This window comes from Ensifer sp. GW821-FHT05G01 (genome assembly GCF_059419585.1).
The window spans coordinates 169,632-393,519 of record NZ_JBWKSC010000006.1 but is presented as its reverse complement, the minus strand read 5'-3'; the positions used below and the strand labels follow the sequence as shown (position 1 = coordinate 393,519).

The window sequence follows — 223,888 nt, the reverse complement described above, 5'->3', positions numbered from 1 at the left end:
AACGGATGGCCCGCGCAGGATATCGACGCTCTGATGCCGTGGAACTTCGAGCCGAGCGTGATCGGCTAACCGCTTACTGTATTTCTCAGGTTGGAGCACTGTATTACCTCAATGTTCACATATTGAAGACCCTGCAGCGGACCGAGATCGTTCCAGTCCCGAAAATGGTCGTCGCTGCGGTGGATATCTTGAAGGCTGCTTCTGGCGAATCCGGCGCATCCGATAAGCCCTCGCCCCTGTTCCACGTAATGCGGCAGGACACCCCTCTGTATTTTGAATTCACCGCGAATCTCAAGGCGTTTGCCTCGTATAACGAGATACCGCCGCCCGAGGGTGAAACGGAGTGGAATTTCTCAAGTCACCAACTCCGTCGCGGAGCAGCCATTTACTACTACTATGGTAACGACTGGGGCCAGCTGGACAACGTGGCACACCTGTTGAGGCACTTTGACCCGGAGATGACCCGTATCTACCTTACAGAGGCGATATCAGGCGCTATCGGGCAACTTGAAGACGAGCTTCGAGCGCGGTCCGAAGTTGTAAAGATCATCAAGAACAAAGAACTCAAAGCTTGGATCGCGAGTATAGAGGAAGAACTTGGCAACCTTAGAGGGATGAAGGCCGAATTCGATGAGGTACGTGTGGAAGCCTATGCCTATCGAATGCTAGCAAAGGGCAAGCATGGTCTTGACGAAGCTATTGGGCATGGTGTGAAGCGGCTGAAAATGGACCGGGAAGCCATGATCGAAGCAGCGGCTGCCGATATTCGCATCAAATCTGGTGCGAATGATGAGGAGACATATCGTGAAGCTTTGTATGTCCGAGCCAAAAGACAGGCAGCCAGTCAGTTCCTGGAACCAGTCCCAGAGGGTGTCGCGCACTGCGCCGCAAATCTGAACGGTGGCGATGACCTTTCTCTTGCGGAGTGCAACAAGCTCGCAGCAGCGGGTCGGTCTCCATGGAAGTCCGCTCAGCCGGAAGGCAGGAACGCGAAGGTCAACTTGGCGTTCAGCGGCGCATACCCGTGCCTGACCTGCATTTATGGGGTAATATTTAGGTCGAACCAGCGTGTCATCAAAGAGAAGATGGCAGCGATCAAGGCAACCATTGAGACAGCACCGCATGAGGTGGCAGCGAGTGCGAGACAGGCCCAATATGATCAGATGATGGCGGCATACCAGGCGGCGGAACTGGCTGCGAAGAGAGCTTAGCTGCAATGGCAAAACAGAAATCGAAGAAGGCAAGGAATGTCACGGTCAAAGTTCGCGAGAAGCAACCGATTGGCCTGGAAAACTCGGAAAAGCTGCGAGAGAGATTGGGGATTTTCAACAAGGTATTTGGCGTCGACAGTTCCAAGCGCAACGAGCCATGGGACCGTGAGCTGACCAAGGAGGAGCTGTTCAGGACAGCGCCGCTTTTGAAGGGAAAGCGTACGCTCGTCTCATTTGTCCGGAAGGTCACTCTGCTGGTCGACATGATGGATGACCAAGACTTGCGCGACACGATTTCGGTAAATGAATACAAGACCCCGACGGCCCTTAGGCGTTGGTCGGACCCTGATCGAGGTCTCTGGCCCTGGAGTGTCCCGGAAATTGACAGTCCGGACGGGACCTATGGCGACCTGTTTCTCATCTACGAGTCGGCAGAGGCTGGCCTGGACATCATCAGAAAGGGAAAGAAATATTCCCTGCAAAAACAGATCGATGACCAGAAGCGCGTTATCGAGAATCTGGAAGCACAAATTCTCGATTTGATGGATCAACTATATAGAGCGACGAGCAATGCCGGAAAAAGTATTAGAGCGAGCTAAAGTCGTTTCGACCAGCGATTTCAGAATGAGCTTTGGAACCGACAAGTTTCATTGGTTTGGTGAAGTGCAATGCGGCATGCCAATCATAAGGTGGCCGGATGGTAGGCTTTGCCAGCCTTTGATCTTTTATTTTGGGTATCTCTGCAGACTGAATTTGGAGCAAGCCAGTTCCATGGAGCCGCGTGCCTACATGTTGCGCGAGTGGTTCTCATTCTTAACTGGCGAAGGAATACCTTGGTATCAAGCTGATGATTTTGTCATGCACCGCTGGCGGCAGCGGCAGACGGACGAAGGCGTCAGTGAAGAGCAGCGCGAAAAAAAATTGCGGAGCGTTTATCATTTCTACCTTCATGTTCCGGATGCCATGCAGCGTCTTGAAGATGGATCGCTCACGCCGGACTTCGTCGGCCGAAACAAAAGAAGCAATCTGCGCCGGTACCCGATCACCACCAAGCGCGTTCGGACCAGAAGCGGGGAGCCAATAACTGTCTGGTCTGGCTCCAGGGCGATCAAACACTCGACGCCAGACCTCACGGTGCCGGACAACGACCAGTGCGACAGGGTCCTTCTTGAACTGCGTTCTCCATCGAAGCCGATCTCCAGCAGTCAAATCTCATACATCGACCCGGTGATTAAACGCGAACGCGATTGGGCGATGGGACGGTTGATGGTGGGTGCCGGTCTTAGAGCGGATGAAGTCCCAGAGCTGAAGTTGACAGACTTGACCAAGGCGCTGGCGAATGAAGGCATTTTCAAGGGATTGGGACGAGAACGTGCGCGAAGCATTGTATCGCTCGCGGAGCTTGCTCACGATAGCGCCGCTCAGGACATCGTCCTCAAGGGACTGAAGCATTTCGAGGTGCAACGAAGAAGGCTCTACATCGGCGTCAAGATTAAGGGGAAAGGCCGGAAGGTCCGCCATGCCGGGTTTATGATCGACCTCATATATGACCTCCTTACTGTCGTGGTATGGGGCGGCCGGGCCGTTCTGATCAAGCAATGGCAGACTGTCGATCCCACCTACGAGCCGGAGGACACGCTGTTCCTCTCTTTCAAAACCAGTGATGCCCTCACGGCCGGGGCCGTCAGCGACATCATGCTGAAAGCCTTCAAGGCCGCCGATGTCGCCGGGAGCGGACATGATCTAAGGAAGAATTATGCCACGAACCTGGCTGCGAGAATCCTTAGTCGGAACCTGGATCGTTTTGGCTACTTCACACACGCAGTTCTGAACACAGTCCTCGATGAAGTTGCAACGGGACTCGGACATGCGAAGGTTACGACCACGACCAAGCATTACACCAATCTGGCCGTGGTCCATTCAACCGGACTTGAAAGCTCACGGAAGCGGAGCAGGATCATGAAGATTTGGGAAATGCTTCTGCAGAGCAAGGACATGATGGATGACGAGCGTATCCAACTTTGCGGAACGGCGATGAAGGTTTTCGCAGAGGTGCCGAAAGAGAGCCAGATGTACGGTATGCTCTCCTGGGCTATGACCAACCCGGATTATAACCCTGGTGGCCTGATCGATCTGTCTCCCGCACCAGCGACGCACCTTCGCTTGGTCAGCGACAACGGTCGATTGCCGAAGTGACAGCTCGAAAATAATATCAATCTACCGTGTCACGGCATGAGGTATCGCCTGCGCGCTCCGTCCAATTCCGTCGTCGACAGCGTGCGGGCAGCCCGAAATAATGAAGCATGCCCACCAAACGTGCTCGTTAACAGCGTCGTGCAAAGATGTTAACTCGATGGGACGCGCCCCGCCCTCGGCCCTTTGAGCGTGCGCCCAAAGAAGATAGTCGGTCTACTTCCTCTTTTTGACGGCTTCTTCTGAGGGGTCCTGTCCAATTCTGCCTGCTGGCGTCCGCCAACGGACGCCACACCCTGTCGATGACGTCGCCTCGATAAACTCGATCCCTTGAGCTTGATAGGCCTGAACAAGCGCCTCCACAGATTCCAGAGTGGCGTTGTCCCCACTCCCCCGCGCAGTCTCGCCCCGCGTTATTCCACGAGTTTCTAACTTATACACGGTGGGCCGAGCCACGCCTGCCGAAGCGGCCAGCTGACGCTGGTTCCACCCGAGCAAAGCCCTGGCAGCGCGCAACATTTCTGCAGTCGGAATAATGGCCATAAAGGCGAAAAAAGCGCGCGGGGAAAAAATGTCAACATTATTCAAAATGAATGCCATTGTTGACATTATGAACATTACAGTATTCAAAATGAATGCGCCGAAGAAGTCGGCCCTGTCGCATTCAACAGAATCACCGGAGGTCACATGCTCTCACACCCCCTCGGTCTCGAAATTTTAGCTCCTCAAGAGACGATTGAAATATACAGGCGTCTGGCTGACGACCTCGAACAGGTCGGCCGGGATGGACCCGAATCTATCGCACCCGAAGTCTCAATTTCAGACTGGATGATTGCGAAGCGTGCCGTCCCAATCCTGTTGGGTACCGTACTCGGGCATCCTCGCGTGGCGGATGGGAGACCAGCGGCGACAACAGAAATCGTTTTCTGGGACGAACACTGGCAACTCGCGCGTACCGTAAACCGCTGGTACCGTCTCGGTCGTCCTCTCGTCGGGGGCAGCAATCAGTGAAATCCGAACCCGACCAGGAATTACTCGACGAAGCTATCCAGCATTTGATGGATGCGACATCAAACTTAAGGGCAGTCATCTCTCGAACACCGGCAAAGCTGAGCCGTCGGTCGGCCCCCACCGCGTTAGCCGCGAGCCCAAGGAAATTCCTCGCGTTTTGCGGCTTCGTTAGGTTGATGCGACAGCAGAAGGATTTTTTCGCCGAAGCGACATCAGTCTTGGTGGTGACCGTGGCGCGTGACTGGCCTATCGACGATTTCGAGTATGTCGCCGATCTTTGCTTGAAGTCCGGCGACCGAGGACTCTCGACGGTAAAGACCTTCTGTCACCCGCCTCGGACAAAAAAAGGAGGCTGGGACTTTAGCCCAAGCGGCTATCTCGATGCCCAGAAGGTCATTGTATTCCTCCCACGCGGCGCGGAACTCCATCCGGAATTCGAAATCAGCGCCAATGCCGTCATCGATCTTGAAATCCTCGATGATCGACATCTCGATAGCCTCGCGCGGCAGTTGGATACAGGTCCACTTTCGGCGCAGGAGAAGGAACAGCTCAGACAACACGACCCGACGTTCATCGATTCCATCTTCCGTAGAGGTCGCTCGACTGCCGCTGCGCTGACCAGACTTGAACGACTTTTGACGAAACCGGCAAAGGGGCCAAGATTGGTCCCGCTGGCTTCATATGGTGAGGCCGGGAAATGGGGCGTGAGGTTCAAAACCGATCTCCGCCTATGGCGAGCCGGTCAGTTGGATTGGTCTGAACTGGATCGGGGTGTCCTTTTGTATGGCCCGCCGGGGATCGGTAAGACTTCTTTTGCGGCGTCACTCGCCTCAGAATGTGGTGCCCATTTGGTGGCGACGTCGCTTTCCAAATGGCAGAGCGCCGGTCACTTGGGTGACCTGCTTAAAGCGATGAGGCAGGATTTTGCCGAGGCTCGCGACAGAGCCCCGTCGATCTTACTGATCGACGAAATCGACAGTGTCGGGGATCGTCGCTCATTTTCCGGCGATAACCGGCACTACTGCATCGAGGTCGTAAATGCCCTTCTGGAAGCCTTAGACGGCGTGGCCGGTCGCGAGGGCGAGGGCGTGGTCGTCGTCGCATCGACGAATTTTCCTGAAGCCCTCGACCCAGCTCTGCTGCGGTCAGGTCGGTTGGAAACACACGTGGAGATGAAGCGGCCAAATACAATTGAGCGTGCGCATATCCTTGAGTTTTACCTGCCCGCGCTCGATGCCCCCAAGGAATTCTATGAGATTGCCCGGCAGCTAAACGGAAAGACAGGAGCCGATCTAGAACGCCTGGTTCGTAGAGCAAAACAGCGGGCACGGGCTGAGAACCGAAAGCCGATGATCGCGGACATCTGGGCTGTCGTGCCGAAGCGACCACCCCTCAGCGATGAAGATCGATGGCGAATTTGCATCCATGAAGCTGCTCATGCGGTGGTGACCGAGCTTTCTGATCTAGGAAGCGTGACCTGCGTCGAAGTGTTCGACGATAGGCACGACTGTGTTGACGCGTATGAAGCGCTGGGTCGGACGTCGTTAGATTCCCCGGTTCCCGCTTTGAGAACGGAGGCATGGTTCCGTTGGGACATCGCAATCAGCTTGGCAGGGATGGCTGGTGAAGAACTTGTTTTCAGCAATCGCTCGACTACAGCCGGTGGCTCGCGTGGAAGCGATCTAACGAGCGCGACCGACGCTGCAGCATTGATGATTGCCAGGTTTGGCCTCGGAAAGCGGCTATCGGTATTTCCTGACGATGTCGACCGTCCGGTCTACAAGGTTTTTCAAGAGGCACCCAGACTCAGAGCCGACGTCGATGAAATCCTGCGCGCAGAATATTCGCGAGCAAAGAGTCTGCTCGATGCAAACCTCAACACCGTGATCACCCTCGCCCAGGCACTGAAGGAAGAAAGACGACTGGAAGCGGAACGTCTGCGGACCCTCTTGCGAGGCCTGTCCGCAGCAGAAGGTCCAACAAAACTTGTTGGAATGTCAGGCTGACCCATCGTGGCCAGTCCTCAGGGACGGTCGGTGCTGACCATTTTTCACCGGTCTCTCTCCCTTTGTCCCCTTTCTCCGGAAGGAAATGACCTTGAAGGCTTGGATCGTCAGCGACATGCACGTCAACAATTCCGAACTTGCTCGGAATTCCCTTGAAGTCCCGGATGCAGATGTCTGCATCTGCGCGGGTGATGTTTCTGGCATTGTAGAGATGTCGGTGCAATTCGTTCTCCGAAACATCAGCCCTCGGATGCCGGTCGTAATGACTCTAGGCAATCACGAATTTTACGGAGCTACCATAGACGCGGGGCTTAAAACCGCGAGGCGAATGACAAAAGGCACGAACGTCACCGTGCTCGAAAATGAGACCTTCTTTTTTGGAAACGCGCGGATAGTTGGCGCGACGCTGTGGACCGATTTTGAAATCGAACACGGCGTCGAGAGCGAGCTGCCGGTTCCTCAACGGAAGGCCTGCGCAATCAATGTTTGCAAGCACTATATGATGGATTTTCACGCCATATTTCGCTCGGATTGGCCCGAACGCGGGATTCCCGGGCTTGTCACTCCCAAGGAGTTAATCGAGCGCCACATAAAAAGTCGCACCTTCATCGCCAGCGAACTGGCCGATAAATTCGATGGGCCTACCGTGGTCCTATCACATCACGCACCGCTGCCTCGATCACTACATCCTCAGTTCAAGGGGCATCCAAGCAATGGCGCATTCGCTTCCGACCTTTCTGCGATAATCGAGCAGGGCAAACCCGACCTTTGGGTGCATGGCCATGTGCATCACTTCCTCGACTATCGAGAAGGCACCACGCGCGTCATCTGCAATCCGCGAGGATACGAGCGTGAACGCGCTCACACCAGCTTTATCTCCGGTTTGGTGGTCGATATCTAATCTCGGGAGCCAGGCAGCCCAGACCTGAAACAATACTCCCTTAGAACGGCCGCGATTGCTCGGGCGTCGTCCATTGTCATACAGCTATAACCGTCTCCGTTTTGTCGCACCTCTTCAAGAAGTTGTGCCGCAACGCGATTTATATCGTCCTCTACCTCCCGCATCTTCGCTTGCGATCCAATAGTTCGTATCTTTGACATGGTCGGCTTAACCCAATCACTCCTGTTTAAAGGATTGGGGCGGTTTTCCTGCGCGTCAAGCTACCAACAATGCAGCGCCCACATTTTGCCTGAGCGCGTTCTCTGCATGCTCGAACCGGCCACCAGGTGCAAACTGGCTCGTACGGAATGGAAAAAGCCGCCCGGCCTCGGCCGCACCGCTTTCGACCCAAGGCGCAGATATGTTGAGACCGATGAAATTTCCGAACCCGTTAGACAGGGAAAAGATCGGTCCTGGAAGAAGTCTTAGCAACCCAGTTATTGAGCGGGTCGTCTTTGCTGAAACCCGATTCATCATCGTCAGGCTCAAGTTTCGAGGGGATAACGCAACCAAAGAGAGTGATTGTGGGCTCTAAATGCGGCGCGGGCTGAGGCCATGGAGGGCAAACAACCCGTCCTCGCGCCGAGGCTTTTGGGCGGCCACAATGTCAGCGTGTTCTGCCAGCCCATCTTCTTAGCCCAATTGCAGGCTTGGGATGCAAGGCCGATCAATGCTGTGCCCAAATCTATCGTGGATTGTTAGCGATTTCCCTTTACTTTTGCGCCAACAGCGGCTGCTCAAACGTCGCCTAATGTGCATGGGATGGAAATGCGTGTCTAAAGTCGTCGACGATCTTAAATCCTTTCAAGCATATGTCGCGTTACTCGATGGGGACGAAAAGGGCGAAGCTCAGGTCTTTTGCGACAGACTATTCAAGGCATTTGGTCATGATGGATATAAAGAAGCAGGAGCTTCCCTAGAGTTTAGGATTAAAAAAAGATCGAGCAAGGGCACCAGTTTTGCCGATTTGATCTGGAAGCCCCGTCTTCTCCTAGAGATGAAAAAGCGAGGAGAGAAGCTCCAACTTCATTATTACCAAGCGTTCAATTATTGGCTAAACGCCGTTCCGAACAGGCCACGCTACGTGGTTCTCTGCAATTTTGATGAATTCTGGATTTATGACTTCGACCGTCAGCTCGACGAGCCGGTTGATCGGATTGCGGTCTCCGAACTTCCCGTCCGCTATACTGCCCTGAATTTCTTATTCCCTGAAGATCGACAACCGATTTTCAACAACGACCGGGAAGCGGTATCTCGTCGGGCGGCTGACCAAACAGCGGAACTCTTCCGGAGCTTAGTAGGAAGACCTCAAAAGCCGATTCCCCGACATGAGGCGCAGCGCTTCGTGCTACAGCTAGTGGTTGCCATGTTCGCCGAGGACATCGACATGCTTCCGGCTGGTACAGTTACATCGATCATTCGCGACTGCCTTAAGCACGGCATGTCCTCTTATGACCTGCTTGGTGGGCTTTTCCGTCAGATGAATGACCCCAAACCGGCGAAAGGTGGCCGCTTTGTCGGCGTTCCCTACTTCAACGGCGGACTGTTCGCAGAAGTCGAGGCAATCGACCTTGCGCCGGGGGAGATGGCGCTTATAGGCGGTGAGGAAGGTGTGGCCACAAAAGACTGGTCCAAGGTCAATCCCGCGATCTTCGGCACGCTCTTTCAACAAAGCATGGACGAAAAGCTCCGGCATCAGCACGGTCGCCACTTCACGTCCGAGGCCGACATTCAGCGCGTCATTGGACCCTGCATCGTTCGCCCATGGCAGGCGAGGATTGACGCCGCTAAGAACCGCCAAGAGCTTTTGGCGCTGCGGCGAGAACTATCAGAGTATCGCGTTCTGGACCCGGCGTGCGGAAGTGGAAATTTTCTCTATGTGGCATTCCGCGAACTGGCACGCCTCGATATTCAGCTCATGATGCGCCTGAAGCTGATGATCAGCAGAAAAGATTTTCTGAACCAAGCGAAGTTGCTGAGTGTAATCAGCCCACGTCAGTTTTTCGGAATGGACAATGATCCCTTCGGCGTCGAGCTGGCCAAAGTGACTCTGATGCTCGCCAAAAAGCTTGCGTTGGACGAGGCAGTAGAGACCTTCGCAGAAGGAGAAGGCGAGTTTCAGCGGGGAACGAAGGAATTCGCCTTTCACAACGAGGAGGCACTGCCCCTCGACAATCTCGACAACAACCTCCTTCTCGGCGACGCGCTGTTTATGGAATGGCCGGACGCCGAAGTAATCGTCGGCAACCCACCTTATCAGAGCAAGAACAAGCTTCAGGCGGAACTTGGCCCTGCATACTTGCACAAGCTCCGCGAGCGTCACCCGGAGGTGGATGGTCGCGCAGACTATTGCGTTTACTGGTATCGTCTGGCGCATGACCGCCTGAAGGACGGACAGCACGCAGGGTTGGTCGGGACGAACACTATTCGACAGAACTACAGCCGCCATAGCGGCCTGGACTATATCGTCGGGAACGGCGGAACGATCACCGAGGCCGTCTCAAGCATGATCTGGCCGGGTAAGGCAGTCGTTCATGTGTCCATCGCCAACTGGATGAAAGGGGACGCTCCAGGGCCGAAGCGGCTATATATCCAGGAGGGGAATATCATTAACTCCGGCTGGCGCTTTGCCGACCTCGACCGTATTCCCTCCTCGCTTTCATTCGCACTCGATGTCACTAAGGCCATACCGCTTATCACCAATACACGCGGCGGCTGCCATCAGGGGCAGACCCACGGCCACGAGGGTTTCTTAGTCGCCAAGGAAACGGCAGAGGCGCTGTTGAAAAAGAAGCCCGCTTACTCGGCGGTCCTGAAGCCGTTTATGATCTCCGACGACCTGATGGGCGAACAAGGCGGAAAGCCATCCAGATACGTGATTGACTTCACCGGCCTTGAGCTACTGGAGGCCAGGGAGTTCCCAGAGCTATTTTCTCAGGTTGAGACAAGCGTTCTTCCTGATCGCATCAAGGCTGCTAAGAAGGAGGCCGAGCGGAACAAGGAGCTTCTGGATGATAATCCCAAGGCAAAGGTAAACCGCCACCACGAAGGCTTTCTAAAACGCTGGTGGCAAATGTCCTATGCACGCGCCGATATGATTTCAGAGATTACCGAACTTCCACGATATATCGCATGCGGGAGGGTCACGAAGCGCCCGATTTTCGAGTTCGTCTCACCGAGCATTCGACCCAACGACGCTCTAACGGTGTTTTCTCACGCGGACGACTACACGTTCGGAATTCTCCAGTCGTCGGTTCATTGGCTTTGGTTTGTGGAACGATGCTCCACCATCAAAAGCGATCCCCGGTACACGTCCAACACGGTCTTCGATAGCTTCCCGTGGCCTCAAGCGCCGACCGGCCGCGCCATCTCGGACGTAGCGGCGGCGAGCGTACATCTGCGTGATGAACGTCGCCGCCTGCTCGCCAAACATAATATCACCCTTCGCGAACTCTACAGGTCCATAGAACTGCCGGGCGATCATCCGTTGAAAGTTGCGACGGCCACGCTGGACGACGCAGTACGGAAAGCATACGGGATGGCGAAAAAGCAAGACCCGCTGCAGTTCCTACTTGATCTCAATCTCGACTTGGCAAAGCTCGAAACTGACGGCAAGGCGATCATCTCCCCCGGTTTGCCGCCCTTTGTAAAGAAGCCCGCCCAATTTGTTACAGCAGACTGCATCCAACCATAGATGCCGAATTCTAGGCCGTTGGGCCGATGGCAGGCCGGAAAATCGCCTTGATTAATGTAGCACAATTTTAGCAATTCTTGGCAAACGGAGCAGGCTTCGGCGAACCCAACGCATTTAAACATCAAGAAAACCGAGAGCCCGCGCCTTCGACAGCGCCGGGCTATCCCGACCCAACCTGCGGATTCTGTGAAAAATCACGCCCAAAAATCCACAACAGAAATGCTCATTCCAATATGTCTGGCATCCAACGTATTCTGCGCCTTCGAATCGGCAGCGGAATCTGCAATGAAACCCTTACTCGGCTTGTTTGTTCTTATGCTTACCGGAGGCATTGCCGACGCAGCACCTTCGTTGCGCGTGGTGGACGGCGATACCTTGGAACTCAGTGGCGTAGTCTATCGCCTACATGGCATCGATGCGCCGGAAGCCGGTCAAAAATGTACGAAGCCCGACGGAAAATCCTGGGCTTGCGGAAAAGTTGCCATTTCAGTTCTCGAAGAACTCGTCCTTGGCCAGGATGTCCGTTGTGATGATCGCGGCCAGGATGACTATGGCCGGACAATCGGTGTCTGCACGGTTGGAACCCGGGATATCAACGCAAGGATGGTCGTCACCGGCAACGCCTGGGCCTTCCGCAAATACTCGGCCGACTATGCCGATCTCGAAGACAAGGCTCATCAGGACCATGTCGGCGTATGGCAGGCCGACACGCAGCCTCCTTGGGAATATCGGGCAGAGAAGTGGGCAGTGGCCCAACAAGAGTCGCCCAACGGGTGCCCGATCAAGGGGAACATTTCAGAAAACGGCCATATCTACCATGCCCCATGGTCCCCTTGGTATACGAAGACGAAGGTCAGCGTCGATAAGGGAGAGCATTGGTTTTGCTCGGAAGCCGATGCGATCAAGGCCGGTTGGCGGGCTCCCTACTGGGGAAGATGAGTTGAGGGCGTTTCGGCAACGAACGTGCGCGGAGACACGGTGAAGATTGCCGACAGCATAAAGGTCGGAGAAACGATCATCCGCGCGAACCGGTCTTAGTTGACGGGAGCCATGGCCAGATGTTCGGGCGACACGGAACAATGCGGCTGCTGCATCTACTGCGAGTGCGGCCTGATTCTCCTACATCAACAGCTCGAACACCATCTCAATGACGCTGGGGGACGCCGTGGGCGAGGCAAAGCGTAAGCTGGAAGAAGCGAGGACGTCATTCCTTGCGGAACTGGAAAAATGGTCGTTCCCGCCAACGGAGTGGGAAGCGCATACGGTCGCTGAAATCAGCCAGCTTCCCGTCGTAAAGGTCACCCGCTATCCCGACGAACACTTGGCATATATGCGGATGCCACCGCGAGAGTGCCACGCCAACGCTCGCTTCATGCAGGACAACGATCCGGACAAGCAGTTGCGGCAGGTCACCGGCTGGTGGCCGCAAGACGGACAATACGTCTTACATTCCGTCGTCGATCAACACGGCGAATACGTTTGCGTGACCCCTGCACCGATGTATGTCGGCCGCACGTTCGATTTCATACCGGACGAAAAGATCGAGTGGCGTGATGAAGGTGACTTCCACACGGCATATCGGGACGGGATTGAAATCGGGCCTGGCGTTCGTGCCGACCCCGCGAAGACCCTTGCAGAACTCGAAAGTATGCGGCAGCGCCTGCTGTCCGGCATGAATCCGTATCAAGCAGTTAAGCGCTGACCGGCAATCGGGCGGTTCTTGGGGATACGGCGTCTTGATGATTGGCCGACTCCATTGCATTATCCTCGGGCCCTCGACTTTGAGGGGAACCAACGTAAGGAAGAAGAAATGCTGAGGGATAAACCCGGCTGGGTAACCCACCACTAGAATGACGCAGGGTCGAGCGAACCATACGCACGGCCCATCAATCAACATGGAGACCTACGTCTGCGTGACACCGAGCCGATGCGCTCGGGCCGGTTTCGCACTATTTAATTAACCAATGCTGCCTACGGCTATTATGCTGGGCGAGCAGACTTCGCACCTCGCGAAAGTTCGAACCAACATGATCATGCCGCTCTCAACAACCAGGCGAATCTCCGTCATCTTGACAGGGCTCGCACTTACGTTGGCCCCCTTGACTGCTCCTCTCGCTAACGAACGCGCTTCTACTGAGCGGAGTATGGCCGACTTTATCGGCGACCATCCTGATTGCATGGAATTCAGCGACGGCTGTTCCATATGCGCCATCGCAGACGGGCAAGCCAATTGCTCCACGCCAACGATTGCTTGCATCAAGAAGTCCTACGCATGCACCCGACGCGTGGGTGATTGATCGCGCCGCGAGTTGGCGGCGAACGCAAGGTAGTATTCGGCCACCCTGCGTTCACTGCAACCCACAGCCGATCTACGCCGCCTTACGAAGGTCAGCGATCTTTTGAAACTCGGAAAGGATATCTGGGAAGAACTGCGCCAAATAGCGCACCACGCGTGCGTTACCAAGTAGGCGGGTGAGATGACCAGTAACCAGGACGAGATCAAGGTGATCCGCGCCGTAATCCTGCTCGATGGTCTTGAATTCGCGGTCGAGGGTCGCGGCCTCATGCTCCATCATGGCAATTTGGCTTTCGCTCAGTCCACCGATCTTCTTCTTCGGACGCACGAGCAAGACGTCCGGCGTCGCGGCGACCAAGGACTGAGCATAGGTTATCGTGAACTTATTCATTGCAATCATCAGCTGAGCGGCCTCGATTTGGCGCATCGACTTCATCTTTTTCAACTGACCGATGGTATTGATCGGAACGTGTTTGTCCTTAAGCATCTCAATAGCTTCCGGACAAATCCCGTCCAACAAACTCTTCTTGTGGCGAATGCTGGAAATATTGACGTTTAGCGCACGCGCAAGACGCTCCTCCGGCACCCCCTTCTCAATCGCGTTGAGGATCATCTTGTGTTCCTGGATCGTCGCCAACCGGCTGATCCGGCGATTGTAAGTGTATGCCTCGTCTTCCGTCGCCACCAGACAGACAACCTCGGTCTCGTTCCTCTTGGCGAGCACGTCGAGTCGGATATGGCCATCAAGTAAGTGGAAAAGGTCGGGTTGCCGTCGGTCGCGGATAACAACCGGGGGCTCGATTATGCCGACTTCCGCTATGGAAGCCGCTATTTGCATATATTTGACGGACTTAAGCACGGACGCGGTGAGTTGCTTCAGCGGAAGAATCTCAGCAATCGGTATTCGGAGACTTGTGCTCTCAAAGGAAAACTGGACCATTTTGCACACACCTATCTCTGAAGTCTTTTTGCCACGGCGTCGGGCACTGATGTGAACCCTTCTTCCGCGAGAATGGCGGTGAACTGATTGTCGGCCAGAAGCTGACGCATGGCCTCCGTTATGAACGTCAGGCGAGCTTTTGCGGTTTCGGCACGGCGTATCAACATACGTTTTCGGTCGGCGTCTTCTTGAAATGCTTTTAGCAAGACCTCCGACGACAGAGGCCGCGACTTGGGCTTGGTAGTGTACTTCAATCCTTTTCCCTGCTGTCGCCGCATCTCAACAATACGCTTGGCGATCAACAGCTTCCTGCCACGGAGAAGCTTCTTTTCGTATGCGGTTTGCAGGGCAGCTTGAATCTCGTGGTCCTCGGCTTCGGCTATCTCCAAAGCAACGCTGAATGGAATCTGACCGGATTCGACCGACCTCAGTAACCTTTCCTCGCCCTTCTCCAGCAACCGGATTACAGCATGGATGTATTCCGCAGATAATCCGATCATCCGGGCAATTTCCGGGACGCTGTAGCCGCGCTCCTTCATCCCGCCAATATCGTGAAGGAGATCGATTGCCCTGTGTTGCCTACGGGCACAGTTCTCGACCAGGCTGGCAACCAGGCAGTCCTCCTCATTCGCGTTGACGACGAGTGCGGGGACCTCGTGCTGTCCCAAGGCCTTGAATGCCTCGAGCCGCCCTTGGCCACACACGAGGTCATAGAATGGCCCTCCGGCCTCCATGCGGCGCGTAACGGTAATCGGACGTTTGAGCCCGATTTGCTCGATGTTCGCGATGATTTCCTTGAAGTGCTTCTTGTTTCGAATACGGGGGTTGAGCACCGTGATTTTGTTTATCGGGATCATCTCGACCTTTTGGGCAGGAATAGCAGCCATTACGCCACCTCCATGAGCGACCTACGAGCCGTCATCGCGTAGAAACGTGAAAGGGATTCACAACGGTATGCATCGAGAGAAAGGCCATTGAATTCGCAGAGCCGCAGAACCGCTTCGTGCATGTCGAGTAACGGCAATAGGTAATAATCGTATGGTTCCGAATTTCCGGGCCCCATCCGAAGCACCACCGTGAGGTCGGGCTTGAGAGCCGTATCAAGTCGCACTTTCCATCGCAGCGCCCCCGCCGATGTTCGAAGGCATCGGACGACAACGAGAGATGCGGTGAACTCCTCATTTATCGTGAGCAGGTCGGTCTCAGGATTCTGCAGCACCGTGCCGCCCGCCGCTTGGAGACCTTGGATTATCTCTTCGAGCAGCTTTGGGTACATTCGGCGCAGTGCCCGGTTGACCTCCAGATAACGGTAGTCGCGATCCGGAGCGAAGCCGACCAAAGCATATGCCCGCAGCAAGCTACCAAACCGATGCGAGTATGAGCTGCTCGACGGGCAGTCATCCGCCTCATCAATTATCAAGCCAGACAAGTAGCCCTGTTTTTCCAACACCTCGGCCAGCTTCTGCAGCATGGCGTCATCTGACAAACGCTCTGCCCGGGCAGCGATGATGGTTCGGGCCCTTTGGAATAGCTCATGGGGTACAATACCTTCGAAAGCACCGTCGGCGCGGACCCATTCCGACTCCGGATTCTTTACGTGGGCTTGCTTGAGCTTAAACGAGGTGCGGCCCCAAACGTTGTTTCCGACGTATTTCTCGTTGATCAGCACCTGATGGACGGCCCCCCGGGACCAGGGGCGATCCAAGTCTGTTAGGGTGCCCTCGGCATTCAGGGCTTCCGCGATTTCGGCTTCGACCCGGTCTTGAACAACAAAGAGATCATAAATCCTTCTCACGACGAGAACCTCACGCTCCGGCCCTGGAACGAGAATGACCCTATCGGTGGCGATACTCTTGTGTTCACCGCGCGAAAGTTCGGACTTGGGGTTGCCGTGTTGGTCGATGAGTTGGCGGCGCAGGCCAAAACCGGGGACGCCGCCCTGCCTGTAGCCTAAGCGAATAAGGTTGGCCTGACCGTTGAACACTTTGACAGAGAGTTCGCGACTGTACTCGCCAGCCATCGCCCGCTTGACCGTTTTGATGATCGACGAACCCATGCTGCCATCATTCTCGAATTGCTCCGCGCAGTAGTGAACAAGAATTCCTTGGCGCTTGCAGCGAAGCTCAATTTCGGCGGCTTCGTCGGGGTCCTGGAATCGTCCCCAGCGGCTCACATCGTAGACGAGCACGGCTTTATAATCAGCCTGCGCCCCTTCCACATCGGAAAGCAGGCTTTGGAGAGCATCTCGCCCCACCAGCCGTAGTCCGCTTTTGCCTTCGTCTGCGTAGGTGCGGACAATTTCGAAGCCGGTTTTCTCGGCGTATCGGCGGATTACGGCGATCTGGTTGTCAGTCGAATACTTCTGATGCTCGGTCGACATCCGAACATAAGCAGCAGCTCGAATCTGAGGTCGTTCGGCGGATGACTTTCCATCACTCGCCTTCTGGCTCCAATCGATGACCATCACATGTCAACAATTCCATTTACGGATTATGGCCGGGGCGACGGCAGTATAGACCTAGGAGGCAGAACAATGGTTCCGAATAAGGGCACAATTGTTCCGACACGAGAGCACTACGCCATCGAGATTTCACAGGCGCTGAAGGAAGACATCGGAATAAACCCGGCCGCGACCAAGACAATCATGCGTTGGACCGGGGCAAGTGATCGAGCGGTTAAGTATTGGCTCAATGGAGAGAGGGAGCCGGGAGGCTGGCACTTGGTACAGCTCGCAAGGAACTCCGACGCGGTGCTGCACGCTTTCCTGCATATGGCCGGGCGTGACCTATTCGAAGTATCGATTGAGCTGAATGCCGCCCAAGTATCACTCGCGCGTGCGGCGGCCATCATCAGCGCTCTGGCCCCACGTCGCTGAGCACTTCGTGGCTAGCGGTGAAATAGAGGCTTGGTAGGCTCCTGCTTTGGGTAGCGGAGAGCGGTCGCCAGGATGGCTCGTGACGAGCTTTCCGAACCCGGCCTCCTGCCTACCCAAGTCGCTTCAAGGTTACGCCGCCTCGTCTACAACCATAACAGGGTTACATGTTAAAGCGTTGATAGAAACCATGCTGTAACGAAGAAGCAGAAAGCAATCACCCATGTTGCGCTCAGAGCCTTTGCCTCTCGCTTTCTGTGGGTGAAGAAATAATTGAGATACCGCCCCTGCTTGTCCATTAGAGGCAAGTCTTTCAATGCAATTTACCCGATCAGGACGATAAAGAGAGATGCCGATACCAAGGCACTGATTCCAAACACACTCGTAAAGAAGCCATTTGGACCAACCATTTCTTGCATCTCTTTGCTCTCCGCTGTTCAAGTCGCCTTTGGACCGCGCCGTTCCAGCATATCGCTGTTTAACGGGAGGTCATCGCCCGTTAAGGCGTCCAGATCGCGATCTGCGGCGTGGCGGGAAACTAGGATATGGCTTCGGCGTACCGACGCAGGGCCATTCCTGCAAACAGCATAACCATCATCATCGCGTAGGTGGTGATGAAGAGGACCCGGAAGAAGTTTGCGAGAGGGGAAATTTTCACCCCAGATAGCTGACTAACAGGCACCCCACGCGGCTTCGTCACCCGCAGTCCCAGTAAACTGACTATAACGGCAAAAAAAAGCTCGGCGAGATATGGGTCCATCCAGTCCGGGACTCTTACAAAGCCCCAATTGAATGCAAATGCGCAATTAGCTGAAAGCAATATCATAGGTGCCGCGAAGCAAAACAATTTTGCGTATTTCATATGTGACCACTTTCCCGCTTGGTGTGCCCAAGAGGCACGATGACGTATACCAGTGGTTGAGTATAGTAGCTCGATTGAGTGAATTGACGGGTGAGCTTCAGACTCGGCAAACTCGCGGCGAAAGCAGGGCGGCCGAGGAATAAAGCTCACCCGGCCACAAACGGGCACCTCCGATGATTGCCAATTTCGCCAAGGGCGCGGTTGTGGTCGGCATCTGCGCTCTCCTTGCCGGATGCTTGCCAGGGGAGTGCGACCGCCCCCTGCCTCCGCTACTGCGCGATTTATCGGCTGTCGACGAAGGGGATGTGTGGAGCCCCGGGTGCGGACTTTCCGCAGGGAAGAAACAGGCTTTTTCGCCGGAGCTTACAAGGCGCTTGCAGGTGCTGTTCCCGCCCAACATTGTTGCAGCCGCTGTAGAACGAGACCTGTTGTCGATGGGATTCAAGGTCGTTTCACCATGTCCCAACGTTCCGAGCGCTCGTCTAGCCCAGTTTCTCCAAAAAGGGTGTCCGTTCCCGATGGACGCCAGGCTAACGTGGCACCGAACTGAGGACGGAAAAGTGGCCGGGCTTAGCGGCCACGTCTTTTACAAACCCACCGGCGAATACCGCTGATTTCCGCGCCTTCGGTCTTTACGCCGCCCTCCGCTCTTGTCCCCCTCAGATGGCGGCATGAACACGACTGTCACCGCTCTTGTGCCGCACCGTGGGCAGTGAACCGCCTATCTCGGCGCGACGCATTAGAACGGCATGTCGGCGCTCTTTAATCGTCCGCAATTTAGCATTGCCTTAATCTAGATACGATAAGAACGCACTCATTGTTGTCCGGGATATCGATGTAACCATTGTGATCGGAACACATCTTAATCTTAAATATAATCGACGTGAGGCAGAGAAGCGCTTTGCCCGGGTTTATGCAACGGCCCCAGGTGACCGATGCATTTATTGCGGTATGCCTAATGACGGCAAATTCGACCACCAGCCGCCGGTCTATATTCTTCACCGGTTTGCCAACGGCGGTCTCGTTACCAAGAAACAGATTCAGGAGCATTTCGGCCAGTGTAAGCTTGTCCCATGTTGCACGATTTGTAACATGGGACTCGGTGCCTACCATGGCTTGAGCGATACCGAGCGACGAGCAGAAATCGTGAACTGGTTTCTCGAAGATGAGCGATTTCCTGAAGACAAATTGGTACTCGCTCTCGGATGTCGGCTCATCGAGGAGCGATTGCAGGGAAAGCGCGACAACGAGATTTACGAATTCCCTGGCGTTGGTCGCATCATCTATACGAATGCCTTGATGGGCCTGATTGACGGCGACTTTCGGGGTCCCGAGGATTTTCCTGATTGGTTAAAGCTTGCGCAATCAGAACTTGCGGATTGGCTTCGAGCCGCGCCCAAGCGCAAGGCTCGATATTTTCTCGATATGGCCAAATTGGAAAGCTACGAACTCTTGCCGCACGCCAGAAGCGATCCTCGCGGCCAGTTCGAATGATTGGTCGGTAGCCCCACCTGCGTCGCGGGCGGTGATGGCCTCTGGAGCGGTCCTGGTTGACAATCTGGCTAACCCATTTACCTTGAGATTGGACGGAGGCAAGACGTACTGCTTGCTTGGGGTTGGTTGAAGACCCGTCAGCGTTGCGCAGATAAGGCGCTCGTATCGTTCAAAGACTGCGGAGTGACGCATTTGTATGCGTCGTCTTGTGCGAGGAATATCCTCCCAACTGAGGGGCGGCTCTTAAGTCGCTGCACGTCCGCTTCAGCAATGAAGCAACGGACGTGGACTCATGAAACCAAACAGCCGAATACGAAATCTCAGACGTAAGGCAGCGGAGAGCCAAGGGTGGCAATGCTACTACTGCCAGCTGCCCATGTGGGAGACCGATCCAAAAAATTTCAGCGCACGCTTTCGAATATCAGACCGGGCCGTCTTTCTCTTCCGGTGCACTGCAGAGCATTTGGAGGCTCGGTGTGACGGAGGGCGCGATATCGAAGAGAACATCGTCGCCGCTTGTCATTACTGCAACAGAACTCGGCACCGACCGAAGCGGCCGAAAGATGCAGCGTCCTATGCCAGCTTTGTTCGATCCAGGATGAAGCAAGGTCGATGGCATCCCGTCAGGTTAGCTCATCAGACGCCTGAGGCCGACACATTGCAACAAATTCAGCCGATGTGGTGCTGTTACATGCCAAGCTCACCGGGTGAATAAACAGCCCATTCGGGTTGATCTCCCATCTCTTCTTCGATTGCCTGCTTCCAGTCCGGGGTTATCTGAATTGGAAACGAACTTACGATTTCCTCCGAATGACGGGCCTCGATTTCAAAAAATTCCCCGACAATGCTGTCGCATCGGTAGCACCCATTGCTCATGTACTGTCGTTCTTGGGTCTTGCTGAAACGCTTTTTCAAGCGACCCATCTTGGAGTCCCGAGGCAGGTGGCTGAGGACCTCATTCAAGAGTGCGGGGTATTCCCCCAATTGCGGGACCGAGAAGGTGCTCGTATGGGGACCGAACACGACGTCAACTCCCGTGACTATTTTCGTCTTCACACGGCATTTCTTTTTCCAGCACTCGATCTCCCCAACCCGGATATGAGCAACCGCCCCGCCCTGAGAAGGTATCCCAAACCGGAACCGGCCACCAAATACTGCGTCAAGGAACGCCTCGACAGACAACTCCTGGGAATAAGCCACGCGGGCGGGATACGTCCCATCGACTTCGAGAATCTGCGCGGCGGGCAGAGCTTCAGTCGTTGGAAAGCCAGGCTTCTTAAGCAGCCAAAGGCAGCGAATTCCGGATTGCCTGTATCGTTCCTGCCTTCTCATTGTCTCGTCATTGGTTTGGGATGACCATTGGATTTCGATTGCCACCCGGGCGTTGTTCTTTTGCACCAAGACGTCGGCTATCCATGTCTCACCGGACGGAGTAGCCCCTGCAACCTCGGTCTTTGCGTCCCATCCGTGCTTACGAGCAACCTCAACGGCAATCTGCTTCAGTCGCAGGTGAACTTCTGTTTCCGGCGCTGTCGTACAATCACCAACCGTTTTGTGCACGAAATGCTGTGTTCCCCGATGTCTCCGTAAAGTCACCTCCGCCGGACAACAGGGCATCCGAAGCGAACGGCATTTGCGGTTGTGCTCAATCAGCGTCTGCCATGCCTCCGGAGACAAATCGAACGCATAGAGATCAGCACCAGTCTCATCAACGCATCGCAGGGACATTGCAATCTCTCGCGGTTTACCGTGAATGCGCCCCGTTGGCGGATTTTTATGCTAGTCGCGGTTCCAAAGATCGGCGGTTATCCGCGCATCGTATGTTCCCAGCGGAGCAAGCTCGGTGTACCGTACTCTATCTGATGGAAGGACTGGTATCGATCTGCGGTGCCTTATCAGCGAAACCTCGCCAAAGTAGGCTGAATAGCTACTCTCCTCGGGCCGCATCGGGACCGCTATCCACGCCGGGCAGGCATTCCATCGTTGCGCTAAGCCGTCAACGGCCTCCCAGATGATTGCGGTTATTTCGTCCTGGGATTTGCCTTGGGCTTGTAAGGCACGCTTCTCAGCTTCGTTGAGCTTTACGGCGTTGTAACATTCGTTCAAATTTCCATCCGCCCGGAACTCATTTCGAGATTTAACGGAGATAATATATCGTTTCCCGGATAGTTCAGCGATCAAGTCGGCGAAGGGGAAATTGGTTCCCAGGTTTAAATTCCGCACTTCTTTGTATCCGGCTGCCTTCAAACATTCTTCCGCCAGGGTTTCTCCTAAGCGCCCAAGTTTAGATGTTCGTTCTGAGCGCAATATTGACGGCATCATGCATCTCTCCCACTTTTGAAATTCAGCGTAGCGCAATCGTCTCACTTCATCCGTAAAACGTAATATACATTGAGCAACCAGTCAATAGTCTGGTTTATATAGCAAAAAATAGGCGTTTTTTTACTTCGATAAATCTTAAAAGATGATTATATATTTTTATTGTTATTATTATTTTGAATCGCTTTTTGGCTTACTTCCTGGCACGTTAGCAAGCCGGACCCTGCCGCCGACCTATTACACAGAGCGCCTTTATGTCCTGTGAAAGGACACTGAATCTACCCGGCGTCCATTTCGTCGCCGGTCGGGGTGCGGTTGGTTTTTTGAAACCAGAGGGAGACGACAAGAGTGATTGGTACGGGCTCACGATGAAGAAACCGCAACGTCCTTGTGTTCACAGTAAGGTTGCACCGGTTCCTCGATCTTCTTTCCCAAAGGGCCAAAGTGATTGGCAATCAGGCCGACTGGCGCGTGACCATGAACACGTATGTCGACATCGCAGTAATGTTTGTCGACATACGATTGACGGGCGCTCTTGGAGTGCGTATATTGGCCATACTGCTAATTTAGGGGGGTGAAAACATGCCGGAAGATAGAACCGTTAAACTGACATTTCGCCTGGATGCCGATGTCCATAATGCAATCTCTACTTTGGCATCGAAAGCGGGCTTTGAAACGAACTCGTTTATTCAACAAATACTCACAAACTACGCCATCGAATATGGTGGGATGGCTGACACAAACATCAAGAGACTCCTCGCATCCCAGGAAATAATAAACTTGACGGTTAGTCTTGCCAGAAAACTATACGGCGAGGGAAAATTCGATGAAAATTTCGTCCTGAAGGTTTTCCAGCACGCGATGGATGATCCTCAGTTTCTTGCGAAATATGAGCGAGCCATCGACGGCAAAGCGTATGATGTGGGCGTACCTGGAAAGACGCCTCTGAACATGTACCTTGGATGGTACATTAAAAATGCTGTTGGCGCAGAACCACAACTTCATACCGACGGCAAACCTCGGCGCGTGCAAGTGAAGAATGAGCCTATTCAAAGCTATACGCTTTTGAAGGAAGGCAGCGGTCCACACCACCAGCATTTTTGATGAGTAGCTTGGGGGCTCGGCACGCTGAGCCTCCGGACGTATTATGCAGTGCAGCCTGCTCGGCTCGATCCGAACGCAAATCAATGCGATTTTGGCCCGATGGTTCCGTCCGTCAATTGGCCGTGATATTTAAAGCATTGAGCACTTGTGGCGTAATCGTACCGGTGACCTTTAAACCGTAGTCCTCCTGCATCTTCGCCAGCGCCACTTTCGATTGGGGTCCAATTTTACCGTCGATGACGCCCTTGGTAATAGCCATAGAGGCTCAGGGCGTTTTGAACTTGAATGACGATTTGCCGAAACTTATCGGAATTCCCTGGAAGAACCTTCGTTTCCTGCGTTTGCGGAACTGGAGGATAATAATTCGGGTCGGAATCCGTTGAGCTTGTATCGGGCAGCGCCTGATACGTGTCGGCTTGATTAGTGTTCGGCACCAACTGATACGTGTCGGGTTAGGCTTGATAAATCCGTCGTGTCGGTATGACCGGCGTCGGGTCATATAGCGGCAGATTTCGCGTGACGTGCAGCCAGTTATGCGAGAGAGCTGCGAGTCATAATTGCTTTTGAGACCTTACAATAGAATACACAGACCCCGATATTTTTGGATACCCAAAATGCCAAAATCTCCCTGGCTCGCACTGGTTGCTGCAGTGCCAATGATTGTTTACGCGACGGTTGCCAGTTCGTCTCCCTTCGCAATGACCCTTTTCGGCCACCAGGTTTCGATCTCTCCATCTGGCGACCAATTTAAACTTGAGATTGATGAACGCGAAGTTCTTCGCAACTATTACCTCGACCTCGATGAAATTTACGTCATTAATGGCACACCTACCGTGGTGGGAACATCGTCGGGGGGCGGAAACGCATGCGAAGGGGCTCCATTTATTGTTTCCTTTCCGCGAAACGAATCCCCTCGTCTCGATGGGCCGTTGGACACTTGTTTTGGTGTCAAAGTGGAAGCGTCTGATATCGCCTTGACGTTATCGACCGCTCCCACTCCGAATGAACCCGGCAAACGGTGGACATGGACGCCGTCTGACGGCATCAAAGAAGCGGAGAACGCAGCTTTTGTTGCCGACGTATCGAAAGGGTGGCCTCAACTACGGGAGCGAACCGCCTCTCACCCCGCAGACCTGCTCGGCTATGCAGAGCTGAACGCCGAGATAACTCGATTGGCAGGACCCGACGCTAAGCTGGTGAATGACATCTTGATGGGTGTTGGCTCCGGCAAATATGATGGCGATCTTTTTGTGGGCACCTCTTGTTCCCGCCACATGTGCCTAGACCAAGAAGCCATCGTCATCGCGGATATCCCTCACAAAACCATGTACCTCGCTTGGAAGCCGTCCGGGCAGAAGATTAAGGTGAATCCGGAGGTCAAGTCATGGCCGGAGAGGCCAAGAGCAGCGCTTCGAAACTGGGCGGCGAAGTGGAAGTGATCATAAACAGCATCGGAGGCCAAGTGAGGGCTTTAATCTTCGGGTCGCTCATTGTCGGGCTATATACGTCTGCGCTCCAAGCATCTTCGAGCATCAGAGTCGTCGACGGCGACACCGTGGAGGTTTCCGGCGTCGTCTATCGTCTTCACGGTATCGACGCTCCCGAGGCAGGACAAAAATGCAATTCTGCAAATGGAAAAGCTTGGGCTTGCGGGCAGGAAGCGATAGCAGCGATGGAAGCTCTTGTTCTTGGCAAGGACGTCTCGTGCGACAATCGTGGCCAAGATGGTTACGGTCGGACCATCGGTGTTTGCAAGATTGGGTCCACGAACCTCAATGCCGCCATGGTCCAGACCGGACACGCATGGGCGTTCCGCAAATATTCAGAGGACTACGCGGACCTGGAAGAAATCGCTCATCAGAACCACGTTGGCATCTGGCAGGCGGAGACCGAAGCGCCTTGGGATTATCGCGCCCATAAATGGGACGTTGCAAAGCAGGCCGCGCCCGACGGTTGCCCGATCAAGGGCAACATTTCAGGCAACGGTCACATCTACCACGCGCCCTGGTCACCTTGGTACGGGCGCACGAAGGTCAGTATCAAACAGGGCGAGCGCTGGTTCTGCACCGAGAAGGAAGCCGTAGAAGCCGGATGGAGAGCGCCCTTTTGGGGGCGCTGACTTACGGGGTTACAGTCGCATTGCGACTGCGGATGCGGATTTCGATACGGCGGCGGGATTTCACATCGCCCGCTTGCCCAGTTGTTAGGATATCTCCTGGGAGCACCAGCTGAGCGGCTGACATCGGCAGTATTGTGGCGTTCTTGAGCTTGCCGTCAGCCTTCAAGACATTCGCCACTGCGATTGCCCGCGCCAGGCCAAGGCCAGCATTGTCGGCAGGTAGAACACTCGAAATGGGCTTCTTGCCAGCGAGCACGTCAATAAAGCTCTGATCGAGGTTCGAGGTACCACGTGAGATTGGCTGTTCGTCGGTATGGCCGATGACTTCGATAACATCGACATCGTATGTCTGCAGACTCGTTGCTATCTTGTTCGAAATCGGCCCCCGAAGCTTTTCGTCGAAAGGACCCGCCAACTCCGCACTTCCGGATTGGAAGTAGTATCCTTCGGCTTCGCTCAGATTGATGATGGGCGGCCACTCATGCGGTTTGGATTGAGCCTGTTTCTGCTCATTCTCCAAGAGGGCTTTCAATCGCTCTGCAAGAACTTTGGCGTCTGTGGTCGAGAGACCACTGTCTTTCAAGACAGCCATTGTTTTTTCAAGTTCGTCCGCAGCTTTTTGAAGTGCGGCCATCTTCTCAGCCGTGACGCCTTCTTTCTTCAAAAGCTGGAGTTCGGTATTGGCATCGACAAGATCGCGCCATTCCTTTTCGAATTTGGCACGATCAGCTGGAATGAGACTGACAGACCGGAGCTGGTTCTCCAGTGCAGCGAGCTTGTCCCTCAGTTCCTTCGCGGCCTTTTCAGCCTGTTTGTCCTTTGTTTTGAGGGAAGCGACCTCAACCTTTGATTTGAGCAGATCATCCTGGGCAAGCCGAGTTTTAGCTCGTTCAGCATTGATGATCGCCGCCGCCACGAGGAGAAGGCAGAAGACCAGCAACAGCATGGACTCGGCCATCGTCAGGCCAAGGATCAGTCCGCGATTGTATCCCTTATGCTCCAGCTTCGTGGCCGGTTCCGCGTAGTCTACCATCTCCAAAGCTTCCTCGGTTCAGGCTGCTCGTCCGCCGCCTGGGACGTTTCCGCCGTCTGCACATCCGACGCTAGGAATGCAGGCTCCGAAGGCGGAGTTTGGACCGATGGATGGCCGTCGAGGATGATGGGATCACCCTTTGGCTCTGTCACAGCCTCGATCATTGTGCTCGTTGCGTTTCCAGGCGCTGCAAATGGCGTCGCCTGGAAAAGATCAGGGGCGTCATGCCGCTGGGCCGTGCTCTTGGTGCTCTTTTCCAGCGTCGTCGTCGCGTCGCCGATTTTAGCGGATGCCTTATCCAAAAGATCAACTGCGCTTCCGACCCTTTTCGCAATCCCGTTCAACGGCTTGAGTGCGAGATCGATTTTATCACCGACACCTTCGAACACTTTGAGCGAGGCTTCGATCTTGGCAGGTACCTGATCCATGGCCTGGTATCCCGCACGCATTGCTTCGGGGAGCTTGTCCAACGGTTTCAGGGATGCGTCCAAACGTTCCGGGAGCCGATCCAGCGGAAGCAAGGCCTGGGTCATTCGGTCGGCCTGCTCTCTCGTATTCGCGGCCGTTTCATCAAGCCGTTTTGACTGTAGTGCTGCCATATCGGCAATGGCAGAAAGAACGGGAGCCAGTTCGACCTTAATCACGTCCTCTGGAAGGCGCATAGCCGCCAGCCGCTCGCCAGCGGCCTCGACCTGCCCGCCGAAGGACGCAATGATACCAGTCAGGCTTTTTGACGTCTCGTTGAGCTTAGCAAGGGCAGCTTCGGCCAGTTCGTTGTTGGCCTTGACGCGATCTTCGACGATCTTGTTGTTGGCATCCATGATGACGGCCAGCTTTTCCGCAGCTTCCTGGATCGGACGTATTGCCTCCCTGGAAACGGCCTCGATAGCCTTCTGGACCGCTTCGCCGCTCTTCTCGGCCTGACGAGCGATTTCCTCAAAACCCTCGGAAAGCATCTCGCTGCTCGTGCGACGATAGCTGGAGAACTCGCGGGCCGATGAATCGAGTTCGGTTCTCACCCGCCGTGTCATCTCGGCGAGTTCGTGGCGAACGCTTCGCTCGATATCCAGTGGGTCGCGGCGCATCTGATTGAACAGAATGCGCAGCGTAATGCCGACGATTGTCGACGTGACCGCGATACCGAAGTTTCGGACGATGTCGTCGATGGATGCCTCACCGGAAAACCTGTAAAGCGAAACGCCGAGACTTGAGAGGGTATAAAGAAACCCCATGTAATAGAGGTTGTCCCCCGCCTGCTCGTTGTGAAGCCTCAGGCCGTTGGCGACAAAGGAGAGCCCGAAGTAAAAAAGCATGAGGCAGATCGGGACCGCCGTGACCACATAGGTATTCCATTCCAACGTCTTGGCCGTCCAAATGAATGCCATGCCGCCGAAAGTCAGGGCGGCGAAGACGAAAATCGGCCCCTTGTGACGGACGAACGCCTGCAGTTGCTCCCGGGTAGCCATTAGTTCATCCCTTCCAGCCGGGTGAATCGCTTCATCTCTCCGTCGTTGCCCCTGATCCAAGCGGTCCAGAACTCGGCGATTTGCATCGAGTCAAATTTCAACCCAGGTCTCTGGAACTCCAAAAGTCGGATTTCCGTCCCGTTGAGCGCGGTACGAAACTGGTCGCGAGCTGGAGATTTTTGGAATTTCTGGAAGTCAGCTCCGTCTGCGTACATTGAAAATGCGCTGGTGTGCTCGATCAGGTCCGAGGCAACGACCATTTCTTTTGGGATGTCGCGATACTTCGGGGAACCAAAAATGTTCAAGTTGATGTTCTGGATGCCCGCCATGATCGGCGACTGTTTGCCTCCAGTCCCATTGCCGATCTCCCCTGCGATCTCATCCAACGGTTTCTGAAAGCCCTTTTCCCACCGCTCCCTTGCCAGGCGTTTATTCCCGGTGATGTCGTCTTCACTTGATCCGTCCCCAGGGTTGCAGCCGCTGAAGGTCTGGCCAAGCTCGCCTTGCTCATCCGTCAGCGCATACACCTCGATGAGACCGCCCTCGGGGACTGATTTGACGATATCTTGGAACTGATTGCGCAGATCGAGCGCCGTGACATCGGAAATAGGGTCGGTGACATCAAGAAGTACCGCCGTGATCGCCTTCGGACCGGTCTCGGGGCACATCGTTACTTTGTCCAACTTCGGCTTGGAATTGGCCTCTGCCTGGAACCAGAAAAATGCGCCCACCAACCCTATAGAACAAAGGCCAAACAGGATCGTCCCGATAATCAGCCCGGTATTGCTTTCTGAGCTACTTTGTCTGCGTCTGGCCATTTATGTCCCCGGGAAAATAGTATCGAGCTGGTGATAACGGTCGATGGCAACTGAATATGCCTCCCCAATCCGTTTCACCTGTTCTGTCAGCTCTTGTTGATGTTTGTTGATTTCGACAGCGAGTTCCTGATCGTTCCATTCTTCATGCACGTGAGGCACAGCATTCAACCGGTCCATATTGTAAGTCGTTCCGAAATACTTTGGCTCCGGGCTCGTCCGTGATTTTCGGTTCGCTTCACGATAGATGGTCAAAAGCGAGTTGGCGGCCTGCTCAAGCTGGTTTTGATGTCCGTTGAACAACGAGATCACACGAGCGCGGTGGGCAATCGTTGCCTGGAAATCTTGACGGCGGTTGCTAAGCTCCCGGATGATATCGTTGACCTTGTTGTTATGGTCGTTACGGATGTCGGTAAGATTTTCGATCAGCTGATCTTTCCGGCTCCTGTAGCGAGTACGCTTTACGTTGCGCTGCTTCTCTGTCGATGCAAAGCCGGGGTATGGATCAGTCATCAGGCAGGCGTCAACGAAGGCCACAATTGAGAACAGGAGGCCAAGCCCGAGAAGCAACCATGATTTCAGGTCAGCCAACCCGGCAGGATTCGTTCGCAATCGTTCCATAACTGCGGTGCTAGCGCCTTCAAAACTCACCTCAGCGATTTCACGGTAGTGCGCGAGCGCCAGGTTGATGCCGACAGCAACGACGACATACGCCGCGAAGGTGAGATAGCCGCCTAACTTGAACACGATGGACCGATGCGCGAGAAGTTTGGAACAGGCAAGTCCGAGTGCGAGTGCATACCCGATGTTTACGACGGCAAAGACAAACGCTTCGATGATGCCCCCGACCAGACCCTGCGAACTGCCTTCCCCAAGAAAGTTGCCGTTCATCACGGTTTCGATCAGGACCAGGAAGACGATAACCGAAACCTTGAATGCCCACATTTCCGGGCTGGTGATTTTCGCGGCACGTTCCAGATTGTGTTTTTGCTTGAATTTAAAGAGCTGGTTTTCGGCGACAATCATATCGTCGCGAAGGACGTGAAGCTCGTCCTCGCCTCTGACCGCCTCTGCCTTGAAGTCGGAGAGGCTACTTGCGTTTGCGCTGCGTATGAGACTGAACTGTCCCTGGAAATCCAGGCTCTTCAAACGGTCAGAGAAATGATCGAACCGATCTTCCAGAAGTTGATAGGAAGCCTTTTTCTCGGCTTCGACCTTTGCCACGATCCGTTGCTCTGTATCATCGAGCGCGCGGGCAGATTTTGGCGGCTGGTTCGCGGAGCCGCTCTCGGTTCCACGCTCCACAAGTTCGAGGGTTCGGCTGACCTTCTCGACTTCGATAATCGGAAAAACATCGGTCGTAGACCGAAAATCATGATTGGACTCTCGAACTGTTTCCCAGAGCCGATTCAGTGCTTCAAATCGAGGAGTGGCCATGTTTTCCAGAACTATTGTGGTTACCACAGGTTATAGGTAGCAAGTGAGTACCGCATAGATTGTTCGGGGTCCAGAATATGGTTTCGAAAGGGTTAACTGAGATGAAAGCGGCGTCCCTAGCAGTTTCGACCCGTTCAGAACCGCGTAGCAGAGCCCTCTGGCCGACGCACTGGAGCCAGCTGATCCCATCTTGATAATCGACCTCGGGAGGAGCCGACTTCTCCATGTTGGAGGGTGTAGGTTACCTATCGGTTCCGTCGGGTGCTGACGTGAAGGACGTGACCGAGGAAATCCGGGCAGCGCTTCGTCCTGTTTGAGCCTAACTCGCGGTAATTTCAAACGTCGCAATTGCCGGTTTTCGGGCCTTGGCGTCCAATAACATGCATTATCGGTCACCAGCAGGTGATCTGAAGTTGCATGAGGCAGCGGGCGGACAACCACCAAAAGTAAAGGCACGAGGCTGATTCGTCAGCACCCAGCAGATGGTCGAAGACCAACCCCAGGAAGTAGATTGACGAAGTCTACTTAAGCGTGTTCTCTACGCCCACAGCCAAGGTTCCTTTGAACATATTCAACATGCAGATTACCAGCGTATCGTTTGAGCGAAATGAAATACCCGAGCATTTACAGCTTAGAGAACCCGGGTCCGATGGGAAGCGCAACACGTTCACCGTAATCAACGGAGAGAATGGATCCGGAAAAAGCGCCCTCCTCCGCATCATTTCAGATGCCGCGCTCGGCTTAGAGATCAGCCATCAGTACCGCTCGCGGTCGAAGAACATCGGTATAAAGATTGAAGGTAAGGTCGCGCGGACAATCGCACTGTCCGGCACACACAATGATCGCTTCCCTCAGAATTCTGGAGTTGAGCTTCAAACACGCTCGAACAAATTCGATCTCATGCAATTCTACTATTACGGGCCGAAGCAGTCCGGCAACTATACATCGACGAACAAGGCATCTGCGACTACCACTCACGCTCTCCTTTCCGGCGCGCGAAAAGACAGCAACGCGCTCGCCTCCCTGACCCGGCTCCTTAGTTATATGGGCTTCGACGCGTGGATAAAGGTGAGCTTGACGCCAGGCCCACGGTCTCAAAGAATCCTTCCGGAGCGTTTCGAACGGCTACGGTCTCATATTGCCGAGTTGAGCAGCGACTTATTTCTGACTCCGAAAGTCTCCACGAGCGTTTTCCAAACCCTTGAACAACTTATTGTTTTATCTCAAGAAAATCAGCGTCTCAGTCGAGAACTACAAAGCCTGAAGTTGTCGTACACGTTCGACCCACGATCTGGCACGACGACCAGTGATGGCGAACCTCCTTTGCTGGACATCCTGCAGTCGTTTCAGCTTCCGCGAGAAACTCTCATCGCAGATTTTATCGTACTCGGCCTTCTGCGGGCGAGTCTGAGCGTTCGGAAAGATCAAATCGAGTACCGTCTTGACGAGCTTAGTTCAGGTGAATGGCAGCTCTTCTATTCGTTGGCGAACCTCATATTGAACGTTCGAAACAACAGCCTGATTTTGATCGACGAGCCTGAAAACAGTCTGCATCCAAGGTGGCAGACAGAATATCTGGGGCTTGTCAGGGACCTCATCAAGCACGCGGAAGGTTGCCACGTTATAATTGCGACCCATTCGCCATTGATCGCCGCGTCATTACTTCCATTTGATGGCAATCTTGTCCGAATGAGCCGGAGAGATCCAAAGGCTGGCATTCAAGCCGCTTTGGACGACACGGCCTACGGATGGCTGCCGGGCGACGTTCTTAAAGAACGGTTCGAGATGGGGTCAGTCCGTCCGCCCGAAATCACGAAGGCCGTCAATGAGGCCTTGCGACTCATCAAAGAAAGCAGCCGCCCAAGAAGCGAGCTTACGGCAGCGGCTCGCAGAGTAACGGCTCTCCGGAGGCATCTGCCGATACATGATCCCCTTCTGCCGGTGATGGATGCCATCGTTGAAATCGCGTTCCCGGAAGGTATCAAATTGAGCCCCACGGTTTGACATGGCAAGCATTGAACAAGATACCGTAGACCAGGAAATCCAGGATCTGTTCCAAACCGCGACGGACACGGGATGGGCTTGGAAGAACAAAAAGGCAAAGCCCGCCAAGGATGCCCTCCGGAAGGCACTGTTCGCTGCGCAAGGAAATCGATGCGCCTACTGCCGAAGACGGATCAAAGATATGCTGGGTCATTCGGAACTGGATCATATTCTCCCAAAGGAGAAATTTGGTAACGAGGATAGATGGACGTCAAATAACGTGGCGGATCGAAAGAACACCGGCGGATACGAAGCCTTCACTTTCGAGCCCTTCAACCTCGTGCTGACTTGCAAGCCGTGTAACAACGCAAAAGGGACATACGATTGTCGCTCAGATCGGAGCGGCGAGCCGTCCCCAGCATACGTTGTTGGAGATGAAGAATACTACGAATGGATTCATCCCTTCGTCCACAACTACGACGATCACATCACCCTGCTCAAGGACCTGATCTACCAACCGGCGAACGGCTCAACCAAAGGAGACGCTGTGATCACAGCGTGCTCTCTGGAATCAGTTGGAGCTGTCGAGCGCAATGCGTGCGAATTGAAGGTGAAAGAAGCTAAAACCATAGCCAAAGCATTCATGCTGTTGATGGAAGAACACGAGTTCCATAGCTGGGATGCTTTGGTAGCAATCGTTCATAACCAGTTTCCTCACGAAACAGTTGAGAAAATCCAGGAATCAGGGACTTTAATAAAAGAGTTTTGGGAGGCGCAGATTTAGCGACTTATGCTGGTCGCGAAATCGGCTCGATAATCATGGCTTCGGAGACGCTAGCTCGCGCTGCACTTGTCGATAACCTCCTTGGTGAAGGCACCGAGGTAAAGGGTTTGTGACTTCCTAGTAAGGCTCCCGCCACGGGAAGAAAATTCGACGCAGATAGAGGCCCTCCGAAAAAGAACCTGGATTGAATACTGCCGGTCCACCTTATTCGTTAGCAGAAGTCTGAGTGCCGGTCTTGGTACGATGAATTCTGACCAGTCGATCCTGAAGGGGCCTCAAGATCTGCCCAAAAGCAACGCGGAACGGTGCGGGTACCTTTTGGATAATCTCGGCGGTAACGTCGACAAATCGTTTGATCATTTCCTCGCGGATATCCTGCGTGACGGCGGGATTGGTCCAAATTTTCTCGATCAGGTGAGCAAACTCTTCAAGAAGCCTGACCCAATCCTCTAGCCCTAGCTGCCTGCTGTCCATAGTCCCCCAAGCCCGGGTAATCGCATCTTCGATATCGCGCTCGAATAGACGTTGAGCGGACACCTGCATAAGGCGTCCAATGCGGTCGGTTGTTCGTGCGTATAGCTCCGAGTCGCCAAGCCTGTGCGTGGCGGACCATGGCATCGCCGTAACAGCAGGCAGATCAACCGTCGCAGGTACTTCCTTCCCGGCGACAACATCCACAGCATAAGTCTTGCAAATTGGCTCATCGCTCGCAAACGGCCAAGTCACGCCGACACCGAAGGCGTCAAACAATTCTGCGTAGAAAAGCAGTCGCCCTTCTGTTGGGTCTCCGACCAGCGCTAGACGATGTGTAACTAATCCCTCCGCTTCGATCCATTTTCTTTCGGGCATAAAGAAGAAGGTGTCTGGCGGCAGATTGGGTGTAGCAAGGTCGAATTGTTCGACATACGAGCGAAAATTCGGCGGGGCTTCCAAGCCGTGATGTTTCGCAAAAATCGCGGCAGCGGCGAATGTCCAAGGGAACAGGATGTTTGATCCCATCTGCATCTTTAGATGCAACGGTCCATCTGGCCACCGGTGATCGGTGACGGCATGTTTCATTGCCTCATCAATGTCGAAGCTTGGATGCTTCTTTTTGATCTTTCCCAAGAGGATTCTAGCCTCCTTGAGAGTCCTCGCCGCGATCTTAAAGTGTGTCTCGTCCCCTACTTGCTCCTCGACAAATTCATGGCGATGAGGCGTCAGATGCTCGCCAAAGGTAAAGACGTATTCTTTGCCATCCTGCGCCTCCATCCTCGTCGCGATTGCTGACTTCGAACGGTCGGCCGTCCCACCGATCAAGTTCATGATCGCTTGGAAGGCTTCGATTAGCGGATAGTCGAACTTGTCATCCAATATGCCATTTCCGCAGCGCGAAAGGATGCCCTTTGGCTTTAGGCGTCCGCCAAGGGCACTCGGAATTACGTGCGCCCTAGAGTCGGTTTCAGGTGTGATCTGATCGCCGGTGACGATGCAATAAACTGGTGCCGACATGGCGTCTCCTGCTGGCATGTTCGTCACGGACGATATGGGGAGCGGCGTATAGAATCCTACTAGACGGAGAGCCTTAGGATGACGGTAGGCGGAAGACATTTTGGTGCTCGCGTAGTCGAGCAGCTGGGAGCGACCATGATCCGAGCCCGGCTCGATGATTCATCGTGCAGGAACCGCGCAAGAATGCGCGACGGCAATGGTGCGGGCGGTAGACCGCTATTCGAACGACAGGCGCAGCTTCAAGTCGGCCTCCTGCGTCCCAAGAAGCTCACTTGCATGAGCGCTATCGATGAGCTTTTCGCTGTACGCACGGAGGCAAAGCCTTTCAAACCGTCGCGGCTGTTCATAGTCTTCCGGCATGCATTCGGGTTCCTTGAATGGAGGAGTTCGCCATCCTCGTTCAGCGAAGACTTTGAACAGCCCCGCAAAAGTCGCCTCAGAGATGATCCCCAGCTCTCGGCACCGATACGTCAATGCCTGGATGCTTACCCCGTAACGACGCTTCAATGCCGCAAGCTCGGCCAGGCTAATGGTCGACCGCTTCGAGCCCACCTCCGCGCGAAGCATATCAGCTGGTAGCAGCAGCGCTCCCGCAAACCGGTGCGCTGCTTTTTCCGAGTTCAAATCCTGTGCGACCGCCAGCACCATGTGGCCCAATTCATGGGCCATCGTGAACCGTTTTCGTTCCGACCAGGTGTTTCGCTTGACGACGATAACTCGCGCAGGGTCACGATCTCGCCGAGGCGCGTGGGCGGCGAGCCCGTCAATGTCGTCAAGATCGACAGACAAGACCTTAATCCCTCGCTCTTCGAGCAGTTCCGCGAGACGCGGAATCGGATCGTTTCCCAGACTCCAAGCCTCTCTGACTGATCTTGCCGCGTCTTCCGCGTCCCGAAGGTCATTTACAGGGAATGGAACACCGCGTGGTTTCTCCCAATCCGTGCTTTCCAATCCAAGGATCGCTTCGATCTCAAGGTAGTGCTGCAGCAGAGTAATGGCCTTAGCCTGGACGGACGCTTCTTCCTTCGCAGAGTTCATGCCCTTTCGAAAGTCGACACTTTCAAGGGTGAGTTGCTCCTCGCTCTCAAGATGAGCAATGCTGACACCTAAAGCCGCTGATAGGGCCTTCAAAACCGGCCGACTGGGAACGTCCTCACCACGTTCGTACTTGCCGATGGCCTGGGGGCTGACCAGGCCCGCGATGCGCTCAGACAGCTCCCGAAGCGAGAGCCGCATCGCAGCTCGGGCGATCCGCAACCTTGAGCCAAGCATCACAACTCCCAACTCGCCAGTTTATAACTGGGGATTTTTATGCCTTTTTGTAAACCACCTCTTGCGGTCGCCAGTCGGCAATACAATATCACGGATAGTTAAGGCCAAGTTAAGGTGGGCGATTGGAAACCAGACGCTCCGAGCTAAAAATTCGTCTCCGAAAGGACTTTTTCGATGCCGCTGACCAATACCGCCCTCTTGAACTACGACCACAACGTTCTCCGCCTGTCCGCAGACAAGCGTAAAGAGTATCATGAGCAGGTTGATCGGCTGGTTTCCGAATTGGGCAAAACGCTCAAAGGCCGGGCCGATATCAAGATCACGCGGGTCTTGAAGGCCGGATCGTTCGCAAAATTCACGATCCTGAAGAAGACCAGTCAGGACCCGGTTGACGTTGACCTTGTAATCTATGTCGCCGGTGTTGACCCCGACAAGGAGACGCTGGAGCAGCTCCTTGACGACATCCACGCTGCATTGGTTTCCATCTATCCGTCGAAATCCGTCGAAGACTTCGAAATCCAGCGCAAGGCCGCCACCGTGAAATTCGTGGGCAGCGGCCTCTACGTCGACATCGTGCCCGTTGTCGAAGACCCTTACCGCCCTGGCTATGGTTGGCAATACGACCGTGATGGCGGGAAGATCGAGACCAACCCGCCGGGCCACTTGAAGTTCATCAAGGATCGTAAGGATACTGACCGTCATTTCCGAACGCTTGTTCGCATGGGCAAGCGTTGGAGCCGCCATGCCGAATTATCAGCGCTCAAAGGCTTCCACGTCGAGCTGATTATGGCCCACGTCCTCGCGAAATACGGAGCGACCGAGAGCATCGAGAAGCGCTTCCGCGACTTTCTCCTTTATATCGCGCAATCTGGACTGAAAGAAAAAATCAGCTTCCCGGAAAACACTGGGGTTCAAGGCAATTTCACTGATCCGGTAGTCATCCTCGACCCGGTCAACAGCGAGAACAACGTGACGTCCCGCATCACCGAGGCTGAGCGCCAGGAGATCGTCAAAGCGGCGGGTCAGTCCTGGGAAGATGCGAACTATGCCTCTGCCGAGGACGACGACGACATTTGGAAGGAAGTCTTCGGAAATCGCTTTTCGGTCGAGGAGGCATAAGCAATGGCTGCAACCTATTCAGCAACCGCCACCGGCAGCTTCACTGTTACTGATATCGGCGTTGTCGTTCGGCAGTTCACGACCGATTTGAAAATGATCGCGTCTAGCACACGCGCCATGACCGAGAAGGACGCATCGGCGTATGGTACCGATATCGAACTACTCGCGGCCCACGGCTACCTCAAGTCGGTTGATGTAACCCTGATGTTCGGCGGATCGGAAGTTAGAGCCGTCAGATATCATGTCGATGAAAACACTGGCGCGATTAAGTCGTCTCGGCCTGGCGGGGTGCTTTGGCCGGAGCTTACTGGCGGCTGGATTAGGGTCGTTTTCACGCATACCAGCGATCTCACAGACGCCGTTCTTCAGTCGTTGGGAAGCAAACTGAATAAAACCTGGGGTAACTCTTCCGCAGACACGAGCCATTCGTCTCTCACCTCTTCCGGGGGCCGGACCTACGCAAGCAACGGCTGGGGTATGCGCCGGGAGGATTGGTCGTGACCGAGTCGTCGTTGTTTGATGCCGAACTGCCTCTCCCTGACGACGGTCTCGCTCAAAAGGCGAAGACGCTGATAGGATTCGATGAACGGTATCAGGCGGTACATGCCCAGCTCCGGCTCCTGCTGAATTCCAGCGACCTCCCCGCCTGGAATACGAAGTTTCACCATGGAAAGCTGAACCTTGGGGCATTGCTGCAGGAGCAATATCCTTTTGCCATCTTTCATGGAGACGTTGGCACCGGCAAGACCGCGACGGCAGAGACAATCGCCAACCGCTTGGTTGCCGAGGCGAGGGTCGAGGACGCGACGCTGTTCAAGATGAGTAACCGTGTGCGCGGCAGCGGCATGGTCGGCGAGATGGGAACGCTCATTTCCCAAGCCTTTCAGCAAGTGATCAAGGCGGTTGGAAAGAGCAAGCGGGCTATCCTGATTATCGACGAAGGTGACTCCCTCGCCGCAAATAGGTCGCAGGAACACAGTCACCATGAGGACAAGGTCGCGGTCAACACGCTCATCCAGCACATTGACGATCTACGCCGGTTTAACGGGCGCATTCTCGTAATCCTCTGCACGAACCGCCTGTCCGTCCTCGATCCCGCGCTCCGGCGCAGAGCAGCCGTTGTTCGCGCCTTTTCGAGACCGACGCCGGAGGAGCGAAAAGCTCTCTTCAGCAGCGACCTTGCCGCTCTGAACCCCTCCTCAGACGACCTTGCCAAGCTTGTTGCCACTACCGGACAACGCGCCGATCAGCCGACGTGGACATATTCGGACATCCGTACCAGGCTCTATCCGCAAGCTCTGGCGAAGGCATTTCCAACTCAACCGCTCTCCGTGAACCTCTTGTTGCATGTCGCGTCTGCTATGACGCCGTCGCCAGTGATGGAGGACAAGTGATGCCGAGGTCACCACTGTTCGGACGCCGTATTCACATCACCGGCAGCATCTCAAAAGAGCTGGAACACGCCTCTGCCGAGAATGTCGCGCTGGCTCGTCAGTTCGTGGCCGCGCTCGTCAAGGAGCTTGTGAAGAAGGGCGCTAATTTCGTGGTACCCGTGGACGCCGAGCCGACGCGCGACATTGACGGAAGCCCGAAGATTTTCGATTGGCTTATCTGGGAAACCATTGAGAAGAACGTAATTCATCGACCTTCGGACGCGCCTGGGATTATGGCGGTAGCGGTTCAGCACCACAAATCTGAGGGGCAAATCCCGCCGCAGTATAGAGAAATGTGGGATGGCTTGCGCCGGTCGGACAAGGTCAAAATCGACAATGCTTCCTTTTGGAACATGGCCAGCAAGAGGATGGAGGCTCAGGCGTACTGGGGTGACATACTGATACCAATTGGAGGAGAGGAAGGAGCCTTGTTTCTGACCAACCTCTACGCCAGCAATGGCAAACCTGTCGTTCCCGTGAATATAGCTGTCACACCGCAGGGAACGGGAGCCCGCCGGGTTTTCGAATTTGGGCTAGGTCGAGCTAACACCAAGCGCTTGTTCCAGACCAGTGGACCAATTGATGCGCACGGCTGGCTCAATCGAGTGAATTTTGCCAGCCAGAGCAACGTCAACGTGATGGTTCAGGACTTCGTCGATCTACTCGAAGCGCTCGTTCCGCCGAAGGCGTTTGCGGTAAGGTTGCTAGATCCGATGCACGAAAACTTCAAAGCCGTCGACGATTTCTTCGAAGGGGTGGTGAAACCAGTGATTGAAGGTCAACTGGGCTTCAAACTCATCGTCGTTGACGGCCGACAGGCTGTAGATCAGTCTCGTATTGATGCTGACATCTTCGCCAAGCTACATCATAGCCAGTTGGTGATTGCGGACGTCACCGGTTCGAGACCGAACTGCTTCATAGAGCTTGGATATGCGCTCGGTCGCGGCCATCCTACTATCCTCACTGCGATGAAGGGCGAGAAGTTTCCGTTCGACATCACGACGTACGCAGGGTTCCCCTGGGTGCCGACGAAAACTTCTGTTGAATTGCAGAAGGAACTGTTTGAACACTGGACGTCGGTTCAAGCTCGCCCGCCTCTGGTCGACGTGGAGCCATTGATCTCATGACCGAAAAGCGTGAGGAAATTTTCATCTCTGTCGACATTGAGGCAGCTGGTCCAATCCCCCCGGACTACAGCATGCTTTCGCTCGGCTGCTGCCTAGTCGATGATCCCGACATCAGCTTCTACGTCGAATTCAAGCCGATCAGCGAGAACTTCATCCCCGATGCGATGGCTGTCAGCGGGTTCGATCTCGACCGCCTGAAGGAAACCGGCACGAACCCTGAAGAGGCAATGCGCCGCCTCGACGAATGGGTCGCTACCCATTCCGGAGGCGGAAAGCCGATTTTTGTGGGCTTCAACGCACCCTTTGATTGGGCCTTTGTGAACTATTATTTCCTTCACTTTTTGAAGAAGAACCCTTTCGGCATCGGAGCCGTCGATATCAAAGCGATGTATATGGGGGCTACAGGTTCTTCCTGGGACGCCACGCGATCAAGCCAGTTTCCTGTCGAGAAGCAAAAAGATGACGAGAAACATGATGCGCTTGCGGATGCCCGTCACCAAGCCAAGCTTTTTCGGTACGTTCGCGACCTGCGCATCCAGTCCCTTTAGGTAGACGGTGCGGAGCAGATTGCTACGACTTTATCGGAAACTGGGCCGCACCGTATGCAAAATGACGACTTCGCGCTACTGGCGGTAGTTGACGCCTATAAATGGTGGATCTCTTCAGATTACGGCTTCCTGCGCCTGACAGGAGCAGTCGACGATTGTGGCAACCCCTCGGAAACGGGAGTGTCGGCGATCAGTAGCACAAGCCTAAGAAGAATTGCTCAGGCCTACTCGGTGTCACGAAACATCCCTTCCGACGAAATAGACAGCCAAGCCCAGCAGGTCGTCGACCTTTTCATGAAGTCCCCGCCTCCGGAGATTAGTTCCAAGGATTTGCTCACACGAGCGCAGGCTTTAGCCGCTCTGTCGAAGAAGACGCCAATGTTCGTGAAACGGAAGGATGGAAGCAATTCTAAACGTCAGTTGGCGTCCGCTCTGTCGAAGTTGTCTTGGTTCATTCACCCAGAGGGTTGGACAATCTTCGATAAATACGTCGGGGCAGCTGTGATTGGTCAGGACGGATCAGGGTTGGCACAAATGTCGGCATTCTATCAAAAGCTCGCACCATCCTGGCAAGCCAGATCGGACGAAGTGTGCAGCGCGGCCGAGCGGGCGGGTTTTCACCCCTTCTTGGGCTATAGGATCATCGACAAATATCTCTACTGTCATGGCCTGGGTATGTATCGCGAACCAGGTCAGGGAAGGAAAACATCCAGGCTGATCGCAGCTTCAACCCTTGAAGAGAAGCTATCCCGCCCGGCGGTCGAAGAACACCGACGGTCATTGAATTGGACTTTGGAAGCGTTCGGCGATCCCATTGCAGGAAACCTCCGCAATCTTGTGGACCTTGTCGGAAAAAGCTTGTCCGAACTACCAGTCTTCCAAGCCGCGACACGGTGACGATGCTGCCAGACCGATCCGCTATTGAAAACGCTTCATCAGCTTTGCGTACACCCAACCGGTGACCGTTTGACCTGTCACAGGGTCAGAAAATTCGACCTGCAGCCAGTTTTCGACGGTACCTGACACGACAACGATATTGCCTTGCTGCAACTTTCCAAGCAATTGGGCAGTCTTATCCGGGGCTCTTCTTATATTGGCAGTTCGGACAGCGACTGCCTTCGAAACGTGTTTCGTTGCCTCTTGAAGAGAGGCCGCAATCTGGTCGAGTTTGTCGAGCTTTTCGCCATTTTTGTTCAATTGTTCCACGATAGCCGTCGTGCCATCGGGCTTCGCCATATCTTCTCTGTGGTGCATTTCCGCCTGAACCATGGTCAGGATCGATATAACTAGCGGAACTAGGAAAAAAATGACCTGCAGGAGAGAAACCTGCTGCGACGAAGTTGTTGCGTTCGCCACTGCACTTTCAACTGCTTCAACCAGCCTGTTCAACTGCTGATCGAAGTCGTTTCCGGATTGTGCTGGACGAGACTCCATCTCATCGAGCAAACCGACGCCCCGCAATAGCAGGGATTCCTCTCCGGCCTGTTGCCAAAGCTCTCGGTCCGGAACCAACCGCAACGCTCGGGTAGCTATAGCGGTGATCTCGGCCAAAGAACGGTCAAGGTTTGGTGGCGGGGAGATGAGTAATGACGCGGATAAGGCGGCAGCGATGGACGGGGCCGCGAGCACTCTCATATCGTCCTGCATCGACGATACACGAGCAAGAATTTTGCCGTATGAGCTTGTAGGGCCGAACGCTAACGATTGATGCCTCTGCAGGTCTTCCATGAAAGTTTTCATGGGGGCCATCTTGTCGGCCAGCGCCTTCGAGAGATTTCCTACGCTATTTATGCCGGAGATTTTCCCAGCTGATGCGACGCGCTCATTCAAGTCGCGCATCGTTTCCATCATTTTCTCAAGGGAAGTAAGCCCCATAGAGGACTTAAAACTCCGAGTTAAGGCCTCTGCGGTTTTCATCTCTATAAGGCCTGGAAACCTTGACTGAAAATCCATCATTTTTGGAAAACTGCTCTCGGCAAGTTTCGAGAACGCAGTCATCTCCTGCACCCGTTTGCCTAGAGCAAGTGTCGCTGAGTTCTGTAAATTGAACCCGGCGGGCAGGCCCGTTGCCAACCTCTGAGCATCGATTGCCTGTTTTTTTAGCTTTTCTAAACCACCTGCTGCTGCAGCAAGATTGGCGAGGTCAGATCGGGCTTGCTTGATTTGTCTGGCTTCGAGGGGGCGGATCGAGCTTGGCGGCTTTCGTGACGCATCGACGGATGGTCTCTCCAACTTCGAAATGTCGTTTGATGCCTCTGGCTGCCCGTTCTTTTCGTCGTCTTCAGTCACTTGCACCATCGCTCCACCGCAATCGCATGTTTGCAAATAGATACGCGTACGTTGCAGCCAAATGCAACCCAACGACGGGTGCAAGCGGCGTTAGCCGAGATTGCCACCTCCCTCTAACTATACGCCTTCATCATCGAGAGGATCGGAGGTGTTCAGCAGAAAGCTAAAGTCACGACGGACGGCCGCAGCGAGGGCGTCGCCTGGGAAAAGTTTAACAGCCTTATTCCAGATACGGGCAGCCTCGACCGGCTGTCTGCTATTCCAGTAAATGCCACCCAGATTAAACCACGCATGCGCGTTCTGCTTATTCAGTTTGATCGCTTTTCTGTAAGCCCTCACGCAATTCTTGACATCACCGATTAACTCATAAGCTCTGGCTACCTGGCCCCAGCTGAGATCATCCGGTTGCGTGATCTCGGCCTGTTCCAGCAAAATTGGCAAGCTTTCCTGACCCCGGCCAAGGAAATTCAGCGCCGTCCCTAAGCAGTAGCCGTAATCACCACCGTCGAGGTCATACGCCTTTCGGAAACAAATTTCAGCCTCGCTCCAGTCACCTTCATCCTGCGCCCAGTGACCAAGTCGATCCCAAAGATAAGCCGCTGAACCAGGCTCAGTGTATGCGATGACAGACGCGAGCTCCGCTTTGAAATCGGCGAAGCTGGTACCCACGTCTTCCCCATTGAGCCGAAGATATAATATGGTCAAAAGCCGACCACGGACTCCGTCAGCATGACCGGGGTTTGCCTTGAGGAAACGATCCCAAAACACCTGACTTAATTTGGCAATTTCGGTAGAGGAGTTTCCAAAAATGAAAACTTGTTGTGCGCACCATGGCCAGACCCAACTCTCAGTCCCAGCGTGAGGAATAAGAGCGTTGATCTCCCGAAACGCCATTGTTCCATTTCCGAGATTGAAGAAGATATTCACCCGCCAACCCGCGATGGAGTACGTCTTTGTTGGCCGCCCGTCTGTGAAGACAATCTTGTCGAAGTGGCCGAGTGCCTTCTGGAAGTCACCCAGGTGATGATAATGACAAGCCAAGGCGTGATGAGCTTCGGGCAGATCAGGATTTAGATCGAGAGCGAGATGATAATTTCGAGCTGCGACGCTGCCCTCTCCCATCTTGCTGTAACTCGACCCCATATTCTTTAAGACTTGTGCTCGAAACTCGTTGTTGTCTGCTGCGTCTTGGTGACCCAATGCGCGTTCATATGCAGCGATGGCCTCGACCTCATCTCCAAGGGCGCTATGGCCGTTACCGATTGAATAATGGAGCCCCTCGTCTCCGAATGAGCCTTTTCCGAGCCGCCTCGAAAGGAACGCTATCCCTTCTCTCACCCGCTCAGGACGGTCACATCGCCCATTCATACCGAGATTGATCTCAGCGAAATAGCATAAGGACATTGCATCATGATCGGCGTCCAAGACGGATGCAAACTTCTCAAACGCACCGCTGATGTCTTCTTCCTTGTTCTCCCTATAAAGCAATGAAAGCATCTCGACCGCATGATCACGGTCATCAGGAACGTGGATTTGTGCTCGCTTCCGGGCTAGCACGTTTGGCAAATTCTCCGGCGGTGTAGTGACTTGCGCGAACCTCTCATCTCTGGAGGCGAATGCGTTCAACCGGGCCACGGAAGCGAGGGTTGATAAACGGTCTTGCGTCAGCGGCGTCACGAATCGGACAGTAAGTGTCTTCTGAGCAGTCCACTCTCGGTCCCCGTGTACGTTCCGCCGCACAACGCTATCAGCAGAGATGTAGAACAGGGATTTTGTCGGAAGGTGGTAGCAGACGAAGAATGAATAAGCGTTCTGCATCAGGTAATTCAGATTTGTGCGGTCGATCTCGATACTCACCGAACCATCTTTGTTGGCAGCCCTTGCCGTCCCCTTCAGTTGCACATGAAGCCTAACGTTGGTTGCCGCACCGTCATGCGCGACCTCTAGTTGATAATCCGTTCCGAAATCTTTCCGGTCAATCTGTTGGAAAACGTCGGAGGATTCTGAGACGAACTTTTCGAAGGCTGCTTGTGCAGCTATTTCTACGGCGCTGTTGGCATCGCGTTTCGGCAGATCATTTAGGTGCGAGAAGCTCTCGTCTTTGGAACTCAAGGAAATCTCCGTAAGGGCTCGCATTCCGGCACGCCGTAGGTGTGTGCAAACTAGGCGTCACCTGCTTGAGAGCTTTCCAGCGGGGCATAAGGCTTGAAATTGTGGGAGGGCGACTGGATAGCCGTTCGCCATACCGCCATCCAAAGGCTGATTGGTGTCGGTATCGATAATTACAAACGCGTTTCCCATGGACGCCGAGCCGGATCTATTCCGTCCCAGGAAGACGTCGCTTTGCCCGGTGATGGTCGTGAAGCCGCCTGTTTTACAATCGCCAATGAACTTATTGTCCAGCTTGATCGCAAGCTCTTCGGCAATGCACTGATCGGTGACATTCTGAACATAGTCGCGGCAGTACGCGACGGCATCCACCCGCCGGTGTTCTACTGTCATGGCGGCGTGACGTGTGTTCAGCCCAACACGAGCGACCACGGAGACCTGCATCCCAGCCCGACTTCCATAGTAGATCTTGGCATTGTCCTGGGTTGTCCCGCCGCTAGAGTCTCCGAGAATGACCGACTTGTATGCCTTGATGGCCTTCGTCATCGCTGCCTTGAGGCAGGCAGTATCGCTTCCGCATGATCCGCGCTCAGCGAGGAGCGCTCGCGACAACGGCCATGAGGTGGCTGGAGATGCCCTCCTCGCTTCTCGGTAGCCAGCATCTACAGCGTCGTCGAGCGACGACAACTGGTCGTTCGAGCAAATTGCACGTTCATCCGCACTGGACGCCTTTTTGCAATCGAAGCTGACCGCATGGGCCGAGTTAGCAACCAAGACCGCGAGCACAGCGGGGCCGATAAGGCTTAAAATGAATGCACCGCCCGCAACCGCTTTCATCACAGCCTGGTTTGGCATCATCTCTACCCGATGTTTCCAGATGATTCTCTAAGGTGTCTATCGATGCCCTGCCAGTTCCAACAGAGCAACGCACCCCTCATTTTCGACAAAGCCTGTTTCCACCGCCTCGGACGGCAACATGTAGAGGACATGAAGAGGAAGCTCCTCCCCGGCGTTCGCCATTTCTGCTTTCAGCCGCACCAAGGGCTCACCCGGCGGCCCGACGACCAGAATGTCGATATCCGCGCCGACGCCCCGCAGAGACGAACCGAACATGTAGGGCTCGAACCCGGTCATAGATGGACAAGATGAGAGAATGAGGGAAGCCACCTCGGACGCTGTCATCAGGCTTTCTCCATATACTCCTTGAAATCGTCCCACTTCAGTACCTGACACCCAAGATCTTTGGCTGCACTGATCGCCTCCAAAGTTGGGCTGCCGTTAGGGTTGATGTTCCAAAATACATCCACCGCGCCGAACCGATCCCAAAAAGAGCGCACCGAGTCGGCGATTGGCTCGTACTCCAACAGCAAGCCTACCCTCAACGTCCGACCACTTTTCACGGTGATGTCGTATAGCCGGTCATAGTGCCGCTCGATGCCTGTTACGACGCTCCTAGTTTGCAGCAGCAGTCTGTGTGAGAACTTGAAATCCTTGTGTGGGGCCCCCCTAGCCTTGCCCGCCTGCGAAGCAGTACCAAGGGTGCCGGGGGTTCCCCACCCAATTCCGCGCTCTTCGAGGAATTGGATCGCTGCACCATGCCAAACGCACTCTTTGCGGTAGCCACACAGGAAATCGATCTGCGGGCTCAGTTTGAAATAAAATTCGGCTATTGTGGCGTCAATTTCCCTCGCCCCGGATATGGCAGCGACAACGTCGGGCTGATGAATCACCGATAACTTAATGAGGTCCCCGCCCAAGGGTTCAGCTGTGATGCCTGCGTAGGTCTTTGGAAGAAAGTCCAGAGCGTAATTCACCTGCCAACTCATGCGAAAATGGTCTCCATCGCTGCCGGGAACCTGATAGCACCCCCAGCTTCGTCGCAGACGTGGCGTGCTGTCAGCCCTCGGACATGCTCTCGATATTCGGCAAACGTCTTCTCTTCGTCGTCCGACGCGTGACGCAGATTTGCTTCGATAATTGCCTGAATCCGATAATGATTGGGCAGAATCACGCTCCGCATACGATCAGTCCACGTTATGGCGGTCGACGACTCGGGGTCATATTTAAACTCTGACCCTTCGGAAGGCGCAAATTTTTCCCAGATCGCTTTATTCTCTGCCAAGCCTGCGGCAACGGCGTCGCGAACGTCGCGGCGGTTTTCGTAGGTGATGATGCCTTGCTTGCGTGCCAATGCACCGAGATGGTCTCGCTTCCAGCCGAGCAATGTATCGCGAGGATAAGCCTCAGGATTCTTGTCGACGATGGTATGGCATGTCGGGCACAACAAAATCAGGTTCTCGAACGAGTCGACCTCAAAGTCGCCTTTTGGTCGCGCTTCATAACGAGGGCCGGTATCCCCGTGAGGTATGACGTGCGCCATCTCAGCAATATGCTTCAGGCCACCCATCTCGTCTGGGAAAAGCTTTTCCAAACAGCGCTGGCAGTGGCCCGCCGCGTCTGCGAACAAACGGAGTTTCGTTGCAACGGAAATGGCGTCGCGCTTTGCCATGGAAGCCCTCTGGATCACTCTCCTGAGATGGCATTAACGCCCAATCAATGCAAGACTTTGAGTTGCACTCCCGCTGGCGGCTAAACCAACGACCCAGCATCTTACATCTGTAACCGAGCTGCCGGTTTCCGAAACCGCCAAACAGAACGGTCGAGTTCACCAAGCAGTTCGTCGTGGCGACTCTTGCGCGTCATTCGACTTGTTCGAAACGGGCGACGAACCTGTCCCATTCCCGCAACCATCCATTCGACGAAAATTTCTGCTCTTCACCTTGAGAGAGTCGATGTGCAAGTCAGATCCGAGCCCAATACGCGCAGCGTGGAGACGGCGATCATGCAGGCATGTCGGATGATATCGAGGAGCTGCGCCGCCAGTGCTTGGACGATGGCGGTCAGCGTGCTGGCCAAGTAGGCGAGCGGATCGACGGCGTTGAGCTGCCGCGCCATTGTTCGCCAAGTAGATAGATGGTCCGCAATTGGGTTAGGCAGAGAGAAAGTGCCTACGGATTCCAAGTCGATAGGAATTTCCATTGATCCAATGCGGACAGTGCCCGGATAGAAGCTCGGATATTCTCGCTCCTCCTCAGGCAAGAAAATCAAAACGTCATCCTCCCCGGCAACGCGCACGCCCTACCCACCCAATCATGCACCCAACGATACGAGACGCCGTCCGCCGCTCTCGAATGGGTATCGCGCAATGCGCTGAAGGGGTCTGACGGGTTGGCATTGTCGCCCCTCATTTCGGTGGCTGGTTGGAGCGGTTGTTCGCGGCCAGTGAGAACGATTTATTCGAAGCCGCGTTCGCCAGGGTCAAATGGGACGACGATTGAACGAGACACTTTCTGTCTGCAGCGACGGAAGATCGCCATTCAGACACGCGTCGCAGGCTCGGGTTGGTCCTTCGGTGCCTGATAGCACCGAAAGCTATTTGGGTAAGCTTTCCGATGGCCCAAAATCCCGTGTCACGAAAATATACGTGACCGCTCCGCCGTCCGGCCTGGAGTGTGGGTACTCAATCGTGGTCTGGAAGCCTACGCGTGCGCCTACGGACTCTATCCCGGCTGCAACGCCACCCATCCAATTCTGAATATCTTCAAATGATTGGAAGTCTATCTGGCGGCGGCGAATCACAGCGTAGCTGCCGTTCAAAACAGCGTGCGCCATGGACAGGGCGTCTTCAAACGGCTCGAAACACGCTTCACGGGCTTTCATGTCCGCTCGGCCTGCTTTAGCCCCTTCGGCAAAGCCGACCTCGTACCCCACAGTCGATCTTGCGGTATCTGACACGGGAGCCCTCGTACCCTCAATTTTTCTGCATCGCACTAATCCGCAGCAAGGCCAGCCTCGAATCGTGATACACCGCGCGAACGCATAGCAGCCTTTCCTGACTGTACTCTAAACAGGTCGCTCGGCTACCTGCAAAGTCCTCCCATTCGAGAACACACCGCCAATCAATGCACGCATCCAGTCAGCAATCTCCGGTCAACGCGCTTTTCGACCGAAAACTTATCGAGACCCCCCTCGACGCTCTTCGACGAATCTGGGGCTATCCGGATTTTCGCGGGAAGCAGGCAGATGTTGTTCAACATATTCTGGCTGGAAACGACGCACTGGTTCTCTTTCCCACGGGTAAAGGTAAGTCACTGTGCTTCCAGCTCCCGGCTGTATGTGTTGCAGGAGTCACGGTCGTTGTTTCGCCCCTCATCGCGCTGATGCGAGACCAGGTTGAAGAATTAAAGGCCTTGGGGATCGAAGCGGAATGCCTCTCGTCCCAGCAATCCGAAGATGAATCTCGCACGATCAGATCGAAACTTCGCGCCGGAAAGCTGAAACTGATCTACGTGACGCCCGAGCGTGTCGTCCTCCCAGGTTTCGCCGATCTATTCGGTAATGTTCCGATTTCCTTGATCGCAATCGACGAATGCCACTGCGTCAGCAGCTGGGGGCACAATTTTCGTAAAGACTATCTCGGGCTCGGGAAGCTGAAGGAACTGTACCCTGGTGTGCCCAGGATCGCTCTCACCGCGACAGCCGATCCACACACGCGGGACGACATCATCCGTCAACTCCGGCTCGACGACGCTGCCGTATTCGTCGACAGCTTCGACCGCCCGAACATCACCTACCATATCGCCGAGCGGGACAATGCTCGGACGCAGCTTCTCCGGTTCCTGCAGCGCCACGATGGCTCAAGCGGAATTGTCTATTGCCTCTCCCGACGAAAGGTCGAGGAAACTGCGACTTGGCTCAATGATCACGGTATCAAGGCGCGGCCTTATCACGCGGGCATGGACCCCGGGGTCAAAGCAGACAACCAGGATGCGTTCCGGATGGAGGAAGACCTCTGCCTTGTCGCGACGGTCGCCTTCGGAATGGGCATCAATAAGCCGAACGTTCGATATGTCGCTCACCTCGACCTGCCCTCCTCTGTCGAAGGATACTACCAAGAGACGGGTCGAGCCGGTCGCGACGGGCTGCCGTCTGAAGCCTTCATGATTTACGGCATGCAGGACATCGTCCAGCGCCAGCGAATGATCGATGAGGGTGACGCCACCGACGAGATCAAGCGGATCGAGCGGGCAAAGCTAAGTGCTCTCCTTGGCATCTGCGAAACCGCCGGGTGCCGCCGGAAAGCCATCCTCGCTCATTTCGGCGAGGCGGCCCCTGCCCGCTGCGGAAACTGCGACACTTGCAACAATCCGGTCGAGACCTGGGACGGTAGCGAAGCATCCATCAAAGCATTGGCAGCCGTCTACCGAACCGGCGAACGTTTCGGCGCTGCCCATGTGATTGACGTCCTTCTTGGGAAAGTCACCGAGAGAACAACCAAATTTGGCCACGACCAGCTTGCCGTATTCGGCGTCGGCAAGGAGTTATCTGTTCATGCTTGGCAATCAGTGTTCCGGCAACTGCTTGCCCTTGGTTTTATCCGAGTGGCTCATGACGAGTACGGCGCGTTGAAGCTGGAGCCGTCGGCCCACGGAGTTTTCAAGAAGGAGGTCGCTGTAATCCTCCGTCGAGACACGGTTGATGTTGTCCGGAAACGGGAACGTGGGAAACCCGTCGCGTCGGCAGCCCGTTCCGGGATTTCGGTCGAAGACGAAAGGCTATTTCAGTTGCTTCGTGCCAAGCGGTTGGAAATCTCCAAGGAATTGGGTGTCGCTCCGTACGTCGTATTCCCCGATACGACACTCATCGCATTTGCAACTGTCAAGCCAACGACCGAGCGGGAGATGCTCTCTATATCGGGCGTGGGAGCGACGAAATTCGCGCGTTATGGCGAACAGTTCATGGAGATTATCGCGGACGGATGAGCGGTATTTGTCTTTCGCATTCCGACAACTAAACCAACGCTTACCATCAAAGAATGTAAGGAATTCAGCGGATTGATCACGCCCTAGGCTTTGCACCCGTGCCGCGTATAAAATCAAAAAATCCAGGCTGAGGTTCCTTCGCGATATTCTTCGTAACCCACTCTCGATTCCCGGCGTCGCTGGCAAAGACAAACTGTCTTGCTTGGCGCACGACGTGAAGATTGTTCCGACGCACAAACTCCGAATCTCCTCCGCGAAACGCCCTCTCAATTACCTGCTGAGAATGGGCTGCCAAGAATACAGCCTTTGGTCCGATAGGGATCGTAACTAACGTATTCTTCGATTTAAATGGATAGTCACGTCGTACAGGGCGGTCGGAAGTCAGAAGGGAGCGGATACCGGAAATGCGACGAACTTCCCACTGCATGTTGGCAATCGCAAAAGAGATTTCCTTTTGTTCGGTCACATGAGCCATGATTTTGACACCCAAGCGCTTCCCGTAGTCCTCGCCCATGGATGCGATGTATTCTTTCAACGTCGGATGGGCGCTATCTCGCATTGTAGGAAATTCAGTCAGAAGCTTCTGGTATCGAGCCTCCATTCGCTGATCGGGATTTGCCCATTCCACACTGATATTCCGCTTTGCTGATTGAACGTCCTCCGGTCCCCGAACGAGGAGAGACACAATGAACCATGTCCACGCATAACGGTCATCATTGTTCCAACTGCCAGAGGCCCCGTGTTTCTCTAACCTGCCGAGGACCCCACTGGCTGCGCCGTCCTTCGGCTTCATCAGATCGGTTTCAACGACCTCTGCGTCATCCCCGGTGAAGCCGTCGAACGAATATCCATTGGGTTCCCACCCAACCCCCTTTGGAGCCTTTCGGTCAACCGCGACAATCCCTGGCCGCCACAAAGCGTAACGAGTCAGCATTGCCGGACTGCCCGACGCCCATCTCTTTGAATAGAATATCGGGATGTAGTGATGGACTGCAGGCGGAGCGTGCTTCTTTTCGGGCGTCAAATGGAAACCGACAAATGAGTATGGAAACCGGCACGCAGATTGTATTTCGACTCTCCGCGCACCGTAAAGTAGCTATGATAGGAGCGGGAATCACTAACATTTTGGGACGTCATGGCTGAGGCGTCGATCTTGAACGTGGAAAACTTCGCTCGTTGTCCGTCCGAAACTTCCGATGCATTGGCAACACCCCCGTCAAGGTTGACCTGGACGATATCGTTGTCCTCGTCGGCCCGAACAACTCCGGGAAAAGCTCGATTCTACGGGCCTATGAGATAGCCATGAGCGAGGGCTCAAACGCTGGCAAGCTCAAGATTGAGGATTTTCCCAATGGCGAGATCAACCCGGACGAGCCAGTTGAGATTGAACTCGTAACAGAGGTTATCGTCGGTGACCCAGGCAAGCAGTGGCTTGGCGACATCGAAGGAAGACCGGCAGGCGCAGAAGCACGAAAATACGTCAAGGAGAAATGGGTTTGGACCACCATCGGGAAAGGCACCCGGTACGGTTGGAACGTTGAAGCTCAGGACTGGGACAGCAAAAAGCCATGGGGCTGGGCCAATGTTGCCAATGCCCGCCGCCCAGCAGTCCACCCTGTTCGCGCGTTCGATCCGCCTGAAGCGCAGGCGAAGCAAATCCATGATTTGTTGAGCAAAGCCATCCTTGATTCAGCCAAACTGCTCGAACAAAGCGGGATCAAATTATACGACAAAATCCTCAGTGACATAAACGACTTCCAAAAGCTCGCCCTGGACCACAACAAGGAAAAAATTGAAGAGGCGGAGAAGACGCTTAACGACATCGTCTCGACAATTTTCCTCGATCACGTTGTCCAATACATTCAGTCAGCTGAAGCCTCCGACGCAGCACTCAAACTTTTCCCGGATGGCGGCAAGCTGACAATGGGGCATAAGGACGGACATATGTCTGATCTGGAGTCTCAGGGCAGTGGAGCGCGACGGACGATGCTCTGGGCAACGCTGAAGCTTCTAAAAGACAGCGCCACGGATCAGAAGAAAGCAAACGTCCTCCTTATCGACGAGCCCGAACTGTGCCTCCATCCGAATGAAATCAGAGACGCCTGTAAGGTCCTTTATGATCTAGCGTCGAAGGAAGGGTGGCAAGTGATGGTGACAACCCACACCCCTGTTTTCATCGATCTGTCGCGCGACAACACGTCTGTTGTTCGGGTCGAACGGCAAGCCAAAGGCGAAATCGTAGGGACGACTCTCTACCGGCCGGAGGCAGCCCAGCTCAGTGCCGATGACAAAGCCAACCTCAAGCTTCTGAACCTCTATGATCCCTACGTTGGCGAATTCTTCTTCGGCGGTCGGGTGATCCTGGTTGAAGGAGACACCGAGTATTCCGCTTTCCGTTTGCTTATGGACGAGGACAAATCGTTCTCAGACATCCACGTTATTCGCGCCCGAGGTAAGGCAACCATCGCGTCCCTGGCAAAAATCTTGAACCAGTTCGGCGCTTCATACTCAATCCTCCACGATACAGACACGCCGAAAACGACCAGCAGGAACAAAAAGACCGGCGAAGAAAAGGAAATCGTCAATCCGGCTTGGACGACGAACGGGAATATCCTGGCGGCGGTTGAAAAGCAGCTTGCAGCCAAAAGGGTCCGGCTCGTCGCTTCAAAGATACATTTCGAGGCTGCCTTCTTCGACACAGCTCTTACCGGTGAAAAGCCGTACTCGGCAGTGCGCGCCCTTCAAGGTGATGCTGAGCGAAATAAAGTTGTGACCGAGCCGTTCAAGGCGCTGATCGATCACGATGCAAAATTGCCAGACGGCTGCGTAGAATGGTCGAAATTCGTCGAATTGGAGGCGTTATTCCCTTCTGCTGAATAGATCTGGAGTCAACGAAGCCTCCGCGCACGGATAGTTTCATCCACTCCTTCGACGTGAAGTTCGGCGACATTGATACCATGTCCACCGTTCGCAGATTGCGCCCCTTAGCCGATCCTAAGAAGCCGCAAGCGACCTCGTAAGGTTGCGGAAATAGCTGACGTGTACACTGTCGGACAACTGGTTGGACGAACTAGCCTTGGGACGATAAGTGGAACACCTAATCTTTTTTATGGACGACTTCGGCACGCGGACGATGTGCAAGCCAGGTGTCGAGCAGCCTCTTCCGCTAACTGAATTCAGTTTCGGCCTGGGCGGTATCATTGTTCCTTCTGAAAGCGTGGGAGAACTGTCGGAAGCAGTGTTAGCGTTCTGCGGAAGATGGGAAGTCCCGGAGTTGCATGGAAGCAAGATAAGGGGCGGCAAGGGGAAATTTGGTTTTCTGAAAACCGATGACGCCGCCCGGGACCGGTTTTTCTCGGAACTGGACGATCTCATTTCGGACCCGCGAATCACTGCTCATGGCTGCATTATTTGCAGGCTTGGTTATCGTGACCGGTATTTCGAGAAGCACCCGGTAGCCTCCAGATGGCAAATGTCCCGTACGGCATTCGACATTTCGGTCGAGCGGGCAGCAAAATATGCCAGAACAATGGGTCGCCGGATGTCGGTGGTGTATGAGCGCACCGGAAAGGCAGAGGATCGACTGATCGAGAGCTATTTCAAAGGGCTGCTCGCAACCGGGACTGAATTTGATTCCCAGACATCTGCAGTCCATGCGCCCCTCCAGCAAAGTGAGCTTGCAGAAACGCTCATGACCATCTGGCCTGATGGAAAAAACAATCCGATGCTGCAATTGGCCGACCTGGTACTCCATCCCTTGTGCAATCAGCCAACAAAACGACCAGACAGAGCCTATGAAAGGCTTTTGGCGTCAGAACAGATCATTGACTGCAAAAGCGACGATCCGACTATAGCCGTCAAATATTCTTGCTATGATGGATCGTATCAGGAGTGGATATCACCCAAAAACACATAAGGGACCCGAAGGTCCCTTATGGCGGTCGGCGTATAGCCTAACCCCGTGGCATTGCCATGTAATATACCTATAGCACTTTGCCGACGCTTGCAAGTTTCTTGTACCGGTTGTACCCGATAGATCCTCCGTTCGGCGAATGGACCAATAACTTCTTCGGCTGACAGGTCACCATGTCATTTATTGCGTGGATGGCTTCTGACATCCTCACGGGCCTCGCCATGGCGGCCATCATCGCATTGATGTTTGCATGGCCACACTGAAAGCTGAAGCCAGACATCTCGCTGAGCGAGATGAAGCAGACGGGCTGAAGCCCGGATTCTTTTGTATACGAGCCTGACGGACTGCCAGACTCTCCGGTCGCTGTCCGTGCGGCACGTATACGGAATAAGGAATCCGCCTAGACGGCGGATGCTTTGGAGATGAAGACCCCTCCAACAAAATCGGCTTCATATCCCGAAGGGTTGCAGAGTCAATGAGTTATTGATACCTTCTGTTTTATACCCGAAACCGTGAATACGGGAAAACAATGCGCCTCGTCGATGGCGAAAAGCGCAATGCGAGCATTGCCGATGAGGTCGGCGAAGCCGTCGGTCACAATGCGCTCGGGCGTGACGTAAAGCAGCTCAAGCGTGCCGTCGGCAATCTGCCGGCGCACCGCGACCGCCTCTTCGCGTGTCAGCGACGAATTGAGCGCGGCCGCATTGACGCCAAGCTGCTTCAACGCCTCCACCTGATCGCGCATGAGCGCGATCAGCGGCGAAACGACGATACCAAGGCCGGAACGGCAGAGAGCAGGAATCTGGAAGCAGAGCGATTTACCGGCGCCGGTCGGAAACAGAACGACGGCATCGCCACCGCCGGCCACATGCTCGACCACTTCCTGCTGCCGGCCGCGAAAGGCCGAATAGCCGTAGACGCGCTTGAGCACATCGAGCGGCGCTCGGCCGGCATCGTCGAAGAGTTGGCTGGCAGCACTTCTGTCGTGCTGCGCACGTTCGACGAACTCCATTGCATCTCCTTCGGGGAATCACACACTGCCATCATCGCCAGATGCGATGGCAATGCCATAGGCGTCAGCCTATTTGAAGACACAGGGTGGATATCCGGGAGGATCGGTAGGCGTTTTCAGTCGGGGATTGGCGCTTTTGACAGGGCGGCCTTATTGATGCATCGGTACTTTAGGGAACCGATATAATCGGAAGGGCATCATGGCGAACATTCTGGCGGCAAGCGGCGGCGTCAAGCAAGTGATCTGCATCAACTGGGGTACGAAATACGGCGTTCCGTTTATAAACCGGCTCTATGCCATGGTGGCGCGCAACATCACCCCACCCTTCACCTTCACCTGTTTTACCGACAATCGCGACGGACTGCGCGGCGAAATTCTCTGCGAGGACCTGCCGCCGCTCGACATTGCGAACATGCCCACTAAGACGCCGGGCATCTGGCAGAAATCGCGACTGTGGGGACCTAATCTCGGCAATCTCAAGGGACCGGTCCTTTTTCTCGATCTCGACATCGTCATTGTCGGATCGCTCGACTGTTTCTTCGAGATGGAGGGGCCTGACGATGTTGTCCTGGCGAGAAACCAGACGACGCCTTTCGAGCGCCTCGGTCAAACCTCGGTTTTCCGCTTCCCTGTGGGCAAGCTCGTGCCGCTTCAGGAAAAGTTCAGGGCCAACCCACAGGCTATCGCGGACGAATATCGTTTCGAGCAGCGCTTCGTGACACGCAATGCGCCGGGTGGCGTGAAGCTCTATCCCAGACGCTGGGTGCTGCATTTTCGACGGGACTGTCGCCACGTCTTTCCTCTGAATTACTTCCTGGAACCGCGCCTGCCGGCCGATGCGCGCGTCGTGCTCTTCCCTCGCAACCTGCTGCCGCAACATGCGATCGACGGGCAATATGGCGAACGCGGCCACGTGGACACGCCGCTTGGGCACATTCGCCGGCTGTTTACCGGCGATTACCGCGAAAAGAGCCCGATCAGCCACCTGCGCCACTACATCCACCCGGCGCGATGGGTGGCCGAACACTGGCGCGAATAATCGGGATCCTGCCCGGATCAGGATCGGACCGGATCTCGACCTCGCTGAACGGCTTTTCGGCGGTTATACCGACCTGCGCCGATATTACCGGGCCGCCGGCCCCTTCACCCGGCCCGAAAGCACGCCAAAACCTTCGATGATCGCTTCCTGATTCTCAAGCCGGGTCACCTCGAACTGAACCTCCTGCAGAGTGCGCAGCAGTTGAGGCACGGCGTCAAGGTCTCCCTCCTCCGTTGCGTGCGCCAACTCCCGCTCCAGTTCGCGCTTTTGCCAATGCAGCGCCTTGGAGCGCTGGTGCAGCGCCAGCGCCTGCAAATAGCCTTCGCGCGCATCTTCTGGTGCGGCAGCGGCGGTCGCAGTCCAAAGCCGGGCATAGCGGATCTGCTGGTCGATCGCCGCGATCAGATGGGCAAAGCCTTCGGCGTCGAGCTGCTCCACCAACCCCTCGCGCGTCAGGCGCGGGCCGTTGGCGGCAGCGGCATTCAGCACCGCCGCCCAGCAGCGCTGCAGATCGCGGTGATCGAACTCGATGGTCGAGATCTCGTCGTATTCGTCGAACAGCAGCTGCGGGTGATTGACGATGGTCAGCGCCAGCACGCTTTCGCGCAGCGACGGCACGGCCTGCTGGCCGCTGACCAGCGACGAGCGCGCCAGCCTGTCCGAAATTGCCGTTGGGCCTGACGTGTTCTGCTGCCGGCGCCCGTCCTGCCCGCCGCGCTGGCCGCCACCCTGTCGGCCGCCGCGCTCGAACTGCCGCCGCTCGCCGCCGCGACCGGGGCTTGCCGCCTGCAGGAAGGCGTGCAGCCGGTCGCGCATGTCCTGGCCATAGTGACGCCGCACGCTCTCGTCGGCGATGACGGCGGTGACCTGCTTCAGCTTCGCTTCGAGCTCGGCGCGTTTTTCCGGCGTGTCGAACGAACCGCCCTGGATTTCCCGCTGCCAGACCATCTCGGCAAGCGAACGGGCATTGGCCAGCACCTGATCGAACGGCGCCCGCCCCTCCTGACGCACGAGGTCATCCGGGTCCTTGCCGTCGGGCAGCATGGCAAACCGCACGGAGCGTCCGGGCTTCAGATGCGGCAGCGCCAGATCGACGCCGCGGTTGGCGGCGCGAATGCCGGCCCCGTCGCCATCGAAGCAGAGCACGGGCTGCGATGTCATCTTCCAGAGCAGATCGAGCTGGTTTTCGGTGAGCGCAGTTCCGAGCGGTGCGACGGCATTCTCGACGCCCGCCTGGTGCAGCGCGATCACGTCCATGTAGCCTTCGACCGCGATGATCGTCGCGGCACCATTTTCGTTGTGCCCGGCGTCGCCGGGGCGGCTGGCTCCGGACATCGCCCGTCGCGCCCGGGCAAAGTTGTAAAGCACGTTGCCCTTGTGGAAGAGCTCGGTCTCGTTGGAATTGAGATATTTCGCCGGCGCATCGGGCGACATGGCGCGGCCGCCGAACGCGATGACCTTTTCGCGCGACGACAGGATCGGAAACATGATGCGGTCGCGGAAACGGTCGTAGGAAACAGGCACGTCGGGGCCATGCACCACCAGGCCACAGGCTTCGATCTGCTCCTTGCCGATGCCCTTGCCAGCCAGAAATTCCTTCAGCGCATTGCGGCTGTCGGGTGCAAAACCCAGCCGGAAGGTCTCGATCGTGCGGCCCGTCAGCCCGCGCTCGCGCAGATAGGCGCGCGCCTTGGCGCCATTGGCCTGCTGCAGCTGATCCTCGAAGAATTGCGTCGCGAGCTCCATCACGTCGAGCAGGCTGGTGCGCTCTTTCTCGCGCCTCTCGGCCTGCGGGTCGGGCTGCGGCATGGCAACGCCTGCCATGTCGGCGATCTGCTGCACAGCCTCCGGGAAGCTCAGGCCTTCGAGATCGGTGAGGAAACGGAAATGATCGCCGGTGACGCCGCAGCCGAAGCAATGGTAGCGGCCCTTGCGGTCCTCGCAATGGAAGCTCGGCGACTTCTCGCCGTGGAACGGGCAGCAGGCCCAGTAGTCGCCGCGCGAGACATTGGTCTTGCGCCGATCCCAGCTGACGCGCTTGGCGATCACGTCCGAAATCGGCACGCGGTCGCGTATCTCGTCAAGAAAGGTCTGTGAAAAGCGCATGAATACCTCTGGTCGATCCTCCATATAAGCGGGCAGACCGCCGGACGCCACAGGGCACAATCGCCATGCCCGCAATTCACAGGCCATGACAACGGCAATTGTAAACCCGGCTTGCTGTGCGCCGCGATCAACACACGTTAAACGAGAATTTATTTCTACACGCAGGCCGTGTCTCGACCTTGACTCCGGTCCGGCCCGATAGGATGAATTCGCCTCCTGCCCTCGGATCCCGCATCATGGCCCTCTCCGTAGACGCACTTGCATCCAGCGCCGGCTTCTTCAACGCCGTGCTCAGCTATGCGCGCGGCATGGTCGCGATGTATGGCGCAAACCCGCGGCTGGCTTCGATCTTCGCCTCGCAGCAGCGCTGGCTGATGGCCCAGTCGGGCCTTGCCCTCTACCATGAGCGCAACCCGCAGGATCCGGCAAGCGGTCTCTATTCCGGGCGGTTCATCGACTATATCGTCACAAACGAGATCGCCAGCCGCAACACGGCCGCCTCGTTCACGCAGGAGATGGTCGCCTATCGCTTCGCCCGCCATATCGCCGATCGGCCGGACAAGCGAGCCCGGCCGCTGGAGCCGACCGAGGCGGCCCTCGACTACGTCTGGAAATGGCTGCACGCCCATTTGACGATTTTGGACGCGCTCGACGGCGGCACAAGGACGGTTGCGCTCGAGCAGACCCCTGACCTGTTTGCCCGGCTGCAGCCGGCCATCGCCCACGCCCTCGTCGGCAACGACCGGGTGCGCCGGCCCGGGCCGACCTTCGATCTCTTCACCTGGGTCAATTCCGGCGGCGTCGTCATGGACGACCTCTTCTCGCGCATCACGGCGTTTGATCCGGAGGCGGCAAGCGCCGATATCGGCGCCGTCTCATCGAGCGATCTCAGCGAGCGCTTCATGATCTCGAAGACGCATCTGAAGCGCATCTTCGGCAAGGCGTCGGAACTTGGCAGCATGGGGTGGGATGGCCTGCCCGGGCGTGGCAGCGTCTGGCTGTCCAAGGGCTTCATCCGCGAATACTGGGACTATCAGGCGGAGAAATTCGCGCTGATCGACCAAGCCTATGCAAGGCTTGCCGGCACGATCAGTGCCGCAACGGCGCCCGCTGCAGGTGAGCGGGCGCTGTCGATTACTTCAGCAGGTCCTTGACCAGGCCCGAAGCCTTGGCGAAGTCCATCTGGCCGGGATAGCGCTCCTTGAGAGCGTTCATGCACTTGCCCATGTCGCGCAGGCCATGCGCACCGGTTTCCTGGATGACGGAGGCACAGAGTTCGCGAACCTTGTCTTCCGGCAGCTGCGCCGGCAGGAACTGGTTGATGATGACGATTTCCTGGCGCTCCTGCTCGGCAAGCTCCGGCCGGCCGCCCTGATCGTAGATCCGGGCCGATTCCTCGCGCTGCTTGATCATCTTGGCGAGGATCTGCAGGATCTCTTCATCGCCGACCGGATCCTTGCCGAGACCGCGGTTGGCGATATCACGATCCTTGATTGCAGCCTGGATCAGTCGCACGGTCGAGGTGCGCCGCGTATCCTTGGCCTTCAGGGCTTCTTTCAGTACCTCAGCGAACTGGTCGCGCATGTCTTTCTCCATGTCGAAGCCGGCCCGCGGTGCTCATGCCCGGAACCGGTTCGATGCGTCAATGTTGTCGTCGTCTTAAACCAGTGTGGCAGGTGCAATCAAACGGATTACACAACCGCTTGAATTATAAGGAATTTTATTTCCGGACAATTCACGGCGGCCGGTTGACCGGGCTTTGCGCTTTGGCTATTTTCCCGCACCTGCACGACATCGGCATGTGAGCACTTTTCGCGGGGATTCCGCGCGTCCATGCCTGAGCACATGAAATGGCGATCAGCCGCCGGGCTTTCAAGCCCCGCGCTCCACGCCACAACGGGATAGGAACGATGACCGCGACACCCGCATGGACCACTGAAAAACCCACCGCTCTGCTCGTTCTTGCCGATGGCACCGTCATCGAAGGCAAGGGCATCGGCGCAACCGGCAAGGTGCAGGCGGAAGTCTGCTTCAACACCGCACTGACCGGCTACCAGGAAATCCTGACGGACCCTTCCTATCTCAGCCAGATCGTCACCTTCACCTTTCCCCATATCGGCAACATTGGCGCCAATGACGAGGACATCGAAGACCTGACGCCGGCAGCACGCCACGGCGCGGTCGGCGTCATCTTCAAGGCCGACATCACCGAACCGTCGAATTACCGTTCCGTCAAACACCTCGATGCCTGGCTGAAGGCTCGCGGCATCATCGGCCTTTGCGGCATCGACACCCGGGCATTGACCGCCTGGATCCGCGAAAACGGCATGCCCAACGCCGTCATCGCCCACGACCCCTCCGGCGTCTTCGACATCGAGACGCTGAAGGCGGAAGCCAAGGCCTGGAGCGGTCTCGAAGGCCTCGACCTTGCCAAGGTCGCCACGTCAGGCCAGTCGTCGCAGTGGACCGAGAAGCCCTGGGTCTGGGACGAAGGCTATTCCACGCTCGGCGAGACCGAGGCCGCCTATCACGTCGTCGCACTCGACTACGGCGTCAAGCGCAACATCCTGCGCCTCTTCACCGGCCTCAATGCCCGCGTCACCGTGATGCCGGCAACGACGAGCGCCGAAGAAGTGCTGGCCCAGAAGCCGGACGGCATCTTCCTCTCGAACGGCCCGGGCGACCCGGCGGCAACCGGCAAGTATGCCGTGCCGGTCATCCAGGACCTGTTGAAGAGCGACATTCCGGTGTTCGGCATCTGCCTCGGCCACCAGATGCTGGCGCTGGCGCTCGGCGGCAAGACCGAGAAGATGCACCAGGGCCACCATGGCGCCAACCACCCGGTCAAGGATCACACGACGGGCAAGGTCGAGATCGTCTCGATGAACCACGGCTTCGCGGTCGATTCGAAGTCGCTGCCGGAAGGCGTTGAAGAGACTCATATTTCGCTGTTCGACGGCACCAATTGCGGCCTGCGCGTCGCCGGCAAGCCGGTGTTCTCGGTGCAGCACCACCCGGAAGCCTCGCCAGGCCCGCAGGACAGCCATTACCTCTTCCGCCGGTTCATGAACCTGGTACGCGAGAAGAAGGGCGAACCGGCACTCGCCGAGCGCTGAGCGACCGACCGAGACAAGCTTTGAAGGCCCGCCACGCGCGGGCCTTTTCGTTTCGAGCATCCGCCTTCGCTGCCGCCAATGCCTATCCATCGGGGCCTATCCGGCGGGCAAACGCGCGACAATGAAATCGACGACCGCGCGTACCGACGGCAACTGACCGCGCCGATGCGGCATCAACAGCGTCGTGGTGACGCTGCCCGCTTCCCAGTCCGCAAGCACGCGCACCAGCCTGCCCGCCTCGATTTCCGCCCGGCAGATCTTGCGCGGCAGCGCGGTGATGCCGAGACCTGACACGGCGGCCGACAGCAGCACATCGGATTCGTCGGCCACGAAGCGCGGCATGGGGCGAACCCGGACGACCACGCCTGCTTCGTTGCGCATCGTCCATCCCTCCGAGGTCAACGATGCCAGGAGGCCGTCGTGACGGGAAAGGTCGCTGGGGTCGCGCGGGTGTCCGCGATTTTCCAGATAGGCCGGTGACGCCACCAAGAGGATCGCATCCGTCGCCACCCGCCGCTGCACCATGCCGGAATCGGGTAACGGCGCGAAGTGATCGCGCACGGCGATGTCGAACCCCTCCTGCACGACATCGACGAAGCGGTCGGTCGCGTGCAGCATCACCCGCATCTTGGGGTATGCGAGCGCCAGCGGCGGCAGGAGGTCCGCCAGCATCATCTGCGCCGTCGGCACCGAAGCGGTGATCCTGACCGTGCCGCTCGGCTCGGCAAGCCGCCCCTTGACGACGGCTTCGGCGGCTTCCGCCTCGATCAGCATCGCCGCGGCATGGCGATAGAAATCCTCGCCGATCTCCGTCACGGTAAAGCGACGCGACGTGCGGTTGATCAGCCGGACGCCAAGCGTCTTTTCCAGTTCGGCCACGCGCTTGCTGAGCGTCGATTTCGGCACATTCAGCGCCCGTGCCGCCGGCGCGAACCCCTTGTGGTCGACCACATGGGCAAAGACGATGAAGTCGTTGAGATTGCGCATTGCAGGCTCCGCTGTCTACAAACGTGGACGATACATCCACATTCGCGGAGCTTCCGCAATATCGTCCACGAATCTATCTCTTTCTCATCGAAACCGAAAATCGAAGGAAGAAAAGATGGGTATCTATCAGAACAAGAAAGCAGTCGTCATCGGCGGCACGCACGGCATGGGCCTGGCGACGGTCGAGCGCCTCGTCGACGGCGGCGCCGAGGTGCTTTTGACCGGCAACAACGAGGCCAACCTCGCCCGGATCCAGGAGCGCTTCGGCTCACGCGTCCATGCGGTCAAATCCGATATCTCCGATCTTGGCGCAATCGCCGTGCTCGGGGCGACTGTCGGGCAGAAGCTGGGCTCGATCGACCTTTTGCACGTCAACGCCGGTACATCACTGCTCGAGCCCTTCGATCAGGTAACGGAGGCCTCCTATGATCGCCAGTTCACCATCAACACCAAGGGCGCCTTCTTTACCGTCCAGCGGCTGACGCCGCTGATCCGCGACGGCGGCTCGATCGTCTTCACCTCGTCTGTCGCCGATGTCGGCGGCCATCCGGGCATGGCGGTCTACAGCGGCAGCAAGGCGGCGCTGATCTCGTTTGCCTCGGTCTTTGCCGCCGAACTGCTGCCGCGCGGCATAAGGGTGAATTCGGTCAGCCCCGGCTTCATCGATACGCCCACCAAGGGCGTGTCTGGCATCACCGACGCCGAGCGCGCCGAGTTCAAGGCATTGGGCGATGCGATCACGCCGATGGGCCGCAACGGCACAGCCGATGAAGTGGCTCGCGCGGTGCTGTTCCTTGCCTTCGACGCAACGTTCACCACCGGAGCAAGACTGACCGTCGATGGCGGCCTCGGCCAGCAACTCTCATCTGCGGCCTGAAACGCGCGGAAACGGAAAACAAGATGTTGAAGACCATCTCCATCATCGGCCTCGGCGCGATGGGCACGGCGCTTGCCAATGCCCTCATCGACGCCGGCAACCGGACGACCGTCTGGAACCGCACGGCAGCGCGAGCTGACGCTCTCGTTGCCCGCGGCGCCCACCGGGCCGAAACGGTCGGTGAGGCCATCGCAGCAAGCGATCTGATCGTCCTTTGCCTCACGGACTACGTCGCCGTCGAAGCCACGCTTGCCGAGGTCGCCCCCATGCTTGCCGGCAAGACCGTCATCAACCTCACCAATGGTCGTCCGGACGAAGTCCGGGCGGTCGCCACCCGACTAGGCGGACACGGCGCGCGCTATCTCGATGGCGGCATCATGGCGACGCCACCGATGATCGGGACGCCGGACGCCTTCATCCTCTATAGCGGCAGCAGCGATGCCTTCGAGACGGCACAGGAACAACTGGCTGCCTTCGGCCAGAGCCACTATCTCGGCGAAGACCCCATCCTCGCCGCGGTCAGCGACCTCGCTCTGCTGTCGGCGATGTACGGCCTCTTCGGCGGCTATCTGCACGCAACAGCGCTTGCCGGTAGCGTCGGCTTTACGGCAAGGCAGTTCCTGCCGCTGGTAGAGCCCTGGCTCGCCGCGATGATGACGGCGCTGCCCGACTATGCCGAGCGGATCGACAGCGGCGATCATGCCCGCGACGTCATGTCGAACCTCGCGATGCAATCGGCGGCAATCAGCAACATTGTCGCGACGAGCCGCAGCCAGGGTATCGATCCGGCATTCATGGAGCCGATCGAAAGGCTGGCGCAAAAGCGTCTTGCAGGCGGCTTCGGCAGCGACGAGATCTCCGGCATCATCAAGGCGATGAGAGGAAAAGAGGACGCTGGCCTCAGCCGGTAGCAAGGCACGGGCAAAAGTCCGCTTGGCCGATCACCGACAGACCGGCTCGGACAAACGGCGCAGCAAGGGCCCGCGGTCGAAACGCCGCGGCGCCCTTGCTTGCAGTTGACCCGCTGCAGCCCTTCGCGCATCCTCCCTGCAACTGGAGGTGACGATGATTACAGGTTCACAGTGCCGCGCCGCACGGGCGCTCATCGAGATTTCGCGCGAAATGCTGGCGAGCTTTTCAGGCGTCAACGAAGATACGATCCTGAAGTTCGAGCGCAAGCTGGAGACGCCCGCCGACACGGTGGTCCAGTCGCTAACCCATGCGCTCGAAAATGCTGGCGCCATGTTCCTGCCGGAAGGTGAGCGTGGCATTGGCGTCTGCCTGAAGTTTACCCGCTCCGAGGCCCGCCGCCTTTCCATCCTCGAAAGCGAAGGCGGTGTCGTTGGCGACGACGAAGTGCCGGGCGCGTAAAGCAAGTGCCGATTCAAAACTGATTTCAACGCCTTAACCGGTCGACCTGAATCAGTTTGCCCGTGTCTTGAATCCTTTTACTAACAAAAAAGCCCGCCGTCGCCGGCGGGCTTTTTCTATGTATTGCAGTGCCTCAAACTTACTTGCAGGCTGCGCAGAAACGCTGGATGCGGCGGCAGGCTTCCTCGAGCTGCGTTTCCGACGTCGCGTAGGAAATACGGAAGTTCGGGCCGAGGCCAAAAGCCGAGCCGTGCACGACGGCAACGCCTTCGGATTCGAGCAGCTCGGAGACGAAGTCTTCGTCTGTCTCGATCACCTTGCCCGAAGGCGCGGTCTTGCCGATCAGGCCGGCGCAGGACGGATAGACGTAGAAGGCGCCTTCCGGCGTCGGGCACGCGATGCCCTTGGCCTGGTTCAGCATCGACACCACGAGATCGCGACGACCTTCGAAGATCCTCTTGTTCTCGGGAATGAAGTCCTGCGTGCCGTTGAGCGCCTCGACGGCGGCCCACTGCGCGATAGAGGTCGCACCCGAAGTCTGCTGGCCCTGGATCATGTCCATAGCCTTGATCAGCTGAAGCGGGCCGGCGGCGTAGCCGATGCGCCAGCCGGTCATGGCATAGGCCTTGGAAACGCCGTTCATCGTCAGCGTGCGGTCATAGAGGCCGGGCTCGACTTCGACCGGGGTCGCGAACTTGAAGTCGCCATAGGTCAGGTGCTCGTACATGTCGTCGGTGAGGATCCAGACATGCGGGTGCTTCATCAACACGTCGGTCAGCGCCTTCAGTTCGGCATGGCTGTAGGCAGCGCCCGACGGGTTCGACGGCGAATTGAAGATGAACCACTTGGTCTTCGGCGTGATCGCCTTGTCGAGATCAGCCGGCTGGAGCTTGAAGTTGTTTTCCTGCGTTGTCGCAACGGTCACCGGCGTGCCGCCGCACAGCGCCACCATCTCCGGGTAGGAAACCCAGTAAGGTGCCGGGATGACGACTTCATCGCCAGCGTTGAGCGTCGCCATGAAGGCGTTGAAAAGAATCTGCTTTCCGCCTGTGCCGACGATCGTCTGGGCAGCGGTGTAGTCGAGGTTGTTCTCGCGCTTGAACTTCTTGGCGATCGCCTCGCGCAGTTCCGGAATGCCCGAAACCGGCGTGTACTTCGTCTCGCCGCGGTTGATCGCGTCGATCGCCGCCTTCTTGATGTTGTCAGGCGTATCGAAATCCGGCTCCCCTGCCCCAAGGCCGATCACGTCGCGTCCCTTCGCTTTCAGCTCGCGGGCTTTCTGCGAAACGGCAATGGTGGCGGAAGGCTTTACACGGGAAAGAGCATCGGCAAGGAAGGCCATGATGAAAGGTCCTGATCGTTTCGAGACGCGGTGAGCGCTACGGAACGAAAAAGCCAGGCTCCATAGCGGTTAGGTCTATGTCGAAAGACGCCCGGTCTTGCAAGCGCCAGGGCCTGAAAAACCGCGCGAATGCGGGCAAAATGCGTCACCATGACAAAGTTTCATGAGTGCGATCAGCAAAGGCGATTGCCGCCCGATGCTTGACTGGCGTCCGTCGGCAACCACAACGGGATGCATATCCTGCGGCACCCGTGATCACGCCTCGTCTCTTGCGGGCGCTCCAGCTCGCACGGATGGCATTGATCCGGAACGGCCCGCGATCCTGATTTATTCAAAAAAATCAGCGGAATTCCGCAATTTTCACAATGCCATAATTTGGCCACGACAACTGTCGCGGTCCGCCGCAATTCCGTCCCGCAACAGCCGGTTTCCGGGCCTTTCCTCGCATGATCCGAACGCATGGCATCACGGGGGTATGCAATGTTTCTCGACGACGAAATCGCTGAATCACGAACACGACAAAACGAAGCACGCTGGGGCATGTATCTGGCGCTGGCAGCGCTTGCCGCCTGCATCGTGATGTTCCTCGGCCTGATGACCCAGGCCTCCGCCCAGACGGCTAATCCGCAGCCGCAGCAGATGGCCGGCTATGTCAGGCCTAACGACATGGGCACCGGCGCACTGCTCTTCCCATCGAAGGAGCCGGGCTATTTCGTCGAGGCGCCGCGCCTGGCGACCGACGTTCAGATCGACGTCAACGGCCCGATCATGCGCACCCGCGTGACGCAGCGGTTCGAAAACCCGAGCAAGGGCTGGGTCGAAGGCACCTATGTTTTCCCGCTTCCCGATGATTCCGCTGTCGACACCTTGAAGATGCAGATCGGCGACCGTTTCATCGAAGGCCAGATCAAGCCGCGCCAGGCCGCCAAGGAAATTTACGAACAGGCCAAGGCAGAGGGCAAGAAGGCAGCGCTACTCGAACAGCAGCGCCCGAACCTCTTCACCAATCAGGTCGCCAATATCGGCCCGGGCGAGACCGTGGTGGTGCAGATCGAGTACCAGAGCGGCGTGCACCAGTCGAACGACGCCTTCAGCTTCCGTTTCCCGATGGTGGTGGCGCCGCGCTACAACCCGCAGCCGATCGTCCAGACCGTCGATCTCGACAGCCGCTCGGGCTATGCCGTCAGCGATCCGGTTCCCGATCGCCAGAAGATCGAGCCGCCGGTGCTCGACCCGCGCGAAAACGCCAAGATCAACCCGGTGACGCTGACGGTCAACCTCAAGGCCGGCTTCCCGATCGCCGAGGTGACCTCGGCCTTTCATGAGATCGATACAGCCACGATCGACCAGTTGAGCCGCCGGATCACGCTGAAGGCGGGAAGTGTTCCGGCCGACCGGGATTTCGAACTGAGCTGGAAGGCGGTCGAAGGCAAGAGCCCCTATGCCGGCCTCTTCCGCGAGACCGTCGGTGGCAAGACCTATCTGCTGTCCTTCGTCACCCCTCCGGTCACAGCGACCGAGGCCGACAAGCCGGTCAAGCGCGAAGTGGTCTTCGTCATCGACAATTCCGGCTCGATGGCCGGCCCGTCGATGGAACAGGCAAAGGAAAGCCTGGCACTGGCGATCTCACGGCTGAAACCGGAGGACCGTTTCAACGTCATCCGCTTCGACGACACGATGACCGTGCATTTCCCTGATCTGGTCGAAGCGACGCCAGACAAGCGTGAGAATGCCATCGCCTTCGTGCGCGGCCTGACCGCCGATGGCGGCACCGAAATGCTGCCGGCGCTGGAAGCGGCCCTGCGCACGCAGGGACCGGTCGCACCGGGGGCACTTCGCCAGGTGGTGTTCCTCACCGACGGCGCCATCGGCAACGAAGGCCAGCTGTTCCAGGAAATCCAGAGCAACCGCGGCGACGCCCGCGTCTTCACGGTCGGCATCGGTTCGGCACCCAACAGCCACTTCATGACCAAGGCCGCCGAGTACGGTCGCGGCACCTTCACGCTGATCGGTTCGGAGAGCCAGGTGGCAGCCCGCATGGGCGAGCTTTTCACCAAGCTCGAAAGCCCCGTCATGACCGACATCTCCGCGACCTTCGAAGGTGCGGCCACAGGCGATATCACGCCCAACCCGATGCCCGATCTCTATCGCGGCGAACCGGTCGTGCTGACGGCCGAACTTGCAGGGACTGCACCGGAAGGCACGATCCGCATCGTCGGCAAGGCCGGCGACCAGCCCTTCCGCGTCGAGATGGACATCGCCAAGGCCGCAACCGGCGAAGGCATCGCCAAGCTCTGGGCCCGCCGCAAGATTGACGATCTCGAGGCAAGTGCGTCATCGATCGCCGACCCCGCATCGCTCGACAGGCAGATCGAAACGGTGGCCCTTGCCCACCATCTGGTCTCGCGCGTCACCAGCCTCGTCGCCGTCGATGCCACGCCGTCGCGGCCCTCTGGTGAAAACCTGACCGCAACCGATGTGCCGCTCAACCTTCCGGCCGGCTGGGACTTCGGCAAGGTTTTTGGTGAGAAACCTGATCCAAACGGCGCAGTCGACGAACGTGAGGCTTCGGCCGAAAGTCAGACGAAGCTGGCGATGGTGACCTCCGACCGCATGCTGGCGGCGCCGACCGCGCGCGCGGCCGGCCTGATTGCCGAGGCCAACAACCAGGTGAACCTGCCGCAGACGGCGACCGAGGCAGACAAGCAGATCCTCATCGGCCTAATGCTGCTCGCCTTTGCGCTTGTTGCCGGCAGCACCTTCGTCTTCTGGCGCGGCCAGATCGCCGCCCTCGTCATCGCAGGGGTTCGACGCCATGGCCGCTGACGACGACCTGCCCGGGCCACGCCCGGGCTTCCTCGCCCGTCTCTCGGCGATCGAGACCATCGTCGTCGCGATCATTGCCCTGATCGCCCTTGCCGGCCTGATGCTGGTCGGCAAGGGGTTTTACATGAAGGCCAAGGCCGAAGTTTCCCAGGTGCTGTTGAAGAAGAGTTTCGAGGCGCAGTTGCACGGCGAGGCCGACGGCAAGCCCTGGCCCTGGGCCGATTTCGAAACCACCGCCGAAATCACGGCGCCGCGCATCAACCGTTCGGCGATCGTGCTGAAGGGAGCAAGCGGCCAGGCGCTTGCCTTCGGGCCTGCCTGGCTTGCCAACACTCCCCTTCCCGGCGACGAAGGCACCTCCGTTATCGCCGCCCACCGAGACACACATTTCCGCTGGCTGAAGGACGTATCCCCAGGCGATCTCCTGGTGCTGACCCGCAAGGACGGGCGGCGCTTTCTGTTTCGTGCCGGCGAGGGCCGGGTCGCGCGTTGGGACCAAAGCGGCATCAATTCTGCCGCCAGCGGCCACAAACTGGCGCTTGCCACCTGCTTCCCCTTCGATGCGATCGAGCCCGGACCGATGCGCTACATCGTGACCGCCGAACTGGTGGGCGAGCAGCATCCGGTGCCGCTGACCACAGGCTCGATCTCGAAATAAAGCCTTTTTGATCCGTTGTGACTTGAACGGACAGGACGAACGCTCCAGCTTGCCATGCAACGGCATGGCAAGATCGGAGATATCGAATGCGGCAAGCGCAGGCATCAAGGCTGAAAACGGCCCCGATGAGACGGACGGTTCTGCCACTGCTGGCTGGCCTGGCTTTCTTTGCCCCTCCATTTGCCGCCGGCGCGCAGGAAACACGCGAATTCCCCTCTCAGCACGGTGACGTGCTGGTCGAGACGCTGGCCGCCGGGCTCGAACACCCCTGGTCGGTCGAAGTCCTGCCGGATGGCGGCTACATCGTCAGCGAGCGTGCCGGCCGGCTGCGCATCATCCGCGACGGCAAGGCCTCGGCGCCGGTGGCGGGCGTGCCTGAAGTGGCAGAACAGGGTCAGGGCGGCCTGCTCGACATTGCGCTCGCCCCCGACTTTGCCACCAGCCGCACGCTCTACCTGACGCTTGCGGCCACTGGCGACGGCGGCTTTGGCACGGCGCTGGTAAGGGCGACATTGGCGGCTGATGACAAGAGCCTGACCGATGTCAAGGAACTCTTCCGAATGAACAGGCTGACCCGCAAGGGCCAGCATTTCGGCTCGCGCATCGCGTTCGCGCCTGATGGCAGCCTGTTCTTCGGCATCGGTGACCGCGGCGATCGAGACCGCGCCCAGGATCTGCACGATCATGCCGGTGCCATCCTGCACATCAACCCGGATGGCAGCATTCCCGCCGCCAACCCCTATCGCGGCGGCACCGAGGGCCTGCCGGAAATCTGGTCGAAGGGGCATCGCAATCCCCAAGGGATCGCCACCGATCCGGAGGACGGCACGCTTCTGACCGTCGAACACGGCGCGCGCGGCGGCGACGAGATCAACAACCCGCAGCCCGGGCACAACTACGGCTGGCCAGTGATCACCTACGGCAAGGACTATTCCGGTGCCGAGATCGGCGAAGGCACGGCAAAGGACGGCTTCGACCAGCCGCTCTACTATTGGGACCCCTCGATTGCGCCGGGCGCGCTTGCGGTCTACCGCGGCAAGATGTTTCCGGAGTGGGACGGCAGCCTGCTGGTCGCGGCGTTGAAGTATCAGCTGCTCGCCCGGCTGGAACGGGACGACACCGGCGCAGTCATCGCCGAAGAGCGGCTGTTCGACGGCGAGTTCGGCCGCATCCGCGATGTCATCGTGGCGCCTGATGGCGCACTGCTGATGGTCACCGACGAAGAGGATGGCGCGCTGCTCAGGGTCTCCAAGGCGCCGACGCAGTAAGTGCCTCGACCTCACAGGCCGGCGCGAACATTTTTGCGGAACATGAACTTCAGGCCGGACCAGACCGCGTCGACGGCACAGACCTTGGTATCGACAAGCCCTAGCGGCAGGAAGATCTCGCGCAAGACGTCCTCCGTCAGCGTCGTCGGTACCTTCGACGCACGCTTCGGCCACGAGATCCACATCATGCCGTCAGGCTTCAGACTTGCGGAAAGACGCATCGCCGAGGCCTCCAAATCTGCCCTTTCCACGGCGAAGACGTGGATGTAGTCGTACCTGCGTAAGGCCGGGCCGTCGATGGCGGTGTCGCAGATGGCGAACCCGGGAAAGCCGGCGATGTCGTTGAGGTTATCGGGAACGCAAAGCAACAACGCCGACTGGCCGTCCCTCAAGCCCAGCTTGCGGACAAGCGGTGTTCCGGAATAGCCGCTGTCGCCCATTTCCCCCTCCCCGTCATCGCGGGCGCTTCCGGCATCTCGCGCAGCCCAGTCAGCAACGATGAGCCTTGCCCGGAAAAATCGCAACTGATAGACGGCGGTGCATCTGAGGAGATGCAATCATGACCCGCGTTCAGGCCAATCTGTTCCTGCTGTTTTCCGGTGCCATCTGGGGTGCCGGTTTCGTCGCCCAATCGACGGCGATGCAGGCGATCGGCCCGCTCTGGTTCATCACATTGCGTTTTGCGATCGCAACGCTGGTCGCGCTGCCGCTTGCCATCGTCGAAACCCGGCGGGCACCGCAGCCTTTGACCGGCACGACAGTGCGCAATTTCGCGTTTGTCGGACTTGCGCTTTTCGCCGGCGCAGTCACCCAGCAATATGGGCTGCTGACCACCAGCGTCACCAATTCCGGTTTTCTGACCGGCCTTTATGTCGTTTTCGTTCCGGTGCTGACGGTGATCTTCCTCCGCCGCAAGCCGCACTGGATCATCTGGCCCGGCGCACTGATGGCGCTGTTCGGCATCTTCCTGCTGAGCGGCGGGGCGCTGTCGAGCCTGACCGGCGGTGACTATCTGACCATTGTGTGCGCGCTCTTCTGGGCACTGCAGATGATGCTGGTCGGCATTTTCGCAGCCGGCAGCGGCCGACCGATGATGCTATCCCTGACGCAGTTCGCCGTCGTGGCCGTGCTGTCCTGTGCCGTCGCTTTGGCAAGTGAACCCTTGAGCATGGAGGCGATCAAGGGCGCGCTGCCGGAAATCCTCTATGCCGGTATCTTCTCCAGCGGTGTCGCCTTCATCTGCCAGGTCGTCGGCCAGCGCTATACGACGGCACCGCAGGCAGCGATCTTCCTGTCGAGCGAGGCGCTGTTTGCAGCCTTGTTCGGCGTGCTTTTGCTTGGGGAGATCATCACGCCCATCGGCTATGTCGGCTGCGCCATCATTTTTGCGGCAATGCTGGTGGTGGAAATCGTGCCGGAGCTGACAAGGAACCGGCGCGCGCAGGCTCCCGCCTAAGGCGAGACACGCCCTGGTCGGGAGATAGGCAGAACTATAACCGTTGAATTTGACGGGTACTGAACTGCTGCGTTACTTGTTGCTGCCCCCACCTGGAAAGCTGTTGCTTGACTTTGAAGCGCTTCCGCGCGCCGTAGAATTTTTCCATTATTACTTGCATGTTTTCTGCAGAGAAGACTGAAGACTCGAGTCGGGGCAGCGCGACAGCAAGAAGCTTCAAACATATCAGTCAGTTGCGAATTTATGCTGCGCACAGCGCGCCGATGGCGGCCACGTCTCTTGCGGCAAAATTGGGCGCAAACCACTCAACTTCTCGATACATTCGTTCAAAAAGCTGTGATTTCAACAGCTTGCGATGCATCCTAGATATCACCTGAAAAAACCGCAACTGACCGATTTTTGAGCAATGGCAAGACGCAATACCACTTCTAAAAAGTTTTGCTTGCCAATTCAAAATAAACCCATCAATCTTACTCTGTTCGGGCAATCTACGAGCACGGGAAGATCTTGAAATAAAAGCGGGCCGGAGACGCAAAAACTCCGGGTGGCCAGACTGGGGGGACGCTTTTTGCAACCTTTCCGATGGCTGGCTGCGGTAACAGGAACCTTTCCTCAAACATCGAGAACTGCCTGCCCAACGCCCAACCGGGCAAACTGCAATGCTACCCGTCCGTCAAACGGGTGGAGAGAAAAGGACCTGACGCATGGCCGAAACTGGCACTGTAAAATTCTTCAACACCGACAAGGGCTTTGGTTTCATCAAGCCTGACAACGGTGGTGCGGATATCTTCGTACACATCTCTGCTGTCCAGGCTTCCGGCCTGAACGGCCTGTCGGAAAATCAGAAGGTAAGCTTCGACACCGAACCGGATCGCCGCGGCAAAGGCCCGAAGGCGGTCAACCTGCAGGTCTCCGGCTAACACCGGATACTGCTGAAAGATTCAAGTTGAAGCCCGGCAGCGATGCCGGGTTTTTTTGTTCAGGTTCCGTTCAGTTTGGCGCGGTTAACCTTCTTTCATCATGAAGGCCGGAACCACTCCGGTCCATGCACAGGATTGAAGCCATGAACAAGTTCATCAAAGCGACGGTTCTCTCGGTCATCGCCGCCGCCTCGGTTCTCCCGACCCTCAGCACGGCTGAGGCTGGTGATTGGAACCGCCACCGGCACCATGACAACGGTGACGCCGTTGCACTCGGCGCACTTGGCCTGGCGACCGGCGTGATCATCGGCGGCGCGATCGCCTCGCAGCCACGCTACAGCGAACGCGTCTACGTCGACCCGGAACCCGATTACTATGAACCGCGCCCGGTCTACCGTTCGCGCCCCGTCTATCGCCCGCGTCCCGTGGTCGTCGACAACTACGGCGGCGGTTACGGCTCGCTCGAGCCCTGGACCCCGTCCTGGTACCGTTACTGCTCGCAGCGTTACCGCTCGTTCAACCCTGACAACGGCACCTTCCGTGGCTACGACGGCCGCAGCTACTTCTGCAACGCTGGCTGATCGAACAGCCCGCTAAGCGGACAAATAAAAAAGCGCATGCCTTTCCCGGGCATGCGCTTTTTTCATTGCTGCCGGTCGATATCCTCAAAACAGGATCGCCGCCTTACTGCATAATTTACAGTGTTACAGCGTCCTTAGCGCGCCATATTTGGCGCGCGGCGCTGTAAGGGGTCAGAGACCACGCAGATAGGGATTGGTACGCCGCTCCTCGCCGATCTGGCCGCCGGGACCGTGCCCGCAGATGAAGCCGACGTGATCGCCAAGCGGCAGGATCTTGTCGCGGATCGAATCAAGCAGTTGCTGGTGATTGCCGCCGGGAAGATCGGTGCGGCCGATCGAACCGTGGAACAGCACGTCGCCGACATGAGCGAAGCCCTGCACCCGATTGAAATAGACCACATGGCCAGGCGCATGGCCGGGGCAATGCAGCACCTCGAACACATGGTTGCCGAAAGAGACGGTATCGCCGTCCTCCAGCCACTGGTCGGGCACCACGTTTTCGACCTTCATCGCCAGACCGAATTTCTCGGCCTGCTCTTCCAGCCGCGACAGGAGCGGCAGATCGTCCTTGTGCGGACCGATGATCGAAAGCCCGAGCGCTTCCTTCAGCTCCTTGGCGCCGCCGGCATGGTCGATATGGCCGTGTGTCAGCCAGATCGCCTTGAGCGCGATGCCGTTCTCCTTGATCGTCTGCAGGATCACGTCGACGTCGCCGCCAGGATCGACGATCACGCCTTCCTTGGTTTCTGCGTCGAAAAGAACCGTGCAGTTCTGTTGGAAATGGGTAACCGGGATGATGCCCGCCTGTAGCATGCCGTCAGCGCCTCGCTCAGATGTCGTTGCCACACCTATAGCGCCAAACGACAGAAGGCACAGTGCCCTTTAACGTAGGCTGGCAATTTCCGCTGAAGGGGATTGGGGTGTGGGCAGTTGGACGGTGGTGAGCAGCAAGGCTGCAACGAACACCTCGGCGGCAACGACGATCGCCACCACCGGGCGCAATCCGTTGACGGCGGGGTTTACCGGATTAACAGCTGAATTCGACATCGAACCTCCCTCTCCTGCCTCCGCTCATGGTCTTTTCGCGGGGCATATCGCTGATCGTTTCCCTCGGGCACCCGCCCGACATGGACAGGAGAACACCTCGATCGCGAAACGGTTCCCTGCATCGAGCGCCAGGTCGACCGTTACAGCTTGAGTATGTCGCACCTTCACATTTCGTGACGTTCCCCAGGGAACATCCCCACGATGGCCGCGTTTGCCCCTCAGCCATAACGAAGGAGCATGATGATGAAGAACCTTACCCGCCCCCTGTTGCGAACTGCCGCGGCTGCGGGTTTCGTACTCGTAGCCGGCTCGGCCGCCTTCGCGGCCATGACCGCCACCACCGTCACCGACCTCAACGTCCGCGCTGGCCCCGGCCCGCAATATCCGACCGTTGGCTTGGCCACACGTGGCAGCACGGCCGTGCTTGACGGCTGCATCGAAGGCAGCAAGTGGTGCCGTATCGACGTCAACGGCCTTCGCGGCTGGGTTTATGCCCAGTATCTGACAACCGATCTCGGCGGATCGGCCGTCGTCGTTCAGGATCGGCGCTCCGATCTTGCCGTGCCCGTGGTGACCTATGAGGTGCAGGCAGGCGACCCGCCGATGCCCGCGCCCGGGGATGAGTTGCTTGGCCCTGTCGAAGACGTCGAGCCGATCGTGCCGCCGGACACCGTGCGCACCTATATCACCACCAATCCGGGCGATACCGTCTATCTCGACGGAGAAGTCGTGGTGGGCGCCGAGCTTCCGCAAGCTGTCGAAGTGCGCCGCGTGCCCGACTACACCTACGATTATGCCAGCATCAACGGCCAGCCGGTTCTGGTCGAGCCGGCGACGCGCCGTATCGTTTACGTCTATCGATAAGCAAGACGCGCCCTGGGTGGGCAATCACAATCAACTCCAGCGGCCCGCGCCGCTGGAGTTTTCGTTTGCACCGCAGCGAATCACCCGGATCTATAGCTGCGGTTGCCCGCGCCTCTACTCAAACCCTGTAGTAATTCTGTCGCTTTTCGCGTGGAAGAACGCGAAATGCACCATTTTCCGCGTGAAATCGCAACATTTTGGCGAGCAAAGCCTCCCCTGAAGACACCCGTGACTTCCCTAAATTGACAAGACTCAAGATTCGGCTTCAACCTGTCCTTGCCGGATCATCGGCATATGGCGGCTCGTCTTCGACGGGCCTCGATACGGAGGGATCAATGGAAGCATTAATGCCAATCATTACCCAATTGATCGCGGGGGCGGCCGGCGGAAACGCGGCCAGCGCAGTGTTGAAGCAAGGGGCATTCAGTGTCGTCGCACGCACGATCGTCGGCGCCATCGGCGGCCTCGGTGGGGGATTCCTGATCCAGATGCTCGGCGGCGAAGCGGCCGCGACCGGTCTTGCGATGCAGGCGCTTGGCAGCCTCGTCGGCGGCGGCGTGCTCAGCGGCATTGTCGGTCAGTTCCTCGGCAAACAAGCCTGACGCCTTCCGAACGATATCCGTAGCAAGACAAAAGGCGGCCAAGGGCCGCCTTTTCTGCACTTAACGCGCGTCGCGATCGTTCAGATTCGCTTGGCGCGCTTTAAGTTCTTGTTTTTGCGCATGTCGTTATCGCAAAACCGCGGCACACTTTTGCGCGACATGCATTAGGTTATGACCGGTTATTCAGCCGCTGCTGCAACCGGATAGACTTCCTTCATGTAGTCGTTCATCAGCGTTTCGCAGATGGTGGCCGGCGTGAAGCGATAGGGGCCGATCTCGGAAACCGGCGTGACCTCGGCGGCAGAACCGGTGAGGAAGCACTCGCTGAAATCAGACAATTCTTCCGGCATGATCGCCCGCTCAACCACCTGGTAGCCGCGGCGCTTGGCAAGCTCGATCACCGTGCGGCGGGTGATGCCGTCGAGGAAGCAGTCCGGCACCGGCGTATGGATGACACCGTCCTTGACGAAGAAGATGTTGGCGCCGGTCGCCTCGGCCACCTGGCCGCGGTAATCGAGCATCATCGCATCGGCATAGCCCTTGGCTTCTGCGGCGTGCTTGGAGATGGTACAGATCATGTAGAGGCCGGCAGCCTTCGATTTCGACGGCGCCGTCTTAGGGTCCGGGCGGCGCCATTCGGCGATATCGAGGCGAATGCCCTTGAGCTTCTCAGTCGGGTTGAAATAGCTGCCCCACTGCCAGATGGCGATGGCCACGTTGATGCGGTTGTTCTGGGCGGAAACGCCCATCATCTCGCTGCCGCGCCAGGCGATCGGCCGGACATAGGCTTCGGAAAAGCCCTGGCGCTTCAGAAGTTCGACGCTTGCAGCATCCAGTTCCTCGACGGAATAGGGGATCTTGAAGCCCAGGATGTCGGCGGAGTTGTGAAGGCGCTGGTTGTGTTCCGTCAGCTTGAAGATCCGGCCGCCATAGGCGCGCTCGCCCTCGAACACCGCACTTGCATAGTGCAGCCCGTGGGTCAGCACATGAATCTTGGCATCCTTCCACGCGACGAACTCGCCATTGAACCAGATTTCGCCGTCCAACTGATCAAAAGGAACCGCTGCCATGATGTCGTCCTCCGGCGCTGGTGCGCCATTCTTGCTGTTGATTATCGTCCCGCTTTCAGTTTATCGGCAAACTGATTGTGGGAAAATTCAATTTCGAGATTTTGGATTTGCGATCAGTGCGGCGCGGCATATCCTCCTGAGGTGTTACCGCCGCCAAATGTCTCGCTTACCGAGCATGGACGCTACCAACGCCGTAAAAATATGTCAATAAGACTGACATATTTTTACGATTGTTTCGTAAGTTGCAACTTGGCTGAAAGGAAATGACCGCGTGGCCGGCCAATCCAAAGAAAACACCCGATATGTGGGCGACACGGTCGCGCACGACGATGATACGATCGACTTCGAAATCATCGAGCTGCTTTTCTTCGCCTATCGCGACTTCACCTCCGACCCGGATGCGATCCTGGAAAAAGGCGGCTTTGGCCGCGCGCATCACCGCGTCCTGCACTTCGTCGACCGGGAACCCGGCATGACGGTCGCTAACCTGCTCGACACGCTGAAGATCACCAAGCAGAGCCTGGCCCGCGTGCTCAAGCAGTTGATCGATTCCGGCTACATCCGTCAGGTCACAGGGCCGGAGGATCGGCGGCAGCGCATGCTCTATACCACCGAGGAAGGCCAGGCGCTGGCCCGTGCGCTTGCCGAGCCACAGTCCCGCCGCATAGCCCATGCATTGGCAAAGACGGGTCCCGGCGCCCGCGAAACCGTCAAACGCTTCCTTGCCTGCATGAAGAACGGCGCCGGGGACTGAAATGTCGAAAGCCCGCGATCGGCGGGCGACGGGGGGAATGCTAGGCATGACAACAAAAGCGACAGTCTCCGACGATGCGGCCCATCTTCTGGTCGTCGATGACGACCGGCGTATTCGCGATCTGCTCAACCGCTATCTGGTCGAACAGGGTTTTCGCGTGACGACCGCTGCCGACGCGGATGAAGCGCGGCGCAAGCTGGTCGGTCTCGATTTCGACCTTTTGATCGTCGACGTGATGATGCCCGGCGAAAGCGGGATTTCACTGACGCAGAGCCTGCGCCAGATCAAGACCGTGCCGATCCTGATGCTGACGGCACTGGCGGAATCGAATTCTCGCATCGAGGGCCTTGAGGCAGGCGCGGACGATTATCTGTCAAAACCCTTCGAGCCGCGCGAACTGGTTCTGCGCATCAGCAATATCCTCAGGCGCAACCAGCCGGCGCAGGCACCCAAGGTCGACCAGGTGATCTTCGGCCCCTACACCTTTTCCGTGGTGCGCAAGGAGCTTCGGCGCGGCGCCGATCATATCCGCCTGACCGACCGTGAGCAGGAGATCATGACGCTGTTTTCCCAGCGCGCCGGCGAGACGATCCCGCGCCATGAACTGATCGGCGACGACGCCGAGGTCGGCGAGCGCACCATCGACGTCCAGATCAATCGCCTGCGGCGCAAGATCGAGGACGATCCGTCCAATCCCGTTTGGCTGCAGACGGTCCGCGGGATCGGCTATAGGTTGAGCGTGGACTAAAGCATGGCGCGCAAAAGTGCGCAGCGGTTTTGCGATAACGGCATGCGCGGAAAAAAGAAATCAAGGCGCATGGAGCGACCGCCAGCGGTCGCGGTGCGCTTTAGGGTGGTGATCTCCTAGATGAGCGTAGCGGAAACCGATGGCAAGCTTTGACAGCATCCGGCGCGAGACGGCAGGCCCGGCCGACAACCCGTGGAAGCGCTTCACCCGTTGGCTGCGCCGGCGGCTGCCGATGGGCCTTTATGCCCGCTCGCTGCTCATCGTCATCATCCCGATGGTTCTCCTTCAGTCGGTCGTCGCCTTCGTCTTCATGGAGCGGCACTGGCAACTGGTCACGCAGCGCCTGTCGGCCGCCGTCACCGGTGATGTCGCCGCGATCGTCGATCTCATCGCCACCTTCCCTGCCGATCGCGATATCTCGGAAATCGTCCGCATCGCCCGCGATCAGCTCGATCTCAGCATCTCAGTCGAACCGGGCGGCGAACTGCCGCCGCCGCGTCCCAAACCCTTTTTCGAGATCCTCGATCAGATCCTGAGCGAGGAGATTTCCAACCAGATCCGCCGCCCCTTCTGGATCGACACGGTCGGCAATTCCAATCTCGTCGAGATCCGCATCAAGCTCGACGACGGTCGCATGCTGCGCGTCTATGCCCGCCGCAACCAGGCCTATGCTTCCAACACCCATATCTTCATCGTCTGGATGGTCGCCGCTTCTCTGGTGCTTCTGTCGATCGCCATCCTCTTCCTGCGTGGGCAGATCCGGCCGATCCTGGCGCTGACCAAAGCCGCGGAAGCCTTCGGCAAGGGCCAGAAGATCGACGATTTCGCCCCGCGCGGCGCCGTCGAAATCCGCCGCGCCGGCCTCGCCTTCATCCAGATGCGCGAGCGTATCGAACGCCAGATCGAGCAGCGCACCGCCATGCTCACCGGCGTCAGCCACGATCTGCGCACCATCCTCACCCGCTTCCGGCTGCAGCTGGCGCTTGCCGGCAACAACCCGGATCTCGACAGCCTCAACCAGGATGTCGACGATATGCAGAACATGCTCGAAGGCTATCTGGCGTTTGCGCGCGGAGAGGCGGAGGAAGACGTCGGGCAGTTGAAGCTCAGTGACCTGATGACGCGCCTTGCCGTCGAAGCGGAGCTGCACGGCAAGACGCTGACGACATCCATCGAGGGCGAGGACGAGGTCCGCGTCCGGCCGAACGCCTTCACGCGCCTTGTCGCCAATCTCGCCTCCAACGCCTATCGCTACGCCAACCGCGTCAACATCGACGCGCGCCACAGCGCCAAATGGGTGACGATCACCGTCGACGACGACGGCCCCGGCATTCCCGAACGCTCGCGGGAGGACGTGTTCAAGCCGTTCTTCCGCCTGGACGAGGCCCGCAATCTCGACAGTTCCGGAACCGGCCTGGGTCTCGCGATCGCCCGCGACATCGCCCGCAGCCACGGCGGCAATGTCACGCTCGGCGACAGCCCGCTTGGCGGTCTGAGAGCAATTGTGCGCGTGCCGGCGTGACCATCCCTGTTTCGGCAACAGCTTCGTTTACACATGCCAAGCCTGAGGAGACGCCGGACGTGCCGGACACGTTAGACTGGGACGATTGGGAACAGCGGCTGGCCCTGCATTGGGCCGATTTCGGCCGCATCGATGCAGGAATGTTCGTCGAGCGGCTCGACGCGCTGGCGGCGGAGTTGCCCCACGGCGACCCTGTCGGCCTCTTCGAGCGCGCCTCGGCTCAGGATTCCCTTGGACACGAGGCGAATGCCGCCCCCCTCTACCGCCAGGCGCTTGCCGGCGGTCTCACGGGTATTCGCCGCCGCCGCGCGACCATTCAGCTTGCAAGCACACTTCGCAATCTCGGGCAGATCGACGAGAGCATAACCTTGTTGGAAGCTGAGCGCACGATGCCGTCGGACGATCTCGATGATGCCGTCGCCGCCTTTCTGGCGCTCTCGCTCGTCGATGCAGGGCGGGCGCGCGAAGCAGCAGGCTTGGCGCTCGGCCGGTTGGCGCGTCACCTGCCCCGCTACAATGGCTCGCTCAGGCGCTACGCCGACGCGTTGCTGCCGGACGCATGAGCGACACAGAGCGAACTCGGCTCGCTAGCGCGTATAGATGGAAACCAGGCCACGCCGCTCGTTGAAGCGATGCCACGCATCGATGCGACGCGGGTGCCGTGCGCGCATGGCATCGAGCGGAGCAAGCAGCCGGCCTTCGCGACCGAGCGATGCATCGAGGATTTCGATGATCCTGCGGTTCGGCCAAGGCTTTCTGGTAATCGTCAGCAGCGCCCGGAAAGCCTCGTCCTCGCGGCCGGCACCGAGTTGGTGCGCGATCAGGCCGTAGGCAAAGGCGGTCGAGCGGCTGACGCCGGCGTGGCAATGCACCAGAATGCGGCTCGACGCATCGTCGGCGGCCGGCCGCATTGCTTCGAACACTTCAAGGACCAGATCCGGGAAGTGCTGTGTCGCGACGACGTTTTCCTGGTCGCGCATGCGTACAACGCGGTGGCTTGCGTCAGCGATGACAGGCACGTCTGTCTCGGGCAATTCCGGATCGAGCAGCGAGAGGACATGGCTGGCGCGCCAGTCGCGCGCCGCGTCGGATGCACGCCAAAGGCAGGAGACCTTCACGCGCTCGGGTATCAGATCAACATGGATTGTCATCGGGTCACATCAGCTTTCGGCCGTTGGGGATCGGCTTGTCGATGGCAGCCAGCACGATCGCGCCGGCCTCGTCTTCAAAGCCCAGCGTCAGAACCTCGGAACGGACAGGGCCGATCTGGCGGGGTGGGAAATTGACCACCGCCATGATCTGCCGGCCGATGAGATCCTCGGGCTGGTAGTGCACGGTGATCTGCGCTGATGACTTTTTTATGCCGATCTCGGGGCCGAAATCGATCTTCAGCTTGTAGGCCGGCTTGCGCGCCTCGGGGAAAGCCTCGGCTTCGATGATGGTACCGACTCGAATATCGACGCGTTCGAAATCTGGAAAAGTAATCGTTTCCGACATGACAATGCTCTGGAATTATCCGGCCAGTTCCTCGGCGCGCTGACGCGCAGCGGCGATGGCCTTATCGAAAAGCGGCTGCATGCCGTCATCGGCCATCAACACCGCGAGGGCTGCGGCGGTTGTGCCACCGGGCGATGTTACGTTCTGGCGCAGCTTCGAAGCGTCGTCGGGGGACTGATGAAGCAGTTCACCAGCCCCCGCGACGGTTTCCCGCGCGAGCCGCATGGCGAGGTCCGCCTGGAGACCGGCCTTGCGCCCGGCCTCCGCCATGCACTCGACGAGGTAGAAGACATAGGCCGGGCCACTGCCGGAAACGGCGGTGACGGCATCGATATCGGCTTCGGCCTCGACCCACTCGACCGGGCCGCTGACCTTGAGGAGATCGTGCACCTGGCTGCGTTGTGCCGCGCTTACGCGGGCATTGGCAAAGGCGCCGGTGACACCGCGGCCGATCATGGCCGGCGTGTTGGGCATGGCACGCACCGTGGCGGCGGCACCCAGATGGCTTTCGATGAAGGCAAGCGTCTTGCCGGCCGCGACCGAGACGATGACCGTGCTCGCACCAACCAGCGTCTTCAGCGGCGGCAGCACCGCTTCCATGACCTGCGGCTTGACGGCAATGAAGATCACCGCGGCCTCGATGCCTTCAGGGGCAGAGGTCGCGTGGCGGACGCCATTGTCGGCGATCAGCTGTGCCATCGCCGGCGGCGGGCCGGGATCGATCACCAGAATGTCGGCGCCCTTGACGCCGCTCTTCAACCAGCCGCTGAGCATGGCGCCGCCCATGTTGCCGGCGCCGATGAGAACGATGGGACCGGAAGCGACGGCAGTCATGTCAGGCCTCCCCGACCGTTTCGAACAACACCGCGTCGACGGCGCGCTGCGCATCCATGCCAGACCAGACGACGAACTGGAATGCCTGGAAATAGGATTCGCAGGCATCGAGCGCGCTCGAGAGCAGAACCTCGACCTGCTGGTTGGTGGGCTCGGCGCCACCGGCGAGCAGCAGCGACTGGCGGAAGATCACGACTTCTTCCTGACGCCACAGATCGAAATGCCCCATGAGCACCTGACCGTTGATGTGCGACAGCAGACGGATGACTTCGTTGACGCGGCTGTCGGGAACCTTGATGTCGAAGGCGCAGGCAAGATGCAGCGCCTCGAACTCTTCCATCCACGAGAAGGACACGTGGTAATCCGCCCACTTGCCTTCGACGGTCATGGCGATCTCGTCCTCGCCCGACCGTTCGAATGACCAGTCATTGGTGGCGGCCACAAACTCGATCATATCGACCGGGTTGGACTGACGCTCGATTTCCATTTCCAAAAGGCTCATGCATCACCCTAGTAGGCGCGACACAGGCGCGCGTTATCACGTTCACAAGACGCAACTCTGCAAACCTGGCACTGAATAAGAACACACTATGATTGCTGAACTCACATCCATCCTGGCTGACTTACCCTGCCTGGAGCTTGTGTGGTCCGTTTCGAATCATCATTTAAAATCAGTGTATAATGGCGGAGTCAGGCTGCCAGCCCCCCGACCCAAAAATAGCCGGGTACAACCGGTTGCGCGTTGTCATTTCCATTCAGCCCTGATGCTTAAGCGACTCTGGCATAAGGGTTTTTTGCCAGTGTCCACAGGTGGAAAACTTTTCAGGTTTTATTAACCTCCCTGTGCGGCGTTTCACACCGCCAAGCATATCGACAGCAAAACGCCCGCAGAATCGATCCGCGGGCGAAGTAAAAACGTTGAAAAGCCGTTATTTGGCAGGAATCGCGTTACTTGCCGCTTTCGGCGAAACGCGCTTCCAAAGCCTCGATACGCGCCAGCAGCGCGTCGTTTTCCTCGCGCGCCTTGATCGCCATTTCCTTCACCGCCTCGAATTCCTCGCGCTTGACGACATCGAGCGAATTCATCGCGCGTTCGGCCTGGGCGCGAAAGGCGGTCTCGACTTCGCGGCGCACACCCTGGGCTGCCCCTGCGGCATCGGTCATCAGCTTGGCAAAATCATCCATGATGCGGTTGGCGCCTGTGCTCATCGTCCTGATCTCCATGTTCAGCCGCCGCTTCGCATTGCGATGCGGTCCTGGTTTTCAGGTAGGGTCAGGCGCGGACGGATGCAAGAAAAATCACCAAACTGTGCCCGGCCACCAGTGGTAACCGGCCTTGACCCCGCCGGATTCGATCGCCATGTTCCGGCAAAACAACCGGTCCGGAACGAGAAGACATTTTGGAAACCATCGCGACCCGCCTCGCCATTCTCCCCTTCCCTGAAATCGACCCCGTGATCTTCCAGATCGGCCCGCTTGCCGTCCATTGGTACGGTCTTGCCTATGTCGCCGGTATCCTGATCGGCTGGTACTACGCCCGGCGCCTGGTTCAGAACACGCCACTCTGGCGCAATGGCGAACCGGCAGCGACGCTGGCGCAGCTCGACGACTTCCTGCTCTGGGCGGCCGGCGGCATCGTGCTTGGCGGCCGCATCGGCTACATTCTTTTCTACGATCTCGGCTCCGTCCTCGAAAACCCGATCCGGGCGCTGGAGATCTGGAACGGCGGCATGTCGTTCCACGGCGGCTTTATCGGCACGACGCTGGCGATGATCATCTTTGCGCGCCGCAATGGCATTGCCATCTGGAGCATGTTCGACATCGTCGCGGCCGTGGTGCCGATCGGCCTGTTCTTCGGCCGCATCGCCAACTTCATCAACGGCGAACTCTGGGGCCGGCTGTCGTCGGCGCCCTGGGCCATGGTGTTTCCGACCGGTGGCCCGTTTGCCCGCCACCCGAGCCAGCTTTATGAGGCGGCCCTCGAAGGCTTGGTGCTGCTCGCCGTCATCGCCTGGTTCATCTATCGCCGGCATGCGCTGAAATCGCCTGGCCTTGTCACCGGCATCTTCGTGCTCGGTTATGCGGCGAGCCGCATTTTCGTCGAATTCTTCCGTGAACCGGACGCGCAGATCGGCTATCTTGCCGGCGGTTGGCTGACCATGGGCATGCTTTTATCGCTGCCGATGGCGCTTGCCGGCATCTGGGCGATTGCCCGGGCACGCCGGGCGGCCGTCGCCGCCGCATAACGGGACGGACGCATGACGACACCACTCGCGGACAAAATCAAGACGCTGATCCGGACCAACGGCCCGATCAGCGTTACCGACTATTTCTCGCTGTGCCTGGCGGACCCGGAGTACGGATATTACCGCGTCCGCGAACCCTTCGGCAAAGCGGGTGACTTCACCACGGCGCCGGAGATCAGCCAGCTTTTCGGCGAGATGATCGGCATCTTTCTGGTTCATGCCTGGCAACAGCACGGCACGCCGGAGCAAACAGTGATCGTCGAGATCGGCCCCGGCCGCGGCACGATGATGGAAGACGTCCTGCGGGTCGTCAGGCGCCTTTCGCCCGAGCTCTATGCCGCCGCCAGCGTGCATCTGGTCGAGACGAGCGATCGGTTGCGAAAGGTCCAGGCGGAGACGCTGGTGGCCCATGGCAAGAAAGTGCAATGGCACGGCAGTTTCGACACCCTGCCGGAAGGTTTCCTGCTGCTGGCCGCCAACGAGCTTTTCGACGCCATTCCGATCCGCCAGTTCGTGCGCACACCGCAGGGGTTCCGCGAACGCATGGTCGGCCTTGATGCCGAGGATGAACTGGCGTTTGCGGCTGGCATCGCCGGCATCGACCCCACATTGTTGCCATCGCCCCCGCACGCGGCTGCCGAAGGCACGATCTTCGAGATCGCCCCAGCCCGCGACGCCGTCATGGCAGCCCTTTGCGAGCGGTTGAAGATCGGTGGTGGCACCGCCGTCATCATCGACTACGGATACCTGGCCACCAATTACGGTGACACGCTGCAGGCGCTGCTCGATCACCAGTATGACCCGCCACTCGCCAATCCCGGCCGCGCCGATCTCACCAGCCACGTCGATTTCGAGCAACTCGCACGCCGCGCGAAGAACGATGGCCTGCAGATCAACGGCCTTGTCCACCAGGGCGATTTCCTGATCGGCCTCGGCCTTCTTGAACGTGCCGCAGCACTCGGTCGCGATAAGGATGCCGTGACCCAGGAGGGCATCCGCCAGGATGTCGAGAGGCTCGCCGGATCCGGCGAAGGCAAGATGGGCGAACTCTTCAAGGTGCTTGCCGTCAGCAGCCCGCCGATCGCGCTTCCGCCGTTCCGAAAACCCAAGAGCTGAATGCACCGGGCGCAGCCGGCCAGATGTAAATTCGCCGGCCGTCCTGGGGTATCCGCAGCACCCATTGCTCCAGGAGTTTGACGTTCGCCGCCACGGTCAAGGCGCCTCCTTCGGACGGCCCCCCTGTCGTTCGGCAATTGACAGCCCAGCCGTCGCGGGTCAACATCGCGCCGGCAAATCAGCCGCCATTCACCGGGCCGCACGTGCCCCCAACCCCATTTGAAACTCACGTCAAAGCAAAGGGCGAAGACACCGATGCAGCACGATGCCGCGCTTTCCCCCGTGCAGAGCTCGCTCTTCAGCGACAAAGCCGGTCCGGCGATCGCACATGGTTATTTCACCCGCCAAGGCGGCGTTTCCCAAGGGATCTATCGCGGTCTGAATGTCGGCCTCGGCTCGAACGACGACAAGGCCAGGGTCGGTGAAAACCGCGCCCGCGTCAGCCGCTGGTTCGGCGCCGATCCGGAACGGCTCGCCACCGTCCATCAGGTCCATTCTCCCGATGCGGTCGTCGTCGACGACAGCTACAACGGCAGCCGGCCGGATGCCGACGCGCTGGTGACGGCAACGCCCGGTGTGGTGCTTGGCGTGCTCTCGGCCGATTGCGGGCCGATCCTGTTTGCGGACGCCGACGCCGGCGTCATCGGCGCCGCCCATGCCGGCTGGAAGGGCGCGCTTGGCGGCGTGCTCGAAAGCACCATCGAGGCGATGCTGACGCTCGGTGCGCGTCGCAGCCACATCGTTGCTTGTCTCGGCCCCTCGATCAGCCGGCGCAACTACGAAGTCGGCGCCGAGTTCGTCGGCCGGTTCCTCGCGACCGATGGCAGCTATGACAAGTTCTTCGGCCCATCGGAGCGCGATGGGCACGCGATGTTCGACTTGCCCGGCCTGACGATTGCGCGCCTGACGGCTGCCGGCGTTACCGCCGAAAACCTCGACATCTGCACCTATGCCGACGAGGACCGCTTCTTCTCCTACCGTCGCACCACGCATCGGCAGGAGCCGGACTACGGCCGGCAGATATCTGCAATTTGCATACGGGAGAGCTGAAATGGCGCTGCAATTTGCCCAGGAGGAATATGCCGCCCGCCTTGAGCGGCTGACCGCGAAGATGCGCGAAGACAAGCTCGACGCGGTCCTGCTCTTTGCCCAGGAAAGCATGTACTGGCTGACGGGCTACGACACCTTCGGCTACTGCTTCTTCCAGACCCTGGTGGTCAAGAAGGACGGCTCGATGGTGCTTCTGACGCGCTCGGCCGACCTGCGCCAGGCCCGCCACACCTCCAACATCGAGCGCATCGAGATCTGGGTCGACCGGGTCAACGCCGACCCGACGATGGACCTGAAGAACCTCTTGAGTGAAATGGATCTGCTCGGCAACCGCATCGGCGTCGAGTACGACACCCACGGCATGACCGGCCGCACCGCGCGCCTCGTCGACCACCAGCTTTCGACCTTCGGCGAGCTGATCGATGCCTCGTTGCTCGTCAGCCGCCTGCGCCTGATCAAGAGCCCGGCGGAAATTGCCCATGTGGAAAGGGCGGCAAGCCTTGCAGACGACGCGCTCGACGCGGCACTGCCGCTCATCGGCCCGGGGGGCAACGAGGCAAATATCCTCGCGGCAATGCAGGGTGCGATCCTTGCCGGCGGCGGCGACTACCCGGCCAACGACTTCATCATCGGCTCCGGCGCCGACGCGCTACTCTGCCGCTACAAGGCCGGTCGCCGGCTGCTTGATAGCCAGGATCAGCTGACACTCGAATGGGCCGGCGTCAGCGCCCATTACCACGCCGCCATGATGCGCACCGTCGTCATCGGCGAGCCGACCAACCGCCACCGCGAGCTTTACAGCGCCTGCCGCGAAACCATCCAGGCGATCGAGATGGTGCTGCGCCCCGGCAACACCTTCGGCACCGTCTTCGACGTGCATGCCAAGATCATGGACGAGCGCGGCCTTGCCCGGCATCGGCTGAACGCCTGCGGCTATTCGCTCGGCGCGCGCTTTTCTCCCTCGTGGATGGAGCACCAGATGTTCCATGTCGGCAACCCGCAGGAAATCGAGCCCGACATGTCGCTGTTCGTGCACATGATCATCATGGATTCCGACAGCGGCACCGCCATGACGCTCGGCCAGACCTACATCACAACCACCGATACGCCGCGCGCCCTTTCGCGTTATGGGCTGGACTTCATTTCTGCTTAGGGAAATCCGCCTACACTGCCGCTGAAATGGCAGACAACAGGAGATGACTTCACAGGCCTGCCGCGAAGGAAAGACGGACGGTTTGAACGATGCGAAAGCTTCTCACGCCCATTGCAAGCCTCAGCCTTGTCATCGCCCTGGCAAGCTGCAACAGCACGGACGCGCTGATACCGCAGGTCGACGTCGGCGGAGGAACGTTCCGCTCGCCGCCGGTGACGCAATCCGATCTCGAGTCGATGTCGACGCAGACGGCCGTCGTTCCGGTGCAAAGCTCGCCGGTGCAACGGACCCAGGCCTTCGCCTCCCAGCCGGCGCCCGCCAGTATGCCGACACAATATGCGACCGGCGACAGCACCTACACCGATCCCGCCGGCTCGCTTGAAGCGCAGGCGAACCGGCTCGCCTCCGGCACTGAACCGGTCCAGAACACGGCGATGCTCGCCGAACCCGCACCTGTCGAAACATCCGAGCCCGTCGCGGAAGAGGTTCAGGAACAACCGCAACAGCAGCCGGCCGTCGCCTCCGTTCCTTCCGCCAGCACGGCGACGGGCGGCACGATCCGCTTCCTGCCGATCATCGGCGCACCGGTTGAAGCCGTGACGCCGCTTTCGAAACAGCTCGGCGCAGAGGCGCGCAGCCATGGCCTGACGATCAAGGGGTCGGCCGACGCCAGCAGCGAACACATCCTCAAGGGCTATTTCTCGGCGCTGAAGGACAACGGCAAGACGACGGTCGTCTATGTCTGGGATGTGCTCGACGGCAGCGGCAATCGGCTCCACCGCATTCAGGGCCAGGACTCGGTGGCAACCGCCGGTGCCGATCTGTGGGAAGGCGTTCCGGCCGAAACCATGCAGGCCATCGCCACCAAAACCATCAACGCCTATCTCGAATGGCGGCAATCCAGACCCGGTTGATACAAAGTTTTTAGGATAATGCGCTTCGCGGCGCAGCATTCCGCTTGCATTCAAGTTCAGTGTCGCTAAAAAGCGGCCGATCAGCTCTGAACGGCGGCCATCCCGCAAAGATTGTCCGCGATTGGAATGGCTCTCGGAATCTGCGCGGAAAATGCCGCTCCCGGATGAACCCGGACGGTAGCCGCGCCAGCTCAAGGCGGTCCGTCAATGAAGGTTTTCGCAGGCAATTCGAACCGGCTGCTGGCCGAAGCGATCTGCAACTATCTCAACCTGCCTCTTGGAAAAGCGACCGTAAGGCGGTTTGCCGACCAGGAGATTTTCGTCGAGATCGGCGAAAACGTGCGCGGCGAGGATGTCTTCATCATCCAGTCGACCTCGTTCCCCACCAACGATCACCTGATGGAACTGCTCATCATGATCGATGCGGTGCGCCGCTCCTCGGCCCGTCGCATCACCGCGGTGCTCCCCTATTTCGGCTATGCCCGCCAGGACCGCAAACCCGGTCCGCGCACGCCGATCTCGGCCAAGCTGGTTTCCAACCTGATCACCGAGGCCGGCGCCGACCGCGTTCTGACGCTCGATCTTCACGCGGGCCAGATCCAGGGTTTCTTCGACATCCCGACTGACAACCTCTATGCGATCCCGATCCTGGCGCGCGACGTCAAGGAAAACTATGACCTGAAGAACGTCATGGTCGTTTCGCCCGACGTTGGCGGCGTGGTGCGCGCCCGTGCGCTCGCCAAGCGTCTCGACTGTCTGCTGGCGATCGTCGACAAGCGCCGTGACCGTCCGGGTGAATCGGAAGTCATGAACGTCATCGGTGACGTGAAGGGCAAGGACTGCCTGCTGATCGACGACATCGTCGATTCCGGCGGCACGCTCTGCAACGCCGCGGAAGCCCTTCTGAAGAACGGCGCAACCAGCGTCACCGCCTATATCACCCATGGCGTGCTGTCGGGCGGCGCGGTTGCCCGCGTCACCTCGTCGATGCTGAAGGAACTTGTCATCACCGACTCGATTCAGCCGACAACGGCCGTCCAGTCCGCCCACAACATCCGCGTCATCACCACGGCGACCCTGCTCGGCGAAGCGATCAATCGCACCAGCCAGGAGGAATCGGTTTCGAGCCTCTTCGACTGAGGCAGGCTCGACCGCCGGCAAAAGTAACCGCTTTCGTGAAGCGGGATTGGGCCGTCATTTTCCGTGGCTCCGGACCAGCGCGTTGCGTTTAAGAAGCCTTATGCAACGCGCTTCCACAGCTTGATTTCACGTATGTCGTCGTCGCAAAACGGCTGCGCATTTTTGTGCGGCACGCCTTGTCGCATAATTTGATCCTTAAATCGGAAACTATTTAAGGATGAAATTGTGCAACAAATCAAAGTGCTACAGTGATACTTGCGCGTCTGGCCAGGCGGCGGCGCGCTTAATTGCCCACCCCAAGAGTTGTCATCTTCCATCCGTAGGGGTAGCATTTGCCCCCTGCAGCCAACGTCTTTCTCTGCAGACTGCATAGTTCATCGATAAGGTTCTTCTCGAATAGAAGACCTCTTGATACTTCGAAGGATATCTTCGGAAAGCTACTTTCATGCAGCGCCACCCCGGTGGCGGCTCCACCGATCTATGCCGATCACGCACGGATAATTTGGAGGAAAAGATGAGTAATTTTACGCTAACCCTCGTTCTTGCAAGCGGCCTTGCCTTGTCTGGCTGCAATACTGCTACGTCCTCCCGGACGAGCACCGGCGATTTCGGCTGCCTTGCCGGAACCGTCAGCGGCGCAATCCTTGGCGGGTTCGCCGGCTCGGCCATCGGCGCGGGCAGCGGCCAGCTCTGGGCTGTCGGCGGCGGCGCCACGCTTGGCGGTGCGGCCGGTGCTGCCTTGACTTGCCGCTGATTGCGAAAGGTTACGAGATGCGAAAAGTAGCGCTGCTGATGGCATCCGTGCTTTGCCAGTTCGCTCCGGTCGCCGCCCAGGATAGGCCTGCGGCGATGTATCAGGGGCAAATGGATCGGCTCGACCGCGACGGAGACGGCGTGATCAGCCGGTCCGAATATCAGGGCTTCATGACCACGGCCTTCGCAAATCTGGACAAGAACAAGGACGGCACCCTGAGCGCCGACGAGGTAGCGCCTGTCCTGAACGCGCAACAGTTTGCCGCCATCAACGTAAACCGCGACGGCAAGATCACCCAGAGCGAGTTCCTGAACAGCGTAATGGCCGATTTCAAGGCCGCAGACCGTGGCGGCGACGGCAGTCTGCAGTAGAACATGCGCGGATCGCACGAAAGCGGTCCGCGCGTGCCGCGCGACCGAGGAACCGGCTTGTCAGGTCACCCTGACGGAAGGTGCAGTCATGCGCCGGCGCTTGTGACTGTGGTTGCCAGTGGGCAGGCCTCAGCGCCGCCGAACAGGCGAGAGCGCGTCAGGAAGCGGCGCTCGCGGCCGTTGTCGAGCGAGAACATGCCGCCCCTGCCCGGCACCACGTCGATGATCAGCTGCGTGTGCTTCCAGACCTCGAACTGGCTAGCGCTGATATAGACGGGTGCGCCGCCGATCTCGCCGAGCTTCACGTCGTTGTCGCCGACGATGTAGTCGTCGGCGGGATAACACATGGGCGACGAGCCGTCGCAGCAGCCCCCCGATTGATGGAACAGAATGTCCGGATGGTCACGCCTGATCTCGGCGATGAAGTCGAGCGCGGCGTCGGTCGCAAGCACCCGCGGTTCGGTGGCGGTCATATCGAGCCTCCTTGCGCATGTCGCGCAAAAGTGAGCAGCGGTTTCGCGATCACGACATGCACGAAATCAAGTGTCGCGCCTTTCGGTTTCAAGTTCAGGGGGCCGAGGGCGAGTGCTGGAGGAGAACCCTCGGCCGCACCTGGGAGGCCCTCCCCGCCAAAGGCGGAGAGGGAGATGAACTCGGCTCAGAAGAAGCCGAGCGCCTTCGGGCTGTAGCTCACCAGCATGTTCTTGGTCTGCTGGTAATGGTCGAGCATCATCTTGTGGGTCTCACGGCCGATGCCCGATTGCTTGTAACCGCCGAAGGCCGCATGGGCCGGATAGGCATGGTAGCAATTGGTCCACACGCGGCCCGCCTGGATCTCGCGGCCGAAGCGGTAGCAACGGTTGGCGTCCCGGCTCCAGACACCGGCACCAAGGCCGTAGAGCGTATCGTTGGCGATCTCCAGCGCCTCGGCTTCCGTCTTGAAGGTGGTGACGGAGACGACAGGCCCGAAGATCTCCTCCTGGAACACCCGCATCTTGTTGTGCCCGCGGAAGACCGTCGGCTTGACGTAGAAGCCCTCCGCCAGCTCACCTTCCAGCACGTTTCGGCCGCCACCGGTCAGCACCTCGGCGCCCTCCTGTCTACCGATATCGATATAGGAGAGGATCTTTTCGAGTTGCTCGCTCGACGCCTGCGCACCAATCATGGTGGCGCTGTCGAGCGGGTTGCCTTGGCGGATCGCCTCGACACGCTTCAGCGCTCGCTCCATGAAGCGATCATAGATGCTTTCCTGAACCAGGGCCCGGCTCGGGCAGGTGCAGACCTCGCCCTGGTTGAGCGCGAACATCGCAAAGCCCTCGAGCGCCTTGTCGAAATAGTCGTCGTCTTCGGCGAGCACGTCGGCAAAGAAGATGTTCGGCGACTTGCCGCCAAGCTCGAGGGTAACGGGAATGAGGTTCTGGCTGGCATATTGCATGATCAGCCGCCCGGTCGTCGTCTCGCCGGTAAAGGCAATCTTGGCGATGCGCGGATTGGTGGCAAGCGGTTTGCCGGCTTCAAGGCCGAAGCCGTTGACGATGTTGAGCACGCCCGCCGGCAGGAGGTCACCGATCAGGTCCGCCCAGACGAGGATCGAGGCCGGGGTCTGCTCGGCCGGCTTCAGCACCACGCAGTTGCCGGCGGCAAGTGCCGGGGCGAGTTTCCAGGCGGCCATCAGGATTGGGAAGTTCCAGGGGATGATCTGGCCGACGACGCCGAGCGGCTCGTGGAAGTGATAGGCAACCGTGTCGTTGTCGATCTCGCCGATCGAGCCTTCCTGGGCGCGGATGCAGGCGGCGAAATAGCGGAAATGGTCGATCGCCAGCGGAATGTCGGCCGCCATGGTTTCGCGGATCGGCTTGCCGTTGTCGAAAGTCTCGGCACGCGCCAGAAGCTCCAGATTGTCTTCCATCCTCTGGGCGATCTTCATGAGGATGTTCGACCGCTCGGCAGCGGCGGTGCGCGCCCACTTGTCCTTGACCGCATGAGCCGCGTCGAGCGCCAACTCGATGTCGGCTGCATCCGACCGCGCAACCTGGCACAGCACGCCGCCGGTCACCGGCGTCGTGTTGTCGAAGTAGCGCCCGGCCACCGGTTCGCGCCATTCACCGCCGATGAAATTGCCGTATTTCTGCTTGAACGGGCTCTCGACGATCTTCTGATGCAACATGTTCATTCCTCCCTGTGAACCAGCAACCAAAGCTGTGAGAGGAAGGTGATCGCGAACGTGCGTCTTCGATAGGGAGGTGCGAATGCCGACGACGCGATCTGTTTCAGAAGTGAGACAGGTGGGGTCGGGTCACTGTGCTGCGGCGCAGCATGCAATGCGTCACAGAGACAATCGCTTCGACTCGGACACGCCCCTCATCCCCCTGCCGGGATCTTTTCCCCGTCATCACGGGGAGAAGGGGCAAGCGGTTCGCTCTCCGCGCCACATCAGGCTCCGACCCGCGATGGCCGGGCACGTCCCCTCTCCCCGCTCGGCGGGGAGAGGGTTAGTCCTCGGGTTAAACCCGAGGAGAGGGGCAGCCACGGATGCCTGAATAAGATCAGTTGACGGAGAGCCGCTTCATCTTGCGGTAAAGCGTGGCGCGGCTGATGCCGAGCAGTTCGGCTGCCATCGAGACATTGCCGTTGGCACGCGAGAGCACGCGCCTGAGCGCGGCACGCTCGGCGTCTGGAAGCTCAGCGCCGTCGTCGGATATGCCTTCCTTCAGAAGGTCGGAGGCTGGAATGCCCGCGGCGATGCGTTTGTCGTCGAGCCCCAGCCATTGCCGCGCCGCGCGCGTCGCGCCCTTTACCAGATCGTCGCGATCGACAGCCAGGAGCGCCGGCCCTGCCCGGTCGACCGGCACGAGCACGATGCGCGAGCCGGCAAAGGCCCGGCGGAAAAGCCCTGCCTCGATGCGGGCTGCAGCATCCCGCACCGCCTGCGACAAAAGCGAGAGGGTGATCTCCGACGCGTCGTCGCGGCAGGTGGAGATGTCGATCGCCGCCGCCAGACGGCCGAGATGGTCGCGGATTGGTGCCGTCGTGCAGCTAAGCCCGATGTTGCTGCTGAGGAAATGCTGGTCGCGCTGGATGATGACGGCGCGCTCGTCGGCAATGGCCGTGCCGATGCCGTTGGTGCCGACGCTCGCCTCGCTCCACACCGTTGCCGACCAGAGGCCGACACCGCGGAAATCCGCATCGTCGCCAACCGCCCCGCGCCGCTCCAGCGCCACGCCCTTGTCGTCGGTCAGAAGCAGGCAGCAGCCGGCCTTGCCGACTGTGGCAAACAGCCGGTCAAGCTCGCCGCCCGCCTCGGCGATCAACTCGGCCGAACGCTGTCGCGCCGATCGGAACTCTGTGTCGGACAGTCGAAGCGGCGTTCGCCTCTCCTCGGGCGCCAGGCCATGCAGCGTCATGCAGCGACGCCAGGATGCAGCCACCGGCGAGCTTGCAGCCGCGGAAGACTGGTGCGCAACCTGGTAGACGTATTCCGTATGATCCCTGACGGCAGGCATCGGTTTCCTCCCTGCAAGCGACGTCCGGCAACGGCAGGTCCCGACCGCTCTCCCAAACGGCGGCAACTGCCTGGGCCGCACTATAGGCATCGATTGGACGGGAGGTCCAGCAAGACGAAGGTACACCCTCCATGCCCGCATCAGCGCGTTTGATGCGTTCATCACGCCGGCGGTATCGACACGTCGGCGGAATATGATAGGCGAGTTCAAGCGTCATCCGACGCGCATTCACAACAACCGGTTGCCAGCCATGCTTCGTGACTTCTCGCTCCAGAGCCTGTTCATGGGCCTGCTCATCGCCTTTGTCGGTTTCGCCAGTTCGTTTGCCGTCGTTCTGCATGGACTTGGCGGTGTCGGCGCAACGGAAGCACAGGCCGCCTCCGGGCTGATGGCGCTGTCGATCTCGATGGGCGTCTGCGCCATCATCCTCAGCGCCGCCACCCGGCTGCCGATCAGCATCGCCTGGTCGACCCCCGGCGCCGCCCTTCTCGTCAGCTCCGGCGTTGTCGAGGGTGGCTTCAACGCCGCCGTCGGCGCCTTCCTCGTCTGCGGCCTGCTGATCATCGTTGCCGGTCTCTGGAAGCCATTGGGGCGCATGGTCTCGTCCATCCCGGCCGCACTCGCCAACGCCATGCTGGCCGGCGTGCTGCTCAGCCTTTGCTTTGCCCCGGTCAAGGCAATCGGTTTCAATCCGCTCTTCGGCCTGCCCATCCTCTTGGCCTGGGCCATCGTCGGCAGCGTCAACAAGCTCTATGCGGTGCCAGCAGCACTGCTTGCCTTCGTGCTCGTCATTGCCTTCGGTGTCGACATGCCTGTCGATGCCTTGGGCGCGCTGTCTTCGGCGTTGGTGCCGCAGCCGGAGTTCGTCATGCCGTCGTTCACGACGCCGGCGATGATCAGCATCGCGCTGCCGCTGTTCATCGTCACCATGGCGTCGCAGAACATTCCCGGCATCGCCGTCATGAAGGTCAATGGCTATGACCCCACGCCCGGTCCGCTGTTTGCGACAACAGGCCTGTTTTCGATGCTGAGCGCCCCCTTCGGCGGCCACGCCGTCAACCTTGCGGCGATCACCGCCGCCATGGGCGCCGGCGCCGACAGCCATACGGATCCGGCGCGACGCTACTGGTCGACCATCATTGCCGGCATCTTCTATGTCATCTTCGGTCTGCTCGCCGGCGCCGTCACCACCTTCGTCAGCCTCGCACCGTCGGTCCTGATCGAGGCGGTCGCCGGTCTGGCGCTGGTCGGCGCCTTTGCCGGCTCCGCCATGGCGGCCTTTACCGATGCCAGAACGCGTGAAGCCGCTGCGATCACGTTTCTGGTGACGGCCTCAGGGGTCAGTTTCGGCGGTATCTCCGGCGCTTTCTGGGGGCTGATCGCCGGCGGGTTGATGCTGGCACTTGCGCGCTTCACACGCAAAAAGGCTTGAGAGCGCCGCCTTCGCCAGTTGAATTCGTGGCGGTCGTTGTCGCAAAACCGCTGCACAGTTTTGCGCGACATGCTTTAAAACCGCGGCAAAGCTTGCATTTGCGGGTGTTCTCGTCTATGCACCGCCCGTCCGCGTAGACACCCTTGGAGGCAACGCGGATGAGGCCCATGCGGCTTCGGTTCTTCTGCCATTGCGGATGAACTCTCCAGAATTAGACACAGAAAGGTCTATCCATGAGCCACGCATCTTATGAGCTCAAGGCCGAGACGCGCGAACGGGTTGGTAAGGGGTCCTCCCGTGAACTTCGTCGCAACGGTCTTATCCCGGCTGTCATCTATGGTGACAAGCAGGCCCCCATCTCGATCGCGCTGTCCACCAAGGACGTGACGATGAAGATCCACGCCGGCGGTTTCATGACCACCGTTGCGGTCATCGACGTCAAGGGCGAAAAGATCCGCGTCCTGCCGAAGGACTACCAGCTGGATCCGGTCCGCGACTTCACCATGCACGTTGACTTCCTGCGCGTCTCCAAGGACAGCAAGGTCACCGTTCAGGTTCCGGTTCACTTCGTCAACGAAGAGAAGTCCCCGGGCCTCAAGGCCGGCGGCGTTCTCAACATCGTTCGCCACGAAGTCGAGCTGGCCGTTGCTGCCGACGACATCCCGGAATTCCTGACCGTTGACCTTTCGGGTCACAAGGTCGGCGACGCGATCCACATCTCCAACATCAAGCTGCCGAAGGGCGCGACCCCGGTTATCACCGACCGCGACTTCACGGTTGCCACGATCGCTGCTCCGGCTGGCGGTCTGAAGGAAGAAGAAGGCGAAGCAGAAGCCTGATTCACCGCAAGGTGAACGGCGGTCGGCATCTGCCGGCCCCTGCGATAACCATTGAAAGGCCCGCCCCGGCAACCGGGGCGGGCCTTTTGCGTTGAACCTGCCGGTTGCGGCGCTGTCGCTCCCATACAATCGATCGCGCCTCCTCACGAATTGTAATGTAGCAATTTCAGCAACATTTAAGGTTTTGATGATGTTCTTGCAGCGGGGAATTTGTAAGCAAGCGTCTAAAGAGAATACGAAATGACACGAGTGGCAACGCCTGGGGGATGCGTCCAATGATGCATTCCGTCGAAAACCGATTTATTGCGATTGTATGCGGTGCGATGCTGGTTTTCGTTGCCCCACTCTTCGTGCTTTTCCTCAGTATCTCCAGCGAACGCGTCGCACGCGAGCGCCTGCACAACATCGAGCTGCTGATGGGCGCAAGCGCCGAGGCGCTCGGCAAGCCCATCTGGGATTTTGACAGCGACGGCATCAAGCGCATCGCCCGCTCGCTGATGAACGACACCGATATTCTGGCCGTCACCATCCGCGACAATTCCGGCTCGATCCTCGCGCAGATGCCCTCCGGCGGCCTCGGCGCCGATAGCGACAGCCGCACGCTGAAAACACCCGTATCCTACGATGCAATCGACGGCACTAAGGAAATCGGCAGTCTCGAAGTGCGCGCGCCGACACCCGGTCTGCTGTCGCAGTTCAGCAAGGACGAGCTGGCGATCCTCGCCATCCTGCTCATTGCCGTCGCCACCGTTTTTGCCGCCGCGCTCATCGGCAACCGCTTCACCGTCATCCGTCCTTTGATGCGCCTCACGGCCGCTATCGAGGCAACGCGGCGCCTGGGCTCGCGCCACCGCGTCGACTGGACCGCGGACGACGAAATGGGAGCGCTTGCCGCCAACTTCAACGAGATGCAGGACCGGCTGGAGCGGGAGTCGATGGAGCTGAAGAGCGCCCATGAGCGCGCCACCGACATCTACAACCTCACCCCGGCCATGCTGTTTTCGCTCGATACCGACAATCGCCTCTGCGCCGTCAGCGATTACTGGCTGCTGGCGACCGGCTATGCCCGCGAACAGGTGATCGGCGAGAACTTCACCGATTTCATCGATCCGCACTGGCACGAGACCTATCGCAGCCATGCCAAGGCAATCGCCGTCGGCGACCACAACATCTGCGAGGTCACCGTCCCCTTCCGCAAGGCGGACGGCGAGTTCATGACCGTGCTGATCCTGGAGACGGAAACGACCGGCGATGGCGACCTGTCGCTGTCGGTCATGACCGACGTCACCGCCCTCAAGCAGGCCGAAAGCCGCAACCATGCCCAGGCGATCACCGATCACCTGACCGGACTTCTCAACCGCCAGGGCTTCGAGGCAGCGCTCGACGAGGCGATCGTGACTGCCGATGCCTCCGGCATCCAGGTCGGCTGCCTGTTCATCGATCTCGACCGCTTCAAGTGGATCAACGACAATTTCGGCCATGCGGCGGGCGACGAGGTTCTGCGCCAGACCGTCGAGTTGATCCGCGCCACCCTGCGCCCTGACGACATCATGTCCCGACTCGGCGGCGACGAGTTTGCAATCCTGGTCTCGGACCTGGATGTCGCGGCACTCGCCAGCGAAATCGGCGAGCGCATCGTCAATGCGCTGCGCGAACCCATGCACATTGCCGGCAACGAGCTGTTCGTCAGCGCCAGCGTCGGCATCTCCGTTTATCCGGAGCACGCCGAAAACGCCTCCGACCTGCTGCTCAAGGCCGACATGGCGATGTATGCCCGCAAGCATGACGGCAAGAACGGCCTGCAGGTGTTCGACGCCAGCATGCTCGATACGGCGCGCGAGCGCCACGAGATCGAGCAGTGCATCGAAGCCGGCCTCAAGGACGATCACTTCGAGGCCTGGCTGCAGCCGATCGTCAGCCTTAGCGATGGCCAGATCGCCGGCTTCGAGGCGCTGATGCGCCTCAATCATCCGGAAAAAGGCATCATGCCCCCCGGCAAGATCATCGGCATTGCCGAGGAAACCGGGACGATCGCCCGCATCGGCGACTGCATTCTGGAAAAGGCGATCCGGCATCTGGCTGATATCTCCGCCCTCGACGGCACGCAGAACACCTATCTTGCCGTAAATTTCTCGCCGCTGCAGTTCGAGCTGACGCTGCCGCACAAGCTCGCCGCCCTGCTCCTCAAGCACCACATTTCACCGAACCGGATCGTCATCGAAATCACCGAAGCGGTGCTGATGCTCGACAATCCCGAAGTGCATGGCGTGCTGAAGCAGCTCAACGAATTCGGCTGCCGGATTGCGCTTGACGACTTCGGAACGGGCTACTCGTCGCTGAGCTATCTCAACCGTTTCCCCGTCGATATCGTCAAGGTCGACCAGTCCTTCACGCGCTCGCTCAGTTCAGGCACAGCCGATGTCCGCCGCAAGAGCCGGATGCTGATCAAGGGCATCCGAACGATCTCGCATCAGATGGGCTGCACCGTCGTCGCCGAAGGCATCGAGACCCAGGAGCAATGGCAACTCCTGCGCAAGCTTGGTGTGGATTGTGGGCAGGGTTATCTTTTCAGCCGCCCCATGCCGATCGGCAAGATGCTGGCCATGCTGGAGAGCGACTCCGAAGTCAAAGCAAACACTCAACGATAGCGGCCGGACACTGGCGCAAAGGAGCAGGGCGTGAAAGAGCTGATACTGGCATTCTTCCTCGGCCTGTCCACTGCCGCCGAAGCGCAGACGATCAAATTCGTCACCGAGGAATACCCGCCCTACAACTTCTCGACCCCGAGCGGTGCCAACGGCTCCTCGGTCGAGCAGGTAGCGGCAATCATGGACGCACTCAAGCTCCCCTATACGATCGAGGTCCTGCCCTGGGCGCGAGCCTACATGCTGGCTGAAACCGATGCGTCCCATTGCGTCTTCACCACCGGCCTCAACGCCGAGCGCGAGAAGCGGTTTCAATGGGTGCAACCGCTGCTCGTCGACCACATGATCATGGTCCGGCGCAAGGGATCGGACATCGCCCCCGATACCATCGATGCGGCAAAGCGGTTCACCGTCGGTACCCAACGGGAAGATTTCTCCGCCACCTACCTCATGGAACACGGCTTTCAGAAGATCGACTATGCGACCAACCTGGACTCGACGCTGAAAAAGCTGATCGCCGGCCGCATCGATCTGATGATGACATCGGAAAAGACCTTCGAAAGCATGCGCTCAGAAGGCAAGCCCGTCGAGGCGGCGCTGATGCTGGAAGGAAAATACTACGGCATCGCCTGCCACCGCGACATGGACAAGCAAACGGTCGAGAAGATGCAGCGCGAACTCGACCGCCTGATCGGCAACGGCACCCAGGATGCGATCTTCGATCGCTACGGCCTGCGGCCGAGTGGAAGCGTGCAGGCGACGAAATAAGGATTGACTCCGGCGGCGTTTCGCGGTCGTGAAGCGGGGAAAGCCCGACGGAGCGTAACGACATGCTGATCATCGCAGGACTTGGCAATCCAGGTTCGAAATATGCCTCAAACCGCCACAATATCGGTTTCATGGCCGTCGACGTCATCCATCGCCGCCACAATTTTTCCTCCTGGTCGAAGAAGTTCAAGTCCGAGATCGCGGAAGGCGAGATCGGCGGAGAGCGCGTGCTGCTGATGAAGCCGCAGACCTTCATGAACCTCTCAGGCGAGGCGGTCGGCGAGGCCATGCGCTTCTACAAGCTCGCACCGAAGGACATCACCGTCATCTATGACGAGCTGGATCTGCCCGCCGCGAAAGCGCGCATCAAGGTCGGCGGCGGTCACGGTGGCCACAACGGCATCAAGTCGATCGATGCCCACTGCGGCAAGGAGTATCGTCGCCTGCGGCTCGGCATCGGCCACCCTGGCGTCAAGGATCTCGTCCACGCCCATGTGCTTGGTGATTTTGCCAAGGTGGATCAGACCTGGCTGGTGCCGCTGCTCGACGCCATCGCCGACAACGCCGACATGCTGGTGCGCGGCGAGGACTCGCAGATCCTCAACAAGATCGCACTTGCCACCGGCGGCAAGGCGGACGAGGACAAGCCGCAGGCCCAGAAGAAGCCGGGCGCTCAATCCCATATCCATCAGGCGCGCAATTCGGCCCAGCCGAAGAAGCTGCCGACAAGCGGCCCGATGGCCGACATGCTGAAGAAGCTGTTCGGCCCGAAGGGCGACTGAACCGTGTCGCCTGCGCCCTTCTCGATCCGTGCCGCGCAGGCAGTCGATCTGCCCGGACTGCTTGCGCTTTATGGCGAGCTGAACCCGGACGACCCGGCGCTGGACACAGCAGTCGCCACCGACCGCTTCGCGGCGATCCTTGACCATCCCGGCATGACGATTTTCATCGGCCTTGCCGGCGATATCGCCGCCGCATCGGTCACGTTGGTGGTCGTACCGAACCTGACGCGGGGCGGCGCACCCTATGCCCTGATCGAAAACGTCGTCACAGCCTCCACATTCCGCAGGCGCGGTTTTGCTGGCGCGCTGATCAGACACGCCTTCGCCACGGCCTGGGCGGCCGGCTGCTACAAGGTGATGCTGCTGACCGGATCGAAGGATCCGGCGACGTTGCGTTTCTATGAGAACTGCGGCTTCCGGCAGGACAAGACCGGTTATCAGATCCGCCGCCCCTGACCGTCCCCCCTGGCCGTCATTCCTCCGGCTCGGTCATGAACATCAGCGGGAAGCCGGCATCCTTGGCAAGATCGGTCGCCTCCTTGGCTTTGGTCTCGGCGATATCGCGCACGCAGACGACGACGACGGAAACGCCGAGCTTGTGCGCCGTCATCATCACCCGGTAGCCCGCCTCTTCGCTCATATGGAAAACCGCCTTCAGCACCATCACGACAAATTCGCGCGGCGTGTAATCGTCATTGACGAGAATGACCTTGTAGAGCTTCGGCCGCTCCAGTTTCGGTTTCGGCTTCAGCTTCGGTTTTGCAGCAAGACCATCGTCACTCATCGGAAATCCACCCGTTGATGACAGGAAAGGCGGTCGTAGTCGGCCATGCGGCCCCGGGACGCTGACCTTCAATATCCTACGCTGAGCGCCGGCAATCAAGCAAAAGCCCGCTCCTTCGCCGCGTCGAACCGCGCGAAGGCTTGACCGTTCGGCTCCTTTATCCCATAGCCACGCCCAACGAATTCGAGAACGACAGGTTTTAGCCATGGGCTTTAAATGCGGTATTGTCGGGCTGCCGAACGTCGGCAAGTCCACCCTCTTCAACGCGCTCACCAAGACGGCGGCGGCTCAGGCTGCCAACTATCCGTTCTGCACGATCGAGCCGAACACCGGCGAAGTCGCGGTTCCGGATCCCCGCATGCGCAAGCTGGCCGACATTGCCAAGTCGAAGGAAATCATCCCAACGCGCATCTCCTTCGTCGATATCGCCGGCCTGGTGCGCGGCGCGTCGAAGGGCGAAGGCCTCGGCAACCAGTTCCTCGCCAACATCCGCGAAGTGGATGCGGTCGTGCACGTGTTGCGCTGCTTCGAGGATGACGACATCACCCACGTCGAAGGGCGCATCAACCCGGTGGCCGATGCCGAGACGATCGAGACCGAGCTGATGCTCGCCGACCTCGACAGCCTCGAGCGCCGCACCGACCAGACCCGCAAGCGCGCCGGCGGCAAGGACAAGGATTCGGTCGCTCAGCTGCCGATCATGGAAGCCTCGCTGAAGCTGCTGCAGGACGGCAAGCCGGTGCGCACGCTGCTTGCCAAGCTCGACGCCGAAGAGCTGCGCATCCTGCAGGGCCTCAACCTGCTGACCGCGCATCCGGTGCTCTACGTCTGCAACGTCGCGGAAAGCGATGCCGTCGACGGCAACGAACACACGCGTGCGGTTGCCGAAATGGCCAAGGCGCAGGGCGCTGAAAGCGTCGTGATCTCGGCGGCGATCGAATCCGAAGTGGCCCAGCTGCCGGAAGAGGAAGCCAAGGAATTCCTGAGCGCGCTCGGCCTGGAAGAAGCCGGCCTCGACCGGCTGATCCGCGCCGGCTACAAGCTGCTCGACCTCATCACCTACTTCACCGTAGGTCCGAAGGAAACGCGCGCATGGACGATCCAGCGCGGCACCAAGGCACCGCAGGCCGCCGGCGTCATCCACACCGACTTCGAACGCGGCTTCATCCGCGCCAACACCATCGCGTTTGACGACTATATCGCGCTCGGCGGCGAAGTCGGCGCGAAGGAAGCCGGCAAGGCCCGCGACGAAGGCAAGGAATACGTCGTCCAGGACGGCGACGTCATCCACTTCCGCTTCAACACGTAAGGCCTGTCGCCCCAAAGGCCACAGCAATTCGGCGTGACGGGCTCCGGCCTGACGCGCCGAGGCGCTTCAGGAACGATCGATAGAAGACCCGATGTTACGGCGCGGTATGCAACCGCGCCGTCATCGTTTCCGGCAACAGGCTGACGACGATGCGCCGCAGCTTCTGCCAGAAGATGCCGATGACGAGCACGGTGACGCCGACCACAGCGAAGGCGACGAACACGTAGTTGTCGAGCGACGCTCCAGTCTGGTTGAGCATCGTCCAGACAGCCCCGCCCAGCGACAACAGCCCTGATGTAACGAAGGCTCGTCGGTCGATGACCAGCCCGACCAGCATGAACAGGGCCACAATCAGAATGGCGGCGGCCGCCTGGCCAAGGCTGGCTTGCCCATCCCACCACGTCGCACCGTCGTTCGACAGGAAAACCAGAGCGATCAGCCCGTAGAGCAACGCGGGTGCTGCGGCCAGATGCAGCCAGAACGCGGTATCCGAGCGCGTGGTCACGCGCTGCGGATCGGAAACGTCGTAGCGCATCGCGACCGCAAAGACGCCCAAGGCGCCGACAAGAACGGTGAGCGCGAGAAGCATGAAATGGTTCTCATTGGCAAGGTCGATCCCAAGGCTCTTCTCCAAGGCAAGAAGGGCCGCAACCACGCCGATGAGGGCGACCGACACCATCAGGCCGGCCAGTGCCAGTGGCACGCGATAGCGCCAGTAGAACAGGCCGAGCGGGATCGGGAATGCTGATAGAAAGGCGAGCACAAAGACCAGTGGCCTCCAGGCATCCTCATGCTCGCTGACGAACCACAGTGCTGTAATCCCGACCCAATGCACGAGAGCAACCGTCAGCGCCACCGACGGCAGCGCCAGCCGCTGGCGCCGCACCAGGATCTCGGCAAGGACCAGAATGACCGGCAGCGTCAAGAACGGGCCACCCAGGCCCCAAAGACCGATCAGCACGACGACGACACCGATCGTGATCAGGATGTCGTGAAATCCCCGGATGAACCGTGGCTGCTCGCTGTCTTCGGCCGCGCGCGCGTCGAGAGCGGCATCGTCCCGCTCCGCTGCGGCATCCGGCGCCGTCGGCCCGAAAATTATGCCCCGATCGGCCAGATAGGCTTCGAGATCGCTCACCTGATGGGCAGAGATGATCCCTTTTTCGGCGGCGCCTGCAAGCGCTCTGTTCAGTTCGGTCACGTGCATCCTCAATCAAACGCGCATCGTTGCATTTCCAAAACAGGTGGTTGCATGAACATGCGGTATTCGCAACCTGGAAATTCCTTGCTGCGGCCGATCACTTGGCATGAGAGCCCACGCTTCAAACCTTGCTCAAAGCGATTCCGATTTGAGAAATTATGCAGTACGTAGAGCGGCAGCAAATCAGACGGGGCAACGCAGCATGTTGTATTTCGAGGATTTTTCCGAAGGGCGACGCTTCGACTACAAACCGGTCGAAATGAAACCTTCCGATATGATCGCCTTTGCGCGTGAATTCGATCCGCAGCCGATGCATCTCGACGAGGAAGCCGGTAGGCGCAGCATCCTCGGTGGCCTCTCGGCCTCCGGCTGGCACACCAGCGCTGTCGGCATGCGCATGATGCTCGATGCCTTCATGGGCCAGTCCTCGTCGCAAGGCTCGCCCGGTATCGACTTCATGGACTGGAAGAAGCCGGTCATTGCCGGCGACACGCTCACAGGTTTCAGCCAGGTTCTGGAGGCCCGCCGCTCGAAGTCCAAGCCCGGCCTCGGCATCGTCAAGTTCCGCAACGAAATCGTCAACCAGGCCGGCGAACCGGTGGCGGTTTCCGAATGTTCCGTGCTCTTCCGCTGCCGCGACAAGGTCCAACACTGATGATGACGATGGAGGAGTTTTACGCCACCGGCCGCAGGACCGTCATCGGCAGCCTGACGTTTTCGGCGGAGGATATCGTCCGCTTCGCGCGCGATTTCGATCCGCAACCCTTCCATCTCGACGCCGAAGAAGCCCGGCATTCGCTGTTCGGCGGCCTCTGCGCCTCCGGCTGGCACACATCCGCCGGCTGGATGCAGTGCTTCGTCCGGTTCTGGAAGGACGAGCAGCGTCGACTTGCCGCCGAAGGCCTGCAGGCGCCAAGGCTCGGCCCCTCGCCCGGTTTCAGGGATCTCAGATGGCTGAAGCCGGTCTATGCCGGCGACACCGTGACCTATGCCGTGACGTTCCTCGAAAGCCGCGCGCTCGCCTCGCGGCCCGGCTGGCGGATCAACACCATTCTGTGCGAAGGCGAAAACCAGCACGGCGAAGCAGTGATCCGCTTCGAGAGCAAGGTCATAGAGTTCGTATAGATCGCCACGATTGCCGACGGTGCCACGCGCGGACAACAATCTAATTCCTTAAGTCAGGAACGATTTGGGCGTAAAATCCGTTCGGACCTTCCAAGCTTCACGCCAGTTGCCGATAGGCTCTGGTGTAGCGGAGCTTTGACAGGGAGAATCGGAGGGCAATCTATGGAAAAGACCCATGTCCGCGAACTGGCGGAGGAATATCTTCGCCTCGGCGGCCACCGGCGCGTGGCCATCGACGATAACGAAACCTCGATCCGAAGCTGGGAAGCCGAGCCGCCAGAGGCCGACGCCTTCTGGCGGAGGGAGGTCGAAACACTGACACCGGCAACGCAGCGCGAAGTGCAACTGATGCTGCCCACGATTAATCGCGCCTGAGGACGCGGGCCCTCAGTGGCCGTCGAATTCAATCAGCGTGCGGACGTTGACGCCGAGCGCTTCTAGCTTCTTGCGGCCGCCGAGTTCCGGCAGGTCGATGACGAAACAGGCTGCAACGATATCGGCGCCCATCTGCTTCAACAGCTTGACGGCGGCTTCGGCCGTGCCGCCGGTGGCGATCAGGTCGTCGACCAGAATGACCTTCTCGCCCGGCTTGAGCGCATCCTTGTGCATCTCCATCTCGTCGACGCCGTATTCGAGGCTGTAGGCGATGCGCACCGTGTCATGCGGCAGCTTGCCCTTCTTGCGGATCGGAACGAACCCGGAGGAAAGCTGATGCGCGATGGCGCCGCCAAGAATGAAACCGCGCGCCTCGATGCCGGCGATCTTGTCGATCTTTGTTCCGGCATAGGGATGCACCAGTTCGTCGATCGCACGGCGGAACGCACGCGGATTGCCGAGCAGCGTGGTGATGTCGCGGAACATGACGCCCGGCTTCGGGTAGTCGGGAATATTGCGGATAGCGGCGATCAGTTCCGATTGAACGGTAGTGGTCATGGGCAAAGAAGGCCTTTGTGTCTCTTGTTACCGCAAACCCATAACACCATCGACCGGCATGTCTATAACGGTTTCTTGCCGCACGGCAGGTTGGAACAATTTGGTCGGCCCAGGGGTTGATGTTAGGCTGGGAGTCGTGACGCGCGGAGGAGATGCGCGTGACCTGCCCCTTGCATTGAGCTCACATCGGAAGGAGGAACATCATGCGCCTGTTTGAATGCGGTTCTCTTGTCCCGGGTTGCGAATGGCACACCCGCGCCGATAACGACGCCGAAATCGTTCGCCGCGTGGTGGACCATATGCGCCAGGCCCACGGCGAAACCATGATCCGCGAAAACATGATCGACAACATCAAGGCGCGCATCGTCGAAGAGACCAAGGCGGCCTGACAAAGCTGCATATGCCCCGAACGCGCGCGGGTTTCACACCGACACAGACCCGCGACGCGTCGCGTGTTGCCGCCCGCCAGAGGTGCCTGGCGACGGACTGGTGCGAGAGACAAAACGATCGCGACCACCCGATCTGGATTTGCGACGTTCTCCTGCCAGCTCTTAGGACCGCCGGACGGCGCGTTCTGTTGTCCCGTGGACGAGCGGTAATGCGCGAAGGAGATTTGACCCGCCCGGCCCTCACGCTCTATAGCCTCCTGATCAGCACGCGGCGTGTCGCCCTCGCCTGTCGTGGTGATCACTTGCGTTTGCCGGCCGCCTGCGCGAACGTCTCATGCCCTGGATTCTTTTAACTGGCACTCGGAACCTATGAACGACAAAGCTTTTGACACTTTGACCGGCATGTACTTCACGGTCGACGACCCCGATGGGAGCTATGGCACTGGCCAAGTTATTCGTCTTGCTGCCGAAGGGATTTATTTCGTTCGCTTCGACGGCAATGAGGTGACACTGCCCCTGGAACTCGTATCCATCGGCGAGATGTTGCAGACCACCGAAGAAGAATACAAGCTCTGGCGGTTCTTCGATACGACCGAGGAAAGAGACAAGTGGATCGAATGGCTGGATGCGCCATCCAAGCCAAGGGTCATTTCGCTTGTGAGGCCGACTAAGTAGCAGCCTCTCGGCCCACTCACTCCAGGAGCGCACAGGTTTCTCGATCACGGCGCGTGTTTGGTGCCAGCAGAGATCCGTCGTCTATGGCGCCTGGCGCTTATTCGCCAGGTCATCATGGACCTCGACTCTAGATCTCACGCCGCGCGCTTCAGGCGCGCGGCACCAACGCTTCGAGCCTTGCGACGAGGTTCGCCCGGTCGACGCTGAAGTTGCGTTCGACCCACAAGGTCTCCAACTCGGTCAGGATTTCGCCGACGCGCGGCCCGGCCGGGATGCCGGCCTTCAGCACATCCGCACCCGACAGCGGGAAACTCGGGCGCTTCCATGCCTCGGTTCGCGTCAAGAGGCGCTGGAAGGACGCGGTCTCGGCCAACAGTGCCGGATCGTTTTCGGACTTGCGCCTCGCCGAGGCAAGCGCCAGCCGCAGCCGGACGGAAATCCCCTCGGCACCATGGCGGTAGAGAAGCCGGTCAAGCGCCGCGTCAACCGTCTTGGTTGGTATCGTCGGCGCAGTGGCAAAGCGCGCAAAATAGGCCGCCTCGGCCTTCGACAGGCGCAACCGTGCGGCCATGGCTTCGAGTCGCTCTGCGTCCGGCGGCACGATCGCCGCAAGGCGCAACAGCGGATCGACAACCCACGAGAATGCGCGCTCGGCAGCAACCAGTTCCGGAATGGCGTCGATGCCCCATTTTTCGGTCTCGGGCAGGATCTCGGTCAACACGCCCGCCTGGCGCATCCAGAGCAGCGCCCGGCCCGGGTCCTCGGCCGAAAGCAGTTTCTTCGTCTCCGCCCACACCCGTTCTGCCGAAAGCGTCGACAGTTTTGAACGCGCCTGCGCGCAGGCTCTCAAGCCATCGGCATCGGGACGCCCGTTGCCGTAATGGGCGAAGAAGCGGAAGAAGCGCAGGATGCGAAGATAGTCCTCGGCCACCCGCTCGGCCGCGTTGCCGATGAAGCGCAGGGTCCGGCTTTCGATATCGGCCAAGCCGCCGACTTCGTCGATGACCTCGCCTTTGTCATTCGCGTAGAGTGCGTTGATGGTGAAGTCACGCCGTTCGGCATCCACCTTCCAGTCGGTTCCGAAGGCCACTTCCGCCCGGCGCCCGTCGGTCGCGACGTCGCGACGCAGCGTCGTCACCTCATAGGGCGTTCCGTCGATGACCAGCGTCACCGTGCCATGGTCGATGCCCGTCGGCACCACCTTGATGCCGGCAGCCTTCGCGCGGGCAGACACGTCTTGCGGATGCCAGGTGGTGGCCATGTCGACATCGCCGACGGGCACGCCCATCAGGCTGTTGCGCACGGCGCCGCCGACGACGCGCACCTCCCCGCCCTCGGCGTTCAGGACGTCGAAGACGCGGCGAAGGGATGGAGCTGAAAACCAGCTCTCACCGGCAACCGAGGTCATGCATAAAGCCTTTCATAAAGCATTCGGACGATGCCGGCGGTGATACCCCAGATATTCCTGTCGCCATAGGGCATGCGATAGAAATGCCGGTCTTCGCCCTGCCAGTGGCCGCTTCCGCGCCCATGGTTGCCGGGGTTCATCAGAAACGACAGCGGCACTTCGAAGACGCTTTCGACCTCGTCGGGGTTGGGAACCAGCTCGAAGCCCGGCTGCACCACCGCCAGAACCGGCGTGATCTTGAAGCCGGACAACGCCATGTAATGCGGCAGCCGCCCGATCGTTTCCACAAAGCGTGGATCGAGACCGATCTCCTCCTGCGCCTCGCGAAGGGCGGCAAGCTCGATCGACCGGTCTTCGGGATCGACCGCGCCGCCGGGAAACGCCACCTGGCCGGAATGCTTGCGCAGGCTGGCGGTGCGCTGGGTGAAGATGACATGCGCATCTTCGCCGTCGTCGACCACCGGCACCAGCACCGCCGCATCCTTCAGATGCAGGGTCTCGAGATGCGGAACGATGCCGGGGTTGAGCAGGAAATCGCCGTGCTCCCGCCAGGAGCTTTCCACCGGCCCGCCCATCTGGGTCAGCGCCCGGCGGCGAAATTCGTCGGCGGAATAGGGATGCCCGTTCATCGCGACAGCGCTTCCAGTTCGCCAGCCGGCATGATCGGGAAGACCGAGCCGCCCGACCGTACGCAGAACATCTCGACGCCGTCGACCATTAGAGTTTCGCCGAGGTCGACGAGATCATACATGACGGGTCGAGACACCAGCGCTTCCAGCCGGCCGCGCACATGTAGATAAGGTTTCAGCTCGCGATTGTCGCCGTGGATGACAAAACGCAAGGCGTGTTCCGGCCCCGCCTCGACAACATCGCCGACATTTGTGCGAAAGGTCAGCACCTGCACGCCGTCTTTCTCCGTGACGCTCATTTCGACGGCAAGGAAAGGGGCGTCGACGATGCGGATCGCCACCTTTTCCACAGGCGTCACCAGATAGGTGACGCCGTCCTCGTCCTTGCGCAAAACTGTGGAGAACAGCCGCACCAGCGGCTGACGGCCGATCGGCGTGCCGAGATAGAACCAGGTACCGTCGGCGCGGATTTCCATGTCGATATCGCCGCAGAATGGCGGATTCCAGCGCTCCACGGGCGGCAGTCCGCGCTTGCCGTCGCCCGTCTGGCCGGCTGCACGCGATATCAGCGCCGCCAGTCCGGCCGCGTCCCCGGTTCGCTGAATTTCGGCTTCTGCCATCGTTCCGTCCCGATTGGCCCCGATTTTGCACCGGAGGCGTGTATGCCGTCGCGAGATGCGGCGTGTATGATGTCACGAGATAGTGCGTCTGCGGCGACTTGTCAGCCGTCAGCCAGGGTCTAAATTGGAATAAGGCAACTGAAATTCCCCGGCGGGGCGATTCGGTTCAACAACGGGCGACCGGGGAGTATGACCATGAGTGTGATGAAGGGCGCGACGGACGCGACCGACGAAAAGGCGATCGTTGCCGCGGCGGAAAACGCGCTTGCGGAAATCGCGCTCGTGCGCGCCGAAGTCGGCAAGGTCATCTTCGGCCAGGAAACGGTGGTCGAGCAGACCCTGCTTGCGGTCCTGTCGGGCGGTCACGCCCTGCTCGTCGGCGTGCCCGGCCTTGCCAAGACCAAGCTGGTGGCGACGCTCGGCACCGTTCTCGGACTCGATTCCAGCCGCGTCCAGTTCACGCCCGACCTGATGCCGTCGGATATTCTCGGCTCCGAAGTCATGGACCAGGATGCCGCCGGCCATCGCTCCTTCCGTTTCATCCCCGGCCCGATCTTCACGCAGCTCTTGATGGCCGACGAAATCAACCGCGCTTCGCCGCGCACGCAGTCGGCGCTGTTGCAGGCGATGCAGGAGTATCACATCACCGTTGCCGGCGCCCGCAAGGACCTGCCGCAGCCGTTCCATGTGCTGGCGACCCAGAACCCGCTGGAGCAGGAAGGCACCTATCCCCTGCCCGAGGCGCAGCTCGACCGCTTCCTGATGCAGGTCGACGTCGGCTATCCCGAGCTTGCCGCAGAACGGCAGATCCTGCTTGAGACCACGGGCACCGCCGAAGCGACCGCCCGTCCCGTCATCGATGCCGCCCGCCTGCAGCAAATCCAGAGCCTCATCCGCCAGATGCCGGTCGGCGAAAAGGTGGTCGATGCCATCCTCGATCTGGTGCGCTCGGCCCGGCCGGGTAACGGCAATGCCGCCACCGACAAGAACGTCGCCTGGGGCCCGGGCCCGCGCGCAGGACAGGCGCTGATGCTGTGCGCCCGCGCCCGCGCGCTTTACGATGGGCGGCTTGCGCCGTCGATCGACGATATCATGGCACTCGCCGAGCCCGTTCTCCAGCACCGTATGGCGCTGACCTTCGCCGCCCGTGCCGAAGGCATGACCGTGCGCGACGTCATCGCCGGACTGGTGAAACAAGCCAAGGGATAAAGAATGGCCTCCATCGGGCACATAGTTGCGCGTACCCCCGCTGGTGAGGTTCTTTCCCGTGCGCAGCAGCGCGCGATGCTCGTTCCTGACTGCCTCGTCGAAGCCCGCCGCATCGCCAACACGGTGATCTCCGGCTGGCACGGGCGGCGCAAGCGCGGGATCGGCGAGAATTTCTGGCAGTTCCGGCCCTATAGCGACGGCGAAAGCCTGTCGCGCATCGACTGGCGCCGCTCCGCCCGCGACGATCATACCTATGTGCGCGACCGCGAATGGGAGGCAGCCCACACCATCTGGCTCTGGGCCGACCTGTCGCCGTCGATGATGTACAAGTCGACGCTCGGATCGGTGTCGAAGGAAAGCCGGGCGCTGGTCTTGATGCTGGCGCTCGCCGAAATCCTCGCGCGCTCCGGCGAGCGCATCGGATGTCCTGGGGTGATGGAGCCGATCTCCGCCCGCAACGCCGCCGAACGGCTGGCAACCGCAATCATGCTGACGCCGCTTTCCGAAGGGTTGCCGGAGACAGGCATGATCCGCAACGCCAGCGATCTGGTGCTGATCGGCGATTTTCTCGATCCGACCGACAGGATCATGGAGCGACTGGGTCCGCTTGCCCGCCGTGGCCTGCGCGGCCATGTCGTCGAGGTTGCCGATCCGGCCGAGGAGGTCTTTCCCTATGCCGGCCGAACCGAGTTCAGCGATCCGGAAACCGGCCAGAAGCTGACGGCCGGGCGCGCCGAGATCCTGCGCGAAGATTATCAGCGCGCCTACCTCGCGCGCCGCGAAAGCCTCGGGGTGACGCTGCGCCATCTCGGCTGGACCTTTACGCCACATAGGACTGACAGGCCCGCCTCCGAGGCGCTGGTTGCAGTCCACATGTATCTCTCGGGCATGCCCGGTCGCGCCACCCATGGAGGCCAGCTATGACCGGCCTTCCCTTTCTGTTTGCCAATCCCGCGATGCTTGCGGCGCTGATCGCCCTTCCGGTGATCTGGTGGCTCTTGCGCATGACCCCGCCGAAGCCGGCGGCCGAAGTGTTCCCACCGCTGCGCATTCTTGCCTCGGTGCTGAAGCGCGAGGAGACGCCGTCGAAAAGCCCGTGGTGGCTGACCCTTTTGCGCATGCTTTTGGCGGCCGCGGTCATTCTCGCCATCGCCGACCCCGTGATGAACCCGCGCCAGAACACGTTGGCAACGAGCGGCCCGCTCGCCATCGTCGTCGACAACAGCTGGGCAACGGCCACCGACTGGGAGCAACGTGTGGATGCCGTCAGCACGCTGATCGACGATGCCGAGGCGCGCGACCTTGCCGTTTCGATCGCCTTCACCGGCGACCGCCAGCACGACGCCACGCCGGGCTCGGCAGCGACCGCACGCAACAGGCTTGCTGCCGCCGCCCCCATTCCGCTCGCCGTCGACCGCACCCAGGCGATTGCCGCACTGAAAACCGCGTTTGAAGGCGCGAAGCCCGGCACGCTGGCCTTCGTCAGCGACGGCATCGAGGCAGCAGACCAGAAGACCATGGCGGCGCTATCCGAGGTCCGAGCCGCCGAACTGCGGCTGATCGAGGCCGATGGCAGCCGCACCGTGGCACTGACCGATAGCAGCAACGGCTCGACCGGCATGTCGGTGACGGCAACGCGCCTCAACAAGGATGGGGCCCTCACCCTGCCGATCGTCGCCTATGACACGCGCGGCCGCGCCATTGCCGACGGGCAGATCGCCTTCGGCCCCGGCGAAGGCGTCGCCAAGGGCAGCATCGAGGCGCCCTTCGAACTGCGCAACGATTTTGCCCGCATCGGCATCGAGAATGCCGCGACCGCCGGCAGCGTGCACCTGCTCGACGATGGTTTCCGCCGTCGTCGCGTCGCACTTCTGAGCGGCGAGGCCCGCGATCAGTCGCAGCCGCTTCTGTCGCCGCTCTACTATATCAACCGCGCGCTCGCTCCCTATGCCGATCTCGTCGAGCCGCACGAGACCGATCTCGCCGTCGCCATTCCGGAGCTCCTGGAGCAGAAGCCCTCCGTGCTGATTATGGCCGATATCGGCCGGCTGCCGGAAGAGATCTATCCGAAGCTCACGAAATGGATCGACAATGGCGGCATGCTCATCCGCTTCGCCGGCCCCAGGCTTGCAGCCGCCCCCGCCGACGATCCGCTGGTGCCGGTGACGCTGCGCCAGGGCGAACGGGCGCTCGGCGGCGCGCTTTCCTGGTCCGAACCGCAACCGCTCGCCGACTACCCCGCCAACAGCCCGTTTGCCGGCATGGCGCGCCCGACCGACATTCTGGTCAAGCGGCAGGTTCTGGCCGAACCGACCGCCGATCTTGCCGAGCGCACCTGGGCAAGCCTTGCCGATGGCACGCCACTGGTGACGACGTCGGCCCACGGCGCCGGGCGCATCATCCTCTTCCACGTGAGCGCCGAAGCCACCTGGTCGAACCTGCCGATCTCGGGCGATTTCGTCGAGATGCTGCGCCGCAGCGTCCAGCTGTCGCGCGGCGGTGGCGTTGCCAACGAGGGCAAGGCGCAGCAACAGACGCTCGCGCCCTATCGGCTGCTGAACGCCGACGGCGTGCTTGTCGCCGAGACCGGCAATGCCCGGCCGCTCGATGTCGTGCCGGGCCAGGTGCCGGTGTCGACGCCTGAGAATCCGCCGGGTCTCTACGGATCGGAAGATGGCTTTACCGCGCTCAACCTTTTGCCGCGCAATGCCGAGCTGACGCCGATCGACATGACCGCCGCCGGCGCTCACACCACCCAGCAATTGGCCGCTTCCGAAAGCTGGTCGCTGAAGCCGGCCCTGTTCACCCTTGCAATGCTGCTGCTCCTCGTCGACGCGCTGATCGTGCTGTTCATGGGCGGGGCCTTCTCGCGTCTGCGCGCAGCAAAGGCGATGACCGCAGGCCTCCTGCTGGCGGTAAGTGCCTTCCTCGTCTCGCCGCCGGATAGTCTGGCCGACGACAGCCGACCGGAGGACGCCGCCATTCTCGAGCGCCTCGACACCACGCATCTGGCATACGTGGTGACCGGCGAAGGCGAAGTCGACCGTCTCTCCGAACGCGGGCTTGCGGGACTTACCGACTTCCTCACCTATCGTACGACGCTTGAGCCGGGCACGCCTGTCGGCCTCGATATCGCCAAGGACGAACTGTCGTTCTATCCGATCATCTATTGGCCGGTTTCCGCATCGGCGCCGATGCCGAGCCCGCAGGCCGTCAGCCGCATCGACGCCTATATGCGCGCCGGCGGCACGGTGCTGTTCGACACGCGCGACCAGTTCTCCTCGCTCGGCGCATCGTCCGGCGGCACCAGCCCCAACACCGAGCGGCTGCAGGCGATCCTTGCCAACCTCGACATCCCGCCGTTGGAGCCCGTTCCGACCGACCACGTGCTGACCAAAGCATTTTACCTGCTGTCGAACTTCCCCGGCCGCTACACCGGCAGCCCGCTGTGGATCGAGGCGCAGCTCGACAATCGCGAAGAGGCGAGTAATCGCCCGGCTCGCTCTGGCGATGGCGTGACGCCGATCATGATTACCGGCAACGACTTTGCCGGCGCCTGGGCGGTGGATGCCAACGGCGTCGCATTGCTGCCAACCGTACCGCCGGACGAAATGCAGCGTGAATACGCCTTCCGTTCCGGCGTCAACATCATGATGTATATGCTGACCGGCAACTACAAGGCCGACCAGGTGCACGTGCCGGCCCTGCTCGAACGGCTCGGACAATGAGGGCCGATCGATGACCGCTGACTTCTCGCCTTTCATCCCGTGGCCCTATCTGGCGGTGCTTGCCGTCGCAGCGGCGATCCTGGCCGCACTCGGCATCTGGCGCGGCGTGCGCGGCGCCTGGGTCCGTGCCGCTGCGCTTGCCGCCTTCTGTCTGGCGCTCGCCAACCCGATCCTCTTCCAGGAGGAGCGCGAGCCGCTGTCGACCATCGTCGCCGTGGTCGTCGACCGCAGCCAGAGCCAGGATTATGCCGGCCGGCGCGAGCAGACCGACAAGGCGCTTGCCGACCTCAAGGACCGCCTTGCCCGCTTCCCGCAGATCGAGACCCGCATCGTCGAAGCCGCCGACAGCCCGGAGAGCGAAGCGCCTTCAACCCGCCTCTTCTCCGCCTTGACCTCCGTGCTTGCCGATGTGCCGCCGGCGCGGGTCGGCGGTGCGATCTTCATTACCGACGGCCAGATCCACGACGTGCCCGACATCAACCAGAAGCTCGGCTTCGACGCGCCGATCCATGGGCTGATCAGCGGCAGGCCGGATGAATTCGACCGTCGCATCGAGATCGTCAGCGCGCCGCGCTTCGGCATCGTCGGCGAACAGCAGAAGCTGTCCTTCCGCGTGGTCGACGATGGCAAGGCGCCGGGCGGCACCGCCGAGGTGACCATCCGCCTCAATGGCAACGAGATCGCAACGGAAGTCGCCGAACCCGGCACCGACGTGCCTTTCAGCTTCACCGTGCCGCGCGGCGGCAACAACATCCTCGAATTTGCGGTCAACGGCGTCCCCGGCGAAGTTACCGAAACCAACAATCGCGCCGTCCATGTTCTCGACGGCATCCGCGAAAACCTGCGCGTGCTCTTGGTCTCGGGCGAGCCGCATGCGGGCGAACGCGCCTGGCGCAACCTGTTGAAGTCCGATGCCGCCGTCGACCTCGTGCATTTCACCATTCTGCGCCCACCGGAAAAACAGGACGGGACGCCGATCAACGAGCTGTCGCTGATCGCGTTTCCGACGCGCGAGCTGTTCGTCGACAAGATCAGCGAATTCGACCTGATCATCTTCGACCGCTACCAGCACCGCGGCGTGCTACCGATCCTCTACTACGACAACATCGCGCAATATGTGCAGAACGGCGGCGCACTTCTGATCGCAGCCGGGCCTGAGCATGCCGGCAACGATTCGATCGCCGCCACGCCGCTTTCGGCGGTACTGCCCGCAAACCCGACCGGCGTGATGAATGAAAAGGGCTTCTATCCGCGCCTTTCGGATGAGGGCAAGAAACACCCGGTCACCCGCGGTCTCGAAGGGGCTGCCAGCGAGCCGCCGCAATGGGGCCGCTGGTTCCGCACCGTCGACGTCGACCGGCCACTCGGCCAGACCGTGATGGAAGCCGCCGACGGCAAGCCACTATTGGTGCTCAATCGTGTCGGCAAGGGACGCGTCGCCATGCTTCTGTCGGACCAGGGCTGGCTCTGGGCCCGGGGCTTTGAAGGTGGCGGTCCGCACGTCTCGCTCTATCGTCGCACCGCCCATTGGCTGATGCAGGAGCCGGCGCTGGAAGAAGAAGCGCTGACGGCCCGCGCCGCAGGCCGCACGCTCGAGATCACCCGCCAGACCATCGAGGGCGACCCCGGCCCCGCGACCCTCACCTATCCCTCCGGCAAAACCGAGGAGCTGTCGCTGACGCAGCGCGAACCGGGCCTCTACAGCGCCGAGGTGAAGACCACGGAAACCGGCCTCTTCGAAGTTGCCAACGACGAACTGTCCACGCTCGTCCATGTCGGCAATGTCGACGCGCCGGAATTCAAGGCGGCGATCTCGACCGAGGACAAGCTGCGCCCCTGGGCAGAACAGACCAAGGGCCTGGTGCGCCGGCTGGCAAGCGCCGACGGCGCCATAGACCTGCCGTCGATCCTGCCGGTGCGCGGCGCCGTGCGGGTCGCCGATGACCAGCGGCTGTCGCTGCGCCTGACCGACGAGACCGTACTCAGGGGCATCAATTCTCTGTCGCTGTTTACCGGCCTCTTCGGCCTTGCCGCCCTGCTCCTGCTGATCTCGGCGACATGGTACCGCGAGGGTCGATGACCGATCCGAACGTCGCCATCAGCAACCTGCGCGACGTGCCCTATTTCGCCGACGATATCGCCGACCGCGTCTGGCGGGCCTGGTGGGAACCGCGCGGCTTTCCACTCGATCACATCGCCGGGCTGGTTGCCGGAACCCTCGGCGACCATCACATTCCTTTCGCCATCGTCGCCCATCGCGGCGCAACGTTTATCGGCACCGCCTCGGTGATCGAATCCGACCTGGAGGAGCGCCCCGAGCTTGGTCCCTGGGTGGCAGCCGTGTGGGTGGAGCCGACATTTCGCGGTCTCGGCCTCGGCGCGAGCATCGTTCGTCACGCAGCCGAGGCGGCCTTGGCGACCGGCGTCGAAACCGTGCATCTCTGCGCCTTGCCGCAGAAGCGCGCCTTCTACCAGCGCGGCGGTTGGCAGCTCGATGAAAAGGATGTGGGTGAAAGCCGGCTCGACGTTTTCAGCATGCGCCGTTCCTGATTTAGGCCACAATGACTGTCGACATCGCAGGGACATTCTTTGGAGCCCTGTAGATGCGTTTGATAGCCTCCTCCTTCCTTGCCCTCGCCCTTGCCGGCGCAATCGTCACCGGGCCCGCTCACGCGGCCGACCTTATCGATTTTTGGGACAAGCCGCAGCATGGCGGCAACAGCTTCAACCGGCTTCCGCCGGACGAGGCCTATTTCAAGGCGCTGTCCGGCTACGGCGCCACCTGGGTTCGCTTGTCCTACGACAAATGGAAGCCGGCCAAGCGCGACTATCTGATCGGCAATGCCGACAAATACGAGGGCATACCGGCGGCCGACCTGAAGACGCTGAAGGAAACGCTCGATCGCGCCGACAAGGCCGGATTGAAGGTCGTCATCACGCCATTATCGCTGCCCGGCATGCGCTGGTCGCAGAACAACGGCAACAAGTTCGACGGTCGCATATGGCAGGACAAGGCCTGGTGGGCTGAGGCCGCAAGCTTCTGGCGCGACCTCGCCCGCGAACTCAAGGATCACCCTGGTGTTGCCGCCTACAACATCATCAACGAACCGGCGCCTGAAAAGCAGAACGGCCTTGCAGAACACGCCGACGAAAAGGCGATGCAGGACTGGTATGCGAGCAAGAAGGGCAGCGCCTCCGACCTCGTCGCCTTCTATGAGACGGTGATCGCCGCCATCCGCGAGGTCGACCCCGCGACCCCGATCATGGCCGACGCCGGCTGGTATGCCGCAGCCGATGCCTTCAGCTATTGGCCGTCCGGTCTCAGCGACCAGAAGGTGCTCTACAGCTTCCACATGTACGAGCCCTATGCGGCCACCAGCGCGCCCAACATGAAGCGCGAAAAGCCCTATGCCTATCCCGGCAAGGTCCCGTTCGGCGAAAGCGAGGAGAACTGGGACAAGGCGCGGGTTGCCTCCTATCTCGACCGGCCGGTGCAATGGGCGAAAGACAAGGGCATTGCGCTCAATCGCGTCGTTGCCGGCGAGTTCGGTTGCATGCGCCGCTGGACCGGCTGCAAGGCCTATCTCGAGGACGTGCTGACGACGCTCGACAAGGACAGCCTGCACTGGGCCTTCTACAGCTTCCGCGAAGACAGCTGGGACGGCATGGACTACGAACTCGGATCGAAGAAGGTCCACTGGAAATATTGGGACGCGATCGATGCCGGCACGCCCGATCCGATCAAGCGCACGGCGACGCCTGAGTTCGAACCGATCTCCAAGCGGCTGGCCAGGTAGGAGTGTCCATGTTCGAGATCACCGACAAACCGCCGGCCGAAGCGCTTGAAGCCATCGGCAACGGCCTGACGGCCTTCAACGCCGCCGATGTCGGCCCGTCCGAACGGCGGCCACTGGCAGTGCTCATCGGTGGTTCCGATGCGGAGGGAAAGCGCGGCGGTCTCAGCGGCTACACCGCCTGGGGCTGGCTGTTCGTGCAATGGCTGTGGCTGCCCGAAGACCTGCGCGGCCAGGGTCTGGCGGCCAGGCTCCTGGCGGCGGCCGAAGACGAGGCCCGTCGCCGCGGCTGCCACGGCGCCTGGATCGACACGTTCAATCCGCAAGCCCGCCGCGCCTACGAGCGCCAGGGTCACGAGGCCTTCGGCGAGTTGCCCGACTTTCCACCGGGCCGCAGCCGGGTCTTTCTGAAAAAGCAGCTGGGCTAAAGCATTTCCAGGAAAAGTGCGGAGCGGTTTTCCGTCAGGAAATGCGTAAAAACAGAGACATAGAGCGTTTCTGTGTTTCCGTATAAATCGGAAACGCTCTAGAGGTCGCCGACAGACGATATTGTCAGACGGCAAGCGCCAGTTCTATGTCTTCGACCTCGGCCGTCTCCTCGACTGCCGCGTCGTCCCGCCAGCCGATGACGCCGGCAAGGCCGGCATGCACGCCTTCGGCCATCGGCACCACCAGCACCCGTGCCGGATCGACCGGCCCCGGGAATTCGAGAGCCGCGTAACGGACCTTCTCGAAGCCGAGCGGCTGGTAATAGGGCGGGTCGCCAACGAGGATGACGGCGTGCGAGCCCTTCCGCCGTGCCGCTTCGACGGCGATACGCACCAGCTCCCGGCCGATGCCCATGTTCTTGTGCGACGGCCGTACGGCGAGCGGCCCAAGCAGATGCCCCTTGATCGAACCCGCCATCACGGGCGTCATCCGGACCGAGGCAATCGTCTCGCCATTATCGGCGCAGACGAAGGACAGCGACCGATCGTGGGCGCCCTGCTCGCGAATGCGTGCAGCCGCCCGGGCGAACCGGCCGGGACCAAAGGCTTCTTCGTTGATGATTTCGATGGCTGCGTCATGGGACGCGTCTTCGGTCAGGTAGACGAGGTCATGCTTTTTCATGGGATCAGGAACCGTATGCAGACAGACATGGGGATGGCTTCGCCCGAGGGGGCGTTGGCAGCATCAGCGTCGTCGCAGGTTTCCCGAGAAGGTCATGAGTACGGTTCGTTCCGGACACAGAGAAATTTTCTGAAATCGCCGATACCAGAAAATTGCCCGATGTCAAAGCCCAAAACGCACTGTTCAGAAATCGATACCTTCCGCAGGTCGATAAAGCCGCTATCTATGAACAACGAAACCACGAAGGAGATTGCCCATGGGCAGGCTTGTAGACGGCGTCTGGCAGGACGTCTGGTATGACACGGCGGCGACGAAGGGCCACTTCAAGCGCAGCGAATCGCAGTTCCGCAACTGGATCACATCAGATGGATCGGCAGGCCCATCGGGCGAAGGCGGCTTCAAGGCCGAGGCCGGGCGCTATCATCTCTATGTCTCGCTCGCCTGCCCCTGGGCACACCGCACGCTGATCTTCCGCAAGCTGAAGAAGCTCGAAGACCTGATCTCGGTCTCGATCGTCGATCCGCTGATGCTGTCGAAGGGCTGGGAATTCAAGGGCAAGGACGGCGGCACCGTCGACCACCTCTTCGGCTCCGAAGCGCTCTGGCAGGTCTACACCCGCGCCGACCCAACCTATTCCGGCCGGGTGACGGTGCCCGTCCTCTGGGACAAGCAGAAGAACACCATTGTCTCAAACGAATCCGCCGAGATCATCCGCATGTTCAATTCGGCCTTTGACGAGCTGACCGGTTCGAATGCGGATTTCTATCCGCAAGACTTGCGCACCGAAATCGACGAACTCAACGCTCGCATCTACGGCACTGTCAACAACGGCGTCTACAAGGCCGGCTTCGCCACGAGCCAGGAAGCCTACGAGCAAGGCGTTACCCCGCTGTTCGACATGCTCGACGAGCTGGAAGAGCGGCTGGCGAGCCGGCGCTACCTGACCGGCAGCGCGATCACCGAAGCCGACTGGCGGCTGTTCACGACGCTGGTGCGCTTCGACCCCGTCTATGTCGGCCACTTCAAGTGCAATATCCGCCGGATCGCCGACTACAAGAACCTGCAGGGCTACCTGCGCGACCTCTACCAGGTGGCGGGCGTGGCCGAGACGGTCGACATGCGCCACATCAAGGAGCACTACTACCGCAGCCACACGATGATCAATCCGACCGGGGTCGTGCCCGTCGGCCCGATCCTCGATCTGGATGCTCCGCATGGGCGATGCGCCATCTAAACACCCGACAAGGCGCTGTCTTGCGCCAGGTCAGGACCGCACAGCCAGATCTACCAGTAGCTGTCGAAAACGCTTGCGCCCGCCAGCTCTCCAAGCCGACGGCGCGTGGCGGGCGTCGTATCGTCAGGCAGGGCATCAAGCGCAAAAAAGCCGCTCGCCGAAATCTCCAGATCCGGCGTCTTCGGCGCCGACTGGCGAACATGGTCGCAGCGGTAAAACACCACGTGATCGCGGCGGCTCGTGCGCCTGTTGTAGTAGACCTGCACCAGCGCCGGCGGGACCGTCGCCTCGAGATTACCTTCCTCGCGCAACTCGCGCAGCAGGCCTTCGAGCGCCGTCTCGTCGCGGTCGAGGCCGCCACCCGGCAGATGCCAGCCGGGCAGATAGGAGTGCCGCACCAGGAAGACCCGGCCTTGATCGTCGAAGCAGGCGGCGCGCACGCCGATCGTCATGCCGCGCGACAAGGCGTAGTAGCCGTGAGCCAGGCGCATCAGGACGCGGTGATACCAGCGCCGCACCTCCCGGGGCTGCTGTTTTTCCAGGTGTTTATCCTTCCGAATAGGCCGTTGGCCGGGATTAATCCGGCGACATGATTCCCCTCAACCGGAATATGCGCTAGACGGGGACGATGTTCAAACTTGCCCATATCTCCGATGTCCACCTCGGCCCCCTGCCCGATCTCTCCTTGAGGGAACTCGCCTCCAAGCGCATCACCGGCTTCGTCAACTGGCACCGGAACCGCAGGCGACACCTGTTCACGGGCACGCTCGATTGCCTGATGGCCGACATCGAGAAGCGCGATCCGGACCATATGGCAATCACCGGCGACCTGGTGAACCTCGCTTCATCGCGGGAGATCACCGCGGTGACGGACTGGCTCGACGACGCTGGAGACCCGGCCAACATCTCGATTGTCCCGGGCAACCACGATGCCTATGTGCCGGGCGCCTATGAGAAAACGACGCGCGCCTGGTATCCCTTCATGCGCGCCGATGGCGCCCCGGCCGATTGGCATGAGAACCATCGCTGTTTCCCCTATATGCGGGTGCGCGGCCCGGTGGCGCTGATCGGTTGCTCGACGGCCGTCGCGACACCGCCCTTCGCCGCCAGCGGCTATTTCGGCCAGCGGCAGGCCCGCGCCACCGTCAAACTGCTGCGCCAGGCGGGCGATGCCGGCCTCTTCCGCGTGGTGATGATCCACCATCCGCCGATCCGCGGCGCCACCTCGCTGCACAAGCGCATGCTCGGCATCCGTCGTTTTGCAGCGACGATCTCGTCTGGCGGCGCCGAACTGGTGATCCACGGCCACACGCACTTGAACACCGTCTATTGGCTGAAGGGGCAGAACGGCCCGGTACCGGTTGTCGGCATCTCCTCGGCATCGCAGGGCCCGGGCGGCCACAAGCCGCCGGCTGCCTACAACCTGTTCACCATCGCCGGCGAGGCCGGCAACTGGCACCTCACCCGCGAGCGATACGCGCTCAACGCCGACGCGACGGGCGCCACGCTGGTTGAGACCACCCGTTTCTAGGGACGGGACGATCATAGGAGAGGCCGGCCCGAAATTTGCCGGAATCCCATCCCCGAGAGGAATAAATACGCCTGTTTGCGCGTCACACTCCCGTTCGGGTTCCCACAACCGGCAGAGCGATCTATTCTCTGTGCTGGAGATGGCGTGCTCGGCGCCATTGTATCAGTTGGGAGATAGGCATGATGTACCGCAAGACCATTCTATGCACCCTGTTTGCCGCCGGCGCGGCCATCTTCTCAGCGCAGACGGCCATGGCCGCCGGCGAGGATAGCAGCGAGCCGCCGAAGAAAACCAAGACGAGCAGCGAATGCACCCAAGGCAAGGTCTGGGATGCCAGGAAAAATGCCTGCGTTAACGCCAAGAAGAGCGATCTGAGCGACGACATCCTTTTCCAGGCCGCCCGCGAGCTCGCCTATGCCGGCCAGTATGAGAATTCCATCAAGGTTCTCGGCGCCGTCAGGGATCAGAAGAGCGCCCGGGTACTGAACTATCTCGGTTACGCCAATCGCAAGGCGGGCCGGATGGAACTCGGCATGCAATACTACAAGCGCGCGCTCCAGGCCGACGAAAACTATATCCTCGCCCGCTCTTACATGGGCCAGGCGTTGATCGAGCAGGGCCAGATCGAGGATGCCCGCGTGCAACTGGTCGAGATCCGCGACCGGGGTGGCGAAGACACCTGGGCCTATCGCTCGCTGTTGCAGTCGCTCGGCGGCGTCAGGCATTATTGACGCAGTCCCACTGCCTTCCCGCAACCGGGAAGGCAGTTCCGCACCCTGGCTGAAAGCGCCTCCTCAGCTACGCTTCTTTTCGGTCCATTCCGGCGGCAAGCCCAGCCCGCCGCCGACGATGCCTGTCACCCCGGAACCACGCCCGAAAACCGCGCAATCGGGATCGGTCGGCTTGCCGGTGACCGCATAGGACAGGCTGTTCGAGACGGCCTTCATCGACGGCAATTCGAAATCAGACTTCATCGGGTCGTTCGATTTTGCCAGCAACGCGCTGAAATCCTCGGAGAAGTCGCCGGCCAGTTCGAAGGCGTCGGCCGCTGTCGATGCGCGCGAGCCGTTGGTCAGGATATTGGCGCCCCGTGCCCATGTCAGCCCGGCGATCTGCTTGCCCCGTGTATCGAAGGCCTCCGCCTCCACGGCGAGACTGCCAAGACCGATCGGAATACGCGGGACCGGCACCGGAGCCACCGCCGAGGTGACGGTCGACACGCCGGCGACGACGGCATTGGTCGCCTTGACCTTGCTGACAACCGAGCGCACCGCCATATCCGCAGGCTTCGAGACCGGCACGACGTCGAAATGGGCACTGAGCGCCTCGCACAGCGACCGGTCGATACCCGTCGCCACCAGTTTCTTCTGGGGATCGCCGAGCGTGCCGACGTCGGCATTGGAGGCAAAGGTCGTCGGGATCAGGTGCACGGTCTTCACCGTCTTGGTCGCGGCGGAATCGACCCGGTACTTCGTCTTGGTCACCATGCCATCGCTGGCGACGAAATCCTTGTAGGACGACAGCGAGCCGGTCTCGCTGAGCGACGCACTCTGGCAGGCAGCGAGGCCCGCAAGCGATACGCTTAAGCCCGCAACGCGAAGGAACGGCGACGCCGATCGCAACCGCTCACCCAGCACGCGCCCAGAGGATCGCCAGCCGCTACGGCCTGCACGATCGCATTCTTGTTTGTTCATTGACACTTCCCCCGACAACGACTTGCAGTTGCACGGATGAGTACCGGTCAGATTCGGGCTGAACTTTGACGCACTGCCGGCGCAAGCTCGCAGTTTACGGTAACGACTGCCTCGCGAGACGGGGTGCGGGTGAGCGAAGGTTTTTGGGATTACGGCGCAAGAAAGAACAGATTTCGCTTTCCGATCCGGGACTTCCCTTGCAGACTGGCGCTCAAATGTTTCATATCATTGGCCGTGGATACTATCTGGCGAATAAAGACACGATCCCGCACGTTTCATTTGGAAGAGCAATGCGCCCAGCGGCAGAAACGAAGGACTTCAGACGCGACTTGGTCAGCCTGCTGCCCAAATTGCGCCGTTTCGCAATGACATTGACGCGCAATGCCCATGATGCCGATGACCTTGTCCAGGAAGCTTGCGAAAGAGCGATTACGCGCAGTCACCTCTGGAACGGAGAAGGCCGACTCGAAAGCTGGATCTACGCCATGACGCGCAATCTCTGGGTCGACGAGATCCGCAAGCGAAAAGTCCGCACCGGCAGTGGCACGGTTGACGCGTCCGACCAGGACGAACTCAGCGTCGAGGCCTCCGCCGAAAAGGCCGTCTACGCCAACCAATTGCAGAAAATGATCCTCTCCATGCCCGAAGGCCTGGCAAGCACGTTCCTCCTGGTCAATGTTGAAGGCCATAGCTACCGCGAGACTGCCGATATCCTCGGCATCCCCATCGGCACGGTCATGAGCAGGCTATCGACAGCGCGCCTCAGGCTCGCCGCGATGATTTCCGAAAACACCGAAAGGAGGGCATGACCGTTGCAGCAGACGAAAGGTCACGCGCTCGAGATTCGGTTGTGCGCCTATATCGACGGCGAACTCGGCGAGGCAGAGAAGACTGAGCTGGAGGCGCTCCTCGCCCGCGACGAGGACGCAAAGGCTCTGTTCGAAAAGCTGAAGGCCGGTAGTGCCTTCGGCAACACGGCTTTCGAGGATTTCCTGCACGATCCGGTGCCACTGGCGCTGGTGCGTCAGATCAAGCAGGGATCCGGCATCAATCCCAAGGCGGAACGGGTGACGATCGCTGCCGCCAATGTCAGCCGCGTGCGCGTCTGGCCGCGCGTGATGGCCGCTTCCGTGGCGCTGGCTCTGCTCGGTGGCACCGCCGGCTATATCGTCGGGACGACAACCGGCCTCGGCGAGCCGACGAAGCTTGCTTCAGCACGTAGCTGGCTCGACGACATCGCCGACTACCACCGCATCTATTCACGCCAGAAGGAACGCCTCGTCGAGGTTCCTGCCTCCGAAGCTCCTGTTATCGAGACCTGGCTCGCCTCCAGCGTCGGCGTGCCGTTCACCATCCCCAACCTCACCGGCAAGGGCCTGAACTTCGAGGGCGCACGCCTGCTCGTCGCAAACGGCAAACCCGTCGCCCAGCTCATCTATCGCAATGCCGATGGCGACGTGTTTGCAATCTGTTTCCTCAAGGACAGCGACAGCCCGCAATCCGACAAGTTCTCCGAAAGCATCCGCGACGATCTCGGCATGGTTTCCTGGCAGCGCGGCGGCGCATCCTTCGTCGTTGTCGGTCCGTCCGCAAATCCCGGCCTGCACGATCTGGCCGAAGCGGTCTCGACGACAATCTGACCCTGAACCTTCACACCGCCCCGCCGCTCTGTCGCCTTCGTGTTGGCGTGCCATTTGTCAGGCTGGATCGCGTCGCCGTGAAAGCCGGCTCGCTCGCCGGTCCGGCAGAAAGCAAGAATGCCCGAACCCCAGGCAGTTATTTACTCACACAACCAAATAGTTAAAGCCACTTTTGATACGGAAAATACATCTGCCGCCGTGGGCAAATATTGACTCCGAATTGCGGTGTCGTCTCGCCCGGAAAATTGGCAAAATTCAGCAAATAAAAACCAAAGGTTGACATTGCAATACTTTATCTCTATCTCTGGCAAATCGATATTTGCTTGCTGAGCTTTGGTTACCGCGCATTTAGCAACCGCGCCCTGAACGAACCTTCCTTTCAAAAATCGCTATCATCATCCGCAGCGCTTCCGCGCCGCGGTCATTCAATACGCTATGAAAGGGTTCATCATGACCACTGGCACAGTTAAATGGTTTAATTCCACCAAGGGCTTCGGCTTCATTCAGCCTGACAACGGCGGCCCGGACGCCTTCGTCCACATCTCTGCCGTCGAGCGCGCTGGCATGCGCGAAATCGTCGAAGGCCAGAAGATCGCCTACGACATGGAGCGCGACAACAAGTCGGGCAAGATGTCTGCCTGCAACCTTCAGGCAGCTTAAATCGGTATCGGCTCTCCCTTGACCACGGATGTACTGGCACTGTCGAGAGCATGATACCCATCAAGGTCAGGCATTATGCCTGGCCTTTTTTTGTTAGCACGTGTTGCCTGCATGATCCCGCCGATCGAAATCGCGCCGGAGATGAAACCATGTGGGAACCAAAGGGATAGCGCAGTTGTCGCATGCCTCCATGGAGGTGCGCCACTGCAGGCGAACCCCTTTTAAGTCGGGAAACCCCATGACAGACACACACAACAAATCGCGCCAGCGGGCCGAGATCGCCTTTGCCAAGGAGCAATCGCAGTTCTTTGCCCGTGACAGCGCGGTCGAAGAGCTTGACTCGATCGTCCAGGCTCGCGAGGAGAAGACCTTGCGCCTGCGGGAAGCCCGCCTGGCAAAAGAGTTGCAGGATCGCCTGGCGGCCGCCGCCGCCCCCGTTTCGAAACGTGTCAGAAAGGCCTGACTTTCAGTCAGGGTGACACCTCAACTGGAATAGAGACTTGAGAAACATCAGAAACAGTGAACTCACCGACCGTCGTAGCGCCGCCAACGATGCGAAGGCAGCGCTTCTCCAAGCCTATCGCGCTGCAAAGGAAGCAGCCGAACCGACCCAGCTCGCCCGACAGGCCGAACGCCAGGCGGTCGCTGCCGCCCGCGAGGAACGGCGTATCAATCGCGAGCGGGTAAAGACCGAGGAGCGCGAGCGCGCGCAGGCAGAGGCCGCCGAGCGCGAGGCAGCAATCGCCGCTGCAGCAACGGCTGAGGCCGAAGCACGCGAAGCAGCTGACAAGAACCGCATTTCGCGCGTCATCGAAGACGAAGCTGCGCGCAAGGCCGAACGCGATCGGCGCTACGCCAACCGCAAGGCCCGGCAGGGCTAACCGCCTCCAGGCCCGAAATAAGCGGCCGGTCGGCACACCCGCATGGCATTGCATTGCATTCCGATTGAACACACCGCGCGTCGACCTCGACGCGCGGTGTTTTTTAATGCTCAGCTGAGCTTCATCTCCAGCACGCGGTTGGCGGCCGAAACGATCGCTTCCAGCGAGGCGGCGACGATGTTGGTGTTGATACCGGCGCCGAACAGCTTTCCGCCCGGATGCTCCATCTCGACATAGGCGATGGCGGCGGCGTTCGAGCCGTGCTGCAGCGAATGTTCGGAATAGTCGGCAACCGAGAGGTCGACACCGAGGTAGATCGAGAGCGCGTTAATGAAACCATCGATCGGACCGGTGCCCTTGCCCTCGATGCGCTTCGTCTCGCCATTGTCGGTGATCTCGGCTGCAACCACGCGCACGCCCTTGTGCTCACCGACCGGATAGGTGTGGTGATCGACGAATTTTATCCGCGCGCCGGGCTGGTCGACGTAACGCTCGATAAAGCGCTCATGGATCCGCTTGGAGGGTAGCTCCTTGCCTTCCTCGTCGGTGATGCGCTGGATATCTTCACGGAACTCGACCTGCAGGTTGCGCGGCAGGTTGATGCCGTAGTCTTCCTGCAGGATATAGGCGATACCGCCCTTGCCCGACTGCGAGTTGATGCGGATGATCGCCTCGTAGGAGCGACCGACGTCACGCGGGTCGATCGGCAGGTAGGGCACTTCCCACTGCGGTTTGTTGGCGGTCTTGATCGCCTTCATGCCCTTGTTGATCGCATCCTGGTGCGAACCGGAAAACGCGGTATAGACCAGCTCGCCGACGTAAGGGTGGCGCTCCGGGATCACCATCTGGTTGGAATACTCGTAGACTTCCTTGATCCGCTCGATGTCGGAGCAATCCAGGTTCGGGTCCACACCCTGGGTAAACATGTTCAATGCCAGTGTCACGACGTCGACATTGCCCGTGCGCTCGCCATTGCCGAACAGCGTGCCTTCGACGCGGTCGGCGCCGGCCATCAGGCCGAGCTCGGTCGCCGCGATACCCGTGCCGCGGTCGTTGTGCGGATGCAGCGAAATGATCAGGCTCTCGCGATTGTCGAGGTTGCGGCACATCCATTCGATCTGGTCGGCATAGATGTTCGGCGTCGCCATCTCGACGGTCGACGGCAGGTTGAGGATCAGCTTGTTGTCAGGCGTCGGCTTGACGATCTCGGTGACGGCGTTGCAGATCTCCAGCGCCACCTCGAGCTCGGTGCCGGTGAAGCTCTCCGGCGAATATTCGAAACGATAGCCGCCGCCGGCCTTGGCCGCCATGTCGGTGATCATCTTGGCGGCGTCGGTCGCGATCTGCTTGATCCCGGCCACGTCCTTGGCAAACACCACGCGGCGCTGCAGCTCACTGGTGGAATTGTAGAAATGCACGATCGGCTTGTGGGCACCCTGCAGTGCTTCGAAGGTCCGGGTGATCAGCTCCGGCCGGCACTGCACCAGCACCTGCAGCGACACGTCCTTGGCGACGTTGCCCTCTTCGATGCACCAGCGGGCAAAGTCGAAGTCCGTCTGCGAGGCAGAGGGGAAGCCGATTTCGATTTCCTTGAAGCCCATGTCGAGCAGCAGCTGGAACATGCGCGCCTTGCGGTCATGGCCCATCGGGTCGACGAGCGACTGGTTGCCGTCACGCAGGTCGACCGAGCACCAGATCGGCGCCTTGGTAATCGTCTTCGAAGGCCAGGTACGGTCCGTCAGCGCGACCTGCGGGTAAGGCTGATACTTGACCGCCGCTTCCGGCATGCCGTTCTTGATGGAATGGGATTTCTGGATCATTGCAGCTTCTCTTCATCACTGAGCGCTCTGGCCGCTTTGCCATAACCGATCGAGGATCGGATTGCGATGGCAAATGCCGCGGCGGGCGCGCCTTTGTCCTAAAACTCTATGGGATTCGAGGAGCATCTGCCGGCGTGGCTTTTCGGCCGCCGGGCGCTCCTCAGCGAACCCGGCAACCGCGAGTAAGGCCGAGAAGAAGAAGCGAGGCGAAGGCGCGCAGCGGCGCACGATTGTCATCGTGTGCGGCAGAGATCGTAGCGATCCGATATGCGCTGGCCTTGGTCATGCCAAAGCCTATACACGGCTTGCCGGAACGGAGCAAGGCGTCGCCTTCAGGAAACATTGGGTGGCTCCACGGGCTCTTCAATCCGTTGACCCGCAAAACAAAAAGGGCACCGGCGCGACCGCCGATGCCCTTTTCACATCAAACCGCCGCTTCCGGCGAGTATCGGCCTCAGATATCCGAAACCGAGGTGATGATGCGCGAAACGAGACCGTAGCTCTTGGCCTCTTCAGCCGACAGCCAGTAGTCGCGCTCGGTGTCCTTGGCGATCTTCTCGACCGACTGTCCAGTCGCCTCGGAGAAGATCTTGTTGAGGCGCTCGTTCATCTTGATGATTTCGCGCGCCTGGATTTCGATATCGGACGCCATGCCGCGGGTGCCACCAGACGGTTGGTGAAGCAGGAAGCGGGTGTTCGGCAGGCAAAGGCGACGCTCCTTGGGAACGCCGACATAGATCAGCGCGCCGGCGGAAGCGACCCAGCCGGTTCCGATTGTCCAGACCTTCGGCTTCACGAACTTGATCATGTCGTGAATGCTGTCGCCGGATTCGACGTGGCCGCCCGGCGAGCTGACGAAGAGGCGGATATCGTCATCGCTGGCCGATGCAAGCGCCACGAGCTGCGAGCACACCTTCTGCGCCAGTTCCTGGGTGATCGTGCCGTAGATGAAAATCGAGCGCGACTTGAAAAGGTTCGCCTCCGTTTCCTTGCCCAAGGGCAGTTCGGTGTTCTTGTCTTCCTCGTCGCTCATCGATGATTCTCCGGCGTCCAATGAATTTCTTTGTCAAAGTCAGATAATGCGACTCGACCGCGAAGACAATGCAACAAACCGAAGGGGCGACAAAGCGGCAATCAGGACTGTGTCTATGGTAAACACCGCCACCGCCAAATGCCGTATGGACAGCCAAACAAGAGGCAATAAGATCAGCGCGTCAACGAACAGCAAGAACGGGGCTTTCCTCCCAGGCCCTGTCGATCCATGGGGACGAGCATGAACAAACGCATCCTGATTGCGGCCGCAGCACTGATGGCATCCGCAGCACCCGCCTTCGCACACCTCAACCCGCAAGAGCACGGCTCGTTTGCCGCCGGCTTCTCGCATCCGCTCTTCGGCCTCGACCATATTCTGGTCATGGTCGCCGTCGGGCTCTGGGCCGCCCAGATCGGCGGCCGGGCGCTGTGGGCGGTGCCGACAGCCTTCGTCGCCATGATGGCGGTCGGTTTCGCGCTGGCAACCGCCGGCATCGACCTTCCGTTCGTCGAGCCCGCGATCCTCGCATCGGTTGTCGCGCTGGGCCTGCTGGTGGCCATGGCCGTGCGCCTCGATGCGGCCGCGTCGGCTGCTGTCGTCGGCCTGTTTGCGCTCTTCCACGGCCATGCCCATGGCGGCGAACTCGGCAGCGCCGGCGCCCTCCCCTTCGCCGTCGGCTTCATGATCGCTACCGCCGCCCTGCACACAGCCGGCATAGGCCTTGGCGTGACGCTGGGCCGCCTCTCCGGCGGCGGCACGCTGGCGCGCGTGCTCGGCGGGATCACGGCTCTGGCCGGAACGGCCCTGATCTTCGGCTGACGATCGCGACGAGAGGCAAAATGAAAATGGCGGGCCAGGCCCGCCATTTCTTATCCCCGTCCGCGATAGGTCGGCACGCCCTGATCGGGCAGCCACAGCCCTTCGGGCGGCTTGCCGGTCTGCCAGAACACGTCGATCGGGATGCCGCCGCGCGGATACCAGTATGCCCCAATGCGCAGCCAGCGCGGCGACAACAGCGTCACCAGCCGGTTGGCGATGTCGATGGTGCAATCCTCGTGAAAGGCGCCGTGGTTGCGGAAGGAATGCAGGAAAAGCTTCAGCGACTTTGATTCCACCAGCCATTCATCGGGCACGTAGTCGATGACGATATGGGCGAAATCCGGTTGTCCGGTCATCGGGCAAAGCGAGGTGAATTCCGGCGCGGTGAACCGCACCAGGAAGTCCGCGCCCCGATTGCCACTCGGCACACGCTCGAGCACCGCTTCGTCAGGGCTTTGCGGCAGATCGACCTTCGCGCCCAGTTGCGACAGGCCGGATACGTCAGTCTGGCTCATTTCCGAACTCCACTTACCTTTACGCGCACACCGTGCGCCGTTTCGCCTTCCGGCTCCACATGAATGGCGATCTTGGCGCCGGGATGAACCTTGCGGATCGCGTCTTCGATGCGGTCGCAGATATCATGCGCCTCTCCAACCGCCATCTTTTCCGGCACGACCATGTGGAAATCCACAAAGATCACCGCACCCGCTTGGCGAGTCTTCAAGTCGTGCACGCCAAGCGAACCCTTGGCATTGGCGGCAATCGCCTGCTTGATCGCCTCCTCTTCATCATCCGGCACGGCTCTGTCCATCAGCCCGTCGATCGAGCGTGAGATGACAATCCAGCCTTGGAACAGAATGTTGCAGGCAACGATGACAGCAAGCAGCGGATCGAGGATCGCGTAGCCGGTGGCAATGGCAAGAACAAGGCCGATCAACACGCCGATCGAGGTGACGACATCCGACAGGATATGATGCCCGTCGGCGCTGAGCGCAGGCGAGCGATATTGCCTGCCGGCGCGGATCAGCACATAGGCCCAGACGGCATTGATGACACCGGCGACAAAGTTGATCGCGAGCCCGAGGGCGGGCGCATCGAGAAGAACCGGCGCCATCATCGCCGGAACCGCTTCCCAGACGATCAGCAGCGCGGCAACGACGATCAGCACGCCCTCTATAACGGCGGAAATGTATTCCGCCTTGTGATGGCCGAAAGGATGCCCGGCATCCGCCGGCTTAGCGGCATATCCGATCATGGCATAGGCGATGACAGCCGCAATCACATTGACGGTCGATTCAAGACCGTCGGACAGAAGCGCGACGGAACCTGTCACCCACCACGCCAACATCTTCAGGCCCATGACGCCCAAAGCAAGCGGAATGCCCCAGAAGGCGAGTCGGAGCACGGTTCTGTTATCGGATACGGACATTTTCATCATTCCTCATGCAGATGCAAACGAGTTGCAAACGCAAGCCCATTGAAACGCAAAACCGCCCGCGCGAATTTCGCGCAGGCGGTCAATGGCAGACATATGTGCCATCAGTGGCGGCTTGTCAAAGGTTTGATCGGACCATCCGCACCTTCTAAGGGTCCATGGCTGTGCTCGGCAACAGATCAGGGTCTTCGGCTGCACTTTCCACCACGTCTGCGCCCTTGCCGAGATAGAGGAAGACGATCACCGCCGTGGCCGCGGTAATGGCCGTCAACAGCCAGAGCAGCGCGCCGAACGCATCGCCATAGGCCTGAAGCAGGACACCACGCTCGATCGACGGCACGACGCTGCCGGCCGCAGCCACGTTGCCAGTGACGAGCCTCTGGGCGATATCGGCAGCGTGCACGCCCGCCACCGAACCCAGGCTCATCTGCGCAAAGGCAGAGAGAAGCGCCGTCACCACCGCAAGCGCAACGCCTTCGCCGGCAACGCGGGTGGTGCTGAAGATGCCTGTCGCCATGCCCGCGCGCTCCTTCGGCACCACACTGACGGCAAGGCCATCCATCAAGCCCCAGGGCAGGCTGATGCCGATGCCGATGGTGAGCAAGGGTGCGACCAGCAACATAGGGTCGGCCCCCACGGGAAACTGACCGAGCCAGGCAAGACCGGCCGCCGACACCAGCAATCCGGTCCCGCAGATGGCCGCCGGCGCAAACCAGCGTGTCAACAGACCCGCGGCGATCGGCAGGACGAGAAGCGGCGCCGACAACGCAATCATCATCCACCCGCCTTCGATTTCACTCATGCCTTCGATGCCGATGAAACGCACCGGCAGCAGAATGAGCAGCACGACGAAAGCATAGGCAGGTGCCGCTGCCAGCAATTGTACGCCGACAAAACGAGGATATCTGAACAACGAAAGATCCAGCATCGGCCGCGCTACGGAGCGCTCGATCCGGTAGAAGATGAAGAAGAAGGCAGCAGCAGCTGACAACATTGCCAGGACAAACGGATCGCTCCAGCCGGCCTCAGGCATCTGCAGGATGCCGAAGGTCAGGAATGCCAGCGCGAGTGTGAATGTCGCCGCCCCCTTCCAATCGAGCCCTCCAGCATTAGGATCGCGTGTTTCCTTCAAGAAGATGGCCCCGAGCACAAGGGCGAAGCCGGCAAGCGCAACGACCAGCAGAAAGATTGCCGGCCAGCCGAATGCCTCGACCACGAGACCGGAAGCAATCGGGCCGAAGGCGAGGCCCACGCCGAAGCTCGCACCGACGATACTGAACGCCCGCAGCCGCTCGCCCTCTTCAAACTCCTGCGCCAGCGATGCCATGCCGCCGGAAAAGGCGGCTGCGGCGCCGAGACCCTGCAGCGCTCTGAGACTATCAAACCAGACAATGTCTCCGGCAAAGGCCAGGCCGAACGAGAACAGCCCGAAGGCTGCAAGCCCGCCAAGAAACATGCGCTTGCGGCCGTAGGTGTCGGCAAGCGCGCCGGCGGCCATCAAGGTGCTGCCGAAGGTCAGCATGAAGGCGTTGATGACCCAGTTGAGCGCCAGCGGGCTTCCGCCCAGGCTCCGGCTGATCGCGGGCAGCGCCACGGCCGGTCCGGTGAAGGTCAGCGGCATCGCCGCCGCGGCGCAGCAAACGGCGACAAGCACGAACAAACGTCCCGCCCCGCCCTCACATCCAATCTCTTCTCTCATATCTGTCAGTCCGCTGTGTTCGAGCAAAGGAAGGACCTCGCGGCGCACGCAAAGTGGCCGGCCATATGGTCCGTGTCAGTGACTATCGATTGACTTGAGCAGGATAAATTGGACACAGTATTCGGAAAATACCGCCATTATTCCTCGTATGGCGGAACAAAACGCTCGAATAGGAAAAGCCATGGATCGCCTGAGCGGACTGACGGCCTTTGTGCGAACCGCCGATCTCGGAAGTTTCGTTGCTGCAGGACGCGTGCTTGGGCTGTCCGCTTCGGCTGTGGGCAAGGCGGTGACGGGCCTCGAAAAGCAACTGGGCGTCCGTCTTTTTCAACGCTCGACGCGCAGCCTGCGACTGACCGAGGAGGGCCGGCTGTTTCATGAGCGCTGCCGCCGCGTGCTTGACGATCTCGACGATGCCGAGGCATCGCTCGCACAGGCTGTCGCCGCCCCGCGCGGCCGCCTGCGCGTCAGCGTTCCGATCGTCAGCTATCACCTGCTGTTGCCGGTGCTACCTGCGTTTGTCGAGCGCTACCCCGAGGTCGAACTTGACCTCGACTTCAATGATCGCATCGTCGACCTGATCGACGAGGAGGTCGACGTCGCCATTCGCAGCGGCGACCTGCCCGACTCCCGCCTGATGTCGCGGGCCCTCAGGCCATTCCGGCTGCTGCTTTGCGCCGCGCCTTCCTACCTCGCCGACCGCGGCACTCCTGAATGCCCGCGGGATCTCGACGGTCACCGGGCGATCCGGTTCCGCTTTCCCAACAGCCGCAAGCTGCAGGACTGGCCTATCGCCTTGCCGGCACAGGCCCTCCTGCCACCGATGCAGACGGTGCTGACATGCAACAACATGGAAGCCCTGCGGGGCGCCGTGGTCAGTGGCCTCGGCATCGGCTGCATGCCGGATTTTCTGGCGCGCGGGCCACTTGCCGACGGCACGCTCAAAACCGTGCTCGATGCCCATCTCGATGCGCCCGGCCAGTTCCATCTTCTCTGGCCATCGAACCGGCATCTGTCGCCGAAAGTCCGCGTCTTCGTCGATTTCCTCAGCGAACGGCTGTTTGCCGATCGCTGCGAAATCCCCGATGGCCCAAGCGCCCCTTGAGAACGACGGCCGGTTCCACAACGAAAAGCGCCGCCCCCGGTCAAGGAGGCGGCGCTTGATTGTGTGACGATGGTTTCCTTAGGCGGCTTTGACCTTCGCCCGCTTGGCGAGGTGCGCCACCACGTTTTCGATCATGCGCATGCCGGCATCGCCGCCGAGCGTCATGATCGATTCCGGGTGGAACTGCACCGCCGCAACCGGCTCCTTCGTGTGCTCGATGCCCATGATCGTGCCGTCTTCGCTTTCAGCCGTGATCATGAAATCACGCGGCAGGCTCGACGGATCGGCAAAGATCGAGTGGTAGCGACCGACGGTCACTTCCTTGCCGAGGCCGGAAAAGACGATGCCGGGCTCGAGCACGCGGATGCGCGAGGGCTTGCCGTGCATCGGGATCGCCAGTTGCCGGAGGTCGCCGCCATAGGCTTCGGCAAGCGCCTGCAGGCCGAGGCAGACGCCGAAGATCGGCAGGTCGCGGGCGCGCGCCTTCTTGATCGTCGCCTTGCAATCGAAGTCTTTCGGATTGCCGGGACCGGGCGAAAGCACGACGAGATCCGGCTTCACCCGGTCGAAGATCTCTTCGGCCACCGGCGTACGCACGGTCGTGACCGTGGCACCCGTCTGGCGGAAATAGTTCGCCAGCGTGTGCACGAAGCTGTCCTCGTGGTCGACGAGCAGGATGTTGACACCAGCACCGACGGCAGCGACATCGCGGCCAGCCTTGCCGGCGTTGGCGGATTTCGCGTCACGGATGGCTGCGATCATGGCAGAGGCCTTCAGTTCGGTTTCGGCTTCTTCTTCTTCCGGGTTTGAATCGTAGAGCAGCGTTGCTCCCGCCCTCACCTCGGCAATGCCGTCCTTGATGCGGATGGTGCGCAGCGTCAGGCCGGTGTTCATGTCTCCGTTGAAGCCGACCATGCCGATCGCGCCACCATACCATGCGCGCGGGCTCTTCTCGTGGCTCTCGATGAAGCGCATCGCCCACAGCTTCGGCGCGCCGGTGACCGTTACGGCCCAGGCATGGCTGAGGAAACCGTCGAAGGCGTCCATGTCGTCGCGCAGGCGGCCCTCGATGTGGTCGACCGTGTGGATCAGACGCGAATACATCTCGATCTGACGGCGGCCGATGACCTTGACTGAACCCGGAACGCAGACACGGCTCTTGTCGTTGCGATCAACGTCTGAGCACATGGTGAGCTCGGATTCGTCCTTCTTGGAGTTCAGGAGCTTCAGGATCTGCTCGCTGTCGGCGATCGGGTCGTCACCGCGCTTGATCGTGCCCGAGATCGGGCAGGTCTCGATGCGGCGGCCGGACACGCGCACGAACATCTCCGGCGAGGCGCCGACCAGATATTCCTGGTTTCCGAGATTGATGAAGAAAGAATAGGGCGACGGGTTGATCGCCTTCAGACGGTTGGAAATCTCCGACGGCTTGCTGTCGCAGCGCTCGAAGAACTTCTGGCCGGGCACGACCTCGAAGAGGTCACCGCGACGAAAGCTCTCCTTCGCCTTGACGACGAGTTCGGCATATTCGCCAGGGCGATGGTCGCCATGCGGCGGAATGCTGTCGACGGTCTGGAAGGGTTCGCTGGCGATCTCTTCCGTCTTGCCCTCGGTCGAAGCGCCGTCCTTGGCAAAATCGTAGCGGTCGATCCAGGCCTTGGCGGCATAGTGGTCGACGACCAGGATTTCGTCCGGCAGGAACAGCACCATGTCGCGCTGATCGTCCGGACGCTTCAGCTTCAGGTCGATCGCGTCGAACTGGAAGGCAAGGTCGTAACCGAAGGCGCCGTAGAGCCCGAGGTTTGCATCCTCTGCCGAATGGAAGAGGTTGGTGACGGCGCGCAGTACGGTAAAGACCGTCGGCATCTTCGAGCGTTCTTCCTCGGTGAAGACACGGTCGGGCACGTTGATCGTCAGGTCGAGACGGGTTGCCGTCGAGGAGACGAGCGTGATGTCGGCAACGGTTTTCAGATGTTCTGCGATGATCGACAGCAGCACTTCGCCACGGCCGTTATAGGCTTCGATCCAGAGCGCGCGACCGAAGGAGGAGATGCCGAGCGGCGGATCGACGACGGCGGTGTCCCAGCGGGTGTAGCGGCCGGGGTATTCGTAGTTGGACGAAAACACCGCGCCGCGGCGCTCATCCAGCCTGTCTACATAGCTGGAGATCGCATCCCCATAGGAGGCCTCGCGCCGCCTGCGGGTGACGACGATGCCGCCCCTGGTGGTATAGCTTTCCGCGCCGTCTTCGAGAATTGCCGTTGCCATTCGTCTCGCTCCGTAAAAGCCCGGTTTTCCCATGCGGCCAGAATACAAAAAAGCCGCCTCGAAATCTCCGGGCGGCTTGGTGTCTCAATCACGCATGACTGGTCAAGGCCGCCTCAGCGAGCCCACCACCAGATCGAAATGTTGCGTGCATTTGTCATGGGCGAAAGTGTTAGCGCGGGTTGCGCCCTTGCGCAAGCGGGAAAAAGCGGCACCGTAGAGGCAAAAGAAAAGGCGGCCACAAGGACCGCCTTTTCGACTGGAGTTCGTCTGGTATCGCTTAGAACTTGGCCTTGGCAGTGACCAGGAAGGTGCGGCCGCGACCGGTGTCGATCGTGCTGCCGGCAATGGTGCTCGACGATGGGGTATAGGTCTTGTCGAACAGGTTCGTCACCGTTCCCGTCACCTCGAAGCCATTCTCGAACTTGTAGTTCGCGAACATATCGACCAGGCCGTAACCCGGAACGGTCGGCGGTGTGCGGTTGATCGCGCCAACGTCGGCGCTCGATACGGCGTAGAAGCGCGTTCCGACCGTCAGGCGCTGGTCTTCGAGGAAGCGGGCACCGAGCGTGGCGCTGACGATGTTGTCCGGCAGATAGCTCTGCACGCCGAACCCGTTGACCTGCGACGGCAGCTTGCTGTCGGTGTAGGTATAGGCAAGGTCGCCGAACACGAAGCCTGCATCATAGGCCGCCTGCAGTTCGAAGCCCTGAACCGTCGAGGTGCCCGGGTTGTTGGCGAAGAAGATCTGACGGCCGCCATTGAGCAGGACTGCAGTGATGTAGTTGTCGATCCTGTTGTGGAAGTAGTTGGCCTTCACCCGCAGGCTGTCGCTGGAATCGAGCAAGCCGTCGAAGGAGAAATTGGCGCCGACTTCCCACCCCTTGGAGGTTTCAGGCTCCAGGAAAGGATTGGGGAAGAAGGACTGGCCGCTCGGACCCGGATGCGTGCCACCGGCAAAGGTTTCGTTGACGGTCGGCGAGCGCGAGGTCTCGGCGTAGGTCACGTAGGGCTGGAACCAGTCGGTCGGGTTGAGTGCCAGCGTGATGCTGGGGTTGAGGCGGCCGTCGGACTTGTCAACCGTGTAGGGACCAGCCGGAAGACCGATCGGGTTGCCGGCGACGACCGCGCCCGAACCGTCGAGGCTGTAGTGGTCCCACCGCAGGCCGGCCGTCAGATCGACGATGCCGTAGGTGAAGGTCGTATTGCTGAAGACGCCCGTCGTGGCATTGGTGCCGCTGCCGTTGACGCCAGCGCCCGGCCGCGCCGTGCTGTTGATGACGTCGTAATCGTCGCGGAAATACTCGACGCCGTAATTGGCCCGGACCGCCACTTCGCCGAGATCGAACAGCGAGGTGTTGGAGACATCGAAGCCCTTGCCGGTATCGGTGATGCGGCGACCTGCGGCAGTACCGGCACCGTTCACATCGGCGTCGTACTTCATCTTCAGCCGGTTCCAGTAGGCATTGGCGCGGAAGTCGATGAGCTCGTTGTCCGGCGTGTAGGAATAGCTTGCCGCCAGCGTCTGGTTGTTCACGTTCTGGAAGTAGGAGTTGGCGAAGAAGTCGTTGTCATAGGTGATGCCGCTGAACTTGAAGGTATGATCCTTGTCCGGCGTCACTTCGAACTTCAGCATGCCCGACAGCAGGTCCTCCTCGGTGTAGGGAACCTTAACGCCGTTGCCGTTGTCGTAGTTGCCCGGATCGGCCTTGCTGATGCCGCCCAATACCGAGAACACGTCGTTGAATCGATAGGCGCCGATCAGCGACTCCGACCAGCCGGCACCGTTGGTGCCGTAGGTGGCCGAGGCGATGCCGCCATAGTTCTTGCCGTCCTGGATCAGATCTTCGACGTCATAGGTCCTGAAGTTGACCGAACCGGCCAGCGCACCACCGCCAACACCGTTGACCGCGCCACGGGTCACGTCGATCTCAGACAGGAACGCCGGATCGAAATAGGCAAAGCCCTGCGCTTCATGGCCGGTGAAGCGGAAATTCTGGCGCACGCCGTCGATCATCATGTTGACGCGGCCGGAACCTTCGAAGCCACGGATGTTGACGGCCACGCCCGGGTTCTGCGGGTTGTTCGCCGTCGATGTGCCAGGAACGCCGCGCAAGAGGTCGTCGGTTTCAAGCCCGGACTGAAGGTCGATCTGGTCGGTCGTCACCACGCTGACCGGGCCGGCCTTCGCATAGGGGTCACTGGTGCGTGCGCCCTTGACGACGATCGGCGACAGGAAGGTTTCACCCTTCTTTGCAGCTTCAGCCGTCTGCTCGTTTGCCTTCTGTTCGGTCGTCGCGGTCTGCGCGAAGGCAGCCGTTGCAGCGGAAAGAGCAAGTGTAGTCGTGCAAGCCAGAAGTGCCAGGCGACGGTGCCGGTTAAGCATGGACCAATCCTTTGAAATCATGGGCCGGGCTTGCTGTTGAGCGGCGAACTCAAGGGGCTGGCTGGGCGTGGGGTCGAAAGCGTTGCGACATTGCGTCGCCTCATTTATGCCGCATAAAAAACATGACTATTGTTGTCAACATAGAAACGCTTCCCCCACAATTTATGGGATCGTCCCAATTCGGGGCGTTGCCGAACTGCAACGCTCTTTGGGCAAGGCCGATGAAACCAGATCGCCTCCCATGCGTTCCTCCCCCTCTTGGGCTACCGCTCCGGACCCCGTGAAAGGATACGCATGCGTTGCCATATCCCTCTGATTTTCCTGTCGACATTACTCCTCACCGGCGCGAGCCTTCCTAAATCCGGACCTCTTCCTTCCGAAAAACCGCCGACGGGCACTCAGGCCGAAGCGCCCATTCCAGCGCCTGAAAAAAAGCCTGAAACGCCGCCAAAGGATGGTGAGGCAAACAAGAACCAACCGCCGCCAGAAGAAGAGCAGGACAGCCAAACTCCCACACCTGAGCCGAAGCCGTCAGAAGGCACGGACACCGAGAAGGCTGACGACAAGGGAGGTGATGAAAAGAAGGGCGATACTGCCGGCGAACAAAAGAACCAGGACAAGCCGGCCGACGACAAGGTGGACGCACCACCAGTCACCTATCCGCCGGTCGAAAAGGAGAACCCGGCCGATTACGCCAAATGCCTGTCGGAGCTGAAGGCACTGGGCGCGGTCTTCACCGAGGCCAAGCGGGTCGACGATGGCAAGGGCTGCGGCATCGACAAGCCGCTCGACGTCACCAGCGTCTTGCCCGACGTCAAGTTGGCACCGAAAGGGCTGATGCGCTGCGAGGCGGCTCTGGCGCTTGCGCGCTGGACAAAGGAAGCAGTGCAGCCGGCGTCTGACGTGGCCTTTGCCAAGGGCACGACGGTCAAGACGCTGAACCAGGCCTCCACCTACATTTGCCGCCTGCGCAACAATGCGAAGACCGGCAAGATCTCCGAACATGCCCATGGCAACGCCGTCGACATCGCGTCCTTCACCTTAAGCGACGGCAAGACAATCGAGATCCAGCCGCGCGACGAGGACGGCACCATGACCGGCGCCTTTCAGCGGGCGATCACCGCATCGGCCTGCCTCTATTTCAAGACCGTGCTCGATCCCGGCAGCGACGCAGCGCACGAAACGCACCTGCATCTCGACGTGATCGAACGCAGGAACGAATACCGCTACTGCCGCTAACTCTTTCCGTGTCCGAGGGCGACGAACTCGCCCTCGAAACGCCCGGCAAGCTCGTCACCATCGAGCAATTCCGCAGCAACGACGATGCGTGCCTTGCCCCGACGATGAAACACGCGCAGGAAATCCGGCCATTGCCCGATGTCTGCAAGGGTCGCGCAAGCCGCAAATGGACCGGCCACCGGCTTCAGATACTCCATGCGGTTGCTCTGGATCACCAGGCGTGCCGGAACGCCGGCGCGGGTCAGCCGAACATGCAGCAGCGACCAGGCGGACAGGATCGACAGCGCCGAGGCGCTGCCACCGAACACCGTCTCGCGATGATTAATGTTCGGAGCCAGCGGTGCCGAGAGGCGCACGTGCTCGTCCGTTACCTCTTCGACATGAACCTGCATCGCCGCGGACAGCGGAATATGGGCGTGAAGATAGGCTTCGAGGTTGAGCGGGGTCATGGGCGGCTTTTCCATTCGGCTGAGGACGTCTTGGATGGCAGGTCACCTGAAGAGATGAGCACGGCGACGCCGCCCTCCACAATAGTCTGAACGTTTGGCGCCCTCTCATGAACATTCCGCAGCACACCCAGGCCCACAAAGGCAACGCCGGCGCCTTGTCGGATCCGGTTTCCTTTCCCAGATAGCAGTCCAGGCAGATCGCAATCCCCCAACGCCCGAGGAACCACCATGGCACTCACGATGTACCGGCTCTCCGTTCCCACCTTCGTCCATGGCTTCGCTGTCCTCAGCAAATTGCTCGACAAGGCCGAGACCCATGCCGGCGAAACGGGCCTTTCGCTCGACGACCTCGTCAACGCCCGGCTCACCGCCGACATGCTGCCGCTCTCCGGCCAGGTCCAGCGCGCCAGCGACACGTCGAAGGGCACCATCGCCCGGCTGACCTATCTCCAAGTGCCGAGCTTTCCTGACGAAGAGAAGACGTTTGCGGATCTGCGCGAGCGCATCGGCAAGTCGGTGGCGTTCCTCGAAACGGTCCGGCCGGCCGACCTCGACGGCAGCGAGACCCGCGAGGTCACACTCAACTTCACCAAGCTGAAGATGACGCTCTCCGGCGAGGACTATCTGCTGAAGTTCGTGCTGTCGAACTTCTATTTCCATCTGACCACGGCCTACGACATCCTGCGCCACAAGGGTGTTCCGGTCGGCAAGGCAGACTTCATCAGCCTCAGCTGAGGCTGTGCATGAAATGGAAGGTGCGGAGCTGTAACGTCAGCCGACAACGCCTCAAATCGATTTCGTTTTGAGGCGTTGTCGATCCTTGCGATCGGCTAAAGCATTTCCAGGAAAAGTGCGGAGCGGTTTTCCGTCAGGAAATGCGTAAAAACAGAGACATAGAGCGTTTCTGTGTTTCCGTCTAAATCGGAAACGCTCTAGAACAGCCCTTCGATGTAGCCCTGTTGGTTGAGATAAATCTTCTCCGACGACGGCACCTTCGGCAGGCCGGGCATGGTCATGATCTCGCCGGTGATGACGACGACGAAACCCGCTCCTGCAGCAAGCCGGACTTCGCGGATAGGAACCGCGTGTCCGGTCGGCGCCCCGCGCAGGTTGGGGTCGGTCGAGAACGAATATTGCGTCTTGGCCATGCAGATCGGCAGGTGGCCATAACCCTGGTCCTCCCAGGTGCGCAATTGGTCGCGCACCGACTTGTCGGCGATCACTTCGCTGGCATGGTAGATGTCCTTGGCGATCGTCTCGATCTTGTGGAACAGCGACATCTCGTCGGGATAGAGCGGCGAAAACTGCGAGTGGCCGCCCTCGGCAAGCTCGGCCACCTTGCGTGCCAGTTCCTCGATGCCGGCTGAGCCTTCGGCCCAGTGGCGGCAGAGCACGGCCTCGGCACCGAGCGTTGCGACATAATCCTTGATTGCCTGCACCTCGGCCTCGGTGTCGGAGGTGAAGTGGTTGATCGCCACGATTGCCGGCACACCGAATTTTTTCACGTTCTGCACGTGGCGGCCAAGATTGGCGCAACCCTTGCGCAGCGCCTCCAGGTTTTCCTTGCCGAGATCGTCCTTCTTGACCCCACCATTCATCTTGATCGCGCGCACAGTGGCGACGATGACAGCGGCGTCGGGCTTCAGCCCCGCCTTGCGGCACTTGATGTCGAAGAATTTTTCCGCCCCGAGATCGGCGCCGAAACCGGCTTCGGTCACCACGTAATCCGCAAGCTTGAGCGCCGTCGTGGTCGCGATCACCGAGTTGCAGCCATGGGCGATGTTGGCGAACGGGCCGCCATGCACGAAGGCCGGGTTGTTCTCCAGCGTCTGCACTAGGTTCGGCTGCATCGCATCCTTCAAGAGCACCGTCATTGCGCCATCCGCCTTGATGTCGCGGGCAAAGACCGGGCTCTTGTCGCGCCGGTAACCAATGATGATATTCCCCAGGCGCTTTTCCAGATCCTTCAGATCCGTCGAGAGGCAGAGGATCGCCATGACCTCGGAGGCGACGGTGATGTCGAAGCCGGTCTCGCGCGGGTAGCCGTTGGCGACGCCGCCGAGCGAACCGACGATGCTGCGCAGCGCCCGGTCGTTCATGTCCATCACCCGTCGCCAAGTGATGCGCCTGATGTCGATGTTCTGCTCATTGCCCCAGTAGATGTGGTTGTCCAGCAGCGCCGCAAGCAGGTTATGGGCGGAGGTGATGGCGTGGAAATCGCCAGTGAAATGGAGGTTCATGTCCTCCATCGGCACCACCTGGGCGTAGCCGCCACCGGCCGCCCCGCCCTTGACGCCAAAGCAGGGGCCGAGCGACGCCTCGCGGATGCACACGACCGCCTTCTTGCCGATGCGGTTGAGCCCGTCGCCGAGACCGACGGTCGTCGTCGTCTTGCCTTCGCCTGCCGGCGTCGGGTTGATTGCCGTCACCAGGATCAGGTGGCCGTTCTTGCGGTCCTTCTGGGCTGCAATGAAATCGGCGCTGATTTTCGCCTTGTCATGCCCGTAGGGCAGCAGATGCTCCGACGGAATGCCGAGCTTTGCGCCGACCTCGAGGATCGGCTTCTTCTTCGCGGCGCGCGCGATTTCGATATCGGACTTGACCTCCGCCATGGGTTTTCCCCTCCCTCCAAGCTGCATTTCTTCTTTTGCCGCACCCCTTCATGGGATGAAGCTTGTTTCCAGCGGCTCCGGGTCGGAGCCGCCGCCTTCAGGCATGAAATTCAGCGTGCAAGAATGTCGCGCATTTCGACGATGTTGGAGCGCACCCGCAGGATATAGAAGCCCATGGTCGCCAGATGCGTCGGCATGATCCAGCCGGCCTCCTCGCCGTTGGAGATGATCAGCGGCTGAATGCGAAGCGCCGAGCGCAGCTGCTTGATCGTTTCCGTCCAGATCGGCGTCAAGCCGCGCTGGGCAACCACGTTCTCGAAGTCGGCACCGGCAGCCGAAAGGATGCCGTAATAGCCATAGAGCTGGCCGTAGGCGAACCAGAAGCGGTCGTCGGCGCGCGTGTCGAACCAGCCGCCATTGTGGTTTTCCGAGCGCTCGCGAATGATCGCCGAGGTGTTGCCGAGGTCGTTGGCGATGCGGTCGAGGAATTCGACCAGGTTATCGGCGCGGCCGTCGAAGACGGCGTCGCACTTGGCAAGCGAAGCGTTGAAGGCGCGCATGTCCTTCATGGCGGCGCGATAGAAGCTCGGTGTCGGCGTCTTCGGGCCGAACGGATTGAGACCGAAGTACCAGGTCTCCTCGTCGAACTGGATGTTGCCGCGCGCGCGCTGCAGGTCGTTGTTGATGCCGGAGGTGCCGCGAACGCGCCCGAGCGAATCGACGAGCTCCACCGAGGTGCGGCGGACCGCCTGGTTGATGCCGCGCTGGAACGATGCCTTGTTGTCGAGCCAGGGCGTATCGTCCCAGTCGAGACCGAAGAAGCCGGTCTTGTAGAGCAGCATCGACGAGATCCAGGCATTCTCGTTGACGTTGAAATCAATGAGGTCGGCCGTGACATCGACGATCGCCGAGGTCTGGCACTGGGTTCCGGCCGGCAGCTGGACGGCGGCGAGCGCCTCGGGCGTCACTTCGGCCGGCGGCGTGGCGACTGCCGCCTGGTTGGCTGCAGCTGCGCCTGTCGTCGTCTGCCCTGTCGTCGCCCCCGGTCCGCTCACAGGCGAACCGGCCGGCACCTTGCGCTCGGCGAGCTTGTAACGGTCGATGTAGTCAGGGTTGAAGTTCGTCCAGGCCTGGGTCTGCCAGACGAAGTAGCCATAGAAGAAGATCAGGCCGAGCAGGATGATGCCGATCGGTCCCTTGATGATCCAGCTGCGCTGGCGATACCAGTTTCCAAGTGCCACGAACGGCCACAGCAGCCACGCAACGGCCAGGCCGATGCCGCGGCCGATCGCGGTAAAGACACGCTGGAAAAACGCGACGATCGGATCAAACATGTCCTATTCCTCTCTGAGGCCGTAAAGCTTGCGGCGGAAGGCCGCCTTGTCTTTGAGATATGTCCCGGTCAGTGTCGCCACAACATATTCCCTGAACTTTTCGCTGTAACGCTCGTAGGCGTCATAAAACCCCTGCTTGTCGAAGACGAAGCGGGAGACGAAATCGCGAGGAACGAGCTGGGCGATCAGGCGATTGACCAGCCACTGATCGGGATGGCTGGGCGATGCCCTCACCAGCATGAAGCGGTTGGCCGGAGCGACATCCTGCATCCGGATGCCGCCGGTCGTTTGCACGGTGCGCAGCATTTCCTGCAGGAAAGGATAGGCGCCGTCCCGGGCAACGAGTGCGGCATTGCGGTGCATCCAGGTCTGCAGCCAGATCCGGTCGGCGCCGGCCAGATCCGCCGTCGGGTCGGCGTCGTTGATGAGCCCGCGCACCACCATGTCGGCCCGATGCTGGTAGAGCCCTGATTCCTCGACCCAGGACGCCTGCGGCAGTTGCAGCCGCTTGGTCGAGGCGAGGAAATCGTAAATGCGGGCGTGATCGTCGATGGCGATGTAGCTCACCTGCCAGGGCCGCGATCGGCGAAAGCCGGGAACCGATGGGTCGCAGATGACAGTGGTCGTCTTGTCGTCGAGGAAGACATAGACGCCGCCGAAATGATTGGCCCAGAAGGCGTCGTGGCGGAAAACCAGTTGATCGGGCACCAGCGCATTCTGGCGGATATCGCCCGTCACCTTCGCCAGCTCGACCATGCGGTTGAGCATCTCGTCGTCCGTCCAGGCGGTGGGCACCTTCTTCAGGCGGTCGACCAGACCGCGCAGTTCTGCCGCCTTGCCCAGCATGTCCTCAGCTGAGAGCACCCGGAAGCGAACCTCATTGATCGACAAGAGGTCGTCGATATCGTCGACGATCGAAACCGAATCCTCGATCTCGCCGTAGAGCGCATCCTTGATCGTCACCGCGTTGATGGCGCGACTGTTGGCGTTGAAGAACTCGTGCATCAACGCCGCCGTGTTGGAAAAGCTCGTATGCACCACCGGCAGCTCCGCCTGATCCGGCGTCATGATGATAAAGCGGCGGTTCACCCGGTTCGGGTCGAGATAGTCGCGGTCACCGAGCTCGTCGGCAATCTCCGGCGAAAATCCGGTCATGTCGATGCTGAAGCGCTCCAAGGCTGTGGGACGCAGGCCAAAGCCCTGCAGCGCCTTGTTGTAGCGCGCAATCAGATGCGGCTCGGAAATATCGAGCAGCCGTCCATAGATGAGCTCGGCTTCGAGCAGACGTTTCATGCCCGCACCTCTCGTGCGGCATCGCCGCAACGCTGCGCACAGCCATCGATTTTGAGTGGGCCAGACAGGCGTCCGCGTCCCCTCTCCCCGCTCGCGGGGAGAGGGTTAGGGTGAGGGGCAAATCGCCATCGCTCAATCATGGCTTTCGCCCGCGGGAATGAACGTCAAATCCAATGTCCTCACTGCACCCGTCAACCGCTTCTCCAACACTGCAACAATCGTATCCAGAACCGCGTCGCGCTCCTTGAATATTTGCGTATTCCAGAAGCGAGCGACACTCCATCCGTTGGCGACCATGTACATATCGCGAATTGAATCGCCACTGCTATTCGCGTGCTGACTGCCATCCACTTCGACAACGAGATGGTGATCCCGACAGGCAAAATCAGCAAAGTAGCGGCCGATCGGATATTGCCGCACGAACTTGTAGCCGTTCAGGCGCCGACCTCTGAGTTCTGCCCACAATACTGCTTCGGCTTCGTTGTCCGCACGTCTCAGAAGACGGGCACGTTTGGTGGCTTTGTCGTTTGCTCCTCTCATGCCCGCCCCTCACCCTAGCCCTCTCCCCGCACGCGGGGAGAGGGGACCACGTCGCACGCCGTGGTCAACCACGGTGCGAAAAGCAGGCCAAGGCCGTCATCTCTTGCCTCAGCCATCACCCCTGCCACCGGCCGTCGCGCTTCATCGCCTCGATCTCGCGGATCGCCTTTTCGCGCTGGCGCTCGCGGCGGATGATGTCGGTGACGGCGGCATCGTCGGACTTGTCGGTGTAGCGGAATTCGCTGTCGGCGTAGCGGTTGATTTCCTGCAGCACCATGTCGATGGAGATCGGGCCGCGCAGCGCCTCGATCATCGCTTTCTTCTCGTCATAGCCCTTGTGCATGAACGAGCCGGCGTCCCTGAACCATTCGTCGGGCAATTCGACATCCATCGCCCTGAGCTTGATCGCATCGGTAATGTTCTTGATCGCCCGGCCGGTGAAGCGCGGTTCCGCTTCCTTGATCATGTGCAGATAGGCGCCGACGTCGGCAAGCGTGGCGAGCGCCCCCTTCTCCTTCTGGTATCGCTCCCAGACGGAAACGAGGCCCTCTTCCTGCGGTCGCGAATGCGCCTCGTAGGATTGCGACACGGCGCGTTTGATCTCCTGTCCTTCGAACAGCGCGTGTTCGCCAAGCGGGATCTTGTGGTTCTTGCCGACCAGCAGCGCGAAGATGTCGATGTAGTCGTCTTCCGTCTGCGGCCCATCGACCAGCCAGCGGGCGCCGGCGCGCTGCCTCAGCGCATCGTCGACATTCTCAGGGTAGTTGGAGAACATGCCGAAGGTGCAGTTGCCGCGCACCACCGTCGAGGCGCCGGCAAAGCTCTCCATCAGCACCGCCGTCACCTCATGCTGGCCGGCCGATGCCCGGTCGTCGGAGCGCTTGGCCGCCACCTGGTCGACGTCGTCGATGGTGCCGAAGCCGATGGCGCGCGGGTTGATGACGTTGTTGACGAATTCCTTGCAGTTCTGGCCTGATTTGCCTTGATAGGACGAGATCTGGTCGACGCCGAAGTTTTCGTAATGGAAGGCGTAGCCGGCAATCTCGCAATATTCGTTGAGCATGCCGGCGAGCATCTGGATCAGGATCGTCTTGCCGGTGCCGGGCATGCCGTCACCGATGAAGGTGAAGAGGAAACCGCCGAGCTCGACGAACGGGTTCATCTGCCGGTCGAAGTCATAGGCCATCAGCATCTTGGCGAGCTTCAGCGCCTGATACTTGGCGATGTGGTTGCCGATGATTTCTTCCGGCCTCTTGAAGGTCATCACCAGCGGCTTGCGCTTCTGGCCGGGCGCGACGTCGAAACCGTTGAGCGTGAAATCGTCCTGGTCGAGGCGGATATGCACGGTCTCGAAACTCTGTAACCCGGTGAAGCGGCCCTTGCGCGCAATCAGCCCTTCGATGGCGACGCGTGAAAACGCGCGCGCCCGCGCCGTCAGCGCCAGATCGTCGGCCGCCCCTGCAATGCTGCGGTCGAGTGCGGCGATCATCGCCTTCAAGGCGTCCTGCGGCGTGTCGAACAGGAAGTCCGGCTCGACCGCATCATCGACCGGCTCGCCTTCTCCCGAGAGGGTCGCGCCGAGATAGGCGGCAAGGGTGAAGGCCGAGATATAGGCAGAGGCGTTCAGCAGCGCCTTGAACTGGTTGGCGTCCTCTCCGGCAAGCGGCGCGGTCAAGTTGCGGGCCTGCAACTGCTCGAGGCTCGTCTGGCGCGAGAAGACGTCGGCAACGGCGAGCGCGACCTGGATGCCGCGGCGGGCGCGGTAGAGAACTGCGTGCTGTGCCGGCGACAGCATCGGGTCGCCCTGGCGCACCGCCTGGACCGTGCGCCCAAGCTCGACCTCGCGGGTGCGGCGTTGGCCACCGGTCGATACCGTCGAGACGAACCGCCGTCCGGTGCCGGCGAGCGGCGCGCCGGCCGGGCCCTCGTCGCGCTCAAGGATCACCAGTTTGGTCACCAACCCTTGCGCGACTGCCAGGTGCCTGGCGATCTCGTCTTCGTGCAGCGTCGTCAGCCCGGCATTGAGTGTCATGCTTAAACCTCGCTCACGACCTGGTTACCGGAGATGACATGCACCTTGTAGTCGCCGAAGACCTGCTCCGCTTCGCCCGCGGCATAAAGAGCCTGGTAGGCATCGTGCGGCACCAGCGCGTGCTTTTCGTAGGACGAGACGCCCATGCGCGTCGCCTCCAGATTGTCGGTGTTGATGTGGAACTCTTCCTGCGCCGGCGTCGTCGACCAGAAGCCGCGCTTGGCGGCGCGCTCGGCCTTGGAAAACACCTCCTGCACGGTCCAGGTCAAGAGCCAGGCATTTTCCGGCTTGCGCACCTTGGACAGGATCTCGTTGATCTTGGCATTGTTCTCGGTGATCCCGGCCGAATAGAACGGGCCAAGCACGATGCGCCGCAACTGCTTGGGGTGCAGCTCGGGAAAATCCTTGTCCATGTTGGTGGCGATCGTCACCGGCGTCAGCGAATAGGTGCTGTTCTTCGAGGCGAAATCATCGAAGCGGCTGGCAAGCTCCGGATTGAGCAGGCCGCCGACCGGCAGCGGGATCTCGACCTGCGGATTGAGCTTGCCGTCTTCGGTCACCAGCATCTCGACGATCTTCTCGGAGGAATCCTCGATCGTCGCCATGTACACCATCGGCAGGGTCTGGGTGCCGTCGAAGGCGCCCCAGCTCACCACGTAATAGGGCCGCATCGTCTTCGGGTTGACGGCGACGCGGATCGTTTCCGGCAGGATGAAGGGTGAAAAGATCTCGCCCTTGCCGATCTGCTCGAGATAGAGGCGCTCCGCCATGCGCGCTTGCAGCGCCTCGGGAAACGCCTTCTGCCGCAGGATGAAATCGGCCATCTCCTCGCGCAGCGCATCAGCCGACGGAATGTCCGCAAGCCGCTTGGCCGCCGTCTGGCGGTCGTTTTCGAGTTCGAGCACGTTCTGGAAGACCGGAAAGCCGCTCTCGGCCCGGGAAATCCTGAACTGGTCGACGAAGCCGATGCGGTTTTCCCAGCAGGCGATCGAAGCTTTCAGCCGGGCCAGATATGGAACGATCACCTCGCCGACCACGGTGTTGCGATAGAGCGGCGAATTGCGGTCGCCAAGAAACAGCTCTAGCCCGGCCAGCGCCGAATGGATCGAGGCAAAATACTGCGCAACGGCGGGAGATGCGGCAATTTTCATGCCGTTCCCCCTGGCGTGTAGCGCAAGGCAAAGTCGAACCGTTTCATGCGCATGCCCATGTGCTCGCGCCGATCACTGCTTCACGTAGTTGGCAGTGTTGTGCTTGTCCATGACCGCCTGGAAGCGCCGGGCAAAGGCGTCGTCGGCCAGCTTCTTGCGGCGCTGGATGTCCTGCGTCGACAGCATGTTCTTCTCATGCATTTCCAGGAGGTCGCCGATATGGCGCTGGGCGGCAGCACCGATGCCGGCCATCGTCTCTTCAGCGGCCGTGTCGACCTGGCTTCCGAGCGTGTTGATCTTGTGGGCGACATCCTGCTGTGCCGCGGTCTTCAACGAATCTTCCAGCGCCTTGTAGAGCACGATGCGTTGCTCGGTATCGATCGTCAGCTTGTTGATGAGGGTGTTCTGAGCCGCGATCTGGTTGTTGAGCGAATCGACGAAAGTCTGGAACATCGAGGTGTAGCGCTCAAGCGTCTGGCTTTCGGCCAGAAGCTCCTGCTCCTTGGCCTGCTTCTCGTTGTATTCCGTCGCCAGTGCCGAGCGTTCGCCTTCAAGCTCGGTGCGCACCTTCTGTTCGGTCGATGCGGCAATGCGGTTTTCGATGTCGAGCAGCAGCGGGTTCAATTCCTCGATGCGCTTCTGCACCGTTTCCAGATTGGCCATGGTGCCCTTGCGGCGCTCGATCACCTGGATCAGGCTCTGCTCGGAGGTCTTGTAACGCTGGTCGAGGATCGACTTCTGGTCCTTGAGGATGCCGACGATGGTGTCGGACTTCGACAGCAACTCCTGCAGGTTGCCGGCAAGCGACATGTTGCGCACCCGGTCGGTGCGCAAACGCTGCATCTTCTGCTTGGAGAAGATACCGATGAACTTCTCGTAGCCGGTATAGTTCTTCATGCTCTCGAACTCGGTACCGAAGATGTTCGTCGCATCTTCCAGCCCGATGATCAGGTCAGCGATGTTGGCCTCCATCACCTTCTGCTGGTTGATCACGTCCTGAATGCGGGCGTTCTCGATATCGAAATTGACGTCGCCGAGCTTGGTCTCCGACTTGGCAAATTGCTCCAGCACGACGCCTGATTGTTCGAGCTTGCCGCGCATCTGCTCGACAACGCTTTTCGTCTTCTCGATTTCCGCGTCAAAATTCTGAAGCGAAGCCATATCATCCCCCTGGATCGATCGAGGCAACAAATGCCATACGGGCCAAATTATTCAGCCTTCGATTGCAGTTATATAAAGGGTGTTTATCGAAAGAGAACAAGTCTAGCCGGCCGGCTTTTTTGGTCAACCGTCCCGCCGAAGTGCTTGAGATATCGAAGGCATTGCCTACCTGGCGGCCGCCGGATCCCTGAGATAGGCAATGACGTCGGCAATATCCTGAGGCTTCTTAAGGCCAACAAAGCTCATCTTTGTGCCGCCCACCATCGCCTTCGGGCTGAGCAGATACTCGCTCAGCGTCGCCTCGTCCCAGACATGCCCCTGTGAACCGAAAGCTTTCATAGCTTCCGAATAGCTGTAGTCGGCGACAGACGCGGCCGGACGGCCGATGACGCCCATAAGGCTCGGACCAACACGATTGTTGGGTTCGGTAGCCGTGTGGCAGGCCCCGCATTTGCGGAAAACGGCAGCCCCCGCCTTGGCGTCGCCGCCGGCATGGCCGGGCGTCGCCCCGAGACAGAGGCAGATGAAAAGAGACGGAAGCAGACGCAGCATTGCGAACCTCATCGAGGAGAAACCGGATCAGCATGACACCCCGACTGCGCAGCTTTCAAGGCGCCATGCAGCCGCACCGCAGCCAAGTGCGCCCAAGGAATGCCGCAACACTCCAAACGCCGGACATGAGGCCGTGAAACGAATCCGGTTTCAGGCGTCAGGCGGGGTCGCAACGCATCTTGTCTTCCCAGTGGCGCCGGCAATAGGAGACATATTTCTCGTTGCCGCCGACCTCGACCTGTGCGCCCTCGCGAACGACGTTGCCGTGCCCATCGAGACGGACGACCATCGTCGCCTTGCGGCCGCAGTCGCAGATCGTGCGCACTTCGCGCAGTTCGTCGGCAATGGCCAGAAGCGCCATCGAGCCCGGAAAGAGTTTGCCCTGGAAATCGGTGCGCAACCCGTAGGCCATGACGGGGATACCGATCCGGTCGGCGACCCGCGCCAGCTGCCAGACCTGCTCTTCGTCCAGGAACTGTGCTTCATCGACGAAGACGCAGGCAATCTTGCCCATGCCGTCGGTGTTGAGCTTTTCAATCAACGCGTAGAGATCGTCGCCGCCATGGAAGGGGATGGCGTCCGCATCGAGACCGATGCGCGACGAGATGCGTCCGGTGCCCGCCCGGTCGTCGAATGCCGCGATCAGCATGACGACGCGCATGCCGCGTTCCTGATAGTTGTAGGATGCCTGCAGCAGCAACGTGCTCTTGCCCGCATTCATCGTGGCATAGCTGAAATAGAGTTTGGCCATATCCTACCGTTTCCGGAATCGTCTCGCCGGTACATGACGAGGCTTGGCCCCGAAGGCCAGAGCCTGTTTGCGCGACCCACAGTTTTTCGCCCGACTTGACCATTTCGTGGGCATTGCGACATTCTGCGTCGCAGCGTGCATCCCGTCCGCGTATTGACGCAATACACTTCCTTCGACATCAAAGCGCTTGAATTCGCTATCCAATGGTGTTTGGCTAAAACCCCAATGTGTTTGGCTAAAACAATAATAGAGGCAGGGGAACGACAACGATGAACAAAGCACTCTCTCTCAAATTCATGCTCGCTGGCGCCGTTTCGGTGGCTGCCCTTGTTGCTGGAAACGCCGCGGCGGCCGAGCCTGAAAACTGTGGCACCGTCCGTTTCTCCGACGTTGGATGGACGGATATCACAGCCACCACCGCCACGGTTTCCGCCGTGCTCAAGGGCCTCGGCTATCAGACGGATATCAAGGTTCTCTCGGTTCCGGTCACCTACACCTCGCTGAAGAACAAGGACATCGACGTCTTCCTCGGCAACTGGATGCCGACCCAGGAAAACGACGTTCGCCCCTATCTCGACGACAAGTCGGTCGAATCCTTCGGCCCGAACCTCGAAGGCGCGAAATACACGCTGGCGACCAACGCCAAGGGTGCCGAACTCGGCATCAAGGACTTCAAGGATATCGCCGCCCAGAAAGACGCGCTCGAAGGCAAGATCTATGGCATCGAGCCGGGCAATGACGGCAACCGCCTGATCATCGACATGGTCGACAAGGACACCTTCGGCCTCAAGGGCTTCGAAGTGGTCGAATCCTCCGAACAGGGCATGCTGGCGCAGGTCGCCCGCTCCGAAAAGGACGGTGCGCCGATCGTGTTCCTCGGCTGGGAGCCGCATCCGATGAACGCCAATTTCAAGCTTACCTACCTCTCCGGCGGTGACGATATCTTCGGCCCGAATTTCGGCGGCGCCACCATCTTCACCAACGTTCGTGCCGGCTACACCACCGAATGCCCCAATGTCGGCAAGCTGCTCACGAACCTCAAGTTCTCGCTGCAGATGGAAAACGAGATCATGGGCAAGATCCTGAACGACGGCAAGGAACCGGACGCCGCCGCCACGGAATGGCTGAAGGCCAACCCGACGGCGATCGAACCGTGGCTCGCCGGCGTGACCACCAAGGATGGCGGCGAAGGCCTCCCGGCGGCCAAGACCGCGCTCGGGCTCTGAGCGACGACAAGGCGGGGGAAGACCCCGCCTTTTTTCACCGCATCGCGCGATATTGTTGATCTGACGAGACGGATTCACCCCTGTGGAATTTCTGACCGAATACCGCATTCCCATCGGCGGCTGGGCCAAGGCGTTCGTCGACTGGCTGACGACGAACTTCGAGCTGTTCTTCGACCAACTTGCCCGCTTCCTGTCCGGCGTCGTCGGCATTCTGCTCTATATCCTGCAGACGCCGCATCCGCTGATCGTGGTGGCAGTCATCACCGGGCTTGCCTGGTGGTTCCGCCGTTCGCTCGGCATCACGCTGTTCACCGGCCTCGGATTGCTGCTGATCATCAACCAGGGCTACTGGAAGGAAACGACCGAGACACTGGCTCTGGTGCTGGCTGCCAGCGTCGTCAGCATGGCCGTCGGCGTTCCGCTCGGCATTGCCGCTGCGCGCCGCGCCTGGGTCTATTCCGTCATGCGCCCGATCCTCGACTTGATGCAGACGATCCCCACCTTCGTCTATCTGATCCCCGCGCTCATTCTCTTCGGCCTCGGCATGGTGCCGGGCCTGATCGCAACGGTGATCTTCGCCATTCCAGCCCCCATCCGCCTCACCCGCCTCGGCATCATCTCCACGCCGCCGTCGCTGGTGGAAGCGGCACAGGCCTTCGGCGCAACACCGGGCCAGGTGCTGCGCAAGGTCGAGCTACCCTTCGCAATGCCACAGATCATGGCGGGCCTGACCCAGACGATCATGCTCTCGCTGTCGATGGTGGTCATCGCGGCGCTGGTCGGCGCCAACGGGCTCGGCGTTCCCGTGCTGCGGGCGCTGAACTCGGTGAACGTCGCCAAGGGTTTCGAGGCCGGCCTCTGCATCGTCATCCTGGCTATCATCCTCGACCGCCTGTTCCGCTCGTCCGACGAAGGAGAGGGTGCATGACCGACGCCGTCGTTTTCAAGAATGTCGACATCATCTTCGGCAACAATCCGCAGACCGCGCTGCAGATGGTCGACCAGGGCAAGACCCGCGACGAGATCGGCGCGGCCACCGGCCTGGTGCTGGGCGTCGCCGGTGCAACGCTGTCGATCAACGAGGGCGAGATCCTGGTCTTGATGGGCCTCTCCGGCTCCGGCAAGTCGACGCTGCTTCGCGCCGTCAACGGCCTGGCACCCGTCGTGCGCGGCGAGGTCGAGGTCAAGACCGCCAATGGACCGCTCAATCCCTATCGAACCACGCCCAAGTCGCTGCGCGATTTCCGCATGCACACCGTGTCGATGGTGTTCCAGCAGTTCGCGCTGTTGCCCTGGCGCACCGTTGCCGACAATGTCGGCTTCGGTCTTGAGCTTGCCGGCATGCCCGACGCCGAACGCAAGGCCCGCGTCGGCGAGCAGCTCGAACTCGTCAACCTGACGAAGTGGGCAGGCCGCAAGGTCAACGAGCTTTCGGGCGGCATGCAGCAGCGCGTCGGCCTGGCCCGCGCCTTTGCGACCGGCGCGCCGATCCTGTTGATGGACGAACCGTTCTCGGCGCTCGACCCATTGATCCGAACCCGGCTGCAGGACGAACTGCTCGAATTCCAACGTCGCCTGAAGAAGACCATCGTCTTCGTCAGTCATGACCTCGACGAGGCGTTCCGCATCGGCAACCGCATCGCCATCATGGAAGGCGGCCGCATCATCCAGTGCGGTACGCCGCAAGACATCGTCAGAAACCCGGCGAACCAATATGTCGCCGATTTCGTTCAGCACATGAACCCGATCACCATGCTGACGGCCAAGGACGTGATGCAGACCGGCGTCCAACGCGGAGCAACGGTTGCCGGCGTGACGGCAACCGCCAAGCCGACGACACCGCTCGTCGATATCCTCGACGCCATGTCCCGCCAGCCGGGCAGCGTCGGCGTCGTCGACAATGGCTCCGTGGTCGGCACGATCAACGCGCAAAACATCGTTGAAGGCCTGACGCGACACCGCAACAAAAGTTGACGAAAGCGCACAAGAAGCCAATAAAAGCCCGGACCCTGTTCCGGGCTTTTTCGTCTGGAACCGGACCGAAGCTCAGGAAGGAAGACGAATGACCGACAAGCCGAACGTATTGCGCGAAACCGATGACGAGGCGCGCAAGCTGGCGCATACGCTCTTGCGCGGTGCGCGCAGCGGTTCGCTTGCGGCAATCGAACCGGAGAGCGGCGGCTTCCCGTTCGTCAGTCGCGTCCTCGTCGGCATGGATGTCGACGGTGTGCCGCTGATCCTGATTTCCAAATTGTCGACCCACACAAAGGCTCTGCTTGCCGACACGCGCGCCTCGCTGCTGACGGGAGAACCGGGCAAAGGCGATCCCCTCGCCCATCCAAGGCTCACAGTGCAGTGCGAGGCCGAAGCGGTTGAACGCGATTCGGACGCTCACGCCCGCATCCGCGAGCGGTTCGTCCGTCGTCACCCGAAATCGAAGCTCTATGTCGACTTCCCCGATTTCGGTTTCTTCCGTCTAAATCCGTTACGCGCGAGCCTTAACGGTGGTTTCGGGCGCGCCTACGTGCTGACGGCGGAGGATCTGGTGATCGAATCACCGGCCACCGCATCACTCGCAGCGATGGAAGCCGGTGCCATCGAGCATATGAACGCCGATCACGCCGAAGCGGTCAAGTTTTACGCTGAAAAGCTCTGTAACGCCCCGGAAGGCGACTGGAAGGTCGTCGGCATCGACGCCGCCGGCCTGGATCTGGCCTATGGCGACCAATTGAAGCGGCTCGAGTTTCCTGCGCCAATGCGGGACAGCTCGGAGTTACGGCCACTTTTGCGCGAACTTTACGGTTAATCGCTCGCCAGATACCCCCATTTCTTGCAGTAGGTAGTTGCCCTTTTATGCATCACGACTAATTATCGTCCTTCGTCAACCATAACTACGTGTGATGTAATTTTCGCATGGAGCACGCAATGCAGCCACTTTCGCCTGAAAAACATGATGAAGCCGAGATAGCAGCCGGCTTCCTCTCGGCCATGGCAAACCCTAAGCGCCTTCTCATCCTCGATTCCCTTGTCAAGGAAGAGATGGCAGTCGGCGCATTGGCCAATAAGGTGGGCTTGAGCCAGTCCGCTCTTTCCCAGCACCTGTCCAAACTGCGAGCCCAGAATCTGGTCAGCACTCGCCGTGACGCTCAGACGATCTATTATTCCAGCTCGTCCGACGCCGTCATGAGGATTTTGGGTACGCTCTCCGATATCTACGGCGTCGACGCAAATGCCGTGGAAGAAAAGACCTTGGTCCGCCGCTCGGCCTGACCTTGTCAGTCCGCAACAGGGATCATGCCCTGAAGTAGCCCCACACGAGCAATCGCGCGGGGCTTATTCTTTTCTGGAAGGTCGGCAGACGGGGCAGGGCCATTGCCCGGCCGAAGCGCCCCGCTGCCCAAGCAACCTCCGTTCTGAAGGTTGCTTGGGGCTTGCCGCCGTTGTTTACGCGGCCTTGAGGTTTCCGGGTCAGGATGCGCCCCGAGCGAAACAGCCGGGACATCGGGTTTATGAAGGACAAGGTCCGTTGGGGCATCGCCGGTACCGGCGTGATCGCAAACAGCTTTGCGTCCGACATCCAGTTTACCGGCAACGCCGTGCTGGCCGCTGTCTATTCCCGAAGCCAGGAGAAGGCCGATGCCTTCGCCGAACGCTTCGGCGGCATTACCCCCCATTCCAGCATCGATGCCTTTGCCGCCGATCCTGAAATCGACGCGGTCTATGTTGCCTCGCCGAACGCCGTGCATCTGGAACACGCCATCGTCTTTCTTTCGGCGGATAAGGCCGTCCTGGTCGAAAAGCCGCTGACGACCTCGTTCGACGACGCGCGTTCGCTATCGGCACTGGCCGCAGCCAAGAGCCTCTTTGCCATGGAGGGTCTGTGGACCTGCTTCCTGCCGGCGATCACCAAGGCACGCGCACTGCTCGATGGTGAGGCGCTGGGGCGCATTCGGCATGTGACGGCGGAGCTCGCCTATGAAAAGCCGTTCGACCCCACAGACCGCTTTTTCGACGCCAGGCTCGGCGGTGGGTCGCTGCTCGACCTCGGCATCTATCCGCTTTCGCTGTGTCTGAACCTGTTCGGGCGCCCGCATACGATCGACGGCCGCTGGCTAAGCGCGCCGACGGGCGTCGACCTCTCGGCGGAAATGCGCCTCGCCTATACCGGCTTCAACGCACATCTTTCCTGCGGCTTCGACCGCGACGGAGACAACCGCTTCGTCATTGATGGAGACCGCGGAACGCTCGTCATCGACGCTCCGTTTCTGAAGGCCAGTCGGCTGTTTCTCGCCAGCAACGGCCTGGTGCGCAAGGCCATCGCACCCAGAGGACGGGGCCTATGGGCGAAGACGCTGACGCGGGTTGCCAGACGCGTCTCCCTGCCCGGTCTTCAGCGTTTCGACCTGCCGTTCCCGGGCAACGGGTTGCAATTCGAGATCGAGGCAGCAAGTGCTGCAATCCTGGAAGGCTGGCACGAACACATCCTGATGCCGACGTCGCGCAGCGTCCAGGCGATCGAAATCATCGAAACGATCCGCGCTTTGCCTCCGTCATAGATCGCGTGGGCGGTAGGCCTGGCGGCCGTTGTTGAGCGCAAGCACGATTTCGGTCAGGTGACGTGCCGTGGCTCCGGAAAAGAACGGCGCCTCCCCACGCGTGATCGCCTCGGCCTGGGCTGCAATGCCGCCGACAAAATCGATCTTCGAGGGATAGGCGGGCAAGGCTGCAGTCCTGGCCTTGGCGGGATAGCGCACCCTGTTGCCGGCATAGAGCCGGACAGGCAGCTTGCGACCGACCTTCCATTCGACCCAGTCGAGGATGCGGTGTTGCAGCGAGCGCTTCGCGCCGAACGCCTCGAGATGAATGGGCGAGCGGTTGTCCCAGAGATCGCGCACGACGATGGTGCCCTTGTCACCGATGATGGTCAGCGATCGGTCGCGCGGGGCCGCAAGCCCGCAGGTCACCCGCGCCGTCACGCCCGAGTGGAAGGAAAGGCAGCCGACCGAGAAATCCGGACCGAGCAGCAACCGTTCCGTACCCGGCCCCTTGTCCGGAAAGGTCAGGGCCGAAACGGCGCTGACCTCGGCAACCGGGCCGAAGAGCGAAACGAGCCAGCTTGCGGCGTACCCGGCATGCTCGAGTGTGCAGCCGACTTCGAACTCATGCACGCCCGGCCAGCGCGCGCCGGAACGGCTGCGCCATTCCCGCCAGTTTGCCTTGAACACCGGGCCATCTTCCATTTCCGCGTAGACGAGGCGCGGCGTGCCGATGGCACCAGCCGCCAGCAGCGAGGCACAGAGCGCGTGCGCCTCGCTGAGCGCATTGGCCGGCGCGCCGCCTAGCACCAGGGCCCTTTCGCGCGCCAGTTCCACCAGCTCGCTCGCCTCATCGACGTCCATGGCCAGCGGCTTTTCGCAATAGACATGCTTGCAGGCGAGAAGTGATGCCCGATTTACGGTGTAGTGACTTTCTGGCGTCGTCAGGTTGACGACGATCGTGACCGCCGGATCAGCCAGCGCCTCTTCCAGCGTCGCGTAGCGGCTGACCTTCCAATAGTCGGCAAACTCCGTCAGGCGCGCTTCATCGCGGTCCCAAACGCCGACGAGCCGCAACTGCGGATGGTTGGCAAGCGTCGTCATGTAATAGTCGGCAACGAAGCCGGTTCCGACAAAGGCTATCCCGGTCATCGCTGCAGCCTCCTAGCGTGCGTCGGCAAGGAACGACGCGACATAGACGAGCGGCGCATTCCAGTTGATGGTGATCTCATTGGATCCGTAGGCCTCGATATCATCGACATAGCATGTCTGGGGGGCGCAGCCCTTCAGGCGTTCTTTGGCGATCGCATCGACAGGCGTCGAATTCGGTCCGCCGGCAAGTGATCCGACCGGCGGGTTAGGCAGGGCCGGGTCCAGCTGATGCGCGTACCAGCGGCTATGCTGGTTCTGCGGCGAGCGAGCGCCGTAGCCCGTGATGTAGGACATCGCCATGGCATTCCGGCCAAGAAGATAGTCCATGCTTTCCCGCGCGGCATTGAGGAAAGTCTTCTCGCCCGAAAGGTCGAAGGCCGCCGACAGGACGATGATGTTCTGCAAAATCAGCTGGTTCGATCCCCAGTCGTACTGGTGATTTCCAGGGCGATAGATCTGCCCGAACGGCTCGGCTGCCTGCAGCGGCAGGAAGGATCTGGCCGCCGTCAGAACCGTGCGTCGCGCCATGTCGAGATCGGCCTTGGGCAAGGCTTCACCGTAGAGCGCCAGCTGCAGCCGGGCGAAGCCGGCAACATTGCGCCAGTGGAAGGCGCCGCTCGACGGCAGCACATCGCCCGACCAGTGCGGTGATGCGCGCAGGACGTCGAGATACTTCGCGTCTCCGGTCGTCAGGAAAAGCTCGGTCGCAGCCCAATAGAGTTCGTCGGAAACATCGTCGTCGTCATAGTCGCCGCCACCCGAATTCCCGTCCGATTTCGGCGCGAGCAGGACCGGATTGGCATTGGCCGCCACCCATGCCTTGCGGGCGGCCGAAAGCAGCTTTGCCGCAAATGTCGGATTGTCCTTGGCAAACAGCCGCGAGGCCTGTGCGGCAACAGCTGCCACGTCGAAGGTCGCAGCCGTCGAGGGTCGGTGCAGCGCCCGCGGCTTCGGATCCTCGCTCGGCAGCATCGGCGGCGACGTCCACTCGGTGTCATGGATCTTGTGATGAACCATCCCGGCAAGCGGTTCGCCATCCGGCACCATCATCGAAAGCAGGAACTGCAGCTCCCATCGCGCCTCGTCGAGCAGATCGGGAATGCCGTTGCCGTTTTCCGGAATGCGCGCAAGCTGATCGCGCAGGGCTGGCGATTTGGCCCCGCCGAAGGCGCTGGCGCGCTCGTAGGTCGCCAGCAGCTGAGCAGCGGAGATCGCGCCGTTGACCGCATACTTGCCGTGATCGCCGGCGTCGTACCAGCCACCGGAAACATCAAGACGATAGGTGCAGGACCAGTCGCCGTAGAGTGATGCGGCTTCGTCGCCACTGAGGCAGCCAACCGATTTGTCGCCCTCGTTCGGTGCGACACCCACATGGCCGGCGGGCCGCGCATAGGCCTTGCCGGCGATATCGCCGCGGATCTTGATGCCGCTGCGCTGCGGATAGAACCAGGAGAGCGCGTCGACGGTGAGACGGCCATAGAGATTGTCGGAGATCGAAAAGCGGTCGCTCGTCCAGTCGCCGGAGACCAGTCGATAGCCGTCACCGAGAACGGCATAGGCGGAAAAATCCGCCACATGCGTCCTGACGCCGCCGGACGGATCAAACCCGCTCGGCCGGGTCATCCCCTCGCCGACGACGACATCGCCGGCATCGACAAGTTGGAAGGATATGGCGCGGCGCGCGTCCGAGATCACGGTCGCCCGCTTCGGGCCATCGGTGAAATAGCCGAGCTGGTTGACCCGGATGGTCGGGCCCCTGTTCGCCCGGTTGGTGGCAGCGGGAGGTGCGGCAATCTCCACTAATGACACGTTGTCGATACAGAAGCGCGAGGGCTTGTCGGCTCCGCCGAGCGGGAAGACCAGTTGAGCCTCCTCCTCGTCCGACGCCATGAAGTCCGCCGAAAACGATGCGCGCTCCGACTCGCCGCCGACGCTGAACTCGCTCTGCACCGTCCAGGGCTCGGCCGCGCGCTGGATGCGGGCCGGCACGGCACGGACAGGATCGGCCGCGGCCGACAATGAAAGCCTGTAGTGTAGTCCCGGTTCAAGTTTCACGCCGTTGACGCCGATGAGCCTGTCCCAGGGACCGCCGCCCGCCGAAACGTCGGCGCAAAGCTCGCCCCCGCCCCGCGTCAGCGCCACACCCTCACCGGCCCAGAAGCCGTCCTGGCCATGCTCGAAACGGCCGTCGACGATCAGGTCGGCGCCTGCTGCCACGCCGGGCAGAAATAGGACGACCATGGCCGCCTGCGCGATCCCCAACCTCGACACCGTCTCGCACTCCGCTTCATTCGGCGCCGGATCGCACCGTCCGGACGACGGCCAAAAGCACGAGCCATGGATCCGGCGATACACGGCGCGGTAGCGTTGACGCAAACAGGTTAAACTTGAGAAAACGTCCGCGCCTGCAACGAAAAATCCCGCCCACCGCCGGAAATGAACAGGTGATTCTTTCGGCAAATCACACCCACCCACCAAACTGGTGCGAGCCCTGAACCCGTTCACGCGCCGGCTCTCCAGACTTGACCCGAACCTGCGCCCTGATAGTTTGACCAAAGGGTAAAAAAATCCGAACGGGCGCGACTGCCCGACACAGGACCATGCCGAGGAGAACTGGAATGTCGAACCGTCTGAATACCACGCCGAACGATCTGCGCGCCTTCTGGATGCCGTTTACCGCCAACCGGCAGTTCAAGAAGGAGCCGCGCCTGTTCGTCGGCGCCAAGGACATGCACTACACGACCCATGACGGTCGCACGGTGCTCGACGGTACCGCCGGTCTCTGGTGCGTGAATGCCGGCCATTGTCGCCCGAAGATCACCGAGGCGATCCGCGAACAGGCGGGTGAGCTCGACTATGCACCGGCCTTCCAGCTCGGCCACCCCAAGGCCTTCGAACTCGCCAACCGCCTGGTCGACATCGCACCTGAGGGCATGAACCACGTTCTCTACACCAATTCCGGGTCGGAATCGGTCGAGACCGCGCTGAAGGTGGCGCTCGCCTACCACCGCGCCAAGGGCGACGGCTCGCGCTCCCGCCTGATCGGCCGCGAGCGCGGCTATCACGGCGTCAATTTCGGCGGCATCTCGGTCGGCGGCATCGTCTCCAACCGCAAGATGTTCGGCACGCTCTTGACCGGCGTCGACCACATGCCGCACACCCACCTGCCAGCCCAGAACGCCTTTACCCGCGGCGAGCCCGAACATGGCGGTGATCTCGCGACCGAGCTCGAGCGCATCGTCACCCTGCACGACGCCTCGACGATCGCCGCAGTCATCGTCGAACCGGTGGCAGGCTCGACCGGCGTGCTGATCCCGCCGAAGGGCTATCTCCAGAAGCTGCGCGACATCTGCACCAAGCACGGCATCCTCTTGATCTTCGACGAAGTCATCACCGGCTTCGGTCGCCTCGGCACGCCTTTCGCCGCCCAGTATTTCGACGTGACGCCTGATATCATCACCACCGCCAAGGGCCTCACCAACGGCGTTATCCCGATGGGCGCGGTGTTCGTGACGTCGGAAATCCACGACGCCTTCATGAACGGCCCGGAACACCTGATCGAGTTTTTCCACGGCTACACCTATTCCGGCAACCCGATCGCCTCGGCCGCAGCCCTCGGCACCCTCGACACCTACAAGGAAGAGGGCCTTCTGACCCGCGCCGCAGAACTGGCCTCCTACTGGGAGGATGGCCTGCATTCCCTCAAGGACTGCCCGAATGTGATCGACATCCGCAATGTCGGCCTGATCGGCGCGATCGAGCTGCAGCCGATCGCCGGAGAACCGACCAAACGTGCCTTCAACGCCTTCCTGAAGGCCTATGAGAAGGGCCTCCTGATCCGCACCACCGGCGACATCATTGCGCTGTCGCCGCCGCTGATCATCTCCAAGGCGGAGATCGACGAGCTGTTCGACAAGCTTCGCGACGTGCTCGTCAACAATATCTGATAACGTCGCCACCGGCGAACAGGACCCTTTCCCCGGCAACGGGGAGAGGGTTAATCTTATCTACAGACCGAAATAAAGGGTGCAGAGATGTCGACAGCTTTGGAACGAATGATCGACCAGGGCGTCGGCCGCGAGCCGGCCGACATCGTGCTCAAGGGCGGGCGCTTCTTCGACCTGGTGACAGGCGATCTTGTCGCCTCCGACATCGCCATATCAGGTGGCCGCATCGTCGGCACCTATGGCGATTATCAAGGACGCGAGGAGATCGATATCTCCGGCCGCATCGTCGTACCCGGCTTCATCGACACGCACCTGCACATCGAATCCTCGCTCGTCACCCCGCATGAGTTCGATCGCTGCGTGCTGCCGCTCGGCATCACCACGGTCATCTGCGACCCGCACGAGATCGCCAACGTGCTCGGCACCGAGGGCATCCAGTTCTTTCTCGATTCCGCCCTCGAGACCATCATGGATATCCGCGTGCAGCTGTCGTCCTGCGTGCCGGCGACGCACCTGGAGACGTCAGGCGCCGACCTGCCGATCGAACGGCTCCTGCCCTTCCGCGATCATCCGAAGGTGATCGGCCTTGCCGAGTTCATGAACTTCCCCGGGGTCGTGCACAAGGATCCCGTTTGCCTTGCCAAGCTGGAGGCGTTCCAGGGCGGCCATATCGACGGCCACGCGCCGCTCTTGAGCGGCAAGGACCTCAACGGTTACCTGTCGACCGGCATCCGCACGGAGCACGAATGTACCACGGCGCAAGAGGCGATGGAGAAGATCCGAAAGGGCATGCACATTCTGGTGCGTGAGGGCTCGGTCTCCAAGGACCTGCACGCGCTGATGCCTATCATCACCGAACGACTTTCGCCCTACCTGGCGCTCTGCACCGACGACCGCAATCCGCTTGATATCGCCGAGCAGGGTCACCTCGACCACATGATCCGCACCGCCATATCAGCCGGCGTCGAGCCGTTGGCGATCTATCGCGCCGCCTCGATTTCGGCCGCACGCGCCTTCGGCCTTCGCGACCGTGGCCTTGTTGCGCCAGGCTGGCGCGCCGATCTCGTGGTGCTCGATAGCCTGGAAAGCTGCCGCGCGCAGATGGTGTTTTCCGGCGGCCGGCGCGTGAGCGACGCCCTGTTTGCCACCCGCAAGCCTGTCGCCCCGGTCGGGCTCGACAGCGTCAAGGCCGGCCATGTCAACGCCAGCGACTTCGGCGTGCCCTATTCCGACAATGACACGTCCGTCATCGGCGTTCTGCCGGGCAAGATCATCACCGAACACCGCCGCTACAAGCTGCCGGCAAACGGCAACGAGACCGGCGTCGATCTCGGCCGCGACATCATCAAGGTGGCGGTGATCGAGCGGCACGGCGTCAACGGCAATCATGCGAACGGCTTCGTGCAGGGCTTTGGCCTAAAGAAGGGCGCGATCGCGTCCACGGTCGGCCATGACAGCCACAACATCTGCGTCGTCGGCGTCAATGTCGAGGACATGGCGACCGCTGCCAATCGGCTTGGCGAGATCAAGGGCGGCTTCGTCGTCGTCGAGGATGGCAAGGTCACCGGCGAGATCGCATTGCCTGTCGCGGGCCTGATGAGCCTTGAGCCACACGAATCCGTGCGCGATACCCTGCATCACCTGCGCCAGGCCGCCATTGCGCTGGGCGCGACGCTGGAAGAGCCCTTCCTGCAGCTCGCCTTCCTGCCGCTGCCGGTGATCCCGCATCTGAAGATCTCGGACCGCGGGCTTGTCGACGTTGACAAGTTCATGCTGATCGGCTGAGCCGGATAGCGTCGCTCAGTTATCGGCGGAGGAGCCGGAAAGCTCCTTGCGGAAATAGACGACCCGTTCGGTTTCCTCGAAGCCGAGCGCCATGTGCAGGCCGTGGCTTTCAAGGTTGTCGATGTCAGTGTCCGACGCCAGCTCGCGGCAACCATGGCTGATCGCCCAACGTTCCGCGGCCGTGATCAGCGCCCGCGCCACCCCATGGCGACGATAGCGTGGAAGCACGTAGATGCCTTCGAGGAAGGCCACGGGCGACGTCTCGCAGCCGTTGACGTAATCGCTGCGCAGCGACACCTCGGCAAAGCCTGCGGCAACCCCTGCATCGTCCTCGCACAGAAACGCCGCCTGCCGTTCGGCCGCCGCAAGACAGCCGTCGATCTCCTCACGGTGCACCACGGCCGGCGTATCGGACCAGAGCGCCAGCCGCATCTCCAGCCAGCGTCCCACCATCTCGACGTCCATCAGCAACACACGCATCACAGTTTCCCGCAATAGGCGCTCAGGCCACCGAGCTTCAGCACGCCACCGACAACCTCAGCCAATTGGCCCGGCAGTGGAACGGTCTCGACGGACGTGTCGGAAACGAGGAACTCCTGCGGCTCCCGCGTCAGGTTGAAGACGAAGAGCAGTCGCTCACCGTCCTTTTCGCGGGTGAACGCCAGAAGATCGCGGTTGCTCTCAAGAAACGACATGTCGCCATCGTGCAACGCTGCATGCGACCGGCGGAAGCCAAGCATGGAACGATAATGATTGAGCACACTGTCGGCGCCAGACTGCTGCGTATCGACGGCCAGCCGCGCCTGTTCCACCGGCACCGGCAACCACGGCTTTCCATCGGAGAACCCGGCATTCGTGGCGGTTGCCTCCCACACCATCGGCGTGCGGCAACCATCCCTGCCCTTGAAGGATGGCCAGAAGCGGATGCCATAGGGATCGCGCAGATCCTCGAAGGCGACGTCCGCCTCGGGCAGGCCGAGCTCTTCGCCCTGATAGAGGCACACCGAGCCACGCAAGGTCGCGAGCAGCGTGATCGCCAGCCTGGCGACTACCTCCCGTTCCGCCTCGCTTTCGGCAAAGCGGCTGACATGGCGCATGACGTCGTGGTTGGAAAAGGCCCAGCAGACCCATCCGTCAGTGACCGCCTTCTGGAAATTGTCGACGCAACGGCGGATATGGCTTGCGGTGAAATCCGGGCCGAGCAGATCAAAGGTGTAGCACATGTGCAGCTTGTCGCCGCCGCTGGTATAGGCCGCCACAGTCTTCAGCGAGCGGGCGCCGTCTCCGACCTCTCCCACCGTCGTGCGCCCGCCATAACCATCGAGCAGAGCCCTGAAGCGCTGGAGGAAGGCGACGTTTTCCAGCTGGCTCTTGTCGTAGAGATGATCCTGCATGCCATAGGGGTTGACGTCGGGCGCGTCGTTGCTGGTGGCATCCGGATCCGGCACCAGCGGCGGATTGTCCCTCAGATGACGGTCGTGGAAATAGAAGTTCACCGTATCCAGCCGAAAGCCGTCGACACCACGGTCGAGCCAGAACCGCGCGGCATCGAGCACAGCATCCTGAACCTGCGGATTGTGAAAGTTGAGATCTGGCTGCGAGGCCAGGAAGTTGTGCATGTAATACTGCTTGCGCACCCCGTCCCATTCCCAGGCCGGCCCACCGAAGATCGAAAGCCAGTTGTTGGGCGCAGTACCATCCGGCTTCGGATCGGCCCAGACATACCAATCCGCCCTCGGGTTTTGGCGGCTGGAGCGGCTCTCGACGAACCAGGGGTGGCGGTCGGACGAATGCGAAATCACCTGGTCGATGATCACCTTGAGGTGGAGACGGTGCGCTTCCGCCAGCATGTCGTCGAAATCGGTAAGCGTGCCGAACATCGGGTCGACATCGCAATAATCAGAGACGTCATAGCCCATGTCCGCCTGCGGCGAGGTGAAGAATGGCGACAGCCAGATGGCGTCGACGCCGAGCGAGGCAATGTGGCCGAGCCGGCGGGTGACACCCTTCAGGTCGCCGATGCCATCGCCATCGGTATCCTGGAACGAGCGCGGATAGACTTGGTAGATCACCGCGCCGCGCCACCAATCGTCACTCGAACCCTGCTGAGACGCCATGCCCTGCCCCCGTGAAACCGATCTGTGCGCAAAGATGTAGCCTTGCGCGGCGCATGAGTAAACGCCGGACTGCAGCCATGCCATCGCTCAAATCGCCAATGCCGGAAAACATTCTCTTGCCGAGACCGGCCTTGAACCTTATCCCGTCAGCACGGGAAAAACGAAAGGGAGAGAAGACGTTGGCCGGAACGATGCTTTCGATCGGGGAGTGCATGGTCGAATTGATGCAGGCCGAGGGCGGTCTGTTGCGCAAGGGCTATGCCGGCGACACCTTCAATGCAGCCTACTATGCGCGCCTGTTCCTGCCGAGTGACTGGTCGGTCGCCTATTGCTCCGCCGTCGGCACCGACACCGTGTCCGACGAAATGCTCGCCTTCATGGCCGAGAAAGGCATCGATACCGGCCCCGTTCGCAAGATCGAAGGCCGCACGCCCGGCCTCTACATGATCCATCTGAAGGACGGCGAGCGTAGCTTCTCCTATTGGCGCTCGGCTTCTGCTGCACGGCTGCTTGCCGACGACCCGGACCATCTGCGCCGCGCCGTCGAGGGCGCCGACCTCATTCTCTTCTCCGGCATTACCCTTGCGATCCTTTCGCGCGACGCGGTGGAAACCCTGCTTGCCGAGCTGCGCCGCGCCAAGGCCGCGGGCAAGCGCGTCGTCTTCGACCCCAATATCCGCCCCCGCCTCTGGGACGATGCCGAGCGCATGCGCCGGACACTGACCGAAGGCGCCCGCGCCGCCAGCCTGCTGATGCCGAGCTTCGACGACGAGGTGACGCATTTCGGCGACAGCTCGATCACGGCGACGATCGCGCGCTACAAGGCGCTGGGTGTGGCGGATGTCGTCGTCAAGGACGGGGAAAAGGGCGTGACGCTCGCGTTCGAGGGGTCGGAAGAAAGCCACGTCCCGGCCACACCAGTCGCGCGCGTGGTCGACACCACCAGCGCCGGCGACAGCTTCAACGGCGCCTTCCTTTCCCGTCTTGTCACGGGCGGCTCGCCGAGCGAGGCTGCAGCCTTTGCGGCGCGCATCGCTGCCGGCGTCATCGGCCATCACGGCGCGCTCGTCGACAAGGCCAAGCTCGTCGGCTGACAGCCCGCATCGGCGTTGCCATCACCGCACATATTGATCGCTTCGGCGCCAAGTTTGATCCGTTTGGCGCCGAACGGATCCCTGTTTGCGCTAACTTTCCCGCATCCACATGAAGGAGATGCAGGGAATGAACCGTTTTCGTAATTTGGTGCTTGCGACCTCGATGCTCGCCGCCCACGCCACCCAGGCGGCCGATTTCACCGTGACCAGCCCAGACTTTGCCGAGGGCAAGGTGCAGCAGGCGCAATTTGCCGCTGGCATGGGTTGCACCGGCAAGGATCTGTCGCCGGCAATCTCCTGGGCCAATGCGCCTGAGGGGACCAAGAGCTTCGTCGTCACCCTCTATGACAAGGATGCGCCGACCGGCTCGGGCTGGTGGCATTGGGTGGCAATCGACATCCCGGCCGACGTCACCGCACTCGATGGCGGCGCCGGCAGCGAGACCACAAAAATGCCGGCCGGAGCGGTGACGATCGCCAACGACGCCGGCGTCGCCGGCTTTGGCGGCGCCTGCCCGCCCGTAGGCGAGGTCCATGACTACACCATCACCGTCAAGGCGCTGAGTGTCGCGAAACTGCCGGTGCCACCGGGAGCATCGGCCGCTCTGGTCGGCTTCGTCAGCAATATGAACACGCTCGCCTCAGCGACGATATCCGCCAAGGGAAGCCGTTAAACTAGCCCATCCGCAAGCCGAGATCGAACGCCGCTCGGCTTGCCCGCAGCGGCGTTTCCGCGCTACCACCGCTCTCCGGGCCGCTCGCCGAGGGAATGAAGCCGCGTGAACCACAAGATCTCCGTTCGCCCTGGCGCTGGCGCCGCGGCCCAAATCGTTCAGTATAACCGGCTGCGCTATTCAAACATCCTGATCGAGCAGCCGGTCATCATCGTCGTCAAGCGCGGCACGAAGGTCCTGCGCCAGGGCGATTTCGAATGTGTGATTGCGCCCGGCGAAGCTGTGGCCCTTCAGCAGGGCCAGGTGTTCGATGTGGTCAACGCTGCCGAGAAGGACGCCGCCTATCTCGCACGATGGGTCGCCTTCGATCCGGAGATCGTCGCCGCCTTCCGTCCAACGAAGGATATCGGCACGCCGATCGATAAGGCGCATCTCCTCACCGGCCTGCAACCTGCTTTTGTCGACGCCTTCGACGCGGCGGCCAAATCGGTTGCCGAGGCCGATGACGTTCCCCTGCCCGTCGCCCGACACCGGATCGGCGAGCTGCTCATCTGGCTGAATGTCATGGGTTGCTTCTTCCGTCCCGTCGCCACGACAAGCTTTGCCCAAAAGGCTCGTCAGAACCTCATGGGCGATCCGGGCACGCCATGGACGGGCAGCGGCCTTGGCAAGCGGCTCGGCGTCAGCGAGGCGACCTTGCGCCGCAAGCTTTCCGCCGAGGGTTGGTCGTTTCAACAGCTGTTGACCGACGTGCGCATGTCCGCAGCCATGCAGATGCTGCAGTCATCCGATGTGCCCGTGCTGCACATCGCCCAGCAGGTCGGGTACGAATCGCAATCGCGCTTCGCCGCCCGCTTCCGCCAACGCTTTGGCTTTCCGCCGAGCGCAATCCGCGGCCACAGGCGCTGACGCCTGCGGCTTAGCGCTTCTTGCGCTTGTTTTCGAAGGGGTTCTCCGACGCGCGATAGTGGATGCGGATCGGCACGCCCGGCAGGTCGAAATCGTTGCGCAAGCCATTGATCAGGTAGCGCGTATAGGATTCCGGCAGCGCGTCGGGGCGCGTGCACGAAATCATGAAGCCCGGCGGGCGGGCCTTCACCTGCGTCATGTATTTCAGTTTCAGCCGGCGGCCAGACACGGCCGGTGGCGGATGCTGCACCTGCTGGGAATCGAGCCAGCGGTTGAGACGCGCCGTCGAGATGCGGCGGTTCCAGGTCTTGTCAGTGTCGATGATCGCCTGCATTAGCCTGTCGAGACCGTAGCCGGTATGACCGGAGATCGGGATGGCGCGAATGCCGCGCGCCTGCGGCAAAAGCCGCTCGGTCTTTTCTCGAAGATCGGCGAGCACCGCCTGCCAGTCTTCCACCAGATCCCACTTGTTGAAGGCGATCACGGCGGCACGACCTTCGCGGATGATGAGGTCGACGATCTGCAGGTCCTGCTTTTCGAACGGAATGGTCGCGTCGAAGACGATGACCACCGTTTCGGCAAAGCGGATGGCGCGCAGCGCATCGGCGACCGAGAGCTTCTCGAGCTTCTCCTGCACCTTGGCCTTGCGGCGCATGCCGGCGGTGTCGAACATCTTGATGGTGCGGCCGCGCCAATCCCACTCGACCGAAATCGAATCGCGGGTGATGCCCGCTTCCGGGCCAGTCAAAAGCCGGTCCTCGCCGAGGAAGCGGTTGATCAGCGTCGACTTTCCGGCGTTCGGGCGGCCGACGATCGCCACGCGCAGCGGCTTGGTCTCGTCATAGGCAGGCTCGGCCTCGTCGTCCTCTTCCCCCGCCTCGCCGGTGGTCGGGCGCAGGTCGATGTCGGTCTCGGCCACATCGTCTTCCGGCGGATAGGCCCGGTCCTCGCCGATCGCAGCGACGATCGCGTCGCGCAGGTCGAGCATGCCCTGGCCGTGTTCGGCGGAAATCGGGCAAGGATCGCCAAGCCCGAGCGTGAAGGCGTCATAGAATCCACCGTCGGAACCGCGCGCTTCGGACTTGTTGGCGACGAGCACGACCGGCTTGCCGCGCCGGCGCAGCATCTCGGCCAGCGTCTCGTCGGCAGGCGTCAGGCCGGCCTTGGCATCAACCACGAACAGCGACAGGTCGGCCTCGTCGATCGCGGCTTCCGTCTGCGCCCACATGCGGCCCTGAAGGCTGTCGGGTGCGGACTGTTCCAGACCGGCGGTATCGATGATGCGGAACCGCAGGTCGATGAGCTTGGCATCTCCAGGGCGGCGGTCGCGGGTGACACCCGGCGTATCGTCGACGAGCGCCAGCTTCTTGCCGACCAAACGGTTGAACAAGGTGGACTTGCCGACATTGGGGCGCCCGACGATGGCGACGGTGAAACTCATGAACGTATCCGTTTCCGACTGAAAGCGCTGCATGTCCTCAAGACATACAGCGCTCCAACACTTTGAAAATCAACATATCCTTTCCAGAGACCGGACCCGATCTCCAGGGATATGCGCTTAGGCTTTGCCGCTCGCGGCAATGACGTCGAGCAGCATCTGCGCCCGGCCTGCGACATTGCGCGGGCTCTGGGCGTCATCGACGATCTGTTGGAACCAGCTCTTCGCCTTGGCGATATCTCCGGCCTTGTAGGCCGACAGGCCAAGCGCCTCGCGGGCCGAGTGGCGCATGGTGTTCTGCGGCACCGCCAGTTGCTCGACCTCGGCCGAAACCTGATCATAGGTGCCGGCATCGACCAGCAGGTACGCGGCACGCAGACGGGCTGCATCGCGAAGGGCTTCGGGCAGGCTGGTATCCTTGCCGATGTCCGAGAACGCCTTGACGGCGGCATCGGTTTCGCCCTTTTCCGCCTGCAGTGTTGCTGCACGAAGACGCGCAAGCACCGGATAGGCGCCGTAGCCATCCTTCTGCAGGGTGTCGAGAGCGGCGAGCGCCTCGTCTGCCTTGTTTTCCTTGGCAAGGTTCAGTGCCTGCAGGAACTCGTCGCCAGACTTCGACGAGGCGTTGTCGCTCCAGTAATCGTAGCCGACTTTGCCGACGGTTCCCAGAACGATAAGCACGGCGATTGCCACGATGACGCTGCCGAAACGGGCCCAGATGTTCTTCATCTGGTCCGAACGCAGTTCTTCATTCACCTCGCGGATAAAGCTGTCGTCTTGGTTCGCCATCGATTGCCCCGGCCTCTCGGCCTTCCCTGCACGCTAATAGGATTTTGCGCCTTCTACCCGATTTTGCGGCAGTTGTAAGGGGGCGCGCGTTATTTAGCCGACAACCATCGGCGAAACACCGATCACCAGTTCGTGCAATTTCCAGACGATCACGCCGTAAAGGGCAGCACCGAGCACGATGGCGATGAGGTCATAGCGATAGGAAACGAAGGCCGGATAGGAGATTTCACCGGCGCGCCAGCGCTTCTTCATCGAGATGCGCAGGATGACGGCCCAGACGAGGAACGTGCCGAACAGCAGCACCGACGACGTCTCGCCATTGGCAAGCAGGTGGGCGAGCGCCCAGATCTTGATGGCGAGAATGGCGGGATGCTTGGTGGCCGTCCTGATCTTGCCCGGCGGCAGATAGGCGGCGACGAGACAGATGCTGGCGATGAGCATCAAGGTCAGCGCGATATGGGCGAGGAAGGTCGGGGGCGTGTAGAGCATGCCGGTGGTGGCCCGTGCCTGGTCGAAGCCATAGGCGATCAGGCCAAGACCGACGAGCGCCGAGACGCCGTGGATCGCATGCCAGGCGCCGGTGCCGCTGCGCGCAATCACCGATGCGCGCAGGCCGGGCGCGAAACTGCGAACGAGATGGATGCCCAGGAAGATCACGATACCCAATATCAGCAGCGCCATGTCGTCACCCGTCCTTCATTGTTGCTCTGTCCACTCGGAACTTGGTATGAGGCATAGCCGGAGTGGACAGAAATTTCCAGACAGATCAAAGGATTGCCGCATTCCTGGATAAAGGGACGGCATACGCAAATCGTCGCAGATATCATGATCCGAACATTTATTGCCCTTTCCCTCGCCCTTACCCCTGCCCTCGCTTCGGCCACCGAACCTGCGGCCGAAAGTGCCGTGGCTACCGTTCCCGCAAAGGAAAAGCAGCTCGTCATCGTCTCCTTCGATGGGGCGCATGACAATGCGCTGTGGGAAAAGAGCCTTGATATGGCCAAGCGCACCAATGCGCATTTCACCTATTTCCTCTCCTGTACGTTCCTGATGACACGTGCCGACGGCAGAGAGATCTACAAGCCGCCCGGGATGAAACCGGGCCGCTCCAATGTCGGCTTTGCCCAGAGCCGTGATGAGATCGCTGCTCGCGCCGGTCATATCTGGCAGGCCCACCTCGACGGCCACGACATCGCCAGCCACGCCTGCGGCCATTTCGACGGCAAGGGCTGGACGAAGGCCGACTGGCAGAGCGAATTTACGACCTTCGACGTGGCTTTGCGCGATGCCTGGAAGAAGGCTGACAAGACGGACGCCGAACCGGAAGGCTGGGCGGAATTTGCCCGCACCGGCATCAAGGGTTTCCGGGCGCCCTACCTTTCGCTGAGCGACGGGTTGCTGCCGGCGCTCAAGGCCTCCGGCTTCACCTATGACGCAAGTCTGGTGACCAAGGGACCGGGCTGGCCGACGGAGAAGGACGGCCTGCCGCGCTTCGGCCTGCCGCTGATCCCCGAGGGACCATCCAAGCGCCCGGTCATCGGCATGGACTACAATCTGTTCGTGCGCCATTCCATGGGTGTGGAAAACAAGAAGGACAGCGCCACCTTCGAAGCCCGCACCTACGAGGCCTACAGGAAAGCCTTCGACAAGGAATATGCCGGCGACCGCATCCCGCTGCAGCTCGGCTTCCATTTCGTCGAAATGAACGGCGGCGCCTACTGGCGCGCACTCGACCGGCTCTTGACCGAGGTCTGCGGCAAGCCGGATGTTGCCTGCGTCAACTACGCTCAGGCGCTACCGATGATCGAGCAGGCAAAGAAGGCGGATCGCTCCGCCTTCTGATCGCTACTCATTCGATTTGGCTCAGGCCAGCTCTTCTTCGCCACCCACCGCGATGAACTTCTGCTCGATTTGCGGCAGAGGCTCGTCGTCGATTGCCGCTTCGAAGGCGCGCAGACGCTTGTAGATCGACAAAAGCTCGACAATGGTCGGCCAGGACGAAACCAGGTACTGGAACGACGACGTCACCTGCCCGAAGGCGCCTGAAATCTGGTTCAACGCACCAAGCGTGATCTTGCCGGCGATGATCGACGGCGCCAGAATCAGCAGCGAGAAGATGCCGTTGATCTGCAGATAGAAAATGCGGGCGATGTTGAAGTAGAGATAGTGGAAGTAGAGCCGGAAATAGTTCCGGCGAACGTTTTCGAAGAGATCGGCGACGGTCGGCGGCTGGGCGCGATCGGCGTGGTCCTCGCCATAAACCAGTTCCTTGCGGTAGGCAGCTTCCACACGCTGGTTGCGGAACTCGAGGCCCGGCAGCTTGATACCGACGATCGCCAGGAACACCGTACCGAACAGCGACCAAAGCACGGCGGCTGTCACGAGCGGATACGGAATGGCGCCGACGATCGGCAGTTCGGTGACGTTGGCCGAAAGCCGGATCAACACCGGCGTAAACGCGATCAGCGTCATCACGCTGTCGATCAGGCTGACGCCGAGGCCTTCCACGGTCGTGGAAAAGCGCATCGTATCTTCCTGAACGCGCTGCGATGCCCCTTCGATATGCCGCAGCTTACCCCAGTGGGCCATGTAATATTCGTTCATCGCCGTGCGCCAGCGGAAGATATAGTGGCTGACGAAAAAGCGGGTCATGACCGCCACCGCGACTGCGACCATGGCGATGCCGAGGAAGACGGCAATTTCCCCATAGAACTCCGCCGCGGTCACCACCTTCGTCTTCGAGACGATTGCCTGAATCAGATCCCAGAACGGCCCGTACCAGTTGTTGATCGCGACGCTCACCTGCACCTGAAAATAGGTGACGAACAGAATGAGGGCCGATCCGAGGATCGACCAGTTCTGCCAGGGGTGTGGCGAGTAGACATACCAGAATGCGGCGAACAACCCGACGACCAGCGCAAAGTACAGGTAGAACCAGAGGAAGGCAGGCGACCAGAAGGCCGAAATGCCGGTGATCGGCGGCGCATCGGAGGGCAAAGGCGGCATTCCGAAGACCGCGCCCAACTGCTCGCCCCCGCCATACCAGAAGGCAATGGCGACCAGCGACCAGGCGACGAAGGAACTGAAAAAGAGCTTCGGCTTCGGAAAGAAGGATAGGAACAAAGGACGGCACTCTCGTTTCGGGGGAGGAGAACAACTCGCCTCCCGAAGCGCCGAAACTAGGGCAAAGCGCCATTTTCAACAATCCGGTAATATGAACCTTACTGTTATTTCATGATACCGGATGAGGATACCTTGCCGCATCCAACCATCGCCCCATGGGCCGTCATCGGAGTAGCTCTTCAGCGCGGCAAGGCGGCTGAGATCCGCCTCAACTCCACCATGATGATGCCGCCGCAGACAAACAGCACGGCAGCCGCGATCAATGTTGGCGCTGAAAAGCTGCCGGTACGCTCAGCGAGCCAGCCGGCAACGACAGGGCCGATGATCTGGCCGATGCCGAAGGCGGCCGTCATCAAGGCGAGCGCCTTGCGCGGGCTTGCCGGCGCGAGATGCCGGCCGATCTGCAGGCCGTAGGCGGTGATCATCATGAAGGTGGCGCCGAGCATCAGCCCGCCGGCAAGCGGCGCATAGGGCAGCGGCAGACTGACGGTCAGCACAAGTCCGACGGCCTCGACCAGAAGACCGATTGCATAGACGCCGGCAAGTCCGAAGCGCGGCACGGCAAAGCGCCAGAGATAGACCGATAGTGCAGCGCTCAGGCCCGTGATCAGCCAGGCGAGGAACTCGATGCTGTGACCGCCGCTGGCATCCCGGGCCATGGCGACGAGGAAGGTCGCGGTGATGACATAGCCGAAGCCGAACAGACCATAGGTCAGTGTCACCACCGTCAGGGGCCGCGTCCAGATAAGCGGCTTTTCGCGCACGGCGCCGTTGCCCGAGAAAGGACCCGACGGCAGCATGAGGGCGACAACGATCGTACCGATCAGGCCGACAAGAGCGCCGGTGAACCAGTCGGCCTGCGACGCGCTCAGCCCGGCGATACCGGCAAGTGGTGCGGCCCAGACGCAGAGCGAGGAGAAGGCGATACCGAGCCCGACGCCACCGAAATGCACCGCCGGCACATGTTCGGACCGCGCCAGCAGCCCGTGGCCAAGCACGATGCCGGAGATGAAGATCATCGAAAACGCGCTCGCAAGACCGGCCAGAAAGCGGATGAGGCTCAGAACAACGACAGAGGAAGACAGCCCCATCGCCGCAAGCAGCAGCGTGGTCGCCAAAAGCGAAGCGAGCCCGATGCGGCGTTCATGCCCATGCGCCCAACCATAGGCGCCGAGCACGGCACCGGCGAGATAGCCGACGAAGTTCGCCGAGGCGATGACACCGGCATCGGCCGGCGTCAGGCCGAGGTCCGCCATCATCGCCGGCAGGATCGGCGTGTAGGAGAAGCGGCCAAACCCCATCGCGACCGCCATGGCGATGGCGCCGGCGGTAGCGGTCGAGGCGAGGCTTGGCGAATGGGATCTGTCGAGCGTGGTCATAGCAGTTTATTGCACTGCAAAACGACGACCACAAATCACTAAAATTGAAGGACCTATTGAAGGAATCGAACGCTGCCCGTCAGCCGGGCAGCGTCACCACCAGCGGACCGCCACGCGTGACGACAACCGTGTGTTCGTACTGCACGGTCGGTGCCCGCGGCTCGCTGTAGAGCGTCCAGTCGTCCTTGTCGCCGCTCTCGGCCCAGTCCGCTCCCATCGAGAGGAAGGGCTCGACGGTAAAGACCATGCCGTCGGTCATGCGCCGGCGTTCGCTTGGGTCCGGCCAGGTGGCGATCTCCTTCGGCTCCTCGTGCAGGGAGCGGCCGATGCCGTGGCTGGCGAGGTTGGTGACCAGCGAATAGCGGTTCTTGCGGGCAAAATCGCCAATGGCGTTGCCGATTGCGGCGAGCGGTTGGTCGGGACGCACCTGCTTGAGGCCAACCCACATCGCCCGCTTGCCGTCCCGGCACAGTCGGTCGATCGCAGCCGACACCGGCGGCACCGGGAAGGACGCACCGGTATCGGCGAAGATGCCGTCTTTCTCGGCCGAGACGTCGATGTTGACGAGATCGCCGGCGCGGATGATGCGGCTGCCGGGAATGCCGTGGGCGATTTCCTCGTTGACGCTGATGCAGGTGGCGCCCGGAAACTGGTAGCAGAGCTCAGGCGCGGAGCGCGCCCCCGCCTCTTCCAGCACCTTGCGGCCGATCGCATCCAGTTCCGCCGTGGTGATGCCGGGCTCCAGCGCTTCGCCCATCGCCTGCAGCGCATTGGCGCAGATGCGGCCGATTTCCTTCAGCCGCAGCAGATCTTCTTCGTTGTTGAGGGTCATCCGTGTCTCGCTTTCGTGCCCACATGTAGCCCGTCGGCGCCGGATTTTCCAGCGCCGACAGCTATGCATGTTGGGCTCGCGATGTTCAGGCCGAAACGGCCTGTCCGGCCTTCTCGTCAGCGAGTGCCTTGCGCACCAGCGGCGCGACCTTGGTGCCGTAGAGTTCGATGCCGCGCATGATCTGGTCGTGCGGCATCGGGCCGATCGCCATCTGCAAAAGAAAGCGGTCGTTGCGGAACAGCTTCCAGTTCTCGACGATCTTCTCGGCCACGGTTTCCGGATCGCCGAGGAAGAGATTGCCGGCGGGGCTGCGCGCCTGGTCGAAATGCGCCCGGTTGGTCGGTCCCCAGCCACGCTCGCGGCCGATTCGGTTCATCACTTCGGCCTGCGGACCGTAGAACTGGTCGGCAGCGATATCGGTGGTATCGGCGATGAAGCCGTGAACGTTGATGCTAGTCTTCAGTTTTGCCGCATCCTGGCCGGCGCGGCGAGCGGCTTCGCGATAGAGGTCGAACAGCGGCGCGAACCGGCGCGGCTCGCCGCCGATGATGGCGAGCGCCACCGGCAGCCCGAGAGCACCCGCACGGGCAACCGACTGCGGCGTGCCGCCGACGGCGATCCACAGCGGCAACATATCCTGCAACGGGCGCGGATAGACGCCTCGATCGCTGATCGCAGGACGCATCTCGCCCGCCCAGGACACTTTCTCCGTTTCGCGCAACGCCATCAGCAGGTCGAGCTTTTCGGCAAACAGCTGATCGTAATCGTCGAGCGACTGGCCGAAGAGCGGGAAGGATTCGATGAACGAGCCGCGCCCGGCCATGATTTCCGCCCGGCCGTTGGAGATGAGATCAAGCGTCGAAAACTGCTGGAACACCCGCACCGGATCGTCGGAACTGAGAACCGTCACAGCACTCGTCAGCCGGATGGCCTTGGTTCTCGCGGCGGCGGCGGCAAGGATGACGGCCGGCGCTGAAGCTGCATAATCGGGGCGGTGATGTTCGCCGAGGCCGAAGACATCGAGGCCGACCTGGTCGGCCAGCTCGATCTCTTCGAGCAGGTTGGCAAGCCGGCGCTGGCCTTCCCGGCCCTTGTCGGCTGCGTTCGGATCGACATCCGCGAAAGTGTAAAGCCCGAGTTCCATGGTGCCCATCGTGTCCTTGTTTACCGACAGATAGTTGGCGCAGGGACAAGCGGCAAATGCGCATCCGGGAAACACTGTGTTTCCCGGATGGATCCAAACGGCGCTTTGATCAGGCTTGGGTCAATGTGCGCTTGACCGCATTGCGCCAACCCTTGAACTTCACCTTGCGCGTCGCCTCGTCCATGGCGGGCTCGAAGCGGCGATCGCGGGCCCAGGACTTGGCAAAGTCTTCCTGCTTCGGCCAGACACCGGCGCGGCTGCCGGCAAGCCAGGCAACGCCGAGTGCCGTCGTCTCGAGAATGATCGGTCGGTCGACGGGTGCGTCGAGGAGGTCGGAAAGCCGCTGCATCGTCCAGTCCGAGACGACCATGCCGCCATCGACCCGCAGCACCGTTTCCTTGCCGTGGCTGCGCCAGTCCTTGTGCATGGCTTCGAGCAGATCGCGTGTCTGGTAGCAGACCGCCTCGAGCGCAGCACGGGCGAACTCGGCCGGGCCGGTGTTGCGGGTCATGCCGAAGATCGCGCCGCGGGCGTCGGGGTCCCAGTGCGGCGCACCGAGACCCGTGAAGGCCGGCACCAGATAGACCTCCTGCGACGGGTCGGCGCTTTCGGCAAGCGTGCCGGCGTCGGGCGCGGCCTTGATCACCTTCAGGCCATCACGCAACCACTGTACGGAAGCGCCCGCGACGAAGATCGAGCCTTCGAGAGCATAGGTGGTTTCGCCATCCAGCCGATAGGCAATGGTGGTGAGCAGCCGGTTCTTCGAGCGCACCATGTCCCGGCCGGTGTTGAGCAGCGCGAAGCAGCCGGTGCCATAGGTCGATTTCAGCATGCCCGGCTTGAAACAGGCCTGGCCGATGGTCGCGGCCTGCTGGTCGCCGGCAACGCCGAGGATCGGGATCGCTGCGCCGAACAGCGCCTTATCGGTAACGCCGAAATCGGCGGCGCAATCCTTCACCTCCGGCAACATGGCGCGGGGAACGCGCAGGATGTCGAGAAGCTCGTCATCCCAGGCATTGTCGGCGATGTTGTAGATCAGCGTGCGCGAGGCGTTGGTCGCGTCGGTGACGAAGGACTTGCCGCCCGTCAACCGCCAGATCAGGAACGTATCGACCGTGCCGAAGCAGAGCTCGCCCCTGGCAGCACGCGCATGGGCGCCCTTCACATTCGACAGCAACCACTGAAGCTTCGTGCCGGAGAAGTAGGGATCGAGCAGCAGCCCGGTCTTCTTGGCGAAGGTCTTTTCCAGCCCCTGCTTCTTCAGCTTGTCGCAATAGGCAGCGGTTCGGCGATCCTGCCACACGATGGCATTATGGATCGGCTTTCCGGTCTGGCGATCCCAGACGACGACGGTTTCGCGCTGGTTGGTGATGCCGATGCCGGCGAGATCGCTGGCCGAGATCCCCGCCTTCTTGATCGCCTCTTTGACGGTGACGATAACCGTCTCCCAGATTTCCTCCGGATCGTGCTCGACCCATCCGGATTTCGGGAAATGCTGCTTGAATTCCTTCTGGTCGACGCCCGCCACCTGCTGCTTGCCGTCGAAGACGATCGCCCGGCTCGATGTCGTGCCCTGATCGATCGCGAGAATATATCCGCCCATATGCCCCTCCCCGGCCTCACATCACGTGTTTCGACGCGCTTCCTCGAGCGCGTGGCGTCCATTTCGAAAAACTTCAATACGATGGCAAAACGAATGTCAAACGAAAACAAAACGCAAGGAACCGTGACGAAGCCTGCAGCCGCAACTCTGCGTCGGCGACCTGAAAAACACAATTGTCACCTCAGCGGTTTTACGCGTAGGTTGACGCTGTTGCGTCGCAAAAACCGGGCAAGATCAGGCGACGCTGCAAAGGGAGAAATCAGGAATGACGAGAACTGCGGTCATCACCGGTTCGACGAGCGGCATCGGCCTTGCCATTGCCAAGGCTTTCGCCAAGGGCGGCGCCAATATCGTCTTGAACGGCTTCGGCGCGCCCGACGACATCAAGGCTGCGACGGAGGAAGTCGCCGCACTTGCCACCGGAACCGTGATCTATCATCCGGCCGACATGACGAAGCCGGACGAGATCGCCGACCTGATGGCAACGGCGGAAAAGCGCTTCGGCGGCGTCGACATTCTCGTCAACAATGCCGGCGTTCAATATGTCGAGAAGGTCGAGGATTTCCCGATCGAACAATGGGACCGGATCATCGCCATCAACCTCTCCTCCTCCTTCCACACCATTCGCGCCGCCCTCCCCGGCATGAAGGCCAGGGGCTGGGGCCGTATCATCAATATTGCGTCTGCCCACGGGCTCGTCGCCTCGCCGTTCAAGTCGGCCTATGTCGCCGCCAAGCATGGCGTGATGGGCCTGACGAAAACAGTCGCGCTGGAAGTCGCCGAGAATGGCATCACCGCCAACTCGATTTGCCCGGGCTATGTCCTGACCCCGCTGGTCGAAAAGCAGATCCCGGATCAGGCCCGCACCCGCGGCATTACCGAGCAGCAAGTGATCAACGACGTAATGCTCAAGGGGCAGCCGACCAAGAAATTCATCACCGTCGAGCAGGTGGCGTCACTCGCCGTCTACCTCGCCGGCGACGACGCCGCACAGATCACCGGCACCCATGTCTCCATGGACGGCGGCTGGACGGCGCAATAGTGCGCGGCCCGTCCATTGAGACAAGGCGCAAGACGCCCTAACTTTATGACAATGCGCAAGGGTCCACCGCCAGGAACGATTCCGGCTTTCGCGGCCTTGCATCAGCAGGAATGAACGGCATGCCCCAGGACAGGGAAAGCAAGAACAACGACAGCATTCGCTTCATTCTCAATGACAGCGAGGTCGCGCTTTCCGATGTCGCGCCGACGGCGACGCTGCTCGATTACCTGAGGCTCGAGCGCCGGCTGACCGGCACCAAGGAAGGCTGCGCCGAAGGCGACTGCGGCGCCTGCACCGTGCTCGTCGGCCGACTTGCCGGGGAAAAGCTGGTCTATGAAAGCGTCAACGCCTGCATCCGCTTCGTCGGATCGCTGCATGCAACGCATGTGGTAACGATCGAACATCTCGCCGCCCGTGACGGGACTCTGCATCCGGTGCAGCAGGCGATGGTCGATTTCCACGGCTCCCAATGCGGCTTCTGCACACCCGGTTTCGTCATGTCGCTCTATGGTCTGTGGCTGTCGAACGATGATCCCAGTCGGGCAGACATCGAAAAGGCGCTGCAAGGCAATCTCTGTCGGTGCACCGGCTATGAGCCGATCGTCAAGGCGGCAGAAGCCGCTGCCAGCGCCCGGCCGTCCGCCATCTTCGATCCGATCACGGCGGCGCGCGAGGCGACCATTGCCCGCCTGAAGGCGCTTCAGCCGAACGAGACAATCACCATCCGCCATGGCGAGCACTGTCTGATCGTGCCGGCGGGCGCCGCCGGCCTCGCGAACGCGCTTGCCGAACACGAGGGCGCAACGGTGGTTGCCGGTTCCACCGATGTCGGCCTCTGGGTCACCAAGCAGATGCGGCCGATTGATCCGGTCATCTTTATCAACGGCATCGCCGAACTGCAGCAGATTGCCGAAAACGAAGCCGGCCTGACCATCGGTGCCGGCGTCAGCTATTCAGCGGCCTTTGCAGCCTTGAGCAGCGCCTTTCCCGCCTTCGGCCGGCTGATCGACCGCATCGGCGGCGAGCAGGTGCGCAACATGGGCACCATCGGCGGCAACATCGCCAACGGCTCGCCGATCGGCGACAGCCCGCCGCCGCTGATCGTGCTCGGCGCAACCGTGACGCTGCGCTCGACGGAGGGTGCGCGCACGCTGCCGCTCGAAGATTTCTTCATCGCCTATGGCAAGCAGGATCGAAAGGCAGGCGAATTCGTCGAGAGCATCTTCGTGCCGAAGCTGCCTGAGGGTGACCTCTTTGCCGCCTACAAGATTTCCAAGCGCCGCGACGAGGACATTTCCGCATTGCTCGGAGCCTTCCGCATTTCGATTGAAGACGGCAGGGTAAGGTCCGCCCGCATCGCTTTCGGCGGCATGGCCGGTACGCCGAAGCGCGCCGCAAGCGTGGAAGCTGCCCTCATCGGCAAGCCCTGGACCGAAGAAACCGTGCGCACCGCTCAAGGTGCCTTCGAGACCGACTATCAGCCGTTGAGCGACTGGCGCGCCACCAGCACCTATCGCATGCTTGCCGCGAAGAACCTGCTGATGCGCTTCTTCTTCGAAAGCGAAGGCGAACCGGCAGAGCTCGTGCGCTACGCAGCGGGAGAGAAGTGATCATGGACAAGTCGACCTTCGAGGAACGCAAGGCGATCAACGGCCAGATGCATTCGCGCCAGCGCCATGACAGCGCCCACAAGCATGTGGCCGGCACCGCCGACTATATCGACGACATGCCGGAACCGGCGGGCACCCTGCACGGCGCGCTCGGAATGACCGACCGCGCCCATGCCGAAATCACCGAGATGGACCTGTCGGCCGTCATCGCAGCGCCCGGCGTCGTCTGCGTGCTGACTGCGCGCGACATGCCGCATTCCAACGACATCAGCCCCAGCCACCTGCATGACGAGCCGGTGCTCGCCGACGGCATCGTCCAGTTCCACGGCCAGCCGGCCTTTGCCGTCATCGCCGAGACGCGCGACATCGCCCGCCGCGCCGCCCGGCTGGCAAAGATCAGCTATCGCGACCTGCCGCATTTCACCGATATCACCGACGCCGTCGCCCATGGCGGCGAACTCGTGACCCAGCCATTGACCCTGCAGCGTGGCGACGCGGAAACCGAACTGGAAAAGGCGCCGCGCCGGCTGAAGGGCCGGATGCGCATCGGCGGCCAGGAGCATTTCTATCTCGAAGGTCATATCGCCCTTGCAATTCCCGGCGAGGACGACGAGGTCACCGTCTGGTCGTCGACCCAGCATCCGAGCGAAATCCAGCACATGGTCTCACACGTGCTCGGCGTTCCCTCCAATGCAGTGACGGTCAATGTGCGCCGCATGGGCGGCGGCTTCGGCGGCAAGGAAACGCAAGGCAACCAGTTCGCAGCGCTTGCGGCCGTGGCGGCCAAGAAGCTCAACCGCGCCGTCAAGTTTCGCCCAGATCGCGACGAGGACATGACGGCCACCGGCAAGCGCCACGACTTTCTCGTCGACTATGACGTCGGCTTCGACGACGAGGGCCGCATCCACGCGGTGCATGCCAATTATGCGGCGCGCTGCGGCTATTCCTCCGATCTTTCCGGGCCGGTCACCGACCGCGCGCTGTTCCATGCCGACAGTTCCTATTTCTACCCGCATGTGAAATTGACGTCGCAGCCGCTGAAGACCAACACAGTCTCCAACACCGCCTATCGCGGCTTCGGCGGGCCCCAGGGCATGGTTGGAGGCGAGCGCATGATCGAGGAGATCGCCTACGCGCTCGGCAAAGATCCGCTCGAAATCCGCAAGCTGAATTTCTACGGCGAAAAGGGTTCGGGGCGGGATATCACGCCCTACCACCAGCAGGTCGAAGACAACATCATCGCCCGCGTCGTTGCCGAGCTCGAAGCCGACGCCGACTACCAGGCGCGCCGCAAGGCGATCGTCGACTTCAACCGCACGAGCCGGGTCATCCGCAAGGGCATCGCGCTGACGCCGGTGAAGTTCGGCATCTCCTTTACGCTCACCGCCTTCAACCAGGCGGGCGCGCTGGTGCATGTCTATCAGGACGGCTCGATCCACCTGAACCATGGCGGCACCGAGATGGGCCAGGGCCTCTATGTGAAGGTCGCCCAGGTGATCGCCGACAGCTTCCAGGTCGATCTCGAACGCGTGCGCATCACCGCCACCACCACCGGCAAGGTTCCGAACACCTCGGCGACCGCTGCCTCGTCCGGCACGGATCTCAACGGCATGGCCGCCTTCGATGCCGCGCGCCAGATCAAGGAGCGGCTCATCGCCTTTGCCTGCGAACGCTGGCAGACGACGGCGGAAAACGTCACCTTCGTTCCAGACCACGTCAAGATCGGCGAGGAACGGATAGCCTTTCCGGAATTCATCAAGCTTGCCTATATGGCACGTGTGCAGCTCTCGGCCGCCGGGTTCTACAAGACGCCGAAGATCCACTGGGATCGCGCGACCGGCCGCGGAACGCCGTTCTACTACTTCGCCTACGGTGCCTCGGTCTCGGAAGTCTCGATCGATACGCTGACCGGCGAATACATGGTCGACCGCGTCGACGTGCTGCACGATGTCGGCCGCTCGCTCAATCCGGCAATCGACCTCGGCCAGATCGAGGGCGGTTTCGTCCAGGGCATGGGGTGGCTGACGACGGAGGAGCTGTGGTGGGACGACAAGGGCCGGCTGCGCACCCATGCGCCCTCGACCTACAAGATCCCGCTCGCCTCAGACCGGCCGAAGATCTTCAACGTCAAGCTGGCCGAGTGGGCGGAGAATGCGGAAAAGACCATCGGCCGGTCGAAGGCGGTGGGCGAACCGCCGTTCATGCTGCCGATCTCGGTACTCGAGGCCCTGTCGATGGCGGTCGCAAGTGTTGCCGATTATCGCGAATGCCCGCGTCTTGATGCGCCGGCGACGCCGGAGCGCGTCTTGATGGCCATCGAACGTCTTCGCAAATCCCCTTGAAACAAGACAACGCCGCGCATCCTGCCCGATGCGCGGCGCTTTCGAAAAATCCGGTCAGATCCGGGGCAGTTCGTCGCTGTTGAACAGCCGATGGGCATCCTTCTGTGCCTCGGCGTCGTGCCCATAGGGGCCGCGGCCATCCATGAAACCCATGTCTCTTTTGATGTGGTCGGACAGTGCATTGACATCGAGCACCGGCTTGGCGGCAACAGTGCCGCGAAACAGGGAGGACGTGAACCGCACGACCGCATCCAGCGAAAGAACCTGTTTTCTTTCAGTATGTTCGATAACGTCGCAAGTCATTTTTATCACCTGTTCGTCTTGGGAAGTTGACTTGCAGGATGACGTGGAAGAGGATTGAAATCCAATCGAACATCCGTCTGCATGCATCAAGAGAACTTATCCATGAAGATGTCCAAGCAGTTTCCGCTGAATGCGCTCCGGGTCTTCGAAGCCGTCGCCCGGCTCGGCAGCTTTACCAGGGCCGGCGAAGAGCTGGGCATGACCCAGACCGCCGTCAGCTACCAGGTCAAGCTGATCGAGGAGAATGTCGGCGAGCCCCTGTTCCTGCGCCGTCCGCGCCAGATCGCTCTCACCGACGTCGGCCAGCGGCTAGCGCCGCGGGTCACCGAAGCCTTCGAGATGCTGCAGGAAGCCGTCTCGTCGGCGCGCGGCGACATCGACAGCACGCTGCTGATCAGTTCGACCCCGACCTTCGCCTCGCAATGGCTCGCTCGCAACATCGGCTCGTTTCAGCTCGCTCACCCCACCATCGCCGTGCGCCTGGACACCAACGACAACCTCGTCGATTTTGCCAAGGAATTCACGGATGTCGCCATCCGCTCCGGCGCGGGCGTGTGGCCCGGTCTCGACACGCATCCGCTGATGCGCGTCGAGTTCAGCCCGATGCTGAGCCCGGCACTCGCCGAAACCATCGGCGGCATCCACGAACCACGCGATCTCCTGAAGCTCAGGATCATCGATGCCGGTGATCCCTGGTGGCGGCTCTGGTTTGCCGCAGCCGGCGTGAAAGATCCGGATCTGGAAGGTCGGCCGACGAGCCGGCTCGGGGCACAATCCTTCGAGGCGCGCGCGGCCATCGCGGGCCAGGGCGTGGCGATCCTGACGCCGGAATTCTACGGCGACGACGTGGCGCTTGGCCGGCTCTACCAGCCTTTCGACCTGCGCTGCAGCGACGGCTGCGATTACTGGCTTGCCTACCCGCATGCCCGCCGCAACACCCCGAAGATCCGTATCTTCCGCGACTGGATCCTCAGCGAACTCTGCCCATCGATGCAGTTCGGAGCCGATTGGGTGGAGCAGCGCAAAGCAGCTTCCGCGCGCTAAAGCATTTCCAGGAAAAGTGCGGAGCGGTTTTCCGTTAGGAAATGCGTAAAGGCAGAGACATAGAGCGTTTCTGTGTTTCCGTCTAAATCGGAAACGCTCTAGGGTAACCCCTTAGAATCCATCAGGTTTATCGTCAGGCACATTTCACCGCGAAATCGTCCCGATCCCTGCAAAACACGCCCACAGGTGCATGCTCCCCCTTTCCCAACTCCCGGTTTTTGCGCAAGGTGCGCCGACGGAGAGAATAAAGGGGACCCCGAATGTATGAGTTCGCCATCGCCTGGGAATGGCTGGCCTTTGCCGTGCGCTGGCTGCACGTCATCACCGCCATCGCCTGGATCGGCTCATCCTTCTATTTCATCGCGCTCGACCTCGGCCTGGTGAAGCGTGATCATCTGCCCGTTGGCGCCTATGGCGAGGAATGGCAGGTGCATGGCGGCGGTTTCTACCACATCCAGAAGTATCTGGTGGCGCCGGCTTCCATGCCCGAGCACCTGACCTGGTTCAAATGGGAATCCTACGTGACGTGGCTTTCGGGCTTTGCCATGCTCTGTCTCGTCTACTACGGCGGCGCCGATCTTTTCCTGATCGACCGCCATGTGCTCGACATCTCCGCGACCACGGCCATCCTGATCTCGCTCGCCTCGCTCGGCATCGGCTGGATCTTCTATGATCTGCTCTGCAAGTCGCCTTTGGGCAAGAACACCTGGGGCCTGATGGCGCTTCTCTACGTGGCGCTGGTGATCATGGCCTGGGGCTATACGCAGGTCTTCACCGGCCGCGCCGCCTTCCTGCACCTGGGCGCCTTTACGGCGACCATCATGTCGGCCAACGTCTTCTTCCTCATCATCCCCAACCAGAAGATCGTGGTTGCCGACCTGATCGCCGGCCGCACGCCGGACCCGAAGCTCGGCGCGCAGGCCAAGCAGCGCTCGCTGCACAACAACTACCTGACCCTGCCGGTCATCTTCTTCATGCTGTCGAACCATTATCCGCTGGCCTTTGCCACCGCCTTCAACTGGATTATCGCGGCCCTCGTATTCCTGATGGGCGTCACCATCCGGCATTGGTTCAACACCACCCACGCGCGCAAGGGCAGGCCCACCTGGACGTGGCTTGCCACCGTGCTCCTCTTCATCCTGATCATGTGGCTGTCGACCGTGCCGAAGGTGCTGACCGGCGAAGAAAAAGCCGAGATCGCACCAGTCTTTGTCCGTTTTGCCGAGAATGCGCACTTCCCCGCCGTCAAGGACGCGATCTCGACCCGCTGTTCCATGTGCCACGCAGCCGAACCGGTCTATGAGGGCATCGTCCGGGCGCCGAAGGGCGTGGTGCTGGAAAGCGATCAGGAGATTGCCGCCCACGCCCGCGAAATCTATATCCAGGCGGGGCGCAGCCATGCCATGCCGCCCGGCAACATAACAGACATGACGACGGACGAGCGCCAGTTGCTGACAGCCTGGTTCGAAAGCGCCGTCGAGGAAGGCAAGACACAATGACATCGACGCTCATCCGCGGCCGCCTCCTGAGCTTTCACCGCGCGCCACTGGCCATCGACGACAGCGCCGCCTATGCCTATGAGGCGGATGGCGCATTGCTGGTCGAAGGCGGTGTGATCAAGGCGTCGGGCACTTATGAGAGCGTGAAGTCCGAGGCAGCGGATGACAGTGTCGAGATCGACCACCGCCCGCATCTGATCGTGCCCGGCTTCATCGACACACACCTGCATTTCCCGCAGATGCAGGTGATGGCGTCCTATGCCGCCAACCTCTTGGAATGGCTGAACACTTACACCTTCCCGGAGGAATGCCGCTTCGTCGAGACCGCCCATGCCGAGCGTATCGCCAGCCGCTTCTTCGACGAGATGGTCCGCCACGGCACGACGACGGCGGCGGCCTATTGCTCCGTGCATAAGGCTTCGGCCGACGCCTTTTTCTCCGAGGCGCTGCGCCGCGACATGCGCATGATCGCCGGCAAGGTGATGATGGACCGCAATGCCCCGCAAGGCCTGCTCGACACGCCTGAGATGAGCTACGACGAGACCCGCGCGGTGATCCGTGATTGGCACGGCAAGGGCCGCAACCATGTGGCCATCACCCCGCGCTTTGCCATCACCTCGACGCCGGAGCAGATGGACGTGGCCAAGTCGCTGGTGCACGAATTCTCCGACCTGCACGTCCAGACGCATCTTTCGGAAAACCGCGACGAGATCGCCTTCACCTGCGAACTCTACCCGCAAGCAGTCGACTATACCGACGTCTATGCCCGCTATGGCCTGCTCGGGCCGAAGAGCCTGTTCGGCCACTGCATCCACCTCTCTGAGCGCGAGGCGGATGTGATGAGTGAGACTGGATCGGTCGCGGTCTTTTGCCCGACATCCAATCTCTTCCTCGGCTCGGGGCTTTTTCCGTTGCGGGCGCTCAACCGACGCGACAAGCCGGTGCGCACTTCGGTCGCCTCCGATATCGGCGGCGGCACCAGCTATTCCATGCTGAAGACGCTCGACGAGGCCTACAAGATCCTGCAGTTGCAGGGCGAGCGCCTGAACCCGTTCGACAGCTTCTTCATGATGACCCGCGGCAACGCCGAGGCGCTGTCGCTGGTGGATCGGATCGGCACGCTCGAGGCCGGCACCGATGCGGACTTCATCGTGCTCGACATGGCGGCAACGCCGGCGATGGCGCTGCGCGCCGAAGTGGTCAACTCGCTTTCCGACGAGCTGTTCCTGTTGCAAACGATGGGCGACGACCGCTCTGTGGTCGAGACCTATGTTGCGGGAAGACCGGCAAAGTCGGCACTCGCTGCCGCCTGATTTTGCCACAGAACGAAAAGAGGTCAAAAAAATTGACCTCTTTTCCCAAGCGCTATTAACAAGCCTTCGGCAAACATGGTAAGGGCTGTGAAGTCAGTCCTCGAGCAGGCGTGCACGGTTTTCGCCGACATCCGCTCTGCCCCTGCGTTTCAGATGAAGGCCGTTTCCATGACGCAAATCCTCGAAATCAGCGACCTCAAGGCCCTTGCCAAGCGCCGCGTGCCAAAACTCTTCTTTGATTACGCCGACAGCGGCGCTTGGACCGAGGGCACCTATCGCGCCAACGAGGAAGATTTCGCCAAGGTGAAGCTGCGCCAGCGGGTGCTGGTCGACATGACCAACCGTTCGCTGGAAACGACGATGATCGGCCAGAAAGTGTCTATGCCGGTGGCATTGGCGCCGACCGGCTTGACTGGCATGCAGCACGCCGACGGCGAGATGCTGGCAGCCCAGGCAGCCGAGGCCTTCGGCGTTCCCTTCACGCTCTCGACAATGAGCATCTGCTCGATCGAGGACGTGGCGTCGGTCACGACCAAGCCCTTCTGGTTCCAGCTTTACGTCATGCGCGAGCGCGAATTCGTGCTGAACCTGATCGACCGCGCCAAGGCCGCAAAGTGCTCGGCGCTGGTTCTGACACTCGACCTGCAGATCCTCGGCCAGCGCCACAAGGACCTGCGCAACAGCCTGTCGGCCCCGCCGAAGCTGACGCCAAAACATCTCTGGCAGATGGCGACGCGTCCGGGCTGGTGCATGAAGATGCTCGGCACCAACCGCCGCACCTTCCGCAACATCGTCGGCCATGCCAAGAGCGTCACCGACCTCTCCTCGCTCGGCGCCTGGACGACGGAACAGTTCGACCCGCAGCTGTCGTGGAAGGACGTCGAGTGGATCAAGGAGCGCTGGGGCGGTCCGCTGATCCTGAAGGGCATTCTCGATCCGGAAGACGCCAAGATGGCGGCTGCGACCGGCGCCGACGCGATCATCGTCTCCAACCACGGCGGCCGCCAGCTCGACGGCGCCCATTCCTCGATCAGCATGCTGCCGCGCATCGTCGATGCGGTCGGCCACCAGATCGAGGTGCACATCGACGGCGGCATCCGCTCCGGCCAGGACGTGCTGAAGGCGGTGGCGATGGGCGCCAAGGGCACCTATATCGGCCGCCCCTTCCTCTACGGCCTCGGCGCCATGGGGAAGGAAGGCGTGACCAAGACGCTGGAAATCATCCGCAAGGAGATGGACATCACCATGGCCCTCTGCGGCAAGCGCGATATCAACGACGTCAACCGCGACATTCTCGCGGATTGAGGCACGGCCTTTCGACTACTCTCCATGGAGACAGCCTCAGGATCGGCCTCAAAGAGCGCAGCGCGTCAAACATGGCGCGCTCGAGACACTGCAACGCGCTAAGCTTGCTCAAAAATTCCGGCGGTTCAACGCCGGTCAAGGGCAGCCCCAGCTCTCACCGTCATGCTCGGGCTTGACCCGAGCACCCACCACACTCAAGCTCTTCCGCGTCCGGCGCATGGCTGGATCCTCGGGTCAAGCCCGAGGATGACGGTCGGAGAAGGCGAGCGCGAAATCAGAGCTGCCTCCGCTCAGCAGATTGCCTGCGGAACCTCGTTCTCCAAGCATGCAGAAAACCAGCGCTCAACTGCCGCGATAGGTAGAATAGCCGTAGGGCGAGAGAAGCAGCGGCACGTGATAATGGCTGCCCGGATCGGCGATGCCGAAGCGCAAGGGAATCAGGTCGAGGAAGGCGGGTTCCGGCAGCTCCACACCTGCTCCCCGCAGATAGGCGCCGGCGTGGAAGACGAGCTCGTAGCTGCCGGCCATAAAGCCGACGCCTTCGGCCATCGGGCCATCCACCCGCCCGTCGCTGTTGGTGTGGACGGTGCGGATCAGTTGCCGCTCCTCGCCTTCGAGCCAGAAGAGATCGATGCGCAAGCCTTCGGCGGGCTTGCCGAGCGCGGTGTCGAGGACATGGGTGGTCAGACGGCCGGTGCTGCTCATCGCGTCTCTTCCTTCAGATTGCGCTCTCGATGACGAAGGGCTCTTCATAAGAATACTCTTCGAGATTGTTACCCGGCCCCTCGCGGTCGACGACGATGAAGTCGTTGACGGCGCCCACCGTCATCAGTGGGTGATGCCAGACATTGCGGCCGTAATTGACGCCCTGCCGCCCCTGCGCCCGGAACACCCGCGGCGCGCCCGGCTTGCCGCCCTCGTCTTCGGCAACGACCACAAGCCAGGGCCGGTCGTCGAGCGGCGAAAAACTTTGGCTGCCGAACGGGTGCCTCTCCATCATTGCGACCGAATAGGGGAAAGCGCGTGGCTGGCCGCGAAAGATGTTGATGATGACATTGGCGCCCTCGCCGGTGACATCGGCGCGCGCCAGGCCGTGGAAGCGCTCGGTGTTGCCACCGTTGATGTAACGCATCGACGCAGGATCCGCTTCGATGACGGTGCCGAATGGGGCGAAAGCGTCCTGTGTAAGGGGTTCGATCGAAAGAATACGCGACATCAGGCAATAACCCCGCGGCTGTTGCTGCCGGCGGTATTGGCATGATCCGGTTCGACTACCCTCCATAACGGTGAGAGTAGAGTGCGAACGGGTACGTCAGGCATTTTCGTCTCCTGGAAGCATGGATTGCAGCCGCAGACGAGCGATTTTCTCCACCTGCGCACAGGCGGTCTCAAATTCCTCTTCGGTCGAATTGTCAATGCGCCTTTCGAACGAGGCGAGAATATCGTTCTTCGTCAGACCCTTGACGGCGATGATGAAGGGAAAGCCGAACTTCTGCGTATAGGCCTCGTTGAGCGCCGTGAAGCGGGCATGCTCGTCGGCCGAAAGACGATCAAGCCCGGCGGACGCCTGCTCGGCGGTCGAGTCCGCCGTCAGCTTGCCGGCGATCGCCAGCTTGCCGGCAAGATCCGGGTGCGCCCGCAGCACCGCGAGCCTCTCGCGCGGCAATCCGGCGCGAAAGGCCTGGCAAAGGGCCGAGTGTACATTGCCGGCTGAAAGTCCCGTCGCGGCCGCCCGGTCATAGGCTCGTTCGGCAACCCAGGGAGAATGCTCGAACACGCCGCCGAAGCGGCTGACGAAGGCGTCGCGATCGGACATCAGAGAGCCCCTTCCGGCTTGTGGTGTTCATACCAGTGGCGGGCGATATCGATGCGCCGCGGCACCCAGACCTTGTCGTGCGACATGACGTAGTCGATGAAACGCGCCAGCGCCGCCGCACGGCCCGGACGGCCGACGAGGCGGCAGTGAAGACCGATATTCATCATCTTGGCGTCGCCTTCCTTGCCTTCCTCGTAGAGCACGTCGAACGTGTCCTTGAGATAGGTGAAGAACTGGTCGCCGGAGTTGAAACCCTGGTTCGTCGCAAAACGCATGTCGTTGGCGTCGAGCGTGTAAGGAATGATCAGATGGGGCTTGTCGGCCGTAAGCCCCGGAACCCAGTAGGGTAATTCGTCCGCATAGCTGTCGCTGGAATAGAGGAAACCTCCCTCTTCGAGAACCAGCTTCAGCGTGTTGTTGGACGGCTTGCCCTGGTAAAGGCCGAGCGGACGCTCTCCGGTCAGCTCGGTGTGCAGACGCACCACCTCGCGGATATGCTCGCGTTCCACCTCTTCGGGGAAATCCTTGTATTCGAGCCAGCGCAGCCCGTGGCTGGCGATCTCCCAGCCGGCTTCCTTCATGGCGGCGACCGCTTCCGGATTGCGCGCCATCGCCTGCGTCACGCCATAAACCGTCAACGGCACGTCGCGGCTCGTAAACATGCGCCACAGCCGCCAGAAGCCGGAGCGCGAGCCGTATTCGTAGATCGATTCCATGTTGAGGTTGCGCTGCCCCGGCCAGGGCTGCGCGCCAACGATCTCCGAAAGCAGGTTTTCCGACGCCGGGTCGCCATCGAGAATGCAGCTTTCGCCGCCCTCTTCGTAGTTGAGCACGAACTGCACGGCGATGCGCGCATCGCCCGGCCAGTTTGCCTTGGGCGGGTTGCGGCCATAGCCGACGAGATCGCGTGGATAGGTAGTCTCAGACATCAAATCACCCTTCGAATTTTCCGGAACGGTATCATCGCCGCCCGGATTGTCGAGACAAAATGACGTCAGTGCAGACGGTTAGCGACTCGGTTAGCGACCGGCCATCAACGCGGCCACCATCCGCGACAGCGGCGGAACCGGGCTCGGCGCAAGCGTTGCCTCGGCTGCGGCCCGCTTGATCCGGTCCGCCCGCTTGGTCGCGGAAATCTTGCCGAGCGGGTGCTGAGAGTGAACGCGCATCGGAGCACCCGATTCCTGCTCGACGAACAGCGCCAGGCTGCCGATCGTCAAGGGTTGCATCAGGCACGGCTCGAACAGGTCGCGAAGCGGCGCCTCGATGCGGCGTATCGCGTCCTGACCGAGCGGCCCGGTCAGCATCATGTGGAAGCGATATTCGTCCATCACATGTGGATCGCCCCAGCGATGCAGATTCGAGAATTGCGGCGCCGTCAGCCGGTCCGGATCGGAACGTTCGATCTCGTCTTCGCTCAGCGGCGCGCGGAACGCGTCGAACTCCTGGATGATGCTGGCGGCGAGCAGGTGCATCGCCGTGCTCGGGATCTGCGGCATCAGCCCCCAGCACTGGCCGAGGCGAGCCACTTCCATCCGCTCGATCTCGAACGGCATCTGGGCGCCGGCAAAGTGCATCAGCGCCTTGAGCAGCTGCGCCTCGTCCATATCAGGGTGGAGCCTGAACGGCGACATCACCACCGCATGAAACCCGAAGCGACGTGGAACGGCCGTGTGGAAAGCAATCTCGGATGCGGTCAATCCGCAGATCGACGGCAGTTCGGTAGGCTCGCCCGAGTAGACGTTGCGACCGAGCCAGCTCGCGGCAACCGTTGAGAGCGGATCGGCCATCGGCGGCGTGAAACAAATGGCGTAACGCATGCGCATGCTCCGGAAATCCGTTCTGGCACTTGCCCGCGACAACCAATCTCGATCGTCGCCAGGGCTGGCGCAGGTTCAAAACCTTGAGAGCGTCAACAATGCTTCCCCGAGGAAACGCGACGCTCTACTGCCTGCGTCTTAGGTGATTTGCGTGACAGATTGACGAAGTAGGCGGGGCATGCCTGGGGATCACGCCCAAGGTTCTCGACCGAACTGTTTCGGAACCATCGCGGCCAACAGCCGTTCCCCTGATGTAGCCAACAACGATGGAGAAGAAGTGTGACCTATCACAATGCGAACCTTCAGGACGCCAGCATCAAGGAAACCCATGACCTGATCGCGAGCGACAAGGTTGAAGGCACGAAGGTTTATGGCGCCGACAGCAAGCACATCGGCTCGATCGAGCGCGTGATTATCGAAAAGCGCAGTGGTCGCGTGGCCTATGCCGTGCTCGGCTTCGGCGGTTTTCTCGGCATCGGCGAGGATCACTATCCACTCCCCTGGGCGAAGCTGACCTATGACGAGAGCCTCGGTGGCTATCGCACTGACGTGACCCGCGAACAGGTCGAGCGCGCGCCGAAGTATCATGGCAGCGATGAATACGACTGGAACGCCGAGAACGGCCGCCGCGTCTACGACTACTACGGCGTGCCGCCTTACTGGATGTAACGACCGGGTTTTCCCGATACAGGATTTACGGGCCCCGCCAGCGGCGGGGCCCTTTGCATGACGACGCCTTAAAGATGTTTCTCGCGAAGTGCCGCTATGTGTGTCCGGCACAGGAAGGTGTCCGGAATTTCGATTGACGGGCGACCCGTGATCTCATCGACGACGAAGCGCGCGAGGCGATGGGCGATGCCGAAGCTCACCTTGAAGCCGCCTGTCAGCACCGACAGGTTTTCGTGATCCGGATGCCGCCCGACCATCGGCTCCCGTTCGGTCGATTTCGGCCGGATGCCGGCCCAGCGCTCAACCACTTCCGCCCCGAGTAGAGCCGGAACCAGCACCTCGGCCCGCCCAAGCAGCTCATTCAAGAGTTCATCCGTGGACAGCGGATCGGCATATTTGTTTTCGCTGGTGCTGCCGACAGCCACATGCCCGTCGTCATGGGCGACGATGTAGACGCCGTCGGTGAAGATGACGGGCAATTGCGGATCGACATCGGCCAGCAGCAGCGCCGCCTGGCCCTTGACCCCCGTGCCGCTCGGTCCGCGGATCGGTCCGCACAGCGTGTCGATCAGCGGAAAGCTGCCGATACCGGCGGCAAGAATGCAGTGGCCGAATGCGATTTCCGTACCGTCATCGAGTTCCGCCCGGCCTTGGCCGGGGTGGATACCCCGAACGCCGCTTCCCTCAACAATCCGCACCTTCGGCGCTCGCGCCAGGGCCGCGCGCAAAACTGCCAGCATCTGGCGAGGCGCAAGCCGGCCGCCAAGCGTATCGAACACCAATCCGTGGGCCATCTCTTCCGCACCGAGCCAGCCGGAGGGCGCCTCGTCTCGCACATGCCAGAAGAACCGGCGGTCACCTGCCCGCCAGTTTGCCAATGCATCCTGTTCGTGGCGAAGGGCGATGTCACGCAGATGCGGCTTGGCGAGCGGCATGATCCGGCCGCTGCGGCGATAGCCCGCCGAAAGCCCGGTTTCAGCCTCGAGCGCTTCGATCTCGCTCTCAAGCAACACCAGCGCTTCGAATTGGAATTGTTTCTTGGCGTTCCACTTGTCGGGCATATGCGGCATCAGCGCGCCGAGGATGCCGCCGCTGGCACCGGCGCCGATGTGGCGCTCTTCGACAAGGCAGACGCTCATGCCCGCGCGTGCCGCCATAAGGGCGGCCCAAAGCCCCATGATGCCGCCGCCGATGATCAAAACTTCGCTCATCGATTGACCTTCTCCGGTGGCGGGATTATCGCCATCGCATGACAGGATCCGCCGCAGAACCGAACCAGCCCCCGGCCCATCAAAGCCTCGATTGGCACGAGGGCGATATGCCCTATTCGCGCGAATTTGGCGATCACTTTTATTGCCGCACCGATGGCCGGCTCGAATGCGGGCACGTGTTCCTTGCCGGCAACGGCCTGCCCGAACGCTGGGCCACCGGCGACGCGTTTACCATTGGCGAACTGGGCTTCGGCACCGGCCTCAATTTCTGTGAAACCTGGCGGCAATGGAAAGCGGCAGCGACAGGCGGGGCATTGCACTTCGTCAGCTTCGAGCGGTTCCCGATGCAGGCGGAGGAAATCTCCCGAGCGCTTGCCCATTGGCCAGAGATCGATGCCGAGCGGCTGGCTCTCGTCGAACGATGGCCGGCTGCGAACGACGGCCGGATCGAGATTGATTTCGGCGATGGCGTTCGCCTGACCGTCGTCTGCGGTCCCGCGCTGGAGAGCCTCGCCGAGGCGGCCGAGTGCTTCGATGCCTGGTTTCTCGATGGTTTCGCGCCGTCGCGCAATCCCGACATGTGGTCTGAAGAGCTGATGCGACTGGTGTTCGACAGGACCGCACCCGGCGGCAGCTTTGCCACCTATGCCGCCGCTGGCTTTGTTCGCCGCAATCTGCAGGCAGCCGGCTTTGCCGTCGAGAAGCGCAAGGGCTTCGCCGGTAAACGCGAGATGCTGCGCGGCGACAAGGTCTGAGCAAGACGTTTTCACGGCCTTTACTCCACCAGAGAACTGAACTGTCGCAAATGGCGGGGGCATGCCTGCGAATAATCTGCGACAAAAATCCATCGGCAACGCGGTGGGTTTTTCATGAACGACGATCAGTTTCCGGATGCTGCGACAGGCGAAAATTCCTCCCCGCTCGAGCGACGACGCAGGCCAGGCGGCCGCGGTGGCGAGCGCACACGAAAGTCCACGGGCGGCAAATATCTCAATCTCGTCAACACCCAGAGCAAATCCTCGGTGCTGTCGGACGATGCGCTCTATGCGATCCATGAGGCGTCGCTGACGATCTTGGAAGAGATCGGCATGGACGTCATTCTGCCTGAGGCGCGCGAGCGCATGAAGGCAGCCGGCGCCGATGTGACCCCCGGGACTGACCGCGTGCGCTTCGACCGCGGGTTGATCATGGACATGATCGCCTCGGCCCCCTCCTCCTTCACCATGCATGCGCGCAATCCGGCCCGCAATGTCGCGATCGGCGGCAACAATCTGGTGTTCGCCCAGATTGCCAGCGCACCGTTCGTCGCCGACCGTGAAGGCGGCCGGCGCACGGGCAACCAGGAGGATTTCCGCAAGCTGGTGAAGCTCGCCCAGTCCTACGACATCATTCACACCACCGGCGGCTACCCGGTCGAGCCGGTCGATCTGCACGCCTCCGTCCGGCACCTCGACTGCCTCTCGGACATGGTGAAGCTCACCGACAAGGTCTTTCACGTCTATTCGCTCGGTCGCCAGCGCAACACCGACGGCATCGAGATCGCCCGCATCGGCCGTGGCGTATCGATGGAGCAGATGGAGCGCGAACCATCGCTGTTCACCATCATCAATACCTCGTCGCCGCTGCGCCTCGACGGGCCGATGCTGCAGGGCATCATCGAAATGTCCTCTCGCAACCAAGTGGTGGTGATCACGCCGTTTACGCTTGCAGGCGCGATGGCGCCGGTGACGATCGCTGGCGCACTGGTCCAGCAGAATGCCGAGGCGCTCTGCGGAATTGCCTTTACCCAGATGGTGCGACGCGGAGCGCCTGTCATGTACGGCGGCTTCACCTCGAACGTCGACATGAAGACCGGTGCGCCCGCCTTCGGCACACCTGAATACATGAAGGCGGTGATTGCCGGCGGCCAGCTCGCCCGCCGCTACAACATTCCCTACCGCACCTCCAACACCAATGCGGCCAACACGCTCGACGCACAGGCCGCCTACGAGTCGGCGCTGTCGCTCTGGGCGCTGACGCAAGGGGGTGGCAACTTCATCATGCATGCCGCCGGCTGGACGGAAGGAGGACTGACGGCGTCCTTCGAGAAATTCATCCTCGACGTCGACATGCTGCAGATGGTGGCGGAATTCCTGACGCCGCTCGATGTCAGCGAGGATGCGCTCGGTCTCGACGCGGTGCGCGATGTCGGACCGGGCGGCCATTACTTCGGCACGCTGCACACGTTGCAGCGCTACGAGACCGCCTTCTATTCGCCGATCCTGTCGGACTGGCGCAACTTCGAGACCTGGACGGAGGCCGGCCGCCCGACCACCTATGATCACGCCAACCGCGTCTTCAAGCAGAAGCTCAACGAGTACGAACGGCCGCCGCTGGATCCGGCGATCGAAGACGAACTCGACGCCTTCGTTGCCAAGCGCAAGGAGGAAGGCGGCGTCCCGACGGATTTCTGACGGGACGCGGTGTTTCGGTTTGCGGGAAAAGCCTCAGGGATAGACTGCCGAGCGGGCGGTAGCGATCAGCTGCTCGATCGGCACCGTCACGCAGTTGCGGTCGATTTCGGCGACCGTCTTCTGCTTCACATTGGCCGACAGCAGTTTACGCAGATCACCGAGCGTTTTTGGCGCCGCGCAGATCACCAGGCTGTCGAAGGCGTTGTCGTTTAGATAACCTTCGATCTTGCTCGCCACATCGGCGGCAAAGCGGTGTTTTTCCTCGCGCACCGGATCGCTGCTGTATTCCATCGCTGAGCGGCCATGCCCCACCGAGGAATGACTGCGCCCCGGCTTGTCGGCCATGATGTCCTGGGCGCGCTTGGGATCGGTGTGAATGACCTCCTCCTCCGGGTGCTGACGTTCGTCCTTCCGCAGGTTGACGCCCTTGACGAAGCGCGCCGTGTTGCCATCCGCGGCCAGTATCCAAGTCCGGTTTTGCACGATTGTCTCCCATGAAATGATGTTGCTCGTGGGCAGGCCAGAATGGGCCCGGAATAGAAACGGATGAAGGCCGATCCGGTTCCATCCACTTTGTCAAATCCATGCACTTTTTTGGTGTGCCGGCCGCCTCACATGCGCGCGAGGTAGGCCTCGAAGCTGCGTTCGGGCGTCGGCTGGAAATGATCCCGCTCGACTTTCATCTCGCGGATGCGATCCACACGGAAATCGCGGAAATCCTGGCGCAGCTCGCACCAGCTGGTCAGCAGCCAGTGGTGGCCGAAGACGCTCAAGCCCAGCGGCCAGACCGTGCGCTCGGAGCTCTGGTCGGCAAGGCTTTCATAGGCGATCGTCACCTTTCGCTCCTCTGTGATCGCCCGGCGCAGATCACCAAGCACCGGCGGCGTCTTCGGCTGCAGCGCCGAGCGGAAAGCGCGGATCGGGGCGCTGCGCAATCGCGCCACGTGCTCGGGCGGAAGTCCGTGCTCGATCTTGTCCATCGCCTCACGGGCGGCCTGCGCCAGCCTGCTGTCGCCGAGCATCTGCACGGCCCGCGCGCCGAAGGCCAGCGCCTCCAGCTGTTCGAAGGTGAAGGCGAGCGGTGGTGCGTCAAAGCTTTCGCGCAGGAGGTATCCGACACCGCGCTCACCGTCGATCGGCGCGCCTGACGCCATCAGGTGCTCCATGTCGCGGTAGATGGTGCGCCGCGCCACTTCCATCTTCTCAGCGATTTCCTGCGCCGTCATCGCTCGGCCGGTCGCGCGCATGAGCTGGATGATTCGAAACAGCCGGTCGGCAGGTCTCATTGGGGCAATCCGATCGCAGGTCCCGTGTACGGCTATGGCCATAAGGCTGTCAGTTGCAGTGTGATTAAGTCAAGCCGCAATCAACAGGGAGCATGACATGACCACCGAAAGCATCATCGAACTCGCCGTCTGCATCGTCGCAGACAGGCCAGCCGCCGCGGCCGCTCGTCAAAGGGCGATGCAAGCCGTCTCGCAATATCCGGGATTCATTTCCTGGCGTGCCGTCGGCTCCTGCGAAAAGGCAGACATGCTTGCGGATCTGGTCGAGTGGGAAACGCTCGACGCGGCCAGATCAGCCGGCGAGCGCGTGCGCCGCGATCCGGATTTTGCGCCTTACATGGCGGCAATCAGCGCGGTAATGCTGATGCAGCATTTTGCGGTCGAGCAACAGATCTGAGCAGAAAGACGATCCAGCAATGGCTGAACCACTGAAGAACCTGCTGCATCCGGGTGTCGTCACCGCCATCGCCGACCGCCTGTGCGCGGTCCGCCCGACCTTCGAGCGAGCAAGGTTCGAAGCGCTTGCCGGCGCCAATCTCGAAGCGCTGGAATTGATGCAGCGATCGCTACTGATCCGCGATGCCCTGATCGAAACCCTGCCGCAATCCTTCACGGAAGCAGCGGCCGCCCTTGATGGCTGTCTGCCGAGCGGTGACCGGGCCGGCCTCAGCGGCTGGGCGCTGCTACCCGTCAGCCAATATGTCGCGGCACACGGGCTTGGCGATTTCGAGCTGTCGCTGGCACTGCTGCGTGCCTTGACGCCGCACTTTACATCCGAGTTCGGAATCCGTGTGTTCATCGACCAGGATCAGGAACGGGCGCTCGCGATCATCGGCCCTTGGGTCACCGATCCGAACCATCACGTCAGGCGCCTGGCGAGTGAGGGCACCCGCCCTCGCCTGCCATGGGCGATGCGCCTGCCGAAGCTCATCCGCGATCCCCAACCGATCCTGCCGATCCTGACCGCGCTGATCGACGACCCGGAAGATTATGTCCGCCGCTCGGTCGCCAACAGCCTCAATGACATTGCCAAGGACCATCCCGATCTCGTGGCAGGGTTTGTGGCCGAGCACATGGCAGGCGCCTCGCCCGAGCGGCGGCAATTGCTGCGCCACGCGTCGCGTACGTTGCTGAAACAGGGCCATGGCACTGCCCTTTCGAACTTCGGCTTTGCGCCACCCGCAGGCATCGACGCAGCCATTTCGCTCGACCGGTCGGAAATCGCTCTTGGAGAAAGCCTCGTCTTCAAGCTGGCTGTCAGGCACTCCGCCGAGACCGCCCAGAAGATCATGATTGACTACGCGGTGCACCACCGCAAAGCCAATGGCACGACATCGCCCAAAGTGTTCAAATGGACATCGGCAACGCTCGAGCCGGGCGCGACGATCGAGATCGAAAAGCGCCACGCGATCCGGCCGATCACGACCCGCCGCTATTATCCCGGCGCCCATCGCGTGGTCATCCTCGTCAACGGCCAGGAGGCAGCCGACGCAGATTTTCAGCTCTCGGTTGACGAATAGCCCCACCTCATTTCGCACCTGCGAAAAGATGGACCTTGACTTTTGGGCGCAAAACGACGACATGGACGCAGCGTCACCTTCAGGCCGCCGCGTGAGCGCGCCCTCGGCAACACAGAAAGCCGTGAAGAAGGAAAAGCGCACCCATACGCCGTAAGCGGCGACAGCACAGGCGCTTGACGACTTTTTCTTAACCCACAAGTTCCCAATTCACGCGGGGTTCTTGACGCCGAACGACACCGGAACAGCAGACTGCGGTTCCGGCGAATGCGTTTGGCGCCCCCAAAAGGTATATGCATTTGTCCACCTTTAAAGATCTTGGTCTTTCCGAACACATTCTGGAGACCCTGACTGCCAACGGCTTCGAAAAGCCGACGCCGATCCAGGCGCAGGCCATTCCGCTGGTGTTGAAGGGCCACGACCTGATCGGTCTCGCCCAGACCGGAACCGGCAAGACGGCCGCCTTCGGCCTGCCGATGATCGAAAAGCTTGTTGCCGACGGCAAGCGCCCCGACCCGCGCAACATCCGCGCCCTAGTGCTGGCGCCGACCCGCGAACTGGTCAACCAGATCGCTGCCAACCTCAAGCTGTTCGTCAAGAAGTCCCCGCTGAAGATCGGCGTTGTCGTCGGCGGCGTCTCGATCAACAAGCAGACCGAACAGCTCGCCCGCGGCGTCGACATCCTAGTCGCAACGCCGGGCCGCCTGCTCGACCTGATCAACCGCAAGGCCGTGACCCTGACGCAGGGTCGCTACCTCGTGCTCGACGAAGCCGACCAGATGCTCGACCTCGGCTTCATCCATGACCTGCGCAAGATTTCCAAGCTCGTGCCGAAGAACCGCCAGACGCTGCTGTTCTCCGCCACCATGCCGAAGCTGATCGCCGAACTCGCTGGCGAGTACCTGACCGACCCGGTCAAGGTTCAGGTCACGCCTCCGGGCAAGGCCGCCGACAAGGTCGACCAGTATGTTCACTTCGTTCCCGGCAAGGACCTGAAGACGGTTATCCTCAAGAAGACCCTGACCGAGAACCCGGATGGCCTGTCGCTGATCTTCAGCCGCACCAAGCACGGCGCCGAGAAGCTGATGAAGCATCTCGACCACGTCGGCTTCAAGGCCGCCTCGATCCACGGCAACAAGAGCCAGGGCCAGCGCGAGCGCGCCTTGAAGGCGTTCCGTGACGGCGAGATCCGCGTGCTCGTCGCCACCGACGTCGCTGCCCGCGGCATCGACATCCCCGGCGTCACCCACGTCTACAACTACGACCTGCCGGAAGTTCCGGACGCCTATGTTCACCGCATCGGCCGCACCGCCCGCGCCGGCCGCGACGGCATCGCGATTGCGTTTTGCGCACCGGACGAAATCCGCCTGCTTCGCGACATCGAGAAGCTGATGGGCATCAACATTGCTGTCGCCAGCGGCGAAGCGCCTGCCGACCAGGCCCGCCCGTCCAAGGGACGCGGTGGCCGCGGCAACGGCAATGGCAACGGCCAGCACCGCGGCAATGGCGGCGGCGGTCAGCGCCAGGAAGCCCGCCCGCGCCGCGAGCGCCCGGCTCGCCAGTCGGCACTCGCTCCGAGCAGCTTTGCCGGTGACGACCTCCTGCGCGACGACCGTCCGCAGAAGACGGAACACCGTGGCCAGCGCCCGGCCAGCCAGGGTCATGCCGACGGCCGTTCGGAAGGCAACCGCAACCACGAGCCCAAGAAGCACCACGGTCGTCCCGGCCAGAAGCCGGGCGAATGGCGCAACAAGGGCCCGCGTCCTGAAGGCCAGGGCGGCGACCGCCGCGAAGGCGGTCAGGGTGGCATGCGCCGTGGAGCCGGTGGCGGCAATCGTGGCCAGCAGGGCTGATCTCTACGCGCGTTCCAGGCGAGCCGTTTGAAGCGGCTCCCGGAACTGCCGGAAAATCAAAGAATTGAGAACGGCGGGTCGCTTCGGCCCGCCGTTTTTTATGCCTGCTGCTTGCGATTGGTGAGGTAGACGCCGGCAACGGCAATGACCGTGCCGATGATCATCGGCAGCGTCAGCGCCTCGCCGAAGAACAGCCATGCCTGCACGGCCGCAAGCGGCGGCACCAGATAGATGAGCGAGGCTGCGCGCGAAACCTGGCCGCGGCGGATGAGATAGAGCAGCAGCGCGATCGCACCCATGGAAAGTCCGAGCACCGACCAGGCGAGGGCTGCAAAGATCTGCAGGTTCCAGGTGACATGCAGATCCTCGAGCATCAGCGCGAGCGGAATGGTGACGATGAGTGCGCCGAGATACTGAAGCGCCGCAATGGTGCGGATGTCGCCGCTTTGCAGATGCCGCTTCTGGTAGAGCGTGCCATAGGTCACAGCGGCCATGCCGAGAACGTTGACGATCACCGGCAGCAGGTGGATCGGCGTTGCACCGGTATCGATGACGAGCACCTTCGGCAACACGGCAAGGGCGATTCCGAAGAAACCAAGCACCAGCCCGAGTTTCTGCTGAATGCTGAGCTGCTCGTCGATGACCACGGAGGCAGCAACAGCCGTCATCAGCGGCTGCAGCCCGGCGATGATGCCGGATATCGCCGCCGGCACGCCCTGTCCGATCGCCCACCAGACGGCGCCGAGATAAAGCCCGTGAAGAAACATGCCCGAGACCACCGCGTGGGCAGCCGCCGACCATGACGTCGGCCATTTCGCCCGGGTCACGAGACAGAAGCCGATGAACAGCAGGATCGCCAACGTATAGCGCAGAACCAGAAACGTCAGCGGATCGGCATAGACAGCCGCATATTTGGCGACGACCCATCCGGTCGACCAGAGCAGTACGAAGATGGCCGGGGCCAGGCGGGCGAGTGTCATTGACCTATCCGAATGGGCAAAGGGAGGTCAGCCGCGATAGACGCGGCGACGTTGATGGTCAAAGCAATTTTTCTGATGGTGACGATCAGCGAATTGGAACCATCAACCGCAGCGACGACAGCGAGAGCGAAACGAAGCCCGGTTCGTATTCCTCGCGAAAGTGCAGCCTGCTGGTATCGACCGCCAGGCCTTCGGATGCGATCCAGTCGAACATGTGCTGGTAATGCGCAAAGACGTCGCCAGCTTCGGGGTGATGCATGGCGCTGACGAAGCGCATGGCCGGCAGGTCGACATGGCCGGGGTGGCGGGTCGTTTCCGCCTTCTTCGAGACGAAGCCGACGAGGTAGCGGAAACCATCCGGCCGATCGTTCCAGGACAGACCGACGAGCATCGGATGATCCTTCGGATGCAGCCGCAGATGATGCTCCTGCATCTCCGCGATCAACCGGCGCACGGCACCATCAGCCGCCTCGACGAAGGTTCCCTCCCAGAAGGAGCCGGCAACGCGCTGCGCCGGCCTTTCGACGATTTCGAACACGATGCACCTCTTGCCAAGAAAGGGGATGGCCGCCGCCTCAAGCAGCCGCGACTATTGATAATCCAGCCGCGTCAGATGGCAATCGTTTCTGCCAACAAGGCTGTCAGAGCAGATCGACGAAGGCGCGCGCCGCGCGGCTGAACTGGCGGTCGCGGTGGGTCAACAGCTCGAAACTGCGCTCGGCAAGCTCGAACGGCAACTCGACCAGCCGGCCGCTGTCGACAAACGGCTGGGCGGCAAGCCTGGACACGGCGGTGATGAACGGGCCGCTCTCGACGGCCGTCAGCACTGCCTCGTTCGATGGCAATTCAAGCTCCACTTTCAGCTGACTGACCTCCGCACCATGCGCCTGCATCGATTGCAGAAACATGGCGCGCGTCCCCGATCCCTCTTCGCGCAGCACCCAGCGCGCGGCAAGCAGCGCTTCAAGATCGACGGGCCCACCGGCAAGCGAATGGCGCGGCGGTGCGTAGATGGCGATGCGGTCGACAGCGACACTGCGATGGTCCAACCTCTCCGCCTCGACCCTGCCCTCGACGAAACCGAGCTGCGCCGTTCCTTCCTCGACCGCTTCGGCAACAACGGCCGTGTTGCGCACGGTCAACTTCACGTCGATATGCGGATAGTCATGGGTGAACCGCGCCAGGCGGGCCGGCAGCCAGTAGCTTGCCACCGTCTGGCTTGCGGCGATCGCCAGCGTGCCGCGGCGCAGGTTCGAGAGGTCGTTGAGGCAGGCGGTGGCGACCGTTGCGCGTGAGAGAACGGCCTTTGCCTCCGGCAGAAACGCTTTTCCGGCCTCCGTCAGCGCCAGCCCGCGACCGATACGATCGAACAACCTGACGTCGTGCTGCGTTTCGAGTGCTGCGATGGCAGCGCTTGCCGCGGACTGCGTGACGTTCATGGCCTCGGCCGCTCGCGTCATATGCAGGCGCTCCGCGACAGCCACAAAAATGCGAAGTTGGTCGAGGGTCATAGAAAATCAATCGCAAAAATCGATCGGTTTGACAAGAACAATCCGTTAGACTGATTTATCAATCGGATTAGGGTGTGGTCATGTCCAGATCGCATCCCATATCCACCACCTTCGTAACCACGCTCCCTTCCCGCATAGCGCGTATCGCGCCGGGCCTGATCCTTTGTTGTCTCGTTGCGCTCGCCGCCTTCGGCCTCGAACGGTTCGAGGCAAAGTGGACCGGTCGCCCCTGGCTGGAAGCGCTTGTCATCGCCATCCTCCTCGGGGCGCTCGTGCGCATTTTCTGGACGCCAGGAGATCGCTGGATGACGGGCATCCGCTTCTCCTCCAAGCTGCTTCTGGAAGCGGCAATCGTCCTGATCGGCGCGAGCCTGAGCTTCGAGGCGATCCTGGCAAGCGGCCCGGTGCTGCTCGCCACCATCGTCGGCATCGTTTTTCTCTCGATCGTCTCCGGCTATCTGATCGCGCGGCTGCTCGGCCTGCCCAAGCGCATGGCGACGCTGATTGCCTGCGGCAATGCCATCTGCGGCAATTCGGCGATCGCCGCCGTCGCGCCGGCCATCGGCGCCGAGGGCGATGAGGTTGCTGCAGCCATCTCCTTTACCGCAATCCTCGGCATCGCCGTCGTTCTCACCCTGCCGTTGATCGGCGGCTGGTTCGGCATGTCGCCCTATGGCTTCGGCGTTCTGGCTGGCATGACCGTCTATGCCGTGCCCCAGGTGCTGGCGGCGGCCTCCCCGTTCAGCGCACTGTCCGTACAGGTCGGGACCCTGGTCAAGCTCGTGCGTGTGCTGATGCTTGGCCCCGCTGTCCTTTGCTTCTCGCTCATCAACCGCGGGGGCGAAGCGCATCCCCTGGCGCCAAGCCGGCCCGAAGGCAAGCAGCCGGCCCGTCTCGCCACATTCGCGCATTTCGTTCCCTGGTTCATTCTCGGTTTCCTCGCAGTCGCAGTCGCCCGCAACAGCGGAGTGATCCCCGATGTCGCCGCAACCGGTGCAGCACATCTCGCCACATGGCTGACCGTCATCGCCATGGCGGCGCTTGGCCTGGAGGTCGACATTCGCAAGCTCGCCGATGCCGGCCCGCGCGCAAGCGCGGCCGCCATGCTGTCACTGCTGGTCCTGGCCAGCCTGGCAGCCGCGGCCATCGTTGTTTTCGGCCTGGGTTAGCCTCACAGGCGCGCCCAAATTTCAAGCATCTGCTTATTTTCTAAGACACCAGATTCAAGGCGGCCCGTCCGACGGACGAAGTCCGCCCCATTGTTGGGCATCACTTTGGCCGCAACAGCCGGAATAACGCGTCAGAACTTTCTTGTCCCCCGACTGTGCACGCTTCTTGCATTGCATCCAGCGTTGTACTCAAATGGTCAAAAATAAGGGGACCACGCCTTTGGCATTTGACGAAATGATGAATGCGGACAGCAGTCCGCGCCAGCCATATTCGACCTATCATGAATGGTATGCCAGCCAGGACAGAAATCGGCTCATAGCGAAATCCAAGGACGCCGAGAATATCTTCCGGAAAACCGGCATCACCTTCGCGGTCTACGGACACGCAGACTCATCCGAAAAGCTCATCCCCTTCGACCTCATCCCCCGCATCATTTCCGGCCGCGAATGGCGTAAGCTCGCCCAGGGCATCGAACAGCGGGTCATCGCGCTCAACGCCTTCCTCGACGACATCTACCACAAGCAGGAAATCATCCGGGCAGGCCGCGTGCCGCGCGAACTGATCGAGAAGAACGTCGCGTTTCTGCCGCAGATGATCGGTTTTAGGCCGCCAGGCGGCGTCTACACCCATATCGTCGGCACCGACATCGTGCGCACCGGCGAAGATCAGTTCTACGTGCTGGAGGACAACGCGCGCACGCCATCCGGTGTCAGCTACATGCTGGAAAACCGCGAAACGATGATGCAGATGTTCCCCGAACTCTTCCATCAGAACCGCGTCCGCCCGGTCGAGAACTACCCGAACCTTCTGCGCCAGAGCCTGGCGTCGCTGGCACCTCCCGGCTGCAGCGGCAAGCCGCGCGTCGCGGTGCTGACCCCCGGCATCTACAACTCCGCCTATTACGAACACGCCTTCCTCGCAGACATGATGGGCGTCGAACTGGTCGAGGGCTCCGACCTGCGCGTCATCGACGGCAAGGTGAAGATGCGTACCACCCGCGGCTACGAGGCGATCGACGTACTCTACCGCCGCGTCGACGACGACTTCCTCGATCCCTTGACCTTCCGGCCGGAATCCGCGCTCGGCGTGCCCGGCATCATGGATGTCTATCGCGCCGGCAACATCACCATCGCCAACGCGCCCGGCACCGGCATCTCCGACGACAAGGCGATTTATTCCTACATGCCCGAAATCGTCGAGTTCTACACCGGCCGCAAGCCGCTCCTCGAAAACGTGCCGACCTGGCGCTGTTCCGAGCCGCAGAGCCTGAAATACGTGCTCGAACATCTGGAAGAACTGGTGGTCAAGGAAGTGCACGGCTCCGGTGGCTACGGCATGCTGGTCGGCCCGACCGCCAGCAAGAAGGAGCGCGCGCTCTTTGCCGAAAAGCTGAAAGCCCGCCCGACCAACTATATCGCCCAGCCGACGCTGTCGCTGTCGACCGTGCCCATCCTCGTCAACAAAGGCATCGCGCCCCGGCACGTGGATCTTCGTCCCTACGTCCTTGTCTCCGACAAGGTGCAGATCATTCCCGGCGGCCTGACGCGCGTCGCCCTTAAGGCCGGTTCACTCGTCGTGAACTCCAGCCAGGGCGGCGGGACCAAGGACACCTGGGTGCTGGAGGACTGAGGCCATGTTGGGAAGAACTGCAAACGGTCTCTACTGGATGTTCCGCTACATCGAACGCGCCGAAAACAGCGCCCGGTTGATCGATGCCGGCCTGCGCATGGCGCTGACCCGCAGCGGCGCGACGGAGGGCGACTGGGACGGCGTCCTGCAAAGTGCCGGCGTGCGCGAACTCTATGACGAGGTGCACGAGACGCTGACGAGCATCGACGCGATCGATTTCCTTTTGCGCGACCGCGCCAATCCGTCGAGCGTGATGTCCTGCATCGAGGCGGGTCGCCACAACGCCCGCATGGTGCGTACGGCGCTGACGCGCGAGACCTGGGAAGCCACCAACGAATGCTACCTCGAGATGAAGGCGATCCTCTCCAGGAAGGCGCGTCCGACGGACATGCCGGAGATCATCGATCAGATCAAGCGTCGTGCCGGCCTCATCCGTGGCGCGTTCCACGGCACGATGCTCAGGAACGAGATCTTCAACTTCTCTCGCATCGGCACCTTCATCGAGCGGGCCGACAACACCGCGCGCATCCTCGACGTCAAATACTACGTGCTACTGCCGGCGGTCGCCGCCGTCGGCTCGTCGATGGACAATGTGCAGTGGGAATCGATCCTGCGCTCGGTCTCGGCCCACCGCGCCTATGGCTGGGTCTATGACGCCGAACTGAAACCGGCCAACATCGCCGACTTCCTGATCTCCAACGGCCGCATGCCACGGTCGCTGGCCTATTGCTACGAGAAGATTGCCAGCAACCTCGGCTATCTCGAGCGGGAATATGGCGAGCGCCACCAGGCGCACGAGACGGCGGACCGTACGCTGGCAGCACTGCGCAGCCGTTCGATCACCGACATCATGGACCAGGGACTGCACGAATACCTCGAGGATTTCATCAGCCAGAACAACCGTCTCGGCCAGGAAATCTCCGACGGCTATCGTTTCAACTGAGTTTCGGGAGGACAGCATGCACCTGAAAATCAGCCATACGACCGAATACCACTACGACGAGCCGGTGCAGTATGCGCTGCAGCGGCTGCGCCTGACGCCGGTCACAGGGGTGGGCCAGACCGTGCTCGGCTGGCAGACGCTCGTCGACGGCGCCGCGATGGAGGTGAGTTACGACGATCACTTCGGCAACCGCGTCCATCTCGTCAGTGTCGACGGCGACCGGGAGGCGATCCACATCACCGCAAGCGGCGAGGTCCACACAGAGGATCGCGCCGGCGTCTTCGGGCCGCACCAATCCTATGTACCTCTATGGCTCTATGCCCGCGAAACGCCGCTGACCAAGGCGGGCAATCTGATCCGCGATCTCGCGAAATCGGCCGAGGGCGACACCGACCTTGCCCGCATGCATGCGCTGATGGCGATGATCCACGAGGCGGTGGAATACAAGGCCGGGGAGACCCATGCGGAGACGGCGGCCGAGGACGCGCTTGAGGCCGGTCGCGGCGTCTGCCAGGATCATGCCCATATCATGATCTCGGCCGCGCGCGCGCTCGACATGCCGGCGCGCTACATCTCAGGCTACCTGATGATGGAGGGGCAAACGGCGCAGACCGCCAGCCACGCCTGGGCCGAGGTGCACCTGCCGGGCCTCGGTTGGGTCGGGTTCGATGCGGCCAACAAGATCTGCCCTGATGACCGCTACGTGCGCATCGCCTCGGGCCTGTGCTACCGCGATGCGGCCCCGATATCCGGCCTGATCCATGGTGAGGCCAACGAAACGCTGAAGGTTTCGGTGACCGTCGAGCAACAGACGCAAAGCCAGAGCCAGACGCAAAGCCAATAGGATATCCTCGCCGGCCAAAGCCCTGATCGCGGGTCGAGGCCGCGGCTGCAGCCATTCTGTCCCAAAGCATGTCGCGCAAAAGTGTGCCGCGGTTTTGCGATAACGACATGCGCAAAAACAAGAACTTAAAGCGCGCCAAGCGAATCTGAAAGATCGCGACGCGCTTTAGGACACGGAAGACCTTGCGATCGGCCCGAAAAAGCCGATGACGCGTGTTATTCGCTTCTGGTCAGCGTCGAGGAAGACGATGTCGAGCCCCTCAGGGAAGGAGGACCCATCGGGCATCACGAATTTCCACGCGAAGCGTGCGATCCCATGATGAACATCCACGTCGCTTGTCCGCGTGATGCATGCGCCCGAATGCTTGGCCTGAATTCCTGAGATGTGCGCGAGCAATGCTTCTGCGCCGGCAGCGTGAACTGTTGGATCCGTGTACGTTGCACCATCGCTCCAGATCGGTAGCAGCAACGCCCGCCGCTGCTCGGCGTCCTCCTTCGACCAGGCAGCACAATACGAATCGATGAGATGCGTTAAAGACATTCTATTGCGCTCCTGTAGCCCATTGGGCTGACTTCACCCATGCTCGGACAACAAGGCCCGAGCACATCCAGCTTGTTGTGTCGCAATCAGCTGAAAGCCATAGGATCAACTGCCGCGGCGGCGGTGCCGGCTGTAGCCCGCCCGAATCCACGCGAGGACGAGCGGCGATCCCGTACGTGCGTTTCGCCAAGACACGGATTGAAGGCTTCATTCCCGCACTCCATATTGATCGGCGCGATGCTCGGCACGCCGGTCGTTGCAGGAACCTACGATGTGGACGGGGCGACGCCAATACGAACGGAGCCGTAAGTGGTTACCTGCCGGTAAGGAGAATGAGATGAACAAGCCTGCGGACAATGGCTTTTCGACAGCCATGAAGATGGTCGCGGGTAAGTGGAAGATAAACATCCTTTGCGAACTCGGCGTCGCGCCTCGCAGATTTGGCCGGCTGCGACAGTCGATTCCGGCGATCAGTGAAAAGATGCTGACGCAGCAGTTGCGGGAACTGGAGACCGACGGGCTTGTGAACCGGAAGGTCTATCCGGGCTCTCCGACAAAGGTCGTCTACTCGTTGACGGAAAGCGGAGCGGCACTCAACGCCGGCGCAGAGGGGTTGTGCCTCTGGGCTGAACAGTTCCCGTCCCGTGCCGATGCTTAACGGCGCTCGACAAACATGCTCATCTACCGCGCCGCGCGTCTTATTGGACGCGCAAAGGTCGCTGTAGCACTTTGAATTGCTGCATGTTTTTATCCTTAAATCGAATACGGAAACATGCAGTCGCGTCGGTGACCAGTGTCACTGAGCCCAGGGCGGTACTGTCGCACCACCATCATGGTGCGACAGTCGCAACAGCATAGGCCAGGCACGAGCGATGATGTCGCTCGTGCTCAGCCGGATTTAGTGGCTGTCGCGTTCGACGACGGAACCGCGCGCCCCAACCAGGAAATCGAGGTCGGCGCCGGTGTCGGCCTGCATGACCGTGTTGACGTAAAGGCCGGCATAACCGCCCTTTTGCGGCTTGACCGGGGAAATCCAGGCCGCCCGACGCCGGGCCAGTTCCTCATCGGAAACATCGAGCTGGATGGTGCGGGCGGCAACGTCGACGGCAATCATGTCGCCGTTCTCCACCAGCGCCAGCGGACCGCCGTCGGCGGCTTCCGGCGCGGTGTGAAGGATGACGGTGCCATAGGCGGTGCCCGACATGCGCGCATCGGAAATGCGGATCATGTCGGTGATGCCCTTCTTCAGCACCTTCGGCGGCAGGCCCATGTTGCCGACCTCGGCCATGCCCGGATAGCCCTTGGGGCCGCAGTATTTCAGCACCATCACACAGGTCTCGTCGATGTCGAGATCGTCGCGGTTGATGCGGGCGTGATAGTCCTCGATGCTTTCGAAGACCACGGCGCGGCCCTTATGCTGCATCAGGTGTGGCGATGCCGCCGACGGCTTCAGCACGCAGCCCTTGGGCGCCAGATTGCCGCGCAGCACTGCGATACCACCCGACTGGGTCAGCGCCTTTTCGCGCGGAACGATGACGTCGTCATTGTAGTTGGTGACGTCCTTGACGCCGTTCCAGATCGTGTCGCCGGTGACGGTCAGGGCGTCCTTGTGCAGGAGGCCCATTTCACCGACGGCCTTGATCACCACCGGCAGACCGCCGGCGTAGTAGAACTCTTCCATCAGGTGCTTGCCCGATGGCTGCAGGTTGACGATCGTCGGCACGTCGCGGCCGAGCTTATCCCAGTCGTCGAGCGTCAGTTCGACACCGATGCGGCCGGCAAGCGCCAGCAGATGCAGCACCGCATTGGTCGAGCCACCGACAGCGCCGTTGACGCGGATGGCATTCTCGAACGCCTCTCGCGTCAGGACATCGGACGGCTTCAGATCCTCCTTGACCATGTCGACGATGCGACGGCCGGAAAGCTGCGAGATCACCCGCCTGCGGGCATCGACAGCCGGAATTGCCGCATTGCCGGGAAGCGTCATGCCGAGCGCTTCGGCCATGGAGGCCATGGTCGAGGCCGTGCCCATGGTCATGCAGCTGCCGGCGGAACGCGCCATGCCCTGCTCCGCATCCATGAACTCATCCAGCGACATCTCGCCGGACTTCACCATCTCCGAAAACTGCCAGATGGCGGTGCCGGAGCCGACGTCCTTGCCACGCCACTTGCCGTTCAGCATCGGGCCGCCGGAAACGAGAATGACGGGGATGTCGACACTGGCCGCGCCCATCAAGAGGCTCGGCGTGGTCTTGTCGCAGCCGCCGAGAAGCACGACGCCATCGACCGGATTGCCGCGGATCGCCTCTTCGACATCCATGGCCGCCAGGTTGCGGAACATCATCGCGGTCGGCCTGAGCGTGCTTTCGCCCACGGAGAAGACCGGGAATTCGACCGGGAAGCCGCCAGCCTCGTAGACACCGCGTTTCACCCGCTCGGCGAGATCACGCAGGTGCGCGTTGCACGGCGTCAGCTCCGACCAGGTGTTGCAGATGCCGATGATCGGCCGACCGTCGAAGGTGTCGGCGGGCAGACCCTGGTTCTTCATCCAGGAGCGGTGCATGATGGCATTCTTGCCCGTGCCGCCGAACCATTCCTGCGAACGCAACTTGCGCGGCCACTCAGCTTTCTTCTTCATGTTGTCCTTCCTTGAGCGGCCCGCGCCGAAACGCGGGCCCTGGACGGCGCCCTTATGCCAGGGTGTAGGCCGTCTTGACGGTTGTGTAGAATTCGGCGGCATAGCGCCCCTGCTCGCGCGAGCCATGGGAGGAGCCCTTGCGGCCGCCGAAGGGCACGTGGAAATCGACGCCGGCGGTCGGCAGGTTGACCATCACCATGCCGGCCTCGGCATTGCGCTTGAAATGCGTCGCGTGTTTCAGGCTGGTGGTGGCGATGCCCGACGACAGGCCGAACGGTGTGTCGTTGGCGACGGCAAGCGCCTCGTCATAGTCCTTCACCCGGATCACCGAAGCGACCGGTCCGAAGATCTCCTCTTGGCTGATGCGCATCTGGTTGGTCGCCTCGGTAAACAGCGCCGGCTGCAGATAGAAGCCGGGCGTGTCGCGCTTCAGGAGTTCGCCGCCGAAGGCGAGTTTCGCGCCTTCCTGTTTGCCGATGGCGATATAGTCGGTGTCCTGGTTGAGCTGGCTCTGGTCGACCACCGGGCCGATATGCGTGCCGGCCTTCAAGGCATCGTCGATAACAAGACCCTTCATGCGCTCGCCCATCGCCTGAACGAAGCGGTCGTGAATGCCTTCGGTCACGATCACCCGCGACGACGCGGTGCAGCGCTGGCCGGTGGAGAAGAAGGCGGAGTTGACGGCAGCCTCGACGGCAACATTGAGATCGGCATCGTCGAGCACCACGAAGGGGTTCTTGCCGCCCATCTCCAGCTGGTACTTGCGATTGTGCTCGACTGAGGCGAGCGCGACGCGTTTGCCGGTCCCGGTCGAGCCGGTGAAGGTGATCGCCTGGACGTCGGGGCTGTCGAGCATCGTCTGGCCGACGACGGAGCCCTTGCCCATGACAAGGTTCAAGACGCCCTTCGGCAGGCCGGCGCGCACGAGGATGTCGACGATTGCCCATGAGCAGCCGGGCACCAGTTCGGCCGGCTTGAAGACGATGGTGTTGCCATAGCAGAGCGCCGGCGCGATCTTCCAGGCGGGAATGGCGATCGGGAAGTTCCAGGGCGTGATGATGCCGACGACGCCGACCGGTTCGCGGGTGATTTCGACGCCGATGTTTGGTCGCACCGAGGGGATGACCTCGCCGGCCAGCCGCAGCGCCTCGCCGGCGAAGAAGTCGAAGATCTGGCCGGCACGCACGGTCTCGCCGATGCCTTCCGCCAGCGTCTTGCCCTCTTCGCGCGACAGAAGCCGCCCGAGTTCGTCCTTGCGCGCCAGGATCTCGTCGGCGGTCTTTCGAAGGATGGCGTGGCGCTCGAGAATGCCGGAGCGCGACCAGGCCGGAAACGCAGCTTTCGCCGCGGCAATCGCGGCCTTCGCATCCTCGGCCGAAGCGCGGGCGTACTCCCCGATCACGTCGTTGGTGTCGGACGGATTGATATTGGCAACGCCATCACCGCCAACCCACTCGCCGGCAATCAGGTTCTGGTGCAATGTCATGGGCCTCAGCCTCCTTCATCTTGTTTTCGCGGGCAGCCGCTGCTCGGCGGCCTGCCGCTGGCATACCAGATATATCAGAGCTGATGTATGGCGACCTGCTCGTCGCCGGCGATCGCCAGCGGGTTGCGCAGGGCAAGACCGAACTCGGCAGCCTCGATCTCGAAGACATCCCCCTCCTCGGTGCGGATGCCATCACCGAAGGACAGCGTCGCCGTGCCGAACATGTGCACGTGGACGTCGCCGGGCTGGCGGAACAAGCCGTATTTGAAGTGGTGGTGTTCGAGGTTGGCAAAGCTGTGCGACATGTTGGCTTCGCCCGAAAGGAACGGCTTTTCCCAAAGAACTTTGCCGCCACGCAGGATGCGCGAGGTGCCCCTGACATCCTCCGGCGCCGCACCGACGCGAATTTCAGGCCCGAAGCTTGCCTGACGCAGCTTGGAATGGGCGAGCCAGAGGTAGTTGACCCGCTCGGTCTTGTGGTCGGAGAACTCGTTGGCAACGGCAAAGCCGATGCGGAACGGCACGCCCTTGTCGGAGATCACGTAGATGCCGGCCATCTCCGGCTCCTCGCCGCCGTCCTCGGCAAAGGCAGGCGAGACGAGCGCCGAGCCGGGCGCGACGGCAGAGGTGCCGTTGCCCTTGTAGAACCATTCCGGCTGCGCACCGATTTCGCCGGGCTTCGGTTTGCCACCTTCGAGCCCCATGCGGAACATCTTCATGGAGTCGGTCAGCGTCTCCACTGCCGTCTCGGTGGTCTTCTTGTGCATGGCGTCGCGGGTTGCAGCCGAACCCAGATGTGTCAGCCCCGTGCCGGTCAGATGCAGATGCGCCGGATCGGGATGGGTGATCGGCGGCAAGAAACGTCCATCGGCATAGGCCTTTTCGAGATCGATCGAGACGCCAAGGCCCTTGGCCTCGATCGTATCCTTGAGGCTGCGCCCGGCATTGGCCGCTTCCATCGCCAGCGCATAGACGCTCGTTGCACCGTTGACGGCACGGGCAGTTTCACCCGCAGCACGCACGGCGACCGTTATCGATCCGTCTTCGTTTCTGACTTGAGAAATCAGCACGATCCTGTCCTTCCTTGCATCGTTCGGCCGTTGCGCTCACCTGATTTCAGGCAAAACGCCGCCCTTCGGGTGGCTCGCACCGCCCAATCCGACAGCTTCGCTGTCAACCTTGGCAGCCGAGGCCGCCGGTTCCTTGTTACTGGTTCGATCCGGGCTGTTCGGTCGCTCGTCAGCCCTTGTTCTTGTTGTAGACGTCGAAGAACACGGCAGCGAGCAGCACCAGACCCTTGATCAGTTGCTGGTAATCGATGCCGATGCCCATGATCGACATGCCGTTGTTCATTACGCCCATGATAAATGCGCCGATCACCGCACCTGTGATCTTGCCGACACCGCCCGAGGCCGACGCGCCGCCGATGAAGCAGGCCGCGATGACGTCGAGTTCGAAGCCGACGCCGGCCTTCGGTGTCGCCGAATTAAGCCGTGCGGTGATGATCATGCCGGCGAGTGCTGCCAAAACACCCATGTTGATGAAGGTATAGAAGGTCAGTCGCTCGGTATTGATGCCCGAGAGTTTCGCTGCCTTGACGTTGCCGCCCATGGCATAGATGCGACGGCCGACCGTCGAACGCGTGGTGACGAAGGTGTAGAGCGCAATCAGCACGCCCATGGCGATGAGCACGTTGGGCAGGCCGCGATAGGTCGAAAGCTGGTAGCCGATGAACAGCGCGACTACGGCGATGACCGCCATCTGGATCGCAAAGAAGACGAAAGGCTCGTTTTCGCTGCCATGCTGCTCGTTGACCCGGCGATTGCGCACGCCTGCATAGATGGCGTAGCCGACGAGAGCCAGCACCGCCACCAGTGCCACCATGTTTTGGATCAGGTCGGGCTTGGGGTTAAGGAAGTAGAGGAAATCCGGAACGAAGCCGGTCGACAGCAGCTGGAATTCCTTCGGGAACGGGCCGATCGGCCGGCCGCCGAGCACCACATAGGTAAGCCCGCGGAAGACAAGCATGCCGGCGAGCGTGACGATGAACGACGGAATCTTCTGGTAGGCGACCCAGTAGCCCTGCGCCGCCCCCATGATGCCGCCAACGATCAGACAGGCGGGAATGACGACGATCGCCGGCAGGCCCCATTTCACCAGCATGATCGCCGATATCGCCCCGATGAAGGCGACGATCGAGCCGACAGAAAGATCGATATGCCCGGCGACGATGATCAGGAGCATGCCCAGCGCCATGATGACGATGAACGAGTTCTGCAGCACCAGATTGGTGATGTTGACCGGGCGAAACAGGACGCCGTTGGTGACGAACTGGAAGAACAGCATGATGACCACGAGCGCGACCAGGAGGCCGTATTCGCGGATGTTGTTCTTGAGATAGTCCCCGATCGAGGGTTTGTTTGCTTGGTTGCTCGTATCGGCGACCATTAGTGTTTCTCCCCTGAACGCATGATGGCACGCATGATGGATTCCTGGCTCGCTTCCGCCTTCGAAAGCTCGGCGACGATGCGGCCCTCATTCATGACGTAGATGCGGTCGCAGGTTCCAAGCAGTTCCGGCATCTCCGATGAGATCATCAGGATGCCTTTGCCCTCGGCTGCAAGCTGGTTGATGATGGTATAGATCTCATACTTCGCGCCGATATCGATACCGCGTGTCGGCTCGTCGAGGATGAGGACTTCCGGGTTGGTGAACAGCCACTTCGACAGCACCACCTTTTGCTGGTTGCCGCCGGAGAGATTGACCGTTTCCTGATAGATCGAGTGCGAACGGATGCGCAGCTTCGTACGATAGTCGGAGGCGACCTTCACCTCCTTGCGATCGTCGATGACGCCGTTCGACGCCACCGCCTTCAGGTTGGAGAGCGTGGTGTTCTCCTTGATGTTGTTGATCAGCACGAGACCCAGCTGCTTGCGGTCTTCGGTGACATAGGCAAGGCCGGCATCGATGGCGCGCGGGATTGTGCTGACATCGACCGGCTTGCCGCGCATCAGCACGTCGCCGGTGATCTTGTGACCCCAGGACTTGCCGAAGATGCTCATCGCCGTCTCGGTGCGCCCTGCGCCCATCAATCCGGCAATGCCGACGACCTCGCCGGCGCGCACGGTGAAATTGACTTCGTGCAGGAACTGCCGGTCGCGGTGATGCTGGTGGAAAACGTTCCAGTTCTTCACCTCCAGCAGCGTCTCGCCGATCTTCGGCTCGCGCGGCGGATAGCGGTCTTCCATGGCGCGGCCGACCATGCCCTTGATGATCCGGTCCTCGCCGATATCCTCGGTCTGACAGTCGAGCGTCTCGACCGTTCCGCCGTCACGCAGGATGGTGATCTGGTCGGCAACCTTGCGGATCTCGTTCAGCTTGTGCGAGATGATGATCGACGTCATGCCCTGGGTGCGAAACTCCATCAGGAGCTTCAAGAGCGCGTCGGAATCGTTTTCGTTGAGCGAGGCGGTCGGCTCGTCGAGGATCAGGAGCCGCACCTTCTTCGACAGCGCCTTGGCGATCTCGACCAGCTGCTGCTTGCCGACGCCGATATCGGTGATCAGCGTCGCCGGCGGTTCGCTTAAGCCCACCTTCTTCAGAAGTTCCTGTGTGCGTGCAAAGGTCTGCGGCCAGTGGATGACGCCATTGGTGGCGATCTCGTTGCCGAGAAATATGTTTTCGGCGATCGACAGCAGCGGGACCAGTGCCAGCTCCTGGTGGATGATGATGATACCCAGATGTTCGCTGTCGGAGATGGTCGAGAAGCGGCGCGGCTCGCCGTCGTAGTAGATCTCGCCGTCATAGGTGCCGGCGGGATAAACACCGCTCAGGACCTTCATCAGCGTCGATTTGCCGGCGCCGTTTTCACCGACCAGCGCGTGGATCTCACCTTCGCGAACCTTGAAGCTGACATTGTCCAGCGCCTTGACGCCCGGAAACGTCTTGGTGATGCCACGCATTTCGAGAATGATATTGTCCATGTTCAGTCATTCCAGCGGCAGTCGGCAAGAGAGTACAGGCTCCCTCACCCGGATAAAAGGGCCCGCGACGGATCGCGGACCCCGATGCATGGCCTGATCAGTTGTTGATCTGATCTTCGGTGTAGTAACCGGACGAGACCATCACGTCCTTGATGTTGGACTTGTCTACGGCAACCGGCTTCAGGAGGTAGGACGGAACGACCTTGACGCCGTTGTCGTAGGTCTTGGTGTCGTTCACTTCAGGCTCCTTGCCTTCCATGATCGCGTTGACCATGCCGACCGTGACCTTGGCGAGTTCGCGCGTGTCCTTGAAGACCGACGAGTACTGCTCGCCGGCAAGGATCGACTTGACCGAAGGCAGCTCGGCGTCCTGGCCGGTAACGGCAGGCATCGCCATGTCGCCCGAGCCGTAGCCGACGCCCTTCAGCGCCGAGATGATGCCGATCGACAGGCCGTCATAGGGCGACAGAACGCCATCGACCTTGGCGTCGGTGTAGTTCGACGACAAGAGGTTCTCCATGCGAGCCTGGGCAACAGCACCGTCCCAGCGCAGCGTGCCGACCTGGTCCATGCCCTTCTGGCCGGACTTGACGACGATCTTGTTGCTGTCGATCAGCGGCTGCAGAACCGACATTGCGCCATCGTAGAAGAAGAAGGCGTTGTTATCGTCGGGCGAACCGCCGAACAGTTCGACGTTCTTCGGCTCGGTCGCGCCGTCGAGCTTCAGGCCCTGCACCAGCGAGGTTGCCTGCAGCACGCCGACCTGGAAGTTGTCGAAGGTGGCGTAGTAGTCGACATTGCCCGAATCGCGGATCAGACGGTCATAGGCAATGACCTTGACGCCGGCGTCGTGGGCCTTCTGCAGGATGTCGGAAAGCGTCGTGCCGTCGATGGCGCCGATGACGAGAACCTTGGCGCCCTTGGTCACCATGTTTTCGATCTGGGCGAGCTGGTTCGGAATGTCATCATCGGCGAACTGCAGGTCAGGTGTGTAGCCTGCTTCCTTGAACAGCTTCTCCATGGTCTCGCCATCGGAGATCCAGCGGGTCGAGGTCTTCGTCGGCATGGAGATGCCGACCGTGCCCTTGTCCTGCGCGAAGGCGGGTGCAGCAAACGACGCGACGGATATCGCAGCCGCTGCGAGAAGCGAGGTAATCAATTTCATCTGGTCTCTCCCAAAAATGTTGAAGCCGGCAGGCCCGCAGCCTCCCCGTCTATGCGCAGCGATCCACCGGCCCGGAGATCTTAGTCTCCGACGGTGGATCAAGGTGAAGGAAAACCTCCCCGCCCGCATGCTCCCACATGCACTGGCACATGAGGAAAAACTGGAATCAAAAGCCATAACTGTCAAATACAATATCGCTTTGCATGCATACCATAATTGATATAATAATCAAAAACAGTGTGATTTTTGAAACATCCTGAAAACTGGATTGCCTACGATGATCAAGGACGGAAAGCCAGGCGCGACAGGGATTGCCGCCGAACAGTTCGACAGCGGACTGTTTCGCTCGGGCCTGAAGATCAATCACCTCCGGCTGATTCTGGCGATCGACGATCATCGTCGCATCAGTGCGGCTGCAGAGACCCTCGGCATCTCCCAGCCGGCCGCATCGCGCATGCTCGCGGAGATCGAGACGATCCTGAAGGCGCCGATCTGCGAGCGAGTCGCGCGCGGCGTGGAACTGACCCGCTACGGCCAGGCGCTGGCGCGCCGCGCGCGCACGATCTTTCTGGAACTGCGCGAGGCCTCACGCGAAATCAATGAATTGAAGACCGGCAGCGGCGGCTCGGTGTCGATCGGCTCGGTGACCGGACCAGCACTCAACCTCGCCGTACCGGCGATCCGCCAGGTTATCACCGCCTATCCCGGCATCGAGATCAACATACAGATCGAAAACAGCAACGTGCTGACACGCGAGCTGCTTGCCGCCCGCCACGACTTCGTCGTCGGGCGCATTCCGGACGATCTCAACCCGCGGCTCTTCAACATGGTCGAGATCGGCTACGAAGAGGTCTGCCTGATCGTGCGCGACGGCCACCCGCTGCTCGAAAAACCTGTCGCCGATGCCGAGGACCTCCCCGCCTACGACTGGGTGTTCCAGCCGCCGGGTACGCTGCTGCGGCGCGCGGTCGAAGACAGTTTCATCTCTGCCGGCGTAAGGCTGCCGGCAACCGTCATCAACACGTCCTCGATCATCCTGACACTGTCGATCGTGCGCAATACCAACGCGATTGCCCCGGTGGCGCTCGACGTCGCCAACCTGATCGCCGACAATGGCACGCCAGCCGGCGAGATCCGCATCCTCAAGACCGAGATTCCGATCCGCATCAAACCCTACGGGTTGATCACCGCCGAGGGACGCGCTCTGCCGCCGAGCGCCAAGCTGCTTTACGATCTCATTCTCAAGCAGGGGCGAGCCTGACCTGACTGATCAGCCCGGCATGATCACACGGGCTGATCAGCCTGGCATGATCACACGGGCTGATCAGCCTGGGATAATCTCCATCCGGCATTTTGCGCCCGGATAACGGAGGGCTGCATGTTTGGAATGTCGGTGTTTCAGTCCGTGCTTGAACGGCTGAAGACGGAAGAAAGCGAAGAAGAGACCGCAGCGACGGCATTGGCCGCCACGCCGCGCGCGCCGTCTTGCGCAACCCCGTTCGTTGCCGGTGCCAACGAGAACGGGTCGGCTGCGCACAGCGCTGTCGAGCGCGCCTATTTCGACGCGTCCTTCATCGAGCCTCCCCCGACAGAGCCGATGCCGGCGTTTCTCAATCGCACCAGTCTTGAAGAGGTTGCCGAAGAACTGGACCTCGACGAACGGGAAACGCTCGGAACACTTGCCGCCAAGCGACGAATCTTTGCCGCGGCCAATCATCCCGACCGCCTGCCGCAGGACTATCGCGCCAATGCCACGGTGCGGATGAAACTCGCCAACATGCTGATTGACGAAGCGTCACGTCAGTTGCAGGCGGCCTGACTGTCGCTCACGCGTCGTTGTCGGCCTTGGGCGTTTCGTCCTTTGACGCAGTACTCTCGGCGCCTGCAACCTTGTCGGTCGGTTTGTAGAAGAGCAGCAGCGAAGAGCCGACATAGGCGGCGATCGCGAGCGCAATGATGCTGAAGAACGGCTGATCGTGATAGAATTCAAGCGCCGCCCATCCGGCGCAGACCAGGAAAATCAGGATCCGGCGCCACAAGGGACGGTAAAAGGCGTGGTCCGGGTCGATGAGTTTGATCATCCTGTCCTCTGGCTGTCATGCGCTTGTGATCGGCAAAGGATGTCTTGTAGGGGAAATGCACCCGCCGCCGCAAGTCCGCGACCGCGGCACGCCCTTGACGAACGCCACCAAAATAGAATAAAAATTCCGAAAATATTTTCATCGACCATTTCATTCCGAACAGACGGTACAAGGTGCCGCGCGGAAAGGGTCGAGCGAGGGAGAGGAAAGCGGCATCCGCTTGCGCAACAGTACCGCCAGACGCCTTGCAACCGATTCGTGGAATTGCCCTTCCGCGGCGCCTTTGCGCGATGAGCGCTGATCATCACGCACCTTCCCGGTCACGGACCGGATTTCGAGAGAGACAGAGATGACAGTGAGATTTGGTCTTCTGGGCGCCGGACGCATCGGCAAGGTTCACGCAAAGGCCGTCAGCGGCAATCCCGATGCCGTGCTCGTCGCCGTGGCCGATGCCTTCCCGGCGGCTGCCGACGCCATTGCCAAGGCCTATGGCTGCGAAGTCCGCACCATCGAGGCGATCGAAAAGTCGGCCGACATCGATGCCGTCGTCATCTGCACGCCGACCGACACCCATGCCGACCTGATCGAGCGTTTCGCCCGCGCCGGCAAGGCAATCTTCTGCGAAAAGCCCATTGATCTCGACGTCGATCGCGTCCGGGCCTGCATGAAGGTGGTGGCCGAGACCAAGGGCAAGCTGATGGTTGGCTTCAACCGTCGCTTCGACCCGCATTTCATGGCCGTTCGCAAGGCCATCGACGCCGGCAAGATCGGTGACGTCGAAATGGTGACGATCACCTCGCGCGACCCCGGCGCACCGCCGGTCGACTACATCAAGCGCTCGGGCGGCATCTTCCGCGACATGACCATCCATGACTTCGACATGGCGCGCTTCCTGCTGGGTGAAGAGCCGGTATCGGTCACGGCGACCGCAGCCGTGCTCGTCGACA

The 223,888-nt window shown here is 60.6% G+C and carries 213 protein-coding genes and 1 pseudogene (1 of these 214 running past the window's edge); 115 read left to right on the top strand and 99 right to left on the bottom strand.

The genetic code is table 11. The features are described from left to right. The 3 genes from AC07UR_RS17700 to AC07UR_RS17690 all read left to right on the top strand — a co-directional run. A partial coding sequence (locus AC07UR_RS17700; protein ID WP_494700045.1) for a site-specific integrase occupies window positions 1-1,211 on the top strand: 1,211 nt, incomplete at its 5' end. A 5-nt stretch (window positions 1,212-1,216) separates the two neighbouring features. Beyond that, window positions 1,217-1,810 carry a hypothetical protein gene (locus AC07UR_RS17695; protein WP_209790901.1) on the top strand — a complete coding sequence of 198 codons (594 nt, stop codon included), beginning with the start codon at window positions 1,217-1,219 and terminating at the stop codon, window positions 1,808-1,810. Then, window positions 1,782-3,407, top strand: a complete 1,626-nt coding sequence (locus tag AC07UR_RS17690) for a site-specific integrase (protein WP_209790902.1) — start codon at window positions 1,782-1,784, stop codon at window positions 3,405-3,407. Before AC07UR_RS17695 ends, AC07UR_RS17690 begins: the two co-directional genes overlap by 29 nt. Window positions 3,408-3,620: 213 nt before the next feature. Here AC07UR_RS17690 and AC07UR_RS17685 read toward each other — a convergent pair whose 3' ends face one another. Next, window positions 3,621-3,923: a helix-turn-helix domain-containing protein gene (locus tag AC07UR_RS17685; RefSeq protein WP_234941909.1), complete on the bottom strand. Its 303-nt coding sequence runs from the start codon at window positions 3,921-3,923 to the stop codon at window positions 3,621-3,623. 488 nt (window positions 3,924-4,411) lie between these two features. Between AC07UR_RS17685 and AC07UR_RS17680 the strand changes: the two genes are divergently transcribed. The 5 genes from AC07UR_RS17680 (at window position 4,412) to AC07UR_RS17660 (ending at window position 12,757) form a co-directional block, all read left to right on the top strand. Next, on the top strand, window positions 4,412-6,421 hold the full coding sequence (locus AC07UR_RS17680; RefSeq protein WP_209790903.1) for an AAA family ATPase: 2,010 nt from the start codon (window positions 4,412-4,414) through the stop codon (window positions 6,419-6,421). Window positions 6,422-6,512: 91 nt separating this feature from the next. Further along, window positions 6,513-7,322 carry a metallophosphoesterase gene (locus AC07UR_RS17675; protein WP_209790904.1) on the top strand — a complete coding sequence of 270 codons (810 nt, stop codon included), beginning with the start codon at window positions 6,513-6,515 and terminating at the stop codon, window positions 7,320-7,322. Between the two features lie 811 nt (window positions 7,323-8,133). Then, window positions 8,134-11,055 (top strand): class I SAM-dependent DNA methyltransferase, encoded by a 2,922-nt coding sequence (locus AC07UR_RS17670; protein WP_209790905.1) that lies wholly within the window; start codon window positions 8,134-8,136, stop codon window positions 11,053-11,055. Between the two features lie 285 nt (window positions 11,056-11,340). Beyond that, the gene (locus AC07UR_RS17665; RefSeq protein WP_209790906.1) at window positions 11,341-11,994 is read left to right on the top strand and encodes a thermonuclease family protein; all 654 of its coding nucleotides are present in this window, start codon (window positions 11,341-11,343) and stop codon (window positions 11,992-11,994) included. A 208-nt stretch (window positions 11,995-12,202) separates the two neighbouring features. Then, on the top strand, window positions 12,203-12,757 hold the full coding sequence (locus AC07UR_RS17660; protein WP_209790907.1) for a hypothetical protein: 555 nt from the start codon (window positions 12,203-12,205) through the stop codon (window positions 12,755-12,757). A 667-nt stretch (window positions 12,758-13,424) separates the two neighbouring features. On the opposite strand, the gene AC07UR_RS17655 is transcribed toward AC07UR_RS17660, so the two are convergent. The 3 genes from AC07UR_RS17655 to AC07UR_RS17645 are packed head-to-tail and all read right to left on the bottom strand — an operon-like array spanning window position 13,425 to window position 16,755. Further along, window positions 13,425-14,291 (bottom strand): plasmid partitioning protein RepB C-terminal domain-containing protein, encoded by an 867-nt coding sequence (locus AC07UR_RS17655; protein ID WP_209790908.1) that lies wholly within the window; start codon window positions 14,289-14,291, stop codon window positions 13,425-13,427. 11 nt (window positions 14,292-14,302) lie between these two features. Continuing rightward, a complete protein-coding gene (locus AC07UR_RS17650) occupies window positions 14,303-15,178 on the bottom strand; it encodes a plasmid partitioning protein RepB C-terminal domain-containing protein (RefSeq protein WP_209790909.1) in 876 nt (291 codons plus the stop codon). Beyond that, complete coding sequence (locus tag AC07UR_RS17645; protein WP_209791125.1) at window positions 15,178-16,755, bottom strand: recombinase family protein; 1,578 nt, start codon at window positions 16,753-16,755, stop codon at window positions 15,178-15,180. The genes AC07UR_RS17650 and AC07UR_RS17645 overlap by 1 nt, the downstream gene beginning before the upstream one ends. Before the next feature lie 69 nt (window positions 16,756-16,824). Between AC07UR_RS17645 and AC07UR_RS17640 the strand changes: the two genes are divergently transcribed. Next, window positions 16,825-17,166, top strand: coding sequence for a hypothetical protein (locus AC07UR_RS17640; RefSeq protein WP_209790910.1), 342 nt, complete (start codon window positions 16,825-16,827; stop codon window positions 17,164-17,166). Window positions 17,167-17,701: 535 nt separating this feature from the next. On the opposite strand, the gene AC07UR_RS17635 is transcribed toward AC07UR_RS17640, so the two are convergent. Next, the gene (locus AC07UR_RS17635) at window positions 17,702-18,025 is read right to left on the bottom strand and encodes a hypothetical protein (protein ID WP_209790911.1); all 324 of its coding nucleotides are present in this window, start codon (window positions 18,023-18,025) and stop codon (window positions 17,702-17,704) included. Window positions 18,026-18,871: 846 nt separating this feature from the next. Here AC07UR_RS17635 and AC07UR_RS17630 point away from each other — a divergent pair. After that, a complete protein-coding gene (locus AC07UR_RS17630; RefSeq protein WP_209790912.1) occupies window positions 18,872-19,519 on the top strand; it encodes a hypothetical protein in 648 nt (215 codons plus the stop codon). A gap of 292 nt (window positions 19,520-19,811) precedes the next feature. After that, the gene (locus tag AC07UR_RS17625) at window positions 19,812-20,234 is read left to right on the top strand and encodes an HNH endonuclease (RefSeq protein WP_209790913.1); all 423 of its coding nucleotides are present in this window, start codon (window positions 19,812-19,814) and stop codon (window positions 20,232-20,234) included. Here AC07UR_RS17625 and AC07UR_RS17620 read toward each other — a convergent pair. Together AC07UR_RS17620 and AC07UR_RS17615 are read right to left on the bottom strand one after the other, a co-directional pair. Continuing rightward, on the bottom strand, window positions 20,207-21,247 hold the full coding sequence (locus tag AC07UR_RS17620) for a competence protein CoiA (RefSeq protein WP_209790914.1): 1,041 nt from the start codon (window positions 21,245-21,247) through the stop codon (window positions 20,207-20,209). The genes AC07UR_RS17625 and AC07UR_RS17620 overlap by 28 nt on opposite strands. A gap of 51 nt (window positions 21,248-21,298) precedes the next feature. Beyond that, window positions 21,299-21,841, bottom strand: a complete 543-nt coding sequence (locus AC07UR_RS17615) for a hypothetical protein (protein WP_209790915.1) — start codon at window positions 21,839-21,841, stop codon at window positions 21,299-21,301. 579 nt (window positions 21,842-22,420) lie between these two features. Between AC07UR_RS17615 and AC07UR_RS17610 the strand changes: the two genes are divergently transcribed. Further along, the gene (locus AC07UR_RS17610; protein ID WP_209790916.1) at window positions 22,421-22,942 is read left to right on the top strand and encodes a hypothetical protein; all 522 of its coding nucleotides are present in this window, start codon (window positions 22,421-22,423) and stop codon (window positions 22,940-22,942) included. 112 nt (window positions 22,943-23,054) lie between these two features. Here the strand turns inward: AC07UR_RS17610 and AC07UR_RS17605 are convergent, their stop codons facing one another. Then, the gene (locus AC07UR_RS17605) at window positions 23,055-23,201 is read right to left on the bottom strand and encodes a peptidoglycan-binding domain-containing protein (protein WP_234941894.1); all 147 of its coding nucleotides are present in this window, start codon (window positions 23,199-23,201) and stop codon (window positions 23,055-23,057) included. A 355-nt stretch (window positions 23,202-23,556) separates the two neighbouring features. Here AC07UR_RS17605 and AC07UR_RS17600 point away from each other — a divergent pair, with 355 nt between their 5' ends. Both AC07UR_RS17600 and AC07UR_RS17595 read left to right on the top strand, forming a co-directional pair. Continuing rightward, a complete protein-coding gene (locus AC07UR_RS17600; protein WP_209790917.1) occupies window positions 23,557-24,381 on the top strand; it encodes an Ivy family c-type lysozyme inhibitor in 825 nt (274 codons plus the stop codon). Beyond that, window positions 24,327-25,061 carry a thermonuclease family protein gene (locus AC07UR_RS17595; protein WP_209790918.1) on the top strand — a complete coding sequence of 245 codons (735 nt, stop codon included), beginning with the start codon at window positions 24,327-24,329 and terminating at the stop codon, window positions 25,059-25,061. The genes AC07UR_RS17600 and AC07UR_RS17595 overlap by 55 nt, the downstream gene beginning before the upstream one ends. A 1-nt stretch (window position 25,062) precedes the next feature. Here the strand turns inward: AC07UR_RS17595 and AC07UR_RS17590 are convergent, their stop codons facing one another. Genes AC07UR_RS17590 through AC07UR_RS17575 form a run of 4 tightly spaced genes read right to left on the bottom strand, consistent with a single transcriptional unit; the run spans window position 25,063 to window position 29,812 of the window. Then, window positions 25,063-26,094: an OmpA family protein gene (locus tag AC07UR_RS17590; RefSeq protein ID WP_209790919.1), complete on the bottom strand. Its 1,032-nt coding sequence runs from the start codon at window positions 26,092-26,094 to the stop codon at window positions 25,063-25,065. Next, window positions 26,088-27,560 carry a hypothetical protein gene (locus AC07UR_RS17585; RefSeq protein WP_209790920.1) on the bottom strand — a complete coding sequence of 491 codons (1,473 nt, stop codon included), beginning with the start codon at window positions 27,558-27,560 and terminating at the stop codon, window positions 26,088-26,090. Before AC07UR_RS17585 ends, AC07UR_RS17590 begins: the two co-directional genes overlap by 7 nt. Next, on the bottom strand, window positions 27,560-28,378 hold the full coding sequence (locus AC07UR_RS17580) for a hypothetical protein (protein WP_209790921.1): 819 nt from the start codon (window positions 28,376-28,378) through the stop codon (window positions 27,560-27,562). Before AC07UR_RS17580 ends, AC07UR_RS17585 begins: the two co-directional genes overlap by 1 nt. Further along, on the bottom strand, window positions 28,379-29,812 hold the full coding sequence (locus tag AC07UR_RS17575) for a hypothetical protein (RefSeq protein ID WP_209790922.1): 1,434 nt from the start codon (window positions 29,810-29,812) through the stop codon (window positions 28,379-28,381). Window positions 29,813-30,388: 576 nt separating this feature from the next. Here AC07UR_RS17575 and AC07UR_RS17570 point away from each other — a divergent pair. Together AC07UR_RS17570 and AC07UR_RS17565 are read left to right on the top strand one after the other, a co-directional pair. After that, a complete protein-coding gene (locus tag AC07UR_RS17570) occupies window positions 30,389-31,816 on the top strand; it encodes an ATP-binding protein (RefSeq protein ID WP_209790923.1) in 1,428 nt (475 codons plus the stop codon). A gap of 1 nt (window position 31,817) precedes the next feature. Beyond that, the gene (locus tag AC07UR_RS17565) at window positions 31,818-32,579 is read left to right on the top strand and encodes an HNH endonuclease (protein ID WP_209790924.1); all 762 of its coding nucleotides are present in this window, start codon (window positions 31,818-31,820) and stop codon (window positions 32,577-32,579) included. Window positions 32,580-32,783: 204 nt separating this feature from the next. On the opposite strand, the gene AC07UR_RS17560 is transcribed toward AC07UR_RS17565, so the two are convergent. Both AC07UR_RS17560 and AC07UR_RS17555 read right to left on the bottom strand, forming a co-directional pair. Further along, entirely contained in the window at window positions 32,784-34,070 is a 1,287-nt protein-coding gene (locus AC07UR_RS17560; protein WP_209790925.1) for a hypothetical protein, read from the bottom strand. 216 nt (window positions 34,071-34,286) lie between these two features. Continuing rightward, entirely contained in the window at window positions 34,287-35,342 is a 1,056-nt protein-coding gene (locus AC07UR_RS17555; protein WP_209790926.1) for a helix-turn-helix domain-containing protein, read from the bottom strand. 174 nt (window positions 35,343-35,516) lie between these two features. On the opposite strand from AC07UR_RS17555, the gene AC07UR_RS17550 reads away from it, so the two are divergent. The 6 genes from AC07UR_RS17550 to AC07UR_RS17525 are packed head-to-tail and all read left to right on the top strand — an operon-like array spanning window position 35,517 to window position 40,466. Continuing rightward, window positions 35,517-36,461: a CBASS oligonucleotide cyclase gene (locus AC07UR_RS17550; RefSeq protein ID WP_209790927.1), complete on the top strand. Its 945-nt coding sequence runs from the start codon at window positions 35,517-35,519 to the stop codon at window positions 36,459-36,461. Window positions 36,462-36,464: 3 nt separating this feature from the next. After that, a complete protein-coding gene (locus AC07UR_RS17545; protein WP_209790928.1) occupies window positions 36,465-36,962 on the top strand; it encodes an HORMA-1 domain-containing protein in 498 nt (165 codons plus the stop codon). Further along, window positions 36,959-37,855, top strand: a complete 897-nt coding sequence (locus tag AC07UR_RS17540; protein ID WP_209790929.1) for an AAA family ATPase — start codon at window positions 36,959-36,961, stop codon at window positions 37,853-37,855. Before AC07UR_RS17545 ends, AC07UR_RS17540 begins: the two co-directional genes overlap by 4 nt. Beyond that, window positions 37,855-39,021 carry a hypothetical protein gene (locus tag AC07UR_RS17535; RefSeq protein ID WP_209790930.1) on the top strand — a complete coding sequence of 389 codons (1,167 nt, stop codon included), beginning with the start codon at window positions 37,855-37,857 and terminating at the stop codon, window positions 39,019-39,021. The genes AC07UR_RS17540 and AC07UR_RS17535 overlap by 1 nt, the downstream gene beginning before the upstream one ends. After that, entirely contained in the window at window positions 39,018-39,569 is a 552-nt protein-coding gene (locus AC07UR_RS17530) for a 3'-5' exonuclease (RefSeq protein ID WP_209790931.1), read from the top strand. Before AC07UR_RS17535 ends, AC07UR_RS17530 begins: the two co-directional genes overlap by 4 nt. Before the next feature lie 54 nt (window positions 39,570-39,623). Beyond that, window positions 39,624-40,466 carry a hypothetical protein gene (locus tag AC07UR_RS17525; protein WP_209790932.1) on the top strand — a complete coding sequence of 281 codons (843 nt, stop codon included), beginning with the start codon at window positions 39,624-39,626 and terminating at the stop codon, window positions 40,464-40,466. 21 nt (window positions 40,467-40,487) lie between these two features. Here the strand turns inward: AC07UR_RS17525 and AC07UR_RS17520 are convergent, their stop codons facing one another. The 8 genes from AC07UR_RS17520 to AC07UR_RS17485 all read right to left on the bottom strand — a co-directional run bounded on the left by AC07UR_RS17520 (window position 40,488) and on the right by AC07UR_RS17485 (window position 47,762). Further along, a complete protein-coding gene (locus AC07UR_RS17520; RefSeq protein WP_209790933.1) occupies window positions 40,488-41,858 on the bottom strand; it encodes an SH3 domain-containing protein in 1,371 nt (456 codons plus the stop codon). A gap of 117 nt (window positions 41,859-41,975) precedes the next feature. Further along, on the bottom strand, window positions 41,976-43,970 hold the full coding sequence (locus AC07UR_RS17515) for a tetratricopeptide repeat protein (RefSeq protein WP_209790934.1): 1,995 nt from the start codon (window positions 43,968-43,970) through the stop codon (window positions 41,976-41,978). A 57-nt stretch (window positions 43,971-44,027) separates the two neighbouring features. Further along, entirely contained in the window at window positions 44,028-44,822 is a 795-nt protein-coding gene (locus AC07UR_RS17510; protein WP_494700046.1) for a lysozyme inhibitor LprI family protein, read from the bottom strand. Window positions 44,823-44,861: 39 nt separating this feature from the next. Continuing rightward, complete coding sequence (locus AC07UR_RS17505; RefSeq protein ID WP_209790936.1) at window positions 44,862-45,149, bottom strand: nucleotidyltransferase domain-containing protein; 288 nt, start codon at window positions 45,147-45,149, stop codon at window positions 44,862-44,864. Continuing rightward, window positions 45,149-45,793 carry a hypothetical protein gene (locus tag AC07UR_RS17500; RefSeq protein ID WP_209790937.1) on the bottom strand — a complete coding sequence of 215 codons (645 nt, stop codon included), beginning with the start codon at window positions 45,791-45,793 and terminating at the stop codon, window positions 45,149-45,151. The genes AC07UR_RS17505 and AC07UR_RS17500 overlap by 1 nt, the downstream gene beginning before the upstream one ends. Then, window positions 45,790-46,476: an HNH endonuclease gene (locus AC07UR_RS17495; RefSeq protein ID WP_209790938.1), complete on the bottom strand. Its 687-nt coding sequence runs from the start codon at window positions 46,474-46,476 to the stop codon at window positions 45,790-45,792. Before AC07UR_RS17495 ends, AC07UR_RS17500 begins: the two co-directional genes overlap by 4 nt. A gap of 266 nt (window positions 46,477-46,742) precedes the next feature. Continuing rightward, window positions 46,743-47,102 carry a hypothetical protein gene (locus AC07UR_RS17490; RefSeq protein ID WP_209790939.1) on the bottom strand — a complete coding sequence of 120 codons (360 nt, stop codon included), beginning with the start codon at window positions 47,100-47,102 and terminating at the stop codon, window positions 46,743-46,745. Window positions 47,103-47,399: 297 nt separating this feature from the next. Continuing rightward, window positions 47,400-47,762 carry a hypothetical protein gene (locus AC07UR_RS17485; RefSeq protein WP_209790940.1) on the bottom strand — a complete coding sequence of 121 codons (363 nt, stop codon included), beginning with the start codon at window positions 47,760-47,762 and terminating at the stop codon, window positions 47,400-47,402. A gap of 167 nt (window positions 47,763-47,929) precedes the next feature. Between AC07UR_RS17485 and recQ the strand changes: the two genes are divergently transcribed. Next, window positions 47,930-49,789 (top strand): DNA helicase RecQ, encoded by a 1,860-nt coding sequence (gene recQ, locus AC07UR_RS17480; RefSeq protein WP_209790941.1) that lies wholly within the window; start codon window positions 47,930-47,932, stop codon window positions 49,787-49,789. Window positions 49,790-49,865: 76 nt separating this feature from the next. On the opposite strand, the gene AC07UR_RS17475 is transcribed toward recQ, so the two are convergent. Beyond that, a complete protein-coding gene (locus AC07UR_RS17475; RefSeq protein WP_209790942.1) occupies window positions 49,866-50,813 on the bottom strand; it encodes a DUF4238 domain-containing protein in 948 nt (315 codons plus the stop codon). Window positions 50,814-50,965: 152 nt separating this feature from the next. Between AC07UR_RS17475 and AC07UR_RS17470 the strand changes: the two genes are divergently transcribed. Both AC07UR_RS17470 and AC07UR_RS17465 read left to right on the top strand, forming a co-directional pair. After that, window positions 50,966-52,669: an ATP-dependent nuclease gene (locus tag AC07UR_RS17470; protein ID WP_209790943.1), complete on the top strand. Its 1,704-nt coding sequence runs from the start codon at window positions 50,966-50,968 to the stop codon at window positions 52,667-52,669. A 208-nt stretch (window positions 52,670-52,877) separates the two neighbouring features. Beyond that, window positions 52,878-53,705 carry a DUF3800 domain-containing protein gene (locus AC07UR_RS17465; protein ID WP_327795858.1) on the top strand — a complete coding sequence of 276 codons (828 nt, stop codon included), beginning with the start codon at window positions 52,878-52,880 and terminating at the stop codon, window positions 53,703-53,705. A 523-nt stretch (window positions 53,706-54,228) separates the two neighbouring features. On the opposite strand, the pseudogene AC07UR_RS17460 reads toward AC07UR_RS17465, so the two are convergent. After that, window positions 54,229-54,714: pseudogene (locus AC07UR_RS17460) on the bottom strand (DEAD/DEAH box helicase); the annotation flags it as partial. A gap of 199 nt (window positions 54,715-54,913) precedes the next feature. Here AC07UR_RS17460 and AC07UR_RS17455 point away from each other — a divergent pair. After that, window positions 54,914-55,753: a glycosyl transferase gene (locus AC07UR_RS17455; RefSeq protein WP_234941897.1), complete on the top strand. Its 840-nt coding sequence runs from the start codon at window positions 54,914-54,916 to the stop codon at window positions 55,751-55,753. 84 nt (window positions 55,754-55,837) lie between these two features. Here AC07UR_RS17455 and dnaG read toward each other — a convergent pair whose 3' ends face one another. After that, the gene (dnaG, locus tag AC07UR_RS17450; protein ID WP_209790945.1) at window positions 55,838-57,859 is read right to left on the bottom strand and encodes a DNA primase; all 2,022 of its coding nucleotides are present in this window, start codon (window positions 57,857-57,859) and stop codon (window positions 55,838-55,840) included. Between the two features lie 236 nt (window positions 57,860-58,095). Here dnaG and AC07UR_RS17445 point away from each other — a divergent pair, with 236 nt between their 5' ends. Then, window positions 58,096-59,013, top strand: a complete 918-nt coding sequence (locus AC07UR_RS17445) for a hypothetical protein (RefSeq protein ID WP_209790946.1) — start codon at window positions 58,096-58,098, stop codon at window positions 59,011-59,013. Here the strand turns inward: AC07UR_RS17445 and AC07UR_RS17440 are convergent. After that, the gene (locus tag AC07UR_RS17440; protein ID WP_173420771.1) at window positions 58,994-59,443 is read right to left on the bottom strand and encodes a GatB/YqeY domain-containing protein; all 450 of its coding nucleotides are present in this window, start codon (window positions 59,441-59,443) and stop codon (window positions 58,994-58,996) included. The two genes, AC07UR_RS17445 and AC07UR_RS17440, sit on opposite strands and share 20 nt — an antisense overlap. Window positions 59,444-59,769: 326 nt before the next feature. On the opposite strand from AC07UR_RS17440, the gene carA reads away from it, so the two are divergent. Beyond that, entirely contained in the window at window positions 59,770-60,975 is a 1,206-nt protein-coding gene (gene carA / locus AC07UR_RS17435) for a glutamine-hydrolyzing carbamoyl-phosphate synthase small subunit (RefSeq protein ID WP_173420772.1), read from the top strand. A gap of 96 nt (window positions 60,976-61,071) precedes the next feature. Here carA and AC07UR_RS17430 read toward each other — a convergent pair whose 3' ends face one another. Continuing rightward, complete coding sequence (locus tag AC07UR_RS17430) at window positions 61,072-61,962, bottom strand: LysR substrate-binding domain-containing protein (protein ID WP_209790947.1); 891 nt, start codon at window positions 61,960-61,962, stop codon at window positions 61,072-61,074. 115 nt (window positions 61,963-62,077) lie between these two features. Between AC07UR_RS17430 and AC07UR_RS17425 the strand changes: the two genes are divergently transcribed. The 3 genes from AC07UR_RS17425 (at window position 62,078) to AC07UR_RS17415 (ending at window position 64,210) form a co-directional block, all read left to right on the top strand. After that, entirely contained in the window at window positions 62,078-62,839 is a 762-nt protein-coding gene (locus tag AC07UR_RS17425) for an SDR family oxidoreductase (protein ID WP_209790948.1), read from the top strand. A gap of 23 nt (window positions 62,840-62,862) precedes the next feature. Then, on the top strand, window positions 62,863-63,750 hold the full coding sequence (locus tag AC07UR_RS17420) for an NAD(P)-dependent oxidoreductase (protein ID WP_327795859.1): 888 nt from the start codon (window positions 62,863-62,865) through the stop codon (window positions 63,748-63,750). 154 nt (window positions 63,751-63,904) lie between these two features. After that, window positions 63,905-64,210 carry a helix-turn-helix domain-containing protein gene (locus tag AC07UR_RS17415; RefSeq protein WP_173420776.1) on the top strand — a complete coding sequence of 102 codons (306 nt, stop codon included), beginning with the start codon at window positions 63,905-63,907 and terminating at the stop codon, window positions 64,208-64,210. 139 nt (window positions 64,211-64,349) lie between these two features. Here the strand turns inward: AC07UR_RS17415 and AC07UR_RS17410 are convergent, their stop codons facing one another. Continuing rightward, window positions 64,350-65,552, bottom strand: coding sequence for a pyridoxal phosphate-dependent aminotransferase (locus tag AC07UR_RS17410; protein ID WP_173420777.1), 1,203 nt, complete (start codon window positions 65,550-65,552; stop codon window positions 64,350-64,352). A 480-nt stretch (window positions 65,553-66,032) separates the two neighbouring features. Between AC07UR_RS17410 and AC07UR_RS17405 the strand changes: the two genes are divergently transcribed. The 3 genes from AC07UR_RS17405 (at window position 66,033) to AC07UR_RS17395 (ending at window position 70,304) form a co-directional block, all read left to right on the top strand. After that, window positions 66,033-68,378: a marine proteobacterial sortase target protein gene (locus tag AC07UR_RS17405; protein WP_209790949.1), complete on the top strand. Its 2,346-nt coding sequence runs from the start codon at window positions 66,033-66,035 to the stop codon at window positions 68,376-68,378. Further along, window positions 68,368-69,036, top strand: coding sequence for a class GN sortase (locus AC07UR_RS17400; protein WP_209790950.1), 669 nt, complete (start codon window positions 68,368-68,370; stop codon window positions 69,034-69,036). The genes AC07UR_RS17405 and AC07UR_RS17400 overlap by 11 nt, the downstream gene beginning before the upstream one ends. A gap of 125 nt (window positions 69,037-69,161) precedes the next feature. Next, window positions 69,162-70,304 carry a PQQ-dependent sugar dehydrogenase gene (locus AC07UR_RS17395; protein ID WP_234941898.1) on the top strand — a complete coding sequence of 381 codons (1,143 nt, stop codon included), beginning with the start codon at window positions 69,162-69,164 and terminating at the stop codon, window positions 70,302-70,304. Between the two features lie 11 nt (window positions 70,305-70,315). On the opposite strand, the gene AC07UR_RS17390 is transcribed toward AC07UR_RS17395, so the two are convergent. Further along, the gene (locus AC07UR_RS17390) at window positions 70,316-70,744 is read right to left on the bottom strand and encodes a hypothetical protein (protein ID WP_209790952.1); all 429 of its coding nucleotides are present in this window, start codon (window positions 70,742-70,744) and stop codon (window positions 70,316-70,318) included. Between the two features lie 119 nt (window positions 70,745-70,863). Here AC07UR_RS17390 and AC07UR_RS17385 point away from each other — a divergent pair, with 119 nt between their 5' ends. The 3 genes from AC07UR_RS17385 to AC07UR_RS17375 all read left to right on the top strand — a co-directional run bounded on the left by AC07UR_RS17385 (window position 70,864) and on the right by AC07UR_RS17375 (window position 73,261). Further along, a complete protein-coding gene (locus AC07UR_RS17385) occupies window positions 70,864-71,760 on the top strand; it encodes a DMT family transporter (protein ID WP_209790953.1) in 897 nt (298 codons plus the stop codon). A gap of 704 nt (window positions 71,761-72,464) precedes the next feature. Next, a complete protein-coding gene (locus tag AC07UR_RS17380) occupies window positions 72,465-72,680 on the top strand; it encodes a cold-shock protein (RefSeq protein ID WP_077504822.1) in 216 nt (71 codons plus the stop codon). Window positions 72,681-72,823: 143 nt separating this feature from the next. Next, window positions 72,824-73,261, top strand: a complete 438-nt coding sequence (locus AC07UR_RS17375; RefSeq protein ID WP_209790954.1) for a BA14K family protein — start codon at window positions 72,824-72,826, stop codon at window positions 73,259-73,261. 171 nt (window positions 73,262-73,432) lie between these two features. Here the strand turns inward: AC07UR_RS17375 and AC07UR_RS17370 are convergent, their stop codons facing one another. Both AC07UR_RS17370 and AC07UR_RS17365 read right to left on the bottom strand, forming a co-directional pair. After that, window positions 73,433-74,074 carry an MBL fold metallo-hydrolase gene (locus AC07UR_RS17370; RefSeq protein WP_209791129.1) on the bottom strand — a complete coding sequence of 214 codons (642 nt, stop codon included), beginning with the start codon at window positions 74,072-74,074 and terminating at the stop codon, window positions 73,433-73,435. 69 nt (window positions 74,075-74,143) lie between these two features. Beyond that, complete coding sequence (locus AC07UR_RS17365) at window positions 74,144-74,308, bottom strand: hypothetical protein (protein ID WP_209790955.1); 165 nt, start codon at window positions 74,306-74,308, stop codon at window positions 74,144-74,146. Between the two features lie 243 nt (window positions 74,309-74,551). Between AC07UR_RS17365 and AC07UR_RS17360 the strand changes: the two genes are divergently transcribed. After that, the gene (locus tag AC07UR_RS17360; RefSeq protein ID WP_173420785.1) at window positions 74,552-75,172 is read left to right on the top strand and encodes a DUF1236 domain-containing protein; all 621 of its coding nucleotides are present in this window, start codon (window positions 74,552-74,554) and stop codon (window positions 75,170-75,172) included. A gap of 335 nt (window positions 75,173-75,507) precedes the next feature. Beyond that, entirely contained in the window at window positions 75,508-75,774 is a 267-nt protein-coding gene (locus tag AC07UR_RS17355; RefSeq protein ID WP_173420786.1) for a hypothetical protein, read from the top strand. Between the two features lie 179 nt (window positions 75,775-75,953). Here the strand turns inward: AC07UR_RS17355 and AC07UR_RS17350 are convergent, their stop codons facing one another. Beyond that, entirely contained in the window at window positions 75,954-76,844 is an 891-nt protein-coding gene (locus AC07UR_RS17350; protein WP_173420787.1) for a branched-chain amino acid aminotransferase, read from the bottom strand. A 271-nt stretch (window positions 76,845-77,115) separates the two neighbouring features. Here AC07UR_RS17350 and AC07UR_RS17345 point away from each other — a divergent pair, with 271 nt between their 5' ends. From AC07UR_RS17345 to AC07UR_RS17330, 4 genes are all read left to right on the top strand, one after another. Next, window positions 77,116-77,598: a MarR family winged helix-turn-helix transcriptional regulator gene (locus AC07UR_RS17345; protein WP_077504817.1), complete on the top strand. Its 483-nt coding sequence runs from the start codon at window positions 77,116-77,118 to the stop codon at window positions 77,596-77,598. A gap of 46 nt (window positions 77,599-77,644) precedes the next feature. Beyond that, window positions 77,645-78,346 (top strand): response regulator, encoded by a 702-nt coding sequence (locus AC07UR_RS17340; RefSeq protein WP_065786378.1) that lies wholly within the window; start codon window positions 77,645-77,647, stop codon window positions 78,344-78,346. Between the two features lie 139 nt (window positions 78,347-78,485). Then, window positions 78,486-79,868 (top strand): ATP-binding protein, encoded by a 1,383-nt coding sequence (locus AC07UR_RS17335; protein ID WP_173420788.1) that lies wholly within the window; start codon window positions 78,486-78,488, stop codon window positions 79,866-79,868. A 59-nt stretch (window positions 79,869-79,927) separates the two neighbouring features. Continuing rightward, window positions 79,928-80,431, top strand: a complete 504-nt coding sequence (locus AC07UR_RS17330) for a tetratricopeptide repeat protein (protein WP_209790956.1) — start codon at window positions 79,928-79,930, stop codon at window positions 80,429-80,431. A gap of 24 nt (window positions 80,432-80,455) precedes the next feature. Here AC07UR_RS17330 and AC07UR_RS17325 read toward each other — a convergent pair whose 3' ends face one another. The 5 genes from AC07UR_RS17325 to AC07UR_RS17305 form a co-directional block, all read right to left on the bottom strand. After that, entirely contained in the window at window positions 80,456-81,019 is a 564-nt protein-coding gene (locus AC07UR_RS17325) for a dual specificity protein phosphatase family protein (RefSeq protein ID WP_173420789.1), read from the bottom strand. A 4-nt stretch (window positions 81,020-81,023) separates the two neighbouring features. Beyond that, window positions 81,024-81,365, bottom strand: coding sequence for a tRNA-binding protein (locus tag AC07UR_RS17320; protein WP_209790957.1), 342 nt, complete (start codon window positions 81,363-81,365; stop codon window positions 81,024-81,026). A gap of 15 nt (window positions 81,366-81,380) precedes the next feature. After that, window positions 81,381-82,199 (bottom strand): pyrroline-5-carboxylate reductase, encoded by an 819-nt coding sequence (gene proC, locus AC07UR_RS17315; RefSeq protein WP_209790958.1) that lies wholly within the window; start codon window positions 82,197-82,199, stop codon window positions 81,381-81,383. Window position 82,200: 1 nt separating this feature from the next. After that, window positions 82,201-82,701 carry a type III secretion system chaperone family protein gene (locus AC07UR_RS17310; protein WP_025427918.1) on the bottom strand — a complete coding sequence of 167 codons (501 nt, stop codon included), beginning with the start codon at window positions 82,699-82,701 and terminating at the stop codon, window positions 82,201-82,203. Window positions 82,702-83,147: 446 nt separating this feature from the next. After that, window positions 83,148-83,408 (bottom strand): accessory factor UbiK family protein, encoded by a 261-nt coding sequence (locus AC07UR_RS17305; protein ID WP_173420792.1) that lies wholly within the window; start codon window positions 83,406-83,408, stop codon window positions 83,148-83,150. 191 nt (window positions 83,409-83,599) lie between these two features. Here AC07UR_RS17305 and lgt point away from each other — a divergent pair, with 191 nt between their 5' ends. The 8 genes from lgt to AC07UR_RS17265 all read left to right on the top strand — a co-directional run bounded on the left by lgt (window position 83,600) and on the right by AC07UR_RS17265 (window position 90,943). Then, window positions 83,600-84,445, top strand: coding sequence for a prolipoprotein diacylglyceryl transferase (lgt, locus tag AC07UR_RS17300; RefSeq protein WP_173420793.1), 846 nt, complete (start codon window positions 83,600-83,602; stop codon window positions 84,443-84,445). A 12-nt stretch (window positions 84,446-84,457) separates the two neighbouring features. Beyond that, window positions 84,458-85,561: a class I SAM-dependent methyltransferase gene (locus AC07UR_RS17295; RefSeq protein ID WP_173420794.1), complete on the top strand. Its 1,104-nt coding sequence runs from the start codon at window positions 84,458-84,460 to the stop codon at window positions 85,559-85,561. 255 nt (window positions 85,562-85,816) lie between these two features. Beyond that, window positions 85,817-86,611 carry a peptidoglycan editing factor PgeF gene (gene pgeF / locus AC07UR_RS17290; RefSeq protein WP_173420795.1) on the top strand — a complete coding sequence of 265 codons (795 nt, stop codon included), beginning with the start codon at window positions 85,817-85,819 and terminating at the stop codon, window positions 86,609-86,611. Window position 86,612: 1 nt separating this feature from the next. Next, the gene (locus tag AC07UR_RS17285) at window positions 86,613-87,764 is read left to right on the top strand and encodes a M24 family metallopeptidase (protein ID WP_173420796.1); all 1,152 of its coding nucleotides are present in this window, start codon (window positions 86,613-86,615) and stop codon (window positions 87,762-87,764) included. 89 nt (window positions 87,765-87,853) lie between these two features. Beyond that, entirely contained in the window at window positions 87,854-88,678 is an 825-nt protein-coding gene (locus tag AC07UR_RS17280; RefSeq protein ID WP_173420797.1) for a hypothetical protein, read from the top strand. Window positions 88,679-88,885: 207 nt separating this feature from the next. Further along, the gene (locus AC07UR_RS17275; protein WP_025427925.1) at window positions 88,886-89,818 is read left to right on the top strand and encodes a ribose-phosphate pyrophosphokinase; all 933 of its coding nucleotides are present in this window, start codon (window positions 88,886-88,888) and stop codon (window positions 89,816-89,818) included. A 514-nt stretch (window positions 89,819-90,332) separates the two neighbouring features. Continuing rightward, window positions 90,333-90,572, top strand: a complete 240-nt coding sequence (locus AC07UR_RS17270; RefSeq protein WP_173420798.1) for a hypothetical protein — start codon at window positions 90,333-90,335, stop codon at window positions 90,570-90,572. Window positions 90,573-90,589: 17 nt separating this feature from the next. Further along, window positions 90,590-90,943, top strand: coding sequence for an EF-hand domain-containing protein (locus AC07UR_RS17265; RefSeq protein ID WP_209791130.1), 354 nt, complete (start codon window positions 90,590-90,592; stop codon window positions 90,941-90,943). Window positions 90,944-91,029: 86 nt separating this feature from the next. Here AC07UR_RS17265 and AC07UR_RS17260 read toward each other — a convergent pair whose 3' ends face one another. From AC07UR_RS17260 to AC07UR_RS17250, 3 genes are all read right to left on the bottom strand, one after another. Continuing rightward, window positions 91,030-91,416 (bottom strand): DUF779 domain-containing protein, encoded by a 387-nt coding sequence (locus AC07UR_RS17260; protein WP_209790959.1) that lies wholly within the window; start codon window positions 91,414-91,416, stop codon window positions 91,030-91,032. A gap of 185 nt (window positions 91,417-91,601) precedes the next feature. Beyond that, window positions 91,602-93,110 (bottom strand): aldehyde dehydrogenase, encoded by a 1,509-nt coding sequence (adh, locus tag AC07UR_RS17255; protein ID WP_209790960.1) that lies wholly within the window; start codon window positions 93,108-93,110, stop codon window positions 91,602-91,604. Between the two features lie 379 nt (window positions 93,111-93,489). Then, entirely contained in the window at window positions 93,490-94,446 is a 957-nt protein-coding gene (locus AC07UR_RS17250) for a helix-turn-helix domain-containing protein (protein ID WP_173420801.1), read from the bottom strand. A gap of 250 nt (window positions 94,447-94,696) precedes the next feature. Here AC07UR_RS17250 and AC07UR_RS17245 point away from each other — a divergent pair, with 250 nt between their 5' ends. The 6 genes from AC07UR_RS17245 to AC07UR_RS17220 all read left to right on the top strand — a co-directional run bounded on the left by AC07UR_RS17245 (window position 94,697) and on the right by AC07UR_RS17220 (window position 101,368). Continuing rightward, a complete protein-coding gene (locus tag AC07UR_RS17245) occupies window positions 94,697-95,878 on the top strand; it encodes a benzoate/H(+) symporter BenE family transporter (protein WP_209790961.1) in 1,182 nt (393 codons plus the stop codon). 233 nt (window positions 95,879-96,111) lie between these two features. Continuing rightward, a complete protein-coding gene (locus tag AC07UR_RS17240) occupies window positions 96,112-96,717 on the top strand; it encodes a 50S ribosomal protein L25/general stress protein Ctc (protein WP_173420803.1) in 606 nt (201 codons plus the stop codon). Window positions 96,718-96,992: 275 nt separating this feature from the next. Next, window positions 96,993-99,365, top strand: coding sequence for a putative bifunctional diguanylate cyclase/phosphodiesterase (locus AC07UR_RS17235; RefSeq protein WP_209790962.1), 2,373 nt, complete (start codon window positions 96,993-96,995; stop codon window positions 99,363-99,365). Window positions 99,366-99,395: 30 nt separating this feature from the next. Beyond that, the gene (locus AC07UR_RS17230; RefSeq protein ID WP_209790963.1) at window positions 99,396-100,130 is read left to right on the top strand and encodes a substrate-binding periplasmic protein; all 735 of its coding nucleotides are present in this window, start codon (window positions 99,396-99,398) and stop codon (window positions 100,128-100,130) included. Between the two features lie 62 nt (window positions 100,131-100,192). Then, window positions 100,193-100,912, top strand: coding sequence for an aminoacyl-tRNA hydrolase (pth, locus tag AC07UR_RS17225; RefSeq protein ID WP_173420806.1), 720 nt, complete (start codon window positions 100,193-100,195; stop codon window positions 100,910-100,912). Window positions 100,913-100,915: 3 nt separating this feature from the next. Further along, complete coding sequence (locus AC07UR_RS17220) at window positions 100,916-101,368, top strand: GNAT family N-acetyltransferase (RefSeq protein WP_173420807.1); 453 nt, start codon at window positions 100,916-100,918, stop codon at window positions 101,366-101,368. A 16-nt stretch (window positions 101,369-101,384) separates the two neighbouring features. Here AC07UR_RS17220 and clpS read toward each other — a convergent pair whose 3' ends face one another. Continuing rightward, window positions 101,385-101,696 carry an ATP-dependent Clp protease adapter ClpS gene (gene clpS, locus AC07UR_RS17215; RefSeq protein WP_173420808.1) on the bottom strand — a complete coding sequence of 104 codons (312 nt, stop codon included), beginning with the start codon at window positions 101,694-101,696 and terminating at the stop codon, window positions 101,385-101,387. Between the two features lie 205 nt (window positions 101,697-101,901). Here clpS and ychF point away from each other — a divergent pair, with 205 nt between their 5' ends. Continuing rightward, a complete protein-coding gene (gene ychF, locus AC07UR_RS17210) occupies window positions 101,902-103,005 on the top strand; it encodes a redox-regulated ATPase YchF (RefSeq protein WP_077503441.1) in 1,104 nt (367 codons plus the stop codon). A gap of 94 nt (window positions 103,006-103,099) precedes the next feature. On the opposite strand, the gene AC07UR_RS17205 is transcribed toward ychF, so the two are convergent. Beyond that, entirely contained in the window at window positions 103,100-104,206 is a 1,107-nt protein-coding gene (locus tag AC07UR_RS17205; protein WP_327795860.1) for a hypothetical protein, read from the bottom strand. Between the two features lie 202 nt (window positions 104,207-104,408). Between AC07UR_RS17205 and AC07UR_RS17200 the strand changes: the two genes are divergently transcribed. From AC07UR_RS17200 to AC07UR_RS17190, 3 genes are all read left to right on the top strand, one after another. Beyond that, the gene (locus AC07UR_RS17200; RefSeq protein ID WP_173420810.1) at window positions 104,409-104,861 is read left to right on the top strand and encodes a MaoC family dehydratase; all 453 of its coding nucleotides are present in this window, start codon (window positions 104,409-104,411) and stop codon (window positions 104,859-104,861) included. Further along, a complete protein-coding gene (locus tag AC07UR_RS17195) occupies window positions 104,861-105,331 on the top strand; it encodes a MaoC family dehydratase (RefSeq protein ID WP_173420811.1) in 471 nt (156 codons plus the stop codon). Before AC07UR_RS17200 ends, AC07UR_RS17195 begins: the two co-directional genes overlap by 1 nt. 162 nt (window positions 105,332-105,493) lie before the next feature. Continuing rightward, window positions 105,494-105,706 (top strand): hypothetical protein, encoded by a 213-nt coding sequence (locus AC07UR_RS17190; RefSeq protein ID WP_173420812.1) that lies wholly within the window; start codon window positions 105,494-105,496, stop codon window positions 105,704-105,706. Window positions 105,707-105,718: 12 nt separating this feature from the next. Here the strand turns inward: AC07UR_RS17190 and AC07UR_RS17185 are convergent, their stop codons facing one another. Then, window positions 105,719-106,264 (bottom strand): adenine phosphoribosyltransferase, encoded by a 546-nt coding sequence (locus AC07UR_RS17185; protein ID WP_173420813.1) that lies wholly within the window; start codon window positions 106,262-106,264, stop codon window positions 105,719-105,721. 203 nt (window positions 106,265-106,467) lie between these two features. On the opposite strand from AC07UR_RS17185, the gene AC07UR_RS17180 reads away from it, so the two are divergent. After that, on the top strand, window positions 106,468-106,653 hold the full coding sequence (locus tag AC07UR_RS17180) for a DUF1059 domain-containing protein (RefSeq protein WP_173420814.1): 186 nt from the start codon (window positions 106,468-106,470) through the stop codon (window positions 106,651-106,653). Between the two features lie 369 nt (window positions 106,654-107,022). Further along, entirely contained in the window at window positions 107,023-107,328 is a 306-nt protein-coding gene (locus AC07UR_RS17175) for a hypothetical protein (RefSeq protein ID WP_115419607.1), read from the top strand. A 148-nt stretch (window positions 107,329-107,476) separates the two neighbouring features. On the opposite strand, the gene AC07UR_RS17170 is transcribed toward AC07UR_RS17175, so the two are convergent. The 3 genes from AC07UR_RS17170 to AC07UR_RS17160 are packed head-to-tail and all read right to left on the bottom strand — an operon-like array spanning window position 107,477 to window position 109,985. Then, complete coding sequence (locus AC07UR_RS17170) at window positions 107,477-108,736, bottom strand: CCA tRNA nucleotidyltransferase (protein ID WP_209790964.1); 1,260 nt, start codon at window positions 108,734-108,736, stop codon at window positions 107,477-107,479. Continuing rightward, complete coding sequence (locus AC07UR_RS17165; protein WP_173420817.1) at window positions 108,733-109,365, bottom strand: CoA pyrophosphatase; 633 nt, start codon at window positions 109,363-109,365, stop codon at window positions 108,733-108,735. The genes AC07UR_RS17170 and AC07UR_RS17165 overlap by 4 nt, the downstream gene beginning before the upstream one ends. Further along, window positions 109,362-109,985: a DUF1285 domain-containing protein gene (locus tag AC07UR_RS17160; RefSeq protein WP_209790965.1), complete on the bottom strand. Its 624-nt coding sequence runs from the start codon at window positions 109,983-109,985 to the stop codon at window positions 109,362-109,364. Before AC07UR_RS17160 ends, AC07UR_RS17165 begins: the two co-directional genes overlap by 4 nt. A 195-nt stretch (window positions 109,986-110,180) precedes the next feature. Here AC07UR_RS17160 and AC07UR_RS17155 point away from each other — a divergent pair, with 195 nt between their 5' ends. The 7 genes from AC07UR_RS17155 to AC07UR_RS17125 are packed head-to-tail and all read left to right on the top strand — an operon-like array spanning window position 110,181 to window position 119,144. Next, complete coding sequence (locus AC07UR_RS17155) at window positions 110,181-111,194, top strand: AAA family ATPase (protein ID WP_209790966.1); 1,014 nt, start codon at window positions 110,181-110,183, stop codon at window positions 111,192-111,194. A 3-nt stretch (window positions 111,195-111,197) separates the two neighbouring features. Then, on the top strand, window positions 111,198-112,118 hold the full coding sequence (locus AC07UR_RS17150; protein ID WP_173420820.1) for a DUF58 domain-containing protein: 921 nt from the start codon (window positions 111,198-111,200) through the stop codon (window positions 112,116-112,118). Further along, the gene (locus AC07UR_RS17145; RefSeq protein WP_209790967.1) at window positions 112,115-114,922 is read left to right on the top strand and encodes a DUF4159 domain-containing protein; all 2,808 of its coding nucleotides are present in this window, start codon (window positions 112,115-112,117) and stop codon (window positions 114,920-114,922) included. Before AC07UR_RS17150 ends, AC07UR_RS17145 begins: the two co-directional genes overlap by 4 nt. Window positions 114,923-114,932: 10 nt before the next feature. Beyond that, on the top strand, window positions 114,933-117,002 hold the full coding sequence (locus AC07UR_RS17140) for a hypothetical protein (protein WP_209790968.1): 2,070 nt from the start codon (window positions 114,933-114,935) through the stop codon (window positions 117,000-117,002). Next, window positions 116,999-117,472, top strand: coding sequence for a GNAT family N-acetyltransferase (locus tag AC07UR_RS17135; RefSeq protein ID WP_234941900.1), 474 nt, complete (start codon window positions 116,999-117,001; stop codon window positions 117,470-117,472). The genes AC07UR_RS17140 and AC07UR_RS17135 overlap by 4 nt, the downstream gene beginning before the upstream one ends. A 53-nt stretch (window positions 117,473-117,525) precedes the next feature. Next, the gene (locus tag AC07UR_RS17130) at window positions 117,526-118,719 is read left to right on the top strand and encodes a glycoside hydrolase family 5 protein (protein WP_209790970.1); all 1,194 of its coding nucleotides are present in this window, start codon (window positions 117,526-117,528) and stop codon (window positions 118,717-118,719) included. A gap of 2 nt (window positions 118,720-118,721) precedes the next feature. Continuing rightward, entirely contained in the window at window positions 118,722-119,144 is a 423-nt protein-coding gene (locus AC07UR_RS17125; RefSeq protein ID WP_209790971.1) for a GNAT family N-acetyltransferase, read from the top strand. Window positions 119,145-119,268: 124 nt separating this feature from the next. Here the strand turns inward: AC07UR_RS17125 and AC07UR_RS17120 are convergent, their stop codons facing one another. Next, window positions 119,269-119,826: a GNAT family N-acetyltransferase gene (locus AC07UR_RS17120; protein WP_173420826.1), complete on the bottom strand. Its 558-nt coding sequence runs from the start codon at window positions 119,824-119,826 to the stop codon at window positions 119,269-119,271. 256 nt (window positions 119,827-120,082) lie between these two features. Between AC07UR_RS17120 and AC07UR_RS17115 the strand changes: the two genes are divergently transcribed. After that, window positions 120,083-121,060, top strand: a complete 978-nt coding sequence (locus AC07UR_RS17115) for a glutathione S-transferase family protein (protein WP_209790972.1) — start codon at window positions 120,083-120,085, stop codon at window positions 121,058-121,060. 50 nt (window positions 121,061-121,110) lie between these two features. Here the strand turns inward: AC07UR_RS17115 and AC07UR_RS17110 are convergent, their stop codons facing one another. Further along, window positions 121,111-121,551, bottom strand: coding sequence for an NUDIX domain-containing protein (locus AC07UR_RS17110; protein ID WP_209791132.1), 441 nt, complete (start codon window positions 121,549-121,551; stop codon window positions 121,111-121,113). 137 nt (window positions 121,552-121,688) lie between these two features. Between AC07UR_RS17110 and AC07UR_RS17105 the strand changes: the two genes are divergently transcribed. Then, the gene (locus tag AC07UR_RS17105; protein WP_173420828.1) at window positions 121,689-122,591 is read left to right on the top strand and encodes a metallophosphoesterase family protein; all 903 of its coding nucleotides are present in this window, start codon (window positions 121,689-121,691) and stop codon (window positions 122,589-122,591) included. A 182-nt stretch (window positions 122,592-122,773) separates the two neighbouring features. After that, complete coding sequence (locus AC07UR_RS17100; RefSeq protein ID WP_173421070.1) at window positions 122,774-123,322, top strand: tetratricopeptide repeat protein; 549 nt, start codon at window positions 122,774-122,776, stop codon at window positions 123,320-123,322. Between the two features lie 63 nt (window positions 123,323-123,385). Here AC07UR_RS17100 and AC07UR_RS17095 read toward each other — a convergent pair whose 3' ends face one another. Beyond that, on the bottom strand, window positions 123,386-124,285 hold the full coding sequence (locus tag AC07UR_RS17095) for a DUF3313 domain-containing protein (protein WP_173420829.1): 900 nt from the start codon (window positions 124,283-124,285) through the stop codon (window positions 123,386-123,388). 290 nt (window positions 124,286-124,575) lie between these two features. On the opposite strand from AC07UR_RS17095, the gene AC07UR_RS17090 reads away from it, so the two are divergent. The 5 genes from AC07UR_RS17090 (at window position 124,576) to AC07UR_RS17070 (ending at window position 127,466) form a co-directional block, all read left to right on the top strand. Then, window positions 124,576-125,094, top strand: a complete 519-nt coding sequence (locus AC07UR_RS17090) for an RNA polymerase sigma factor (protein WP_173420830.1) — start codon at window positions 124,576-124,578, stop codon at window positions 125,092-125,094. Between the two features lie 3 nt (window positions 125,095-125,097). Beyond that, entirely contained in the window at window positions 125,098-125,925 is an 828-nt protein-coding gene (locus tag AC07UR_RS17085) for an anti-sigma factor family protein (RefSeq protein WP_209790973.1), read from the top strand. A gap of 450 nt (window positions 125,926-126,375) precedes the next feature. Continuing rightward, complete coding sequence (locus AC07UR_RS17080) at window positions 126,376-126,585, top strand: cold-shock protein (protein ID WP_025427963.1); 210 nt, start codon at window positions 126,376-126,378, stop codon at window positions 126,583-126,585. 238 nt (window positions 126,586-126,823) lie between these two features. Beyond that, window positions 126,824-127,048: a hypothetical protein gene (locus tag AC07UR_RS17075; RefSeq protein ID WP_173420832.1), complete on the top strand. Its 225-nt coding sequence runs from the start codon at window positions 126,824-126,826 to the stop codon at window positions 127,046-127,048. A 37-nt stretch (window positions 127,049-127,085) separates the two neighbouring features. Further along, window positions 127,086-127,466, top strand: coding sequence for a DUF6481 family protein (locus AC07UR_RS17070; RefSeq protein WP_173420833.1), 381 nt, complete (start codon window positions 127,086-127,088; stop codon window positions 127,464-127,466). A gap of 110 nt (window positions 127,467-127,576) precedes the next feature. Here AC07UR_RS17070 and leuA read toward each other — a convergent pair whose 3' ends face one another. Together leuA and AC07UR_RS17060 are read right to left on the bottom strand one after the other, a co-directional pair. Further along, on the bottom strand, window positions 127,577-129,286 hold the full coding sequence (gene leuA / locus AC07UR_RS17065) for a 2-isopropylmalate synthase (protein ID WP_173420834.1): 1,710 nt from the start codon (window positions 129,284-129,286) through the stop codon (window positions 127,577-127,579). 454 nt (window positions 129,287-129,740) lie between these two features. After that, window positions 129,741-130,319, bottom strand: coding sequence for an ATP-dependent Clp protease proteolytic subunit (locus AC07UR_RS17060; protein ID WP_173420835.1), 579 nt, complete (start codon window positions 130,317-130,319; stop codon window positions 129,741-129,743). 240 nt (window positions 130,320-130,559) lie between these two features. Here AC07UR_RS17060 and AC07UR_RS17055 point away from each other — a divergent pair, with 240 nt between their 5' ends. After that, window positions 130,560-131,138, top strand: a complete 579-nt coding sequence (locus tag AC07UR_RS17055) for a HupE/UreJ family protein (RefSeq protein WP_209790974.1) — start codon at window positions 130,560-130,562, stop codon at window positions 131,136-131,138. A 50-nt stretch (window positions 131,139-131,188) separates the two neighbouring features. Here the strand turns inward: AC07UR_RS17055 and queF are convergent, their stop codons facing one another. The 3 genes from queF to AC07UR_RS17040 form a co-directional block, all read right to left on the bottom strand. Beyond that, the gene (queF, locus tag AC07UR_RS17050) at window positions 131,189-131,653 is read right to left on the bottom strand and encodes a preQ(1) synthase (protein ID WP_077503408.1); all 465 of its coding nucleotides are present in this window, start codon (window positions 131,651-131,653) and stop codon (window positions 131,189-131,191) included. Beyond that, window positions 131,650-132,567, bottom strand: a complete 918-nt coding sequence (locus AC07UR_RS17045; RefSeq protein ID WP_209790975.1) for a cation diffusion facilitator family transporter — start codon at window positions 132,565-132,567, stop codon at window positions 131,650-131,652. Before AC07UR_RS17045 ends, queF begins: the two co-directional genes overlap by 4 nt. Window positions 132,568-132,721: 154 nt before the next feature. Next, window positions 132,722-134,272, bottom strand: a complete 1,551-nt coding sequence (locus tag AC07UR_RS17040) for an MFS transporter (protein WP_209790976.1) — start codon at window positions 134,270-134,272, stop codon at window positions 132,722-132,724. Between the two features lie 181 nt (window positions 134,273-134,453). Here AC07UR_RS17040 and AC07UR_RS17035 point away from each other — a divergent pair, with 181 nt between their 5' ends. Then, entirely contained in the window at window positions 134,454-135,377 is a 924-nt protein-coding gene (locus AC07UR_RS17035; protein WP_173420839.1) for a LysR family transcriptional regulator, read from the top strand. Between the two features lie 78 nt (window positions 135,378-135,455). Here the strand turns inward: AC07UR_RS17035 and AC07UR_RS17030 are convergent, their stop codons facing one another. From AC07UR_RS17030 to AC07UR_RS17020, 3 genes are all read right to left on the bottom strand, one after another. After that, window positions 135,456-137,645, bottom strand: a complete 2,190-nt coding sequence (locus AC07UR_RS17030; protein ID WP_209790977.1) for an anthranilate synthase — start codon at window positions 137,643-137,645, stop codon at window positions 135,456-135,458. Between the two features lie 113 nt (window positions 137,646-137,758). Next, window positions 137,759-137,803 carry a trpE operon leader peptide TrpLE gene (gene trpLE, locus AC07UR_RS17025; RefSeq protein WP_178385073.1) on the bottom strand — a complete coding sequence of 15 codons (45 nt, stop codon included), beginning with the start codon at window positions 137,801-137,803 and terminating at the stop codon, window positions 137,759-137,761. Window positions 137,804-137,922: 119 nt separating this feature from the next. Further along, window positions 137,923-140,028, bottom strand: a complete 2,106-nt coding sequence (locus AC07UR_RS17020; RefSeq protein ID WP_209790978.1) for a TonB-dependent receptor domain-containing protein — start codon at window positions 140,026-140,028, stop codon at window positions 137,923-137,925. 294 nt (window positions 140,029-140,322) lie between these two features. On the opposite strand from AC07UR_RS17020, the gene AC07UR_RS17015 reads away from it, so the two are divergent. Then, window positions 140,323-141,267: an extensin-like domain-containing protein gene (locus AC07UR_RS17015; RefSeq protein ID WP_209790979.1), complete on the top strand. Its 945-nt coding sequence runs from the start codon at window positions 140,323-140,325 to the stop codon at window positions 141,265-141,267. On the opposite strand, the gene AC07UR_RS17010 is transcribed toward AC07UR_RS17015, so the two are convergent. Next, window positions 141,264-141,716: a thioesterase domain-containing protein gene (locus AC07UR_RS17010; RefSeq protein WP_209790980.1), complete on the bottom strand. Its 453-nt coding sequence runs from the start codon at window positions 141,714-141,716 to the stop codon at window positions 141,264-141,266. The two genes, AC07UR_RS17015 and AC07UR_RS17010, sit on opposite strands and share 4 nt — an antisense overlap. 228 nt (window positions 141,717-141,944) lie before the next feature. Here AC07UR_RS17010 and AC07UR_RS17005 point away from each other — a divergent pair, with 228 nt between their 5' ends. Beyond that, window positions 141,945-142,451, top strand: coding sequence for a DUF1993 domain-containing protein (locus AC07UR_RS17005; protein WP_209790981.1), 507 nt, complete (start codon window positions 141,945-141,947; stop codon window positions 142,449-142,451). A gap of 197 nt (window positions 142,452-142,648) precedes the next feature. Here the strand turns inward: AC07UR_RS17005 and AC07UR_RS17000 are convergent, their stop codons facing one another. From AC07UR_RS17000 to AC07UR_RS16960, 9 genes are all read right to left on the bottom strand, one after another. Then, entirely contained in the window at window positions 142,649-144,328 is a 1,680-nt protein-coding gene (locus AC07UR_RS17000) for a formate--tetrahydrofolate ligase (RefSeq protein WP_209790982.1), read from the bottom strand. A 110-nt stretch (window positions 144,329-144,438) separates the two neighbouring features. Continuing rightward, window positions 144,439-145,662 carry a DUF2333 family protein gene (locus AC07UR_RS16995; protein WP_173420846.1) on the bottom strand — a complete coding sequence of 408 codons (1,224 nt, stop codon included), beginning with the start codon at window positions 145,660-145,662 and terminating at the stop codon, window positions 144,439-144,441. A gap of 3 nt (window positions 145,663-145,665) precedes the next feature. Further along, complete coding sequence (locus AC07UR_RS16990) at window positions 145,666-146,955, bottom strand: DUF6638 family protein (RefSeq protein WP_209790983.1); 1,290 nt, start codon at window positions 146,953-146,955, stop codon at window positions 145,666-145,668. Between the two features lie 132 nt (window positions 146,956-147,087). After that, window positions 147,088-147,495, bottom strand: a complete 408-nt coding sequence (locus tag AC07UR_RS16985; protein WP_209790984.1) for an endonuclease domain-containing protein — start codon at window positions 147,493-147,495, stop codon at window positions 147,088-147,090. 115 nt (window positions 147,496-147,610) lie between these two features. Further along, a complete protein-coding gene (locus tag AC07UR_RS16980; RefSeq protein ID WP_209790985.1) occupies window positions 147,611-149,527 on the bottom strand; it encodes an AAA family ATPase in 1,917 nt (638 codons plus the stop codon). A gap of 2 nt (window positions 149,528-149,529) precedes the next feature. Further along, entirely contained in the window at window positions 149,530-150,678 is a 1,149-nt protein-coding gene (locus AC07UR_RS16975) for a hypothetical protein (protein ID WP_209790986.1), read from the bottom strand. A gap of 72 nt (window positions 150,679-150,750) precedes the next feature. Further along, the gene (locus AC07UR_RS16970) at window positions 150,751-151,839 is read right to left on the bottom strand and encodes a coiled-coil domain-containing protein (protein WP_173420850.1); all 1,089 of its coding nucleotides are present in this window, start codon (window positions 151,837-151,839) and stop codon (window positions 150,751-150,753) included. A gap of 165 nt (window positions 151,840-152,004) precedes the next feature. After that, on the bottom strand, window positions 152,005-152,403 hold the full coding sequence (locus AC07UR_RS16965) for a c-type cytochrome (protein WP_209790987.1): 399 nt from the start codon (window positions 152,401-152,403) through the stop codon (window positions 152,005-152,007). Window positions 152,404-152,548: 145 nt separating this feature from the next. Further along, window positions 152,549-153,142, bottom strand: a complete 594-nt coding sequence (locus AC07UR_RS16960; RefSeq protein WP_209790988.1) for a thymidine kinase — start codon at window positions 153,140-153,142, stop codon at window positions 152,549-152,551. Window positions 153,143-153,411: 269 nt separating this feature from the next. On the opposite strand from AC07UR_RS16960, the gene AC07UR_RS16955 reads away from it, so the two are divergent. From AC07UR_RS16955 to AC07UR_RS16930, 6 genes are all read left to right on the top strand, one after another. Beyond that, window positions 153,412-154,368, top strand: coding sequence for a choline ABC transporter substrate-binding protein (locus AC07UR_RS16955; RefSeq protein WP_209790989.1), 957 nt, complete (start codon window positions 153,412-153,414; stop codon window positions 154,366-154,368). Between the two features lie 82 nt (window positions 154,369-154,450). Beyond that, complete coding sequence (gene choW / locus AC07UR_RS16950) at window positions 154,451-155,296, top strand: choline ABC transporter permease subunit (protein WP_173420854.1); 846 nt, start codon at window positions 154,451-154,453, stop codon at window positions 155,294-155,296. Then, window positions 155,293-156,342 carry a choline ABC transporter ATP-binding protein gene (gene choV, locus AC07UR_RS16945; protein WP_173420855.1) on the top strand — a complete coding sequence of 350 codons (1,050 nt, stop codon included), beginning with the start codon at window positions 155,293-155,295 and terminating at the stop codon, window positions 156,340-156,342. The genes choW and choV overlap by 4 nt, the downstream gene beginning before the upstream one ends. Before the next feature lie 88 nt (window positions 156,343-156,430). Beyond that, entirely contained in the window at window positions 156,431-157,174 is a 744-nt protein-coding gene (locus AC07UR_RS16940) for a HugZ family pyridoxamine 5'-phosphate oxidase (protein WP_173420856.1), read from the top strand. Window positions 157,175-157,293: 119 nt separating this feature from the next. Next, window positions 157,294-157,638: an ArsR/SmtB family transcription factor gene (locus tag AC07UR_RS16935; RefSeq protein WP_173420857.1), complete on the top strand. Its 345-nt coding sequence runs from the start codon at window positions 157,294-157,296 to the stop codon at window positions 157,636-157,638. A gap of 239 nt (window positions 157,639-157,877) precedes the next feature. Continuing rightward, window positions 157,878-158,924 (top strand): Gfo/Idh/MocA family protein, encoded by a 1,047-nt coding sequence (locus AC07UR_RS16930; RefSeq protein ID WP_209790990.1) that lies wholly within the window; start codon window positions 157,878-157,880, stop codon window positions 158,922-158,924. Here AC07UR_RS16930 and AC07UR_RS16925 read toward each other — a convergent pair. Beyond that, a complete protein-coding gene (locus tag AC07UR_RS16925; RefSeq protein WP_209790991.1) occupies window positions 158,919-160,055 on the bottom strand; it encodes a Gfo/Idh/MocA family protein in 1,137 nt (378 codons plus the stop codon). The two genes, AC07UR_RS16930 and AC07UR_RS16925, sit on opposite strands and share 6 nt — an antisense overlap. Before the next feature lie 12 nt (window positions 160,056-160,067). Next, window positions 160,068-162,326, bottom strand: a complete 2,259-nt coding sequence (locus AC07UR_RS16920) for a glycoside hydrolase family 9 protein (protein ID WP_327795861.1) — start codon at window positions 162,324-162,326, stop codon at window positions 160,068-160,070. 347 nt (window positions 162,327-162,673) lie between these two features. Here AC07UR_RS16920 and aptA point away from each other — a divergent pair, with 347 nt between their 5' ends. Both aptA and ade read left to right on the top strand, forming a co-directional pair. Further along, entirely contained in the window at window positions 162,674-164,002 is a 1,329-nt protein-coding gene (gene aptA / locus AC07UR_RS16915) for an omega-aminotransferase AptA (protein WP_173420860.1), read from the top strand. Between the two features lie 87 nt (window positions 164,003-164,089). Continuing rightward, window positions 164,090-165,787, top strand: a complete 1,698-nt coding sequence (gene ade, locus AC07UR_RS16910; RefSeq protein ID WP_209790992.1) for an adenine deaminase — start codon at window positions 164,090-164,092, stop codon at window positions 165,785-165,787. Window positions 165,788-165,802: 15 nt separating this feature from the next. On the opposite strand, the gene aac(6') is transcribed toward ade, so the two are convergent. Next, window positions 165,803-166,267, bottom strand: coding sequence for an aminoglycoside 6'-N-acetyltransferase (gene aac(6'), locus AC07UR_RS16905; RefSeq protein ID WP_209790993.1), 465 nt, complete (start codon window positions 166,265-166,267; stop codon window positions 165,803-165,805). After that, window positions 166,267-167,904: a beta-galactosidase BglA gene (gene bglA, locus AC07UR_RS16900; RefSeq protein ID WP_209790994.1), complete on the bottom strand. Its 1,638-nt coding sequence runs from the start codon at window positions 167,902-167,904 to the stop codon at window positions 166,267-166,269. Before bglA ends, aac(6') begins: the two co-directional genes overlap by 1 nt. Window positions 167,905-168,083: 179 nt before the next feature. Between bglA and AC07UR_RS16895 the strand changes: the two genes are divergently transcribed. From AC07UR_RS16895 to AC07UR_RS16885, 3 genes are all read left to right on the top strand, one after another. Next, window positions 168,084-168,998, top strand: a complete 915-nt coding sequence (locus tag AC07UR_RS16895; protein ID WP_209790995.1) for a sugar kinase — start codon at window positions 168,084-168,086, stop codon at window positions 168,996-168,998. Window positions 168,999-169,125: 127 nt separating this feature from the next. After that, window positions 169,126-169,671: a YbhB/YbcL family Raf kinase inhibitor-like protein gene (locus tag AC07UR_RS16890; RefSeq protein WP_173420865.1), complete on the top strand. Its 546-nt coding sequence runs from the start codon at window positions 169,126-169,128 to the stop codon at window positions 169,669-169,671. 105 nt (window positions 169,672-169,776) lie between these two features. Beyond that, window positions 169,777-170,580 carry a helix-turn-helix transcriptional regulator gene (locus tag AC07UR_RS16885; protein ID WP_209790996.1) on the top strand — a complete coding sequence of 268 codons (804 nt, stop codon included), beginning with the start codon at window positions 169,777-169,779 and terminating at the stop codon, window positions 170,578-170,580. A gap of 10 nt (window positions 170,581-170,590) precedes the next feature. Here AC07UR_RS16885 and der read toward each other — a convergent pair whose 3' ends face one another. From der to AC07UR_RS16870, 3 genes are all read right to left on the bottom strand, one after another. Continuing rightward, on the bottom strand, window positions 170,591-172,021 hold the full coding sequence (der, locus tag AC07UR_RS16880; protein WP_173420867.1) for a ribosome biogenesis GTPase Der: 1,431 nt from the start codon (window positions 172,019-172,021) through the stop codon (window positions 170,591-170,593). A gap of 117 nt (window positions 172,022-172,138) precedes the next feature. Continuing rightward, window positions 172,139-172,807, bottom strand: a complete 669-nt coding sequence (locus tag AC07UR_RS16875) for a tetratricopeptide repeat protein (protein WP_173420868.1) — start codon at window positions 172,805-172,807, stop codon at window positions 172,139-172,141. 93 nt (window positions 172,808-172,900) lie between these two features. Next, window positions 172,901-173,488: an NnrU family protein gene (locus AC07UR_RS16870; RefSeq protein ID WP_173420869.1), complete on the bottom strand. Its 588-nt coding sequence runs from the start codon at window positions 173,486-173,488 to the stop codon at window positions 172,901-172,903. A 144-nt stretch (window positions 173,489-173,632) separates the two neighbouring features. On the opposite strand from AC07UR_RS16870, the gene AC07UR_RS16865 reads away from it, so the two are divergent. Then, window positions 173,633-174,649 carry a polysaccharide deacetylase family protein gene (locus AC07UR_RS16865; protein ID WP_209790997.1) on the top strand — a complete coding sequence of 339 codons (1,017 nt, stop codon included), beginning with the start codon at window positions 173,633-173,635 and terminating at the stop codon, window positions 174,647-174,649. 21 nt (window positions 174,650-174,670) lie between these two features. Here AC07UR_RS16865 and sbmA read toward each other — a convergent pair whose 3' ends face one another. The 5 genes from sbmA to glpK all read right to left on the bottom strand — a co-directional run bounded on the left by sbmA (window position 174,671) and on the right by glpK (window position 180,888). Beyond that, window positions 174,671-175,930, bottom strand: coding sequence for a peptide antibiotic transporter SbmA (gene sbmA, locus AC07UR_RS16860; protein ID WP_173420871.1), 1,260 nt, complete (start codon window positions 175,928-175,930; stop codon window positions 174,671-174,673). A 179-nt stretch (window positions 175,931-176,109) separates the two neighbouring features. Continuing rightward, the gene (locus AC07UR_RS16855) at window positions 176,110-177,309 is read right to left on the bottom strand and encodes an MFS transporter (RefSeq protein WP_209790998.1); all 1,200 of its coding nucleotides are present in this window, start codon (window positions 177,307-177,309) and stop codon (window positions 176,110-176,112) included. Window positions 177,310-177,388: 79 nt separating this feature from the next. Then, window positions 177,389-178,141: a type I methionyl aminopeptidase gene (map, locus tag AC07UR_RS16850; protein WP_077503373.1), complete on the bottom strand. Its 753-nt coding sequence runs from the start codon at window positions 178,139-178,141 to the stop codon at window positions 177,389-177,391. Window positions 178,142-178,226: 85 nt separating this feature from the next. Next, a complete protein-coding gene (locus AC07UR_RS16845) occupies window positions 178,227-179,285 on the bottom strand; it encodes an LLM class flavin-dependent oxidoreductase (RefSeq protein ID WP_209791134.1) in 1,059 nt (352 codons plus the stop codon). Window positions 179,286-179,394: 109 nt separating this feature from the next. Continuing rightward, entirely contained in the window at window positions 179,395-180,888 is a 1,494-nt protein-coding gene (gene glpK / locus AC07UR_RS16840) for a glycerol kinase GlpK (RefSeq protein WP_209790999.1), read from the bottom strand. Between the two features lie 265 nt (window positions 180,889-181,153). On the opposite strand from glpK, the gene AC07UR_RS16835 reads away from it, so the two are divergent. The 3 genes from AC07UR_RS16835 to xdhB all read left to right on the top strand — a co-directional run bounded on the left by AC07UR_RS16835 (window position 181,154) and on the right by xdhB (window position 185,882). Continuing rightward, window positions 181,154-181,930, top strand: coding sequence for a 3-hydroxybutyrate dehydrogenase (locus tag AC07UR_RS16835; RefSeq protein ID WP_209791000.1), 777 nt, complete (start codon window positions 181,154-181,156; stop codon window positions 181,928-181,930). 119 nt (window positions 181,931-182,049) lie between these two features. Next, the gene (gene xdhA / locus AC07UR_RS16830; protein WP_209791001.1) at window positions 182,050-183,540 is read left to right on the top strand and encodes a xanthine dehydrogenase small subunit; all 1,491 of its coding nucleotides are present in this window, start codon (window positions 182,050-182,052) and stop codon (window positions 183,538-183,540) included. Between the two features lie 2 nt (window positions 183,541-183,542). Beyond that, the gene (gene xdhB, locus AC07UR_RS16825; protein ID WP_209791002.1) at window positions 183,543-185,882 is read left to right on the top strand and encodes a xanthine dehydrogenase molybdopterin binding subunit; all 2,340 of its coding nucleotides are present in this window, start codon (window positions 183,543-183,545) and stop codon (window positions 185,880-185,882) included. A 54-nt stretch (window positions 185,883-185,936) separates the two neighbouring features. On the opposite strand, the gene AC07UR_RS16820 is transcribed toward xdhB, so the two are convergent. Continuing rightward, window positions 185,937-186,185 carry a hypothetical protein gene (locus AC07UR_RS16820; protein WP_173420879.1) on the bottom strand — a complete coding sequence of 83 codons (249 nt, stop codon included), beginning with the start codon at window positions 186,183-186,185 and terminating at the stop codon, window positions 185,937-185,939. Between the two features lie 102 nt (window positions 186,186-186,287). On the opposite strand from AC07UR_RS16820, the gene AC07UR_RS16815 reads away from it, so the two are divergent. From AC07UR_RS16815 to AC07UR_RS16800, 4 genes are all read left to right on the top strand, one after another. Further along, window positions 186,288-187,229 (top strand): LysR substrate-binding domain-containing protein, encoded by a 942-nt coding sequence (locus tag AC07UR_RS16815; protein WP_209791003.1) that lies wholly within the window; start codon window positions 186,288-186,290, stop codon window positions 187,227-187,229. Between the two features lie 260 nt (window positions 187,230-187,489). After that, complete coding sequence (gene puuD, locus AC07UR_RS16810; protein WP_173420881.1) at window positions 187,490-188,728, top strand: urate hydroxylase PuuD; 1,239 nt, start codon at window positions 187,490-187,492, stop codon at window positions 188,726-188,728. Then, window positions 188,725-190,041 (top strand): guanine deaminase, encoded by a 1,317-nt coding sequence (guaD, locus tag AC07UR_RS16805; RefSeq protein WP_209791004.1) that lies wholly within the window; start codon window positions 188,725-188,727, stop codon window positions 190,039-190,041. Before puuD ends, guaD begins: the two co-directional genes overlap by 4 nt. A 168-nt stretch (window positions 190,042-190,209) precedes the next feature. Beyond that, a complete protein-coding gene (locus tag AC07UR_RS16800; protein WP_173420883.1) occupies window positions 190,210-191,346 on the top strand; it encodes an alpha-hydroxy acid oxidase in 1,137 nt (378 codons plus the stop codon). Between the two features lie 342 nt (window positions 191,347-191,688). Here the strand turns inward: AC07UR_RS16800 and uraH are convergent, their stop codons facing one another. From uraH to AC07UR_RS16775, 5 genes are all read right to left on the bottom strand, one after another. Then, on the bottom strand, window positions 191,689-192,051 hold the full coding sequence (uraH, locus tag AC07UR_RS16795; protein WP_173420884.1) for a hydroxyisourate hydrolase: 363 nt from the start codon (window positions 192,049-192,051) through the stop codon (window positions 191,689-191,691). 13 nt (window positions 192,052-192,064) lie between these two features. Beyond that, on the bottom strand, window positions 192,065-192,562 hold the full coding sequence (locus tag AC07UR_RS16790) for an ureidoglycolate lyase (protein WP_209791005.1): 498 nt from the start codon (window positions 192,560-192,562) through the stop codon (window positions 192,065-192,067). A 96-nt stretch (window positions 192,563-192,658) separates the two neighbouring features. Next, window positions 192,659-193,162 (bottom strand): 2-oxo-4-hydroxy-4-carboxy-5-ureidoimidazoline decarboxylase, encoded by a 504-nt coding sequence (gene uraD / locus AC07UR_RS16785; protein WP_025428020.1) that lies wholly within the window; start codon window positions 193,160-193,162, stop codon window positions 192,659-192,661. Next, on the bottom strand, window positions 193,162-194,091 hold the full coding sequence (gene puuE / locus AC07UR_RS16780; RefSeq protein WP_115419556.1) for an allantoinase PuuE: 930 nt from the start codon (window positions 194,089-194,091) through the stop codon (window positions 193,162-193,164). Before puuE ends, uraD begins: the two co-directional genes overlap by 1 nt. A gap of 90 nt (window positions 194,092-194,181) precedes the next feature. Next, window positions 194,182-194,982 carry a DUF1045 domain-containing protein gene (locus tag AC07UR_RS16775; protein WP_209791006.1) on the bottom strand — a complete coding sequence of 267 codons (801 nt, stop codon included), beginning with the start codon at window positions 194,980-194,982 and terminating at the stop codon, window positions 194,182-194,184. A 279-nt stretch (window positions 194,983-195,261) separates the two neighbouring features. On the opposite strand from AC07UR_RS16775, the gene AC07UR_RS16770 reads away from it, so the two are divergent. Continuing rightward, window positions 195,262-195,651: a PRC-barrel domain-containing protein gene (locus AC07UR_RS16770; RefSeq protein WP_173420888.1), complete on the top strand. Its 390-nt coding sequence runs from the start codon at window positions 195,262-195,264 to the stop codon at window positions 195,649-195,651. A gap of 68 nt (window positions 195,652-195,719) precedes the next feature. Here the strand turns inward: AC07UR_RS16770 and AC07UR_RS16765 are convergent, their stop codons facing one another. Further along, the gene (locus AC07UR_RS16765; protein WP_209791007.1) at window positions 195,720-196,862 is read right to left on the bottom strand and encodes an NAD(P)/FAD-dependent oxidoreductase; all 1,143 of its coding nucleotides are present in this window, start codon (window positions 196,860-196,862) and stop codon (window positions 195,720-195,722) included. Window positions 196,863-196,900: 38 nt separating this feature from the next. Between AC07UR_RS16765 and mnmC2 the strand changes: the two genes are divergently transcribed. Continuing rightward, the gene (gene mnmC2 / locus AC07UR_RS16760) at window positions 196,901-197,617 is read left to right on the top strand and encodes a tRNA (5-methylaminomethyl-2-thiouridine)(34)-methyltransferase MnmC2 (protein ID WP_209791008.1); all 717 of its coding nucleotides are present in this window, start codon (window positions 196,901-196,903) and stop codon (window positions 197,615-197,617) included. Window positions 197,618-197,731: 114 nt separating this feature from the next. Beyond that, window positions 197,732-199,315: a trimethylamine methyltransferase family protein gene (locus AC07UR_RS16755; protein ID WP_209791009.1), complete on the top strand. Its 1,584-nt coding sequence runs from the start codon at window positions 197,732-197,734 to the stop codon at window positions 199,313-199,315. Between the two features lie 33 nt (window positions 199,316-199,348). Here AC07UR_RS16755 and AC07UR_RS16750 read toward each other — a convergent pair whose 3' ends face one another. Beyond that, complete coding sequence (locus AC07UR_RS16750; RefSeq protein WP_115419552.1) at window positions 199,349-199,798, bottom strand: host attachment protein; 450 nt, start codon at window positions 199,796-199,798, stop codon at window positions 199,349-199,351. 128 nt (window positions 199,799-199,926) lie between these two features. Continuing rightward, window positions 199,927-200,601 (bottom strand): helix-turn-helix transcriptional regulator, encoded by a 675-nt coding sequence (locus AC07UR_RS16745; protein WP_209791010.1) that lies wholly within the window; start codon window positions 200,599-200,601, stop codon window positions 199,927-199,929. 97 nt (window positions 200,602-200,698) lie between these two features. On the opposite strand from AC07UR_RS16745, the gene AC07UR_RS16740 reads away from it, so the two are divergent. The 3 genes from AC07UR_RS16740 to AC07UR_RS16730 all read left to right on the top strand — a co-directional run bounded on the left by AC07UR_RS16740 (window position 200,699) and on the right by AC07UR_RS16730 (window position 203,971). Continuing rightward, the gene (locus AC07UR_RS16740) at window positions 200,699-200,998 is read left to right on the top strand and encodes a hypothetical protein (protein ID WP_209791011.1); all 300 of its coding nucleotides are present in this window, start codon (window positions 200,699-200,701) and stop codon (window positions 200,996-200,998) included. Window positions 200,999-201,017: 19 nt separating this feature from the next. Next, a complete protein-coding gene (locus tag AC07UR_RS16735) occupies window positions 201,018-202,121 on the top strand; it encodes a DNA alkylation repair protein (protein WP_209791012.1) in 1,104 nt (367 codons plus the stop codon). Between the two features lie 296 nt (window positions 202,122-202,417). Further along, entirely contained in the window at window positions 202,418-203,971 is a 1,554-nt protein-coding gene (locus AC07UR_RS16730) for a DEAD/DEAH box helicase (protein WP_209791013.1), read from the top strand. Window positions 203,972-204,069: 98 nt separating this feature from the next. Here the strand turns inward: AC07UR_RS16730 and AC07UR_RS16725 are convergent, their stop codons facing one another. From AC07UR_RS16725 to AC07UR_RS16715, 3 genes are all read right to left on the bottom strand, one after another. Beyond that, the gene (locus AC07UR_RS16725; protein WP_209791014.1) at window positions 204,070-204,951 is read right to left on the bottom strand and encodes a DMT family transporter; all 882 of its coding nucleotides are present in this window, start codon (window positions 204,949-204,951) and stop codon (window positions 204,070-204,072) included. A gap of 85 nt (window positions 204,952-205,036) precedes the next feature. Beyond that, window positions 205,037-205,489, bottom strand: a complete 453-nt coding sequence (locus tag AC07UR_RS16720) for a GyrI-like domain-containing protein (protein ID WP_327795862.1) — start codon at window positions 205,487-205,489, stop codon at window positions 205,037-205,039. Window positions 205,490-205,592: 103 nt separating this feature from the next. Then, window positions 205,593-206,462 (bottom strand): LysR family transcriptional regulator, encoded by an 870-nt coding sequence (locus AC07UR_RS16715; protein WP_209791015.1) that lies wholly within the window; start codon window positions 206,460-206,462, stop codon window positions 205,593-205,595. An 80-nt stretch (window positions 206,463-206,542) separates the two neighbouring features. Between AC07UR_RS16715 and AC07UR_RS16710 the strand changes: the two genes are divergently transcribed. The 4 genes from AC07UR_RS16710 to AC07UR_RS16695 all read left to right on the top strand — a co-directional run bounded on the left by AC07UR_RS16710 (window position 206,543) and on the right by AC07UR_RS16695 (window position 211,048). Then, window positions 206,543-207,631, top strand: coding sequence for a YeiH family protein (locus AC07UR_RS16710; RefSeq protein WP_209791016.1), 1,089 nt, complete (start codon window positions 206,543-206,545; stop codon window positions 207,629-207,631). A 235-nt stretch (window positions 207,632-207,866) separates the two neighbouring features. Beyond that, entirely contained in the window at window positions 207,867-209,261 is a 1,395-nt protein-coding gene (locus tag AC07UR_RS16705; RefSeq protein WP_081788908.1) for a circularly permuted type 2 ATP-grasp protein, read from the top strand. 4 nt (window positions 209,262-209,265) lie between these two features. After that, window positions 209,266-210,204, top strand: coding sequence for an alpha-E domain-containing protein (locus AC07UR_RS16700; RefSeq protein WP_173420899.1), 939 nt, complete (start codon window positions 209,266-209,268; stop codon window positions 210,202-210,204). Between the two features lie 16 nt (window positions 210,205-210,220). Next, complete coding sequence (locus AC07UR_RS16695) at window positions 210,221-211,048, top strand: transglutaminase family protein (protein ID WP_173420900.1); 828 nt, start codon at window positions 210,221-210,223, stop codon at window positions 211,046-211,048. 165 nt (window positions 211,049-211,213) lie between these two features. On the opposite strand, the gene AC07UR_RS16690 is transcribed toward AC07UR_RS16695, so the two are convergent. Further along, complete coding sequence (locus tag AC07UR_RS16690) at window positions 211,214-211,588, bottom strand: hypothetical protein (protein WP_209791017.1); 375 nt, start codon at window positions 211,586-211,588, stop codon at window positions 211,214-211,216. A gap of 337 nt (window positions 211,589-211,925) precedes the next feature. On the opposite strand from AC07UR_RS16690, the gene AC07UR_RS16685 reads away from it, so the two are divergent. Beyond that, window positions 211,926-212,246, top strand: coding sequence for a winged helix-turn-helix transcriptional regulator (locus tag AC07UR_RS16685; RefSeq protein WP_209791018.1), 321 nt, complete (start codon window positions 211,926-211,928; stop codon window positions 212,244-212,246). A 240-nt stretch (window positions 212,247-212,486) separates the two neighbouring features. Here AC07UR_RS16685 and araD read toward each other — a convergent pair whose 3' ends face one another. The 6 genes from araD to chvE all read right to left on the bottom strand — a co-directional run bounded on the left by araD (window position 212,487) and on the right by chvE (window position 220,860). After that, the gene (gene araD / locus AC07UR_RS16680) at window positions 212,487-214,226 is read right to left on the bottom strand and encodes an L-arabinonate dehydratase (protein WP_209791019.1); all 1,740 of its coding nucleotides are present in this window, start codon (window positions 214,224-214,226) and stop codon (window positions 212,487-212,489) included. Window positions 214,227-214,278: 52 nt separating this feature from the next. Further along, complete coding sequence (locus AC07UR_RS16675; RefSeq protein ID WP_209791020.1) at window positions 214,279-215,712, bottom strand: aldehyde dehydrogenase family protein; 1,434 nt, start codon at window positions 215,710-215,712, stop codon at window positions 214,279-214,281. A 74-nt stretch (window positions 215,713-215,786) separates the two neighbouring features. Beyond that, window positions 215,787-216,782, bottom strand: coding sequence for an AraD1 family protein (araD1, locus tag AC07UR_RS16670; protein WP_173423975.1), 996 nt, complete (start codon window positions 216,780-216,782; stop codon window positions 215,787-215,789). Window positions 216,783-216,951: 169 nt separating this feature from the next. After that, the gene (mmsB, locus tag AC07UR_RS16665) at window positions 216,952-218,160 is read right to left on the bottom strand and encodes a multiple monosaccharide ABC transporter permease (RefSeq protein WP_173423974.1); all 1,209 of its coding nucleotides are present in this window, start codon (window positions 218,158-218,160) and stop codon (window positions 216,952-216,954) included. After that, window positions 218,160-219,695 (bottom strand): multiple monosaccharide ABC transporter ATP-binding protein, encoded by a 1,536-nt coding sequence (gene mmsA / locus AC07UR_RS16660; protein WP_209791021.1) that lies wholly within the window; start codon window positions 219,693-219,695, stop codon window positions 218,160-218,162. The genes mmsB and mmsA overlap by 1 nt, the downstream gene beginning before the upstream one ends. A 97-nt stretch (window positions 219,696-219,792) precedes the next feature. Further along, window positions 219,793-220,860, bottom strand: coding sequence for a multiple monosaccharide ABC transporter substrate-binding protein (gene chvE, locus AC07UR_RS16655; RefSeq protein WP_173423972.1), 1,068 nt, complete (start codon window positions 220,858-220,860; stop codon window positions 219,793-219,795). 277 nt (window positions 220,861-221,137) lie between these two features. Here chvE and AC07UR_RS16650 point away from each other — a divergent pair, with 277 nt between their 5' ends. Both AC07UR_RS16650 and AC07UR_RS16645 read left to right on the top strand, forming a co-directional pair. Beyond that, on the top strand, window positions 221,138-222,121 hold the full coding sequence (locus AC07UR_RS16650) for a LysR family transcriptional regulator (RefSeq protein ID WP_209791022.1): 984 nt from the start codon (window positions 221,138-221,140) through the stop codon (window positions 222,119-222,121). A 117-nt stretch (window positions 222,122-222,238) separates the two neighbouring features. After that, complete coding sequence (locus tag AC07UR_RS16645; protein ID WP_209791023.1) at window positions 222,239-222,679, top strand: hypothetical protein; 441 nt, start codon at window positions 222,239-222,241, stop codon at window positions 222,677-222,679. 7 nt (window positions 222,680-222,686) lie between these two features. Here the strand turns inward: AC07UR_RS16645 and AC07UR_RS16640 are convergent, their stop codons facing one another. Further along, entirely contained in the window at window positions 222,687-222,941 is a 255-nt protein-coding gene (locus AC07UR_RS16640) for a hypothetical protein (RefSeq protein ID WP_234903171.1), read from the bottom strand. A 349-nt stretch (window positions 222,942-223,290) separates the two neighbouring features. Here AC07UR_RS16640 and iolG point away from each other — a divergent pair, with 349 nt between their 5' ends. Next, window positions 223,291-223,888, top strand: partial view of an inositol 2-dehydrogenase gene (gene iolG, locus AC07UR_RS16635; protein WP_173423969.1) — the 5' portion only. 395 nt of this gene lie beyond the right edge of the window; 598 of the gene's 993 nt are visible here — the first part of the coding sequence; its start codon is at window positions 223,291-223,293; its stop codon lies off the right edge, out of view.

Bases quoted from the DNA above. Each gene is read 5' to 3' on its own strand.
- AC07UR_RS16775 (WP_209791006.1), bottom strand. From the start codon at position 194,982: ATGCGTTACGCCATTTGTTTCACGCCGCCGATGGCCGATCCGCTCTCA.
- AC07UR_RS16675 (WP_209791020.1), bottom strand. From the start codon at position 215,712: ATGACATTGCACCAGAACCTGATTGCCGGCGAGTGGGTTGGCGGTGAT.
- AC07UR_RS17590 (WP_209790919.1), bottom strand. From the start codon at position 26,094: ATGGTAGACTACGCGGAACCGGCCACGAAGCTGGAGCATAAGGGATAC.
- AC07UR_RS16755 (WP_209791009.1), top strand. From the start codon at position 197,732: ATGAACGACGATCAGTTTCCGGATGCTGCGACAGGCGAAAATTCCTCC.
- AC07UR_RS17160 (WP_209790965.1), bottom strand. From the start codon at position 109,985: ATGGCAGAAGCCGAAATTCAGCGAACCGGGGACGCGGCCGGACTGGCG.
- AC07UR_RS17405 (WP_209790949.1), top strand. From the start codon at position 66,033: ATGTTTCTCGACGACGAAATCGCTGAATCACGAACACGACAAAACGAA.
- AC07UR_RS17280 (WP_173420797.1), top strand. From the start codon at position 87,854: ATGCGAAAGCTTCTCACGCCCATTGCAAGCCTCAGCCTTGTCATCGCC.
- AC07UR_RS17080 (WP_025427963.1), top strand. From the start codon at position 126,376: ATGACCACTGGCACAGTTAAATGGTTTAATTCCACCAAGGGCTTCGGC.
- AC07UR_RS17445 (WP_209790946.1), top strand. From the start codon at position 58,096: ATGGCCCTCTCCGTAGACGCACTTGCATCCAGCGCCGGCTTCTTCAAC.
- AC07UR_RS17535 (WP_209790930.1), top strand. From the start codon at position 37,855: ATGCCGAGGTCACCACTGTTCGGACGCCGTATTCACATCACCGGCAGC.
- AC07UR_RS17010 (WP_209790980.1), bottom strand. From the start codon at position 141,716: ATGACCCCGCTCAACCTCGAAGCCTATCTTCACGCCCATATTCCGCTG.
- AC07UR_RS17595 (WP_209790918.1), top strand. From the start codon at position 24,327: ATGGCCGGAGAGGCCAAGAGCAGCGCTTCGAAACTGGGCGGCGAAGTG.
- AC07UR_RS16835 (WP_209791000.1), top strand. From the start codon at position 181,154: ATGACGAGAACTGCGGTCATCACCGGTTCGACGAGCGGCATCGGCCTT.
- AC07UR_RS17275 (WP_025427925.1), top strand. From the start codon at position 88,886: ATGAAGGTTTTCGCAGGCAATTCGAACCGGCTGCTGGCCGAAGCGATC.
- AC07UR_RS17190 (WP_173420812.1), top strand. From the start codon at position 105,494: ATGGAAAAGACCCATGTCCGCGAACTGGCGGAGGAATATCTTCGCCTC.
- AC07UR_RS17335 (WP_173420788.1), top strand. From the start codon at position 78,486: ATGGCAAGCTTTGACAGCATCCGGCGCGAGACGGCAGGCCCGGCCGAC.
- AC07UR_RS17410 (WP_173420777.1), bottom strand. From the start codon at position 65,552: ATGGCCTTCCTTGCCGATGCTCTTTCCCGTGTAAAGCCTTCCGCCACC.
- AC07UR_RS16870 (WP_173420869.1), bottom strand. From the start codon at position 173,488: ATGGCGCTGCTGATATTGGGTATCGTGATCTTCCTGGGCATCCATCTC.
- AC07UR_RS17665 (WP_209790906.1), top strand. From the start codon at position 11,341: ATGAAACCCTTACTCGGCTTGTTTGTTCTTATGCTTACCGGAGGCATT.
- der (WP_173420867.1), bottom strand. From the start codon at position 172,021: ATGAGTTTCACCGTCGCCATCGTCGGGCGCCCCAATGTCGGCAAGTCC.
- AC07UR_RS17385 (WP_209790953.1), top strand. From the start codon at position 70,864: ATGACCCGCGTTCAGGCCAATCTGTTCCTGCTGTTTTCCGGTGCCATC.
- AC07UR_RS17155 (WP_209790966.1), top strand. From the start codon at position 110,181: ATGAGTGTGATGAAGGGCGCGACGGACGCGACCGACGAAAAGGCGATC.
- AC07UR_RS16705 (WP_081788908.1), top strand. From the start codon at position 207,867: ATGATGAATGCGGACAGCAGTCCGCGCCAGCCATATTCGACCTATCAT.
- AC07UR_RS17325 (WP_173420789.1), bottom strand. From the start codon at position 81,019: ATGACAATCCATGTTGATCTGATACCCGAGCGCGTGAAGGTCTCCTGC.
- AC07UR_RS17505 (WP_209790936.1), bottom strand. From the start codon at position 45,149: ATGACAGCGTCCGAGGTGGCTTCCCTCATTCTCTCATCTTGTCCATCT.
- AC07UR_RS16930 (WP_209790990.1), top strand. From the start codon at position 157,878: ATGAAGGACAAGGTCCGTTGGGGCATCGCCGGTACCGGCGTGATCGCA.
- AC07UR_RS16865 (WP_209790997.1), top strand. From the start codon at position 173,633: ATGATCCGAACATTTATTGCCCTTTCCCTCGCCCTTACCCCTGCCCTC.
- ychF (WP_077503441.1), top strand. From the start codon at position 101,902: ATGGGCTTTAAATGCGGTATTGTCGGGCTGCCGAACGTCGGCAAGTCC.
- aptA (WP_173420860.1), top strand. From the start codon at position 162,674: ATGTCGAACCGTCTGAATACCACGCCGAACGATCTGCGCGCCTTCTGG.
- AC07UR_RS17545 (WP_209790928.1), top strand. From the start codon at position 36,465: ATGGCTGCAACCTATTCAGCAACCGCCACCGGCAGCTTCACTGTTACT.
- AC07UR_RS17045 (WP_209790975.1), bottom strand. From the start codon at position 132,567: ATGTCCGTATCCGATAACAGAACCGTGCTCCGACTCGCCTTCTGGGGC.
- queF (WP_077503408.1), bottom strand. From the start codon at position 131,653: ATGAGCCAGACTGACGTATCCGGCCTGTCGCAACTGGGCGCGAAGGTC.
- AC07UR_RS17285 (WP_173420796.1), top strand. From the start codon at position 86,613: ATGGCGCTGCAATTTGCCCAGGAGGAATATGCCGCCCGCCTTGAGCGG.
- dnaG (WP_209790945.1), bottom strand. From the start codon at position 57,859: ATGCGCTTTTCACAGACCTTTCTTGACGAGATACGCGACCGCGTGCCG.
- pgeF (WP_173420795.1), top strand. From the start codon at position 85,817: ATGCAGCACGATGCCGCGCTTTCCCCCGTGCAGAGCTCGCTCTTCAGC.
- AC07UR_RS16820 (WP_173420879.1), bottom strand. From the start codon at position 186,185: ATGACTTGCGACGTTATCGAACATACTGAAAGAAAACAGGTTCTTTCG.
- bglA (WP_209790994.1), bottom strand. From the start codon at position 167,904: ATGGCGTCTCAGCAGGGTTCGAGTGACGATTGGTGGCGCGGCGCGGTG.
- AC07UR_RS17660 (WP_209790907.1), top strand. From the start codon at position 12,203: ATGACGCTGGGGGACGCCGTGGGCGAGGCAAAGCGTAAGCTGGAAGAA.
- AC07UR_RS16990 (WP_209790983.1), bottom strand. From the start codon at position 146,955: ATGAAACGTCTGCTCGAAGCCGAGCTCATCTATGGACGGCTGCTCGAT.
- AC07UR_RS17625 (WP_209790913.1), top strand. From the start codon at position 19,812: ATGAAACCAAACAGCCGAATACGAAATCTCAGACGTAAGGCAGCGGAG.
- AC07UR_RS17550 (WP_209790927.1), top strand. From the start codon at position 35,517: ATGCCGCTGACCAATACCGCCCTCTTGAACTACGACCACAACGTTCTC.
- recQ (WP_209790941.1), top strand. From the start codon at position 47,930: ATGCACGCATCCAGTCAGCAATCTCCGGTCAACGCGCTTTTCGACCGA.
- AC07UR_RS16790 (WP_209791005.1), bottom strand. From the start codon at position 192,562: ATGTCGCGTATTCTTTCGATCGAACCCCTTACACAGGACGCTTTCGCC.
- AC07UR_RS17555 (WP_209790926.1), bottom strand. From the start codon at position 35,342: ATGCTTGGCTCAAGGTTGCGGATCGCCCGAGCTGCGATGCGGCTCTCG.
- AC07UR_RS16765 (WP_209791007.1), bottom strand. From the start codon at position 196,862: ATGAGCGAAGTTTTGATCATCGGCGGCGGCATCATGGGGCTTTGGGCC.
- carA (WP_173420772.1), top strand. From the start codon at position 59,770: ATGACCGCGACACCCGCATGGACCACTGAAAAACCCACCGCTCTGCTC.
- AC07UR_RS16845 (WP_209791134.1), bottom strand. From the start codon at position 179,285: ATGGAACTCGGGCTTTACACTTTCGCGGATGTCGATCCGAACGCAGCC.
- AC07UR_RS16815 (WP_209791003.1), top strand. From the start codon at position 186,288: ATGAAGATGTCCAAGCAGTTTCCGCTGAATGCGCTCCGGGTCTTCGAA.
- AC07UR_RS16690 (WP_209791017.1), bottom strand. From the start codon at position 211,588: ATGTCTTTAACGCATCTCATCGATTCGTATTGTGCTGCCTGGTCGAAG.
- AC07UR_RS17110 (WP_209791132.1), bottom strand. From the start codon at position 121,551: ATGCGCCTGGCTCACGGCTACTACGCCTTGTCGCGCGGCATGACGATC.
- glpK (WP_209790999.1), bottom strand. From the start codon at position 180,888: ATGGGCGGATATATTCTCGCGATCGATCAGGGCACGACATCGAGCCGG.
- AC07UR_RS17270 (WP_173420798.1), top strand. From the start codon at position 90,333: ATGAGTAATTTTACGCTAACCCTCGTTCTTGCAAGCGGCCTTGCCTTG.
- AC07UR_RS16970 (WP_173420850.1), bottom strand. From the start codon at position 151,839: ATGGCTTCGCTTCAGAATTTTGACGCGGAAATCGAGAAGACGAAAAGC.
- AC07UR_RS16645 (WP_209791023.1), top strand. From the start codon at position 222,239: ATGTTTGGAATGTCGGTGTTTCAGTCCGTGCTTGAACGGCTGAAGACG.
- AC07UR_RS16725 (WP_209791014.1), bottom strand. From the start codon at position 204,951: ATGACACTCGCCCGCCTGGCCCCGGCCATCTTCGTACTGCTCTGGTCG.
- AC07UR_RS17390 (WP_209790952.1), bottom strand. From the start codon at position 70,744: ATGGGCGACAGCGGCTATTCCGGAACACCGCTTGTCCGCAAGCTGGGC.
- AC07UR_RS17655 (WP_209790908.1), bottom strand. From the start codon at position 14,291: ATGGTCCAGTTTTCCTTTGAGAGCACAAGTCTCCGAATACCGATTGCT.
- AC07UR_RS16940 (WP_173420856.1), top strand. From the start codon at position 156,431: ATGACCGACAAGCCGAACGTATTGCGCGAAACCGATGACGAGGCGCGC.
- puuE (WP_115419556.1), bottom strand. From the start codon at position 194,091: ATGTCTGAGACTACCTATCCACGCGATCTCGTCGGCTATGGCCGCAAC.
- AC07UR_RS17350 (WP_173420787.1), bottom strand. From the start codon at position 76,844: ATGGCAGCGGTTCCTTTTGATCAGTTGGACGGCGAAATCTGGTTCAAT.
- AC07UR_RS16745 (WP_209791010.1), bottom strand. From the start codon at position 200,601: ATGAGACCTGCCGACCGGCTGTTTCGAATCATCCAGCTCATGCGCGCG.
- AC07UR_RS17195 (WP_173420811.1), top strand. From the start codon at position 104,861: ATGATGACGATGGAGGAGTTTTACGCCACCGGCCGCAGGACCGTCATC.
- AC07UR_RS17305 (WP_173420792.1), bottom strand. From the start codon at position 83,408: ATGAGCACAGGCGCCAACCGCATCATGGATGATTTTGCCAAGCTGATG.
- AC07UR_RS17165 (WP_173420817.1), bottom strand. From the start codon at position 109,365: ATGAACGGGCATCCCTATTCCGCCGACGAATTTCGCCGCCGGGCGCTG.
- AC07UR_RS17615 (WP_209790915.1), bottom strand. From the start codon at position 21,841: ATGATGCCGTCAATATTGCGCTCAGAACGAACATCTAAACTTGGGCGC.
- AC07UR_RS17035 (WP_173420839.1), top strand. From the start codon at position 134,454: ATGGATCGCCTGAGCGGACTGACGGCCTTTGTGCGAACCGCCGATCTC.
- AC07UR_RS17395 (WP_234941898.1), top strand. From the start codon at position 69,162: ATGAGACGGACGGTTCTGCCACTGCTGGCTGGCCTGGCTTTCTTTGCC.
- AC07UR_RS16855 (WP_209790998.1), bottom strand. From the start codon at position 177,309: ATGACCACGCTCGACAGATCCCATTCGCCAAGCCTCGCCTCGACCGCT.
- AC07UR_RS16650 (WP_209791022.1), top strand. From the start codon at position 221,138: ATGATCAAGGACGGAAAGCCAGGCGCGACAGGGATTGCCGCCGAACAG.
- AC07UR_RS17420 (WP_327795859.1), top strand. From the start codon at position 62,863: ATGTTGAAGACCATCTCCATCATCGGCCTCGGCGCGATGGGCACGGCG.
- AC07UR_RS16735 (WP_209791012.1), top strand. From the start codon at position 201,018: ATGGCTGAACCACTGAAGAACCTGCTGCATCCGGGTGTCGTCACCGCC.
- AC07UR_RS16800 (WP_173420883.1), top strand. From the start codon at position 190,210: ATGACGCAAATCCTCGAAATCAGCGACCTCAAGGCCCTTGCCAAGCGC.
- AC07UR_RS17620 (WP_209790914.1), bottom strand. From the start codon at position 21,247: ATGTCCCTGCGATGCGTTGATGAGACTGGTGCTGATCTCTATGCGTTC.
- AC07UR_RS17430 (WP_209790947.1), bottom strand. From the start codon at position 61,962: ATGCGCAATCTCAACGACTTCATCGTCTTTGCCCATGTGGTCGACCAC.
- leuA (WP_173420834.1), bottom strand. From the start codon at position 129,286: ATGATCCAGAAATCCCATTCCATCAAGAACGGCATGCCGGAAGCGGCG.
- AC07UR_RS16685 (WP_209791018.1), top strand. From the start codon at position 211,926: ATGAACAAGCCTGCGGACAATGGCTTTTCGACAGCCATGAAGATGGTC.
- mmsA (WP_209791021.1), bottom strand. From the start codon at position 219,695: ATGGACAATATCATTCTCGAAATGCGTGGCATCACCAAGACGTTTCCG.
- AC07UR_RS17565 (WP_209790924.1), top strand. From the start codon at position 31,818: ATGGCAAGCATTGAACAAGATACCGTAGACCAGGAAATCCAGGATCTG.
- AC07UR_RS17635 (WP_209790911.1), bottom strand. From the start codon at position 18,025: ATGAAATACGCAAAATTGTTTTGCTTCGCGGCACCTATGATATTGCTT.
- AC07UR_RS17170 (WP_209790964.1), bottom strand. From the start codon at position 108,736: ATGACCTCGGTTGCCGGTGAGAGCTGGTTTTCAGCTCCATCCCTTCGC.
- AC07UR_RS16975 (WP_209790986.1), bottom strand. From the start codon at position 150,678: ATGAAAATTGCCGCATCTCCCGCCGTTGCGCAGTATTTTGCCTCGATC.
- AC07UR_RS17295 (WP_173420794.1), top strand. From the start codon at position 84,458: ATGACGACACCACTCGCGGACAAAATCAAGACGCTGATCCGGACCAAC.
- AC07UR_RS17425 (WP_209790948.1), top strand. From the start codon at position 62,078: ATGGGTATCTATCAGAACAAGAAAGCAGTCGTCATCGGCGGCACGCAC.
- AC07UR_RS17375 (WP_209790954.1), top strand. From the start codon at position 72,824: ATGAACAAGTTCATCAAAGCGACGGTTCTCTCGGTCATCGCCGCCGCC.
- AC07UR_RS17365 (WP_209790955.1), bottom strand. From the start codon at position 74,308: ATGTCGAATTCAGCTGTTAATCCGGTAAACCCCGCCGTCAACGGATTG.
- AC07UR_RS16695 (WP_173420900.1), top strand. From the start codon at position 210,221: ATGCACCTGAAAATCAGCCATACGACCGAATACCACTACGACGAGCCG.
- AC07UR_RS17265 (WP_209791130.1), top strand. From the start codon at position 90,590: ATGCGAAAAGTAGCGCTGCTGATGGCATCCGTGCTTTGCCAGTTCGCT.
- AC07UR_RS17240 (WP_173420803.1), top strand. From the start codon at position 96,112: ATGAGCCACGCATCTTATGAGCTCAAGGCCGAGACGCGCGAACGGGTT.
- AC07UR_RS17685 (WP_234941909.1), bottom strand. From the start codon at position 3,923: ATGTTGCGCGCTGCCAGGGCTTTGCTCGGGTGGAACCAGCGTCAGCTG.
- AC07UR_RS16965 (WP_209790987.1), bottom strand. From the start codon at position 152,403: ATGAGGTTCGCAATGCTGCGTCTGCTTCCGTCTCTTTTCATCTGCCTC.
- AC07UR_RS17600 (WP_209790917.1), top strand. From the start codon at position 23,557: ATGCCAAAATCTCCCTGGCTCGCACTGGTTGCTGCAGTGCCAATGATT.
- AC07UR_RS17140 (WP_209790968.1), top strand. From the start codon at position 114,933: ATGACCGCTGACTTCTCGCCTTTCATCCCGTGGCCCTATCTGGCGGTG.
- AC07UR_RS17020 (WP_209790978.1), bottom strand. From the start codon at position 140,028: ATGCTTAACCGGCACCGTCGCCTGGCACTTCTGGCTTGCACGACTACA.
- uraD (WP_025428020.1), bottom strand. From the start codon at position 193,162: ATGTCCGATCGCGACGCCTTCGTCAGCCGCTTCGGCGGCGTGTTCGAG.
- AC07UR_RS17100 (WP_173421070.1), top strand. From the start codon at position 122,774: ATGTACCGCAAGACCATTCTATGCACCCTGTTTGCCGCCGGCGCGGCC.
- AC07UR_RS16740 (WP_209791011.1), top strand. From the start codon at position 200,699: ATGACCACCGAAAGCATCATCGAACTCGCCGTCTGCATCGTCGCAGAC.
- AC07UR_RS17580 (WP_209790921.1), bottom strand. From the start codon at position 28,378: ATGGCCAGACGCAGACAAAGTAGCTCAGAAAGCAATACCGGGCTGATT.
- map (WP_077503373.1), bottom strand. From the start codon at position 178,141: ATGACCCTCAACAACGAAGAAGATCTGCTGCGGCTGAAGGAAATCGGC.
- AC07UR_RS17250 (WP_173420801.1), bottom strand. From the start codon at position 94,446: ATGCCTGCCGTCAGGGATCATACGGAATACGTCTACCAGGTTGCGCAC.
- AC07UR_RS17095 (WP_173420829.1), bottom strand. From the start codon at position 124,285: ATGAACAAACAAGAATGCGATCGTGCAGGCCGTAGCGGCTGGCGATCC.
- AC07UR_RS16640 (WP_234903171.1), bottom strand. From the start codon at position 222,941: ATGATCAAACTCATCGACCCGGACCACGCCTTTTACCGTCCCTTGTGG.
- AC07UR_RS16995 (WP_173420846.1), bottom strand. From the start codon at position 145,662: ATGTTTGATCCGATCGTCGCGTTTTTCCAGCGTGTCTTTACCGCGATC.
- adh (WP_209790960.1), bottom strand. From the start codon at position 93,110: ATGTTGCATCAGAAGATCGTCGAGAGCCCGTTCAAGCAGAAATACGGC.
- AC07UR_RS16710 (WP_209791016.1), top strand. From the start codon at position 206,543: ATGTCCAGATCGCATCCCATATCCACCACCTTCGTAACCACGCTCCCT.
- AC07UR_RS17610 (WP_209790916.1), top strand. From the start codon at position 22,421: ATGCCGGAAGATAGAACCGTTAAACTGACATTTCGCCTGGATGCCGAT.
- AC07UR_RS17030 (WP_209790977.1), bottom strand. From the start codon at position 137,645: ATGGCAACGGCAATTCTCGAAGACGGCGCGGAAAGCTATACCACCAGG.
- puuD (WP_173420881.1), top strand. From the start codon at position 187,490: ATGTATGAGTTCGCCATCGCCTGGGAATGGCTGGCCTTTGCCGTGCGC.
- AC07UR_RS17005 (WP_209790981.1), top strand. From the start codon at position 141,945: ATGGCACTCACGATGTACCGGCTCTCCGTTCCCACCTTCGTCCATGGC.
- AC07UR_RS17570 (WP_209790923.1), top strand. From the start codon at position 30,389: ATGCAGATTACCAGCGTATCGTTTGAGCGAAATGAAATACCCGAGCAT.
- AC07UR_RS17525 (WP_209790932.1), top strand. From the start codon at position 39,624: ATGCAAAATGACGACTTCGCGCTACTGGCGGTAGTTGACGCCTATAAA.
- AC07UR_RS17185 (WP_173420813.1), bottom strand. From the start codon at position 106,264: ATGACCACTACCGTTCAATCGGAACTGATCGCCGCTATCCGCAATATT.
- AC07UR_RS17000 (WP_209790982.1), bottom strand. From the start codon at position 144,328: ATGGCGGAGGTCAAGTCCGATATCGAAATCGCGCGCGCCGCGAAGAAG.
- ade (WP_209790992.1), top strand. From the start codon at position 164,090: ATGTCGACAGCTTTGGAACGAATGATCGACCAGGGCGTCGGCCGCGAG.
- AC07UR_RS16700 (WP_173420899.1), top strand. From the start codon at position 209,266: ATGTTGGGAAGAACTGCAAACGGTCTCTACTGGATGTTCCGCTACATC.
- AC07UR_RS17650 (WP_209790909.1), bottom strand. From the start codon at position 15,178: ATGGCTGCTATTCCTGCCCAAAAGGTCGAGATGATCCCGATAAACAAA.
- AC07UR_RS17440 (WP_173420771.1), bottom strand. From the start codon at position 59,443: ATGCGCGACCAGTTCGCTGAGGTACTGAAAGAAGCCCTGAAGGCCAAG.
- AC07UR_RS17115 (WP_209790972.1), top strand. From the start codon at position 120,083: ATGGGCAGGCTTGTAGACGGCGTCTGGCAGGACGTCTGGTATGACACG.
- AC07UR_RS17500 (WP_209790937.1), bottom strand. From the start codon at position 45,793: ATGAGTTGGCAGGTGAATTACGCTCTGGACTTTCTTCCAAAGACCTAC.
- AC07UR_RS17060 (WP_173420835.1), bottom strand. From the start codon at position 130,319: ATGAGCGACGAGGAAGACAAGAACACCGAACTGCCCTTGGGCAAGGAA.
- AC07UR_RS17075 (WP_173420832.1), top strand. From the start codon at position 126,824: ATGACAGACACACACAACAAATCGCGCCAGCGGGCCGAGATCGCCTTT.
- AC07UR_RS16925 (WP_209790991.1), bottom strand. From the start codon at position 160,055: ATGACCGGGATAGCCTTTGTCGGAACCGGCTTCGTTGCCGACTATTAC.
- AC07UR_RS16875 (WP_173420868.1), bottom strand. From the start codon at position 172,807: ATGGCGAACCAAGACGACAGCTTTATCCGCGAGGTGAATGAAGAACTG.
- mmsB (WP_173423974.1), bottom strand. From the start codon at position 218,160: ATGGTCGCCGATACGAGCAACCAAGCAAACAAACCCTCGATCGGGGAC.
- AC07UR_RS17175 (WP_115419607.1), top strand. From the start codon at position 107,023: ATGAACGACAAAGCTTTTGACACTTTGACCGGCATGTACTTCACGGTC.
- AC07UR_RS16715 (WP_209791015.1), bottom strand. From the start codon at position 206,462: ATGACCCTCGACCAACTTCGCATTTTTGTGGCTGTCGCGGAGCGCCTG.
- xdhA (WP_209791001.1), top strand. From the start codon at position 182,050: ATGCCCCAGGACAGGGAAAGCAAGAACAACGACAGCATTCGCTTCATT.
- AC07UR_RS16960 (WP_209790988.1), bottom strand. From the start codon at position 153,142: ATGGCCAAACTCTATTTCAGCTATGCCACGATGAATGCGGGCAAGAGC.
- chvE (WP_173423972.1), bottom strand. From the start codon at position 220,860: ATGAAATTGATTACCTCGCTTCTCGCAGCGGCTGCGATATCCGTCGCG.
- AC07UR_RS17015 (WP_209790979.1), top strand. From the start codon at position 140,323: ATGCGTTGCCATATCCCTCTGATTTTCCTGTCGACATTACTCCTCACC.
- AC07UR_RS17090 (WP_173420830.1), top strand. From the start codon at position 124,576: ATGCGCCCAGCGGCAGAAACGAAGGACTTCAGACGCGACTTGGTCAGC.
- AC07UR_RS17380 (WP_077504822.1), top strand. From the start codon at position 72,465: ATGGCCGAAACTGGCACTGTAAAATTCTTCAACACCGACAAGGGCTTT.
- AC07UR_RS17645 (WP_209791125.1), bottom strand. From the start codon at position 16,755: ATGGTCATCGATTGGAGCCAGAAGGCGAGTGATGGAAAGTCATCCGCC.
- AC07UR_RS17340 (WP_065786378.1), top strand. From the start codon at position 77,645: ATGACAACAAAAGCGACAGTCTCCGACGATGCGGCCCATCTTCTGGTC.
- AC07UR_RS17370 (WP_209791129.1), bottom strand. From the start codon at position 74,074: ATGCTACAGGCGGGCATCATCCCGGTTACCCATTTCCAACAGAACTGC.
- AC07UR_RS17105 (WP_173420828.1), top strand. From the start codon at position 121,689: ATGTTCAAACTTGCCCATATCTCCGATGTCCACCTCGGCCCCCTGCCC.
- AC07UR_RS17575 (WP_209790922.1), bottom strand. From the start codon at position 29,812: ATGGCCACTCCTCGATTTGAAGCACTGAATCGGCTCTGGGAAACAGTT.
- xdhB (WP_209791002.1), top strand. From the start codon at position 183,543: ATGGACAAGTCGACCTTCGAGGAACGCAAGGCGATCAACGGCCAGATG.
- AC07UR_RS17235 (WP_209790962.1), top strand. From the start codon at position 96,993: ATGATGCATTCCGTCGAAAACCGATTTATTGCGATTGTATGCGGTGCG.
- AC07UR_RS16935 (WP_173420857.1), top strand. From the start codon at position 157,294: ATGCAGCCACTTTCGCCTGAAAAACATGATGAAGCCGAGATAGCAGCC.
- AC07UR_RS17585 (WP_209790920.1), bottom strand. From the start codon at position 27,560: ATGGCTACCCGGGAGCAACTGCAGGCGTTCGTCCGTCACAAGGGGCCG.
- AC07UR_RS17355 (WP_173420786.1), top strand. From the start codon at position 75,508: ATGGAAGCATTAATGCCAATCATTACCCAATTGATCGCGGGGGCGGCC.
- AC07UR_RS17120 (WP_173420826.1), bottom strand. From the start codon at position 119,826: ATGAAAAAGCATGACCTCGTCTACCTGACCGAAGACGCGTCCCATGAC.
- mnmC2 (WP_209791008.1), top strand. From the start codon at position 196,901: ATGACAGGATCCGCCGCAGAACCGAACCAGCCCCCGGCCCATCAAAGC.
- choV (WP_173420855.1), top strand. From the start codon at position 155,293: ATGACCGACGCCGTCGTTTTCAAGAATGTCGACATCATCTTCGGCAAC.
- pth (WP_173420806.1), top strand. From the start codon at position 100,193: ATGCTGATCATCGCAGGACTTGGCAATCCAGGTTCGAAATATGCCTCA.
- AC07UR_RS16980 (WP_209790985.1), bottom strand. From the start codon at position 149,527: ATGACACTCAATGCCGGGCTGACGACGCTGCACGAAGACGAGATCGCC.
- AC07UR_RS17055 (WP_209790974.1), top strand. From the start codon at position 130,560: ATGAACAAACGCATCCTGATTGCGGCCGCAGCACTGATGGCATCCGCA.
- AC07UR_RS17360 (WP_173420785.1), top strand. From the start codon at position 74,552: ATGAAGAACCTTACCCGCCCCCTGTTGCGAACTGCCGCGGCTGCGGGT.
- AC07UR_RS16985 (WP_209790984.1), bottom strand. From the start codon at position 147,495: ATGAGAGGAGCAAACGACAAAGCCACCAAACGTGCCCGTCTTCTGAGA.
- AC07UR_RS17320 (WP_209790957.1), bottom strand. From the start codon at position 81,365: ATGTCGGAAACGATTACTTTTCCAGATTTCGAACGCGTCGATATTCGA.
- AC07UR_RS17200 (WP_173420810.1), top strand. From the start codon at position 104,409: ATGTTGTATTTCGAGGATTTTTCCGAAGGGCGACGCTTCGACTACAAA.
- AC07UR_RS17455 (WP_234941897.1), top strand. From the start codon at position 54,914: ATGGCGAACATTCTGGCGGCAAGCGGCGGCGTCAAGCAAGTGATCTGC.
- AC07UR_RS17415 (WP_173420776.1), top strand. From the start codon at position 63,905: ATGATTACAGGTTCACAGTGCCGCGCCGCACGGGCGCTCATCGAGATT.
- AC07UR_RS17560 (WP_209790925.1), bottom strand. From the start codon at position 34,070: ATGTCGGCACCAGTTTATTGCATCGTCACCGGCGATCAGATCACACCT.
- AC07UR_RS17495 (WP_209790938.1), bottom strand. From the start codon at position 46,476: ATGGCAAAGCGCGACGCCATTTCCGTTGCAACGAAACTCCGTTTGTTC.
- AC07UR_RS16955 (WP_209790989.1), top strand. From the start codon at position 153,412: ATGAACAAAGCACTCTCTCTCAAATTCATGCTCGCTGGCGCCGTTTCG.
- guaD (WP_209791004.1), top strand. From the start codon at position 188,725: ATGACATCGACGCTCATCCGCGGCCGCCTCCTGAGCTTTCACCGCGCG.
- AC07UR_RS17145 (WP_209790967.1), top strand. From the start codon at position 112,115: ATGACCGGCCTTCCCTTTCTGTTTGCCAATCCCGCGATGCTTGCGGCG.
- AC07UR_RS16890 (WP_173420865.1), top strand. From the start codon at position 169,126: ATGAACCGTTTTCGTAATTTGGTGCTTGCGACCTCGATGCTCGCCGCC.
- proC (WP_209790958.1), bottom strand. From the start codon at position 82,199: ATGACTGCCGTCGCTTCCGGTCCCATCGTTCTCATCGGCGCCGGCAAC.
- araD (WP_209791019.1), bottom strand. From the start codon at position 214,226: ATGAAGAAGAAAGCTGAGTGGCCGCGCAAGTTGCGTTCGCAGGAATGG.
- AC07UR_RS17690 (WP_209790902.1), top strand. From the start codon at position 1,782: ATGCCGGAAAAAGTATTAGAGCGAGCTAAAGTCGTTTCGACCAGCGAT.
- AC07UR_RS17695 (WP_209790901.1), top strand. From the start codon at position 1,217: ATGGCAAAACAGAAATCGAAGAAGGCAAGGAATGTCACGGTCAAAGTT.
- AC07UR_RS17260 (WP_209790959.1), bottom strand. From the start codon at position 91,416: ATGACCGCCACCGAACCGCGGGTGCTTGCGACCGACGCCGCGCTCGAC.
- AC07UR_RS17605 (WP_234941894.1), bottom strand. From the start codon at position 23,201: ATGGCTATTACCAAGGGCGTCATCGACGGTAAAATTGGACCCCAATCG.
- AC07UR_RS17135 (WP_234941900.1), top strand. From the start codon at position 116,999: ATGACCGATCCGAACGTCGCCATCAGCAACCTGCGCGACGTGCCCTAT.
- clpS (WP_173420808.1), bottom strand. From the start codon at position 101,696: ATGAGTGACGATGGTCTTGCTGCAAAACCGAAGCTGAAGCCGAAACCG.
- AC07UR_RS17640 (WP_209790910.1), top strand. From the start codon at position 16,825: ATGGTTCCGAATAAGGGCACAATTGTTCCGACACGAGAGCACTACGCC.
- AC07UR_RS17180 (WP_173420814.1), top strand. From the start codon at position 106,468: ATGCGCCTGTTTGAATGCGGTTCTCTTGTCCCGGGTTGCGAATGGCAC.
- AC07UR_RS17130 (WP_209790970.1), top strand. From the start codon at position 117,526: ATGCGTTTGATAGCCTCCTCCTTCCTTGCCCTCGCCCTTGCCGGCGCA.
- uraH (WP_173420884.1), bottom strand. From the start codon at position 192,051: ATGAGCAGCACCGGCCGTCTGACCACCCATGTCCTCGACACCGCGCTC.
- AC07UR_RS17245 (WP_209790961.1), top strand. From the start codon at position 94,697: ATGCTTCGTGACTTCTCGCTCCAGAGCCTGTTCATGGGCCTGCTCATC.
- AC07UR_RS17150 (WP_173420820.1), top strand. From the start codon at position 111,198: ATGGCCTCCATCGGGCACATAGTTGCGCGTACCCCCGCTGGTGAGGTT.
- AC07UR_RS17530 (WP_209790931.1), top strand. From the start codon at position 39,018: ATGACCGAAAAGCGTGAGGAAATTTTCATCTCTGTCGACATTGAGGCA.
- AC07UR_RS17040 (WP_209790976.1), bottom strand. From the start codon at position 134,272: ATGAGAGAAGAGATTGGATGTGAGGGCGGGGCGGGACGTTTGTTCGTG.
- AC07UR_RS17310 (WP_025427918.1), bottom strand. From the start codon at position 82,701: ATGAGCCTTTTGGAAATGGAAATCGAGCGTCAGTCCAACCCGGTCGAT.
- AC07UR_RS17400 (WP_209790950.1), top strand. From the start codon at position 68,368: ATGGCCGCTGACGACGACCTGCCCGGGCCACGCCCGGGCTTCCTCGCC.
- AC07UR_RS17510 (WP_494700046.1), bottom strand. From the start codon at position 44,822: ATGCCAAACCAGGCTGTGATGAAAGCGGTTGCGGGCGGTGCATTCATT.